This is a genomic window from Pseudomonas sp. LABIM340, assembly GCF_040017195.2.
Taxonomy (GTDB): domain Bacteria; phylum Pseudomonadota; class Gammaproteobacteria; order Pseudomonadales; family Pseudomonadaceae; genus Pseudomonas.
On sequence record NZ_CM200227.1, the window covers coordinates 3890676 to 4119020 of the forward strand.

The 228345-nt window shown below is 66.8% G+C and carries 193 protein-coding genes and 1 pseudogene (2 of these 194 running past the window's edge); 93 read left to right on the forward strand and 101 right to left on the reverse strand.

The features are described from left to right. The 6 genes from ABKS89_RS17755 to ABKS89_RS17780 form a co-directional block, all read left to right on the forward strand. Positions 1–687 carry the 3' portion of an alpha/beta fold hydrolase gene (locus ABKS89_RS17755; protein WP_348586353.1) on the forward strand. The gene continues 222 nt to the left of window position 1, outside the view, so only the last 687 of its 909 coding nucleotides appear in the window; the start codon falls outside the window, past its left edge; its stop codon occupies positions 685–687. A gap of 214 nt (positions 688–901) precedes the next feature. Then, positions 902–1489 carry a hypothetical protein gene (locus ABKS89_RS17760; RefSeq protein WP_138214431.1) on the forward strand — a complete coding sequence of 196 codons (588 nt, stop codon included), beginning with the start codon at positions 902–904 and terminating at the stop codon, positions 1487–1489. Further along, positions 1486–1881: a hypothetical protein gene (locus ABKS89_RS17765; protein ID WP_138214432.1), complete on the forward strand. Its 396-nt coding sequence runs from the start codon at positions 1486–1488 to the stop codon at positions 1879–1881. Before ABKS89_RS17760 ends, ABKS89_RS17765 begins: the two co-directional genes overlap by 4 nt. Before the next feature lie 31 nt (positions 1882–1912). Further along, positions 1913–2233 carry a hypothetical protein gene (locus tag ABKS89_RS17770; protein ID WP_348586355.1) on the forward strand — a complete coding sequence of 107 codons (321 nt, stop codon included), beginning with the start codon at positions 1913–1915 and terminating at the stop codon, positions 2231–2233. A 68-nt stretch (positions 2234–2301) separates the two neighbouring features. After that, positions 2302–2820: a hypothetical protein gene (locus tag ABKS89_RS17775; RefSeq protein WP_138214434.1), complete on the forward strand. Its 519-nt coding sequence runs from the start codon at positions 2302–2304 to the stop codon at positions 2818–2820. Between the two features lie 111 nt (positions 2821–2931). Next, positions 2932–3408 carry a hypothetical protein gene (locus ABKS89_RS17780; RefSeq protein WP_138214435.1) on the forward strand — a complete coding sequence of 159 codons (477 nt, stop codon included), beginning with the start codon at positions 2932–2934 and terminating at the stop codon, positions 3406–3408. Positions 3409–3469: 61 nt separating this feature from the next. On the opposite strand, the gene ABKS89_RS17785 is transcribed toward ABKS89_RS17780, so the two are convergent. After that, positions 3470–4369, reverse strand: a complete 900-nt coding sequence (locus ABKS89_RS17785; RefSeq protein WP_138214436.1) for a LysR family transcriptional regulator — start codon at positions 4367–4369, stop codon at positions 3470–3472. 105 nt (positions 4370–4474) lie between these two features. Here ABKS89_RS17785 and ABKS89_RS17790 point away from each other — a divergent pair, with 105 nt between their 5' ends. After that, the gene (locus tag ABKS89_RS17790) at positions 4475–5446 is read left to right on the forward strand and encodes a DMT family transporter (protein WP_348586356.1); all 972 of its coding nucleotides are present in this window, start codon (positions 4475–4477) and stop codon (positions 5444–5446) included. 90 nt (positions 5447–5536) lie between these two features. Here the strand turns inward: ABKS89_RS17790 and ABKS89_RS17795 are convergent, their stop codons facing one another. Beyond that, positions 5537–7024 carry a TolC family protein gene (locus ABKS89_RS17795; protein WP_138214438.1) on the reverse strand — a complete coding sequence of 496 codons (1488 nt, stop codon included), beginning with the start codon at positions 7022–7024 and terminating at the stop codon, positions 5537–5539. Between the two features lie 62 nt (positions 7025–7086). After that, positions 7087–14193: a DUF4347 domain-containing protein gene (locus tag ABKS89_RS17800; RefSeq protein WP_518300948.1), complete on the reverse strand. Its 7107-nt coding sequence runs from the start codon at positions 14191–14193 to the stop codon at positions 7087–7089. A 334-nt stretch (positions 14194–14527) separates the two neighbouring features. Here ABKS89_RS17800 and ABKS89_RS17805 point away from each other — a divergent pair, with 334 nt between their 5' ends. Continuing rightward, entirely contained in the window at positions 14528–15115 is a 588-nt protein-coding gene (locus tag ABKS89_RS17805; RefSeq protein ID WP_138214440.1) for a phage tail protein, read from the forward strand. An 18-nt stretch (positions 15116–15133) separates the two neighbouring features. Continuing rightward, on the forward strand, positions 15134–15706 hold the full coding sequence (locus ABKS89_RS17810; protein WP_348586359.1) for a phage tail protein: 573 nt from the start codon (positions 15134–15136) through the stop codon (positions 15704–15706). A gap of 23 nt (positions 15707–15729) precedes the next feature. Here the strand turns inward: ABKS89_RS17810 and ABKS89_RS17815 are convergent, their stop codons facing one another. Then, complete coding sequence (locus tag ABKS89_RS17815; protein ID WP_138214442.1) at positions 15730–16032, reverse strand: DUF6916 family protein; 303 nt, start codon at positions 16030–16032, stop codon at positions 15730–15732. Between the two features lie 123 nt (positions 16033–16155). Here ABKS89_RS17815 and ABKS89_RS17820 point away from each other — a divergent pair, with 123 nt between their 5' ends. Next, positions 16156–16647, forward strand: a complete 492-nt coding sequence (locus ABKS89_RS17820; RefSeq protein WP_348586360.1) for a GNAT family N-acetyltransferase — start codon at positions 16156–16158, stop codon at positions 16645–16647. Here the strand turns inward: ABKS89_RS17820 and ABKS89_RS17825 are convergent. The 5 genes from ABKS89_RS17825 to ABKS89_RS17845 are packed head-to-tail and all read right to left on the reverse strand — an operon-like array spanning position 16635 to position 22625. Continuing rightward, positions 16635–17615 carry a sulfotransferase family protein gene (locus ABKS89_RS17825; RefSeq protein ID WP_348586362.1) on the reverse strand — a complete coding sequence of 327 codons (981 nt, stop codon included), beginning with the start codon at positions 17613–17615 and terminating at the stop codon, positions 16635–16637. The two genes, ABKS89_RS17820 and ABKS89_RS17825, sit on opposite strands and share 13 nt — an antisense overlap. Further along, positions 17603–18403 (reverse strand): aspartyl/asparaginyl beta-hydroxylase domain-containing protein, encoded by an 801-nt coding sequence (locus ABKS89_RS17830; protein WP_348586363.1) that lies wholly within the window; start codon positions 18401–18403, stop codon positions 17603–17605. Before ABKS89_RS17830 ends, ABKS89_RS17825 begins: the two co-directional genes overlap by 13 nt. Before the next feature lie 33 nt (positions 18404–18436). Beyond that, complete coding sequence (locus tag ABKS89_RS17835) at positions 18437–20533, reverse strand: site-2 protease family protein (protein ID WP_348586365.1); 2097 nt, start codon at positions 20531–20533, stop codon at positions 18437–18439. Next, complete coding sequence (locus tag ABKS89_RS17840; protein WP_348586366.1) at positions 20530–21849, reverse strand: efflux RND transporter periplasmic adaptor subunit; 1320 nt, start codon at positions 21847–21849, stop codon at positions 20530–20532. The genes ABKS89_RS17835 and ABKS89_RS17840 overlap by 4 nt, the downstream gene beginning before the upstream one ends. Continuing rightward, positions 21846–22625: an efflux RND transporter periplasmic adaptor subunit gene (locus ABKS89_RS17845; RefSeq protein ID WP_348586368.1), complete on the reverse strand. Its 780-nt coding sequence runs from the start codon at positions 22623–22625 to the stop codon at positions 21846–21848. The genes ABKS89_RS17840 and ABKS89_RS17845 overlap by 4 nt, the downstream gene beginning before the upstream one ends. Before the next feature lie 175 nt (positions 22626–22800). Between ABKS89_RS17845 and ABKS89_RS17850 the strand changes: the two genes are divergently transcribed. Continuing rightward, entirely contained in the window at positions 22801–23481 is a 681-nt protein-coding gene (locus tag ABKS89_RS17850) for a phytanoyl-CoA dioxygenase family protein (protein WP_348586370.1), read from the forward strand. 12 nt (positions 23482–23493) lie between these two features. Here ABKS89_RS17850 and ABKS89_RS17855 read toward each other — a convergent pair whose 3' ends face one another. The 4 genes from ABKS89_RS17855 to ABKS89_RS17870 form a co-directional block, all read right to left on the reverse strand. Continuing rightward, positions 23494–23922: a thioesterase family protein gene (locus ABKS89_RS17855; protein WP_348586372.1), complete on the reverse strand. Its 429-nt coding sequence runs from the start codon at positions 23920–23922 to the stop codon at positions 23494–23496. Beyond that, positions 23919–24677 (reverse strand): class I SAM-dependent methyltransferase, encoded by a 759-nt coding sequence (locus tag ABKS89_RS17860; RefSeq protein ID WP_348586373.1) that lies wholly within the window; start codon positions 24675–24677, stop codon positions 23919–23921. Before ABKS89_RS17860 ends, ABKS89_RS17855 begins: the two co-directional genes overlap by 4 nt. Further along, a complete protein-coding gene (locus tag ABKS89_RS17865) occupies positions 24670–25161 on the reverse strand; it encodes a MarR family winged helix-turn-helix transcriptional regulator (RefSeq protein WP_348586375.1) in 492 nt (163 codons plus the stop codon). The genes ABKS89_RS17860 and ABKS89_RS17865 overlap by 8 nt, the downstream gene beginning before the upstream one ends. A gap of 120 nt (positions 25162–25281) precedes the next feature. After that, positions 25282–26031, reverse strand: a complete 750-nt coding sequence (locus ABKS89_RS17870; protein WP_138214453.1) for an SDR family NAD(P)-dependent oxidoreductase — start codon at positions 26029–26031, stop codon at positions 25282–25284. A 174-nt stretch (positions 26032–26205) separates the two neighbouring features. Here ABKS89_RS17870 and ABKS89_RS17875 point away from each other — a divergent pair, with 174 nt between their 5' ends. Continuing rightward, positions 26206–27111, forward strand: a complete 906-nt coding sequence (locus ABKS89_RS17875) for a LysR family transcriptional regulator (protein WP_138214454.1) — start codon at positions 26206–26208, stop codon at positions 27109–27111. Between the two features lie 4 nt (positions 27112–27115). Here the strand turns inward: ABKS89_RS17875 and ABKS89_RS17880 are convergent, their stop codons facing one another. From ABKS89_RS17880 to ABKS89_RS17910, 7 genes are all read right to left on the reverse strand, one after another. Continuing rightward, positions 27116–28060 (reverse strand): Dyp-type peroxidase, encoded by a 945-nt coding sequence (locus tag ABKS89_RS17880; protein ID WP_348586377.1) that lies wholly within the window; start codon positions 28058–28060, stop codon positions 27116–27118. 141 nt (positions 28061–28201) lie between these two features. Next, a complete protein-coding gene (locus ABKS89_RS17885; RefSeq protein ID WP_348586379.1) occupies positions 28202–28819 on the reverse strand; it encodes a LysE family transporter in 618 nt (205 codons plus the stop codon). 131 nt (positions 28820–28950) lie between these two features. Then, a complete protein-coding gene (locus ABKS89_RS17890) occupies positions 28951–29724 on the reverse strand; it encodes an alpha/beta fold hydrolase (RefSeq protein WP_138214458.1) in 774 nt (257 codons plus the stop codon). 82 nt (positions 29725–29806) lie between these two features. Beyond that, entirely contained in the window at positions 29807–30643 is an 837-nt protein-coding gene (locus ABKS89_RS17895; RefSeq protein ID WP_348586381.1) for an oxidoreductase, read from the reverse strand. 46 nt (positions 30644–30689) lie between these two features. Continuing rightward, positions 30690–31190: a cytochrome P460 family protein gene (locus tag ABKS89_RS17900; RefSeq protein WP_138214460.1), complete on the reverse strand. Its 501-nt coding sequence runs from the start codon at positions 31188–31190 to the stop codon at positions 30690–30692. Between the two features lie 14 nt (positions 31191–31204). Continuing rightward, complete coding sequence (locus ABKS89_RS17905; RefSeq protein ID WP_348586382.1) at positions 31205–32212, reverse strand: alpha/beta fold hydrolase; 1008 nt, start codon at positions 32210–32212, stop codon at positions 31205–31207. Between the two features lie 58 nt (positions 32213–32270). Beyond that, positions 32271–33626: an epoxide hydrolase family protein gene (locus ABKS89_RS17910; RefSeq protein WP_171039410.1), complete on the reverse strand. Its 1356-nt coding sequence runs from the start codon at positions 33624–33626 to the stop codon at positions 32271–32273. 221 nt (positions 33627–33847) lie between these two features. Here ABKS89_RS17910 and ABKS89_RS17915 point away from each other — a divergent pair, with 221 nt between their 5' ends. The 3 genes from ABKS89_RS17915 to ABKS89_RS17925 all read left to right on the forward strand — a co-directional run bounded on the left by ABKS89_RS17915 (position 33848) and on the right by ABKS89_RS17925 (position 37748). After that, positions 33848–36658 carry a PAS domain-containing protein gene (locus ABKS89_RS17915; RefSeq protein ID WP_348586383.1) on the forward strand — a complete coding sequence of 937 codons (2811 nt, stop codon included), beginning with the start codon at positions 33848–33850 and terminating at the stop codon, positions 36656–36658. Further along, positions 36658–37029, forward strand: coding sequence for a response regulator transcription factor (locus ABKS89_RS17920; protein ID WP_138214463.1), 372 nt, complete (start codon positions 36658–36660; stop codon positions 37027–37029). Before ABKS89_RS17915 ends, ABKS89_RS17920 begins: the two co-directional genes overlap by 1 nt. A gap of 89 nt (positions 37030–37118) precedes the next feature. Then, a complete protein-coding gene (locus ABKS89_RS17925) occupies positions 37119–37748 on the forward strand; it encodes a response regulator transcription factor (protein ID WP_348586384.1) in 630 nt (209 codons plus the stop codon). A gap of 63 nt (positions 37749–37811) precedes the next feature. Here ABKS89_RS17925 and ABKS89_RS17930 read toward each other — a convergent pair whose 3' ends face one another. From ABKS89_RS17930 to ABKS89_RS17950, 5 genes are all read right to left on the reverse strand, one after another. After that, positions 37812–40691, reverse strand: coding sequence for an ATP-binding protein (locus ABKS89_RS17930; protein ID WP_348586385.1), 2880 nt, complete (start codon positions 40689–40691; stop codon positions 37812–37814). Between the two features lie 141 nt (positions 40692–40832). Further along, entirely contained in the window at positions 40833–41249 is a 417-nt protein-coding gene (locus ABKS89_RS17935) for an organic hydroperoxide resistance protein (RefSeq protein ID WP_348586387.1), read from the reverse strand. A 23-nt stretch (positions 41250–41272) separates the two neighbouring features. After that, complete coding sequence (locus ABKS89_RS17940; RefSeq protein ID WP_138214467.1) at positions 41273–41662, reverse strand: hypothetical protein; 390 nt, start codon at positions 41660–41662, stop codon at positions 41273–41275. A 173-nt stretch (positions 41663–41835) separates the two neighbouring features. Beyond that, a complete protein-coding gene (locus ABKS89_RS17945; protein ID WP_138214468.1) occupies positions 41836–42585 on the reverse strand; it encodes a creatininase family protein in 750 nt (249 codons plus the stop codon). 401 nt (positions 42586–42986) lie between these two features. Beyond that, a complete protein-coding gene (locus ABKS89_RS17950) occupies positions 42987–43871 on the reverse strand; it encodes a DMT family transporter (protein WP_348586388.1) in 885 nt (294 codons plus the stop codon). Between the two features lie 191 nt (positions 43872–44062). On the opposite strand from ABKS89_RS17950, the gene ABKS89_RS17955 reads away from it, so the two are divergent. The 5 genes from ABKS89_RS17955 (at position 44063) to ABKS89_RS17975 (ending at position 49130) form a co-directional block, all read left to right on the forward strand. Next, positions 44063–44974, forward strand: coding sequence for a LysR family transcriptional regulator (locus ABKS89_RS17955; RefSeq protein ID WP_348586390.1), 912 nt, complete (start codon positions 44063–44065; stop codon positions 44972–44974). Beyond that, positions 44971–45873, forward strand: a complete 903-nt coding sequence (locus ABKS89_RS17960) for a LysR family transcriptional regulator (protein WP_348586392.1) — start codon at positions 44971–44973, stop codon at positions 45871–45873. The genes ABKS89_RS17955 and ABKS89_RS17960 overlap by 4 nt, the downstream gene beginning before the upstream one ends. A gap of 310 nt (positions 45874–46183) precedes the next feature. Next, positions 46184–46807 (forward strand): glutathione S-transferase family protein, encoded by a 624-nt coding sequence (locus ABKS89_RS17965; protein WP_138214471.1) that lies wholly within the window; start codon positions 46184–46186, stop codon positions 46805–46807. Between the two features lie 55 nt (positions 46808–46862). Further along, positions 46863–48899, forward strand: coding sequence for a pyridoxamine 5'-phosphate oxidase family protein (locus ABKS89_RS17970; RefSeq protein ID WP_348586394.1), 2037 nt, complete (start codon positions 46863–46865; stop codon positions 48897–48899). Between the two features lie 15 nt (positions 48900–48914). Beyond that, positions 48915–49130 carry a hypothetical protein gene (locus tag ABKS89_RS17975; protein ID WP_138214473.1) on the forward strand — a complete coding sequence of 72 codons (216 nt, stop codon included), beginning with the start codon at positions 48915–48917 and terminating at the stop codon, positions 49128–49130. A gap of 340 nt (positions 49131–49470) precedes the next feature. On the opposite strand, the gene ABKS89_RS17980 is transcribed toward ABKS89_RS17975, so the two are convergent. Further along, complete coding sequence (locus ABKS89_RS17980) at positions 49471–51054, reverse strand: zinc-binding metallopeptidase family protein (protein ID WP_348586396.1); 1584 nt, start codon at positions 51052–51054, stop codon at positions 49471–49473. Positions 51055–51184: 130 nt separating this feature from the next. Between ABKS89_RS17980 and ABKS89_RS17985 the strand changes: the two genes are divergently transcribed. Continuing rightward, positions 51185–52132 (forward strand): LysR substrate-binding domain-containing protein, encoded by a 948-nt coding sequence (locus tag ABKS89_RS17985; protein ID WP_348586398.1) that lies wholly within the window; start codon positions 51185–51187, stop codon positions 52130–52132. Positions 52133–52135: 3 nt separating this feature from the next. Here ABKS89_RS17985 and ocd read toward each other — a convergent pair whose 3' ends face one another. The 7 genes from ocd to ABKS89_RS18020 all read right to left on the reverse strand — a co-directional run bounded on the left by ocd (position 52136) and on the right by ABKS89_RS18020 (position 59145). After that, positions 52136–53197 (reverse strand): ornithine cyclodeaminase, encoded by a 1062-nt coding sequence (gene ocd / locus ABKS89_RS17990; protein ID WP_348586400.1) that lies wholly within the window; start codon positions 53195–53197, stop codon positions 52136–52138. Positions 53198–53494: 297 nt separating this feature from the next. Continuing rightward, positions 53495–53983, reverse strand: coding sequence for an Lrp/AsnC family transcriptional regulator (locus ABKS89_RS17995; RefSeq protein WP_192435778.1), 489 nt, complete (start codon positions 53981–53983; stop codon positions 53495–53497). A gap of 119 nt (positions 53984–54102) precedes the next feature. After that, positions 54103–55446 (reverse strand): APC family permease, encoded by a 1344-nt coding sequence (locus ABKS89_RS18000; protein WP_348586402.1) that lies wholly within the window; start codon positions 55444–55446, stop codon positions 54103–54105. 114 nt (positions 55447–55560) lie between these two features. Next, positions 55561–56304, reverse strand: a complete 744-nt coding sequence (locus ABKS89_RS18005; protein ID WP_348586403.1) for an N-formylglutamate amidohydrolase — start codon at positions 56302–56304, stop codon at positions 55561–55563. Next, positions 56288–57628 (reverse strand): glutamine synthetase family protein, encoded by a 1341-nt coding sequence (locus tag ABKS89_RS18010; RefSeq protein ID WP_348586405.1) that lies wholly within the window; start codon positions 57626–57628, stop codon positions 56288–56290. Before ABKS89_RS18010 ends, ABKS89_RS18005 begins: the two co-directional genes overlap by 17 nt. Positions 57629–57643: 15 nt before the next feature. Next, positions 57644–58285: a cysteine hydrolase family protein gene (locus ABKS89_RS18015; protein WP_138214481.1), complete on the reverse strand. Its 642-nt coding sequence runs from the start codon at positions 58283–58285 to the stop codon at positions 57644–57646. Positions 58286–58287: 2 nt separating this feature from the next. Then, positions 58288–59145 (reverse strand): MurR/RpiR family transcriptional regulator, encoded by an 858-nt coding sequence (locus ABKS89_RS18020; RefSeq protein ID WP_348586407.1) that lies wholly within the window; start codon positions 59143–59145, stop codon positions 58288–58290. 199 nt (positions 59146–59344) lie between these two features. Here ABKS89_RS18020 and ABKS89_RS18025 point away from each other — a divergent pair, with 199 nt between their 5' ends. Beyond that, on the forward strand, positions 59345–59926 hold the full coding sequence (locus tag ABKS89_RS18025; RefSeq protein WP_348586408.1) for a sugar O-acetyltransferase: 582 nt from the start codon (positions 59345–59347) through the stop codon (positions 59924–59926). 18 nt (positions 59927–59944) lie between these two features. Here ABKS89_RS18025 and ABKS89_RS18030 read toward each other — a convergent pair whose 3' ends face one another. Together ABKS89_RS18030 and ABKS89_RS18035 are read right to left on the reverse strand one after the other, a co-directional pair. After that, a complete protein-coding gene (locus ABKS89_RS18030; protein ID WP_192210771.1) occupies positions 59945–60196 on the reverse strand; it encodes a hypothetical protein in 252 nt (83 codons plus the stop codon). A gap of 143 nt (positions 60197–60339) precedes the next feature. Continuing rightward, positions 60340–61887, reverse strand: coding sequence for an MFS transporter (locus ABKS89_RS18035; protein WP_348586409.1), 1548 nt, complete (start codon positions 61885–61887; stop codon positions 60340–60342). 141 nt (positions 61888–62028) lie between these two features. On the opposite strand from ABKS89_RS18035, the pseudogene ABKS89_RS18040 reads away from it, so the two are divergent. Further along, positions 62029–62919, forward strand: a pseudogene (locus ABKS89_RS18040) (LysR family transcriptional regulator). On the opposite strand, the gene ABKS89_RS18045 reads toward ABKS89_RS18040, so the two are convergent. Continuing rightward, on the reverse strand, positions 62889–63242 hold the full coding sequence (locus ABKS89_RS18045; protein WP_348586411.1) for a VOC family protein: 354 nt from the start codon (positions 63240–63242) through the stop codon (positions 62889–62891). The pseudogene ABKS89_RS18040 and the gene ABKS89_RS18045 sit on opposite strands and share 31 nt — an antisense overlap. Before the next feature lie 143 nt (positions 63243–63385). On the opposite strand from ABKS89_RS18045, the gene ABKS89_RS18050 reads away from it, so the two are divergent. From ABKS89_RS18050 to ABKS89_RS18060, 3 genes are all read left to right on the forward strand, one after another. Beyond that, complete coding sequence (locus tag ABKS89_RS18050) at positions 63386–64174, forward strand: AraC family transcriptional regulator (protein WP_348586413.1); 789 nt, start codon at positions 63386–63388, stop codon at positions 64172–64174. A 94-nt stretch (positions 64175–64268) separates the two neighbouring features. Beyond that, on the forward strand, positions 64269–64868 hold the full coding sequence (locus ABKS89_RS18055; protein ID WP_348586415.1) for an NAD(P)H-binding protein: 600 nt from the start codon (positions 64269–64271) through the stop codon (positions 64866–64868). A 5-nt stretch (positions 64869–64873) separates the two neighbouring features. After that, complete coding sequence (locus tag ABKS89_RS18060; protein WP_348586417.1) at positions 64874–65194, forward strand: hypothetical protein; 321 nt, start codon at positions 64874–64876, stop codon at positions 65192–65194. A gap of 60 nt (positions 65195–65254) precedes the next feature. On the opposite strand, the gene ABKS89_RS18065 is transcribed toward ABKS89_RS18060, so the two are convergent. Next, positions 65255–65803 carry a hypothetical protein gene (locus tag ABKS89_RS18065; protein ID WP_348586418.1) on the reverse strand — a complete coding sequence of 183 codons (549 nt, stop codon included), beginning with the start codon at positions 65801–65803 and terminating at the stop codon, positions 65255–65257. A 139-nt stretch (positions 65804–65942) separates the two neighbouring features. Next, the gene (gene ptrR / locus ABKS89_RS18070; RefSeq protein ID WP_348586420.1) at positions 65943–66827 is read right to left on the reverse strand and encodes a putrescine utilization regulator PtrR; all 885 of its coding nucleotides are present in this window, start codon (positions 66825–66827) and stop codon (positions 65943–65945) included. A gap of 109 nt (positions 66828–66936) precedes the next feature. Between ptrR and ABKS89_RS18075 the strand changes: the two genes are divergently transcribed. Continuing rightward, on the forward strand, positions 66937–68325 hold the full coding sequence (locus tag ABKS89_RS18075) for an aldehyde dehydrogenase family protein (RefSeq protein WP_348586422.1): 1389 nt from the start codon (positions 66937–66939) through the stop codon (positions 68323–68325). Positions 68326–68397: 72 nt separating this feature from the next. On the opposite strand, the gene ABKS89_RS18080 is transcribed toward ABKS89_RS18075, so the two are convergent. Further along, entirely contained in the window at positions 68398–70674 is a 2277-nt protein-coding gene (locus ABKS89_RS18080; RefSeq protein WP_348586424.1) for a nitric-oxide reductase large subunit, read from the reverse strand. 192 nt (positions 70675–70866) lie between these two features. Between ABKS89_RS18080 and norR the strand changes: the two genes are divergently transcribed. Continuing rightward, the gene (norR, locus tag ABKS89_RS18085; RefSeq protein ID WP_138214494.1) at positions 70867–72435 is read left to right on the forward strand and encodes a nitric oxide reductase transcriptional regulator NorR; all 1569 of its coding nucleotides are present in this window, start codon (positions 70867–70869) and stop codon (positions 72433–72435) included. A 54-nt stretch (positions 72436–72489) separates the two neighbouring features. On the opposite strand, the gene hemN is transcribed toward norR, so the two are convergent. Beyond that, complete coding sequence (hemN, locus tag ABKS89_RS18090) at positions 72490–73887, reverse strand: oxygen-independent coproporphyrinogen III oxidase (RefSeq protein WP_348586426.1); 1398 nt, start codon at positions 73885–73887, stop codon at positions 72490–72492. 456 nt (positions 73888–74343) lie between these two features. Here hemN and ABKS89_RS18095 point away from each other — a divergent pair, with 456 nt between their 5' ends. The 8 genes from ABKS89_RS18095 (at position 74344) to ABKS89_RS18130 (ending at position 86089) form a co-directional block, all read left to right on the forward strand. After that, the gene (locus tag ABKS89_RS18095; protein ID WP_138214496.1) at positions 74344–76992 is read left to right on the forward strand and encodes a nitrate/nitrite transporter; all 2649 of its coding nucleotides are present in this window, start codon (positions 74344–74346) and stop codon (positions 76990–76992) included. 27 nt (positions 76993–77019) lie between these two features. After that, entirely contained in the window at positions 77020–80784 is a 3765-nt protein-coding gene (locus ABKS89_RS18100; RefSeq protein ID WP_138214497.1) for a nitrate reductase subunit alpha, read from the forward strand. After that, positions 80781–82340, forward strand: a complete 1560-nt coding sequence (gene narH, locus ABKS89_RS18105) for a nitrate reductase subunit beta (protein WP_138214498.1) — start codon at positions 80781–80783, stop codon at positions 82338–82340. The genes ABKS89_RS18100 and narH overlap by 4 nt, the downstream gene beginning before the upstream one ends. Further along, a complete protein-coding gene (gene narJ, locus ABKS89_RS18110; RefSeq protein ID WP_151187459.1) occupies positions 82333–83103 on the forward strand; it encodes a nitrate reductase molybdenum cofactor assembly chaperone in 771 nt (256 codons plus the stop codon). Before narH ends, narJ begins: the two co-directional genes overlap by 8 nt. 29 nt (positions 83104–83132) lie before the next feature. After that, positions 83133–83816 carry a respiratory nitrate reductase subunit gamma gene (narI, locus tag ABKS89_RS18115; RefSeq protein ID WP_081518326.1) on the forward strand — a complete coding sequence of 228 codons (684 nt, stop codon included), beginning with the start codon at positions 83133–83135 and terminating at the stop codon, positions 83814–83816. 12 nt (positions 83817–83828) lie between these two features. Then, entirely contained in the window at positions 83829–84656 is an 828-nt protein-coding gene (locus tag ABKS89_RS18120) for a peptidylprolyl isomerase (RefSeq protein ID WP_348586428.1), read from the forward strand. 145 nt (positions 84657–84801) lie between these two features. Further along, on the forward strand, positions 84802–85467 hold the full coding sequence (locus tag ABKS89_RS18125) for a hypothetical protein (protein WP_518300949.1): 666 nt from the start codon (positions 84802–84804) through the stop codon (positions 85465–85467). A gap of 4 nt (positions 85468–85471) precedes the next feature. Further along, on the forward strand, positions 85472–86089 hold the full coding sequence (locus ABKS89_RS18130) for a helix-turn-helix transcriptional regulator (protein ID WP_348586429.1): 618 nt from the start codon (positions 85472–85474) through the stop codon (positions 86087–86089). 2 nt (positions 86090–86091) lie between these two features. Here the strand turns inward: ABKS89_RS18130 and ABKS89_RS18135 are convergent, their stop codons facing one another. Beyond that, on the reverse strand, positions 86092–86355 hold the full coding sequence (locus tag ABKS89_RS18135) for a hypothetical protein (RefSeq protein WP_348586431.1): 264 nt from the start codon (positions 86353–86355) through the stop codon (positions 86092–86094). Between the two features lie 217 nt (positions 86356–86572). Between ABKS89_RS18135 and ABKS89_RS18140 the strand changes: the two genes are divergently transcribed. Then, complete coding sequence (locus tag ABKS89_RS18140; RefSeq protein WP_348586433.1) at positions 86573–87754, forward strand: GGDEF domain-containing protein; 1182 nt, start codon at positions 86573–86575, stop codon at positions 87752–87754. A 52-nt stretch (positions 87755–87806) separates the two neighbouring features. Here ABKS89_RS18140 and aguA read toward each other — a convergent pair whose 3' ends face one another. Continuing rightward, the gene (gene aguA / locus ABKS89_RS18145) at positions 87807–88922 is read right to left on the reverse strand and encodes an agmatine deiminase (RefSeq protein ID WP_348586435.1); all 1116 of its coding nucleotides are present in this window, start codon (positions 88920–88922) and stop codon (positions 87807–87809) included. Positions 88923–89142: 220 nt separating this feature from the next. Continuing rightward, entirely contained in the window at positions 89143–90030 is an 888-nt protein-coding gene (locus ABKS89_RS18150; protein WP_348586437.1) for a LysR substrate-binding domain-containing protein, read from the reverse strand. 409 nt (positions 90031–90439) lie between these two features. Here ABKS89_RS18150 and ABKS89_RS18155 point away from each other — a divergent pair, with 409 nt between their 5' ends. The 8 genes from ABKS89_RS18155 (at position 90440) to ABKS89_RS18190 (ending at position 102153) form a co-directional block, all read left to right on the forward strand. After that, positions 90440–91741 carry an OmpP1/FadL family transporter gene (locus tag ABKS89_RS18155; protein WP_348586438.1) on the forward strand — a complete coding sequence of 434 codons (1302 nt, stop codon included), beginning with the start codon at positions 90440–90442 and terminating at the stop codon, positions 91739–91741. A gap of 81 nt (positions 91742–91822) precedes the next feature. Further along, a complete protein-coding gene (locus ABKS89_RS18160) occupies positions 91823–92494 on the forward strand; it encodes a DUF3313 domain-containing protein (RefSeq protein WP_138214507.1) in 672 nt (223 codons plus the stop codon). Positions 92495–92632: 138 nt separating this feature from the next. After that, positions 92633–94654, forward strand: a complete 2022-nt coding sequence (locus ABKS89_RS18165) for an alkyl/aryl-sulfatase (protein ID WP_348586440.1) — start codon at positions 92633–92635, stop codon at positions 94652–94654. Between the two features lie 76 nt (positions 94655–94730). Then, positions 94731–95726, forward strand: a complete 996-nt coding sequence (locus ABKS89_RS18170; RefSeq protein ID WP_348586442.1) for an AraC family transcriptional regulator — start codon at positions 94731–94733, stop codon at positions 95724–95726. A gap of 435 nt (positions 95727–96161) precedes the next feature. Beyond that, positions 96162–96695 (forward strand): sigma-70 family RNA polymerase sigma factor, encoded by a 534-nt coding sequence (locus ABKS89_RS18175; protein ID WP_081518335.1) that lies wholly within the window; start codon positions 96162–96164, stop codon positions 96693–96695. Further along, positions 96692–97666: a FecR domain-containing protein gene (locus ABKS89_RS18180; RefSeq protein ID WP_348586444.1), complete on the forward strand. Its 975-nt coding sequence runs from the start codon at positions 96692–96694 to the stop codon at positions 97664–97666. The genes ABKS89_RS18175 and ABKS89_RS18180 overlap by 4 nt, the downstream gene beginning before the upstream one ends. Before the next feature lie 228 nt (positions 97667–97894). Beyond that, entirely contained in the window at positions 97895–100420 is a 2526-nt protein-coding gene (locus ABKS89_RS18185) for a TonB-dependent siderophore receptor (RefSeq protein WP_348586446.1), read from the forward strand. 263 nt (positions 100421–100683) lie between these two features. Further along, positions 100684–102153 carry a sensor domain-containing diguanylate cyclase gene (locus ABKS89_RS18190; RefSeq protein ID WP_171039411.1) on the forward strand — a complete coding sequence of 490 codons (1470 nt, stop codon included), beginning with the start codon at positions 100684–100686 and terminating at the stop codon, positions 102151–102153. Here the strand turns inward: ABKS89_RS18190 and ABKS89_RS18195 are convergent. Genes ABKS89_RS18195 through ABKS89_RS18225 form a run of 7 tightly spaced genes read right to left on the reverse strand, consistent with a single transcriptional unit; the run spans position 102150 to position 109780 of the window. Beyond that, the gene (locus ABKS89_RS18195; RefSeq protein WP_138214514.1) at positions 102150–102767 is read right to left on the reverse strand and encodes a methylthioribulose 1-phosphate dehydratase; all 618 of its coding nucleotides are present in this window, start codon (positions 102765–102767) and stop codon (positions 102150–102152) included. The genes ABKS89_RS18190 and ABKS89_RS18195 overlap by 4 nt on opposite strands. Positions 102768–102784: 17 nt before the next feature. After that, positions 102785–103633, reverse strand: coding sequence for an alpha/beta fold hydrolase (locus ABKS89_RS18200; protein ID WP_348586448.1), 849 nt, complete (start codon positions 103631–103633; stop codon positions 102785–102787). Then, positions 103626–104834, reverse strand: coding sequence for an LLM class flavin-dependent oxidoreductase (locus ABKS89_RS18205; RefSeq protein ID WP_199287129.1), 1209 nt, complete (start codon positions 104832–104834; stop codon positions 103626–103628). The genes ABKS89_RS18200 and ABKS89_RS18205 overlap by 8 nt, the downstream gene beginning before the upstream one ends. Then, positions 104831–106441 (reverse strand): ABC transporter ATP-binding protein, encoded by a 1611-nt coding sequence (locus tag ABKS89_RS18210; RefSeq protein ID WP_348586450.1) that lies wholly within the window; start codon positions 106439–106441, stop codon positions 104831–104833. The genes ABKS89_RS18205 and ABKS89_RS18210 overlap by 4 nt, the downstream gene beginning before the upstream one ends. Further along, positions 106438–107274 carry an ABC transporter permease gene (locus ABKS89_RS18215; protein WP_348586451.1) on the reverse strand — a complete coding sequence of 279 codons (837 nt, stop codon included), beginning with the start codon at positions 107272–107274 and terminating at the stop codon, positions 106438–106440. Before ABKS89_RS18215 ends, ABKS89_RS18210 begins: the two co-directional genes overlap by 4 nt. Then, entirely contained in the window at positions 107271–108263 is a 993-nt protein-coding gene (locus ABKS89_RS18220) for an ABC transporter permease (RefSeq protein WP_138214518.1), read from the reverse strand. Before ABKS89_RS18220 ends, ABKS89_RS18215 begins: the two co-directional genes overlap by 4 nt. Continuing rightward, entirely contained in the window at positions 108260–109780 is a 1521-nt protein-coding gene (locus ABKS89_RS18225) for an ABC transporter substrate-binding protein (RefSeq protein WP_348587597.1), read from the reverse strand. The genes ABKS89_RS18220 and ABKS89_RS18225 overlap by 4 nt, the downstream gene beginning before the upstream one ends. Positions 109781–110121: 341 nt before the next feature. On the opposite strand from ABKS89_RS18225, the gene ABKS89_RS18230 reads away from it, so the two are divergent. Next, positions 110122–111507: a tetratricopeptide repeat protein gene (locus ABKS89_RS18230; protein WP_348586452.1), complete on the forward strand. Its 1386-nt coding sequence runs from the start codon at positions 110122–110124 to the stop codon at positions 111505–111507. Between the two features lie 35 nt (positions 111508–111542). Here ABKS89_RS18230 and ABKS89_RS18235 read toward each other — a convergent pair whose 3' ends face one another. After that, a complete protein-coding gene (locus ABKS89_RS18235; protein ID WP_348586454.1) occupies positions 111543–112538 on the reverse strand; it encodes a P1 family peptidase in 996 nt (331 codons plus the stop codon). A gap of 413 nt (positions 112539–112951) precedes the next feature. Between ABKS89_RS18235 and ABKS89_RS18240 the strand changes: the two genes are divergently transcribed. Genes ABKS89_RS18240 through ABKS89_RS18270 form a run of 7 tightly spaced genes read left to right on the forward strand, consistent with a single transcriptional unit; the run spans position 112952 to position 121943 of the window. After that, positions 112952–115399 (forward strand): TonB-dependent receptor plug domain-containing protein, encoded by a 2448-nt coding sequence (locus ABKS89_RS18240; RefSeq protein WP_348586455.1) that lies wholly within the window; start codon positions 112952–112954, stop codon positions 115397–115399. A 55-nt stretch (positions 115400–115454) separates the two neighbouring features. Next, a complete protein-coding gene (locus ABKS89_RS18245; protein WP_348586457.1) occupies positions 115455–116789 on the forward strand; it encodes an LLM class flavin-dependent oxidoreductase in 1335 nt (444 codons plus the stop codon). Next, positions 116786–117724: a 5'/3'-nucleotidase SurE gene (locus tag ABKS89_RS18250; RefSeq protein WP_348586459.1), complete on the forward strand. Its 939-nt coding sequence runs from the start codon at positions 116786–116788 to the stop codon at positions 117722–117724. Before ABKS89_RS18245 ends, ABKS89_RS18250 begins: the two co-directional genes overlap by 4 nt. Next, on the forward strand, positions 117721–118752 hold the full coding sequence (locus ABKS89_RS18255; RefSeq protein ID WP_348586460.1) for an LLM class flavin-dependent oxidoreductase: 1032 nt from the start codon (positions 117721–117723) through the stop codon (positions 118750–118752). Before ABKS89_RS18250 ends, ABKS89_RS18255 begins: the two co-directional genes overlap by 4 nt. After that, entirely contained in the window at positions 118749–119777 is a 1029-nt protein-coding gene (locus tag ABKS89_RS18260) for an LLM class flavin-dependent oxidoreductase (RefSeq protein ID WP_348586462.1), read from the forward strand. Before ABKS89_RS18255 ends, ABKS89_RS18260 begins: the two co-directional genes overlap by 4 nt. After that, complete coding sequence (locus tag ABKS89_RS18265; RefSeq protein ID WP_138214527.1) at positions 119774–120814, forward strand: LLM class flavin-dependent oxidoreductase; 1041 nt, start codon at positions 119774–119776, stop codon at positions 120812–120814. The genes ABKS89_RS18260 and ABKS89_RS18265 overlap by 4 nt, the downstream gene beginning before the upstream one ends. Then, positions 120804–121943: an LLM class flavin-dependent oxidoreductase gene (locus ABKS89_RS18270; protein ID WP_348586463.1), complete on the forward strand. Its 1140-nt coding sequence runs from the start codon at positions 120804–120806 to the stop codon at positions 121941–121943. Before ABKS89_RS18265 ends, ABKS89_RS18270 begins: the two co-directional genes overlap by 11 nt. Here the strand turns inward: ABKS89_RS18270 and ABKS89_RS18275 are convergent, their stop codons facing one another. Then, positions 121944–123020, reverse strand: a complete 1077-nt coding sequence (locus ABKS89_RS18275; RefSeq protein WP_192295936.1) for a sigma-54 interaction domain-containing protein — start codon at positions 123018–123020, stop codon at positions 121944–121946. A 291-nt stretch (positions 123021–123311) separates the two neighbouring features. Here ABKS89_RS18275 and ABKS89_RS18280 point away from each other — a divergent pair, with 291 nt between their 5' ends. The 8 genes from ABKS89_RS18280 to ABKS89_RS18315 all read left to right on the forward strand — a co-directional run bounded on the left by ABKS89_RS18280 (position 123312) and on the right by ABKS89_RS18315 (position 130806). After that, positions 123312–124232 (forward strand): ABC transporter substrate-binding protein, encoded by a 921-nt coding sequence (locus ABKS89_RS18280; RefSeq protein ID WP_138214530.1) that lies wholly within the window; start codon positions 123312–123314, stop codon positions 124230–124232. After that, positions 124229–125374, forward strand: coding sequence for a phosphotransferase enzyme family protein (locus tag ABKS89_RS18285; protein WP_348586465.1), 1146 nt, complete (start codon positions 124229–124231; stop codon positions 125372–125374). Before ABKS89_RS18280 ends, ABKS89_RS18285 begins: the two co-directional genes overlap by 4 nt. 1 nt (position 125375) lies before the next feature. Continuing rightward, positions 125376–126251 (forward strand): sulfurtransferase, encoded by an 876-nt coding sequence (locus tag ABKS89_RS18290; protein ID WP_348586467.1) that lies wholly within the window; start codon positions 125376–125378, stop codon positions 126249–126251. Positions 126252–126363: 112 nt separating this feature from the next. Further along, complete coding sequence (locus ABKS89_RS18295) at positions 126364–128535, forward strand: TonB-dependent siderophore receptor (protein WP_138214533.1); 2172 nt, start codon at positions 126364–126366, stop codon at positions 128533–128535. Between the two features lie 11 nt (positions 128536–128546). Beyond that, complete coding sequence (gene pnuC / locus ABKS89_RS18300) at positions 128547–129143, forward strand: nicotinamide riboside transporter PnuC (protein WP_348586468.1); 597 nt, start codon at positions 128547–128549, stop codon at positions 129141–129143. A gap of 8 nt (positions 129144–129151) precedes the next feature. Then, positions 129152–129889 carry a UTRA domain-containing protein gene (locus ABKS89_RS18305; RefSeq protein WP_348586470.1) on the forward strand — a complete coding sequence of 246 codons (738 nt, stop codon included), beginning with the start codon at positions 129152–129154 and terminating at the stop codon, positions 129887–129889. 113 nt (positions 129890–130002) lie between these two features. Continuing rightward, the gene (locus tag ABKS89_RS18310; RefSeq protein WP_017519129.1) at positions 130003–130164 is read left to right on the forward strand and encodes a hypothetical protein; all 162 of its coding nucleotides are present in this window, start codon (positions 130003–130005) and stop codon (positions 130162–130164) included. A 3-nt stretch (positions 130165–130167) separates the two neighbouring features. Next, on the forward strand, positions 130168–130806 hold the full coding sequence (locus ABKS89_RS18315; protein WP_348586472.1) for a helix-turn-helix domain-containing protein: 639 nt from the start codon (positions 130168–130170) through the stop codon (positions 130804–130806). Between the two features lie 82 nt (positions 130807–130888). Here the strand turns inward: ABKS89_RS18315 and ABKS89_RS18320 are convergent, their stop codons facing one another. Beyond that, positions 130889–131395, reverse strand: coding sequence for a hypothetical protein (locus tag ABKS89_RS18320; protein ID WP_138214537.1), 507 nt, complete (start codon positions 131393–131395; stop codon positions 130889–130891). A 436-nt stretch (positions 131396–131831) separates the two neighbouring features. Between ABKS89_RS18320 and ABKS89_RS18325 the strand changes: the two genes are divergently transcribed. Both ABKS89_RS18325 and speE read left to right on the forward strand, forming a co-directional pair. After that, positions 131832–132290, forward strand: coding sequence for a DUF3574 domain-containing protein (locus ABKS89_RS18325; protein WP_138214538.1), 459 nt, complete (start codon positions 131832–131834; stop codon positions 132288–132290). Next, entirely contained in the window at positions 132290–133156 is an 867-nt protein-coding gene (gene speE / locus ABKS89_RS18330; protein ID WP_348586474.1) for a polyamine aminopropyltransferase, read from the forward strand. The genes ABKS89_RS18325 and speE overlap by 1 nt, the downstream gene beginning before the upstream one ends. Here the strand turns inward: speE and ABKS89_RS18335 are convergent. From ABKS89_RS18335 to ABKS89_RS18365, 7 genes are all read right to left on the reverse strand, one after another. Then, positions 133141–133596 carry a DUF3574 domain-containing protein gene (locus tag ABKS89_RS18335; RefSeq protein WP_138214540.1) on the reverse strand — a complete coding sequence of 152 codons (456 nt, stop codon included), beginning with the start codon at positions 133594–133596 and terminating at the stop codon, positions 133141–133143. The genes speE and ABKS89_RS18335 overlap by 16 nt on opposite strands. Further along, positions 133593–134969: an APC family permease gene (locus tag ABKS89_RS18340; RefSeq protein WP_348586476.1), complete on the reverse strand. Its 1377-nt coding sequence runs from the start codon at positions 134967–134969 to the stop codon at positions 133593–133595. Before ABKS89_RS18340 ends, ABKS89_RS18335 begins: the two co-directional genes overlap by 4 nt. Before the next feature lie 72 nt (positions 134970–135041). Further along, positions 135042–137423, reverse strand: a complete 2382-nt coding sequence (locus ABKS89_RS18345; RefSeq protein ID WP_348586477.1) for a TonB-dependent receptor plug domain-containing protein — start codon at positions 137421–137423, stop codon at positions 135042–135044. Between the two features lie 371 nt (positions 137424–137794). Next, positions 137795–138466: a molybdopterin-dependent oxidoreductase gene (locus ABKS89_RS18350; RefSeq protein WP_518300950.1), complete on the reverse strand. Its 672-nt coding sequence runs from the start codon at positions 138464–138466 to the stop codon at positions 137795–137797. Positions 138467–138469: 3 nt separating this feature from the next. Then, complete coding sequence (locus tag ABKS89_RS18355) at positions 138470–139525, reverse strand: substrate-binding domain-containing protein (RefSeq protein WP_348586479.1); 1056 nt, start codon at positions 139523–139525, stop codon at positions 138470–138472. A 25-nt stretch (positions 139526–139550) separates the two neighbouring features. Then, the gene (locus ABKS89_RS18360; RefSeq protein WP_348586481.1) at positions 139551–140573 is read right to left on the reverse strand and encodes an ABC transporter permease; all 1023 of its coding nucleotides are present in this window, start codon (positions 140571–140573) and stop codon (positions 139551–139553) included. Between the two features lie 13 nt (positions 140574–140586). Continuing rightward, complete coding sequence (locus tag ABKS89_RS18365; protein WP_348586482.1) at positions 140587–142119, reverse strand: sugar ABC transporter ATP-binding protein; 1533 nt, start codon at positions 142117–142119, stop codon at positions 140587–140589. Between the two features lie 253 nt (positions 142120–142372). Between ABKS89_RS18365 and yghU the strand changes: the two genes are divergently transcribed. Continuing rightward, the gene (gene yghU, locus ABKS89_RS18370; protein WP_348586484.1) at positions 142373–143209 is read left to right on the forward strand and encodes a glutathione-dependent disulfide-bond oxidoreductase; all 837 of its coding nucleotides are present in this window, start codon (positions 142373–142375) and stop codon (positions 143207–143209) included. Between the two features lie 174 nt (positions 143210–143383). Here yghU and ABKS89_RS18375 read toward each other — a convergent pair whose 3' ends face one another. The 3 genes from ABKS89_RS18375 to ABKS89_RS18385 form a co-directional block, all read right to left on the reverse strand. Then, positions 143384–143680, reverse strand: a complete 297-nt coding sequence (locus tag ABKS89_RS18375; RefSeq protein ID WP_518300951.1) for a hypothetical protein — start codon at positions 143678–143680, stop codon at positions 143384–143386. Positions 143681–143767: 87 nt separating this feature from the next. Continuing rightward, positions 143768–144397 carry an isochorismate family cysteine hydrolase YcaC gene (ycaC, locus tag ABKS89_RS18380; protein WP_192319086.1) on the reverse strand — a complete coding sequence of 210 codons (630 nt, stop codon included), beginning with the start codon at positions 144395–144397 and terminating at the stop codon, positions 143768–143770. A 186-nt stretch (positions 144398–144583) separates the two neighbouring features. Beyond that, positions 144584–144994 (reverse strand): helix-turn-helix domain-containing protein, encoded by a 411-nt coding sequence (locus tag ABKS89_RS18385; protein ID WP_348586485.1) that lies wholly within the window; start codon positions 144992–144994, stop codon positions 144584–144586. Between the two features lie 473 nt (positions 144995–145467). Here ABKS89_RS18385 and ABKS89_RS18390 point away from each other — a divergent pair, with 473 nt between their 5' ends. Further along, positions 145468–148263 (forward strand): ATP-binding protein, encoded by a 2796-nt coding sequence (locus tag ABKS89_RS18390; RefSeq protein WP_348586487.1) that lies wholly within the window; start codon positions 145468–145470, stop codon positions 148261–148263. Positions 148264–148275: 12 nt separating this feature from the next. On the opposite strand, the gene tssA is transcribed toward ABKS89_RS18390, so the two are convergent. From tssA to ABKS89_RS18415, 5 genes are read right to left on the reverse strand one after another with little or no spacing between them, the layout of a single operon-like run. Next, positions 148276–149334 (reverse strand): type VI secretion system protein TssA, encoded by a 1059-nt coding sequence (gene tssA / locus ABKS89_RS18395; RefSeq protein ID WP_348586488.1) that lies wholly within the window; start codon positions 149332–149334, stop codon positions 148276–148278. Next, positions 149331–153155 (reverse strand): type VI secretion protein IcmF/TssM N-terminal domain-containing protein, encoded by a 3825-nt coding sequence (locus tag ABKS89_RS18400; protein ID WP_348586489.1) that lies wholly within the window; start codon positions 153153–153155, stop codon positions 149331–149333. The genes tssA and ABKS89_RS18400 overlap by 4 nt, the downstream gene beginning before the upstream one ends. Further along, complete coding sequence (locus ABKS89_RS18405; protein ID WP_348586490.1) at positions 153152–153922, reverse strand: DotU family type IV/VI secretion system protein; 771 nt, start codon at positions 153920–153922, stop codon at positions 153152–153154. The genes ABKS89_RS18400 and ABKS89_RS18405 overlap by 4 nt, the downstream gene beginning before the upstream one ends. Positions 153923–153937: 15 nt before the next feature. Further along, positions 153938–155272 carry a type VI secretion system baseplate subunit TssK gene (gene tssK / locus ABKS89_RS18410; protein ID WP_348586491.1) on the reverse strand — a complete coding sequence of 445 codons (1335 nt, stop codon included), beginning with the start codon at positions 155270–155272 and terminating at the stop codon, positions 153938–153940. Between the two features lie 56 nt (positions 155273–155328). Then, on the reverse strand, positions 155329–155784 hold the full coding sequence (locus ABKS89_RS18415; RefSeq protein ID WP_138214554.1) for a type VI secretion protein: 456 nt from the start codon (positions 155782–155784) through the stop codon (positions 155329–155331). A gap of 226 nt (positions 155785–156010) precedes the next feature. On the opposite strand from ABKS89_RS18415, the gene tssB reads away from it, so the two are divergent. The 10 genes from tssB (at position 156011) to ABKS89_RS18465 (ending at position 168047) form a co-directional block, all read left to right on the forward strand. Continuing rightward, the gene (tssB, locus tag ABKS89_RS18420) at positions 156011–156583 is read left to right on the forward strand and encodes a type VI secretion system contractile sheath small subunit (RefSeq protein WP_026079019.1); all 573 of its coding nucleotides are present in this window, start codon (positions 156011–156013) and stop codon (positions 156581–156583) included. A 25-nt stretch (positions 156584–156608) separates the two neighbouring features. Continuing rightward, positions 156609–158096: a type VI secretion system contractile sheath large subunit gene (tssC, locus tag ABKS89_RS18425; protein ID WP_138214555.1), complete on the forward strand. Its 1488-nt coding sequence runs from the start codon at positions 156609–156611 to the stop codon at positions 158094–158096. A 71-nt stretch (positions 158097–158167) separates the two neighbouring features. Beyond that, positions 158168–158665 carry an Hcp family type VI secretion system effector gene (locus ABKS89_RS18430; RefSeq protein ID WP_045209415.1) on the forward strand — a complete coding sequence of 166 codons (498 nt, stop codon included), beginning with the start codon at positions 158168–158170 and terminating at the stop codon, positions 158663–158665. A gap of 12 nt (positions 158666–158677) precedes the next feature. After that, positions 158678–159106: a type VI secretion system baseplate subunit TssE gene (tssE, locus tag ABKS89_RS18435; protein ID WP_348586492.1), complete on the forward strand. Its 429-nt coding sequence runs from the start codon at positions 158678–158680 to the stop codon at positions 159104–159106. Next, the gene (gene tssF / locus ABKS89_RS18440) at positions 159090–160916 is read left to right on the forward strand and encodes a type VI secretion system baseplate subunit TssF (RefSeq protein ID WP_348586493.1); all 1827 of its coding nucleotides are present in this window, start codon (positions 159090–159092) and stop codon (positions 160914–160916) included. The genes tssE and tssF overlap by 17 nt, the downstream gene beginning before the upstream one ends. Beyond that, positions 160880–161893 carry a type VI secretion system baseplate subunit TssG gene (gene tssG / locus ABKS89_RS18445; protein WP_348586495.1) on the forward strand — a complete coding sequence of 338 codons (1014 nt, stop codon included), beginning with the start codon at positions 160880–160882 and terminating at the stop codon, positions 161891–161893. The genes tssF and tssG overlap by 37 nt, the downstream gene beginning before the upstream one ends. Further along, positions 161893–164442, forward strand: a complete 2550-nt coding sequence (gene tssH, locus ABKS89_RS18450) for a type VI secretion system ATPase TssH (RefSeq protein ID WP_348586497.1) — start codon at positions 161893–161895, stop codon at positions 164440–164442. The genes tssG and tssH overlap by 1 nt, the downstream gene beginning before the upstream one ends. A gap of 500 nt (positions 164443–164942) precedes the next feature. Then, positions 164943–165452: a hypothetical protein gene (locus tag ABKS89_RS18455; protein ID WP_192296362.1), complete on the forward strand. Its 510-nt coding sequence runs from the start codon at positions 164943–164945 to the stop codon at positions 165450–165452. A gap of 38 nt (positions 165453–165490) precedes the next feature. Next, positions 165491–167491 (forward strand): type VI secretion system Vgr family protein, encoded by a 2001-nt coding sequence (locus ABKS89_RS18460; protein WP_348586498.1) that lies wholly within the window; start codon positions 165491–165493, stop codon positions 167489–167491. Positions 167492–167501: 10 nt separating this feature from the next. Continuing rightward, positions 167502–168047 (forward strand): toxin-antitoxin system YwqK family antitoxin, encoded by a 546-nt coding sequence (locus ABKS89_RS18465; protein ID WP_348586499.1) that lies wholly within the window; start codon positions 167502–167504, stop codon positions 168045–168047. Between the two features lie 6 nt (positions 168048–168053). On the opposite strand, the gene ABKS89_RS18470 is transcribed toward ABKS89_RS18465, so the two are convergent. Next, positions 168054–168449, reverse strand: a complete 396-nt coding sequence (locus tag ABKS89_RS18470; protein WP_138214563.1) for a DUF4280 domain-containing protein — start codon at positions 168447–168449, stop codon at positions 168054–168056. A 203-nt stretch (positions 168450–168652) separates the two neighbouring features. Between ABKS89_RS18470 and ABKS89_RS18475 the strand changes: the two genes are divergently transcribed. Beyond that, positions 168653–169552: an acetoacetate decarboxylase gene (locus ABKS89_RS18475; protein WP_348586500.1), complete on the forward strand. Its 900-nt coding sequence runs from the start codon at positions 168653–168655 to the stop codon at positions 169550–169552. A gap of 18 nt (positions 169553–169570) precedes the next feature. Here ABKS89_RS18475 and ABKS89_RS18480 read toward each other — a convergent pair whose 3' ends face one another. The 11 genes from ABKS89_RS18480 to ABKS89_RS18530 all read right to left on the reverse strand — a co-directional run bounded on the left by ABKS89_RS18480 (position 169571) and on the right by ABKS89_RS18530 (position 182886). Beyond that, the gene (locus tag ABKS89_RS18480) at positions 169571–170173 is read right to left on the reverse strand and encodes a hypothetical protein (protein WP_348586502.1); all 603 of its coding nucleotides are present in this window, start codon (positions 170171–170173) and stop codon (positions 169571–169573) included. 148 nt (positions 170174–170321) lie between these two features. Continuing rightward, positions 170322–170573, reverse strand: coding sequence for a hypothetical protein (locus tag ABKS89_RS18485; protein WP_518300952.1), 252 nt, complete (start codon positions 170571–170573; stop codon positions 170322–170324). A gap of 159 nt (positions 170574–170732) precedes the next feature. Then, on the reverse strand, positions 170733–171185 hold the full coding sequence (locus ABKS89_RS18490; RefSeq protein ID WP_138214567.1) for a universal stress protein: 453 nt from the start codon (positions 171183–171185) through the stop codon (positions 170733–170735). A 91-nt stretch (positions 171186–171276) separates the two neighbouring features. Further along, positions 171277–172317, reverse strand: a complete 1041-nt coding sequence (locus tag ABKS89_RS18495) for an AraC family transcriptional regulator ligand-binding domain-containing protein (protein ID WP_348586503.1) — start codon at positions 172315–172317, stop codon at positions 171277–171279. 253 nt (positions 172318–172570) lie between these two features. Beyond that, positions 172571–173752: an SEL1-like repeat protein gene (locus tag ABKS89_RS18500; protein ID WP_348586505.1), complete on the reverse strand. Its 1182-nt coding sequence runs from the start codon at positions 173750–173752 to the stop codon at positions 172571–172573. Beyond that, on the reverse strand, positions 173736–174977 hold the full coding sequence (locus ABKS89_RS18505) for a DUF6396 domain-containing protein (protein WP_518300953.1): 1242 nt from the start codon (positions 174975–174977) through the stop codon (positions 173736–173738). The genes ABKS89_RS18500 and ABKS89_RS18505 overlap by 17 nt, the downstream gene beginning before the upstream one ends. Continuing rightward, positions 174977–176899, reverse strand: coding sequence for a phospholipase (locus ABKS89_RS18510; protein ID WP_348586508.1), 1923 nt, complete (start codon positions 176897–176899; stop codon positions 174977–174979). The genes ABKS89_RS18505 and ABKS89_RS18510 overlap by 1 nt, the downstream gene beginning before the upstream one ends. Further along, positions 176899–179604, reverse strand: coding sequence for a type VI secretion system Vgr family protein (locus tag ABKS89_RS18515; RefSeq protein ID WP_348586509.1), 2706 nt, complete (start codon positions 179602–179604; stop codon positions 176899–176901). Before ABKS89_RS18515 ends, ABKS89_RS18510 begins: the two co-directional genes overlap by 1 nt. A gap of 209 nt (positions 179605–179813) precedes the next feature. Continuing rightward, positions 179814–181022 carry an alanine racemase gene (locus ABKS89_RS18520; protein ID WP_518301053.1) on the reverse strand — a complete coding sequence of 403 codons (1209 nt, stop codon included), beginning with the start codon at positions 181020–181022 and terminating at the stop codon, positions 179814–179816. 84 nt (positions 181023–181106) lie between these two features. Further along, on the reverse strand, positions 181107–182501 hold the full coding sequence (locus ABKS89_RS18525; protein ID WP_138214572.1) for an FAD-linked oxidoreductase, L-gulonolactone oxidase family: 1395 nt from the start codon (positions 182499–182501) through the stop codon (positions 181107–181109). 16 nt (positions 182502–182517) lie between these two features. Beyond that, positions 182518–182886: a c-type cytochrome gene (locus ABKS89_RS18530; protein ID WP_348586513.1), complete on the reverse strand. Its 369-nt coding sequence runs from the start codon at positions 182884–182886 to the stop codon at positions 182518–182520. 384 nt (positions 182887–183270) lie between these two features. Here ABKS89_RS18530 and ABKS89_RS18535 point away from each other — a divergent pair, with 384 nt between their 5' ends. From ABKS89_RS18535 to ABKS89_RS18550, 4 genes are read left to right on the forward strand one after another with little or no spacing between them, the layout of a single operon-like run. Beyond that, positions 183271–183753, forward strand: coding sequence for a formate dehydrogenase subunit gamma (locus ABKS89_RS18535; protein ID WP_348586514.1), 483 nt, complete (start codon positions 183271–183273; stop codon positions 183751–183753). Then, positions 183747–185306 carry a formate dehydrogenase beta subunit gene (locus ABKS89_RS18540; protein ID WP_348586516.1) on the forward strand — a complete coding sequence of 520 codons (1560 nt, stop codon included), beginning with the start codon at positions 183747–183749 and terminating at the stop codon, positions 185304–185306. Before ABKS89_RS18535 ends, ABKS89_RS18540 begins: the two co-directional genes overlap by 7 nt. Next, positions 185303–188203 carry a formate dehydrogenase subunit alpha gene (fdhF, locus tag ABKS89_RS18545; RefSeq protein WP_348586518.1) on the forward strand — a complete coding sequence of 967 codons (2901 nt, stop codon included), beginning with the start codon at positions 185303–185305 and terminating at the stop codon, positions 188201–188203. The genes ABKS89_RS18540 and fdhF overlap by 4 nt, the downstream gene beginning before the upstream one ends. After that, positions 188200–188418 carry a formate dehydrogenase subunit delta gene (locus ABKS89_RS18550; RefSeq protein WP_081518389.1) on the forward strand — a complete coding sequence of 73 codons (219 nt, stop codon included), beginning with the start codon at positions 188200–188202 and terminating at the stop codon, positions 188416–188418. The genes fdhF and ABKS89_RS18550 overlap by 4 nt, the downstream gene beginning before the upstream one ends. Positions 188419–188466: 48 nt before the next feature. Here the strand turns inward: ABKS89_RS18550 and mrdA are convergent, their stop codons facing one another. The 6 genes from mrdA to ABKS89_RS18580 all read right to left on the reverse strand — a co-directional run bounded on the left by mrdA (position 188467) and on the right by ABKS89_RS18580 (position 196230). Beyond that, positions 188467–190359, reverse strand: a complete 1893-nt coding sequence (gene mrdA, locus ABKS89_RS18555; protein ID WP_138214577.1) for a penicillin-binding protein 2 — start codon at positions 190357–190359, stop codon at positions 188467–188469. A 716-nt stretch (positions 190360–191075) separates the two neighbouring features. Continuing rightward, positions 191076–191474, reverse strand: coding sequence for a heme-binding protein (locus ABKS89_RS18560; RefSeq protein ID WP_138214578.1), 399 nt, complete (start codon positions 191472–191474; stop codon positions 191076–191078). A gap of 51 nt (positions 191475–191525) precedes the next feature. Then, on the reverse strand, positions 191526–192425 hold the full coding sequence (locus tag ABKS89_RS18565) for a DMT family transporter (RefSeq protein WP_348586519.1): 900 nt from the start codon (positions 192423–192425) through the stop codon (positions 191526–191528). Between the two features lie 51 nt (positions 192426–192476). Beyond that, entirely contained in the window at positions 192477–193745 is a 1269-nt protein-coding gene (locus ABKS89_RS18570) for an NAD(P)/FAD-dependent oxidoreductase (protein ID WP_348586520.1), read from the reverse strand. Further along, the gene (locus ABKS89_RS18575; RefSeq protein ID WP_348586521.1) at positions 193742–194848 is read right to left on the reverse strand and encodes a polyamine ABC transporter substrate-binding protein; all 1107 of its coding nucleotides are present in this window, start codon (positions 194846–194848) and stop codon (positions 193742–193744) included. Before ABKS89_RS18575 ends, ABKS89_RS18570 begins: the two co-directional genes overlap by 4 nt. Before the next feature lie 83 nt (positions 194849–194931). Next, positions 194932–196230 (reverse strand): NAD(P)/FAD-dependent oxidoreductase, encoded by a 1299-nt coding sequence (locus ABKS89_RS18580; RefSeq protein WP_348586523.1) that lies wholly within the window; start codon positions 196228–196230, stop codon positions 194932–194934. 158 nt (positions 196231–196388) lie between these two features. Here ABKS89_RS18580 and ABKS89_RS18585 point away from each other — a divergent pair, with 158 nt between their 5' ends. Beyond that, on the forward strand, positions 196389–197297 hold the full coding sequence (locus tag ABKS89_RS18585) for a LysR substrate-binding domain-containing protein (RefSeq protein ID WP_348586524.1): 909 nt from the start codon (positions 196389–196391) through the stop codon (positions 197295–197297). A 92-nt stretch (positions 197298–197389) separates the two neighbouring features. Here the strand turns inward: ABKS89_RS18585 and ABKS89_RS18590 are convergent, their stop codons facing one another. The 4 genes from ABKS89_RS18590 to ABKS89_RS18605 all read right to left on the reverse strand — a co-directional run bounded on the left by ABKS89_RS18590 (position 197390) and on the right by ABKS89_RS18605 (position 200362). Then, positions 197390–197821, reverse strand: a complete 432-nt coding sequence (locus ABKS89_RS18590) for a hypothetical protein (protein ID WP_348586526.1) — start codon at positions 197819–197821, stop codon at positions 197390–197392. Positions 197822–197855: 34 nt separating this feature from the next. Continuing rightward, the gene (locus ABKS89_RS18595; RefSeq protein ID WP_348586527.1) at positions 197856–198590 is read right to left on the reverse strand and encodes a nitroreductase family protein; all 735 of its coding nucleotides are present in this window, start codon (positions 198588–198590) and stop codon (positions 197856–197858) included. Further along, positions 198587–199501 (reverse strand): alpha/beta hydrolase family protein, encoded by a 915-nt coding sequence (locus ABKS89_RS18600; RefSeq protein WP_348586529.1) that lies wholly within the window; start codon positions 199499–199501, stop codon positions 198587–198589. The genes ABKS89_RS18595 and ABKS89_RS18600 overlap by 4 nt, the downstream gene beginning before the upstream one ends. A 63-nt stretch (positions 199502–199564) precedes the next feature. Then, complete coding sequence (locus ABKS89_RS18605) at positions 199565–200362, reverse strand: crotonase/enoyl-CoA hydratase family protein (RefSeq protein WP_348586531.1); 798 nt, start codon at positions 200360–200362, stop codon at positions 199565–199567. 164 nt (positions 200363–200526) lie between these two features. On the opposite strand from ABKS89_RS18605, the gene ABKS89_RS18610 reads away from it, so the two are divergent. Then, positions 200527–201093, forward strand: coding sequence for a TetR/AcrR family transcriptional regulator (locus tag ABKS89_RS18610; RefSeq protein WP_348586533.1), 567 nt, complete (start codon positions 200527–200529; stop codon positions 201091–201093). 64 nt (positions 201094–201157) lie between these two features. On the opposite strand, the gene ABKS89_RS18615 is transcribed toward ABKS89_RS18610, so the two are convergent. Further along, on the reverse strand, positions 201158–202330 hold the full coding sequence (locus ABKS89_RS18615) for a PDDEXK-like family protein (RefSeq protein WP_348586534.1): 1173 nt from the start codon (positions 202328–202330) through the stop codon (positions 201158–201160). A 49-nt stretch (positions 202331–202379) separates the two neighbouring features. Here ABKS89_RS18615 and ABKS89_RS18620 point away from each other — a divergent pair, with 49 nt between their 5' ends. The 4 genes from ABKS89_RS18620 (at position 202380) to ABKS89_RS18635 (ending at position 206867) form a co-directional block, all read left to right on the forward strand. Next, positions 202380–202703: a DUF3237 family protein gene (locus ABKS89_RS18620; RefSeq protein WP_348586536.1), complete on the forward strand. Its 324-nt coding sequence runs from the start codon at positions 202380–202382 to the stop codon at positions 202701–202703. A 271-nt stretch (positions 202704–202974) separates the two neighbouring features. After that, positions 202975–203487, forward strand: coding sequence for an RNA polymerase sigma factor (locus ABKS89_RS18625; RefSeq protein ID WP_348586538.1), 513 nt, complete (start codon positions 202975–202977; stop codon positions 203485–203487). Next, a complete protein-coding gene (locus ABKS89_RS18630; protein WP_348586540.1) occupies positions 203484–204398 on the forward strand; it encodes a FecR family protein in 915 nt (304 codons plus the stop codon). The genes ABKS89_RS18625 and ABKS89_RS18630 overlap by 4 nt, the downstream gene beginning before the upstream one ends. A gap of 75 nt (positions 204399–204473) precedes the next feature. After that, positions 204474–206867 (forward strand): TonB-dependent siderophore receptor, encoded by a 2394-nt coding sequence (locus ABKS89_RS18635; RefSeq protein ID WP_348586541.1) that lies wholly within the window; start codon positions 204474–204476, stop codon positions 206865–206867. Here the strand turns inward: ABKS89_RS18635 and ABKS89_RS18640 are convergent. From ABKS89_RS18640 to ABKS89_RS18650, 3 genes are all read right to left on the reverse strand, one after another. Next, positions 206861–207994: a M14 family metallopeptidase gene (locus ABKS89_RS18640; RefSeq protein WP_348586543.1), complete on the reverse strand. Its 1134-nt coding sequence runs from the start codon at positions 207992–207994 to the stop codon at positions 206861–206863. The genes ABKS89_RS18635 and ABKS89_RS18640 overlap by 7 nt on opposite strands. A gap of 98 nt (positions 207995–208092) precedes the next feature. Further along, positions 208093–208986, reverse strand: coding sequence for a LysR family transcriptional regulator (locus tag ABKS89_RS18645; RefSeq protein ID WP_138214599.1), 894 nt, complete (start codon positions 208984–208986; stop codon positions 208093–208095). Positions 208987–209085: 99 nt separating this feature from the next. Continuing rightward, positions 209086–210465 carry an APC family permease gene (locus ABKS89_RS18650; protein WP_348586545.1) on the reverse strand — a complete coding sequence of 460 codons (1380 nt, stop codon included), beginning with the start codon at positions 210463–210465 and terminating at the stop codon, positions 209086–209088. A gap of 720 nt (positions 210466–211185) precedes the next feature. Between ABKS89_RS18650 and ABKS89_RS18655 the strand changes: the two genes are divergently transcribed. Next, on the forward strand, positions 211186–212163 hold the full coding sequence (locus ABKS89_RS18655) for an alpha/beta fold hydrolase (RefSeq protein ID WP_348586547.1): 978 nt from the start codon (positions 211186–211188) through the stop codon (positions 212161–212163). Positions 212164–212214: 51 nt separating this feature from the next. Here the strand turns inward: ABKS89_RS18655 and ABKS89_RS18660 are convergent, their stop codons facing one another. The 4 genes from ABKS89_RS18660 to ABKS89_RS18675 all read right to left on the reverse strand — a co-directional run bounded on the left by ABKS89_RS18660 (position 212215) and on the right by ABKS89_RS18675 (position 219684). Beyond that, positions 212215–212964, reverse strand: coding sequence for an SDR family NAD(P)-dependent oxidoreductase (locus ABKS89_RS18660; RefSeq protein WP_138214602.1), 750 nt, complete (start codon positions 212962–212964; stop codon positions 212215–212217). After that, on the reverse strand, positions 212964–213386 hold the full coding sequence (locus tag ABKS89_RS18665; RefSeq protein WP_348586549.1) for a MerR family transcriptional regulator: 423 nt from the start codon (positions 213384–213386) through the stop codon (positions 212964–212966). The genes ABKS89_RS18660 and ABKS89_RS18665 overlap by 1 nt, the downstream gene beginning before the upstream one ends. A gap of 70 nt (positions 213387–213456) precedes the next feature. Further along, positions 213457–218952, reverse strand: a complete 5496-nt coding sequence (locus tag ABKS89_RS18670) for a trifunctional serine/threonine-protein kinase/ATP-binding protein/sensor histidine kinase (protein WP_348586551.1) — start codon at positions 218950–218952, stop codon at positions 213457–213459. Between the two features lie 69 nt (positions 218953–219021). Then, the gene (locus ABKS89_RS18675; protein ID WP_138214605.1) at positions 219022–219684 is read right to left on the reverse strand and encodes a response regulator transcription factor; all 663 of its coding nucleotides are present in this window, start codon (positions 219682–219684) and stop codon (positions 219022–219024) included. A gap of 275 nt (positions 219685–219959) precedes the next feature. Between ABKS89_RS18675 and ABKS89_RS18680 the strand changes: the two genes are divergently transcribed. Continuing rightward, the gene (locus ABKS89_RS18680) at positions 219960–220973 is read left to right on the forward strand and encodes a GlxA family transcriptional regulator (RefSeq protein WP_348586553.1); all 1014 of its coding nucleotides are present in this window, start codon (positions 219960–219962) and stop codon (positions 220971–220973) included. A gap of 11 nt (positions 220974–220984) precedes the next feature. On the opposite strand, the gene ABKS89_RS18685 is transcribed toward ABKS89_RS18680, so the two are convergent. Next, positions 220985–221920 (reverse strand): LysR family transcriptional regulator, encoded by a 936-nt coding sequence (locus tag ABKS89_RS18685; protein ID WP_192295301.1) that lies wholly within the window; start codon positions 221918–221920, stop codon positions 220985–220987. Positions 221921–222247: 327 nt separating this feature from the next. On the opposite strand from ABKS89_RS18685, the gene ABKS89_RS18690 reads away from it, so the two are divergent. The 3 genes from ABKS89_RS18690 to ABKS89_RS18700 all read left to right on the forward strand — a co-directional run bounded on the left by ABKS89_RS18690 (position 222248) and on the right by ABKS89_RS18700 (position 225181). Beyond that, positions 222248–222637 carry a response regulator transcription factor gene (locus ABKS89_RS18690; protein ID WP_348586554.1) on the forward strand — a complete coding sequence of 130 codons (390 nt, stop codon included), beginning with the start codon at positions 222248–222250 and terminating at the stop codon, positions 222635–222637. Between the two features lie 309 nt (positions 222638–222946). Beyond that, the gene (locus tag ABKS89_RS18695) at positions 222947–224149 is read left to right on the forward strand and encodes an NAD(P)/FAD-dependent oxidoreductase (RefSeq protein ID WP_348586556.1); all 1203 of its coding nucleotides are present in this window, start codon (positions 222947–222949) and stop codon (positions 224147–224149) included. A 108-nt stretch (positions 224150–224257) separates the two neighbouring features. Continuing rightward, a complete protein-coding gene (locus ABKS89_RS18700) occupies positions 224258–225181 on the forward strand; it encodes an MBL fold metallo-hydrolase (protein WP_081518426.1) in 924 nt (307 codons plus the stop codon). Positions 225182–225246: 65 nt separating this feature from the next. On the opposite strand, the gene ABKS89_RS18705 is transcribed toward ABKS89_RS18700, so the two are convergent. Beyond that, positions 225247–226275: an SDR family oxidoreductase gene (locus ABKS89_RS18705; protein WP_348586558.1), complete on the reverse strand. Its 1029-nt coding sequence runs from the start codon at positions 226273–226275 to the stop codon at positions 225247–225249. Positions 226276–226467: 192 nt separating this feature from the next. Between ABKS89_RS18705 and ABKS89_RS18710 the strand changes: the two genes are divergently transcribed. Continuing rightward, positions 226468–227415: an AraC family transcriptional regulator gene (locus ABKS89_RS18710; RefSeq protein ID WP_138214609.1), complete on the forward strand. Its 948-nt coding sequence runs from the start codon at positions 226468–226470 to the stop codon at positions 227413–227415. A gap of 96 nt (positions 227416–227511) precedes the next feature. After that, complete coding sequence (locus ABKS89_RS18715) at positions 227512–228255, forward strand: class I SAM-dependent DNA methyltransferase (RefSeq protein WP_138214610.1); 744 nt, start codon at positions 227512–227514, stop codon at positions 228253–228255. A gap of 30 nt (positions 228256–228285) precedes the next feature. Here ABKS89_RS18715 and ABKS89_RS18720 read toward each other — a convergent pair whose 3' ends face one another. Next, a protein-coding gene (locus tag ABKS89_RS18720) for a T6SS phospholipase effector Tle1-like catalytic domain-containing protein (RefSeq protein WP_138214611.1) crosses the window boundary here: on the reverse strand, positions 228286–228345 show its end. It continues 993 nt past the right edge of the window; 60 of the gene's 1053 nt are visible here — the last part of the coding sequence; the start codon falls outside the window, past its right edge; its stop codon occupies positions 228286–228288.

A 228345-nucleotide genomic window follows, 5' to 3' on the forward strand; every position in this document is an offset into this window, starting at 1 on the left:
GACCACACCGTCGTGGTGCCGGATCTGCGCGGCATGGGCCTGTCGTCGATCCCTGCCGGCGGCTACGACAAGAAGACCCAGGCCGGCGACGTTCGCGCGGTGCTGGCGTCGCTGGGCATCGAACATTCGGTGGTGGTCGGCCATGACATCGGCACCATGGTCGCCTACGCCTATGCGGCGCGTTACCCGCAGCAGACCGAGCGCCTGGTAGTGATGGACGCTCCCGTGCCCGGTATCCCCCCGTGGAATGACATCGTCCGCTCGCCGATGCTCTGGCACTTCGACTTCGGCGGCGCCGACATGGAACGCCTGGTAGCCGGGCGCGAGCGCATCTACCTGGACCGCTTCTGGAACGAGTTCGCCGGCGACCCGCACAAGGTCGACGAAGCCACCCGGCAGCACTACGCCAAGCTCTATGCCCGCCCCGGTGCGATGCATGCGGCCTTCTCCCAGTTCCGCAGCATTCGCCAGGATGCCGTGGACAACGAGGCGTCGAGCAAGACCAAGCTGACGATGCCGGTGCTGGCCGTCGGCGGTGAGAAATCCTTCGGCGCCAATGAAGCCATCGTCATGCGCAATGCCGCCGACAACGTCACCGAAGTGGTAGTGCCGGGTGCGGGTCACTGGCTGATGGAAGAGGCGCCGACCCAGACGATCCAGGCGATTCGCCAGTTCATCTCACCCTGACGGGCAGGCCTCCCCTGCAGGAGCGGGCCATGCCCGCGAAGAGCGCCAACAGGCGCTCTTCCGTTCCCTCCTCGCCGCAAAAAACTTCACTGCCGTCTGTCACAAAAATCCTACAAGCAGGTTGACCATCAATACCTGCGCCTCTAGTTTCCTACCCTTCTTTCGCCGGGGTGCGCTGCGCTCAGGCGATCACAACGGCAAAGGAATGTCCGTCATGCTCAAGCCCCTCAGGCCCTGGCTGCCTGCCCTGCTGCTTTGCAGCCCGCTCGCCGCGCAAGCGGAAGGCCCTTCTGGCGATTTCTGGCTGATTCACCAGCAGGGCAGCCTCTACAAGAACGAAATCTTCGTCATCGATGGCGACCCCGCCAACATCTACGACCGCAAGAACGGCGTGCGCTCGCTGGGTGTCTACGAGTTCTACGAGGAAGGCGCCAAGCCGACCTTTACCGCCTATGACGTCGAGGTCGACTGCGCGAAGAACCGCGTGCGCCTCAATGGCGCGCAGAACTACGACAAGTTCTACAACGACATCCGTCCGAAGAAGGTCTCCAAGGAATGGCAGAAGAAGCCCGAGGCGTGGATCGCCCAGAGCCGTGACTTCCTCTGCAAGCCGGACGCCCACGTGGAACAGAAGATGTACCCGCTGGGCAAGATGCCGATGCTGCAACTGGTCTCCGCCGCTCCAGGCCTGTTCCAGCTGCGCAACCGCGAGCACGCCAAGAACCTGATCCTGGAAATGGTGGACAAGGGCTTCGAGCAGATGCCCGTGAAGAACGCACCGGCCAAGGAGGGCGTGCAATGAAAAGACTACTCGCACTGGGGATGATCGCCATCCTGCTCGGCGGCTGCTCCGCCATTCCCACCCTGCCCGAAGCGCAGGCCCGCAGCTACTGGAAGGGCCGCCCGGCCGGCGACGCCATCGACCACTTCGGCGCGCCCAGCGATATCGGCCTGGCGCCGGAGAACGACTGGGTCGTGCTGATCTACCGCCGCGACACCTCCTACGTCTCTCGTGAAGCGCTCGGCACCTACACCGGTCCGCAGAACGGCCAACTGGTGCACACGGAGTACTGGGGCGATGTGGTCCATTCGGCCAGCTGCGAAATCCGCGTCGCCATCAACCGCGCCCGGCAGGTGGACTACCTGCTGACCCGCGGCAATTGCGGCGGCATCGCACTGAAGCCGGAAGCCTGAGCCCAGGCCCCCTCAAGGACGAGACAAAACCATGGCTAACCTGAACTATCTGGCGAAAGCCGTCTTTGCGCTGCTCGGCCTCCTGGCCATCGGCTCACAGGCGTCTGCCGAAGAGGTCAGGGTGACAGAACTGCTGCGCAGCGGCTACGAAGTGAAGGCCGCCTACGTGGCGCCGGGCCGCGTCACCCAGATCCATTTCCTGATCCTGCAGAAGGGCACGTCGGTCTACCAGTGCGGCACCTACGAGGCCAGCTCCCTTGCCCAGCAGTTCTACGACTACTCCAACACCTACTCCTGCTCGGCGGTGGGTGACTGGGTAGCGAAGAACGCTATTCCCGGCCTCAAGCAGTAATCCCGCGAAGGTCAGCATCCACGATGCTGACCGGACCGCGCCCACCCCAGTCAAGGATGACCTTCTCCGTGAAACTGCACCTGCTGCCCGCCAGCCTGCTGCTTGCCTGTACCCTCGCCCACGCCGCCGATCAGCCGCCGGTGCCCAAACCCCTGGAAGAACAGGTCAGCCGCCTGGTGGAGCTGTACAAGGACAGCTTCGCCACCGGCTACCCCGAAGCCACCCATGTGCAGACCTTGAAGACCGGCCAGGACACCGAGATCACCCTGGCGGTATTCACCATCGAAGGCTTCGACATGGGCAACAACTACAGCCAGTACCTCGCCGTCTTTTCCTCCACGCCCAATGAAGAAGGCCAGGAGCATTACAGCCTGCTGGATGCGATGCAGATCGGCGGCGGTGGCTGGCGTTCGGTCGAGAAGCTGGACGCCCGGCTGATCGCTGACCCGGCGGGCAAGCGCACCCTGATCGACGTCCCGGTGATGGAAAACACCGATGACGACTCGCCCAACTTCCCCAGCCGCGCCGGCGTGATTCACCTGGCCCTGGAGGGCTCGCAGGCGCCCCGGCTGGTGGAGCAGAACTGAGGCGGCGCGCCCGAAGTACCAGGCCCGATACCAAGTCGATAACAAACCGATCTAAATTTCTCTCCCTGGCGGCCGCCATTGCGGATAACCATCCTCAGCGGGAGCCCGTCCATGACTACCATCAGCGCCGTCAGCGCCACCAACGTTCGCTACTCCACCGCCTCGACTGCGGCCGCCTCGACCTCTGCCGCGAGCAGCGAGGACAGCGCCACCAGCGATGCCACCAGCACTTCCCAGACCACGGCCAGCTCTTCCACTCAGGCTGCTGGCGGAGCGGCCGGCGGCGCTGCCGGCGGAGCGAGCGGCAGCTCCGACAGCAGTTCCGACACCACCCTGGAGAAACTCAAGCAGGCCATGGAGCAGGCGCAGAAGGAACTGGAAGAGGCCGAGCAGGAACTGGCCAAGGCCAGCCAGGGCGGTGGCCAGACCGAGGAAGAGAAGCAGGCCCAGCAGATCGCCGCGCAGGCCGCTCAGGCCCGCGTTTCGTCCGCCTCGGCGGCGGTAGCGGCGGCCACCGCGGCCTACTCCGAAGCCCTGACCGACTCGGGCAGCAGCACCAGCGGCACTTCGGTGAACACCACCGCATGAAGCCGTGCGGCCAGATATCAGCACTGCCCAGACTGGCCGCTCCGCACTCCCCTGCCACCTTTCAGCGAGCGGCGGCGCCCTCGTTCATCAGGTAAGTCACCAGCTGCCGCGCGTGGGACGACAGCGCATCCCAGTCGGCGACGCAGATGCGCAGTTCGCGGGTGGCCCAGGCGTCGGCGAGAGGCACCACCACCGCCGGCAGCTCCTGAGCCATGCGTGTAGCAGCCGCCTCCGGGAGCATGGCCACGCCCACACGCTGGGCGACCAGTTGGGCAATGGCATCGAAACTCGGCGCGCGCACCCGCACCTTGAGCGGCATGGCGTTGCGCACCGCCATCGCCTCGACGAAACGCTGCATGGCGCGCTCGGCCGGCAAGCAGACGAAGGGGTAGCTCAGCGCATCGCGCAGGCTCGGCAGCTGCTGGCTGGCCAGCGGATGATCCTGCGGCACCAGCAGTACCAGCTTGTCGTTGCGGAACGGCAGCGACAGCAGGCCGGCGGTGGGCAGGTTGCCGTCGTAGACGCCGATGTCGATCTGCCCTTCCTGCACGGAGCGCAGCACATCCTTGCTGTTCTGCTCAGTCAGTTGCAGGTCCACTTCCGGGTAATCCGCCAGGAACGGACCGAGCGCGGTAGGCAGGAACGTGCTGTTGGCCACCGTGGAAGCCGCCAGGCGCAGGGTGATGCGCCGCTCTCCGCTCAGCTCCTGCAGGGTGTCCCTGAGCTGTCGGGCCTCCTTCAGTACGCGCTGGCTGGCCTCCAGCACCAAGCGGCCGGTTGGCGTGAGGGTCATGCCGTCGCTGTGCCGGGCGAACAGGGAGAGCCCGCAGCGTTCCTCGAACAGGCGCAGGCGGTTGCTCGCCGCCGAGACCGCCACCGGTACCGACGCCGCCGCCTTGCTCAGGCTGCCGGTGCTGGCGATGGCCGCGATCAGGCGCAGATCGGCAAGGTCGAAATGCATGAAGCGTTCTCCAAATTCGAAAGCCACGTTCGCCAAGTTGCGATTCTAGTGGAATTGCCTTCTCTCTAGAATAAAGCCTTTCTTCTGCCTAGCACCCGTGCCGCCATGAATAGTCTGACCTCCCTCTACCAGCGCAGCCTGCGCAACGGCGTGTTCTTCGCCGTGCTGTCCGCCACCGGCTTCAGCCTCAAGGCGGTCTTCGTGAAACTCTCCTACGCTGCCGCGCCGGTGGATGCGGTGACGGTGCTGGCCATCCGCATGGGCCTCGCGCTGCCACTGTTCCTCTGGCTGATCTGGCTGAGCCGTAGCCCGGAACAGGCTCGCCTGACGCTGACCGATGGCGTGCGCACCCTGCTGCTCGGGCTGTTCGGCTACTACCTGTCCAGCCTGTTCGACTTCTACGGCCTGCAGTACATCAGCGCCGGGCTGGAACGGCTGATCCTGTTCACTTACCCGACCCTGGTGCTGCTCCTGCAGATGGCCGTGAACCGCGAGCGCCCCGACTCCCGCACCCTGGTGGCCATGGGCTTGTGCTACCTGGGCCTGGGCATCGCGCTGGTGCATGACATTCGCGTGGAAGGCGGCGACGGACAGATCCTGCTGGGCGCCCTCTGGGTATTCGCCAGCGCCGTGACCTATGCCCTCTACTACATGGGCACAGCCGCCGTGGTGCGGCGCGTGGGCTCGATGCGACTGGCCGGGCTGGCCGGCGGCGCTTCATCGGTGATGGTGCTGATCCACTACGCGGTGAGCGGCGACGTGCAGCAACTGGCGGTACTGCCCGGCGCGGTGTGGGTCCACGGTTCCCTGATGGCGCTGATTTCCACCGTGCTGCCGATCTACTGGATGGCGCTGGCGATCCAGCGCATGGGCGCCACCCATGCTGCCGCGTTCGGCAACCTCGGCCCGGTGCTGACCGTGTTCGCATCCTGGGCACTGCTGGGCGAGGCGATCACGGTCTACCAGATTGCCGGACTGGCGCTGGTGCTTTTCGGGGTTTCGCGGTTGTCCGGGGCCAGGGCGGCTCCCCAGCCTGCGCCAAAGCGTCAGGCCGAGGATTGCAAGGCAGCGGGTTGAGCGCGTCCGCAGGGATGGCCGGCAAGCTCGCAACGGGAGTAAAGCCCTCGGCGTGCCAGTAACCCTCCGGCACTGGCACGCCGAAGGCGATTACTGCACGTCGCCGCTGTCGAGCTGGCGCTCTTTCTCGGCAAGGCCATTGGCCAGGGTGGTCAGCTTGGTATCGGGGGCGTTGCTGGGCAGCGGATCGACGCCGGCCGAAGCGAACACCTGGCCATAGCTGTTGCGCAGTTCGGCGTAGGCCAGGTCGCGGCGCAGGTCAGCCTGCAGGGCATTGAGCTCGCCCTGGATCAGGTCCAGCTCACCGATGCCCTGCGCCTGGTGGCGGTTGCGCAGCTGGCCGACGATCTGGGTATCCAGACTGGCCAGCTCCTGGGTGGTGACGAACTGGCGGCGCGCCTCGTTGTAGTTGGCGTTAGCCACGTAGAGCTGCGCCAGGACGGCCATCGACATGGCCTGCCGGCGCGCCACGTTGACGTCCTCGCCCGCCTTCGCAACGTCAATGGCCGCCGGGGCGGACAGGACGTTGAACAGGTTCCAGGTGACTTTCACGCCATAGTCGGCCCAGCGGTTGTTGACCAGGAAGCTGTTGGAGTCGTAATGCCCGCCAGCGGAGAATTCCAGGCCCGGCAGCAGACGCAGCATGGCCTTGCGGGTTTCCGCAGCGCTGATCCGTGCCTGGTAGTCCTGCTCGCGCAGTTCCGGGCGGCTGGCCAGGGCCTGCTGCTCCAGTTGCTCGAGGCCAACCTTCAGCTCCGGCACGTCGTAGCCTTCCGGCGCGGCGAGGGTCAGCTCGGTGCCCAGCGGCAGGTTGATCAGGGTGGCGAGTTCGGTCTTGGCCAGCGACAGCGCGCGGCGCTGTTCTTCCAGCTGGCGGCTGGCCTCGATCAGGGCGCGCTGGTAGCCCAGCGCCTGGACCGGGTCGCCGATGCGCTGCTGGCTCATCTGCTGACTGTCCTTGCGCGCGCCGTCAACCCGCGCCATCAGCGCGTCGATGCGATCGAGAAGACGTTGCGCGGCGACCGCGCGCCAGTAAGCCGAGCGCACGTCCTGGATGATGGTCTGCACCACCTTGCGCCGACGTTCCTGGACGATCAGGCGCTGGTCGGCCTGCTGCTTGGCGCTGACATAGCTGACGCCGAAGTCCAGCACGTTCCACACCATGGTCAGGTCGGCGACGTCACGGTCGCGGTCCTGCGAGGTGGAAGGTTCCAGCGACTGGGTGTTGGTGAGCACGCTCTGGCTGCTGGAAGCGCTCTGGTTGTTGCGCCCGGCGTAACCCGCCTCGAGCGCCATGCGCGGCAGCATGTCGAAGGTGGCGAGGTCGAGCTGCCGCCGCGACAGAGCCTCCTCCATCACCTTCAGGCGCGACTCGAGGTTGTACTTGACCGCGCGGGCCATGGCCTCGTGCAGGGTCAGCGGACCGCTGAGCGGTTCCTGATCCTTGAACATCGCCTGCAGGTCGTCGCGAGCGCGTTGCTCGCTGACGCTGCGGTCGATGGGTTGCGTGGTGACAGCGCAGCCGGACACGGCAAGCGCCAACAAGCTGATCCCTAGCAAAGTCGTGTGTTTTTTCATCCCTGGCCGTCCCCCTCGTTACGGCTTCGTTCTTGTGTTTCTTCTACTTGGCGATGTGGTGATCAGGATGCGTCGCGGTCCTGGGCTACTTGCCCCAGCGCCCAGGCCAGCTCACGCAATGGTTGTTGTTCGGACTCCTGGATCTGCTGCAGTTGCTGCGCCAGGCTCGGCGCACCGAAGATGCCGCGGATACCCTGGTCGATGTCGCCGCTGCGACGATCGAAAGCCTTCAGCGGCGAGTTGTCGTCGCTACCGGCGCTATCGAAAATGCCGGCCAGCGTGCTGCTGCCGAATACCCCAGCGTCGCCGCCGCCGAAACCGAGGAAGCCCTTGCCGCTGCCGTCGCCGAACGACGAACTGCCAAAGGCCTGGGCAATGAAGCTCTGCGACGGCGCGCCGTTGTGCACGAAGATATTGCCCAGCGGCGGCAGTCCACCCGCCCCCTCGCTCGGGAACAGCGACGGCGGCAGCACCGGCGAGGTGCCCTGCGGCGTGACGACCACCGGCACGTTGGGTTGCAATGGCGTGATCGATGGCAGCGGCGGCGTACCCGGCGTGGTGATCCGGAACTCCGGATCGCCATCGGACAGCGAGCCGATCACATAGCTGTCACCGCGCAGGGAATTGGCCAGCGCGTTGCCGGCCGCGTCGCTGATGCCGCCGGCGTTGACCGACAGGCCCAGGCTGCCCTGCCCGCTCACGCTGCCGACGGTCACGCGGTAGATGCGAGCATCCAGTTGCACGACGGAGAGAATGCTGCCGCTGGCGGAGTTGCTGGTCACCAGGGAGAAGTCGCCGGCATCGACGCCGCTGACGTCCTCGTCGAAGGTCACCAGGAAGTTCACCGTGCTTGCGCCGGTGGGCGACGGGTCCAGCCGCACCACCCCGGTGGCGGTGGGCGCACGGGTATCGACCAGCACGCCATGACTGTCACCGATGCCGTTCAGCGAAGGATTCAGCGCGTTGCCGGTGGCGTCGCGCAGGGAGCCGCCGTTGGCGGAAAGCCCACTGACCTGGATGCCGTCGGCGTCGTTGTCGCCAGCTTGAACGGTGTAGCGGAACACCAGGCTGTTGCTGCCCGAACCGCTGACGTAATCGGCGTAGACGGTGCGCCCGCCCATGTCGATGGCCAGCTTCGGCGAGCCGTCGACCACCACGGCTTCGCTGGTCTGAACCACGAAGTCGAGGATATCGCCCGCATTGTTGAGACTCCCCGCAGGCACGCTGACCGCAGTAACGGTCGGGGCATCGCGGTCGACACTGTACACCGCGCCGGTCAGCCCTCCGCTGAGCGGGTTGCCTGCCGCGTCGAGGATGCCGGTGCCGCTGCCGTTGAGGTTCAGGCCCAGGGTGCCGGTACCGGAAACGCCGCTGACAGTGATCTGGTAGGTGCGCGCGTCGATCTGCTGCAGGCCGCTCAGGCTGCCCGCGGCGGTGCCAGTGCCGACCAGCGCGAAGTCACTCAGGTCGACGCCACTGACGCCTTCGCTGAAGGTCACGGTGTAGCGCACGCTGCCGGCATTGGTCGGCGACGGGTCGAGGGTGACGATGGCGCTGGGTGTCGGTGCCACGGTGTCGACGATCACGCCGGAGGTGGCACCCACATTATTGAGCGTCAGGTTCATGTTGTTGCCGACGGCATCGCGCAGGGTGGCGCCGTTGGCGGAGAGACCATTCACGCTGATACCGTCGGCGTCGTTGTCACCGGCCTGGACGGTGTACTGGAACACCAGGGTCGAGGTGCCGGAACCGGCGACCAGGTCGGCGAATACCGTGCTGCCGCCGATGTCCAGGGCCAACCGCGGGCTGCCGTTGACCAGCACGGCTTCGCTGGTGTTGACCACGAAGGTCAGGGTGTCGCCGGCATTGTAGGCAGCGCCGGCCAGCACGCTGACACTGCTGACCGTGGGCACTACGGCATCGACCAGCACACCGGTGGTGCTCGCCACGCTGTTCAGGCCTGTGTTGATGTCGTTGCCGGCGCTGTCACGCAGGGTGGCGCCGCCGGTCTGGATGGACGAGCCAAGGCTGATGCCGTTGCTGTCGAACTGACCGCTGGATACCACCAGGCGGAACAGCAGGGCCGTGCCGCCGCTGCCACTGACGTATTGGGCCAGGACAGTGCCGCCACCATCCAGGGTCACGGCGATGCTCGGCGTGCCACCACTGGTGTCGACGATCACGTTCTCGCTGAAGTTGACGACGAAATCGAGATTCTGCCCCGCCACGTAGGTGCCGTTGGCCGGCACCGTGACACTGTTGACGACAGGCGCCACGCCGTCGATCACCAGGTTGGCGCGACTGGCCAGGCTGTCGATGCTGGCCGGGTCCGGCAGGTCGCTGAAGGCATCGTCCAGGCGCGCGTTGAAGATCCTCGCGCCGTTGAGCGACAGCGCGCCGGCGCCGGCAATGTTGAGGTCCGCACTCTGATCGCCGGCCTGCACGGTATAGAGGAACGACAGGATGTTGCTGCCGCCGCCGCTCAGGTACTGGGCGGTGCGGTCGATGGTGCCGGTTTCCAGCAGCAGGCTCGGCCTGCCGGAGGTGGTGTCGACGCTGACGCTCTGGTCGAACTCGACGAGGACCAGAATCTGATCACCGACCTTGTAGGTGCCATCCGGGGTGCCGGCACTGACGCCGACGATACGCGGGTTGGGCTGCTCGACGTTGATCGAGATGATATCGGTATCGGTCTGCTGGCCACCGGAGCCGGACTGCCCCTGGTCATTGGTGATGATCTGCAGCGAAGCCGCACCGTGGTAGCCGGCCATTGGGGTGAAGCTCAGCCCTGCCAGCGCATTGTTGATGTCGGCGAGGGAGCCATCGAAAGTCATGATGGCATCGACTGTGCCATCACCGGCCAGGAACGACAGGCCCGAGATGCTGCCCAGGGTGATCAGCCCGTTGATGCCGACGAGCGTCACGCGCAGGTTCCCACCCGCGACATCCACGTCCGAGATGGAGATCGCGTTGCCATTGCCGGCGCTGAAGACCAGCGTTTCGTTCGAGAGCACCGTCTGGGCACCCGGCACGCTGTTCACCGGAGCGTCGTTCACCGGGCTGATGTCCAGGTTGAAGGTGGCCGATGAAACCTTGGCGCCGCCCGTGCCGGTATTGCCGCGGTCATCGAGGCTGACCGTCACGATGACGATGCCCGAAGCGTTGGCCGCCGACAGGTAGCTCACCTGGCTGCCGGCGATGAAGGCGTTGATATCGCTGAGGCTGCCGCTGAGCACCAGCCGGTTGGTGCCCGAGCCTGTCAGCGTTACGCCGGCGCCCGCCAGGGCACTGAAGGTGCCGCTGCCCGGGGCGACACTGAAGGTCGCCTGGACCACACCCGATCCGGCATCGATGTCACTGAAGCTGATGCCATTCAGCACCAGGGGAACGTCCTCGCTGCCGCTCACCGGCAACAACGGCACCACGGGGGTGTTCGGCGCATCGTTCACCGCGTCGACCTGCAGGGTCAGGCTGCCGCTGTCGGTCTTCGCCGGGCCACCGCTGTTGCCCAGGTCAGTGATACTGACACCGAGGGTGACGTTGCCGTTGAAGTTCGCGTTCGGCGAGTAGAAGAGGTTCATCCCGGCGATGTAGGCGTTGATGTCCGCGACCTTGCCGGTGAGGGAGATGGTGTTGAGCCCCGTGTCAACCGCGATGTTTCCGCTGACGGTCGCGAACAGGATGCCGCTGTTGGCCGGCAGCGTGAAGGTGACCTGAACGTTGCCGGTACCCGCGTCGACGTCGGAGACAACGATGCCGGTAATGGTCCCGGTAGCGTCTTCGCTGAGACTGATCACGCCGGGCAGGCTGAGCTGAGGGGAATCGTTGGCGGCCGTCACGGTCACGTTGCGGGTGGCGTCGACGCTCTCGAGCTGGCCGTCGCTCACTCTGAAGCTGACACTCCGCGTGGTGGTGTCCGGGTTGTCCGAGCTGTTGCTGTAGGTCACCGAGCGCAGCGCTGCCTGCCACTGGGCGGCGCTGGCGCCACTGGCGGAAGTGAGGGTCAGTGTGCCAGTGCCGGCGTTGTAGCTGCCGCTGATGTCGCCCATGGTGGCAGGATCGTTGGTGAAACCGAGCACATCTTCGGAGGGCCGCAGATTGCCAGTGATCTTCACCGAGGCGCTGTAGAGCAGCGGCGAATCGTTGTCCGACACGGTGAGGCCACTGTCGACCACCACCGGCGTGGAGGCCACGTCTGCCCCTTCGACGAAAGCCGCGCTGCCGCCACTGCCGGCGACCACCGGAGCGTCGTTGATCGCGATGACGGTGACGCTGGCGGTATCGCTGGCAGTGGAGAACGGCGTGGTGCCGCCGCTGCTGGAAGCATCGAGCTTGAACCCCTGCTGGCCGGTGGTGATGCCGCTCTGGTCCCAGGCCTTGAAGGTGAAGCTGGCAGTGGTGCCATTGACGCCGTCGGGCACGAAGCGCACCCGGTCACTGCTGCGCAGCAGCAGCGCCGAAGCCGTGGAAACCGTACCGACGTCCTGCCAGCTGGCGCCGCTGTCCAGGCTGAACTGCCAGGTGCCACCGACGCCGGAGTTCAGGCCGGTGATGGCAATGCCCTGCACCGCGCCCGTGTCCACGTCGCTGACCTGACCGGTGATGAGGCTGGAAACCGCCTGTCCGACGTTGTTCACGTCACCGTCGGTCAGCCCGTTGAGCACCGGGCTGGAGGGGCTCAACACGGGCGCATCGTTGACGCTGCTGACGCTGATCGTTGCCTGCGCGATGCCCGTCGAGAACGCCGTGCTGCCGCCGTTGGAGCTGGTATCGGAGGTGGAGCGAATGCCGTTGAGGGAGGCGATGCCGAAGGACTGGTCCCAGGCGCGGAAAGTCAGTGTGGCCGTCCCACCGTTTTTGCCATCGGGCACATAGCGAAGCAGGGTACTGCCCGACAGCAGCAGCGCGCTGCCATTGGACACCGCGCCGACATCGGTCCAGGTCACGCCATCGGTGGAGTACTGCCAGACGCTGCTGCCGGTGCTGGCCGTCAGGGCGATTCCGCCGGCGGGGCCATCGACGTCGGCGTAGGTAACGCCGCCCAGCAGGCTGCTGACCGTGACGGCCTGGGAGCTGGTGTCTTCGTTGGTACCCACCCAGGTGTAAGGGCCGCCGGACAGGGTCGGCGCGTCGTTGACGGCGGTGATCGCCACCTGGACGACGGCGCTGTTGGAGTCGGCGCCAGCGCTGTCGGTGACCACGAAATTGATCTGCCGGGTGGTATCGGAACCCCCGAAGGTCGGGTCATCCGAGCTGGAGGAGAAACTCACCGAGCGCAGGACGGCCTGCAACGCGGCGGCATTGCCGCCCCCGGTGATGGTAAGGACGCCGGTGGAGCTGTTGTAGCTGGTGGCGAAAGCGCCCGGGCTGCCGACGCTGAGGGAATCGCCGATGCGCAGATCGCTGATGGTGACCGTGGCCTTCTGGAAGCTGCTGCCGTCGTCCACCAGGGTCAGCGTGGGGCTCAGCGCCACTGCGGCTGCGTTCTCGGTATAGCCGATGACGTTGTTGGCCGGCGCGAGCATCGGGGCGTCGTTGGTGGCGATCACACTGAGGGTGACGTTCGATGCTGCACTGGTGCCGCCATCGCCATCGGAGACAGTCACGCTGATGGTGCGCGTTGCGGTGTTGGGGTCGAGCCCGTTGCTGTTCACGTAGGTCAGGTTACGCACCAGCGCCTGGGCTGCCGCCGCGGTGGCAGCGGAGTTGAAGGTCACCACCAGGTTGCTGCCGCCGATGCCCCCCGTGTAAGTACCGATGAGCACTCCGCCGTAGGAGATGTTGGCGCCGGAGACGCCGATCTGGCCGGCAGCGGTCCCCTGATTGCGGATGCCCAGGACGTCCTCCAGCGATTGCTGGCCGGAGGTGATCGCCACGCGCAACTGACCGCCATCGAAGTTCGCCGAGTCGCTGTCGCTCACCGTGGCCAGGCCCGCCGCATCGATCAGCGTCGGCCCGCTGTCCTCGGTGAAGCTCGCGGTCTTGCCATTGAGCCCGCCGAGCACAGGGTCGGCGTTGGGTCCCTTCAGATCGGTGAGCAGGACCTGCTGCAGGTCCATGTTGCCAACCGATTTAGAGCCGTTGAGCTGGGTGACACGCAGAGTAAAACCGCTGATGTCGTTGAACAGTGAACTGTCGATGTTGACGGTCAGCGGCCCCTGTGCACCCGAGAAGGTGAACGACTGGGTAACCGTCGCGCCCCCGGAAATCGCGCTGACGTCCAGCCGGTAGTTGCCGCCGAAGGACTGGATCACCAGGCCGTCCAGGTCGAACTTGCCAAGATCGACGTTATCCGCGGTCCAGGTCAGCTGGTAGTAGTAGTTGCTGTCCCCGTCAGCCACGGAGCTCGTGCTGAAATAGATCGAGTCCGGCGAGCTCTCCCGCACCGCCCCCGTGGATTCACTGAGGGTGAAGCCATCCACCGTGTTGCCGCCGGTGTTGTTGGTCCAGTAGGTGTCGCCCAGGGACTGGTTTGCCGAGGGTAGCGCCAGCAGGTCGGCATAATCGGGGCCGCTGTCGGAAGCCCAGGGGCGCTGCGTCTCGATGCTGCCGGTGTGGGCTTCCAGCGTCCAGTTGCCGCCCAGGGCCGCGGCGCCGGTGCGATCGGTGGAGGCAGCCACGTCGGCGCGGGTGAGCGCCGATAGCTGCTGAAGCAGCACTTCGCCGGAGCCCTTGGCCACGTCGCAGCCGTATAGAAGGATGTCGCCGTCGGCATCCAGGCTGTCGCCGATGGCGGACAGTTGCGAGGCCTTGCTGGCCAGGTTGTCGGCGCTGAGCACGGTGTTGCCCAGATGCACCTCACCCTCTTCGCCGTGGCTGAGGATATGGATGGCGTCGATGCCGGTGCGGCCGTTGAGGTACTGGGCGATCTGCTGCAGGCCGTCCTTGTTGCCGTCGAGCACCACCACTTCGGTGCCCGGCTTCAGGCTGGCGACCAGCTGCTGGTAGTTGGCGACCTTGCTGTCGACGAACACCACTTCATGGCGCTGGTCGGAGGAAGCAGTGGGGGCTGCAGCGAGGGTGTCGTGGGCGGACGAGTCGGTGGGTGTCTTGTCCTGGGCGGCGGGATGATCGGCGCTCTGGCTGGCGGCGGTATCCGCGACGGTGGCGGCGACCGCGCCGTCGAACATCATCCTGGCCTCGAGGCTCAGGGCCAGTGGGGAGCGCATGGCGCCGGACTGATGCTTGCGAACGACCGACGACGCGAACCAATGCCTGAACATATGGCCTCCTCCCTGAGAGCACACACGCAAAGCCGCACCGGCTCCGGTACGACGACTGCAAGCTGGCAAATTGTTATTGGATTGATCTCACCATAATGCCTGATGGAAAGCTGACGTCAATGGCCCGATAGACGGCATTTGCCGGCAATTCGATCAATAACCGCGAGCCCGACGCTCTCATGGATATCGTCTATGTTTCCTCTCGGCCCGATCGCCAGCGGAATGGTCGGCGGGCCAGTCCCGTGATGAAGCGATAACAACTCAAAGTAGGGAAATGATCATGAGTGAACAGTCCTATCTCGGCTCGATCAGCGGCTGGGCCCCGAACTTCGCACCGCGCGGCTGGATGTTCTGCGCCGGGCAGATCCTCGCCGTCCAGCAGAACACCGCCCTGTTCTCGCTGCTGGGCACCAACTTCGGCGGCAACGGCCAGACCACCTTCGGCCTGCCCAACCTGCAGGGCCGCGTCCCCGTCGGCGTGGGCCAGTCGCCGGGTACATCCATGTACGCGCTCGGCCAGGTCGGTGGCACGGAAAGCACCACCCTGACCACCGCGCAGATGCCGATGCACACCCACGCCGCCGTCAGCACCCTCAGCGCCTCGTTGCCGACCAGCACGGCAGCCGCTACTTCGGCCACGCCCAGCGCTACCTCGGTGCTGGCAGCCGCCAATGGCGCCTACGGCCGCGACGCCGTCGACGTGAAGATCTACGCGCCAGCACCGGGCTCGGTGAACCTGCCGCTGTCCAGTTCGGCGACGGTCAACGTCCAGCCGGCCGGTGGCTCCCAGCCGATCTCCATCGTGCAGCCGTTCCAGGCCATCAACTACATCATCTGCGTTTCCGGGCTGTATCCCTCGCGCAACTGACGACTCAAGGAGCACCACATGGATGTCGAAAGCTATATCGGCGTCGTCGCACCCTTTGCCGGCAGCTTCGCGCCGAGAAACTGGATGACCTGCAATGGCCAGCAGATAGGCATTGCGCAGAACCAGACGCTCTACGCGCTGCTGGGCACCACCTACGGTGGCGACGGTGTCAACACCTTCTGCCTGCCCAATCTTGGCGGACGCGCAGGTCTCGGGCAGAACGCCAGCTACCCGCTGGGTGCCGTGACCGGTACGGAACAGACCACCCTGCTCACCAGCAATCTGCCGAGCCATACCCATGGCGCCACTGCGGAGGCCACCGTGCTGCTGCAGCAGTCCAGCAGCGCAGCCAGCGCCAGCCAGGCGACGACCAGCGATACGCTGGCGCAGTCGGTGGGTGCCGCCGGGCGTGACGCCGTCACGGTGCAGATCTACGGCCCCGCGCCGGGCTCGGTACAACTGCCGGCACAGGGGCAACTGAACGTGACACTGGCGACGGCCGGCGGCAACCTGCCCGTATCCATCCTGCAGCCCTATCTGGCGCTGACCCAGTGCATCTGTGCCCTCGGGGTCTTCCCCAGCCGCAACTGATCGACCCGGACCGCTGCCAGGCCCTAGCTGAACAGGGCCTGGTAGTGGCGCTGGTCGCCGACCGTCGCCGCCAACGGTGCCAGGTAAAGTTCGTAATCGCGTCCGCTAGGACTGCTCAGGCGATACTGGGCCTCAAGCAGCAGTACATTCATCGGCGTGGTGAAGATCAGCGCGAAAGGCGTGCGGAAACCACCGCTGACCTCGCGTCCTTCGATCACGTTGTGCAAGGTCAGCTGGACCGGGTCGGGAACGGTGTGCGCGGTGAACACCTGGCCGAGTTCAGAGCTGAATGCCTGGGCCGTCAGGCCCTGGAGGTCGATGAGCATGAGGTCACTCCCTGATCGTTGAATGGCAGGCTCCGCCTTCGCGAAACCTGGAAAACCTGAGCCTGAAACCCTGATCCTGAATGCCTGATCACGAAATCCAAGCCTGGAAAACTACAACAGCCCATGAGCGAGATAAAGACCCGCCCCACCCTGCTTCGCCGCCCCGCCGACAGCGCCGACGAGCCCTGGCTGAAGCGCCTGTTCGCGCAACTGCGCGGCCTGGACGCGGCGCTGATCGCAGCCTGCCCCGCCCTGCTGGACCTGCAGTGGCAACTGCAGCAGCGCATCTTCGCCAGTGACTATCCAGACGCCCTTACCGAACTGATCCTGCTCGACGGCGAACCAATCGGCGTGCTGACCCTGGACGACCGCCCGGACAGCCTGCGCATCCTCGAAATCGGTCTCGAACTGCATCAGCGCGGACGCGGTTTGGGTGAGCAGCTGCTGCGCGAGGTCGTCGCCCACGCCGACCATCAGGGCAAGGCGCTTGAGCTCGCGGTGATGCGCCACAATCCTGCGGTGCGCCTGTACCAGCGCCTGGGCTTCGAGAGCCTGGGAGGAGCGCCGGACGAAGCGCAATGGCAGATGCGCCGCGAGCCTGTTCAACCCGCCTGATCCCTGCGCAACGCTTCCAGCTCCCGGTAAGGCGCATCAGCCCAACGAGCCACACTGTCACGCAGTAGCGCAGAAGCGGAGTTGCGCTTGTCGCGGGAGTCCGCCACGAAAGCCTCGCCCGGACGCTTGGCATTCTGCCGGCTCACCGCCATGGCCTGCTCGACCTGCCCAGACGTCAGCCGCAGGCGCTCGCGCAGGCGTCCGCCCAATACCTGCGGCAACTCCTCGTAAGCCACTGCCAGGCCGCCCTGTCCGCGGCACGCTTCCACCGCCAGCGCCAGCAACCGCCCCAGGCGACGAGCGATGTATTCCTCGCGGGGTGCCACCGGCTCATCGACCAGATTCAACGGCGACGGACTCAGTTGGCCGGGGATCATCTGCATGCCCGGCATCTTCAGGTGTGATGCAGCGATCTCCAGCGGGTCGCGGTAGAGGAAGATCCACGGCGTTTCGGGGAAGCAACGGCGAATCAGCGGCAACTCGAACAGATTCCACGCATCGAGCTTCACCACCAGATGCTGCGCCGGCGGCCCCGCGTTCTGCGCCAGCGCGGACAGCATCGCGATGACGGCCAGCTCCTGCCGGCCCGTCTCCCACTCGTGGAGGTAGTGACTGCGCAACAGGCTATCCAGCGGACCGGGCTCGGACAGCACCAAGTGACTGTCGAGCCCGGCGAGCATCTGCGCCAACAGCGTCGAGCCGCAGCGCGAGGCGTGGAAGACCAGCAGGCTCGGCGCCAAGCCGGGGCTCGCGCGCTGCCAATCGAGCAGCTCCGTCAGGCCGGTCTCGCGACGGAACGCCAGGTTGAAAGGCAGGCGCAGGGCCTGCTCCACGTCGTCATGGAAGAATGGTCGGGTCAGGCGCTGCTCGCCGAACCAGCACCAGTCCAGGCGCCAGTCCCGTGCGTCACACCAGGCACGAATGGGCCGCCAGCCACTGAGGTCCAGCACGGGGCTCAGGCTCTCCATTGGTCACTCCAGGCTCTGCGGGCCAGGCGCATCGTGGCGCGAACTTCAGCGGCGGAAAAGTGCAGGTCGCGGGCGCCCCCCAGAGCGACCACCCGCGCAACGAAGTCTGCGCTGTCGGTCATCGAGCGCAGCGCCTGGGCGAGCTCAGGCTCCTGCGCGACCTGCACGCGGAACTGCTCGAATGCCAGGGCCGCCCGACCAGGACGCAGGCTCGGCGTATCCGCCAGCCCCTGCTCGATCAACGCCAGCAGCCAGTCGTTGCGCTGGCAGTCGAGGACCAGATGGATGCGCTCCCCGGGCCCCGGATTGTCGACCCGGTGCGGGCGGGCGAGGTCGATGAACCAGCACTCGCCCGGACGCATCGGCACCTGCAGCCCGTCCACCAGGAACTCGACGCCCTCAGGGCTCAGTAACGGCAGATGCAGCCGCAGGTCACTGTCGGGCAGCCCCAGATCAGGATCGCAGTGCTCGTGAATCCGCGAGCCGCAGCCCAGGCGCAGCAGGCGCGCGCTACGGATAGTCGTGCGGAAGGCGCCCAGTGCGGCCTGCCAGACCGCGCTGCGCCGCAACAGGTCGCTGGCCAGCGGTGCGCCCTGCCCCGGCGCCAGCGGCATCAGGGCGTCGTCGGGGGTGATCAGCGCAACGCCGCTCCAGTCCCCTTCGTAGAAGCCACTGTTGAAATGCCCTTGCCAAGCCGCCTGGTCCACGGCAGCCAATGCGTCGAGCAACGGCTGCAACGGGATGTCCAGCGCGAGCCGGGCGCAGCGGGGTAACGATGTCGCGCTCATGGAACTCTCCCTGCTCCGAGAAAAGCCGCCGCCTCAGAATCCGCTTTCCCTCACACCCAACGCCGCCAGCCGCCGCCAGGCGAGCCCCAGGATCGACTGCCCACTGCCGTCCAGTACGACCATGCCGCGCTGCGGCTGCGCCAGGGCCCACGGGGCATCGCGCAGACTAAGGCGCACACCGTACTGCGCCTGGACCGGCTCGGCGCGCTGCTGGGCATCGCGGCGCACGGCAATCGGGCCATGATGATCGGAGCTCAGCGCCTCCAGTTCGACGAAGACCGCGCCGTTGGCGTCCACTTCATCGAGCTGCACCGGCACGGCCGGGCGGGCCGGGTCGTCGGCGATGAAACGCCCCTGCGCACCGCTCTGCACACGCCACAGGTCGGCCTCCGCCAGATAACCGCGCAGGCGCAGGCCTGGCTCCACCACACGCACCAGCACATCGGCAGGCATCAACCATCGGCCAGGGCTCAGGTCGGGCAGCAGGTCGCGGATGACCCCGGCCTGCGGCGCGCGCAGTTGCAGGCGCTCGCGTTGGGCAGCGAGGCCCCGGTACTGGGCCACCGACTCCGCCAGCCGTTGTTCGAGAATGCCGACATCGGCAGCCGTCTCGCTACGGCCCGCCTGACGGCGCAACTGCAACTGCAGCAGATCGATCTCGCGGCGCACGATGAGCTGTCTGGCATCGAGGTCCGGTGAAGTCAGTTCCAGCAGCAACTCGCCCTGCTCCACCGTCTGGCCATCGCGCACCAGCAGTCGCCCGACCCGGGCAGCCGCCGGTGCATGCAGCGCCACGGCACGCGTCGCCTCCAGCTGCGCCGGCACTTCCACGGCACTGCGCCAGGGCACGACCAGCAGCGCCAGCAGAGCCAGCAGCGCCAGGCCAAGCCCGATGACCTTGTGCGGTGCAGCCTGCTCGCGGCGCTGCCACCATTCATGCAGCTCCCGCCAGATCGGCAGACCGATGAACCAGACCAGCTCCACCAGCATCAGGAAGATGCCCAGCAGCTTGAAGAACAGGTGGTAGACCGCCAGGGCGATACCGAAGAACAGCACCGCGCGCCAGATCCACGAGCCATACCCCCAGATCAGCAGACGCCGGCGCAACGGTAAGGGCCAGGGTTCAGGCATGGGTTCGCCGTAGCCGAACAGCGCCTCGCGCAGCCGCCAGCGACACAGCGCGAAAGCCCGCGCCTGGAGGTTCTCCACGCCGAGCAGATCGGTGAGCAGGAAGTAGCCGTCAAAACGCATGAAAGGATTGAGGTTCACCAGCACCGTGGTGATCCAGGTGGCGCTGGCGAGCATGAAGGCCGAGGTGCGCAGCGGCCCGTCCGGCAGCAGCGACCAGGCCAGCAGCGCGAGCACCGCCAGCACCAGTTCGGCCAGCACTCCGCCGGCGCCGATCAGCAGCCGCGAGCGTCGGTCGCTGACGCGCCAGGCATCGCTGACGTCGGTATAGAACATCGGCAGCATCACCATGAACGCCACACCCATGCTCTGCACCCGGCAACCGGCGCGCTTGGCCATGAAGGCATGGCCGAACTCGTGGCAGAGCTTGGCGAAGGTCAGCGAAACACCGAAGGCCAGCGCCCCGCCCAGGCTGAACAGATGCGGGAAGGTCGCCAGGAAGCGCTGCCAGTCCCGCGCCACCAGGAACAGCCCGAGGGCGAACACCAGCGGCAAGCCCCAGCGCAGTATCCACCCGCCGTTGCGCTGCAGGACCGGCCAGGCGCGATTGAGAAAGGCATCCGGGCGCCACAGCGGAATCCGGAAGAACAGGTACTGGTGCAGCACCTTCTGCCACAGGCTGCGCTTTTGCAGCTGCGCCTTCTGCCCATAGCTGGCGCGCTGTTCGGCATCCACGGCGGCGATCAGGTCATGCCCGCGCAGGAAGCGCAGGAACTCTTCCAGCTCCTGCGCCCCCAGGGACTCGCCGGTTTCTGCGTTGGCCGCCCCCAGCACCCGCTGCGGGTCGCCCAGCGCCCAGTGGCGCAACAGCCGCACCGCAGCGCCACCGAGTTTGAAGTAGCGCCCGCGCAACGGGTCGGCCAGCGTCCATTGCGGCGCCCCGTCCAGCGCGGGTGCGGCCGGCGACAGCTGCAGGTCCGGTCGCAGCGCCGGCAGCATCACAGCCCCAGGCTCTGACGCGCAGCCGCCAGCGGCCGGCGCAACAGGTAATAAGCCAGCGGGGCGCGATCGCCATACAGCTTGGCGGTGCCGCGCAGGCCGATGCGCGGGGGCGCCTCGTCGAACGCCGCGTCCAGCCGATACGCCAGTTGCCCGGCGGCAGTGGTCTGAGCCTCGTACGCCGCGCGCTGCAGACGAGCGTCATGGCGGCGCAGCGGATCGCTATCGAGCAGCAGCACGACCTCCGAGCCCGGCTCAAGGACGATGGCATCACCCACTGCCAGGTCGATGCGCAGCTCCGCCTGGTGCGGGTCCGCCAGCTCCATCAGGCGCTCGCCGGTCTGCACCGGCTTGCCGGTCCAGCGTTCAGCGTCGGCAAACACCGCAATGCCGTCACGCGGCGCCCGCACTTCGGCACGGGCCAACAGGTCGCGGGCATAGTCACGTTCGGCACGCTTCTGCTCCACCCGTGCCGCCAGCAGATCAACCTTCGCGCCGGACTCGGCATCGGAGAATGCGCGTTGTGAATTGGCCTTCAGCTCCGCTTCGGCCACGCCAAGGGAGCGTTCGGCGACATCGGCCTGGGCTTGCAACGTGGTGGCGTCGAAGCGCACCAGCAGCTCGCCGGACTTCACCGCCTGGTTGGGCTTGACCAGCACCTGCTGGATCACGCCATCCAGCGGCGCAGCTATCACCTGGCCGTCCAGCGGCACCACTTCGGCCGGCGCCAGCACTGACTGGCGCACGGGCGCAAGCAGCAGCAGGCAGAGCACTGCGGCAATCGCCAGCAGCTTCTTCTTCGGCCAGCGCAGCCGCCAGGGCTTGCGCGGCTGAAGGGCCGTCCAGGCATGCGCATAGGCATCGCCCAGTTGCACCAGCAACGCCTGCTCTGCCTCGCTCCACGACTGCTCCCGGGCCAGCCAGAGGCCACCGAAGACTGCGCCCTGACGATCAGCCAGCGGCAACCAGAAGACCTCGCCGGCGGAGAGCTCCTGCCAATCGATCTGCTGTTGTGCGCCCAGCTGCTGGAAGTCCACACGCTGCGCCGTGCCCAGCGCATCGTGCTGGTGCAACTGGCCGCAAGCCTGCTCGACGAAAGCCACGAAGGGAGCGTTGGGCTCCACCACGCTGATGCCGGTGAGCGCCCTGACCTTGCCGGCGATCAGCAGCGCCGCATGGCGGTAACCGAAGAGTGCCTGGGCATCGTTGACCATGTGATACGCCAGCTGCTCCACCGTCGAGCAAGCCCGCGCCTGCCGCTCCAGAGCGAGAAACTGCGCGAAGACCCGCTCGGCCAGACCGACCTGCGGGGCGTTCATGGCGTCTCCGCGAAGCGCGCGGTGCCACTCATGCCAGCCAGCAGGCCCTTGGCGTCCCCAGGCAGCGAAGCGATCAGCGGCAGCATCTGGCTGCCCTCGTCGATCCGCGCGCCCAGGCGTTTGACTTCCACCTGCAGCGGCTGGCCGGTCTCATCGGGCACGAAAGTGAAGGACTGCCCCACCTTCAGCCGCGACACCCAGCGCGAGGGCACCAGCAGGCGGATTTCCAGGCTGCGGTTGTCGACGATTTCCAGCAACGGCGCGCCGCCGGAGACGCTCTCGAACGGCTGCGCCTTGCGTTGCACCACCTGACCATCGAAGGGCGCGACCACCGCGCAGCGGCCGACCTGGACCTTGTAGACCTGTGCCTGCGCCTGGGCTTCGGAGAGCTTGGCCTCGGCCAGTGCGACCTCGAAGCGCCCCACCGAGTTGAGCGCCGCCAGCTGGCGGTTGTGCCCCAACTGCTCGTTGGCCGCCTTGGCGCCGGCCTGGGCAGCATTGAGCTGGGCCTGATAGGCCGAGCAGTCGAAGCGCACCAGCACATCGCCCTTGCGGAAGGACTGCCCATCGGCGAACGGCATTTCCAGGATGCGCCCGGCAAGCTCGCTCGACAGCATCGCCTGGTCCCGCGCCCGCAGGATGCCGCGGACATCGCCGGAACCAGCGGAGGAAGGCGGGCTCGACAGCAAGGGGTCGTCCTGAGCGGGGTCCGCAGCATAGGCCGCTCCCGCCAAGCACAGCGACACCCCAAAACCCAGCCAGATCCCTTTATGCATTGTCAGCTCTCCCTGCAGATCGGCGGAGTCTACGGTACTCCGCAAGCGGCGGATATTGGCCGCAGCAGAATTCCTCCGTAGGCTGGGCTGCCGGTCAGCGCCGGCGAAAACCCGGCTCAACGCGGTAACCGCTCTAGGCCGGGCCCATCGGACAGATCTCAAGGACCGCAGGCAAATGGACGCAGCCACGATCGACTACCAGCGACTTCACGCCGAAGGTTACGCCCTGCTGCGCCAGGCGATCCCGCTCGCCCTGCTGGAGGAGCTGCGCGCGGCTTTCGATGCCAACGTCCTGCCGTCGGATCGCTGGCCCGTTCCCCGTGGCGTGGACTGGCGCCACGCTCAGATCGACCTGGAGCCATGCGCCCAAGCGGCTTGTCGACTGCCGCCGCTGCTGGCAACAGTCGGTGCGTTGATCGGCGAGCGATTCTTCCTCGCCCAGGCCGAGGGGCGCGAACCCCTGCCCGGAGGCGGTCATCAGCAACTGCACCGCGATCTGTCCGCCCTGCGTCCGGGGGACATGGTCAGCGCCCTCGCCTTCCTCGATGACTTCTCGCCAGAAAACGGAGCCACCCGCCTCGCCCCCGGCAGCCACCGGCCCGCCCCTGGCCAGCCACCTTTCGACTTCCTCGACGAATCCCGCTCCCTGCAGCTGAGCGGCCGGGCCGGCGACATCCTGGTGTTCGACGTCGACCTCGTGCACGCCGGCAGCCTGAACATCGGCGGCGCGCGGCGCCGCACGATCCTGATCAGCTACCGGGCTGAGCCTCTCTATGCAGCGCACCTGGAGACTGTGGGCCTGCGCAATGTGCGAATGGACACCGCCGAGCGTTTCGATCCGCCGCAGTCGTGCTGAGCGGTACGCCGACTAGCCGGCGGCCGCAGCGGACTTCTCCCCCAGCCGCTGGACGAACCGCTGCAGATCGATGATCGCGCGACGATGGGTGCCGGCGCCTATGACGCCCGCCTCGTCGCGGCACTCGACCCGGAACACCAGCGACTTACCATCGATAGCAATGAGCTCCACCAACGCCGTCACCTTCATCCCCACCGGCGTGGCGGCGATGTGGCTGACATCCACCTGGATACCCACAGTGCGCTGTTCAGGTGTTAGGAAGGGCCGCAGTCCTTCGATGCAGGTCTGCTCGATGAAGCCGATCATCATGGCGGTGGCGAACACCGGGGGCATGTCGGCAAAGCCAGGCCAGTCGGGCGCCACCAGGGGCACCGTGTGCCGCTGCGCCACGATCAGGGTTTCATTGTGGGTCAGCCCGACGGCAAGCACTTGCGGGTTCATACGCGCCCGATCCTCATGTTGATGGGCCAGCTGACCCGGTGCCGCACAGTGGGGTCGCCCCAGCGCCCGGCCATGTCGGCGGCAAAGTCATGCAGCAGGTCCTCGCGCCCGGCCTCGCGGGCGCTGCGCACCGCCGACCAGGTGGAGACGTAGCCGAGGAATTCATCGAGGTTCCACTCCAGACGAATGGCGATATCCGGGCCGGGAAATTCGCCGAAGGGGAAGTCGAGAGTGGCGTAGCCGCTGTCCACCAGCTTGCGCTCGGAAGGCCAGTAGGGGCCGATCTCCTTCCAGTAGAACTGCTCGAAACGCTCGCCCAGCGCACCCTCCAGCCGCAGCACACCATAGCTGATCAGCGCCAGGATCGCGTTGGGCTCGGCGACCCGCCGAACCTCGGCGTAGAACCTCGGCAGGTCGAACCAGTGCGCGGCCTGCGCTGCGGTGATCAGGCTGGCACTGCGGCTGAGCAGCGGGAGGTCTTCGGCCGGGGCGCAGGCATAGTTGACGTTCTCCTGCGGCGCGGTGTGGGCGATCTGGTCGGCACTGGGATCGAAGCCGACCACTGTATTGAAGTGCTCGGCCAGTTGCCGGGTCAGCTGGCCACTGCCGCAACCGACATCGACCGCGAGCACCTGATCGGGCGCCATCGAAGCCAGGTAGGCGGCCAGCTCCGCCGGGTACTCGGGACGGAAGCGCGCGTAGGCCTGCCCGCCCTGGTCGAACCAGTTGCGAAGGTCGGTGGGCGAGTTACTCATGGCTGGCGGCTCCTGTCTTGAGGGCGTGCTTGGCGTGGCTCAGACGCTCGGAGAAGCCCTGTGCTTCCAGCGCGCGGGCGGCGTCTTCCAGCACGCGGCGCAGCGGATGGCCGATCTCGGTTTCCAGCTGCTCGATGGCTTCGAAGGTCGCCGCCCAGTGGGTGTTGAGCTTGCTCACCAGTTTCTTCCCTACCGGCGTCAGTTGCAGCACGCTCTTGCGGCCATCTTCGGCGCGCTGGCGGGTGATCACCCCGTCCGCCTGCATCTGGCCGACGGTCTGGCTGATGGCGCCCTGGGTCAGGTGGGTGCGCGCGGTGATCTCGGTAACCGTCTGTGCCCCGGAACGGATGGCTCGCAGCACCGGCGTGTAGCGGGCCCGGTAGTTCATGCCCATCTGCTGGTAATGCTCCTCGGCGCCCAGCTCTACCAGTTCCGAGACGTAGCGCAGCAGTTCACCCAGGCCGGGTTCGTTCTTTCTGTTCATCGCAGCCCTCTCCATCGAGGGCTTCAAACTACATTAGCACTAATGTAATTGGCAAGCCGGTACGCCGGTGAAAGCGGCAGGGCCGGGCAGAGCTTGCGCCCTGCCCGGCCCGTTGCACGGTCAGACCTGTGCCATGCCGCCGTCGACGAACAGCTCGATGCCGTTGATGAAGCTGGCGGACTCCGAAGCCAGGAACGCCACCGCCTTGCCGATCTCCCGCGGCTCGCCCAGGCGGCCCAGCGGTACCTGGCTGGCCAGCGCGTCGAACAGACCCTGGCGGGCTTCTTCGGGCACCAGGTCACCCAGGCCGGGAGTGCGCACCGGGCCGGGGCTGACGACGTTGACGCGGATGCCACGGTCCTTGAGGTCCAGCGCCCAGGAGCGGGCGAAGTTGCGCACGGCGGCCTTGCTGGCGCTATAGACGCTGAAGTTGGCGGTGCCCTGGATCGAGGTGGTGGACGAGGTGAGGATCACCGACGCGCCGTCGGTCAGCAACGGCAGCGCCTTCTGCACAGTGAACAGCACGCCGCGCACGTTGGTGCCGAAGATGCGGTCGAAGTGCTCCTCGGTAATCGCGCCAAGCGGCAGCATGTCGCCGCCGCCGGCGTTGGCGAAGAGGATGTCCAGGCGGCCGGCAGTCTTCGCGATCTGCGCATACACCGCATCGAGGTCGGCGAGCACCGAGGCGTCGGCGCGGATGGCCGTGGCGGCCGGGCCGATGACTTCCACGGCGGCGTCCAGTTCGGCCTGGCGGCGGCCGGTGATGAACACGCGGGCGCCTTGAGCGGCAAGTTCCTGTGCGGCGCCGAGGCCGATGCCAGTGCTGCCGCCAGTGACCAGTGCAACTTTACCAGTGAGGGACTTGTTCATGATGAGCTCCTGAGATTCGCGGTTGAGGGTTCTGCCTCGCAGCCTGCGTCTGTCGCGGCTTTGCGGTGAGGCATGGCGCTACTCTAGGGCCCGTCTATTGATAGAAAAAGCGCATACAATGAAATGACTATCCATAGCCATGGATAATAAGACGATCCCCACCGAGGAATTTCCATGGATCAGCTCCAGGCCATCCGCGCCTTCGCCCGCGTCGTGGAGGCCGGCAACTTCACCCGCGCCGCCGACTCGCTGGACATGCCCAACGCCACCCTGAGCAAGCTGGTGCAGGAGCTGGAAGCGCACCTGGGCGTGCGCCTGCTGCAGCGAACCACGCGGCGCGTCACGGTGACGCCGGAAGGCCAGGACTATTACGCCAAGGCCACCCGCGTGCTGCGCGACCTGGAAGACATCGACTCGACGTTCAACATCGCCCGCAGCAAGCCACGCGGCCACCTGCGCATCGACGTCGGCGGCTCCACCGCGCGTGACGTGCTGGTACCACTGCTGCCGGACTTTCTCGCGCGCTATCCGGACATCCGCATCGACCTGGGCGTGTCCGACCGCTCGGTGGACCTGATCGGCGACAACGTCGATTGCGTGATCCGCGGCGGCGCGCTGGACGCCTCGTCACTGGTGGCGCGTGGTATCGGCCAGGCAACCATGGTCACCTGCGCCTCACCCGAATACCTGCGCCACAACGGCATCCCCGCCTACCCGGAGGAACTGCGCAACGGCCATCGGCTGGTCAGCTACCTGTCGCCGCAGAACGGCCGGGCGGTGCCCTTCCGCTTCGAGCGCGACGGCGAACGCAGCGAGCTGAAGCTCGAACACCGCATCGGCGTCAACGAAAGCAACGCACACCTGGCAGCCTGTGTGGCCGGTCTGGGCATCGTCCAGACCTTCTCCTACGCCGCCGGCGCCGCCTTGCGCGACGGATCGCTGGTGGAGATTCTTGCGGACTGGCGTCCGGCTCCCTACCCCTTCCACGTCGTTTACCCGCACAACCGCTACGTCACGCACCGTCTGCGGGTGTTCATCGACTGGCTGGTCGGGTGCTTCCCGGCGAAGGTCGCCGGCTGAGCACTCAGGGCTGCTTGTCAGCCAACGACTCGAGCAGTTCGGCCGAAGGCACGAAGAACAGGCTGCCGGTCACCGCCTTGCTGTAGTCCAGCAGGCGGTCGTAGTTGCCGGCCGGGCGGCCGACGAACATGTTCTCCAGCATCTCCTCCACCGGCGCCGGCGAGCGCGCGTAACCGATGAAGTAGGTGCCGAACTCCCCCGCGCCGGGCCGGCCGAAAGGCATGTTGTCGCGCAGGATCTTCACCTCCTGGCCGTCCTTTTCCAGGGTGGTCAGCGAACTGTGCGAGCAGCTCGGTTTCACATCGTCACCCAGTTCGATATCGGCAAGCTTGGTGCGGCCGATGATGCGTTCCTGGGCTTCGGTGGAGAGCTGGTTCCAGCCGGCCATGTCATGCAGGTACTTCTGCACCAGCACATAACTGCCGCCGGCGAAGTCCGCGTCCTCGTCGCCGATCAGGGTGAAGTGCGGGACCTCGCGGCCTTCCGGGTTCTCGGTGCCGTCGACGAAGCCGATGATGCTGCGCATGTCGAAGTAGCGGAAACCCTGCACCTCGTCGACCACCGTGACCGCATCGCCCAGGCGCGCCACGAGTTGCGCGGCGAGCTCGAAGCACAGGTCCATCTGCTCGGCGCGGATGTGCAGCAACAGGTCGCCCGGCGTGGAAACCGCAACCCGCTCACCGCTGCCGAACTCGCGGAAGGCATGCAGGGAGGCCGGGCGCGGAGCGCCGAACAGCGTATCCCAGGCCGCCGAACCGAAGCCCACCACGCAGGACAGGTTACCCGTGGGAACGCGCTTGCCGACCGAGCGCACCAGCGCGGCGACGTCTTCGCAGAGCGCGCGCACCGGGCTCCAGTCCTTGCCCGGCGTCAGGGTGGCAACGAGGAAGATCGCGCTGCGGGTGATCGGGCTGTCGACGGATTGAGGTTCGGGGGATTCGTTGAGCATGGTTTCCATTCGCCGCCATTGGAATCAGGGGGGATGAGATTATCAAAGCAGCCCGCTCGCAGCGTTGACAATGCGGGTTGCAAAAAACAAAGGGCCGGTCTTTCGAGCCGGCCCTGGAACAAGCGATTGCCGCGTCGTGCCCTAGCGCATCGCCGCCAGCTTGATGCCGAAACCGAGCAGGCAGGCACCGGCCAGACGCTCCAGCAGATTGGCCACGCGCGGGTTGGCGCGCATGCGCTCGGCCAGCTTGTGGGTCAGCAGCACGGCCACCAGCCCATAGAGGAAGGTCACCACCGCCACGGTGGCTGCCATGAAGGCGAAGGTCACCAGCCCCTGGTGCTTCACCGGGTCGACGAACAGCGGCAGGAAGGCCATGTAGAACACGATGGCCTTGGGGTTGAGCAAGGTGATCAGCATCGTCTGGCGCAGGTAGTGGCCATTGTCCATGCGACTCTGCCGCGGCGCCCCGCCGGGCTTGCTCATCAGCATGCGCAGGCCCAGCCAGGCAAGATACCCCGCACCCAGCCACTGCACCGCGTGGAAGGCCGCCGGGTAAGTGGCGAGCAGCGTCGCCACGCCCGCCACCGCCATCCACAGCAACACCTGGTCACCGAGGATCACCCCGCAGGTCGCCGCGAGGCCAGCCTTCACACCGCCCTTGCCGGTCGCGGTGATCAACGCGAAATTGCCCGGACCGGGGATCGCCAGGAGCACCACGAAGGCAATCAGGAAGGCGCCGTAATCGGTCACTCCGAACATGGTGAAGGCTCCTGGGCTGGACGAGGCAGACTGAAGAAAGCAAGTCTACCACCGCCCTCCGCCAGCGCCGCTCGTCGCCATCGTTGCGGCCCCATCAGGCCCGGCGCTTTCTTCCGACCCGAACCACCCTGTCAGTAGCCGACAGCGGCCTTCTCGATGGAGCGCGCCACCGCCTCGGGGTGCGAGACCATGACCACATGGGAAGCCCCGCTGACCACCTCGACGTCCTTCGCCTGGGCGCGCTGGGCCATGAAGGCCAGCGCCTGCGGCGGGATGTTACGGTCCGCATCGCCATAGACGAACCAAGACGGAATAGCCGTCCAGGCGGCCGCGCCGGCCTTCTCGTTCAACGCCGCCTCGGTGACCGGCCGCTGCGCCGCCGCCATCAGCGCGGCTTCGCCGGCGGGAACATCGGCGGCGAATTGGTCGTGGAACTTGTCCTGCTGGATGTACAGGTCCTTGCCGCCATCGGCCAAAGCGACCGGCGTGGCCAGGGTCGGGCCGAGGGTGCTGCCGGGGAACTTGCCGGCCAGTTCGGCGGCGCTCTCGCCCTTCTGCGGCGCGAACGCAGCGACGTAGACCAGCGCCTTGACGTTGGCCCGGTCACTAGCTGCCGCGCTGATCACGTTGCCGCCGTAGGAATGACCCACCAGCACCACCGGCCCCTTGACGCTGCCGACGATGTTGCCGATATAGGCGCCATCACTGGCCACGCCGCGCAACGGGTTGGCGGCAGCGATCACGCTGTAGCCGTCCTTTTCCAGGATGCGGGTCACGCCGTTCCAGCTGGAAGCATCGGCGAAGGCGCCATGCACCAGCACCACCGTCGGTTTCACCGGAGCCGCGAAAGCGCTGCCGGCCAGCAGGCCGCTGGCGAGCGCCAGGGCGGTGAGGGTCGTCTTCATGGTGGATCTCCTTGCTGAGGATGTGAGGAATAAAAAGCCCCGCACGGCGGCTCGGGGGAATCTCGGACCGTGCGGGGAACGCTCATGCCGAGCGGGGAAAATCGCTGGACTGGCTCAGCTCGCGCCACAGGCGCAGCTCAGCCAGGCGTGCCTTGTCGGCGTTCTCGATGGCCTGCAGCGCATCGCTGCCCAGGGCCAGGCGCAATGGCGGACGATCCATCCAGGCCACCGCGAGAATTGCCTGCGCGGCGCGCTGCGGATCGCCCGGCTGGTTGCCGTCGTAAGCGCGTTGCCGGCGCGCCACTGCACCGACCACGGCGTCGTACTCGAAGCGCCCCTCCGAGAGCGTCGTCGAAGCACCGGCAAAGTCGGTGCGCAGGCCGCCGGGCTCGATGATCGTCACCCGCACGCCGACCAGCGCCATCTCGCGCGCCAGCACTTCGGAGAAGCCTTCCACGCCCCACTTCGCCGCCGAATAGGGCGCGCGCCCTGGCGCGCCGATGCGCCCGCCCACCGACGACAGCTGGATGATGTGGCCGCTGCGCTGCCGGCGCAGAAGCGGGATCGCCGCCTTGGTGACGATGATGGTGCCGAACAGGTTGGTCTCGATCTCCCGGCGGAATGCTTCCAGCGAAGTGTCTTCCACCGAGTTGACGTTGCCGAAGCCGGCGTTGTTGACCAGCACGTCGAGCCCGCCGAACTCCTCGACCATCTGCGCCACGGCGTCCTGGGCGGCGGCCGGGTCGGTGACGTCCAGCGGCGCCAGGCGCAGCGTCTGCGGGTAGAGCCGGGCGAGATCGGCCAGGGCATCCGGATCGCGGGCGGTGGCCAGCAGGCGGTGCCCGGCCTGCAGCACGGCCTCGGCCAGCGCGCGGCCCAGCCCGCGGGAGCAGCCGGTGATCAGCCATCGTTGGTTCATGGGGGACCTCCACCTCTCTCAAAGTGCAGTGCTCAAGGAGCAGCTATCAGGGTGCGTAGCGGGTGAAGACCAGATCGTGATCCTTCACCCGCGCCTGGTGACAGGCCAGGCAGGTCTGGTGCTGCGCCTCGTCGGCGGGCTTGCCGTCGATGAAGCGGGCGAACCCCCAGCCGCCGGTGGCCGCGTACTTCTTCGAGTCCTTGACCATGAACTGCACGGTGGTCGCAGCGCCGGGGATCGACGCCGGCTCGAACTCCGGCGACTGCACGTGCTTCCAGGCGAGCTTGGCCAGCACGCTGCCATCGGGGAACGGCAAGGTGCCGGCGCGATAGGCCTTCATGGCGATGTCGTTGCCCAGTACGGCGCGCAACTCGTTCAGCGGCGCCGCCTCCTGGGCGGGCGCCACCAGCTGCCAGTGGCGGTAGCCCTCGGGCATGCGCACGCCGTAGATCGGCGAGGCGTCGCCGTCGGCCCTGGCGCCTGTCGCCACCAGCAGGGCGAAGCCGGCCAGGGCGATACGGCGCAACATGGTTCCCGTGATGTTCATGGCGGCTCTCCGGCTCACAGATGATCGGCGTCGACCACCGCCTTGACGAAGGCGTCCGGCGCCTCCTGCGGCAGGTTGTGGCCAATGCCGCCGGTGATCAGGCGGTACTCGTACTTGCCACTGAAGCGCTTGGCGTAGGCCTCGGCGGGCGGGTGCGGGGCGCCGTTGGCGTCGCCTTCGAGGGTGATGGTCGGCACCTTGATGGTCGGGAAGGCCGCGAGTTTCTTCTCCAGCTCCGCATAGCGCGGCTCGCCTTCGGCAAGGTTCAGGCGCCAGCGATAGTTGTGAATGGAGATCGCGCCGTGGTCGGGGTTGTCCAGGGCCTGGGCGCTGCGCTCGAAGGTGGCGTCGTCGAACTTCCACTGCGGCGAAGCCAGTTGCCAGATCAGCCTGGCGAACTCGTGGCGGTACTTGTCGTAGCCGGCCTTACCGCGCTCGGTGGAGAAGTAGAACTGGTACCACCACTGCAGCTCGGCGGCCGGCGGCAGCGGCGCCTTGCCCGCTTCCTGGCTGCCGATCAGGTAACCGCTGACCGACACCAGCGCCTTCACCCGCTCCGGCCAGAGTGCCGCGACAATGTCCGCCGAGCGCGCCCCCCAATCGTAGCCAGCGAGCACGGCGCTCTTGATCTTCAGCGCATCCATGAAGTCGATGACGTCCACTGCCAACGCGGCCGGCTCGCCGTTACGCCGGGTCGAGGCGGAGAGGAAGCGCGTTTCGCCGTAGCCGCGGGCATAGGGAATCAGCACGTGATAGCCCTTGGCGGCCAGTTGCGGCGCTACCTCGGTGTAGCTGTGGATGTCGTACGGCCAGCCATGCAAAAGGATCACCACCGGGCCGTCGGCCGGGCCGGCTTCGGCGTAGGCGACATTGAGCAAGCCGGCATTGATGTGCTTGAGCGTGCCGAACGCCGAATCGGTCGACGGCGCGGTAGCTGCCTGCGCCACCGAGCAGGAGGTGAATTGCGCGAGGGCGATGGCCAGCGCCGAGGCGCCGAGGAGCGGATTCTTGTACAGGGTCATCAGGAGTCTCCAGGACAGGCGTGCGGCCTGCACGGTGGTCGCCGGCATTCGGCGGGATTCAGTGGCTGCTGAGGCTGGCTCGCAGCGGGCGGAACGCCTCGCGCAGTTCCTCGCTGAACAGCTGCGGCTGTTCCCAGGCGGCGAAGTGGCCGCCCTTGTCCACCGCGTGGAAGTACGCCAGCGAGGGATAGGCGCGCTGCGCCCAGCTTTTCGGCGCGCGGTAGATCTCGCCGGGGAACACGGTAATCGCCACCGGCACCTTGATCTGCGCGGTCTTCTGCGCGGTGGCGCTGAAGTTGTTGTTGTTGTTTTCCCAGTAGAAGCGCGAGGAGGAAGCGCCCGTGTTGGTCAGCCAGTAGAGCGAGATGTCATCGAGCATCTCGTCGCGGCTCAGCACGCGCTCGGGCTCGCCGCCGCTGTCGGTCCAGGCGGCGAACTTCTCGTACATCCACGCGGCCATGCCGGCGGGCGAGTCGGCCAGGGAGTAACCGATGGTCTGCGGGCGGGTCACCATCATCGCGCCGTAGGCGGCATTGCGGCCGAAGAAGGTACTCAGCGCGTCGAAGGCACGGCGCTCGTCAGCGCCCAGCCCGGCGGGTGCCGGCGCGCCGCTGTTGATCGGCCCGACCAGTTCCGGCGGCACCGTCGCCGGCATGTTCAGGTGGATGCCCAGCAGGCCGGGCGGGGCCAGGCGGCCGAGGGCATCGGAGATCACCGAGCCATGGTCGCCGCCCTGGGACACATAGTGGCTGTAGCCCAGGCGCTTCATCAGCACGTCCCAGGCGCGGGCCACCCGGTCCGGGCCCCAGCCGGTGGCGGTCGGCTTGCCGGAAAAGCCGTGGCCGGGAATCGCCGGGATCACCACGTCGAAGGCGTCTTCCGCGCGCCCGCCATAGGCCACCGGGTCGGTCAGCGGGCCGATGGTCTTGAGGAACTCCAGCGGCGAACCGGGCCAGCCGTGGGTAAGGATCAGCGGCATGGCGTGCGGTTCTTTCGAGCGCACGTGGATGAACTGGATGTCCACGCCGTCAATGCGGGTGATGAACTGCGGCAGCGCGTTGAGCCTGGCCTCGGCGCGGCGCCAATCGTAGTCCTTGCCCCAGTAGTCCACCAGCGCGCGGACTTTTTCCAGCTGGATGCCCTGCGAGGCATCGTTGACCGTCTCGCGGTCCGGCCAGCGCGTCTCGGCGATGCGCCGGCGCAGGTCGTCCAGTTGTTCCTGGGGCACCTGGACGCGGAACGGCCGCACGCTGTCATCGGCGCTCGAGGCGCTGCTGGCAATGGCGGTTGCGGCAAAGGTCTGTTGCAGCAGGTGATGCTGGCCGTCGCCGAGCAGGAACAGGCCCACGGCGGAGGCCATGAGCGTACGGCTGAAGCGGCGACGAAACTCTTGCGATAACGCGACGGCTGGCATGGTCGATCTCCCTGAGTCACTGGCCGACGGATCGGCGACCTGCAGCGATCTCAACAAAGCCCGGCGGGTGCCGCGATTGCACCATGGTGTCGGTCGATACCTTGGTATCGGGCCCGGCGCGTGACGCACTTGCGGTGCCGCGGCCGACACCTAGGTATCATTGGCAGCCCCGCCAGCAAGGCGCATGCTCGCCCCACGGCTAGCGCCGGGAGAGGACCGGTATGCACAACGAAGTCGTCGACAAGCTGCCCGACATGGCGTGGACCGCCAGCGTCGAAGGCCGCCTGGAATGCGTCAACCAGGCCTGGCGCCTCTATGCCGGGCGCGCCCCCGACACCCTCGGCGAGCATGCCTGGCAGGCGCTGGTGCACCCCGACGACCTGCCGGCGCTGCAGCACGGCTGGAGCGTTATCCGCCAGACCGGGGTTGCCCATGACCTTCAGGCCCGCCTGCGTCGGCACGACGACGTGTACCGCCGCTTCCTGCTGCGCGCCCGCCCGCTCACCAATGACCTCGGCGAGCCCGCCGGCTGGTGCGGCCAGAACATTGACATCGAGGACCTGCTGCCCGCGCCGCCCTTGACCGTGACGCGCGAGACCCAGGACCTGATCGACAGCATCCCCGCGCTGATCTCACTGATGACGCCCGCCGGCGAGCTGGAGTGCGTCAACCGGCACAACCGCGAATACCTCGGCGCCACCTTCGACGAGCTGCGGCGCTGGACCAGCTCCGACACCATCCACCCCGACGACCTGCCCTCCGCGCTGGCTGCCTGGAAGCACTCGGTGGCCAGCGGCGATCCGTACAACTTCCAGCAGCGCGTGCGCGGCGCGGACGGCATCTACCGCTGGTTCCACGTGCGCGCCCTGCCCCATCGCGACAGCGCGGGGCGCATCCAGCGCTGGTTCGTGCTGAAGGTGGACATCGACGAGCAGCGGCGCGACCAGGCCCTGATCGCCCAGGCGCAGAAGTCGCTGGCCAGTGCGCTGGAAGAGGTCAGCGTCTCCGAAGACCGCCTGCGCACCCTGATCGACGCCGTGCCGGGCTTCGTCTGGCGCACCGATCCGGGCGGCAGCGTGGAATTCCTCAACCAGCGCTGGTTCGACTACACCGGCATGACGCCCGAGAGCGCCGCCGGCGTCGGCTGGATGACTGCGCTGCACCCCGAAGATGCGCCAGCGCTGGGCATCTACTGGCAGGGCCTGCTGGAAGCGGGCAGCGCCGGCGAATTCGAAGCGCGCCTGCGGCGCTTCGACGGCAGCTACCGCTGGTTCCTCATCCGCGCAGTACCCCAGCTGGACGCGGCTGGCCGCGTGCTGAAGTGGTACGGCGGCAACACCGACATCCATGTGCGCAAGCGCGCCGAGCTGCTGCTGGCCGGCGAGAAACGCCTGCTCGGCCTGATGGCCGGCGGCTGCGCCCTGCCGCAAGTGCTGGAAACCCTTTGCGAACTGGTGGAGGCCAATCTCGAGGGCAGCCGCTGCGCCATCACCCTGGTTGCGCCACGCCACGGCCGGTTGCCGGAAGCGACGCTGCGCCTGCAGGCCGGCGCCGCCCCCCACCTGCCGGTTGCAATGTACGGCGGCGCAGACGGCCAGCCGGTGAGCCCGCAAAGCAGCCCGCAGGCACTGGCCGTGCTGCTGGGCGCCACGGTGAAGATCGACGACCTGCAGCGAGAAGCCCGCTGGCCGGTCTGGCAGCAACAGGCGCAGGCGAGCGGCCTGCGCGCACTGGCGGCCATGCCGGTGGTGGCCAACCACGGCGAGGTGAGTGGCATCCTCTCGGTTTATTTCGGCCAGGCCCAGACGTTGGACGAAAACCAGTGCGCGCTGATCGGCCAGTTCACCCACCTCGCCAGCATCGCCATCGACCGCGCCCGCAGCGAAGCCGCCCTGCGCCAGAGCGAAGCCTTCCTCGCCAAGGCCCAGCGCATCAGCCTCACCGGCACCTTCTCCTGGCGCGTGGACAACGACGAAATCGCCTGGTCGGAGGAAATCTACCGGCTCCTCGATCTGCAGCCGGGCCTGACGCCGGGCTTCGATCTGATCTTCTCGCGCATCCACCCGGACGACCGCGCCACCGTGGAAGAAATGCTCAGGCGCCAGCGCCGCGACGGCTGCGACTTCGAGCACGAGCACCGGCTGCTGCTCCCCAGCGGCGCCGTACGCCACGTCCACCTGGTCGCCCAGGCCACCCGCGAAGCCGACGGCGCGCTGCTGTACATCGCCACGGCGCAGGACGTCACCCAGCGCCGTCTCGCCGAGGAAACCCTGCACCGGACCCGCGCCGAACTGGCCCATGTCGCCCGCGTCGCCAGCCTGGGCGCGCTGACCGCATCCATCGCCCACGAGGTCAACCAGCCGCTGTCGGGCATCATCACCAATGCCAGCACCTGCCTGCGCATGCTGGGCGCGGAAACCCCCAACCTGGAAGGCGCTCGGGAAACCGCGCGGCGCACCATCCGTGACGGCAACCGCGCGGCGGATGTGATCAAGCGCCTGCGTGCACTGTTCGCTCGCCATGAAGCGGTCAGCGAGCAGGTGGACCTGAACGAGGCCACGCGGGAAGTCATCGCCATGCTGCACAACGAACTGCAGCGCCACGGCGTGACGGTACTGCCCACACTGCAGGAGGAATTGCCCGCCGTGAGCGGCGACCGCGTGCAGCTGCAGCAGGTGATCCTCAACCTCATCCTCAACGCCATCGATGCGCTGGACGAAGTGCATGACCGCCCCCGGCAGCTGCGCATCAGCACCGGCCACGACCTGGACGCGAGCATCTTCCTGGCAGTGCGCGACAATGGCGCAGGCTTCGCGCCGGAGGACGCCGGCCGGCTCTTTGATGCCTTCTTCAGCACCAAGCAGTCGGGCATGGGTATCGGCCTGTGGGTCAGCCGCTCGATCATCGAGCACCACGCTGGCCGGGTCTGGGCCACCACCCACGACGGGCCGGGCTCCACCTTCATCTTCGCGCTGCCGCAGGCGCTGTCGCCGGCACTGCCCACCCACGACCAACCGACGGAGATCTGCTGATGGCCACGCCCCTGCTCGTGTCGGTGGTCGATGACGACGAATCGGTGCGCGAATCCCTGCCGGACCTGCTGCGCGAGTTCGGCTTCGAAGTGAACGCATTCTCCTGCGCGGAGGACTTCCTCGCCTCGGACGCCCTGCAGCGCACCCGCTGCCTGATCCTCGACGTGTCGATGCCGGGCATGAGCGGGCCGCAGTTGCAGAAGGAGCTGGCCGTGCGCGCGATCCCCGTGCCGATCATCTTCATCACCGCCTACAGCGACGCGACCACCTGCCCGCGCCTGATCGCCCTGGGAGCGGTGGCCTGTCTGCTCAAGCCGTTCAGCGAAGCGGAACTGCTCAAGGCGCTCAGCGCCGCCCTGCCGGTCGGCTGACAGCCCGGTCGACGCCACTCGGAGGACATGGCATGTTGCACCCTTCTTCACCTCACCCAGGCTCATCCCTGCGAACGGAAAACCGGCCCATGTCAGAGGCGACACCCATCGTCTACGTGGTCGACGACGACATCTCGGTGCGCGAGTCACTGGAACTGCTGATTCGCTCGGCCGGCTGGCAGCCTGTGCTGTTCGACGCCGCCAGCGCCTTCCTCGACCAGCCGCCGAGCCTCGCGCCCTGTTGCCTGGTGCTGGACGTCAACCTGCCGGACCTCAACGGGCTCGACCTGCAGCGCAGCGTGGCCGGCGAGCGCCCGGCGATGCCGATCATCTTCATCACCGGTTATGGCGACGTACCGCTCACCGTGCGCGCGATGAAAGCCGGCGCGGTGGAGTTCCTGACCAAGCCGTTCGACAGCGACACGCTGCTGCAGGCCATCACCGACGCCCTGGAACACAGCCGCGCCGCACTCGGCCAGCAGTCCCGTCTCGATGCCCTGCGCCAGGCCTACGCGCTGCTCACCAGCCGCGAGCGGGAAGTACTGGAGATGGTGGTGGCCGGCCGCCTGAACAAACAGGTTGCCGCCGACCTGGGCATCAGCGAGATCACCGTGAAGGCCCACCGTGGCCGGGTCATGCGCAAGATGCAGGCGCGCACGCTGCCGGACCTGGTGAACATGGCGGCCCTGCTCGCCATCACGCCGTCCCAGTCACGCTAAGCAGCCACGTTGAGCAGCCACGTTGAGTGAGCAGGCACCTTGAGGTAGCCCGCTGAGCCCAGCTCAGGCGCTCTCGCCCAACGTCCGCCGCAGCGCTTCCAGCTGGCGAACGTCCAGCGTGTCGGGGCCCTCTTCGGGTTGGCAGGCGTCCAGCAGCTCCAAGGCCCCGGCCCGGTTACCCTGTCCGGCCCGCAGCCGCGCCAGGTCCAGGCTCGACCGCAACACCCAGGCACGCGCAGCCTGTTCGCGGGCCATCGCCAGCGATTCCTGGAGAACGCGCTCCACCGCCTGATCCCCCTCCTCGCCCAGCGCAGCGATGACCTGCGCCTCGATACGCATCAGCTCCGGCAAGGCATAGGCATCGCCGCTACTGCGGCAGTGCGCGATGCAACGCCGCGCCACTCCCAGCGCGCGGCGGTGTTCGCCGGCGAGGATCAGGCCTTCAGCCAGGGCGATCTCGAAGGAGGTGGTCAGCAACTCGTAGCGCATGCCGTGCAGGCGCGTGAGGCTTTCTTCCAGTTGGCGCACCGCGTCACCGGGTTGTTCGCGGCGAATGGCGATGGCCGCGCGCAGCCCTGGCGTCGCGGCCTGATAGGGGGCGAAGGCGTTGGCCTCGGCGATCCGGCTGAAGGTCGCCAGGCTGCGTTCGGCCTTGTCCAGCTCGCCGGTCCAGAGATGGATGCACAGCGTCCACACCAGGGCGATGCAATGGGTGGCCGGGTGATTGAGTTCCGCCGCCTCGGCTTCCACCTGATCCGCCCAGCGCCGCGACTGGTCGGCGCAACCGAGCAGCCAGAGCGTGCGCGCCAGGGCGAGGCCCGTGCGGTTGTGGTGGTCGAAGCCATAGTGCAGCGTACGGCTGCGCTCCGAGGGCAGGCTGTTGCGCAGGGACTTTTCCAGCTCCTCCCGCGCCCGTTCCTGGTCGCCCAGCAGGTGATGGGAGATGCCGGCGAGCGAGGCAGCCACCGCCACCGCTTCCGGTTCGCCCAGGATATCGCCGACCAGCACCGCGCGCTCCGCCCAGGCCAGTGACGAGGCGAAGTCTCCGATGCGTTCGTAGAAGATCTGCAGGCGCCCCAGCACCCGCAGTTCGGCCCAGTGGTCGCCCAGCGCCTCGGCGATTTCCAGCGCGCGAAGCAGGGCCTTGCCGGCGGCCTCGCTGTTGCCGCGGGTGAACATCAGCACCAGCCCGAGGGCCGCCTGCAGTTCCATTTCAGTGGGCGTGCCGAAGTAGCCCAGCTCCAGCAACTCGGTGGCGCGAGCGCACCAGGTACGGCACTCCACCTGCAGTGAATAGTGCAGGAACAGCGGCGCACTGGCCGCCGCCAACGGCAGTGCCAGACCAGGGTCACCCTGCGGACCGAAGCTCCACTCCAGCGCGCTGCGCACATTGCCCAGCTGGCTGGCCAGGCGCGCGCAGCCCTCGTAGATCACCTCAGGCACGCTACCCAGTTGCCCCAGCAACCACAGGTAATAGGCGGCGTGACGGAAAGCCAGGGCGTGCGCCTCGTCGTGGCCATGGGAAGCAGCCTTTTCGCGGGCGAAGGCGCGGGTCATCTCCAGCAGGCGATAGGCCGTGGCAGCCTCGCTGCGGTCCACCGCCACGAGTCCCTTGGCGGTCAGCTCATCGAGGATGGCAGCCGCTTCCAGCGCGTCGATCTGCGCGTCGGCGACGACCTGCGCGGCGGCCTCCTGGGAGAAGGGCCCGACGAAGACCGAAAGGCGGTCGAACACCCGCTTCTCGCTCGCGGACAACAGGCCGTAGCTCCAGTCCAGCATGGCGCGCAGCGTCTGGTGGCGCGGCTGCGCGGTGCGCCGGCCGGACCAGCCCAGGGAGAAGCGCTCGCCCAGCAGCGAATGGGTGGCCTTCACTCCATGGATGGCCACCCGTACCGCCGCCAGTTCGATGGGTAAGGCCATGCCACCCAGGCGCCGGCACATGTCGGCAATCAGGCCGGCGTCGCCATCCTGCAATTGCAGCGAGGCGTTGGCGGCCTCGGCGCGTTCGACGAACAGCCGCACGGCGGGGAACGCCAGCAAAGCTTCTGGCGGCAAGCCTTGCGGGTCTTCGGGGAAATCCAGCGGGCCCAGCCAGTGCGCCTCTTCGTCCCGCGCGCGCAGCGGCTCGCGGCTGGTGGCCAGCAAGCCGACGCCGGGAGCCGCATCACGAATACGCTCGGCCAGCGCGGACACCACGTCCACCACGTGTTCGCAGTTGTCGACGATCAGCAGCAGGTCCTGGCCGCGGAGGTGCGCCAGCAGCACTGCCAGCGGGTCCTCGGCCTGCACCGGCACGCCCACGGAGGCAGCCAGCGCCGAGGCCACCAGGTGTTCATCCTCGACTTGCGCCAGGTCGATGAAGCGCACGGCCTGCCGGCGTTCGGCGGCCAGTCGGTGGCCCACTTCGTTGGCCAGGCTGGTCTTGCCGACTCCGCCGGTGCCAACGATAGTGAACAGGCGGGGCTCGCGCAGGCGCTGCAGGATCATCTGCACATCGGCCTCGCGGCCGATCAGCTTCACCCGCGGCGGCAGGCTGCCAACGCCTTCGCCCATGCTAACCACGGGCAGCGGCAGCACTGCCGGCGCGGCTTCGCTGCCAAGGTTCACCGGTGCGACGAAGGCATAGCCAACACCCACCTGGGTGGCGATGTAGCGCGCGCCGTCCTCGCCGTCGCCCAAGGCGCGGCGCAGGCCGGTCATGTGGAAGCGCAGGCTGCCCTCTTCCACCACCATGTCTGGCCACACGCGCTTGAGCAGCTCGCGCTTGGAAAGCACACGGCCGGGCTTTTCCAGCAGGGCGAGAAGCAGGTCGAAGGCGCGCCCGCCGATGTCCATCGGCTGCGCATCACGGGTGAGCAGGCGCTTGCCGGGCACGACCCGGAACGGGCCGAATTCGACCGGCGCTTTCAGTGAGGAGGACGGATCGTCCGCTGCGGACTCCACGGGGTGTCTCTTCCGACAAAGGGAGTGGGCGCGAGACTGGCCCGCAAGTCCTAGCAGGATAGGAGTTTCGAGCAAGCGATCAAGCCTTTGCATGACCTTTTATGCGGGCTGTCACGCCCAATGGCCGGTGGCGATGCCCCATCAGCACAAGCTCAGGGTGACGACGACATTGCCCCGCAGCGCTTTCGAGTAGGGGCAGCTCTGCTGCGCGGCATCCAGCAGCCGCTGCGCCAGTTCGGGGTCCAGGCCCGGCAGGTGGACCGCCAGGTGCGCCCGCAGGAAGAAGCCCTGTTCGCCGTGCATCAGCTCCACCTCGGCATCCACCGCCGTGTCCGCCGGGAACTCCTGCTTGCGCGCATTGGCGGCATGGCGCAGCGCACCGATGAAACAGGCCGACCAGCCGGCGGCGAACAACTGCTCGGGGTTGCTGCCCTCGCCCGGCGCACCCGGTGGTGTCAGCCGAACCTGCAAACGACCATCATCACTGCGTGCTTCACCATCACGGCCGCCGCGGGTATGCACACGGGCGGTGTAGAGAACCTTCTCGATTGACTGCATCGGGTCTTCCTGAAAACCTGGACTCAATGGGCGGCGGCGGTACGCCTGCGCCGCGCCGGTTTCTGCGCTTCACACACAACGGGTACTTCGGCCGGAGCCGCACGGCGGTATGCGCTCAGCTCATGCCGGGCCAGCTCGAGCAACCAGGCTCGAAAGGGCACGGCCGGGTCGTAGCTGACGCGCTGTCGGTCCACCTGCCGCAGGGTGGCGCGCAGCAGGTCGCCCATGTCCTGCTGGCCGATGCGGCCTGCCTGCGCCTGGCCCTCGAAGAAGGCGATGAGCAGCGGCAACACGGCCATGTACAGCTGGCGCGATGCCGCCTCGTCGGGCTCGCCGGAGCCGAGGATCAACGCGCCGAACTCGGCATTGCTGCGCCGCCCCGCCAGATTCATGCAGCCATCATGCTGGGTCATGGAGGCCTCCCTGGTTAGCCAATGACACCCGGTTGCCAGAGTGGCAAGGCCGGCGCAATCGGGCGAGTTATCTGCTGTTAGCTCTTGTTAGCTGGCAGGCCTTGCGCGCCGTAGAAAGCAGAAACCCGAGCAAGGCTCGGGTTTCCGTGGGGCAACGCGGCGGCGGATGGCACTCAGAACGGTGACTCTTCCCCGCTGAAGGCCTCGACCGCCTGCACCAGCCCCTGGGCAGCCAGCATCACCAGCTCGCGGCCCTTCTCCGGCGTGGCAAGGCCTGGATCAGAGCCCATGCGGCCGTCCGGATGGCGAGCGCGGAAGTCCGCCGCTTCGCGGATCGGGCCCCAGTTGGCGATCGGCGGCGAGTACTCAGCCTGCTTGATGTGCTGCGGATAGGCCCACTGGGTCACGGCGATCTCCGAAGGCGTGGCGTGGATGCCATGGCCCTTGGGGAACTGCCGGTTGGCCAGCTCGCCGACGCCTTCCAGGTCCCACCAGTTGCACAGTTTCAAGGCGAAGCCGGCTGGGCGGCGGGCGAAGCTGGCCTGGGCATAGAGCTCGGAAAAGGCGGCTTCGATGGAGGCGACGTTGCCGCCGTGGCCATTGAGGAAGAGGATTTTCTCGAAGCCGTGGGCGGCCAGGGAATTCACCCAGTCGCAGATGGCGGCGATGAAGGTCGAGGGGCGCAGCGTGATGGTGCCGGGGAAGCCCAGGTGATGCTGCGCCATGCCGATGTTGAAGGTCGGCGCAATGAGGATGTCCGCCGACTTCTGCGCTTCGTGGGCAATGATTTCCGGGCACATCCAGTCGGTCCCCAGCAGGCCGATGGGGCCGTGCTGCTCGTTGGAGCCGATGGGGATGACGATGGTCCGGCTGCGGCCAAGGAACTGCTCGATTTCGGACCAGGTGCAAAGGGGTAGGAGCATGGAGACCTCGCGATTCGACGGGTTAGCCTGGGTGGGATGAGCGTGCGGCGCACGTTCAGGCTGTGGGGCTCCCGGAACGCTGGCCGGACTGCCCTTGTCGGGAATGACACCATGCCCGCTGGGAGGCGGACATTGCACCATGGTGTCTATCGGGAGTTCAGCGTGCTCGGCAAGGGCGGACTTTGTCCGCCTGTCGCGGGCATGGCCCGCTCCTACAAGGGAACTCGGCGCGCGGGGCTGGTGTAGGAGCTGGCCACGCCTGCGACCGCCCGAGTACTGGAACATCGCGGACCTTGTCCTCCCATCGCGGGCATGGCCCGCTCCTACAGAGGGATTCGGTGCGAGGGGCAGGTGTAGGAGCTGGCCATGCCTGCGACCGCCCGGCGCAGAGGATTCAGGGATTAACCCTTCGGCCGGATCGAATACAACCCCGCCAGCAGGACCAGCAGCGCGCCGGTGATGGTCCAGAGGGTCGGCGTCTCGCCGAAGACGATGACACCGATCAGCGTGGCGAACGCCAGCAGCGAATAGTTGAACGGCTGCAGTGTCGAGGCCTGGGCGTATTTCAGCGCCTGGATCAGCAGCAACTGGGCGATCACCCCGGAGACGGCGACGATCGACATCAACATCGCCTCGTGGGGCGTCGGCGTGACCCACGCGGGAAGCCCGGCGGAGGTGGCCGCCACGGCGCCGACCACGGCCATGTACAGCGTGGTGGTGGCAAACGAATCGGTCTGGCTGATACGCCGCGAGAGGATGTTGAAGAAGGCGAAGGTCAGCGCCGCCGCCAGCGGGATCAGCGCCGCGGGCTCGAACACGCCCATGCCGGGGCGCAGGATCAACAGCGTGCCGCCGAAGCCCACCGCCGCCGCCAGCCATTGCCGGCCGACCATCCGCTCGCCGAGGAACAGCCGCGCCAGGCCCAGCGTCATCAGCGGGAAGACCGCGTAGAGCGCGTGGGTCTCGGCCAGCCCGAGGTAGCGCAGGGCCAGGCCGAAGATGGCGATCTCGCCTACGCCGAGCAGCGCACGCAGCACCTGTTGCCAGGGGCTGGCACTGCGGCTGGCCGCGCGCACCCCGCCCTGGGCGCGGCAGACGATCAGGGCGAACAGCACGAAGACCCAATAGCGCACCATCACCAGTTCGGCCACCGGCAGGTGGCGGACCAGCACCTTGGTGATGCCGTCCTGGCAGGCGAAGATGAGCATCGACAGCAGGCACAGGGCGATGCCCAGGCGTGGGTTGTTGGCAGCGGCCAGCGTGGTGGCCGTAGTCTTGCTGGTCATGGGGGAAGGCTCGTCAGCGGTGGCGGCCTCGCGGCGGGCGCCTCCAGCGCTTGTGCCGGAGTGGCCGGGGCGCGGTCAAGCCACAGGGCGCTGGCAAGCACGCCGATGTCGCCCGCAAGCCGCCGGCACTTCAATCCGGCGCGGCTTCGCTCTACAGTCTGGCGACCCGCTCAAGGCGACAACGGTGATCCATGGACAGGTTTCAGGAAATGACAGTGCTGCTGGCCGTGGCCGAAGCTGGCAGCTTTGCCGCCGGGGCGAAGCAGCTGGGCCTGTCGCCCCCCAGCGTGACCCGTGCCATCGCCGCGCTGGAGCAGCGCCTGGGCACCCTGCTGCTGGCCCGCAGCACCCGCAGCGTGCGCCTGACCGAAGCCGGCCAGCGCTACGTCGAGGACTGCCGACGCATCCTGCAGGAACTGGAAGAAGCCGAGGAACTGGCCTCCGGCAGCGCCCTGCGGCCGCGCGGCAACCTGACGGTGACCGCCCCGGTGCTGTTCGGCGAGCTGTACCTGATCCCGCTGATCGCCAGCTACCTGGACGCCCAGACCGAGGTGACGGTCAACGCGCTGCTGGTGGACCGCGTGGTGAACATGCTCGACGAGGGCATCGACGTCGCCGTGCGCATCGGCCAACTGCCCGAGGGCAACCTGACCGCGCTGAAGGTCGGCGAAATCCGCCCGGTGGTCTGCGCCTCCCCTGCCTTCCTCGACCGCCAAGGCCGCCCGTTGCACCCCAACGATCTGCTCGATGCACCGGTGGTGATGGCCGCCACCAGCGTGCTGCTCACCGACTGGCAGTTCGTCACCGCGGACGGCCCGCTGACCCTGCGCCCGCCGTCGCGCTTCGTGGTCAGCTCGAACAACGCGGCGATCCACGCGGCTCGGCTCGGCTGGGGTTATACCCGCGTGCTGTCGTACCAGGCTGCCGAGGCCGTGGCGCGTGGCGAGCTGGAGATCGTCCTCGACGAATTCGCCACCGCGCCATTGCCGATCCACCTGCTTTACCAGGACAGCACACGGCTGCCGGCGAAGGTGCGCAGCTTCGTCACCCATTGCGCGGAACGCCTGCGCGCCGACCCGGCCCTGCAAGCCACGCAGCCGTGAGCCGCTACCGGGAAATGCAGGCGTTCGACGCCGTGGCGCGCTCCGGCAGCCTCGCCGCGGGCGCGCGACGGCTGGAGCTGTCCACCGCGACGGTGATGCGCCTGGTGGCCTCTCTGGAGTCCCGCCTGCATTGCGAGCTCCTGCTGCGCGGGCCGCGCGGGGTCGAACTGAGCGCCAGCGGCGAGGCGTTTGCCGCCAGTTGCCGACAGATTCTCCAGGGTATCGACGAAGCCGAAGGCTCGCTCGACGGCTTGCAGGTGCATCCGGCCGGGCAGCTGAACCTGACGCTGCCGCTACTGATGGCAGACCGCCTCTTCGCGCCCATCGCGCTGGATTACCTGGCGGCCTTCCCCGACGTGCGCCTGGTCAGCCGCCACCGGGAGGACCTGCCGCGTCTGCTGGAAGAAGGCATCGATGTGGCGCTGGTGATAGGCAACCTGCCCGACTCTTCCGGCTTCGCCCTGCCGGTGGGCACGGTGCGGCCGGTGATCTGCGCATCGCCCGACTACCTCGCGCGCCACGGCGTGCCGCAGGCGCCGGAGGACCTCAAGGCACACAGCATCATCGTCTCCGGGAGCCAGGGAGCCGTCAGCGAATGGCGCTTCCGTCATCTGGACGCGCCGCGCTCGGTGCGCCTCTCTCCGAGACTGGCGTGCAGCACCACCCATGCGGCCATCCGCGCTGCCGGCCTGGGGCTCGGGCTGACCCGCTGCATGAGCCACGAGGCCCATGCCGAGCTGAGCAGCGGGGGCCTGCAAGCTGTGTTGCAGGACTATGCGGCGCCGGGGCTGCCGGTGCAGTTGATCTACCGCGAAGGCCGCCGCGCGGCGGCGCGGGTGCGTACCTTCCTCGATTTCGTGGTGCCGCGCCTGCGCGCGCATCCCGCATTGCGCGGGTAAGCTCTCCAGCAACTGAACCCCGCCGCTCGGGCTGTCGCAGGCATGGCCAGCTCCTACACGCCAAGCCCCCGTCCCCCTGTAGGAGCGGGCCATGCCCGCGATCCGTCGGCAGGGCCGACGCCCTCCCTGCTCGCAAACGCCACCGGCATTCATCTGCCCCTCCGATTCTTCCGCATTCTGAAACGCTGGATTGCCCGCCCTGGTGATTCTGCGCGCCGGCCATCGGGCGCAGCATTCACCCATCAGCTCGAGCAACCCACCCCGGACCGACTCGCGCTGCTCACCCACTCAAGCCAACGGAGTCACCGTCATGTCCCACACCATCAAACTCTTCCGCCACCCGCTGTCCGGCCACGCCCACCGTGTCGAGCTGATGCTCTCGCTGCTGCAACTTCCTACCGAACTGATCTCCGTGGACCTCGCCAAGGGCGCCCACAAACACCCGGACTTCCTCGCCCTGAACCCTTTCGGCCAGGTGCCGGTGATCGATGACGACGGCGTCATCGTCTCTGACTCCAACGCCATCCTGGTGTACCTGGCGAAAAAATACGGCAACGGCCGCTGGCTGCCGGAAGACCCGCTGGGCGCCGCGCGCGTGCAGCGCTGGCTGTCGGTCGCCGCCGGGCAGGTTGCCTACGGTCCGGCCGCCGCGCGGCTGATCACCGTATTCGGCGCCGCCTTCAACCCCGAGGAAGTCGCCACCCGCGCCCACACCCTGTTCCAGGTGATGGAACGCGAACTGGCCAAGTCGCCCTTCCTGGCCGGCAGCGAGGCGACCATCGCCGACGTGTCCAACTACTCCTACATTTCCCATGCGCCGGAGGGCAACGTGTCCCTGCAGGACTACCCCAACCTGCGCGCCTGGCTGGCCCGCGTGGAGGCCCTGCCGCACTTCGTGCCGATGCAGCGCACCGCCATCGGCCTGCAAGCCTGATGCAACCCTCGCTGCCGGGGTGACCCGGCAGCCCTTTCGTCGCGAGGTGCCCGTCATGTTCCAGTTGCCCAAACACCGTACCTCCCCCTGGCACGCCGGCGAGAAGGCGATCCAGGAGCGCGTCGGCGTCGCCGAGCGCATGGAAGTCCACGGCCAGAAAGTCATCCGCGACTACATGCCCGACCAGCACCGCGAGTTCTACCACCAGTTGCCCTTCATCATCGCCGGCGCCGTGGACGACCAGGGCAGGCCCTGGGCAACCCTGCTCGAAGGTGCGGAAGGCTTCGTCACTTCACCCGACCCGAAAAGCCTGCTGCTCGACAGCGTGCCCGACAGCCAGGACCCGGCGGCCAGCGGTCTGCGAGCCGGCCACGCCATCGGTCTGCTGGGCATCGAGTTGCATACCCGCCGGCGTAACCGCATGAACGGTGTCCTCCGCGAAGTGGACGGCGGCCTGCTGACGGTGGCTGTCGAGCATTCCTTCGGCAACTGCCCGCAGTACATCCAGAAGCGCGAGTGGAGCCGCGACGAGCAGCATTACAGCCAGCGCGCCCCGCGCGAGGACTTCGGCGCGCTGAACGATGAACTGGCGACGATCATCCGCAACGCCGACACCTTCTTCGTCGCCAGCTACGTGCAGCACGAGGACGGCGACCGCTCGGTGGACGTCTCCCATCGCGGCGGTCGGCCCGGATTCGTCCGGGTCACCGGCAACCGCCTGACCATCCCCGATTACGCCGGCAACCTGCACTTCAACACCCTCGGCAACCTGCAGGCCAACCCGCAGGCGGGGCTGCTGTTCGTCGACTTCACCAGCGGTGATGTGCTGCAGGTACATGGCCGCACCGAAATCCTCTTCGACAGCCCGCTGCTGGCGGCCTTCGAAGGCGCCGAGCGCCTGTGGACCCTGGACGTGCAGCACGTGGTACTGCGCCGCAACGCCCTGGCGCTGCGCTGGAACTTCCGCGAGTTCTCGCCCACCAGCCTGATGACCGGCACCTGGGCCGAGGCCGACGCCAAGCTGCAGGAGCGCGAGCAGCGCCAGCAGTGGCAGGACTGGCAGGTACTGCGCGTGGAGCCGGAAAGCGAGGACATCCGCTCGTTCTACCTGCAACCGCCAGCCGGCACCGCCGTGAGCTTCGCTCCGGGCCAGCACCTGCCGGTGCGCCTGGCGGTCGGCGAGCCAGCGCTGATCCGTACCTACAGCCTTTCCAGCGCGCCGTCGGATGGCGAGCTACGCATCAGCGTAAAGGCACAGGGTCCAGCGTCGCGCCATCTGCATGAACAGATTGGTGCCGGTGACCAGCTTCAGGTTCGTGCACCCATGGGCAGCTTCACCCTGAAGAGCGACAGCACGCGGCCAGTGGTATTGATCGGCGCAGGCGTGGGCATCACCCCGCTGCTGTCGATGCTGCGCGAGTTGGTAGCCGGACCGGCGCGACGCGTTCACCTGTTCCAGTCCGCGCGGACGCTGGGCCAGTTGCCGTTCCAGCGCGAGATCGCCGAGCTGCGCCAGCGCGCGCCGCAACTGCAGATTCACCGTGCTCTCAGCCGCCCGGAACCGGATGCGCTGCCCGGCCGCGACTTCGAACAGATCGGGCGTCTGGATATCGAGGCGATCAAGGCACGGTTGCCGCTGGACGATTACGACTTCTACGTCTGCGGCCCCGGCGAATTCACCCAGGCGATTTACGACGGCCTGCGCGGGTTGAACATCGTCGACGCGCGTATCCACGCCGAGACCTTCGGCCCCTCGACGCTCAAGCGCCGGGGTGACGGCCAGGAACCGACGCTGATACAGCCGCCCGCCGCCACCGAACCGGTGCCGGTGTACTTCGCCGGCTCGGCCAAGGAAGCCCGCTGGAAGCCCGAGAGCGGCAGCCTGCTGGAACTGGCCGAAGCCCGAGGTCTTGCGCCCGACTTCAGTTGCCGCGGCGGCTCCTGCGGCACCTGCAGGACGAAGATTGTCAGCGGCCAGGTGCATTACCCCAATCCGCCGGCAGAACTGCCCGAAGCCGGTAGCGTACTGATCTGCTGCGCCATCCCGGCGCAGGACGACGGCGGCGTGCAACCGCTGGTGCTGGACCTCTAGGGAGGCGAATCGATCATGAACGCACTGACTGCATTCGAGAGCGGGAGCGAGCGCTTCCCGCGTTGGGACGAGGAAGTCGTCGAAGCGGCCGCACCGGGTCTCTGCGGGCCGAACGAAGCGGAAGTGGGCTTCCTGCTGCCGCAGCTGCTCTCGACGCCGGGCTGCCCGTCGCGCTCGCGCACCATGGAGCTTGGTGCGGCGCTGATCCGCTGGTTCAAGCGCGCCCGATAGGCGCTAATCGCGCCAATGTACAACCGCGTAGGGCGCATAACCCGGAACGGGTTATCCGCCGATGCCATGACGGCGGATAACGCTGGCGCGTTATGCGCCCTACGGAACTGTGGGTGCGATTCGCAGGCACGGCCGCTACTGCGACGACCCTCTCCCCCTGCCCTGGCTACGCGCCCCGCTCCGAAGGGAGAGGGAGCCATTCAGCGCTCTCGGATAGAACAGTGCATGCCGGCGAGCACGGGGTTATTCGTGCGCGCCGGACAGTCCCCTCTCCCTTCAGGGAGACGGTTAGGGAGAGGGCAAGCCCACGCGCGGGATTTCATGCAGGAGCGGGCTCGCCTTACTCGTCTTCCCGCGCCGGAATCCACCACTCCTCGCCGCGCACCGTGCGGATGTACTCCGGCCAGCGGAAGCGGTGCGGGACCTTGAAGTCCTTCGGCAGCAGCGGCGCCTGCCACTGTTCGCCGCCGATGCCGCCGCCGGTGCGCTCATTGAACTCGCGGGTCGCCTCGGCCAGCAGGCCGGCATCGGTGAACAGCTCGATCAGCGTGCTGCCGATGGTCTTGGAGGCCACGTCGATCATCGGGTCGATGGTTTCGCGGATGCCGCCCAGGGCGTTGGACACCCAGTCCGGATAGGTGAAGCCGGCGGGCGCGCTGAGCATCGGCCGGGCCACGTAGAGGCGCACGGTCGGGCAGTGCCAGGTGTATTCGGGGTAGTCGTCGGAGGTCAGGTACTTCTGCCACGCCGGCATCTGCAGACGCATCTGCCGCTCGCATTCCTGCGGCTCGATCAATGCCTGAGTGGCCGGCAGGAAGGGTTCGTCCATGGGCTCGAGCCCGAGGTTCACCTGGATTTCCCGCGCCACCGCGATGGCCTGCTCTCCCCAGCTCGGCGCGCCGATGGCGGCGAGGTTGTCGTAGCAGGCCTGGGCCAGCGCGTGGTTGGCCAGCCCGCCACGGGATTTGCAGACCCAGGTCTTCTTCCACTGGCAGCCGGTGGCCATGGCCGCGGCGGCGGCGTTGTTGTCCATCACCGTGGAGATGGTCTCGGCCTGTTCGATGGAGTCGCAGCGCAGCAGGTACTGGATCTGCGAGATGTGCGGCGGCAGGTTGTCGGCAGTGGCCTGCCCGGCAGTGAGGATGGCTTCGTTGAAACTCCAAAGCCCGGTGAACGGTAGCGTCGAGCGGCGCAGGCTCTCGCTCAGCGTGTAGAAGTGCACCAGCGCATCATTGGCGCCAGGGGCGCGGGCAGCCAGGTGGTTCTGCGGGATCGGGCTGTAGCGGTCGGCGGCGATCCAGTTCTGCGGGTCCTCGCAGGTGAAGGTGTAGATGTACGAGTAGGCGATGCCGCAGTGAGTGTCCCAGGTGGTGGTGTTGTTCAGCGGCAGCATGTAGGTGGGATGGAAGCTGACGGCGGCGTCGAGGTCGTCGTAGTAGCCCTTGGCGGCATGCACGGGCTTGGACGCGCGCAGTTTTTCCGCCGGTTCGCCGAAGAATTTGATGGTGCCGGCGATGCCAAATTCCAGCATCGCCGCCTTGGCCGCCAGCACGCCGCCCAGGGCGCTGATACCCAGCGCGGAGTGCGGGTCGGTGTGGCCCGGCGCGTACTTCGACAGGCCTTCGCGTGGCATCGGCCTGGTCGCCGCCGCCTGGCAGTTTCCGGGCACGGCGTCGTATTCGGCATAGGTGGCGAGGATCGGTCCGTCACCCTGGCTGAAAGTGGCGACGAAGGCCGTCGGCATGCCACCGCTGCCCTCTTCCACCGTGAAGCCTTCCTTGCGCAGCAACTCCACGTACCAGGCGCAGGACTTGTATTCGCGGAACGCCGGCTCGGCAAAATGCCAGATCACCTGGTGCCAGTCGGACAGTTGCTGGCGGTGTTCGTCGATCCACTGCTGGACGTAGGCCTTGAATTTCGACATGGCGGCTTCCTCATCGTTGCCTGTTGTTGTTGTCGTGTGGCCTAGTATTGGTGAAGCGGAATTCGCAACAAGCGCAGTATTTCGCCATCCCATGTCCAGTTAGTTTCACCAATGGAGCAATGAGCGCCCCATGCACTTTCCCTCGATGACCGCCCTGCGGGCGCTGGATGCCGTGGCCCGGCTGGGCAGCGTGTCCGCCGCTGCAACGGAGCTGAACCTTACCCGCAGCGCGGTCAGCCACCGCATCGCCACGCTGGAGGAACGCCTGGGCTTCGCCCTGACCGAGCGCACCGGGCGCGGCATTCGCCTGACCTATCGGGGGGAAAGGTATGCCCGCGACGTGCGGCGCATTCTCGCGGAGGTACAACTGGCCGGCAGCAGCTTCGACGAGCAGCAGGTCAGCGGCCCGTTGTGCGTGAGCTGCAACCCCGGCTTCGCCACCTACTGGCTGTGCCAGCACCTGGGCGACTTCCTCGCGCAGTACCCGCAGGTGCAACTGCACGTAGTGACGCCGCGCGTGCCGCAGGACACCAGCGCCAGCGACGCCGACCTGTTCATCGCCTACGGCAGCGGCGACTGGCCGAACCAGACGGTGGAGCAACTGGTGGCCCTGCACTTCTTCCCGGTCTGCAGCCCACGCCTGATCCACTCGCGCGGCGGCCTGCAGCAGCCGGCGGACCTGGCCCACTACACGCTGCTGCACATGAATGATTTTGCCGACTGGCGCCTGTGGCTCGGCGCGGTGGGCGCGAGCGCCATCGATCACCGCTCCGGCGTGCTGTTCGCCGATGCGCCCTGCACCATCGCCGCGTGCATCGCTGCCCAGGGCGTGGCCATCGGCGACAACCTGCTCAGCGGCGATGCCCTCGCCCGTGGCCTGCTGGTGCGCCCGTTCGACATCACCATCCAGTCCAGCCGTGGCTACTTCCTGGTGACCGACCCGGTGAAGGCCGAACGCGCGGTGGTGAAGGCCTTCAGCCAATGGCTGAAGGCCCGCGTCGCCGCCACCACGCAGAGCGCCAGCGACCTCAGCCGGCCGCCCCTGGAGATTTCCCACGAGGCGGAACGGGAGAGCTGAGCGTCAGGCGATGCGACGCAGCCCTTTGCGCGCCTTGGCGGAGCGGGTGTAGCGGAACAGGTCCTTGGGGTCGTTGTCCTCTTCCTCGCTCCAGGGCACCAGGTCGATGCGCTCGCCGAGGCCCAGGTGGCTGGCCTGCTCGTTCACGTAGCGCAGCACGGAATAGTCCTCGAGGGCGAAGCCGACCGAATCGAAGATGGTCACCTGCTCGGCACTGTCGCGCCCGGTGAGCTGGCCGGTAAGCACGCGCCACAGGTCGTTCACCGGGAAGTCCGCCGGCATCTGCTGGATCTCGCCCTCGACGCGCGATTGCGGCTCGTACTCGACGAACACCTTGCCGGCGCGCAGGACGTCGGCGTGCAGTTCGGTCTTGCCCGGGCAGTCGCCACCCACGCCGTTGATGTGCATGCCCGGCTCGATCATCTCCGGGGTGAGGATGGTCGCGTAGGCCTTGTCGGCGGTCACCGTGGTGACGATGTCGGCGCCGCGCACCGCTTCGGCGGTGGAGCCGGCGCGGATGATCTTCAGGTTGGGGACGTCCGAGAGATTGCGGATCAGCTTCTCGGTGGCCTGCGGATCGATGTCGTAGACGGCGATTTCCTCGATGCCCAGGTGATGATGGAAGGCCAGCGCCTGGAATTCGCTCTGCGCGCCATTGCCGATCAGCGCCATGCGTCGCGAATGCGGGCGGGCCAGCGCGCGGGCAGCCATCAGCGAAGTGGCGCAGGTGCGCAGCGCGGTGGCCACGGTCAGTTCGGAGAGCAGCACCGGATAGCCCGTCTCGACATCCGCCAGCACACCGAAGGCCATGACAGTGAACAGCCCGCGCTGGGTGTTCTGCGGGTGGCCGTTGACGTACTTGAAGGCATAGCGGGCGGTGTCGGACACCGGCATCAGCTCGATGACGCCGATCTCGGAGTGGTTGGCGACGCGGGCGGATTTGTCGAAGGATTCCCAGCGCATGAAGTCCTGCGCGATGGTGTCGGCGAGTTCGCCGATGAAGCGGGCGACACCGATCTGCTGGACCAGTTGGGACATCATGGGGACGTCGACGAAGCGAGTCATGGTGGGACCTCCGATTGTTGTGATTGGACTTTTCTGTCGGTGTTCTCGAACGGTACCGCCCCGCTCCAGCATGCCTCGAACAGCGGGCACAACAACGTCGCAGAGGCCCTGGATCAGGTCTGCACTTCAGGAGAGGGGCCACACGATTCTCCCACCGGCCAGGCGGAAATCCCGGCTGTAATGGCGATGCGCGCCGGCCGATACGGCTGTATTGCGGCGTGCTGACAGCCGATTCGGCTGTGTGTCACGCAGCCGTCTACGTGGCGATATGGCGGGAGAAAAACAGAGGAAACAGCGCTAGCTGAGCGACTCCTTGATGGTCGTCAGCTCGGGGTGGGCAACCAGCTTGTCGATGTGCAGGCTCTCATCGTTCAGCCAGGTTTCGGTGAGCGCGCGGTAGTGCTCCATGTCGCGGCAGCGCATGCGCACGCTGTAGTCGAAGGTGCCGCTGATCAGCTGGCAGTGCAGCACTTCCGGGCAGGCAACCACCCGCGCCTCGAAGGCCTTCTGCGCGGTGCGGCCACTCTGGTTGGACAGCGCGACCAGTACCAGCAGCGACAGGCCCGAGGCGATCTTCTGTTCGTCGATGACGGCGCCGTAGCCGCGGATGATGCCGTGCCGCTCCAGCTTGCGGACGCGCTCCTGGCAGGGGCGCGGGGTGAGGTGGACCAGCGCGGACAGTTTGCCGTAGGTGATGCGGCCCTGGTGACGGAGGATGCGGATGATCTCCTCGTCGATGCGGTCCAGGGTGAAGGGCGTGGTGCTGTCCTGATCTTTCCTGCTCATGCTGTTTCGCGCTGGCTCATCGGTGTTGGCGGCGTCCCTGCACCGCCCGATCTTTATGGGGCACGCCCCGCCGTCTGTCAAAGCGCGCCGTGCCGTCTGCGACAGCACGGCGCACCCGGTCAGATTTCCCGCGCCAGCTCGCTGCCATTGCCGCGGCGGCTGAGCACCGCGAGGTACACCAGGCCGATGGCGATCCAGCCTGCACCCAGCTCCTGCGCCTCACGGCTCATGCTGAACAGCACGTAGGCGATGATCACCAGACCCACCAGCGGGAACACCAGATGGCGCAGCACCTGGCCGCTCTTCTGGCGGATGAAGTAATGATTGATCACCGCCAGGTGCAGCAGACAGAAGCCGGTCAGCGCGCCGAAGTTGACCAGCGAGGTGAGCACGTCCGGCGAGTCGAGGAAGTAGATGCCGATGCCCAGCGACAGCACGCCCACCAGGTACAGGCTGATGTGCGGGGTCTGGTATTTCGGGTGCACCTTGGCCAGCACACGCGGCAGCTTGCCGTCACGGGCCATGGAGTACAGCAGGCGCGACACGGCGGCCTGCGAGGTGATCGACACGGTCACGCCCCAGGCCAGCGCGGTGGACACCGCCGTCAGCGTGGACAGCCAGCTGCCGCCGGCCGCTTCGGCGATCTCGTAGAAGGCGGTGTCCGCCGACTTGAAGGTCATGCCCGCAGCCAGATCGGTGGCCAGCCACGTCTGCACGATGAAGATGGCGCCCATGACGAACAGCGCGATCAGCGAGGCGCGGCCGATCTGCTTGGCTGGGTCGCCCTTGACCTCTTCAGCGAGGGTGGAGATCGCATCGAAGCCGAGGAACGACAGCACCGCGATGGACACCGCCTTCATCACCAGGCCGAGGTTGAAATGCTCCGGCTGCAGCAGCGGTTCCAGGGTCAGCCGGCCATTGCCCAGGCCGCCTTCCAGCGCGTGGTAACCCACCGCCAGGAATATCGCCAGCACCACCAGTTCGGCGATCAGGAACAGCAGGTTGAAGCGCGCCGCCAGGGTGATGCCGCGCAGGTTGATGAGCGTGGCGGACACCAGGAAGATCAGCATGAAGACCAGCTTGGGGATCGCCGGGAACAGGTGGTTCAGCGCCAGCGCGCTGAACACGTAGAGCAGCGGCGGGATCAGCAGGTAGTCCAGCAGCAGGACCCAGCCGGCAATGAAGCCGACGTTGGGGTGGATACCGCGCTGGGCGTAGGAGTACACCGAGCCGGCGATGGGAAACGCGCGGGACATCGCGCCATAGCTGAGCGCGGTGAAGAGCATCGCCACCATGCCCACCAGGTAGGCCATCGGCACCATGCCGTGGGCGTCGGCATGCACCCAGCCGTACACGCCGAAGGGGGCAATCGGGATCATGAAGATCATCCCGTAGATCACCAGGTCGCCGAGCGTCAGGCTGCGGCGGAGTTGTTGCTTGTATCCGAACTGTTCGATAGCCACGGGGCACTTCCTCTGGGAACGGCAGCATTCAGGGTTCGGCGCTCATGCGCTGAATTGTTGTTGTTTTCAGAACCCGCCCGCCCCGGCCGAACGCACCGGGACTGGCTTGGGTCCTCAGAGCCAGGGAGCCAGGCGAGTCGCCCAGGCTTCCACCCCTTGCGGGGTCCGCAGTCCGTCATTGCGGATTTCGATCAGCACGGCGTCCACGCCGCGCTCGTCGCCATGCACCGGGACAGTCATGTCCTCCAGCGGGTCGATCACGTAGGGCTGGTTGGCGCCGATTTCGTCCCCGCTCTCCCTGAGGCCCGCCACCATGCGCTGGGCATAGGCTTCGGCCTTCGCGAAGAGCACCCCGGCCACCCACGGGCGCGGCTCGCCGCGATAGCTCGGGGTGAAGCTGTGCACGCCGACCAGCCGGGTTGGCCGGGCGGCAGCAAGGCGCTCGTCGAGCAGCGCGGTCAGTTGCCGGTGGAAAGGCTCGAACAGGCTCGCCACCCTCTCCTGCCGGGCCGCCGCGCTCAGGTTGCGGTTGCCGGGAATCGGGTAGATCTCGCTGTGCTCGGGGATCGCATCCGGAGCCGACAGTGGGCGGTTGAGGTCGATCAGCAGGCGCGAGTAGTTCGCCACCAGCAACGTGGCGTCCAGGCGCGCCGACAGCTCGCGGGCCAGGTCCAGCGCGCCGATGTCCCAGGCGATGTGCTCGGCGGCAGCCGCATCGTCCAGGCCCAGCTGCGCCAGCTCCTCGGGGATGTAGCGGCTGGCGTGCTCGCAGACCAGCAGCACCGGGCTCCTGCCCTGCGGGTTGACGATCTCGAACGGCGGACGCCGGTAGAGGCCGGATTCAGTAGAACTTTGCATAGGATTCACAGAGTTGTTCTTCGCTGAGTTCACGGGTCAGGGCCTGCTCCTGGCGCTTCATGGAAACGTAGGTCTGCAGCAGCGCCGGCGGCAGCTGGGCGCACAGTTCGGTATCGGCGAGCAGCAGGCGCTGGGCCTCCTCCAGCGAACCCGGCAGCGATTTGATCCCCAGCTCCTCGCGCTGGGCGTCGCTGAGGCTGTGCGGATCGACGTCGGTGACCGCCGACAGCGGCAGCTCCTGTTGCATGCCCAGGCGCCCGGCGATCAGCACGGCGGCCATGGCCAGGTGCGGGCTGGCGGTGGCGTCCATGGGGCGGAATTCCAGGTTGAACTGGCGCGCCTTGGGCTTGCCGCCGATCTCCACCACCGGGCAGATGCGCAGAGCGGCTTCGCGGTTGCGCAGGCCCAGGCAGGCGTAGGCGGCGCTCCAGTGGTGCGGCTTCAGCCGCAGGTAGGACACCGCCGTCGGCGCGGTGAGCGCGCACAGCGCCGGCAGGTGGCGCAGCACGCCAGCGGCCCAGTGCTCGGCGAGCTTCGACAGGTTGCTCGGCGCGGCCTCGTCGTAGAACACCGGGGTGCCGTCCAGGCGCTGCAGGCTCAGGTGCAGGTGCACGCCGTTGGTCACGGTGCCGGGCGCCAGCAGCGGTGTGAAGGTGCTGCGCCAGCCGAACTGGCGGGCGATCTCGCGGGTGACTTCGCGGACGTTCACCGCGCGGTCGGCGGCGGCAACGCCCTGGGTCGGCCGGCAGGTGACTTCGTACTGGTTGCGGCCGTACTCGGGCAGGAACATTTCCGGCTCGGCGCCGATCTGCTCCAGCGCGCTCATCAGCCAGCCGCCGAAGTTGCCGGTCTGCCGCTGGGCCTGCAGGGAGAAAGCGGCGGCGTGCTCGTCCGCAAGACCCAGCAGGTTGAATTCGTGTTCGAAGGCGGCGGTGACTTGCAGATCAAGCTCCCGGTAGCGGGCGACTTCTTCGCGCAGCAGCGTGCGCGGGCACACCGGCCAGGGCGCGCCGGTGGTGGTCACCAGGTCGCCGTGCAGGTAATCCAGCGGCGCGGCCTGGGCGTCCGGGCCGTTTTCAAGACGCACCCGGCTGCTCGGGTCGGGCAGCAGGCGCAGGTCGCCGTGGCTGCCCCAGGGATTGTCGTCGGCGATGATGTCCTGCGGCGTCAGCGCGCTGTTGGCGGGCACCCAGCCACAGCCGGTGGCCAGTTGCTCGGCGACTTCGGATTCGGGGAGCGAGCGGCCGCGAGTGATGCCGCAGAGGTCGGTGGTGACGAAGCTGGTCAGGCGCATCGGAGCGGGATTGTTATTGTTCTGACTCATGGCGTTCTCCCGGCCTCAGGCCAGCGCGGCGATACGGGCCAGCACGCTGTCGGTGTCGGCGATCCAGCAGTAACCCTTGATCGCTTCCAGGCAGGCCTGGTGGCGTTCGGCGGTGTGGGTGGCGCAGGCGTCCTCGACCAGGGTGACGAGGTAGCCACGGTCGGCTGCGTCGCGCACGGCCATGTCCACACACTGATCGGTGACCACGCCGCAGATGATCAGATGGCGGGTATTCAGGTTGCGCAGCACGTAGTCGATGGCGGTGGAGTTGAAGACCCCCGAGGAGGTCTTCGGCAGCACGATCTCGTTCTCCCGCGGCGCCAGGGCGTCGATCACCTGGGCGTCCGGGCAGCCCTTGGGCAGGTGCATGTCGGAGAGCTTGTGGTCCAGCGAACGGTCACGACCATCGGCGGTGAGGCTCTCGATGATGGTGTGCAGCACCTCCCCGCCTACCTCGCGCATCGCCGCCAGCAGGCGCTGCTGGTTGGGGATCACGCTCGCCTCGACACGGTCGTAGAAGTAGCGGTGCGTCGCTGGATCGACATGAGCATCGCGGCCGGGGATGACCCAGGCGTTCTGCATGTCGACGAACAGGATGGCGGTCTGGCCGCGGGTGAACGGAAGGTCACGGGGCGATTGGTGGGGCAAGCTGAACACGGTCATTCCTCGAGGATGTGGCTGCCGAAGGCAGCTCTCAGGTGGTCGATGCCTTCCAGGCGTTCGTCGAGCTGGCCGTCCATGCGCGCTACCAGGCTGGCGATCAGCGCCTCCACCTGGGCCATGGTCGGCACCAGGGTGTCGAAGGGCGATGGGGATTCCACCGGGGCACTGATGATCAGGTCGGCGAACTCCCGCAGTGGCGAGTCATAGATATCGGTGAACAGCACCACGCGAGCGCCACGGGCCTTGGCCGCGCGGGTCACGCCCAGCGCCTGGGCCTGGTAGCGGCGGTAGTCGAACACCACCACCAGGGTCTGGCGGTCGATGTCGCCCAGCTGGTCGGGCAGCGCGGCGCCATCGTCCAGCAACAGGCAACCGCTGCGCAGCATGCGCAGATGCGCCACCAGGTAACCGGCGAGGAAGCGGCTGAAGCGACCGCCGTGGCAGAGCACGCGCAGCTTGGGCTCGAGCAGCCAGTCGCCGAGCAGGCGCACGTCGTCGGCCTGGGTCAGCGCCAGGGTGCGCTGGATGCCTTCGCTGGCGTCGCTCAGGTAGTTGGACCAGACATCGTCGCGGCTCATGCCTTCGCGGCGCCCGGCGAGCAGGGTGCGCGGCGAGCGCAGGCGGTCGTCCACCTCGGCCATCAGCGCGTTCTGGAAGTCGCTGTAGCCGCTGAAGCCAAGCTTCTTCACCAGACGCAGGATGCTGGGATCACTGACCCCGGCCTGGCGCGCGAGGCGCGACATCGGCCCGAGGCCGGCGCGCGGGTAGTCGTCGAGCAAGGCGCGCAGGACCTTGCGTTCGGCCTTGGTGAGCTCGACTTCCGGGGTGTTCAGGCGATCTTTGAGTGTGAGCATGGGGGCGCCTCTTGTTATGGCGCCATTTGTATAATGCGCTTCAGAAACTTTCAATACGTATTTTTTGTAGTATTCACTACAGATTACCGGCGCACTCTTCCGCTCCGCGACGCAGAGCCCTGGAGGCTGTTGCCCAGGAAGGGAACCGGCTCGCCCTGTGCGCGTCGAACACCTCTCAACGCAACAAGGACCCGCCTCGATGAACGAACTGGAAAAAGCTGCTGCCGGGCTGCTCTACGACGCCAACCACGACCCGCAGGTACTGCGCCAGCGCGCCGAGGCCAAGGCGAAGCTCTTCGAGTTCAACCACAGCCACCCGGATGACCGCGAGCGCCGCGAGGCAATTCTCCGGGGGCTGTTCGCGCGCATCGGCGAAGGCTTCGTGATCGAAGGCCCGCTGCATTGCGACTACGGCTTCAACATCGAGATCGGCGAGCGCTTCTACGCCAACGTCAACCTGGTGATGCTCGACGGCGCCAGGGTCACTATCGGCAATGACGTGTTCATCGCACCGAACGTCGGCATCTACACGGCGGGACACCCGCTGGACGCCGAGCGGCGCAACCAGGGATTGGAGTACGCGCACCCGGTGAGCATCGGCGACAACGTATGGATCGGCGCCGGGGTGAACATCCTTCCCGGCGTGAGCATCGGCGCGAACAGCGTGATCGGCGCCGGCGCCGTGGTGGTGCGTGACATCCCCGAAGGCGTGCTGGCGGCAGGGAACCCGGCGCGAGTCATCCGACCGATCAGCGAGGCGGACCGCCAGCGCTACCGCTGACGGCTACGCCACGTTGACTCAGGCGTCGTCGAGGCGCTCGACCCAGCGCTCGGCCGCGTCATGGGACGCCTGGAAGGCTTCCTCGTGGGACTCCCACGGGCCGACCACCACGTCCAGCGGCGACACGCCGGCCGGCATCTTCGCCAGCGACAGCAGCACTTCGCCCACCTTGCCCGGGGCGATGTATCGCGGCGACATCAACACGGCGACACCCGTGGACGTCAGGTACTCACTGGGTGCCATGAACTCCGGCTCGACTGACTGCTGCATGTGTTTCTCCCCCTGGCCCGTTCTGCTCTGGATGGCGGCGACGAGGCGCACAACGCGCACTCTTCCTGATTCCTGACCCAGCCGGACGAACCCCAGTTCCGCTAGCCACCGCCGTCCCGCCGGCTAGCGGACAAACGGCCGTTTCAGGCCGGCACCGGCTCATGCGCCGGCATCGGCCGCTTGAGCAGCGTGCCCACCAGCACCGCGAACACCAGCGCCGCGACGCCCGCCGCCAGCAATACACCCTCGAAACCGCCGATGAAGGCCTGGCGCACACCGGGCGCCAGCGCATCGCGCAGTGTCGGATCGACCAGCGACAGCGCCGCCGTGAAGTCCCCCGCCGCCGCGCGGGTCGCCATCTCGGCAGCCTTGTCCAGTTGCGCAGGAGCAAGTTTTGCCAGCTCGTTACGCAGCAACTGGGCGCTGCGTGCGGCCAGGACGCCGCCGAGAATACCGATGGCCAGCACGATGGCGGCGAAGCGCGTGGTGGTGCTCAACCCCGAGGCCATGCCGGTGCGCTCGCGGGGCACGCAGGCCATGATGTTCTTCTGCGTGTCGCCGTTGAGCAGCCCGGCGCCGGCACCCAGCACCAGGCTGGCGAGGGCGAAGGCCAGGTAACCGCCCTGCCCGGTCGCCAGCGCGCAAAGCAGGTTGCCCGCACCGACCAGCACCAGGCCGAAGGCAAAAATCTGCGCCGGGCTGAAGCGCCCACTCAGGCGCATGCCCACCCGTGGCGCCAGCAGCATCGCCAGGGCGAACGGCAGCATCCCCGCGCCCGCCGCCACCGCCGACAGCCGCAGGCCGTTCTGCAGGTACAGCGGCAGCAGGGTCATCATCACCTGGGCACAGGCGGCGTAGGCGAACATGCCGAGCAAGGCGCCGATGAAGCGGCCGCTGCGCATCAGCCGCAGGTCGATCATCGGCCGCGCCTGGCTGCGCTCCACCAGCACGAACAGCCCCAACAGGCCAGCGCTGACCAGCAGCCGTGCGAGGGTCGGCGGGCTGTCCCAGCCGACGCGATTGCCATCGATCAGCGCCCAGATCAGGTAGCCCAGGCCGCCGGCGAAGGTCAGGCTGCCCAGCGGGTCGAGGCGCGCGGCAGCGCTGTCGCGGGACTCCTCGATGCTGCGCAACGCCATCGCCCCCAGCAGCACTACCAGCGGCAGGTTGAGGTAGAAGATCCAACGCCAGCCCAGGGTGGCGGAAATCACCCCGCCCAACAGCGGCGCGAAAGTGATGGTGGCGCCCATGCACGCGCCCCAGAAGGCCCAGGCGCGCAGGCGCTCCTCGGGTTCGTGGAAGCGATGGCCGATGGCGGCCAGCGCCGAGGTCAACAACAGCGCGGCGCCGACTCCCTTGGCGGCGCGGGCGATATCCAGGAACAGCAGGCTCGGCGCAGCGCCACAGGCCAGCGAGGCTGCGCCGAACAGCACCAGCCCGAGCAGCAGCATGCGCCGCCGGCCGAAACGGTCGGCCAGGCTGCCGGCGGGCAGCAGGCAGGCGGCGAAGGCCAGCAGGTAGGCGCTGACCACCCACTCGATATCGGCGAAGGAGCCGGACAGGTCGCGGGCGATGCTCGGCAGCGAAACGGCGACGATGTTGGTGTCGAGGATGATCAGCGCGCACACCGCCGAGGCGGTCAGCAGGGTGAAACGGGCGGAGGGTCGTGGGCGAATCACAGGGTCGGACATGGCAAGGCTTCCCGCGTTGGCCGGCGCACCGGGTTTTGCCCTCGCCGCGTCAGCCTTGTAGTGTTGCCTCAACGGTAACGCCCGCGTGCGCCGGGCTTGTTAGCCACGGCGGCCTTCGTCATTAGCCTGCGACTAACGAACATGGAAATCCGTCATTTCCGCTACTTCCTCAGCGTCGCCCACCACGGCCACTTCACCCGCGCGGCCGAGCAACTGGGCATCGCCCCGCCGACCCTGAGCCGGCAGATCCAGGACATGGAAAAGGAACTGGGCGTGCTGCTGTTCCAGCGCAGCCAGCGCGAGGTGCGCCTGACCGCCGCCGGCGAAGCCCTGCTGGCGGAAGCCGGACTCGCGGTACGCCAGTTCGACGCCGCGCAACTGGGCGCGCAGCGCGCCGGCCGGGGCGAAACCGGGCATCTGCGGCTGGGTTACGTGGCCTCGGCGGCCTACTCCGGCGTGCTGCAGCAGCATGTCGAGCAGTTCACCCGCGCGCTGCCGGCGGTGAACCTGGACATCAGCGAAGCGCCCATGGCGCAACTGCCGGCGCAGGTGCGCGACGGTACGCTCGACCTCGCCTACGTACGCTCGCCGATGAGCCTACCGGAGGAGCTTGAAGCCATCGCCCTGCAGGAGGAAGGCTTCGTTCTCGCCCTGCCTGCTTCCTCGCGCCTCAACGAGTTGCCGGAGATTCGCGCCGCGCGCTTGAGTGGTGAAACCTTCATCCTCCCGGAGCAGATCTCCGGCACGCTGGAAGTGGCCAGCGCCGGCGGCTTTGCCCCGCGCCTGGGCCAGCAGCCGGGCAGCCTGGTCGCGGTGATAGCGCTGGTGTCCCTCGGCCGCGGCGTCGCCATCGTCCCCGAGTCCGTGGTGCGCCGGGTGCAGTTGCCGTAGGTGAACTACCGCCCGCTCGCTGACTGCGCGCCGCGCTCGTGGCTGTCACTGCTGCACCGGCGCTTCGAGAAATCACCGCTGGTGCGGCGCTATATCGAACAGGTCCGGGCTCAGTCCGCCGACCACACCGCCAGCTCGTAGCCGTCCGGGTCGATGAAATGGAAACGCCGGCCGCCGGGGAAGGCAAAGGTCGCGCGGCTGATGGTGGCGCCGGCGGCTTCGAGGCGCGACTGGGTCTGCGCCAGGTCGTCGGCGTAGAGGATCACCAGCGGGCCGCAGGGGCGTACCGGCTCACCGCTGGTGAAACCGCCGGTCAGGCGGCCGTCGCTGAACTCGGTGTAGGTCGGGCCGTAGTCGGTGAAGCTCCAGCCGAAGACGCTGCCGTAGAAGGCCTTGCTGCGCGCGATGTCGCTGACGTTGAACTCGATGTTGTCGATCTGACGGTCGTTTCCGCGGATACCCATAGTCGCCTCCTGGCAAGTCATGTCGGCCTGATCCTACGGCAAATCCCCGCGAGCAAAGCGCACCGCGCCGGTCGGCCGCAGGCTGATTGGCCATTTTGCGCCGATTGGCGAATAATCATCGCGACTCAGCCAGATTCGCCGCCATGCTCAACATCCCCCTCGCCAGTGTCGACGACGTCGACCGCGCTGTGCTCGCCATCGGCACCGACTACCCGCTCGGCACGCTGCTCAAGCCCCACGCCCACCGCCGCGCGCAGTTCCTCTACGGCATGAGCGGGCTGATGGAGGTCGAGACCGAGGACGGCGCCTGGGTGATCCCGCCCTACAGCGGCGTGTGGATTCCCGCCGGCAAGCAGCATCGGGTGCTGATGCGCGGTGTCAGCACCCGCAGCCTGTACATCGCCCCGCAGGTGCCGGTGCGCGACACCCTGCTGTGCCAGGCGCTGACCGTCTCGCCGCTGCTGCATCACCTGCTGCTGGCCAGCGTCGAGGTGCCGGCGCTGCACGACGAGAGCGGCCGCGACGGCGACCTGATCCGCCTGCTGCTCCATGAGCTGCGCCAGGCCCCGAGCCTGCCGCTGTTCGCCCCGCTGCCGGCGCACCCACGCCTGCTGGAGCTGTGCCGGGACTTCCTGCGCGCGCCAGCCATTGATGTCACGGCAGACCTCTGGGCCAGCGAGCTGCATTGCAGCTCGCGCACCTTCAGCCGGCTGTTCCGCCAGCAGACCGGCCTCTCCTTCGGCGCCTGGCGCCAGCAGGCCTGCCTGCTCGCCGCCGTCACCCGGCTCGCGGCGGGCAACCCGGTCACCCGCGTGGCGCTGGAGCTGGGCTACGACAGCCCGAGCGCCTTCTCCAGCATGTTCCGCCGCAGCCTGGGCGTGGCGCCCAGCAGCTACCAGGCCTCGGCGGACGGTGCTGCGGCAACCGCCTAGCACCGCTGGCGCAATCGGACTGAACCCTCGCCGGCCCTCTCCTTCGATATGCACATGTCGCATCCGTCGGACCACTGCTGTCGAAGGAGCCTTCATGCACAACCTGGAAACCCCGACCCTCAAGCTGGGACTGTTCAAACCCTCGGGCAGCTTCGGCCAGGCGCTGATCGCCGGCGCCCTGCAACGCCAGCACGAAGTGACCGTGCTGCTCGACGACCTCAACCGCCTGCGCGCCCGCCCCGGCCTGCGCTGCAAGCTGGGCAGCCTGGACTCGTCGATCGTGGTCAGCCAGGCCGTTTCGGGGTTGGACGTGGTGTTCGCCTTCCTCGCCGATCAGCCGGAGGAAGAGCTGCCGCCGCAGTGCAGCGCCCTGGTCGATGGCGCGTTGCGTGCGGAAGTGTCGCGCCTGCTGCTGGTGGGCCACTGGGGCTGGCTGGTGGAGCCTGCCGATACCGAGCAGGAACAGCTCGGCGCCGGCCTTGCCCGCAGTCTGAAGGCAAGCGGCCTGGACTGGACGCTGGTGGAAGCACCGCCGATGCCCGAAGGCCTGCGCATCGACGACTTCAGCCGCGCCGGTAGTGCCTCCGCCGAAGACTCTGCCCTGGCGTTCTCCTACGCCGAGGCACTGCTGGACGAGATGCAACTGGGCCTGCACACCGGCCAGTGCCTGCGTCTGCGCAGCGGCGAGGAGTAGCCGCCATGTCCGGTCCCGATTCACTCAGCCAGTTTCTCGGCACCCTGCTCCTGGCACTGGCCTTCAGCGCCTTCATTCTCTTCGTGCGCGGCTACCGTCCCCGAGGCGTGGATGGGCTCTGGTATGACCTGGCACTGGTGTTCATCGGACTCTGGCTGGCGTTGTGGCCGGAGCTTGGCAACTACCTGCGGAGCATGAGCATCGACAGCGCCATCGGCCTGCTGGCGGAGCTGCTTGCCACGCTGCTGGGCGGAGTGCTGGGGGCGGGAGTGGCGTTTGGGTTGCGCCGGGTCATGCGCGAAAGCCGAATGGGCAGGAGGCCGTAGAAGCCCTGAGCCTGACGCGCTCGTCAGGCGGGCAACGGCGGACAACCCTGGTCCTGGGAGTCAGAACAAGGCGTAGCTGAATGGAGTTCCGGAAATCCTTCCAGTTCTGGTGCGCGACTCATAATAGGCAAGACCACCGGCCTCCAGCTTCTCCTCGATCAGTTCGTTCATGCACTGATCGGCGTCGGTGGGGAATACCCCGAGCGCCCAGAAGGAGCGCACATCCAGCTCCGACTTGCGGATTTTCGCCACCTTGGCCAAGTCGGAAATCATGTTCGAGATGCAGTTACCTGGCTGCTGATGCTGCTTGATCTCCAGCGCGACAAAGCGCTCAAGCGCCCAGTGCTTCTTGCGGATGGTGAAATCGGGGCGGAAGAACTGCCGGGACTTCTCCCTCCGGTAGTCGTACTCCAATGCCCATTCACGCCCCCACTCCGGCTCTGACTCATGCTCTGCCAGAAACCGCGCGAACTCCACCTGGAACCAGATTTCCCAGCCGGAGATCTCATAATCCGAGATGACTTTGAACGCCGATTTGAGAGTGCGTCGCGCGAAAAACTCTTCGAGCAGCTCGCTGATGTAATCAAAGTCGGCCTGCGGCTTTTTCATCCGGTTCTACATCCTTTTAGGGTGAATGATTTGATATTGCCATCATCCATCCGAGCGCAACAAGAGTGGCGGAGCGCTCGGTCAATGCATGCTTTCCTTCAGTCGAGCAATGTTCCTCTCAACGGCCAGACGTGAAGTGCTAGGCACCCGCCATATCCAGCGCCGCCGCCTGCTCGTCCACCAGCTGGCGGAACAGCTCCAGTGAGCGCGAGCGTGAATCGCTGCGCCAGATCAGCCAGGTGTTCAGCCGGGCGAAGTCGCCGCTCATGGGCCAGGCGCTGACCGAGGCGCTGCCGGGCATGTTGCTCAGCATGCTGCGCGGCATCACCGCCAGGCCGCCGCCGGCGCTCACGCAGGCGAGCATGCTGTGGTAGGACTCCAGCTCGCGGATGGCGCCGGGGGCCGCGCCGTCGGCGGCGAACCAGCGCTCGAAGTGGTGGCGATAGGAGCAGTTGTCGCGGAACACGTAGATCATCTCGCCGTCGGCATCGCGGCCACGGTGAATAGCTGCGTGGTGCGACGGCGCGACCACCAGCATGTCCTCGTCGAACACCGGCACGCCCTCCAGCGCCGGGTGCTTGATCGGCCCATCGACGAAGGCGGCGATCAGCTCGCCGGCGATCACGCCGTCGATCATGGCGCCCGACGGGCCGGTGGACAGGTCCAGCTCCACCTTCGGGTACTGCTGGTGGTAGCGCGCCAGCAGGCGCGGGATACGCACCGCCGCCGTGCTCTCCAGCGAGCCGATGGGGAAGCGCCCGGTGGGCTCCTTGCCCGACACCACCACCCGCGCCTCTTCCACCAGGCCGAGGATGCGCGTGGCGTAGACGAGAAAGTCGTGCCCGGCGAGGGACAGGCGCAGGCGGTTGTTCTCGCGGATGAACAGGTCGGCGCCCAGGTCCGCTTCCAGCTGCTTGATCCGCGTGGTCAGGTTGGACGGCACGCGGTGCATGGCCTGGGCGGCGGCGGCGATACTCTTGTGGGCGGCCACGGCGCAGAAGATTTCCAGCTGGACGAGGTCCATTTCATTCTCCAAACGAGAGCGTAATCGTCATTATTATTCAGTTTTCATAAGCATGATTCAACGCGACACTGGCTCCACTTCCTGCAACCCACCCTCACAGGAGCGAGCCATGAGCATTTCCCCACAGACCCACGCGATCTCCCGCAACCCTGCCACCGGCGAGGTGATCGATAGCTACGCCTTCGAGTCCGCCGAGGCGCTGGAGCAGTCCCTGGCCCGCGCAGCCCAGGGCTACGCAACCTGGAAGCGCACCCCGCTGGAGCAGCGCGCCGCCGCCCTGGTGCGTCTCGGCCAGGCCCTGCGCGCCAACGCCGATGCCCTGGCCGCCACCATCACCGCCGAGATGGGCAAGCCCATCACCCAGGCCCGTGGCGAAGTGGAAAAGTGCGCCGGCCTGTGCGACTGGTACGCCGCCAACGGCCCGCAGATGCTCGCCCCGGAGCCGACCAGCGTGGAGCACGAGCGCGCCTGGATCGAGTACCGCCCGCTGGGCCCGATCCTCGCGGTGATGCCGTGGAACTTCCCGATCTGGCAGGTGCTGCGCGGCGCGGTGCCGGCGCTGCTGGCGGGCAACACCTATGTGCTCAAGCACGCGCCGAACGTCATGGGCAGCGCCTACGGAATGCTGCAGGCGTTCCAGCAGGCGGACTTCCCGGCAGGCGTGTTCGAAGTCATCAACGTCGGTAACGACCTGGTGTCCCAGGCCATCCGCGATGACCGCATCGCCGCCGTCACCGTGACCGGCAGCGTGCGCGCCGGCTCCGCCATCGGCTCCCAGGCCGGCGCCGCGCTGAAGAAGTGCGTGCTGGAACTGGGCGGCTCGGACGCCTTCATCGTGCTCGCCGACGCCGATCTCGACGTGGCCGTGAAGGCCGCCGTCGCCGGGCGCTTCCAGAACTCCGGGCAGGTCTGCGCCGCGGCCAAGCGCTTCATCATCGAGGACAGCATCGCCGACACCTTCACCGAGCGCTTCGTCGCCGCCACCCGCGAACTGGCGATGGGCGACCCAGCCCAGGCGCAGACCTACGTCGGCCCCATGGCCCGCTATGACCTGCGCGACGAGCTGGATGACCAGGTGCAACGCACCCTGGCCGAAGGCGCCACACTGCTGCTGGGCGGCGGCAAGGCCGAAGGCGCGGGCAACTTCTACCAGCCCACCGTGCTGGCGGATGTGACGCCGGAAATGACCTCGTTCCGCGAGGAGCTGTTCGGCCCGGTGGCCTCGATCATCCGCGCCAGGGACGCCCGCCACGCGCTGGAGCTGGCCAACGACAGCGACTTCGGCCTGACCGCCACGGTGTTCACCGCCGACCTCGCCCGCGCCCGGCAGATGAGCGCCGAGCTGGACGTCGGTGGCGTGTTCATCAACGGCTACAGCGCCAGCGATGCCCGCGTCGGTTTCGGCGGCGTGAAGAAGAGCGGCTTCGGTCGCGAGCTGTCGCACTTCGGCGTGCGCGAGTTCTGCAACGCGCAGACCGTCTGGGTCGACCGCCGCTAAAACGTACCGGCGTAAAAAAGGCGGCCCACCTGAAGAGGTGGGCCGCCTACCAACACAGCACACTATGAGTCGTCAGTCCTGTTGTGCGACACCTCCCTGCACCGATTCGGTTGCGCTTGAGGAAACGGGCGAGAGGACGCCGGAAATCACCTGCCAGGCCATCGACAGTGCGCCGATGATGAACACCACGTCACCGAAGGTGCGCACCCAGCGCAGGGTCTGCAGCAGCGGCTGCTGCATGAAGGCTTCGCTGCGGGCGTACCAGAGGCCGACGTCGACACTGGCGTGGAACTGGATGATGCCAATCGGCAGCAGGCTGGTGGAAAGCATCAACACCAGGCCGCCGTTGAGGCACCAGAAGGCCGTCTTCATCAGCCGCTCGTTGAACTGCAGGTCCGGGCGGATGTAGCGCAGCACCAGCAGCGTGAAGCCCAGGGCGAGGAAGCCGTACACCCCGAACAGCGCGGCGTGGGCGTGGGTCGGCGTGGTGTTGAGGCCCTGGATGTAATACAGCGAGATGGGCGGGTTGATCATGAAGCCGAAGACCCCGGCGCCAAGCATGTTCCAGAAGGCCACGGCGACGAAGCAGGCCAGCGGCCATTTCACCCGCTGCATCCAGGCGGCGCGGTTCTTCAGCCGCCAGTTCTCCCAGGCCTCGTAGCCCAGCACTACCAGCGGCACCACTTCCAGGGCGCTGAAGGTGGCGCCGACCGCCATCACCGGCGTGGTGGTGCCGGAGAAGTACAGGTGGTGGAAGGTACCCGGCACCCCGCCGAGCATGAACAGCGAGGCCGAGGCCAGGCTGGCGGTGGTCGCGGCGCGCACGCTCACCAGGCCCATGCTGGAGAAGATGAAGGCCAGCGCGGTAGTGGCGAAGACCTCGAAGAAGCCCTCCACCCACAGGTGCACCACCCACCAGCGCCAGTACTCCATCACCGACAGGTTGGTGCGCTCGCCATAGGACAGGCCGGCACCGTAGAACAGACCGATGGCGATCACCGAAGCGGACAGCAGCGCCAGCAGGTTCTTGTCGCCCGGCTTGCGGAACGCCGGGAGGATGCCGCGCAGCATCAGCGCAAGCCAGAAGGCGATGCCGAGGAACTTGCCGATCTGCCACAGGCGGCCGAGGTCGACGTATTCATAGCCCTGGTGGCCCAGCCAGAAGTTCCACTGCGGCGGCAGGATCTGCGCGATGGCCAGGAAGTTGCCGACGAAGGAGCCCAGCACTACCACGACCAGCGCCCAGAACAGGATGTCGACGCCCAGCTTCTGGTATTTCGGGTCCTTGCCGCCGTTGATGATCGGCGCGAGGAACAGCCCGGCGGCGAGGAAGCCGGTGGCGATCCAGAACAGCGCGCTCTGGATGTGCCAGGTGCGCAGCAGCGAATAGGGGAACCACTGCGACAGCGGTATGCCGTAGAAGTCCTGGCCTTCCACCGTGTAGTGAGCAGTCCCGCCGCCCAGCATCACCTGGAAGGTGAACAGCCCCACCACCAGCAGCAGGTACTTGCCCAGGGCCTTCTGCGAAGGCGTCAGGCCGACCAGGCTGATCGGGTCGTGCAGCGGCGGGTGCGGCTCTTCCTCCTCCTTGCGCAGGAAGGCCCAGGCCCAGACCAGGAAGCCGACGCCAGCGATCAGCAGCACCACGCTGACGATGGACCACATGACGTTCTCAGCGGTCGGCTGGTTGCCGATCAGCGGCTCATGGGGCCAGTTGTTGGTGTAGGTGGCGACGGAGTTCGGGCGCTCGGTGGCAGCGGCCCAGGCGGTCCAGAAGAAGAAGTGGGTCATCTCTTCACGCCGCTCCAGGCTCGGCAGCGTGTTCTCCTTCATGGCGAAGCTCTTCCGACTGGGTTGCAGCGCCGGGTCGTCACCGAACAGCGCGACGTAATAGGCGGCGGTCTGGCGGATCGCTTCGACACGGCGCTCGCTCAGGGTCAGCACGCCGTTGTCGGTGCGGTTCTGCCGGTATTCACGTTGCAGGCGATTGCGCAGGACGGCCTGCTGGTCGCTGTCGAGTTCGCCGAAAGCCTTGCCGTACAGCTCGTGGGCGCCGATGTCGAGCCAGGCGGTCAGCTCGCGGTGCAGCCAGTCGGCGGTCCAGTCCGGCGCCTGGTAGGCGCCGTGGCCCCAGATGGAGCCGAGCTGCATGCCGCCGACGCTCTGCCAGGCGGTCTGACCGTCGAGGATGTCGGTGCCGGTGAACAGCTGCTCGCCGGAGACGCTGCGCACCTCATCGGGGATCGGCGGCGCCTGGCGGTAAACCTCGCGGCCGAAGTAGCCGAGGATGCCGAAGGTCACCGCCAGCACGGCCAGCAATGTCCACCAGAGTTTGCGGTATTCACCCATGGCACACCTCCGGGGAGGCGGCCACGGCCGCGAAAGCGGCGGTGTCTTCGCAGGCTGAATGTCCTAAAGTGCTTTCGGGCGAATCGTCGTACATGATGCGACTCCTGTGTCAGGCTTATCCTTCAGATGGCAAGCCGCGTGCCACTCGATAACACCTTTGGAATCAAGCACCTGGGAAGCTGAAGAGTCGAAATGACCGCTCACACAAAGGGTTCAAAAGACCTCATCAAGGTAAAAAGTACCTCCTTCCTCAACCGGCTCCTGGCGGACCTGCCCAGCGACCTGCCGGCCGCCGTGCGCCTGCAACGACTGGTCGCCGCCCTGCGCGACGAATTCAGCTGCAGCGCGGTAGTGCTACTGCGCCTGGATGGCGAGCGGTTGCAGACCCAGGCAGCCGTCGGGCTGGACCTGGAAGTGCTCGGGCGCAGCTTCCAGGTCGAGCGCCACCCGCGCCTGGCGCGCATTCTCGAAGAGCGCGAGCCGGTGCAGTTCGCCGCCGACAGCGAACTGCCCGACCCTTATGACGGCCTGCTGCAGGACAGCCCCGACAAGCCCCTGCCCGTGCATGACTGCATGGGCATGAGCCTGCGCGTGCAGGACCGCCTGTGGGGAGCGGTGACCCTCGACGCGCTGCGCCCTGGCAGCTTCGATGCCTCCGTGGCGCGGCGCCTGCAGGAGTGCGCGCCGCTGATCGAGACGGCGCTGCGCATCGGCCAGCTGGAAAACGAAGTGCGCGGCCTGCGCCTGGCGCGCAGCGGCCTGGTGGAGCCGGCGGTGGAATCGCAGAGCAGCATCCTTGGCGACAGCCCGGTGCTGCGCGGCTTGCTCAACGAACTGAAGATCGTCGCCGACGCCGAACTGCCCGTGTTGCTGCAAGGCGAGACTGGCGTCGGCAAGGAGCTGTTCGCCCACTGGCTGCACGCCAATTCGCCGCGGGCGCGCAAGCCGATGGTCCACATCAACTGCGCCGCGCTGCCGGAAACCCTGGCCGAGAGCGAGCTGTTCGGCCACGTGCGCGGGGCGTTCTCCGGCGCCACCCAGGACCGCCAGGGCCGCTTCGAGACGGCCAGCGGCGGCACCCTGTTCCTCGACGAGATCGGCGAGCTGCCGCTGGCGATCCAGGCCAAGCTGCTGCGCGCCCTGCAGAGCGGCGAAATCCAGCGCCTGGGGGCGGACCGGCCGAAGCACGTGGATGTGCGGATCATCGCGGCGACCAACCGCAACCTCATCGAGGAGGTGCGCGAGGGACGTTTCCGCGCCGACCTCTATCACCGCCTCTCGGTCTACCCGGTGCACATCCCGCCGCTGCGCGAGCGCGGCCACGACGTGCTGATGCTCGCCGGGCACTTCCTCGAACTGAACCGCGCGCGCCTGGGGCTGCGCTGCCTGCGCCTGAGCGCGGACGCGGAGCGCACGGTGCTGGCCTACGCCTGGCCGGGCAACGTGCGCGAGCTGGAGCATGTGATCAGCCGGGCGGCGTTGAAAGTTCTCAGCCAGGCGGACTCACGCCATGCGCTGCTGAGCATCGAAGCGGCCGGTCTGGGCCTGGAGGTGACGACCCATCCGGCACCGGCGAAGGTCTCGACGCTGGCAGCCGGCGAGACGCCCTACTCCCTGCAGGCCGCAGTGGACGGCTACCAGCGGCAGTTGCTGCAGGACGCACTGCTACGCCACAACGGCAAGTGGGCCAGCGCCGCCCGCGCGCTGGAGATGGACCCCAGCAACCTGCGCAAGCTGGCGCGGCGGCTGAACCTGCTGTGATTCAAACACAACGGCCCGCCAGGAAAGCGGGCCGTTCTGCATCGGGCAGCAGCGTCAGATGGTGCGCGAGAAGCGCTCCTGCTGCTCGCCACCGAGGTAGGCGTCGAAGGCCATGGCCACGCTGCGCATCATCAGCTGGCCCTGGGGCAGCAGTACCAGCGCGTCGTCGTGCAACTCGATCAGGCCGTCGCCGACCTGCTCGCGCAACTGCCGCAGCGAGCTCTCGAAGTACTCGCCGAAACGAATGCCGTGACGCTCCTCCAGCGGGGCGTAGTCCACGCGGCCATGGCACATCAGCGCGCTGATCACTTCACGGCGCAGGCAGTCGTCGTCGGTCAGGCGATAGCCCTTGTGCACCGGCAGCAGGCCCTCATTGATCCGCGCGTAGTACTGCGACAGCTCCTTCACGTTCTGCCCGTAGGTGTCGCCGACCTTGCTGATGGACGACACGCCCAGGGCGATCAGGTCGCAGTCGGCGTGGGTCGAGTAGCCCTGGAAGTTGCGCTGCAGGGTGCCGTTGCTGCGGGCCACGGTGAGTTCGTCGTCGGGCAGGGAAAAGTGGTCCATGCCGATGTAGACGTAGCCCGCTTCGGTCAGCCGCTGGATGGTCAGTTCCAGCAGTTCCAGCTTGCGCTCCGGCGGCGGCATGTCCTCGCGGCGGATCAGCCGCTGCGCGCGCACCCGCTCGGGCAGGTGCGCGTAGCTGTAGGCGGCGATGCGGTCGGGGCGCAGGGCGATGATCTTGCTGAGGGTGGTGTCGAAGCTCGCCACGGTCTGCAGCGGCAGGCCATAGATCAGGTCCACGGAGACCGACTTGAACTTCGCCTCGCGCGCCGCCGCGACCAGGTCGAAGACCTGCTGCTCGCTCTGCACGCGGTTGACCGCTTCCTGCACCTTCTCGTCGAAATCCTGCACGCCGAAGCTCAGGCGGTTGAAGCCCTGGGCGCGCAGCTCGGCGATGCGCTCGCGGCTGATGGTGCGCGGGTCGACTTCGATGGAGAACTCGTGGGCGTCACTTTCGTCGAGGTTGAAATGCTCGCGCAGGCTGTCCATCACTTCGCTTAGCTGCTCGCTGGTCAGGTAGGTCGGCGTGCCGCCGCCCAGGTGCAGCTGGGTGAGCTTGCGGGTGCCGTCGAACAGCTCGGCCTGCATGGCGATCTCGCGCTTGAGGTAGTCCAGGTATTCCACGGCGCGGTGGGTCTTCTGGGTGATGATCTTGTTGCAGGCGCAGTAGTAGCAGAGGCTCTTGCAGAACGGGATATGGATGTACACCGAGAGCGGCTTGGCCGCGCTCCCGTCGCCGGGATGGTTGCTGCGCCGGGCGGCCGCGCGGTAGTCGTCGGCGGCGAACGCGCCATGGAACTGCGGCGCGGTGGGATAGGAGGTGTAGCGCGGGCCGGGACGGTCGTACTTCTCCACCAGCGCGCGGTTGAAACTCATCGATTCGGGCATGACACGGGCTCCTGAGGCGCTGGCAGTCTGTCGCTGCGAGTCGCCGCCGCACGATACTCCGCTCAAGCTACGCGCCTCCTGCGCAGGATCAAGAAGTTCTGTCGTGCAGGACGAATCTCCATGTTCCTACAGTAGTCGCTGATCAATGGCAGCACGCCTGTTCATGCAGTGGCAATCCAGTGGCCATCGCTATTTATATTTCTATATAGCGAAACACCAAGTTGCGCACGTTCGCAGCAATATCCCGCCTCGTTTTGGAATTCCCCTTGATCTGCGTCTAGGCTGGACCTCTGCAGCACCCGAGCGGTGCCAAGATAACCAGAGATTCCACAAGACACCGTGATTCGGCTAATGGCAATGCCCGCGAGCGCAGGTACCCACTGACCTGCCCCGGCATCGTTACGGCTGGATGGAACGAACCGTTGCTGACGGTACCTTCAAGGGACTGCGTGCAGAATGGCTACTTCAATTCCAGCTGGCGACCGCTATCGCGCTCTCGGCTTGTCGACCCTGGCCTTTACCCTGTGCTTCGCCGTATGGACGCTGTTCTCCATCCTCGGCCTGCAGATCAAGAACGAGTTCGGCCTCAGCGATACCCAGCTCGGCCTGCTGATGGCGACGCCGGTGCTGACCGGCTCGATCTCGCGCATCTTCCTCGGCCTGTGGACCGACCGCTACGGCGGCCGCTGGGTGTTCGGCCTGTTGATGCTGGTGTCGGCCGTCTGCGTCTACCTGCTGACCTTCGCCAACAGTTTCCCGATGTTGCTGGTGGCCGCGCTGGGCGTCGGCCTGGCCGGCGGCGGCTTCATCGTCGGCACAGCCTACACCGCCACCTGGTTCGAAGCCGGGCAACAGGGCACCGCGCTGGGCATCTTCGGTGCCGGTAACGTCGGCGCCGGCCTGACCAACCTCGCCGCTCCGCTGCTGATGCTCGCCCTCGGCTGGCGCGGCGCCGCGCTGGTCTACGCAATCGTGCTGGGCGTCATGGGCATCCTGTTCATCCTGCTGGCCAAGACCGACCCGCAGGCCGCCACCCGCCAGGCCAAGGCCGTCCCGCTGGCCGAGCAACTGGCGCCGCTGGCCGAGCTGCGCGTGTGGCGCTTCTCGCTGTACTACTTCTTCGTCTTCGGCGCCTTCGTGGCGCTGGCCCTGTGGCTGCCGCACTACCTGATGGAGGTGTACGGCCTGGGCCTGGCCGCCGCCGGTTTCGTCGCCGCGCTGTACACCGTGCCGGCCTCGCTGTTCCGCATCCTCGGCGGCTGGCTGTCGGACCGCTACGGCGCGCGCCGGGTGATGTACTGGACCCTGAGCCTGTCGGTGATCTGCACCTTCCTGCTCAGCTACCCACCCACCCGCTACGTCGTCACCGGCGTGCGCGGCGAGGTGGAGTTCGCCATGCACCTGGGGCTGATCGGCTTCGCCGCGATCATCATCGTGCTGGGCTTCTTCATGTCCCTGGGCAAGGCGGCGGTGTTCAAGCACATCCCCACCTACTACCCACAGCACGTCGGCGTGGTCGGCGGTCTGGTGGGCATGATGGGCGGCCTGGGCGGCTTCCTGCTGCCGCTGACCTTCGGCATGCTCAACGACGTGGTCGGCATCTGGCAGAGCTGCTTCATGCTGCTGTTCCTGATCGCCGCCGGCGCCCTGGCCTGGATGCACTACGCGATCCGCATGGCCGAGCGCGTGGAATGGGCCGAGCGCAGTTCCTCCCGCGACCTGCCGGAGCTCTCCACCCCCAGCAGCTTCGTCCTGCGCGAATGGCACCCCGAGGACCCGGCGTTCTGGGAGCAGACCGGCAAGCGCATCGCCACGCGCAACCTGTGGATCTCCATCCCCAACCTGCTGCTGGCCTTCGCCATCTGGATGGTCTGGTCGGTGGTGGTGGCCAAGCTGCCGCTGGCGGGCTTCGAGTACAGCGCCAACCAGCTGTTCTGGCTGGCCGCCCTGCCCGGCCTGTCCGGCGCCACCCTGCGCATTTTCTACAGCTTCATGGTGCCGATCTTCGGCGGCCGGCGCTGGACGGCGCTGTCCACTGCATCGCTGTTGCTGCCGGCGCTGTGGATCGGCTTCGCCGTGCAGAACCCGAACACGCCGTACCTGGTGATGCTGATCCTCGCCCTGCTCTGCGGCCTGGGCGGCGGCAACTTCTCCTCGAGCATGGCGAACATCTCGTTCTTCTTCCCCAAACAGGCCAAGGGCGCGGCCATGGGCCTGAACGCCGGGCTGGGCAACCTGGGCGTCAGCGTCATGCAGTTCGCCGTGCCGCTGTGCATCACCATGACGGTGTTCGGCGGCCTGGGCGGCGAGCCGCAGATGACCGCCGCCGGCACGCCGCTGTGGCTGCAGAACGCCGGCTTCATCTGGGTGCCCTTCATCATCATTGCGACCATCGCCGCCTGGTTCGGCATGAACGACATCGCCAGCGCCAAGTCGTCCTTCGCCGACCAGATGGCGATCTTCAAGCGCAAGCACACCTGGCTGATGAGCGTGCTCTACACCGGTACCTTCGGCAGCTTCATCGGCTTCTCCGCCGGCTTCCCGCTGCTGGCCGGGCACCTGTTCCCCGGCGTCGACGTGCTCAAGTTCGCCTTCCTCGGGCCGCTGATCGGGGCGCTGGCCCGCGCCTTCACCGGCGGCCTGGCGGACCGCTTCGGCGGCGGACGGATCAGCCTCTGGGTGTTCGTCGCCATGGCCGTGTGCGTCGGGGGCGTGCTGTTCTTCATCGAAGGCAAGGACCAGCCGGGCGCCTTCTGGGGCTTCCTGGCGATGTTCCTGCTGCTGTTCTTCTTCTCCGGGGTGGGCAATGCCAGCACAACGCAGATGATCCCGGCGATCTTCCGGATCATGACGCCGCGCCTGTTCCCCAGCCTGCCCGCCGAGCAGCAGGGCCTGCAGAGCGAGAAGGAGTCCGCCGCCGCGGTGGGCTTCATCTCCGCGGTGGCGGCCTACGGTGGCTTCTTCATCCCGAAATCGTTCGGCAGTTCGTTCGACCTCACCGGAGGCCCGGAATGGGCGCTCTACGGGTTCATCGTGTTCTACGTGCTGTGTATCGCGCTGACCTGGTTCTACTACACCCGTGGTAATGCCGAGGTGCGTTGCTAAGCGCGCACCCAGCCAAGGAGGACAAACATGAGCTTCTTCATCGACCGCCTGCGCTACCTGGTCAAGCGTCCCCCGGAGTTCGCCGGTGGCCACGGCGAAACCCGCGATGAGAGCCGCGACTGGGAAGACGGCTATCGCCAGCGCTGGCAGTTCGACAAGATCGCCCGCTCGACCCACGGGGTGAACTGCACCGGCTCCTGCAGCTGGAAGATCTACGTGAAGAACGGCCTGGTCACCTGGGAAACCCAGCAGACCGACTACCCGCGCACCCGCCCCGACCTGCCCAACCACGAGCCCCGTGGCTGCCCGCGCGGCGCCAGCTACTCCTGGTACCTGTACAGCGCCAACCGGCTGAAATACCCCATGGTGCGCAAGGCGCTGGTGCAACTCTGGCGCGAGGCGCTGGCGGCCCACAAGGACCCGGTGCTGGCCTGGGCGAGCATCGTCGAGGACCCGCAGAAGTCCAAACAGTACAAGTCCATCCGCGGCCGTGGCGGCTTCGTCCGCGCCGACTGGGACGAGATGCAGACCCTGGTCGCCGCCGCCAACGTCTACACCGTGAAGACCTACGGCCCGGACCGCGTCGCCGGCTTCTCGCCGATCCCGGCGATGTCGATGGTCTCCTACGCCTCGGGCACCCGTTACCTGTCGCTGATCGGCGGCGTATGCCTGTCCTTCTATGACTGGTACTGCGACCTGCCGCCCGCCTCGCCACAGGTGTGGGGCGAGCAGACCGACGTGCCCGAGTCCGCCGACTGGTACAACTCCGGCTACATCATCGCCTGGGGTTCCAACGTCCCGCAGACCCGTACGCCCGACGCGCATTTCTTCACCGAGGTCCGCTACAAGGGCACCAAGACCATCGCCATCACCCCGGACTACGCGGAAATCTCCAAGCTCTGCGACGAGTGGATGAGCGCCAAGCAGGGCACCGACTCCGCGCTGGCCATCGCCATGGGCCATGTGATCTTCAAGGAATTCCACCTGGAGAAACCCAGCGCCTACTTCACCGACTACATCCGCCGCTACACCGACATGCCGATCCTGGTCGAGCTGGAGCAGCGCGACGACGGCAGCCTGGTGCCGGGCAAGCAACTGCGCGCCAGCGACTTCGACGGCAACCTGGAGCAGGCCAACAACCCCGAATGGAAGACCGTGGCCTGGGACGAGAGCGGCGACCGCCTGGTGGTACCGCGCGGCGCCATCGGCTTCCGCTGGGGTGAGAGCGGCCACTGGAACCTGGAGCAGGTCGACGCCGACGGCAAGGAGATCAGCCTGCGCCTGTCGCAACTCGGCCAGCATGACGAAGTGGCGCGGGTGGCCTTCCCCTACTTCGGCGGCATCGAGCGCCAGCACTTCCCCAACGTGAAGGTGCGCGACGTCATCTACCACCACGTGCCGGCCAAGCGCCTGAAACTGGCCGATGGCCGCGAGGTGCTGGCGGTCACCGTGTTCGACCTGACCGCCGCCAACTACGGCATCGACCGTGGCCTGCAAGCCACCGTCGGCGGTGCGGGCGAGGACGACGGCGCCAGCGATTACGGGCAGATGAAGCCCTACACCCCGGCCTGGCAGGAGGCGATCACCGGGGTGCCGGCGGCGCAGATGATCCGCATCGCCCGCGAGTTCGCCCTCAACGCCGACAAGACCCATGGCCGTTCCATGATCATCGTCGGTGCCGGGATGAACCACTGGTACCACATGGACATGAACTACCGCGGGCTGATCAACATGCTCATCCTCTGCGGTTGCATCGGCAAAAGCGGTGGCGGCTGGTCGCACTACGTCGGCCAGGAAAAGCTGCGCCCGCAGACCGGCTGGACGCCGCTGGCCTTCGCCCTCGACTGGCACCGTCCGCCGCGCCACATGAACGGCACCTCGTTCTTCTACAACCATTCCAGCCAGTGGCGCTACGAGAAGCTGGAAGTGAAGGAGCTGCTCTCCCCGCTGGCCCGCCCGCAGGACTTCAGCGGCAGCCTGGTGGACTTCAACGTGCGCGCCGAACGCATGGGCTGGTTGCCTTCCGCGCCGCAACTGGGGATCAACCCGCTGCGCCTGGCCGCCGCCGCCCAGGCCGCCGGCAAGAGCACGGTGGACTACACCGTCGAGCAACTGAAAAGCGGCCAGCTGCGCTTCGCCAGCGAAGACCCGGACAACCCGCAGAACCACCCGCGCAACCTGTTCGTCTGGCGCTCCAACCTGCTCGGCTCCTCCGGCAAGGGCCACGAGTACATGCTCAAGTACCTGCTGGGCACCAAGCACGGCGTGCTCGGCAAGGACCTGGGCGAAGCCGGCAAGCAGCGCTCCGAGGAAGTGGTGTGGAAGGACGAGCCCATCGAAGGCAAGCTCGACCTGCTGACCACCCTGGACTTCCGCATGTCCACCACCTGCCTCTACTCCGATGTGGTGCTGCCCACCGCCACCTGGTACGAGAAGGACGACCTCAACACCTCGGACATGCACCCCTTCATCCACCCGCTCACCGCCGCCACCGACCCGGCCTGGGAAGCGCGCAGCGACTGGCAGATCTACGACGGCATCGCCCAGGCCTTCTCGCGCCTGTGCGTCGGCCACCTGGGCGAGGAAACCGACCTGGTGACCTTGCCGCTGCAGCACGACAGCCCCGGCGAACTGGCCCAGCCCGAAGTGCTCGACTGGAAGAAAGGCGAGTGCGAGGCGATCCCCGGCAAGACCATGCCGTCGCTCATCGAGGTCAAGCGCAACTACCCGGAAACCTACGAGCGCTTCAGCTCCGTCGGCCCGCTGCTGGACACCATCGGCAACGGCGGCAAGGGCATCGCCTGGAACACCGAGACCGAGGTCGACCTGCTCGGCAAGCTCAACTACCGCAAGCTCGAAGGCTCCGCCGCCGGCCGGCCGAAGATCGCCTCGGCCATCGACGCCGCCGAAATGATCCTCGCCCTGGCGCCGGAGACCAACGGCCAGGTGGCGGTGAAGGCCTGGGCGGCGCTGTCGAAGATCACCGGGCGCGACCACACGCACCTGGCCAAGCCCAAGGAAGAAGAGAAAATCCGCTTCCGCGACCTCGTCGCGCAGCCGCGCAAGATCATCTCCAGCCCCACCTGGTCGGGCCTGGAAGACGAGCACGTGAGCTACAACGCCTGCTACACCAACGTGCATGAACTGATCCCCTGGCGCACCGTCACCGGCCGCCAGCAGTTCTACCAGGACCACCCGTGGATGCGCGCCTTCGGCGAAAGCCTGATGGTCTATCGCCCGCCCATCGACACCAAGGCCGCCGCCAGCGTTGCCGCGCCGAAAAGCAACGGCAACCCGGAAATCGCCCTGAACTGGCTGACCCCGCACCAGAAGTGGGGCATCCACTCCACCTACAGCGACAACCTGCTGATGCAGACCCTGTCGCGCGGCGGGCCGATCGTCTGGATGTCCGAGGACGATGCGCGTTCCATCGGCGTCTCCGACAACGACTGGATCGAGCTGTACAACGCCAACGGCGCCATCGCCGCCCGCGCGGTGGTGAGCCAGCGGGTGCGCCCGGGCATGGCGATGATGTACCACGCCCAGGAACGCATCCTGAACATCCCCGGCTCCGAGATGACCGGCACGCGCGGCGGCATCCACAACTCGGTCACGCGGGTCTGCCCCAAGCCGACCCACATGATCGGCGGCTACGCGCAGCTCTCCTACGGCTTCAACTACTACGGCACCGTGGGTTCCAACCGCGACGAGTTCGTCATCGTGCGCAAGATGCGCCGCATCGACTGGCTCGACGGCGAAGGCAACGACTATCAGCAGGAGGCCGTCAAATGAAGATTCGTTCCCAGGTCGGGATGGTCCTGAACCTCGACAAGTGCATCGGCTGCCACACCTGCTCGGTCACCTGCAAGAACGTCTGGACCAGCCGCGAAGGCATCGAATACGCCTGGTACAACAACGTCGAGACCAAGCCCGGCATCGGCTACCCCAAGGAGTGGGAGAACCAGAAGAAATGGAACGGCGGCTGGGTGCGCAACGCCGACGGCTCCATCAACCCGCGCATCGGCGGCAAGTGGCGGGTGCTGGCGAACATCTTCGCCAACCCGGACCTGCCGGAGATCGACGACTACTACGAACCCTTCACCTTCGACTACCAGCACCTGCACAGCGCCAAGCAGGGCGACCACCAGCCGGTGGCGCGGCCGCGCTCGCTGATCTCCGGGCAGCGCATGGACAAGGTGGAATGGGGCCCGAACTGGGAAGAACTGCTGGGCACCGAGTTCGCCAAGCGCCGCAAGGACATCAACTTCGACCAGGTCCAGGCGGATATCTACGGGCAGTTCGAAAACACCTTCATGATGTACCTGCCGCGCCTGTGCGAGCACTGCCTGAACCCGGCGTGCGTGGCCTCCTGCCCCAGCGGCGCGATCTACAAGCGCGAGGAGGACGGCATCGTCCTCATCGACCAGGACAAGTGCCGCGGCTGGCGCATGTGCATCAGTGGCTGCCCGTACAAGAAGATCTACTACAACTGGAAAAGCGGTAAGTCGGAGAAGTGCATCTTCTGCTACCCGCGCATCGAGACCGGCCAGCCCACGGTGTGCTCGGAAACCTGCGTGGGACGCATCCGCTACCTCGGCGTGCTGCTCTACGACGCCGACCGCATCGAGGAAGTGGCCGCATCCAAGGACGACCGTGACCTCTACCACCGCCAGTGCGAAATCTTCCTCGACCCGCACGACCCGGAAGTCATCGCCCAGGCGCGCAAGGACGGCATCCCCGACAACGTGATCGCCGCAGCGCAAGCCTCACCCGTCTACAAGCTGGCCATCGACTGGCAGCTGGCCCTGCCGCTGCACCCGGAATACCGCACCCTGCCGATGGTCTGGTACGTGCCGCCGCTCTCCCCCATCCAGTCCGCCGCCGAGGCCGGGCACGTGGAGTTCGACGGCGTGCTGCCCAAGGTCGAGTCGCTGCGCATCCCCGTGCGCTACCTGGCCAACATGCTCACCGCCGGCGAGGAAGCACCGGTGGTGCTGGCCCTCAAGCGGCTGATGGCGATGCGCGTGTACATGCGCGCCAAGCACGTCGACAAGGAGCTGAACACCGAGGTGCTGCAACAGGTCGGCCTGACCCAGAACCAGGTCGAGGAGATGTACCGCTACCTGGCCATCGCCAACTACGAGGACCGTTTCGTCATCCCCACCGGGCACCGCGAGCACATCCCCGAGGCCTATGCCGAACGCAGCGGCTGCGGCTTCACCTTCGGCGACGGCTGCAACGGCGGCGGCAACAACCAGGTCAGCCTGTTCGGCGGACGCAAGAACACCACCACGCTGGTCAAGCCGGTGCAGACCTTCGACCCGGTGGAGGACAGCCGCCATGGGTAACTACGAAGCCATCCCCAAACCTCACGACGGCCCCATCGTTGGCCTGCTCAGCCTGCGCGTGCTGGCGCGCCTGCTCGACTACCCCACCGCCGAGCTGCAGGCGGCCTGCGCCGAAGCCGTGGAGATTCTCGACGGCGAAGACCGCCTGCCACTGAAGCTGCGCGCGGAACTGGCGCAGTGGTGCGCTGAACTGGCCGCCGGCGACCTGCTCGACCTCGAGGAAGCCTATGTCGAGCTGTTCGACCGCGGCCGCGCTACCTCGCTGCTGCTGTTCGAGCACGTGCACGGCGAATCCCGCGACCGCGGCCAGGCCATGGTCAACCTGCTGGCCGAGTACGAAGCCGCCGGCTTCCAGCTCGACGCCCGCGAGTTGCCGGACTACCTGCCGCTGTTCCTGGAGTACCTGTCGACCCGCAGCCATGAGGAAATCGGCCAGTGGCTGGGTGACATCCAGCACATCCTCGCCCTGCTCACCGCGCGTCTTGAGGAGCGCGACACCCGCTACGCACTGGTGCCGCGCGCCCTGCTCGCGCTGATCGGCGCCACCGAGGCCATCGACGAGCAGCGCCCGGTGGCCGCCGGCGAAGCACCGGACAACACGCCCCAGGCGCTGGACGCGGTGTGGGAGGAAGAAGCCGTGCGCTTCCACGCCGAAACCGACAAGGACTGCAGCCTGCAGTCAGCCGAAGGACGACGCCTGGCCGAGCGCAAGTACGAAGCGCTGCCCCAGGTCGTGCAGATCATGCCGTCAGAGCGCCCCTGAACCCGGCAAAGAATGAACGGAGGCCCATCATGTTCGAGCAATACCTGCTCCAATTCATCTACGGCATCTACCCCTACCTCGCCGGCACCGTGTTCCTGATCGGCAGCCTGATGCGCTACGACTACGGCCAGTACACCTGGAAGACCGGCTCCAGCCAGATGCTCTCGTCGAAGCACATGCGCCTGGCGAGCAACCTCTTCCACATCGGCATCCTGGCGATCTTCGGCGGCCACCTGGTCGGCCTGCTGACGCCGCACTGGGTCTACGCGCCGTTCCTCTCGGCCGGGCACAAGCAGCTGATGGCGATCATCTTCGGCGGCATCGCCGGGGTGCTCTGCGTGATCGGCGGCGCCATGCTGCTCTGGCGGCGGCTGACCAACCCGCGCGTGCGCGCCTCCTCCAGCGTGATGGACAACCTGATCATCGCCCTGCTCCTGCTGCAGGCCTGCCTGGGCCTGACCACCATCTTCGAATCCATGGACCACCTGGACGGCGGCATGATGCTGGCGCTGGCCAACTGGGCGCAGGCCATCGTGTTCTTCCGCGGCGGCGCCGCCGACTTCGTGATGGAAGCGCCGCTGATCTTCAAGCTGCACATCTTCATCGGCCTGACCATCATCCTGCTGTTCCCCTTCACCCGCCTGGTGCACGTGTGGAGCATTCCGCTGGGCTACTTCGGCCGTAACTACCAGATCGTCCGCCGTCGCGGCTAAGGAACAAAGCCAATGGACATGATTGCCGTCGAGAACCTCCCCGATGCACCGATCCCGGTGATCCGCGTCGGCGACACCGAGCTCACCGAGGCCGACATCGCCAAGGAGACGCCTTTCCACCCGGGCTCCTCGCTGGCCGATGCGCAGCTCCGCGCCGTGCGCGCTCTGGTCGTGCGTGAGCTGCTGTCGCAGCGCGCCGCCATGCTCGGCCTGACGGCGAGCATCGCCGATGATGACCAGGCTGTAGCGACCCTGCTGGAGCGCGAATTGAACGTCCCGGAGCCGGACGAAACCAGCTGCCGCCGCTACTTCGACACCCACCGCGAGCGCTTCTCCGAGCCAACCCGCCTGCGCGTGCGGCACATCCTGCTGCCCGCCGCACCGGAAGACGCCAAGGCCCGCGACGCGCACTACCGGCTGGGGGAGAAGCTGCTGAAGGAACTGGGCACGCACCCGGAGCGCTTCACCGACCTGGCCCAGCGGCATTCCGCCTGCCCGTCGAAGGACGAAGGCGGCGAGCTGGGCTGGCTGACCTCCGGGCAGACCGTCGCCGAACTGGACCAGGCCATCCAGCGCCTGCCGGTGGGCCTGCACGACCGGCCGCTGGCGTCGCGCTACGGCTGGCACCTGGTGAGCATCGACGAGCGCCAGGAGCGCAAGCCGCTGCCTTACGCCCAGGTCGCCAACCACGTGCACCACAGCCTGCGCGAGGAATCCACCCGCCACGCCCTGCGCCAGTACCTGCTGGCGCTGGAGAAGGAGATCGGTGTCCGCGGCTTCAGCCTGGACGAAGACCCCATCGAAGGCTCCAGCAACCGGCGCAGCGATATCGGGCTCTGAAGGGACAATCTAGATACACGGAACCCGCTGGAAGCTCGGGTGGCCCGCCGACAGCACCAGCTTCCAACGCCTCCGGTCGGATAAATCAATTAAGGCATCTTTATATGTCTTAATTGATTTTGAAGTCCCTACCGAGGCTATCGCCATGAAAACCGTCTCATCGCTTTTCGTTGTGTTCGCCACGCTCTGCACGCTTGCCACGGGTATCAGCGCCGCCAGCTACTCGACCCCGATGTCCCACGAAAGCAGTGCCGCCTCGTCCCCGGCGGCACTGAACAACCGTCTTGCCCTGCGCGACCTGTGGCAGGAGCACATCTTCTGGATTCGCGATTACGTGCAGGCCAACCAGGCCGGCGACAAGGCCCAGGCCAAGGTCGCCGCCGACCAGGTAGTGGCCAACGCCACCAACATCGCCAACGCCATCGCTCCGCTCTACGGCCAGCCGGCCGCCGACCAGTTGCTCAAGCTGCTGGCCGGGCACTGGGGCGCGGTGAAACACTACAGCGACGCCACCGTCGCCAAGGACGATGGCGGGCGCAAGGCCGCCGTCAGCGAGCTGACCAGCAATGCCGGCGCCATCGCCAGATTCCTCGCCTCGGCCAACCCGAACCTGCCGGAGAAAGACCTGGTCGCCATGCTCAGCACCCACGGCGCCCAGCACATCGCGCAGATCGACCAGTTGGCCGCGCACGACTACGTCGGCGAAGCGAAGACCTGGCAGGGCATGCGCCAGCACATCCAGATGCTCGCCGACGCGCTGAGCGCCGCACTGGTCAAGCAGTTCCCGGACAAATTCCACGCCGCGGGGTAATTGCATGCTTCAGGGAATGGGCCGTACCCAGCAGGACCTGCTCGCCGCCCTGCTCTACCAGGCGGGCGGCATGAGCATCGACGAACTGGCCGAACAACTGGCGGTGACGCGCACCGCCGTGCGCCAGCACCTGGCCGCGCTGGAACGCGACGCGCTGGTCCTGCGCGGCCCCACCCGACCCACCGGGCGCCGCCCCGAGCAGCTGTACCTGCTGAGCCCGCGCGGGCGGGAACTCTTCCCCCGGCACTACCAGTTGCTCGGCGACCTGCTGATTGGTGAGATTGCCCAGCTGATCGGCGCGCAGGCGCTACAGGACATGATGCGCAAACTCGGCGCGCGCCTGGCCGAGGAGCTGGAAGCCGAGCCAGTGAACGAGGAGCGCATCGCCGAGCACCTGAGCGACAACGGCTACGAGGCGCAGGTGTTCTTCCGCAGCTCCGGCGAGGCCGAGATCGTCGCGCACAATTGCGTGTTTCATCACCTGGCCGAGCAGCATCCGGAAGTCTGCGAACTGGACCTGGCGCTGATCGGTACCCTCGGCGGGCATCCGGTCGAGCACCTGGAGTGCATGCACCGGGGCGGCGAGACCTGCCGCTTTCACCTGCGCCGCGAGGCTGACTGAGGTCAGGAGCGGTCGCGGCGCACCGTCGAGATGAAGCTGGTCGGGATCGACATCAGCAGGATATAGGCCGACACCGCCAGCATCAGGCCGCCGCTGCCCAGCAGCAGGTAGCGGCGCTCCTTCACCACGGTCACGTCGAGACCACCGGAAAACAGAATCCAGCCCAGCCCTGCCAGGGCAACGGTGAACAGGATGGCAATCAGGTAGCTGGCGGCGACGATCAGCATCCAGAACGGACTCCAGCGCCGGCGCGGTGGCTTTTCCATGGCTTCGGGCCTCCCAGCCCCACAGCGAACACTCACGAACCCGAACAGTCTGATGGCCACTGGCCGCTTCCGCAATGCGACGAAAGCGGAAGAAGGGCTTCCCAGACGTGACAGGAGCGGTGCAAACCCGACCGGAAGCGCCCGCTTGGCATACCGAAAAACCGCCAAGGGCGCTTACAATCACGGTTTTTGCCGACAGTGCAGTACGGTTTCGAAAATGGCGCTCGATCCACCCACCATGTTGACTATCTCGGTCGCCCTCGCGGCGGCCGCAGCGCTGTATCTGGCCATCGAATGGCGCAGCGTGCGCGAACGCTCGCTGCTCTACTGGAGCGCTGGCTTCGCCACCATCACCATCGGCTCCACCCTCGCCCTGCTGCGTATGAGCGGCTACCTGCTGGTGGGCATCTGGTTCGCCAATGGCCTGCTGGTGCTGGCGCACTGGTTCTTTCTCAGCGGAGTGGCGAAGTTCACCGAGGCGCGCTTGTCGCGGGGCTGGCTGCTCGTCCCGCTCACCTGGATAGCACTGCTGGCGCTGCCCGACGGCGGCCCGCTATGGTCCAAGCTCATGCTGCTGGCCAATTCCTGGCTGGTCGCCCTGCTCTCCCTGCGCGCCAGCTACCTGCTGCGGCCCCACGGCAAGTCCCTGAGCGTGGGCGCGGTGCAGCTGCGCTACGTGATGCTGGTACATGGCGCCTTCTACCTGGCCAAGGGTGCGACGGTGATCATCCCCGGCACGCTGATCGACCTGGCCGCCTTCCGCGGCGAAATCATCCAGATTTCCCTGGTCGAAGGTGCGATGGCGATCATGCTGATCGCCCTGTCGATGACCGGCACCGAGCGCTATCGCCGCGAGAAACGCATCGCCCGGCTTGCCGCGCGGGACCCGCTGACTGCGCTGTACAACCGCCGAGCCCTGGAGGTCCGAGCGCCCCGCGTGTTCGAGGACATCTCCCCGGAGCGCCCCGGCGCGCTGCTGCTGATCGACATCGACAACTTCAAGCAGGTCAATGACCTGCACGGGCACACCGCCGGCGACCGCCTGCTGGTGGCGCTCAGCGAGATGATCCGCGCCGCACTGCCTGAGCGTGCAGTGGCGGCGCGCCTGGGCGGTGACGAGTTCGTCATCCTGCTGAGCAATGTCAGCGGCGAACAGGTGATGGAGCTGGCCGGCAAGCTGCGCGAGCAGTTCCAGACCACCGCCACGCAGAACTTCGCCACGCCCCAGGCCGTGACCCTGAGCATTGGCGCCAACCTGTTCGACCAACCACCGGCCAGCCTCGCCGCGCTGATCGAGCAAGGCGACGCTGCGCTCTACGAATCCAAGCGCGGCGGCCGCGACAGCATCCGCCTGATGGACCGCACGGTGGCCGGGGGCGATCCGTTGCGCTTGGGCTGATTCGAGCTGACAGGAGCAACGCGGCCCGCGCAAGGCGGGCCGTGTGGGGACCTCAGGTGTGGCGCGCGGGCGCCGCGTACTGAGGCATGGTGATGCAGCCGATGTTGCCGCCGCCCAGGAGGATTTCCCGCGAGTTGTCGATGCCGATCACGCGCTTGTCCGGGAACAGCTCGGCCAGCACGCCCTGGGCGATGCGGTCGTTGGGGTCGTTGAAGAACGGCATCACGATGGCCGAGTTGCCAGTGTAGAAGTTGATGTAGGAGGCGCAGATCTTCGTGCCCTCCTGGCGGTCGAAGCTGCCGTCGACCTGGTCCAGGCCCTCGGCTTCTGCGGCGGTCCACTCCAGCACCTGAGGCTGCGGCAGCTTATGCACCTCCAGCGCATTGCCACGGGCGTCGCGGGCGCTGCGCAGCACGTCGTAGGCCTCCTGGTAGATTTCCCACTGCGGGTCGCTGCGGTCGTCCGTCCACTGCATCACCACCACGCCAGGCCGCACGAAGCAGGCCAGATCGTCGACGTGACCGTCGGTTTCGTCGAACTTGCAGCCGCGCGGCAGCCAGATCACGTGTTCGGCACCCAGGTAGTCGCAGAGCCGGCGGGTGACCTCTTCCTTGCCCAGGTGGGCATTGCGGTTGCGGTTGAGCAGGCATTGTTCGGTGGTCAGCAGGGTGCCCTGACCGTCACTGCGGATACTGCCCATCTCGGCGATGATCGACGCGCGATAGCGGTCGAAGCCTTCGATCTCGAGGATTTTCTGCGCGATCTGGTCGTCCTTGTCCCAGGGGTAATAAAGGCCGCCGTCGAGGCCGCCGTAGGCGTTGAACTGGAAGTCCACACCGCGCATCTCGCCGGTAGCGTCATTGACCAGGAAGGCCGGGCCGCTGTCGCGGAACCAGGTGTCGTTGCAAGTCATCTCCACCACGCGCACGTTCTCGGGGAGCATGCGCCGGGCGTTGGCGTACTGCGCGGCAGAGGCGCAGACGGTCACCGGCTCGCTGCTGGCGATGGCGCTGACCACCTCGACCCAGATCTTCTGCGCCGGCTTGCCGCCGTTGCGCCATACGTCCGTGCGCTCGGGCCAGCCGAGCCAGCAGCGGGCCTTGGGTTCGAATTCGCCGGGCAGGCGGAAGCCGTCGGCCCTGGGCATTGTCGAGTGGGTGCGGGACATCGGTGGTTCTCCGGAATCAGGGGCTGGGATGCCTCAAGGTTGCCGGCTCGCCGCGGAGAGAACCATTGATGAATTTCGCGGAATAGCTGAATTGGATTCATCATTTCGGCAGCTGAATGATGAGCACCCTGTAGGAGCGGGCCATGCCCGCGATCGCGCCCATGGGGCGCTCCTACAGGGGAACTCCGGGTTTACCTGCCCCGCAGGAGTTAGCCCGACATCACATGTCATTGAGCTGGTCGGTCATCCATTCGATGAAATCCGCTACCGCCGGCTTCTCCAGGCGCAGGCGTTCGCAGACCAGCGCGTACTGCCCCAGGGAAGTGATCTGAGCAGCGAACGGGCGCACCAGCCGGCCGCTGGCCAGGTCCTCGGCGCTGGTGAGGTTGTCGCCGATGGCCACGCCCTGCCCGCGCACCGCCGCTTCCATGGTCAGCCCGGCGTGGCCGAGGTAGACGTGGCGGCTCGGGCGGATGTCGCTGGCGTGGGTGATCAGCCAGGCGGTCCAGGACTTGCCGTCCTGGTCGTCGTGCAGCAGGCAGTGGCGCGCCAGGTCACGCGGGTGCTTGATCGGCGACTGGTTGAACAGGCCAGGGCTGCACACCGGGAAGAACTGCAGGGTCGGCAACGGCCGCACGAAGTAGGTGCTGGCGTCCGCCGGGCCGGTGCCGTAGGTGATCGCCAGGTCGATCTCGGCGGCCGGCCCCGGCGCCTCCAGCGGCTGCTCATGCAGGTGAAGGACGATCTCCGGATAGCGCTCGGCAAAATCCGCCAGCCGACCCACCAGCCACTTCTGCGCCAGCTCCACCGTCACGGCGATATGCAGCTGTGCCTGGGAGCCCGGATCGCGCAATTCATCGCACGCCGTACCGATCAGCTCGAAGGCCTGCTGCAGGCTGCGCAGCAGGCGCCGCGCCTGGGGAGTGGGCTGCACCTGGCGGCCCTGGCGCTCGAACAGCGTCGCCCCCAGCTGTTCTTCGAGCTGGCGAATCTGGTGGCTGACTGCGCTGTCGGTGACGCACAGCTCGGCAGCGGCGCGGCCAAAGTGCGCGTGACGGGCGGCGGATTCGAAGGTGCGCAGGGCGGTGAGCGAAGGCAGGCGGCGCATGGGCGACAGGTCTTTTCGAAGAATGGCGGCCGGCATGCTGACCGAGGCGCCACGCCCAGCGCAAGCCAGCGCCTCGCTGCGGGGCATCACTCATTTCGCGACAGCCGCCACCCGCCCGGGCCGACGCCACTTTGCGGGGGCGCAATCGTCAGGCGACGGCAAGTCGGCAGGTCAGACGGATTGGATACTCTTCAGGCCGCTGTTTGTGTCGCCTCCTGCACATCTATCGCGTCTTGAAGCAAAACCCGAGTTGCATATCCCGTATCGCTATCTAGGCTCTTTCACACAACCGGCTTCCCTATGTCCTATGGGTAGCAGGCTGAACGTCTCCAGAGCGCATTCGGAGCGAATGCCTTTCACGTCGCCAGCGCGACGCGAAAGCCAGTCAGGGAACAGCAGGGGATGCTCGATGACCAGAGACAGCACAGGCGCCGCAAAGGCCATCAGCGCCAGCATTGCCACATCGCTTTGTATCCTGTTCTCCGGCCCCGCCTCCGCCGGCGGCATCATGATCTACGAAGCCGGGCAGGAAGGCATGGGCCTGGCCAACGCCGGTTCCGCCGCCCTGGCCAGCGACCCCAGCGTGCTGATGAGCAACCCCGCGGGTATCGCAAAGCTCAAGGGCACGCAGATCAGCGCCAACGCCCAGGTCATCCTCGGCGACCTGCGTTTCTCCCGTGACGACAACAACCAGTTCGATGGCAACGAAGGCGGCAACGCGCTGGAATGGCTGCCCGGCGCGAGCTTCTTCGTCAGCCAGCAGATCGACGAGCGCTCGGCCATCGGCTTCGGCATGTACGGCAACTTCGGCCTGGCGCTGAACTACGACGACGACTGGGCCGGCCGCTACTTCAGCCAGGAAACGGCGATCATCGGCGTGTCCTTCCAGCCGACCATCGCGCACAAGTTCACCGACGACCTCACCGTCGGCATCGGTCCGCGCATCGTCTACGGCTACTACCGCACCGAGATGGCCATCAACAACAACCTGCTGGGCCTGCGCGACAACCCCGACGGCCAGCTGGAATACAAGGACACCGACGTCGGCGTCGGGGTCAACCTGGGCCTGCTCTATGACCTGAGCGAGCGCACGCAGATCGGCTTCGCCTACACCAGCAAAGTGAAGCTGGAGTTCGAAGACAGCCCCGACGTGAGCAAGATCAGCAACCCGATCATCAACGCCGCGCTCAACCGCCTGGACGTCAGTTCACTGGAGCTGGACGTGAACATCCCGCAGACGGCGACCCTGAGCATCGCCCACCAGCTGGACCCGCAGTGGAAGCTACTGGGCAGCCTGGGCTGGCAGGACTGGAGCGAGTTCGGCGAGATCGGCGTGGACGTCGACGCCAATGCCGGCGGCGTCGATCGCACCGTCGACCGCCAGTACAAGGACACCTGGCACGCCTCCATCGGCACCCAGTACCAGGCCACCCCGCAATGGCGCTGGAGCCTCGGCCTGGGCTACGACAGCTCGGCGGTGGACGACAAGGACCGCACCGTGGACAACCCCATGGCCGAGACCTGGCGCCTGGCGACCGGGATCAACTACCAGGTCGAGGAAGGCCTCGACCTGCACCTGGCCTACACCCTCGTCTGGCTCGGCGACATGGACGTCGAGCAGACCAAGTCACGCTCCGGCGAGACCCTTTCCGGCACTTACAACAACGCCGCCCTGCACATCATCGGCGGCGGTGCGACCTGGCGATTCTGACGGCCTACGCGACGACAAGAGCGCGGCCCTGACACTGCGATACGACACCTTCCACAAGAAACATCCCTAAGGAGCACTGCAATGAACCTGAAATTCCTGGCCCTGCCGCTGTGCGTGGCCACCCTTACCCTCTCCGGCTGCGCCAGCAAGTACGTGGAGCCGGAGAACTACTCAGGCTTCCTCAAGGACTACAGCGTCCTCAAGGAAGAGAAATCGCCCTCCGGCGCACCGGTGATGCGCTGGATCAAACCCGGCATCGACGTCAGCCAGTTCACCAGCGTCTACGTCGAGCCGAGCCAGCTCTACCCGAAACCGCAGCCCAGCGAGAAGATCCCGCAGAGCACCCTGGACGGCATCACCAAGTACTACGACCAGGCGCTGCAGACGCAATTCTCCAAGGCCCTGCCGCTGGCCACCGGCCCCGGCCCGGGCGTGCTGATCGTGCGCCCCGCGATCACCGCCGTCAGCGCCGAGACCAAGGGCCTGCAACCCTACGAGGTGATCCCGATCGCCCTGATCGCCGCCGGCGTCAGCACCGCCACCGGCATCCGCGACCAGGACACCAGCATCGCCACCGAAGCGGCCTTCCTCGACGGCAGCGACGGCAAGGTGGTCGCCCAGGTCGTCCGCAAGGGCGCCGGCACCGAGCTGGAGAACTCCTCCCAGGTCATGAGCGCCAACGACGCCAAGGCCGTGCTCGATGGCTGGGCGCGGGACATGCTCAAGTCCTATGAGCAGCTGAAACACAAGTAACCCCCTGCATGGCCCGCCAACCGGCGGGCCATGCCCACAAGGCCCCGACGCACCACCCGATGCAGTGAGGAAGTCACCGAAATTCAACGCTGGCAGTTGCCCCGCAGGTACAGCGCATTCCGCAAGAAGGAGCTTGAAATGAAAGCGATTGCCCGATCCCCGAAGCCGTTTGGCCAACTGCCAGGCCACGGTCTCTGGAAATTCAGTGCCTCGTTCGCCCTGGCCGCCGCCATCTCCATGACCACCCAGGCCTGGGCCGCCGAAGCGCCCAAGCCCGCCTCCGAGGCGACCAAAACCGCCAACGACGCCCTGCTCAAGGAGCTACCGTTCGACGACAAGACCTCGTTCGAGCTGGCGCACAAGGGCTTCATCGCGCCGCTGCCGTCCGAGCCGATCAAGGGCGAGAAAGGCAACCTGATCTGGGACCCGGCCAAGTACAACTTCATCAAGGAAGGCCAGGCCGCGCCGGCCTCGACCAACCCGAGCCTGTGGCGGCAATCGCAGCTGATCAACATCTCCGGTCTGTTCGAGGTCACCAAGGGCCTCTACCAGGTGCGCAACTACGACCTGTCGAACATGACCATCGTCGAGGGCAAGACCGGCATCACCATCTTCGACCCGCTGATCTCCGAGGAAACCGCCCGCGCGGCGCTGGAGCTGTACTACCAGCACCGGCCGAAGAAACCGGTGGTGGCGGTGATCTACACCCACAGCCACGTCGACCACTACGGCGGCGTGAAGGGCGTGGTGAAAGAGGAAGACGTCAAGGCCGGCAAGGTGAAGATCTACGCACCCAAGGGCTTCCTCGAACACGCCGTGGCCGAGAACGTGATGGCCGGCACCGCCATGAGCCGTCGCGCCAGCTACATGTATGGCAACCTGCTGCCGCCGACTGACACCGGCCAGCTCGGCGCGGGCCTGGGCACCACCACCTCCGCCGGCACCGTGACGCTGATCCCGCCGACCGACATCATCTCGCAAACCGGCGAGAAGCACGTCATCGACGGCCTGCACTACGAGTTCCTCTACGCGCCGGGCAGCGAGGCCCCGGCCGAGATGATGTACTACATCAAGGAAATGAAGGCGCTGAACACCGCCGAAGACTCCACCCACACCCTGCACAACACCTACTCGCTGCGCGGCGCGAAGATCCGCGAGCCGCTGCCCTGGTCGAAGTACCTCAACCAGGCGCTGAAGATGTGGGGCGACGACGTCCAGGTGATGTACGCCATGCACCACTGGCCGGTCTGGGGCAACAAGGAAGTCAACGAGCACATCGGCCTGCAGCGCGACATGTACCGCTACATCAACGACGAAACCCTGCGTCTGGCGAACAAGGGCCTGACCATGACCGAGATCGCCGAGCAGGTGAAACTGCCCAAGGCGATCGCCACCAAGTTCTCCAACCGTGGCTACTACGGCTCGCTGAACCACAACGTGAAAGCGACCTACGTGCTCTACCTGGGCTGGTTCAACGGCAACCCGGCGACCCTGCACGAGCTGCCGCCGGATGAAGAAGGCAAGCGCTACGTCGACATGATGGGCGGCGCCGACGCGGTGCTGAAGAAGGCCAAGGAGTACTACGACAAGGGCGACTACCGCTGGGTAGCCGAGGTGGTCAACCACGTGGTCTTCGCCGACCCGAACAACCAGGCGGCGAAGAACCTGCAGGCCGATGCCCTCGAGCAGATGGGCTACCAGGCCGAGAGCGGCCCGTGGCGCAACTTCTACCTGACCGGTGCGCAGGAGCTGCGCAACGGCGTGCAGAAGCTGCCGACGCCGGACACCGCCAGCCCCGACACCGTCAAGGCGATGGACCTCGACCTGTTCTTCGACTACCTGGCCATGCGCCTGAAGGGCCCGGAAGTCGAGGACAAGAAGATCACCCTGAACTTCGACTTCACCGACCTCAAGCAGAAGTACCTGCTGCAGATGGAAAACGGCGTGCTCAACCACACCGAAGGTCTGCAGGCCAAGGATGCCGACGCCACCATCACCCTGACCCGCGACACTCTCAACAAACTGATGCTCAAGCAGGCGACGCTGAAGGATGCCGAGGCCTCGGGCGACATCAAGGTCAACGGCGACCAGGCCAAGCTCGAAGAGCTCATGAGCTACATGGACAACTTCGACTTCTGGTTCAACATCGTCACGCCCTGACCGGGCCGCAACAGCCAGGACGGCGGCTCGCGCCGCCGGCCCGGCGCTTTCCTCGCAGTCCTGGAAGCCCCCTCACATGGATACCGTTCGCGGCACCGCTTTCCTCCAGTTCGGCGAACTGCTCGCCGAGCGCGGCGCCTCGCTGCGCGCTCACCTCGCGCCGCATCGCATCGACCTGAACGTCGTCGGCGACTACGAGAAGAAGTTCTCCTACCGCAGCCTGGTGCAGATCTTCGAAGGCAGCGCCCGTTCACTGGCCATGCCGGAATTCGGCCTGGAACTGGCGAGCCGGCAGAAATCCACCCTGCTCGGCCCCCTGCAACACCTGGCGCAGACCGCGCCCACTGCCGGCGAAGGGCTGGCTGCGGTGGTGCGCTACATGCGCCTCTACAGCCCCTCGATCCTCTTCCACCTCGAGCGCCGCAACGACTGCACCCTGCTCTGCTTCGACAACGCCCTGCCGTGCATCGAAGAGATTCCGCAGATCGTCGAGAAGTCCCTGCTGCACGGCCAGCTGATGATGACCGAACTACTCGGCACGCCCTTCCAGCCCACCACCGTGCTGCTGCGCCACCAGCCGCAAGCCGAGCTGGCGGTGTACCGGCGCTACTTCGGTTGCCCGGTGCTGTTCGGCCAGGAGTACAACGCCCTGGCGATCTCCCAGCGCGACCTGCAACGCCCCTGCGTACGCCACGACGCCACGCTGCACTCCATCGTGAAGTTCTACCTGGAAGCGCATTCGGGCGCGGACGAGAAACTCGGCTTCGAGGTCGAGCGCCACATCCACGCCCTGCTGCCCCGGCAGCGCTGCAACCTGGAACAGGTGGCACAACTGCTCGACCTGCACCCGCGAACCCTGCAGCGTCGACTGGCCAACGACGGTATCGACTTCGAAGAGCACGTCGACCAGATCCGCCGCCGCCGCGCCGAACAGCTGCTCGGCCAGTCCGACCTGCCCATCGCGCGGATCGCTCAGGAGCTGGGCTACCGCCGTACCACCTCATTCTGCCGCGCGCACCACCGCTGGTTCGGCATGGCGCCCATCGAGCATCGGCGGGCGCTGAAGGGCTGATCACCCAGCCTGTACCTATAGATGGACTTGGCCTGTCGGCATTTGTCGGTGGCATTGGATTCCGCCGCTCTGGATTTCGTGGGCAAGGTCCGCTCCTACATAGCCAGAAACGCCGCAGCCAACCTGTAGGAGCGGGCCATGCCCGCGATCGCGCGCATGGCACGCTCCTACAGATGGGCGCTACCTGTCAGCGCTTGCCGGTGGGATCGGATTCCGCCGCTCTGGATTTCGGGGACAAGGTCCGCTCCTACATAGCCAGAAACGCCGCAGCCAACCTGTAAGAGCGGACCATGCCCCCGATCGCGCGCTTACAACGGCGCGGCGATGCAGGAGATCACTGGAACACTCCCTGCAAAGCGTTATTGCCCTGAGGCCGGGCATTCGGTTATTTTGATAATAATTCGCATTTGCACAACACCAATCGTCCGGCCTCCCATGACACGACCCATCGCCTGCGCCCATCGAGCCCAAGTGGCCAGCCTCTACCGCGAGAACCATGGCTGGATCCAGCAGTGGATCAATCGACGCCTGGGCAACGCCAGCGACGCCGCCGAGCTGGCCCAGGACGTCTTCGTGCGCCTGCTGGCGCAGCCACGGGAGTTCGAGAGCGACGTGCACGCCCGCGCCTATCTGAGCCGCATCTCGCTGCACCTGTGCGTCGACTTCTGGCGCCGCAAGCAGCTGGAGAAGGCCTGGCTCGAAGCCCTGGCGCTGGTGCCGGAAAGCCATTGGCCGTCGCAGGAGCATCAGGCGATCATCCTGGAAACCCTCGGCCAGCTGCAGGACCTGCTGGAGCGCCTGCCGCCCAAGGTGGCCGCCGCCTTCAGCCTGTCGCAGCTGCACGGCATGGGCTACCGGGAGATCGCCGAGGAGCTCGGCGTCTCGGTGCGCACGGTGACCAAGTACATCGCCCAGGCCATGTTCCAGTGCGCCCTGCTCGAGGCGGAGCTGGACGGAGTGCTGCAATGAGCGCGCGCCCCGGCCTCGACCACGCCACGCTGGAAAGCGCCGCCGACTGGTTCGCCCGCCTGCAGGAAGCCCCCAACGACGCCGAACTGCGCGCGCAATGGCGACACTGGCTGGACCAGGGCGAATCGCAGCGCCTGGCCTGGAGCTACATCGAACGCATCGGCCAGCGCTTCGCCGGCCTGCAGGAGCAGGGTCCCGCCGCGCACCGGACGCTGGCCACCCTGCGCACCGGCAAGCAGACGCGCCGCCGCCTGCTCAGCCAGTTCAGCGTGCTGGCCGGCGCCGGCCTGTTCGGCTGGCTCGGTTGGCGAGCAAATCCCATCGACAGCCTGCACGCCTGGCGCGCCCAGTACCGCACGGCGGTGGGCGAGCGCCGCAGCGAGCGGCTGAGCGACGGCACGCAGGTCTGGCTCAATAGCGACAGCGCGCTGGACATCCACTTCGACGACAGCCGCCGCGAGCTGGTGCTGTACGCCGGTGAAGTGCTGATCGAGACCGGCCTCGGCGACAACCGCCCCTTCCAGGTACGCACCCGTGCCGGCCTGCTGCAGCCGCTGGGCACCCGCTTCAGCGTGCGCGAAATCGGCCCGCGCACGCAGCTCAATGTTTACCAGGGCGCGGTCCGCACCACGCTGCAGGACAGCGGAGCCAGCCTCACCCTGCAGGCGGGCCAGGGCGTCGTCTTCGATGCCCGCGAGGCCGGTGCCGTAACACGCGCCGAAGCCCGTCGCGAAGCCTGGAGCCGCGGCCTGCTGCTCGCCGAGGACATGCCGCTGGAAGAATTCATCGCAGAACTCGGCGGCTACCGGAGCGGCCACCTGGGCGTCGACCCCGCCGTGGCACGGCTGCGCGTCATGGGCAGCTTCCCGCTGGCGGACACCGACCAGGCCCTGGCGCAGCTGGAAGAGGTGCTGCCGGTGCGCGTGCAGCGGCGTTTCGACTGGTGGGTGACGGTGGTTCCGCGGAGCTAACGAGGCGCTGAACGCATTCGTAGGGCGCATAACCCGGAACGGGTTATCCGCCGTCAAGCTCGCGGCGGATAACGCTGACGCGTTATCCGCCCTGCGTGTGTTCACGAGCAACAGCCTTCCCGCTCAGGTGGCACTCGGCAAAAAAAGTTTTCGAGAATGGTTCCGATTTTCCGTTCTGCTTCGGATTACTAGGAAACACTCCTAATAACCGGACGCCAAGGAACCGGAATGTCACGCCAAGACCAGCACTTCCCAAGCAAAAAACATCCCCTGTTTCTCGCCATCGCCCTGAGCCTGGCCACCGTCTCCCCGCTCACGGCGACCTCGACGGCGATGGCTGAGCAAGCTCAGCGCCAGAGCTTCGACATTCCCGCCGGCCCCCTCGCCCGCCAGCTCAATGAGCTGGCCGCGCAGACCGGCCTGCTGCTGGCCGCCGATGCCGAGCTGACCCGCGACCGCCAGAGCCAGGCCGTGCGCGGCAACTATAGCGCCGAGGAAGCGCTGGACGTGATGCTGATGGGCAGCGGCATCGCAGCCCAGCGCAATGGCAACCGCTACCAGCTGGTGCCGATCCCGCAGGACGACACCGCGCTGGAGATGACTGACACCACCATCATGGGCCAGGGCATGGGCCAGGCCACCGAGAACAGCGGCAGCTACACGCCCGGCCTGACCAGCGTCGGCTCGAAGACACCGACCTCGCTGAAGGAAACTCCGCAGTCGGTCTCGGTGATCACTCGCCAGTTGATGGACGACCGCCAGATCACCGACATCAACGAGGCCATGAAGGCGGTGCCGGGGATCACCGTGCAGAGCGGCACCTTCCGCCTGCAGGACTACTACTCGCGCGGCTTCGCCATCCAGAACATCCAGCTCGACGGCGCCGCGCCCATGGCACTGGGCACCACCGCCGGCTCCTTCTACTCCTCCAACGTCTACGACATGGCCGAGTTCGACCACGTCGAAGTGCTGCGCGGCAGCTCGGCGCTGTTCGGCGGCACCGGCGACCCCGGCGGCATCATCAACCTGGTGCGCAAACGGCCGCTGGATACCTACCAGCTGAAGTTCAGCGCCTCCGCCGGCACCTGGGACAACTACCGCTCCGAACTCGACGTGACCGGGCCGCTGGGCTTCGATGGCAAGCTGCGCGGGCGCGCGGTGATGGCCTACCAGGACCGCCAGTACTTCACCGACAACCGCGCCACCGACAAGCCGATCTTCTATGGCGTGATGGAAGCAGATGTCACCGACGACACCATGCTCACCGGCGGGATGCGCTTCAACCAGGTCCACGAAACCGGCACCGCCAACGCCGTGCCGCGCTACAGCAATGGCGTCGATCTCGGCCTGCCGCGGCATACCGGGCTGTCCACCACCTGGGCCTATGCCGATGGTTTCTCCCGCGAGTACTTCGCCAAGCTCGACCACCGCCTGAACGACGATTGGAAGCTCAACCTCAGCTACACCAACATCTACGACACCATCGAAACCAACAACGCCACCACCCTGGGTTCGGTGAACCCGGTGACCGGCACGGGCGTCACCCGCTACGGCACCTGGATCACCCAGTGGAGCGAGCAGGACCTCTGGGACGCCAACGTCTCGGGCAACTTCAGCCTGTTCGGCCTGAATCACCAGCTCACCGTCGGCGGCGACTACCAGGACATCGACAGCCGCTGGCAGGGCACCCCGCGCTTCGCCACGGCCGGTGGCGCGGTGGACGTGTTCGACCCGAACTCCACGCCCTGGAACGACCCCGGTACCCGCCCGGACGTCACCCGCAACTACAGCCCCAACAGCCAGACCCAGTACGGCCTCTACTCCAGCCTGCGGCTGCAATTGGCCGAGCCGTTGCACCTGATCCTCGGTGCGCGGGTGCAGCGCTACAAGTTCGACCAGACCTACCAGACCCTGGCCAATGGCACCTGGAACACGCAGTCGCGCGTCGACATGCGCGAGCCGACCAGGACCACGCCTTTCGGCGGCATCGTCTACGAGCTCACCGACGAGTGGGCCGCCTACGCCAGCTACGCGGAAATCTTCAAGCCGCAACAGAACTACATGGCCGGCCCGCTGGGCAGCGGCAGCACCCTCGACCCCATGACCGGCAAGACCTACGAGACGGGCCTGAAGGGCGAGCTGTTCGACGGCAAGGTGAACACCAGCGTGGCGCTCTACTACACCAAGCGCGAAGACCAAGCCGTGCTCGACCCGCAGTACGACGCCACCTCGGTGCTGTTCGGCGGCAACTGCTGCTACGTCAACGGCGGCGAAGTCGTCAGCAAGGGCGTGGACATGGAAATCTCCGGCGAGGTGCTGCCGGACTGGATGGTCATGGCCAGCTACACCTTGAACCTCAACAAGAACCGCACCGTCGGCGGCGAGCTGAGCACCATCACGCCCAAGCACATGGCCAAGCTGTTCAGCACCTACCGCCTGCCGGGCGACTGGTCGAAGTTCCGCGTTGGCGGCGGTGTCGATATCCAGAGCGCGACCAAGGTCAGTGGTACCGCCTCCTACTACGACAGCAACGGCAACGTGACCCAGGCCGACGTGCCGTTCGATTACCAGCAAAGCGGCTACGCAGTGTGGAACGCCCTGGTCGACTACCAGCTGGACGAGCACTGGAACGTTGCGCTCAACGGCAACAACCTGTTCGACAAGAAGTACTACCAGACGGTCGGCACCTCGACCTATGGCAACGTCTATGGCGACCCGCGCAACTTCATGCTGACCGTGCGTGCGACGTACTGAGGATCGAGCCTTCATCAAAGCTTAATCTTGCGCCGGCAGACTGAATCCAGTCACCAATGGTGCGTGACCCATGAATGCTGCCTGTTCCAGGCAGCATTTTTTTTGCCCGCCAGTCGGGGAATCCCTGCAGGAGCGGGCCATGCCCGCGATCGCACGCAGGGCGCGCTGCCACCGTGGAATACCGGACAACCCGGCCGATTGCTGCTATATGCCTTGAGGCACGCACTGATGTGCAGCCGCTCCCCCCCTGTATGGATACCGGCATGCCGATCCGCCGTTCGAGCACCGTCCTTCTCGCCAGCCTGGGCCTGACCGGCGCCATCGCTGCCCTGTCGGCCTGGGCGATCCTGGAGATGCGCCACGACGCCCTGGAAGTCGCCAGTGCCAACGGCCACAACATCGCCCTGCTGGTGCAGCGCGACATCCAGCGCAACCTCGACCTCTACGACATGACCCTGCAAGCCGTGGTGCGCGCCCACGCCCAGCCGGAGATACGCGGGCTGTCCATGGACACGCGCAACCTGCTGCTCAAGGCGTACACCGCGCCCACCCGAGGCATGGGCTCGGTGTTCCTGACCAACGCCGACGGCATCGCCACCTACAGCTTCGGCAAGGAAGTCCCCGCACGCATCGACCTCTCCGGTCGCGAGTACTTCCAGGCGCTGCGCGTATCGCAGGGCGACGCGCCCTACCTCAGCCACCCGTACATCCCCTACTCCAGCGACGCCCGCAACAGCGTTGCGCTGAGCCGTCGCCTGGAACGCGAGGACGGCAGCTTCGCCGGGGTGGTCGGCGCCAACCTGGAACTGGCCTACTTCAGCGAACTGTTCAGCGACCTCAACCTCGGCGATGGCGGCACGGTGAGCCTGCACATGCGCGACGGCACGCTGCTCGCGCACTGGCCGGACACGGAGCCCGCCGCGACGCTGAGCGAATCCTTCGAGCGCTATCGCAGCAACGGCGAGGAAAACTTCTTCGACACCAACAGCGACGGGCAGGAACGCTGGCACGACTTCCGCCCGGTGGACGGCTACCCGCTGGTATTCAGCGTCGCCCTGCCCTCCCGCGAGATCTACGAGGACTGGTACTGGCGCGCCGGCCTGATCGGTCTGCTGGGCATTTCCCTGATCGGCGCGGTCATCGGCCTCGCGCTGCTCGCCCTGCGCCAGATGCGCGAACGCGACCGCCAGGAAGCCGAACTGCGGCAAGCCGCCAGCACCGACCCGCTGACTGGCCTGAACAACCGCCGCGCCTTCGACCTGCGCGCCAGCCACGAGTGGTCGCGCTACCAGCGCAGCGGCGCCGCGCTGTCAGTGATGCTGATGGATATCGACAAGTTCAAGGCCTACAACGACCACTATGGCCACCCCGCCGGCGACGCCGCACTGAAGACCGTGGCACGGGTGATTGCCGAGTGGACACGGCGCCCGGCCGATTGCGCAGCGCGGTTCGGCGGCGAGGAATTCGTCGTACTGCTGGGCGACAGCGGGGAAGCCGACGCCCTGGAGCTGGCCGAGCACATCCGCGCCAACCTGCAGGCCCTCGCCGTGCCGCACGAGCATGGCCCGCTGGGCGTACTCACCCTGAGCATCGGCGTGGCCAGCACCTCGCAGTTCAGCCCGGTTGACTGGGCCGAGCTGCTGCAATCCGCCGACAGCGCGCTGTACCGGGCGAAGGATGGCGGACGCAACCGGGTGGTCGGCTTCCGCTCCGTCGCAGTCGAAGCCTCCTAGCCGCGCAGACTCAGCACCTTCAGCTCGCACTCGAAGAGAAACTCGAACGCCTCCACCTGGCGCAGCGCGTCGCTCATGCGCGCGCCCCAGGTGTACAGGCCGTGGCCGCGAATCAGATAGCCGGGGCAATCCGGGTGGGCGTCGAGCCACGGCTGCACCCGAGTGGCCAGGCGGGCGATGTCCTGGTCGTTGTCGAAGATCGGCACGCTGACGCGGCCTTCATGGCTGGTGACGCCGGCAAAGGCCTTCTGCAGCTCGTAGTCCTCCAGCTCCATACGGTCACCGACGGTCAGGCGCGACAGCACCGTGGCGTTCACCGAGTGGGTGTGCAGCACCGCGCCGACCTCCGGGCGCCACGCATAGAGCTGGGTATGCAGCAGGGTTTCCGCCGAAGGCTTCTTGCCCGGCTCCAGGCTGTTGCCGGCCAGATCGGTTTCCAGCACATCGTCCTCACCCAACTGGCCCTTGTGCTTGCCGGAAACAGTGAGCAGAACGCGATCCGCCGTCAGGCGCGTCGAATAGTTGCTGCTGGTGGCCGGCGACCAGCCACGGCCGTAGAGGAAGCGGCCGGCGTCGATGATCTGCCGGGTGAGTTGCTGGCGGGTATCGGTCATTTCAATAAAGATCCGGATCAGGTTGTGGCGAGCAGTTCGCGCAGGTGGCGATTGACGGTCTGTGGCTTCTCCAGCATCAACTGATGACCACAGTTCTCCAGCACCTCAAACTGCGAATTGGGTAGCCGCTGGTGCAAGGCCCGCGCGCGCTCGGCGGGCGTCAGGCCGTCGCTGTCGCCGGAGACGATTCGCACCGGCAGCAGCAGGCGATCCAGCTCCGGCTCCGGCAACCAGTTCGCCTGACTCACCAGCGCCTTGAACACATCGAGTCGGTTGCTGCGGGTCAACTGCTCTTCGTAATCGATCAACTCCGGATCGGCATCGGCGTGCCAGGCACGCTCACGAAAACCTTTCGACAGGACAGGCCGGAACCACTCCAGCAGCCACGCCGGCAGCGACAGCAGCCCGCCGCGCCCCAGCGGGCGGTTGAGCTGGGTGCCCAGCAACAAAGCCGAATCGATCAGTGCGCCCTGCCCTTCGGCCTGCAACGCCAGCAGACTGCTGACGCTCAGGCCGGTGCCAAAGGAGTGCGCGGCGAGGATGTTGCGCTCGCCGGCATAGCGCCGCAGCACCGCCACCTGGTCAGCGACCAGTTCGTCCCAGGCGTAGTCCGTTGCGCGCCGGGGCTTGTCGCTGGCTCCGTGGCCCAACAGGTCCCAGGCCACCAGGCTGTAGCCCTCGGAGGCCAGCTCGCGCCACTGTTCGCGCCATTGATCCTTGTTGCCGCCGCCTCCGTGAGCGAAGAACACCACGGTCTGCGGGTAGCGATGCCCCTTGCTGTGGGCCAGGCTGATGTGCCGGCCGGGGCGGATTTCCACACGCTCGCCGCGAACCAGTGGCAGTGCTTGCGTCCAGTGTTCAGGCATGTTCGCCAGTCTCCTTGCTGTGGGTCAGGCCCAGATGGTCGCGCAGGGTCCTGCCACTGTAGCGCCGGCGGAACAGGCCGCGATGCTGCAGTTGAGGCACCACCTGCGCGACGAAGTCGTCGAGGCCGCCGGGAAGGTACGGCGGCATGATGTTGAAACCGTCCGCCGCGCCGGATTCGAACCACTCCTGCAGTTGGTCGGCGATATCCACGGCGGTGCCGGCGATCACGCGATGGCCACGGGCATCGGCAATACGCTGGTAGAGCTGGCGGATACTCAGCCCCTCGCGCCGTGCCAGTTCCAGCAGCAGGTGCTGGCGGCTGACGCCGGATTCGGTGGTCGGCAGCTCCGGCAATGGGCCATCCAGCGGCAGTTGCGACAGGTCGAAGCCACCGGCCACGTCCGACAACAGCGACAACCCCACCACCGGCTGCACCAGTTCCTGCAACTGCGCACGGCGCTCGTCGGCCTCCGCACGGCTCGCGCCGAGGATCGGCAGCACCCCGGGCATCACCTTCAGCGCCCCCGGGGCGCGACCATGGTGAGCCATACGCTGTTTGATATCGCGGTAGAAAGCCTGCGCACCGGTCAATTCCGGCTGCGCCGTGAACAGCACTTCCGCATGCTGCGCCGCCAGCTCCTTGCCAGCTTCCGACGCGCCCGCCAGCACCTGTACCGGCGCCACGCCACGGGCGGTCCAGCGCTCACGCACACGCCGGAGGAAGTCCTCCGCCATGCGGTAGCGGCAGGCGTGCTCGAAGTGCCGGTCGCGACCGAAGTTGCCGGCCTCCTCGGCATTGCTCGAGGTCACCAGGTTCCAGCCACTGCGGCCACCACTGAGGGATTCGAGGGTGGCGAAGGTGTCCGCCACGTTCGCCGCATCGTTGTAGGACGACGTGACGGTGGCCACCAGCCCGATGTGGCGGGTGCTGACGGCCAGATGCGCCAGCAGCGTCAGCGGTTCGAAGTGCTCGGTGCGCGCCATGCGGCTCAGTGCATCCAGCCGGCCGGGCAGCATGGCGAGGGTGTCGGAGAGGAAGATCGCATCGAAGCAGCCACGCTCGGCGGTGCGCGCCAACGCCTGGTAGTGCGCCACATCCAGCCCGCCAGCAGCGTGCGCACGGGGATGCCGCCAGCCGGCCAGGTGATGCCCGGTGGCCATGAGGAAAGCGCCTAGCGCCATCTGTCGCGGTGCCGTCATGCGGGCTCCTCCACTTCGCGCAGCGGATGCGCGGCGAGCAACCTGCGCGTGTAGTCATGTTGCGGTGTGTACAGCACCTGCTGCGCCTCGCCCAGTTCGACAATACGACCGCCCTGCATGACCGCGATGCGATCGCACAGGCGCGCCGCTACCTGCAGGTCATGGGTGATGAAGACCAGGCTCAGGCCCAGTTCGCGCTGGAGTCTTTCCAGCAGCTCCAGCACCTGCTGCTGCACCAGTGCATCCAGCGCCGACACGCATTCGTCGGCCACCAGTACCTTGGGCTGCAGGGCCAGCGCACGGGCAATGCCGATACGCTGGCGCTGGCCGCCAGAGAAGTCCCGTGGGTAGCGCTCGAAGGCGGTTTCCGGCAGACCGACCTGCGCCAGCAGTTCCCGCGCGCGGCGTTCCGCCTCGGCGGCGGAAACACCGTGGGCCAGCGGTCCGGCCATGATCTGCCGACCGACACGCTGGCGCGGATTGAGCGAGGCGAACGGGTCCTGGAAGACCATCTGGACCTGCTGGCGTAACGGACGCAGGCGGCGCTGGGACAACGACGCCAGGTCCTGCCCCCGCAGCAGGATCTGCCCGCCGTCCGGGCGCAACAGGCGCACCAGCGCGCGGCCCAGGGTGGTTTTGCCCGAGCCGGACTCACCGACGATGCCCAGGCACTCGCCCGGACGCAGGCTGAACGAGGCGTCGGCCAAGGCGGTAACGCGGCGTCGGCGCCAGAGACCCTGGCGGCTGTCGTAGTGCTTGTGCAGGCTGGCCACTTCCAGCAGCGGCGCAGCGTCCCCATCAAAACGACGCGGCCCCCGCTCGCCAGGATTCAGCGCCGCCAGCAACTGGCGCGTGTAGGGGTGCTGCGGCGCATCCAGCACCTGGCGCAGCGCGCCCTGTTCCACCACGCGGCCCTTTTCCATCACCAGCACGCGGTCGGCGATGGCCTCCACCACAGCGAAGTCGTGGGTGATCAGCAAAACCGCCATGCCTTTCTCGCGACGGATGCGCCGCAGCAATTCGAGTACCTGCGCCTGGGTGCTGACGTCCAGCGCCGAGGTCGGCTCGTCGCCGATCAGCAGCGCCGGCTCCAGCGCCAGGGCGATGGCGATCACCACCCGCTGACGCTGGCCGCCGGAGAGCTGGAAGGGATAGGCGTGATAAAGATTTTCCGGTTCGGGCAGGCCGACGTAGCCGAGCAGGTCGAGCACCCGCTCGCGCCGTTTCGCGGCCTGCGCAACGCCATGGGCACGCAGGCTTTCGTCGATCTGCCGGCCGATGCTCATCAGCGGGTTGAGCGCGCTCATGGGCTCCTGGAAGACCATGGCGATGTCCTTGCCGCGCAGCTCGCGCATGCCCTCTTCACTGCGTCCGGCGAGGTCCTCGCCGCGAAAACGGATGCTGCCCTGAACCGGCTCCAGGTGGGCCGGCAGCAAGCGCAGGATGGCGTTGGCGAGCATCGACTTGCCCGAGCCAGACTCACCGACTACGCAAAGCACTTCACCGGCCGCCAGGTCGACGGACAGGTCGCTGACCGCACTGGCACGGTCGCCGCCCGCCGGCAGGTCGATGCGCAGGTCGCGCACCTCCAGCAGTTTCTCGCTCATGGGCGTCCTCCCTGGTTTCCAGGCGCCTGCACGGCTTCGCGCAGCGCCTCGCCGACACGCTGCACGGACAGCACCGTGAGCAGGATCGCCACGCCCGGCAGCAGGCTCATCGAAGGTGCATCGCGCAGCAGATTGCGTGAGGCGTTGATCATGTAGCCCCAGCTCATCGCCTCCGGATCGCCCAGACCGAGGAAGGCCAGCGCGGCTTCGGTAAGGATGGCGGCGGCGAGGATGAAGGTCAGGCTCACCAGCAGCGGCGACAGCGCGTTGGGCAGTATCTGCACGAAGACGATGCGCGCCGGCCGCTGGCCAAGCACCAGCGCCGCCTGGACGAATTCGCGCTGACGCAGGCTCATGAATTCGCTGCGCACCAGCCGCGCCACTGGTGGCCAGGCCACCAGCGCCAGAGCCAGCACCACCGAGCCCACGGAGGGCTCCATCAGCGCCACCAGCACCACCGCCAGTACCAGCTGCGGGATGATCTGGAAGCACTCGGCAATGCGCATCAGCAACTCGTCGATCCAGCCGCCGAAGTAGCCGGCCGTGGCGCCGACCAGCAGGGCCGGCAACAGGGTCGCCAGCGTCGCCAGCAGCCCGACGGTCAGCGAGGTGCGCGCGCCGTAGAGCATTCCGGTGGCGATGTCGCGGCCGAGCATGTCGGTGCCCAGCCAATGGCTGGCGTCATGCAATGGCGGCATCAGCGGCCGCGCCAGCATCTCCCAGGGCGAGGCCGAGCACAGCCACGGCGCGAAGATGGCCGCCGCTGCCAGCAGGATCAGGTAACCGGCAGCGAGCAACGCACCGGGGCGGTAAAACGCACGGCGCAGGCTCATCGCACCTCCCCCGCCGCGCCGATGCGCGGGTCCAGCAGGCGGCAGAGCAGATCGGTGAGGAAGTTGAACGCCACCACCAGGCAGGAGATCACCAGGAACACCCCCAGCAGCAATGCATAGTCGCGCTGGCTGAGCGCGTCATAGAGCAGCCGGCCGATGCCCGGCCAGGCGTAGACCACTTCGATCAGCAGTGCGCCGCTGGCGAGTTGGCCGAGCTGCAGGCCAGCGAAGGTCACCACCGGCACCAGTGCATTTCTCAACACATGGGCGAGCAGGATGCGCCCTTCGCCCAGCCCCTTGGCGCGGGCCAGGCGCACGTGCTCCTGGGGCAGGATGTCGAGCATGGCGCTGCGGGTCAGGTGGACGTACATCGCCAGCGACAGGAAGCTCAGCGACAGGCACGGCAGCAGCAGGTGGCCGAGGCGATCCGCCCACCAGTCCCAGCCGCTCAGGTCCGCGCCAACGCTCTGCATGCCGAAGGCCGGCAGCCAACCCAGCTGCACGGAGAACAGCAGCACCAGCAGCAGCGCCAGCCAGAACGGCGGCGTGGCGAACAGCACCCAGACGGCACGGCCAATGAAGCGGTCGAGCCGGCCACTGCCCTGCTGGCTGCGTGCAGCCAGCACACCAAGAGCGACGCCCAAAGTCAGTGACACGACGAAGGCCGAACCCATCAGCAACAACGTCGCCGGCAGGCGCTCGGCGATCAGTTGCCAGACGCTTTCCTGGTTGCGGTAGGAGTACCCCAGGTCCAGATGGGCGATCTGCGCAAGGTAGCGCCACAGTTGCACGGGCAGTGGCAAGTCCAGGCCCATCTCGCCGCGCAGCCGAGCGATGTAGTCGGCGTCATCGCTGCCCGCCTCGCCGGCCATCAACAGTGCAGGGTCGCCCGGCGCGAGGCGCAGCAGCAGGAAGGCACCGACCAGTACCGCGACTATCAGGGCCAGCGCACGCCCCAGGCGCGCGCCGGCGTACAGCAACACATTCATTGCTTGGCGGGCTCCAGGTAGACCTCGGCGTAGCTGTCGTTGAGGCTGGTGGCACTGCGGATCAGGTTGTGCACGCGCTGCTGGTAGAGCGTGGGGAAGCGCATCTCGAAGATCGGCGCGATCGGCAGGTCATCATTGAGCTTGCGCTCCAGCTCGCCGTATACAGCCTGGCGCTCGGGGCCCTCGGGCGTATTGGCGACGCGCTGCCAGAGCGCGTCCGCGGCGGCATCGCTGTAGCCGGTGATGTTGGCGAAGGGCGAGGTCTTGAGGATGTAGTCGGTGCGGTACAGGTAAGCGGTGGTCAGGTAGGGATCGCCGATCTGGAAGATGAAGTTGTAGGTCAGGTCGAAGTCCCAGTCGCTGGCGCGCTGGTACCAGGTGGCGGCGTCGGAGGTCGCTACCTGCACCTTGATGCCCAGCGGCTGCAACGCCTGCTTGGTGTACTCGGCCAGGCGCTCCCAGGCGCCGCCCTTCTCGCCGTTGAGCAGGCGCACGCGCAGCTTGCTGACGTCCACGCCGGACTCGGCGATCAGTGTCTTGGCCCTGGCCGGGTCATAGCCGTACTGCGGCAGTTTCGGGTCGTGGAAGGCGCCAAGGAACGGCCCGGCGGCGACTCGGCCGGTGCCGAAGAAGATGTTGTCGACGATGAACTGGCGGTTCAGCGAATAGAGGATCGCCTGGCGCACCTTGGGATTGTCCAGGCCCGGCTTGCGGGTGTTGATCTGCAGGAAGGCCAGCCCCGGATACAGCTCGTAGCCCTTCTCCGACGCCTCGACGCCCGGCAACTGAGACAGGCGCTTGAGGTCGGCGTAATCGGCATCGCCGCTGCGCAGCACCTGCACCTCGCCGCGCTCGAATGCCGCCGCGCGGGCAGCGGCATCGGGGATAACGTGATAGACGATGCCGTCGAGGTACGGCAGGCCCTTGTGCCAGTAATCCGGATTGCGCGCCAGGCGGATATACGCGCCGCGCTTCCACTCCTGGAACACGAACGGCCCCGTGCCGACAGGCTTGAGGTTGTACGGGTTGCTGCGGAAGTCGGTGCCGGCGTACAGGTGTTTGGGCACGATGGGCCGCAGGCCGCTGCCCAGCGCCGACAGCAGTGGCGAGAAGGGTTTCTTCAGCTGGAACACCACCTGATCGGCGCCTTTGGCCTGCACGCCTTGGACGTACTCGCCGAAGATGCTCGCCATGCGCTTGTCCACCTCCGGATAGAAGTCCTGGAAGCTGAACACCACGTCGTCGGCACTGAAGGGTTGACCGTCATGCCATTTCACGCCGGGCTGCAGGTTGAAGGTGTAGGTCAGGCCGTCTGGCGACACCGTCCAGCTGCGGGCCAGCACCGGCTGCGGCTTGAGGTCGGTGTCGAAGGTGATCAGCCCTTCGAGGATCTTGCCGCCGACGTACTGGGTCGCGACGTGGCTGACCACCGCGTGGGACAGCGACGGCGGCTCGGGCTGCGCCACCAGGTCGAGCTGGCCGCCGCGGGTCGGCTCCGCCACGGCGGCGCCCGCCATGGCCAGGCCGGCCGCCAGCAGGCCGGCAAGCAGCCGGGCGTGACGTGGGCGCCGTGGCGCGAGTCGGAAAGTGGGACTGGGCATGGAAGCTCCTGCAGGATCAGCGCCGCAAATCGGCTTTACCAGGGGCTTGAGCAAGCGCTGTGCCATGGCCCTGCAGGCCCGGCGCTGCGGGGTTTGCGGCGCCTGGGCGCGAGGCCGCTGGTGCAAATCACACAGTGCCGCCGGCGCATTGCCTGAAAAGCAGCAGCCGCTGTCGCGCAGCCTCACGCACGGCGCGGCCTGCGCGACTGGCACAGGCTTTGCGACTAGCCTGCATCTTCTATTTGGAGCAGCAGCGCATGACCCAGGACTATCTTGGCAACCCCATCGACAGCGAGCGCGCGGACACCCGCCAGGCCATCGATGACTTCACCGGCGGTGTGCTCGCCTACCAGACCCGCGCGGAAAACATCCTCGCCGGCGCTGACGCAGACCCGGCCTCGGTGCTGGCCAACGCCTTCGCCGGCCTGCTGATGATGTTCGCCGAATCGCCACAGGCGCCCAGCCTCGCCGCGCGCTACCTGCAACGGGCCTGGGCGGCTGGCCCTGGCATTCCCCGCGCAGAACGCTACACCGCGCTGCTCGCCGCCTGGAGCGCTGACGACCTGCCCGAGGCGCTGCGTCTGAGCGAGCTGCTGCTCGATGAGCACCCACGCGACCTGCTGGCCGCCAAGCTCAACCAGTACTTCGAGTTCAACCGCGGCAACTCGCCGGCCATGCTGCGCATCGCCCTGAAAGCCGTGAAAGGCGCCGAGGATGTACCCCAGGCCTACGGCATGCTGGCCTTCGCCTACGAGCAGTGTCACCTGCTGGAAGAAGCCGAAGCGGCGGCGCGCTATGCGCTGCAGTTGCTGCCCGGCGAGCCCTGGGCGCAACACGCCCTCGCCCACGTGCTGCTGACCCGAGGGCGCATCGAGGAAGGCACGCAGTTCCTCGAGGAAGCCAGCGCCGGCTGGCAGGGACTCAACTCCTTCATGTACACCCACAACTGGTGGCACCTGGCGCTGTTCTACCTGGCGCGGGGCAACCAGCAGCGCGTGCTGGAAATCTACGACCGGCACGTCTGGGGCATCTTCCCCGGGTACTCCCAGGACCAGATCGGCGCGGTCTCGCTGCTGGCCCGCCTGGAGTTCGCCGGTATCGACGTCGGGCCGCGCTGGGAAGCGCTGTTGCCGTACCTGCGCGAACGCCGGGCGGATGTTGTGCAGCCGTTTCTCAGCCTGCAATACCTCTACGGCCTGGCCCGCGCCGGGCAGGAAGAAGCCGGTGAATTGCTCGAGGCGCTACGCCAACAGGCACGCCAGGCACCGGACTTCAGCCGCGCGGTGTGGGCCGACGTGACACTGCCCGCCGCGGAAGGCCTGTACGCCCATGCCCGTGGCGAGTACGCACTGGCGGCGCGACGACTGGGCCAGGCGTTGCCGCGCCTTGGCGAAATCGGTGGCAGCCATGCCCAGCGCGACCTGTTCGCACTGATCGAACTGGATGCGCAATTGCGCGCCGGGGACTGGCTGGCCGCGCAGCAGGCATTGGAGCTGCGGCGCCGCTACGACGCCCTGGACGTGCCCGGCAACCGCCATCTCGAGCGGGTCTATAGCGCCCTCGGCCTCCCCCAGGAAGCCGCTCGCGCGGCCCGCCGGGTAGCACGAGCACTGGGCGAGAATCCGCACTTGCCCGGCCACTGAGCGCCCGTGGGCGCGATCGCGGGCATGGCCCACTCCTACAGGGAGCGGGCCAGGTACACGCCACGGGCAATGGCCCGCGCCACGCAGTCGGCAGCCGCCGAGCCGATGCGCGACAGCTCCACCTGACGGCGCTGGCCATCCACCAGCTCGACATCGCCGGACGCCATGGCGAACAGGCTGTCGCCATCGAACGGCAGGTGCGCCGGTCGCACCGCGCGGGCGATGCCGTCCTGAGCCATGATCGCCAGGCGCTTGCACTCAGCGGTGGTCAACCGCGCATTGCACGCCACCACCGCCAGCGTGGTGTTGGCGCCGGCCTGCAGGCGGCCCATGGAATCGAGCCGTGAGAGCTCCGGCATCGGCTCGCTGCAGTCCATCCTCTGTGCCGGCACGCGCCCACCGAATTCGCTGCCCTGCTCCCAGGGCCAGGCCCAGAACGTCTCACCGTCGGGCATGTAGACGCTGCCGATGGGATTGACCACCACCAGCGCACCCACCACCAGGCCATCGCCCAGGTCCAGCGAAGCCGAACCCAGGCCGCCAGGCAGCACGCCGGCCATGGCACCGCGCCCGGCACCGACCGCGCCCAGGGCGAACTCCACATCCAGGTTGGCCAGCGCCTCGCGGCCCAGTTCGCGGTACGGCGGGTCGATACCCCAGCCCTTGTCGCCGCCATTGGCGAGGTCATGCAGCACAGCCGCCGGCACGATGGGAATGGCCGGCGCACCGGCCTTCAGGTGCAGGCCGATATCCCGCGCAGACAGCTCCGCGCTCACGCCATCCGCCGCGCCCAAACCGAACACCGAGCCGCCGGAAAACACCAGCGCATGCAGCTGCCCCACCATATTCTCCGGCTCCAGCGCAGCGGACTCGCGCCCGCCGGGGCCGCCGCCGCGAATATCGACGCTGGCAGTCCACACGCCGCTCGGGCGCAGCACGGTGACGCCGGTGCGCACACGTTCATCGGTGGCATGGCCGACCAGCAGGCCGGGGATATCGGTGATCAGGTTTCGCGGGCCGGGTCTGGGCATGCGTCTCTCCAGGCAGATAAGTGAAAACAGCGCCGGAGCAAGGCCTGTGCCAGCACCCCGGCGAAGGCTCGAACCTGCCTGCGTGCCCCTTGCTGCAAATGCAGCATCGCGCCACCCGGGACCTGCGCCTCGCCGGCGGCTGGATGAAAAGCAACAGCCTGGGTCGGCACTGCTGCAAACCCAGCAGGGAATTTCCAGCGCCACCGGCAAGCCACTGAAAGACAAGGCCTTTCCAGACTGGCACAGCGCTTGCCTAGTCACCGCCATGAGCTTGAGCCTGCCTTCCGACTGAACGCGACCAGTCCCTCCCAGCAACAAGCCGTTCGCCAACGCGGCCCCGATGCCGTCGACACGATAACCCGCAGCGGCCACCCAGACGGGCGCCAGCCGGGAGCAAACCTTGGAGCGTAACCATGACCACAGTCACCCGTGCCCGGAGCGCATCGACCGCCCGCACGCTGTTCACCCATAGCCTTCTGTTCCTCGCCGTTACCCAGGCATTGCCGGCACTCGCCGCCGATGCCGATGCCAGCGCCAACGGCAGCACCACCGACAACCGCCTGAGCACCGTGGTGGTAGTCGGCAACCGTGGCCAGGCGCGCACCCTGGCCGACAGCCCGGCACCGGTGGACGTCATCTCCAGCAAGCAGCTGGAAGCCACCGGCCAGGGCGACCTGACCCGCGCCCTGAGTCGCGTGCTGCCCTCGCTGAACCTGCCCGCCTCGTCCGGTTTCGGCTCTACCTCCGTGGTCCGCCCGATCAGCCTGCGCGGCCTCAACGGCGACCAGGTGCTGGTGCTGGTCAACGGCAAGCGCCGGCACAACAGCGCCCTGCTCAACAACGGCACCTACCTGAACTCCGGCTCGCAGCCGGTGGACCTGGACATGATCCCCACTGCCCTGGTGGACCACGTCGAAGTCCTGCGTGACGGCGCCTCCGCGCAGTACGGCTCCGACGCCATCGGCGGGGTGATCAACGTGGTGCTCAAGCAGACCGACCACGGCGGCCGTCTGGCCAGCACCTACGGCCAGAACTACGAGAACGGCGACGGCGAGACCGCCCGCCAGAGCGGCAACATCGGCTTCGAGCTGGGCAACGAGGGCTTCGTCAACTTCGCCCTGGACTACAAGCACCAGAACGTCTCCGACCGCTCCGACAACGCGCCCTATACCGACTCCGCCGGCAACACCAGCCTGCAGCACACCTACTACGGCACCGGCCTGCCCAAGGTGGAGAACTTCAGCCTGGGCTACAACGCCGAGCTGCCGGTGAACGACGCGCTGACCCTGTATTCCTTCTCCACCTATACCAACCGCGAGTCGTCCAAGCCGCTGGCGTTCCACCAGCCGGCGAGCTTCAACGGCATCCCGACGCCCTACCCCGAGGGCATCGAGGACAACCTGCGGTTCATCGAGAACGACTTCCAGTTCGCCTTCGGCGGCAAGGGCGAAGCGGGCGGCTGGGACTACGACCTGTCCACCACCTATGGCCAGGACCACGCCCGCGCCACGCTGACCGATACCTACAACCTCAGCTACGGCGCGGACTCGCCGACCAACGTCGACACCGGCGTGAAGACCTTCAGCCAGTGGACCAGCAACCTCGACCTGACCCGCGCCTTTGACCTCGGCCTGGCCAAGCCCACGCAGATTTCCTGGGGCCTGGAGCACCGCTACGAGAACTACAAGATCGGCAAGGGCGAGTACGCCTCCTACGGCTACGGCGACTACCAATACGGCGCCAACGGCGCGCTGATCGCCCCCGGCACCATCTCCGGCGCCGGCACCACCCCGGCTGACGCCGCCTCCAAGGGCCGCACCAGCTACGCCGGCTACGGCGAGATCGGCCAGGACTTCACCGACAAGTGGCACGTCGACCTCGCCGGGCGCTACGAGCACTACAACGACGGCTCGGGCGTGACCACCAACGGCAAGCTCTCCACCCGCTACCAGCTGACCCCGATCCTGGCGCTGCGCGGCACCGCCAGCACCGGCTTCCGCGCGCCCTCGCTGGCCCAGCAGATCTACAGCTCGACCTCGCAGAGCAGCGTCAACGGCAACCTGATCGACTACCGCAACGTCGCGGTGAGTTCGGATGTGGCCCAGGCTCTCGGCGCGTCCACCCTAAGCCCGGAGAAGTCCACCAACTACAGCGTCGGCCTGACCCTGCAGCCCACCCCGGCCAGCAGCCTGACCATCGACGCGTACCAGATCAAGATCCGCGACCGCATCGCCCAGACCGGCTACCTGGGCGGCACCCAGGCGATCCAGGACATCCTCGCCGGCGCCGGCCTCAACCCCAACCAGTACGTCACCTACTTCACCAACGCACTGGACACCACCACCCGCGGCGTCGACATCGTCGGCGACTACCGCCAGGAGCTGGGCGCCTACGGCAGCATCCGCTACAACGCCGGCTTCAACTGGAACACCACCGAGATCGACAAGATCCACGCCTCCTCCGTGGCCCAGTCCGCCCTCGGTCCGGACGGCGGCTACGATCGCCAGCGCCAGGGCAACCTCAAGCACGGCCAGCCCGAATCGCGCCTGCTGCTGGGCGCCGACTGGAGCATCGGCCAGTTCGACGTGAGCCTGAACCTGACCCGCTACGGCGAGTACACCCAGTACGGCACCGCCGAGGTCTACGACCGCACCTTCGACCCGCAGTGGATCACCGACCTCAACGTCGACTACCACCTGACCCGCAACCTGACCCTCACCGCCGGGGCGAACAACCTGTTCAACGTCTACCCCGATCGCACCAACCTGCCCAGCACCTCCGGCGCCTTCCCGTACGGCAACTTCTCGCCCTACGGCACCACCGGCGGCTACTGGTACACGGGCCTGGCCTACAACTTCTGACCTGGCACAAGCCGGCGGGCGCCCAGACAGCGCCCGCCCGAACGGGAGACAAGACATGACCCGCCGCACCGACCAGCTCAAGCTCGGCGCCTTCCTCGCCAACAGCGGCCACCACGTCGCCGCCTGGCGCCACCCCAAGGCCCAGGCCGACGCCAGCCTGGATTTCGACTATTTCAAGCAGGTTGCGCAGACCGCCGAGCGCGGCCGTTTCGACGCGCTGTTCGTCGCCGACGTGGTCGCCCTCTGGGGCCATCACCTCGACGCCCTGAGCCGCACCGCACGCGGCGAGCACTTCGAGCCGCTGACCCTGATGGCCGCGTTGGCCGCCGTCACCAGCCGCATCGGCCTGATCGCCACCGCCACCACCAGCTACAACGAGCCGTACCACATCGCCCGCAAGTTCGCCTCGCTCGACTATCTGTCCAAGGGGCGCGCCGCCTGGAACCTGGTGACCTCCGTGGTCTCGGACGAGGCCTGGAATTTCGGCCGCGAGGCGCACATCGACCACGGCGAACGCTACCGCCGCGCCGAAGAGTTCCACGACGTGGTGAAGGGCCTGTGGGACAGCTGGGAGGACGACGCCTTCCTGCGCGACAAGGCCAGTGGGCAGTACTTCGACCCGGCCAAGCTGCACGTGCTCGACCACAAGGGCGAGTACTTCTCGGTGCGCGGCCCGCTCAACGTGGCCCGCCCGCCGCAGGGCCACCCGGTGCTGGTGCAGGCCGGTGCCTCGGACGCCGGCAAGGCGCTGGCCGCCCGCGTGGCGGAAGTCATCTTCGCCATGGCCGAAACCATTCCCGCCGCCCAGGCCTTCTACACCGACGTGAAGCAACGCGCCGCTGCGCTGGGCCGCGACCCGGATGGCATCAAGATCCTTCCCGGTATCACCCCCTTCATCGGGCGTACCCGTGAAGAGGCCCGCGAGCTGTTCGAGGAATTCCAGAGTCTGGTGGACCCGGTGCTCGGCCTGCGCCTGCTGGCCGACACCCTCGGCGAGGACATCGACCTCTCCACCCACGACCTCGACGGCCCGCTGCCGGAAACCCCGGTTGGCCAGCGCGGCAGCCGCCGCGACAAGGTGCTGGAACTGGCGCGCAACGAAGGCCTGACGATCCGTCAGCTGTACCTGCGCCTGGCCGGCGGCAACCCGGTGATCGGCACCGCCGAAGACATCGCCGACACCTTCGATGCCTGGTTCCAGGCCCGCGCCTGCGATGGCTTCAACGTGTTCTTCCCGTACCTGCCAGGCGGCATCGAAGTGTTCGTCGACGAAGTGGTGCCGCTGCTGCAGGAGCGCGGCCTGTTGCGCCGCGAATACGAAGGCGCAACCCTGCGCGAGAACCTCGGCCTGGTGCGCCCGGCCAACCGTTTCGCCGGGAGTGCGGCATGAGGTTCGCGCCCCTGCTGGCCGCCGGCTGCGCCCTCGCGCAGCCGGCGTTCGCGCTGAACATCCTGCTCAGCAACGACGACGGCTACCGCCATCCGAACATCCGCGCGCTGTACACCGCGCTGAAGGCCGACGGGCACAGCGTGCGCATCGCCGCGCCCTACAGCGACCAGAGCGCCCGTGGCGGTGCCTTCTTCTTCGGGCGCGAGACACAGGTCGGCCGTGATGACGATCCGGCCTATCCCGACAGTTACTACCTCACCACCACCGAAAAGGGCCTCTGCGAAACCGCCAGCTGCGCCGGCCAGCAGGTGGACATCCGCATCAGCGGCACGCCAGTCATGGCCGTGCTGCTGGGGCTGGAGAAGGTCCTGCCGCACCCGGACCTGGTCATAGTCGGGCCGAACCCCGGCAATAACCTCGGCGCCCTCAATAGCGCCTCGGGCACCTTCAACGCCGCCAGCGTAGCGGTGCTCTCCGGCGTGCCCGCCCTGGCCGTCAGCGCCGACCTGAAGGAGCAGGACAGCCCGCGCATCGCCGCCATCGTCACCCGCCTGGTGGACGCGCTGGACAAGCACCGACAAGCCGACGGCGCTCTGCTGCCCAAAGGCGTAGGTCTGAACCTCAACCTGCCGCCGCTGGAAAAACTCCAGGGCGCGCGGCTGACCCACATCGGCAGCTACGTGCCCTTCCACGCCCTCTACACCGACGACCTTGGAAAACTCGACGCAAAGCTGGCGGGCAAACCGGGCATCGGTTTCGCCTGGTCGCCACCGCCGGACGCCAGCAACTCCGAGGATGAAGCGGTGTGGGTCGCCAAGGGCTACCTCACTCTCAGTCCGTTCAACGCCCTGCCCGGTGCACCGTCTGCCAGCGAGAGCCTCGGTGCCACGCTGACACCGCTGCTTGGGCAGATCGACCAGGAGCACCAACCATGAGCCGTCGCACTCTCCCCGGCAGCTTTCGCCTGGGCTTCCTCAATCGCGTGTACGCACCGCAGTTCGAGCCGCGCCTCTACCAGCAGACCCTGGAGCTGTTCGAGGCCGCCGAGGAGCTGGGCTTCGACAGCGGCTGGCTGGCCCAGCACCACTTCGCCAGCGAGAACGGCCGCCTGCCCTCCCCGCTGGTGCTGCTCAGCGCGGCGGCCGGGCGAACCCGGCACATCCAGTTGGGCACCGGCATCGTCGTACTCAACCAGGAGAACGCCCTGCGCCTGGCCGAGGACGCCTCGGTGCTCGACCTGATCAGCCAGGGCCGGCTGCAACTGGGTCTGGGCGCAGGCTTCGACCCGGACAGCTTCGCCGCCTTCGGCCAGAGCCTGGAAGGCCGCCACGCGCAGTACGACCAGCGTCTGGAGCGTCTGCGCCAGGCCCTGGCCGGCGAGCCGCTGAATGCTGAGGGCCGCGTGTTGCGTCCGGCCGCCAATGGCCTGGAACATCGCTTGTGGGAGGCGACGTCCCGCGTCGAACAGGTCGCCACGCGCGGCAACGGGCTGATCCTCGCGCCCAACCCTAATGCCGGTGCAGAGCCGCGCGCGCAGGTGATCGAGCGCTACCGCCAGGCGTGGCATCCTACCCACGCCGGAACGCCCCGCGTTGCCCTGGTACGCGCAGTCTTCCCCGGTGCCGACGCTGCCGCAGCCGGCTCGACCCTGTGCCAGGACATCCTCACCTACGTCGAGCGCCAGCGCCGCATCGGCATTGGCCACGCCGACCCGGCACAGGGCTTCGAAGCGGTGCTCGACGCCCTCGGCGTGCTGCACGGCGACCCGGCGAAGATCGCCGAGCAGCTGCGTGCGGATGCACCGCTGGGTGCCGATGACCAGTTGATCGTCCAGGTGCAGACCACCTCGACCGGCTTCGCCGAAGCCCTGCGGCACCTGGAAACCGTCGCCCGCGACATCGCCCCCGCGCTGGGCTGGCAACCGCGCCGGCAGCGCGCACTCGCACAGGAGATACCGGCATGAGCGCACTGCAAACCCGGAAGCCGTTCAAGCTCGGCTTCCTCACCCATGCCTTCGGCAGCGATCCGCGCCAGGTCTACCGCGACCTGCAGGAGCAGTTCGAGTTCGCCGAGGCGCTGGGCTTCGACGGCGGCTGGATCGCCCAGCACCACCTGAGCGGCGGCTTCGGCCAGCTGCCTTCACCACTGCTGCTGTTCGCCAACATTGCCGCACGCACCCGGCGCATCGAGCTGGGCACGGCGGTGGTCACCCTGCCGCTGGAAGACGCCCTGCGCCTGGCCGAAGACGCCGCCGTGCTCGACGCACTGTCCGCCGGCCGCCTGCAACTGGGCCTGGGCAGCGGCGGCGCCAATCTGGACATGTTCAACGCCTTCGGCCGCGACGCCCAGCGCCGCCAGGAGGATTTCCAGCAGGCCCAACGAGCACTGCAGGCCGCCCTGCTAGGCGCGCCGCTGCCCGGTGAAGCGCAGTTGCGCCTGCATCCGCCGGCGGCCGGGCTGCGGGAGCGGCTCTGGCATTCCCACGGCAGCGAAGCCGGCGCGGTGTATGCCGCCGAGCAAGGCAACGGCCTTCTGCTGGGCACCGCCACCCACGATCCGCTGACGGTGCAGAAGCCGCTGGCCGACGCCTATCTCGGCGCCTGGCAGGACGAAACGCGACGGCCGCGTATCGGCGTAGTCCGCGCGGTGTTTCCCGCTGAAGACAAGACCCAGTCCCGCGCGGAACTCGCACCGGACATCGAGCTGCACGTGCCCCGCCTCATCCGTGAGGGACTGATCGACGAAGCCGCCGACCTGGAAAGCCACCTGCGCCTGCTCAACGTCCACCATGGTCATCCCGAGGACGTGATTGCCAGCGTGCGCAACGACCCCTCGCTGTTGCCCTACGCGGACTACTTCATCGCCGTGGTGCAGTCGGAGAGTTCCACCCAGGCCCAGGTGTTGCGGCGCCTGGAGCAACTGGCGCGTGACATCGCCCCGGCACTGGGCTGGACGAGCGCCGGCGAGCGACTGGCGGTCGCCGGATGAGCCTGCGCTTCGCCTGGAAGCTCTGCGCCAGCGGCACCCGGCGCGGACTGGACTGGCAGGCGCAGCCATCGGAATGGGTGCAGCTGGCCCAGGCTGCGGAATACGCGGGCTTCGACGACCTCTACCTTCCCGGTGGCCCCAGCCAGCCGGACAGCCTGATGGTCGCCGCTGCCTTGTGCGCGCATACCCGGCGGCTCGGGTTGACCCTGAGCCTGCCGGCGGAAGCCATGCTCCCGGCCGCGCTGGCGGCCACCCTGCAAAGCCTTCAATCGCTGTCCGCCGGGCGGGTGCGCCTGCACCTGCCCGACAGCGATCGCGGCAGCCTGCGCCGGGCCTTCGGCGAGGTGCTCAACCGCGACCAGCGCCACGAACGCATCGACGAGTTCCTCGACATCCTGCAACGCCTGCTGCACGCCCCCGCCACACCGCTGGACCACAACGGTCGCTACTTCCACCTGGAGAACGCCGGACTCGGCCTGCGCGACCTGCCGCCCACGCCATTGCTGCTGGACGAAAGCCTGGGGGCCGAACGCATCGCCAGCCGCGCGGACCTCTGTTTCGTCCCAGGCGACAGCATTGCGCAGCTGGGCGAAACCATCGCCCGCCTGAACCGCGCGGCCCGGGTTGCTGGTCGCACGCTGGGCCACATCGCCAGCTTCGGGATCATCGCCCGCGACAGCGAGGAGCAGGCCTGGGACGAGGCTGCCCGGCAGGCGCAGGCCTTCGCCGCACCGGCCAGGGGCAAGCGCCGCCGCGCCGAGGCCAGCGTGGTCGAATTGCTCGCCGAGCGCGCCGAGCACCCCGCCCGACGCAGCGAAATCCACCCGAACCTGTGGCTGCCCGCCCCCGGCGAATCTCCGGTGCTGGTGGGCAGCTACAACCAGATCGCCAGCCGCCTTCGCGAACTGCACGGCGCCGGCCTCGACCAGATCATCCTGCAGGCACCCAATGCGGTGCGCGAGGTCCTGCGCTTCGGCGAACGGGTCCTGCCGCTGCTGCGCAACGAAGCTGAAAAGGACACCCGGATTGGCCGCTGAACCCAAACGCCAACGTATCGAGATCGACTGGTTCCTGCCTACCAACGGCGACGGCCACCACCTCACCAGCAGCGGCCTGCCCAGGGTCGGGCTGTTCCAGCAGGGTGAGCGCGCACCGACTCTCGACTACCTGCGACAGGTGGTGCGCGCCGCCGAGCAGGCGGCCTTCGACGGCATCATGGTGCCGACCGCCAGCGGCTTCGAAGACCCCTGGCTGATCGTCGCGCTGATGGTCCAGGAAGTACGCCGGTTGAAGTTCGTGCTGACCCTGCGCCCCGGCGTCGAGCTGCCCGCCTACACTGCGCACAAGGCCGCCACCCTCCAGCAGCTCAGCGACAACCGCCTGCTGCTGCACCTGGTCAGCGGCTCCAGCCGCTTCGAGCAGCGCGCCCTCGGCGACTTTCTCGAACACGACGAGCGCTATGCCCGCAGCGCCGAATTCCTCGACGTGTTCCGCGCTACCTGGGCCGGACGCGAGCACCACGGCCGGCACTACCGCACCGGCAGCCCGGTGCCGATCGCCCGTGAAGCCGAGCTGCCACCCATCTGTTTCGGCGGCGCCTCGGACGTGGCCGAGCGTATCGCTGCCAGCCATGCGCAGAGCTACCTGATGTGGGGCGAGCCACCGGCGATGATCCGCGAGCGCATCCTGCGTGTGCGCGAGCTGGCCGCCAAGCAAGGCCGGGAGCTGCGCTTCGGCCTGCGCCTGCACGTGTTCGCCGCCGCGGATTCGCGCCGGGCCTGGGCCCATGTCGGACGCCTGCTGGAAGAGATTCCCCGCGATGCTATCGAGCGTGCCCAGCAACAGCTGGCGGCCTACGAGTCGGTGGGGCAATCACGGCAGATCAGCCTGACCCAGGGCCGCGCGCACAGCGTGCGCGACCTGGAGGTCTCACCGAATCTCTGGGCGGGTGTCGGCCTGGTGCGCGGTGGAGCGGGTACGGCGCTGGTGGGGAGTTATGCGGAGGTTGCCGAGCGCATCGAGGAGTACCACCAGCTGGGCGTGGACACCTTCATCCTCTCCGGCTACCCGCACCTGGAAGAAGCGATCCACCTCGGCGAAGAGCTGCTACCCCTGCTGCGCCGCGATGCCGCTGCGGCCACTGCCCGACAGCGCCGTCGCGATTGATCAGGCCTTGGCGCGGCCCTTGAGCAGGCCGTGGTTGACCAGTAGCGTGCGCATGGCGTTGCGGCTGATGCCCAGCAGCGCCGCGGTGCGCAGTTGGTTGAAACCACAGTGGGCGAAGGACTCGCGGACGATCAGGTCCTCAAGGTCGTGCAGCAGGGTTTCCCCCGGCACTTCGAACAGCCGCTGCAACTGGTCGCGGATGATCTCCTGCGGTAATCCGGTCGGCGCTCCCGCGCCCATGCGCTGGCCGGACAGCGCGGCGGAGAACTTCAGGTGCTCGGGTCGCACCGCCTTCTCCCCTGCCACCAGCAGCGCCAGATGCACGACGTTCTCCAGTTCGCGGATGTTGCCCGGCCAGGCGTAGTCCAGCAGCGCGCTGACGGCGGCCTCGGAGAACATCGGCTCGGCGATCTTCAGGCGCTGGGCGTAGAGCCGGCGGAAGTGCTCCACCAGCGGCATGATGTCCAGCGGGCGCTCGCGCAGCGGCAACACGCGGGCCTGGGCGACATTGATCCGATAGAACAGGTCGAGACGGAAATTGCCGGCATCCACCGCCTGCTCGAGGTCGACGTTGGTGGCGGTGACCAGGCGGATGTCCACCTTGATCGGCTTGCGCGAGCCGACGCGGACGATCTCCTGCTCCTGCAAGGCGCGTAGCAGCTTCACCTGCAGCGGCATCGGCAGGTCGCCGATCTCGTCGAGGAACAGGGTGCCCCCGTCGGCCTCCTCGAACCAGCCGGCGCGGCGCCCGGTGGCTCCGGAGAAGGCTCCGGCCTCATGGCCGAACAGCTCGCTCTCGGCGAGGTTCTCGTTGATCGCGCCGCAGTTCACTGCGACGAAGGCGCCCTTTCTTCCACTGGCGCTATGGATATATCGCGCCACCAATTCTTTGCCGGTGCCGGTCTCGCCGTTGATCAGCACCGGCACCTCGCTGGGGCCGACACGGTCGAGAAACTCCAGCAACTGGCGCGAGCGCGGATCGGCGAACACCAGCGCCTTGGCACGAATGGACAGCGGCTGCTTCTCGCCCTGCGGCAAGGTCAGCACGGGCGTCGCGCCCCAGGGTGATTGGCTCATGGGTCCTGCTTGCAGCCTGCCTTAGATGAAGTCGTTACTTTATCCCTGACTTCTTATAACCATAAATATCTAAATCGCATGAGGTCATAACCCACAACGCCCGCGCCAGAGCGATTCGCGTGAATCTTGTGATTTCCATGTCCTGCAGGTCCTGCTCAGCCCGCCGGCAGTCTTTTTATTCCATTTGATTATAAAAACCAGTTAAATTCATATTGGTATATACCAAACGCCCTCCTCTTCAATACGCTCCATCGCAGTCGCCGGCCGTTGGCCGTATCGGAGATAGGTTCCATGTTTGCCTTGCGGGTCATGCTCGAATACTTCCACCCCTGGCCCAATTCGGCCGGTTTCTACCTCGCCCGTGAACGCGGCTGGTACCGCGACGCGGGGCTGGACGTGGAACTGGTGGTGCACGACCCCTACCACGGCGACACCCTGGACCACCTGGCGCGCGGCGCCGCTGCTTTCGGCGTGTTCCCCAGCAATCGCCTGCTGGTGCGTCGCGAACTGGGCCAGCCACTGATCGGCGTGGCAGCGATCAACCATCGCGCACTGGAGTCGATCCAGACCCTCACCGACAGCGGCATCCGCCGCCCCCGAGACCTTCAGGGCAAACGCCTGGCGCTCAACCCGACGCCGCGCGGCGTGGCCATGGTGCGCCACCTGGTAACCCGCGATGGCGGCGACCCGGATGCGGTGCAACTGGTCGATGCCGGCTTCCGCGAGCTGCGCCCGGAAGACCTGGCCGCCGGCCACGCCGATGCCAGCTTCGGCGGCTACTGGGCCTGGGAGGCACTGCTGCCGAGCTCCATCGCCGACGAACGCCGCGTCGTCCTGCCGGTGGACGAGATCGGCGCGCCGCCCTACCACAGCTATCTGCTGGGTGCCCGCGAGGACTGGCTGGATGCAAACGCTGACGTCGCCCGGCGCTTTATCGCCGTCACCGCACGGGGATTCCTCGCCGCGGCGGCCGAGCCGGACGCCGCATTGCCGGTCTACGAACGCACCATTCCCTACTTTCCCCGCGAGATGCTGGCAGAATCCCTGCGGCGCATCGCGCCCAGCTGGCTGCATCAGGGCCGCTGGGGCGAGCAGCGCGAAGAACTGCTGCAGCCCTACGCCCAGTGGCTGCATGACCATGGTGTGCTGCGCGACCCGGAAATATGGCGCGGCGCCACCAGCAATGCCTGGCAAGTGGAGAGCCCAGCATGACGAAACGCCTGAGCCACGGCATGGGCCTGGAGCCAGTGGAGGCCGACTGGCCGGCGCTGACCGAAGCGGAAGTCGCCGCCGTGCTGGCGGACTTCCCCCAGACGGGCGACGACGCTCGCGTGATCTGGCACAGCCCCCGCCCCTTCTCCGCTGCTGCACTGGTTGAGAGCGCCAGCGGTACGGTGTTCGTCAAACGCCACCACCCCAGCGTGCGCAGCGCTGACTGGCTGGCGGAAGAGCACGCCTTCCTCGATCACCTGACCCGCCGTGGCGCACCGGTCGCCCGGGTACTGCGCGACGGCCACGGCCGCAGCGCCATCGAACGGGGCGGCTGGACCTATGAAGTCCACGAGAAGGCCGAAGGCCTGGACCTGTACCGGGACGCGCTGTCCTGGACACCCTTCCAGCACAACACCCATGCCTTCGCCGCCGGCGCCGCGCTGGCGCAACTGCACCGCGCCGCCGAAGGCTTTGACGCGCCCTCGCGAGATGCCGGCGTGCTGCTCAGCAACCTGAACCTGTTCGGCGCGACGGACCCGCTCGCCGCCATCGAGGCGACCTTCCCCCTGGCGCCGGCTCTCGCCGACTACCTGAAGGCGCGCCCGTGGAAGGAAACCCTGAGCGAGCTGCACCTGCCGCTGCAGCGCACGCTGTTGCCCTACCTTCAGCGCCAGCCCGCACTGTGGACCCACAACGACTGGCACGCCTCGAACCTGCTGTGGAGCGAGAGCGGCCCGCAGGCGCAGGTGGTCTCGGTGCTGGACTTCGGCCTGAGCGACCGCAGCTTTGCGCTGTTCGACTTCGCCACCGCCATCGAACGCAACCTGGTGCCCTGGCTGGAGCTGGACCAGGGCCGCCCCGCCGAGGCCAACCTCGACGCCCTCGACGCGTTACTCAACGGCTACGCCAGCGTTCGCCCGCTGAGTCGCGACGACCTGCTCGCGCTGGCTGCGCTGCTGCCGCTGGTGCACGCGGACTTCGCGCTATCGGAGGTCATCTACTTCCACGGCATCCTCGGCTCGGCCGAGAGCGCTTCGCTGGCCTACGACAATTACCTGATCGGCCACACCCGCTGGTTCCTCGGCAGGGAAGGCCAGCGCCTGCTGGACCATATCCGCCAACTGGCCGCGAAGGTGGATTGAGATGAGCGCCCCCCTGATCAACGCCAACGGGCTCGCCGTCGTGCTGGATGACCCACGCCTGTGCCTGCTGGACGCCAGCGTCGAACTCGCCGCCCCGCAGTTCGACGGCGACTACCGCGCACAGAGCGGCTATGCCGGTTGGCTCGCCGGGCACATTCGCGGCGCGCGGCATGCCGACCTGCTGGACGATCTGGCGGATGCCGATGCGCCCTTCAGCTTCGCCCTGCCGGAAGCTCGGGCGGCGCTGGACGCGTTGCAGAAGCTGGGCATCCACGACGATTCGCTGATCGTGATCTACGACCGCAACGACGGTTTCTGGGCCGCACGCCTGTGGTGGATGCTGCGCAGCCTGGGCATCGACGCGGCCGTGCTGGATGGCGGGCTGCGCGCGTGGATCGCTGGCGGCTTTCCTCTGGAAGCAGGTGAGGCGGTCGTTGCCCGACGCGGGAAGCTTTCGGCCCCGGCGAAGTACCAAAGCGGCTTCTGGATCGATCGTCACGACGTCGAGAAGGTGGTGGCCGGCAATGCTCACGGCACGCTGGTCTGCGCCCTGTCCGCCGCCCTGTTCGACGGCAGCGCCGTTACCCGTTACGCCCGTCGCGGGCACATCCCCGGCAGTAGCAACCTGCCGGCGCGCAACCTGTTCGACGAAGACGGATGCTACCGGCGTGGTGCAGCCCTGAGCGAGGCCCTCGCCGGGCTGCGTCAGGCTGAACCACCCTTGCTGCTGTACTGCGGCGGCGGCATCTCCGCCGCCGCCCTCGCTCTGGCGCTGACACTGGCCGGGGAAACGCGGGTCGCGATCTACGACGGCTCGCTGCAGGAGTGGGCCGCAGAGCCCTCCCTGCCATTGACCACCGGAGCAGCTCCGGTCTGACAGCCCGCCCGCGGGCAATCACGTCTCACATCCAAGGCCATCCGTTTCGCGCGGGAGGGGTTCTGCCCCGCACATTCCCGGCGCACGCCCCGGCAATATTCAGGAGCGTTCCATGCAGTACCTGCCGCGCCCTGCGCGCACGCGATTTCCCCTCAGCCTGCTGGCCCTGGCCGTGCTGCTGGCCAGCGGCACCGGCCAGGCAGAGGAAGCCACCACCCTGGATACCGTCACGGTAATCGGTCAGGACACCGGGAGCTACGCCAGCGACCGCGCCTCGGTCGGCGGCTTCGGCGAGGCGCCGCTGCTGGATACGCCCGCTTCCATCTCGGTGTTCAACCAGGCGCTGCTCAAGGACCAGCAGGCGCGCCTGCTCAGCGACGTGTTGAAGAACGACGCCTCCACCGGCGAGGCCTACGCGCCGGTGGGCTACTACGAGAACTTCGAGATCCGCGGCTACTCGCTCAATGCCGCGAGCAGCTACAAGATCAACGGCCGTACCATCACCGGCGAGCAGAACGTGGCGCTGGAGAACAAGGAACAGGTCGAGGTGCTCAAGGGGCTGTCCGGCCTGCAGAGCGGCGTGTCCGAACCCGGCGGGGTAATCAACTACGTCACCAAGCGGCCACAGGACGTGCGCTCGGTAACCCTCGGCACCGACGCCGAAGGCGGCCGCTACCTGGCCACTGACGTCGGCGCCTGGCTGGACGCCGAGCAGACCGTCGGCGTGCGGGTGAACCTGGCCCACGAGGACCTGCGTTCCTACATCGACCACACCGACGGCAACCGTGACTTCGCCTCCCTGGCGCTGGACTGGAACCTCTCGCCCAACGCCCTCTGGCAGTTCGACGCCGAATACCAGAACCGCCGCCAGCCCTCGGCGCCGGGCTACCAGCTGCTTGGCGGCAGCGAACTGCCCCACGGCATCGACCCGCACGACCGCATTGGCTACCAGAGCTGGGCCGACCCGGTACGCATCGAATCGCTCAACCTCAACACGCGCTTCGAGTACCGCTTCGACGACGCCTGGACCGGCACCCTCAGCGCCTCGCGCAGCAAGGTGGTGATCGACGACTACAGCGCCTTCCCCTGGGGCTGCTACGGCGCCGCCAGCTGCGCCGACTCGGCCGTACCGAACTACTTCAGCCCCGAAGGCGACTACGACCTCTACGACTTCCGCAGCCCGGACGACACCCGTCGCAACGACGAACTGGAAGCCGCGCTGCACGGCCAGTTCGCCACCGGCTGGCTGCGCCATGAGCTGACTGTCGGCACCTCGGCCTTCCGCCGTGTACTGGACAGCCGCCCCGAACTCAACGAATGGGTCGGCACCGGCAATATCTACACCGGCATCGGCGCCGTGGAGCCCTTCGATGGCGAACCCGGCCACAGCTACCGTCACCTCGACAGCCGCCAGTACGGCCTGTTCGCCAGCGACCGCATCTCGCTGAATGACCAATGGCAGGTCGTGCTGGGCGGCCGCCAGGTGCGCCTGGACGAACGCACCTTCGACAGCGACGGCGACACCACCCGCCACACTCGCCGCTCGGAGTTCCTGCCCAATGGCGCGCTGATCTTCAAGCCGCGCGAGGACATCTCGATCTACGGCAGCTACAGCAAGGGGCTGTCGCTGGGGGGCGAGGCACCCTGGTTCGCCAGCAACGCCGGCGATACCCTGGCGCCCACCTCCTCACGCCAGGTCGAGTTCGGCATCAAGCAGGAGCTGCCCGGCTTCGACTGGAGCGCCGCACTGTTCCAGATCCACCAGGCCTACCAGTTCGCCCGACCTAACGGCGACGGCACCTTCACCTATGTGCAGCAGGGCCAGCAGAAGAACAGCGGGCTGGAGTTGTCCGCCAGTGGCCGGGTAACCTCCGCGCTGCAATTGAGCGGCAGCGTCGCGGCGATCCGCTCGCGGGTGGTGGGCAGCGGCACGGATGACTACGAGGGCCACCAGGCAATCAACGTCCCGCGCCTGCGCGCCAGCCTGCAGGCCGACTACGCGCTGGCCGAAGTGCCGGGGCTCTCGCTGCTGGGCACGGCGCGCTACAGCGGCGCCAAGTACGCCGACCGTGACGGCGCGGTGGAGGTCGGCGGCTACACCGTCTATGACGCCGGCGCGCGCTTCAGCACACGGATCGGCGACTACCCGACCACGCTGCGGTTGAGCGTCGACAACCTGTTCGACAAGCGCTACTGGCGCGATGTCGGTGAATATTTCGGCGACGGCTACCTGTTCCAGGGTGCGCCGCGCACGGCTCGCCTGACGGCGAGCGTCAACTTCTGAGGAAAGCGGCAATGTCTGCTCTGGAAATCATCGCGGTGATTGTCAACGTGCTCGGCGTCTGGCTCACCGCCCGGCGCATCCGCTGGTGCTGGCCGGTGAACGTGGTGGCGGTGCTGCTCTACGCGTGGATCTTCTTCAGCGTGAAGCTCTACTCCGACATGCTCCTGCAACTGGTCTTCGTGGTGCTGCAGTTCTACGGCTGGTGGCAATGGAGCCAGGGCGGCAGCGACCACGGCAAGGTTCGCGTGGAACGCCTGCCACTGGCGACCGCCCTCTCCAGCTGCCTGGCCGGTGCCGTTGGCGCCCTGGCCCTGGGCTGGACCATGCACACCCACACCGATGCCGCCCTGCCCTGGCTGGACGCGGCGCTCACCGCCTTCAGCCTGGTGGCGAGCTTCTGGGCCGCGCGCAAGTACGTCGCCAGCTGGTGGCTGTGGATCATCCTCGATGTGCTCTACACCGGGGTGTTCCTCTACAAGGCGCTGTACCTCACCGCCGGGCTGTATGCCGGTTTCGTCGGCCTAGCGTTCTACGGCCTGCTGGCCTGGCGGCGCGAACTGCACGACGAGCCACCCAGCACTCCGGCGCTGGCCAGCGGCAATTCCTGAGGACCGTCATGCTCTACCAGGCCATCCCGCCGCACTACGCGCGCATCCGCGACCAGCTGGCCGCGGACATCGCCCAGAAGCGCTTTCTCGCCGGACAGAAACTGCCTCCCGAGCGCGACCTCGCCGAGCGCTTCGAGTGCACCCGCGTGACCTTGCGCCAGGCGCTGCAGCAACTGGAAACCGAGGGGCTGATCTATCGCGAGAACCGCCGTGGCTGGTACCTCAGCCCGCCGCGCATCGACTACGACCCGACGCGGCTGGTCAGCTTCATGGACTACGTGCGTCTTCAGGGCCGCGAGCCACTCACCGAATGCCTGAGCGCCGAACGCCGCCGTGCCGGGGCCTGGCTTGCCGCACGGATGAACCTGCCATCGCCGGACGAACCGGTGTTCCGCCTGCACCGCCGCCGGCTGATCGATGGCCGCCCGGTGCTGGTAGAAATCAACACCCTGCTCGCCAGCTGGTGCCCGGACCTGCTCGACGCACGGCTGGATCGCTCGCTGACCACCGTGCTGCGTGAACGCTTCGGCAAGGTCCAGACGCGCTGCACGCTCAACCTGCGGCTGGGCACGGTCAACGACGACCACGCCGAGCTGCTGCAACTGGCCTCCGGTGCCAGCAACCTGGTGCTGGAGCGGCTGAACTACGCCGAGGACGGCTTGCTGGTGGAATTTGACCAGGAATTCTGGCGGCCGGACGCGGTGTCCGTGGCAGTTCAGGCGGATTTTCCTTCACGCCCGATATAGCAGAATAAGTAATTACCAAATACTAATTCAGTATTTCTGGTTCTAACAGGATCACGGCTAAGGTAGCTCCAACTCACCGCAACCGGCTTGTCTGCAAGCCTTCTGGAGCCGCCATGGACCGCACCGACAACATCATCGACCTCGCCCGCCACCGCACGCGCCGTCAGGCCCGCCGCCAGGCCGAGCTGATGTGGATGCTGTATGCCCAGCGCGCCGGCTACGACGCCTTCCAGATCGTCCAGCAGAGCCGCGACAGCGGCCGCCGCGAGGCTTGATCCATGGGCCTGCCGCTCGCCACGGACCTGCCCGCCGTGGCGTTCGACGCTGAGCAAACCACACCCGGCGCGCCGGACGACCCCATCGGCGAGCGCGTCGCCAGCAACCTGCTGCGCCTGCGCGCCAAGCGCAACCTCTCTCTCGACGGCCTCGCCCGCCTGTGTGGCGTGAGCCGGACCATGCTTGCGCAGATCGAATCCGGCCGTAGCGTGCCGTCGATCAAGGTACTGAGCAAGATCGCCCAGGGCCTCAAGGTCTCGGTCGCCGCCTTCCTCGACGACCGCGCCTTCGACGGCGTGGCGATGCTGCCGGCGCGCGACAGCAAACGCCTGGTCAGCGGCGACGGCGCCTTCGTCAGCCGCGCGCTGTTCCCCTTCGACGTCTCGCGCCAGGTGGAATTCTACGAACTGCGCCTGAAGGGCCTGGCCACCGAACACTCCACCGGCCACGCGCCCGGCACCCAGGAAAACCTGGTAGTCGCCCAGGGCGTACTGGAAATCAGCGTGAACGAAGAACGCTTTCTCCTCGGCACTGGTGACTCCATCCTGTTCTACGCCGACCAACCGCACAGCTACCGCAACCCGGCGGACAGCGAGGCAGTGGCGTACCTGGTGACGACCTATGCGGAGCGGTTGGACTGAAGTGATCCGGCAAGGTATCTACGCAATGAGAAAGGCCCGGCAGGTTCCCCCGCCGGGCCTTTTTCGTTTCAGCGCCCTGCGATCAGCAGGTGCAGCACATCATCGGCATGCCGTTGCAGCTCATCATCATCGGCATGCCGCATTCCATCATCTTGTTCATCAGCAGGCAGCAGTTCTTGAGCATCTCCATGCTCATGCCCTGCATCGGCATCATCTTGCACATCATCATGTCGCCCTGCATGGAGCATTCCATCATGCACTTCATGCCGGGCATGCCCATGTTCATGCCCATCATCGGCATCTGCATCATCGGGTTCATCATCGGCATCATGGCCATGGCGGACTGGGACATGCCCATCATCATCAGGTTGCCGCAGTGCATCATCATCGGCATGCCGCAGTTCATCATCATCGCCATCATCTCGGCGCTGTTGCGGAACATGGCCATTTCCATGCCCATGGCCGGCTTCATTCTGCACATCATGCCGTCGTCGAGCATCTCGCATTCCATGGTCGCCATCATCATGGGCATGCCCATCATCGGCATCATGGCGTTGGTGTTCATCGGCATCTGCATGGCGTTCATCATGGTGGGGCTCCCTGAATCGATTGGAATGAAGTGCTGCGAATGGGGCCGATTCTAGGTAGGTGCGACGGCGCAACAAGATGGCGGGGGAACGGCGGGATTCACAGTGTCGACCCGCGATACGGATTCGATACCGCCGACATTGTTCGCAATGCTTTCAAAAATGGCGCTATAGCGAACACGCTCGAACTAAAAACCGCTATTTCAGCAACATGGATATCTCATCCAGTGCTGAGCAAAGAACCGTAGTGAATATTGAATCTAACCAGCCAGGAAAATATCCAGCTTCGGCGCAGATGCTCGACCTAGAGCGCTCGCGACCCACTCGACGAAGCTCTCAAACGGGCATATGAGAATGCGTTTTTAATATTTAAAGAAATAACCAGCGGAGACCTATAGTTGCGGTTTGGCTCAACTCTCATCACCGCAAGGAAGTCCCATGCTCCGCCATCTGCTCGCCGCCAGCCTCGCCCTGGCGCTGTTCGGCTGCGCCACCCCGCCCGCTCCTTCCGTCCATACCACCGACCCCGCGACCTCGACCCTGCAGGGCGACCCGACCCGGCCGGCGCAGGCGCAGTGGCTGCGCACCGAGTTGTACTTCGCGCTGGGCCAGGAGAGCGGCAAGGAGAAGATCAGCGAGCAGCGCTGGCGGCAGTTCCTCGATCAGGAGGTGACGCCGCGCTTCCCGGATGGCTTCACCGCCTACGATGCCTACGGCCAGTGGCGCGACCACGGCGCGCCGGAACCGGAGCGGCTGAGCACCAAGGTGATCGTGATCCTGCATGAAGACACTGCCGCGCGCGGCAAGGACATCGAGGCGATCCGCCTGGCGTGGAAGCGCATCACCGGGGACCTCTCCGTGCTGCGTCTGTCGCAACCGGCGCAGGTTTCCTTCTGATGGGCGAATTCCGCGAGTCGCTGCATGACGGTTACGCGCAGGCGCTGAGCGTCGACGAGCCGATCTACCAGGGCAACACCGGCCAGCAGGAGGTGCAGGTGTTCCGCAACCGCCGATTCGGCCGCGTGCTGACGCTGGACGGCGTGGTGCAGACCACCGAGGCGGACGAGTTCGTCTACCACGAGATGCTCGCCCATGTGCCGATCCTCGCCCATGGCGCGGTGCGCCGCGTGCTGGTGATTGGCGTGGGCGACGGCGGCATCCTGCGGGAGATCGTCCGTCACGCAGGCATCGAGGAAATAGTCGCCGTGGAGATCGATCCGCAGGTGGTCGAACTGTGCCGCGAGCTGCTGCCGCTGCATTCCGCTGGCGCGCTGGACGATCCGCGCCTGCAGCTGATCTACGCCGATGGCCTGGAGCACCTCGCACAGAGCCGCGAGACCTTCGACCTGATCCTCTGCGATTCCACCGATCCGGGCGGCCCGGCGGCGAGCCTGTTCACCGACGCCTTCTACCGCAACTGCCAGCAGCGCCTGGGCAGCGGCGGTATCCTCGCCACGCAGAACGGCGTGCCCTTCCTCCAGCCGGAGGAGCTGGGCGGTACGGCGCGGCGGCTGGCGGACAACTTCGCCGACTGGGGCTTCTTCCACGCGGCGGTGCCGACCTACATCGGCGGCAGCATGGCCTTCGGCTGGGCGTCCAACAGCGAGAAGGTGCGCCGCACCGAGCTGGAAACCCTGCGCCAGCGCTTCGCGAAAAGCGGCCTAGTGACCCGTTACTACACTCCCGAGGTGCACCAGGCGGCATTCGCCCTGCCGCGCTACATGCTCGACCTGATCGAGGCCGGGCTTCAGCGCGACAGCTGAGGGTTGTCCAGGCGCTGCGGCGTCCAGTCCGGGTCGCGGGCGCGAACCGGGCTGCTGACCTGCAGCACCGCCGTGCCGAAGCGCTGCTTGAAGTGCGCGCCGATCTCCGTGAGTGCCTGGCGCGTGTAGGGGTTGTCGGCGTGGATGAGGATCAGCATCCGCGACGGCAACTTCTCCGGCCCGCCGCTGGGGCCGCGCCACTGGCCGTGCAGGTCGAGCCAGCTCAGGCCATCGGGGAAGCGCGGCGTCACCTCGCGGGTGAGGAAGTCTTCCCACTGCGCCAGCTCCACTGCCTCCAGGTACAGCTCGGTGCGCAGCATGCGCCGGCCGCTGGCTTCACCACTGGCGCTGGCTGACGGCTCGTTGAGCCATAGCCCGACCAGAGCCGCCAGCAACACAGCTACGGCACCATTGCGCCACAGTGCTTTTGCACGCTTCATGCGCCTTCCTCCGGCCAGCCTTCCGCCTGCGCCGCTCGTGGGCGCAGGAGCAGTTGCAGCACCGCCCCCAGCGCCAGCACGGCCACGCCGAGCAACGCGCCCCAGCCGACATAGGCGACGCTGGAATACAGCATGTACAGGCACACCGCGAGGAAGCCCAGCGGCAGCCACGGGTACAACGGCACGCAGATCGGCCGGGGCACTTCCGGGTGGCGGCGGCGCAGGACGATCAACGCCACGCTGCTCAGGCTGAGGAACAGCCAGTACACCGGGGTCATGTACTCGACCATGGTGTTGAAGCCGTGGCCGCTCCAGCCGCCGACCGCGATCAGCAGCAGTGCTACCACGCCCTCGGCCAGCAGCGCGGCGCGTGGCACACCGTGGCGCACGTCCCAGCGGCCGAGCACGGCCAGTGCCGGTACATCCCGCGCGGCGGCGTAGGTCGTGCGGCTACCGACGATCAGCGTGGAGTTGATGCTGGCGACGGCGGACACCACCACCACCGCCATGATCAGGCCGATGCCCGGCGCACCGAAGGCCAACCCGAGCAGTTCCAGCGCCGGCGCGCCGCTGGCGGCCAGGCCGTCGAAACCCAGTCCGCGAATGAACGCCCAGTTCAGCGCCAGGTAGATCAGCAGCAAGGCAGCAAGCGCGCCGAGCATGGCGGTGAAGATGCCCCGCCGGTTATCGCGCAGCTCCGCTGACAGCGTGGCCGCATCGCTCCAGCCACCGAAGGCGAGGAAGACGTAGATCAGCGCGGCGGAGAAACCAGCAACGCCGACCTGCTCCGGCTGCACCGGCACTACTGCGGGCGGCACGAAGCCGCGCCACTCCAGCCACAGGCCGGCGCCGAAGATGCCGAGGAAGCCCGCCGCCACCAGCGCCACCAACCCGGCCTGGGTGCCGAGGCTGACCCGCCAGCCGATCAGGTTGAGCGCCACCAGCGCGCTGACCAGCCCGCCCGCCAGCAGCACGTTGCCCAGCCGGCCGAGGCCGAGCAAGGCGCTGAAGTGGTCGGCAAAGAGGAAGGCCATCAGCGCGATCCAGCCGGTGTGCAGGATGGCGAAGCGCGACCAGGCGAACAGGAATCCCACCCGCTGGCCGTAGGCGCGTTCGAGGAAGTGGTAGTCGCCGCCGGGATGGGCGAAGGCCGAGGCCATCTCCACGTAACACAGCGCACCGACCATCGACAGCACGCCACCGAGAATCCACACCAGGTAGAAATGTTCCTGGCCGACGTTGAGCGCCACGGTGGGCGCGGTTTTCAGGATGTCGCTGGTGATCACCATGCCCAGCGTCAGCAGCAGCGCATGGACGGCGCCCAGCTGCCGGCGCGGGCCGGCCGGTTTGTCAGCGGCGAAGTTGTCAGCCATGAGTCGGCTCCGCAAAAGTAACCGGGCCGCAAGGCGGCCCGGTCAGAACGCCAGCAATCAGAACGACTGCCTCTAGAACGAATAGCTCGCGCGGGCGTAGTAGTACGCGCCGTTGGAGCCGATCGGCGAGAGCACGTCGTACGGCAGGTTGCCGCCGTAGTTGATCTCCGAGCTGGAACGTTCCGGGTAGTTGTCGGTGAGGTTGTTACCGCCCACCGCCAGGCTGAACTGCGGGGTGAACTTGTAGGCCACCTCGGCATCCAGTTGCCAAACCGCGCCGTAGGTCTGCTCCGGGTGGTAGCCGTCGCCGAAGTCGAACACGCGGGTGGTCTCGCCCTGGCGGGTCAGGCGGCCGAGCAGGTTCCACTGCGCATCGCTCCAGGTGGTGGTAAGGATGAAGCGGTCCCTGGGCGCAGCATCGGTGAGCGTGTTGCGCTCCTCCACGCCCACCAGTGCGTCCTCGCCGATGCCGAGGTTGGAGAGCTGCTGCGGCGTGCCCTTGGTGCTGCGTACCTTGGTGTGGTTGTAGGTGTACGCAGTGGTCACGCCCAGTTGCCCGCCGACGAAGGGCTGGTGGTAGTTGAGCACCAGCTCGGCGCCATCGGTGCGGGTGTCGGCGGCGTTGGTGAAGAAGTTCACGTCATGCACGCCGGCCACGCCGAAGTTGTCCTGGATGAACTGCTCCATGGCGTCGCTGCCGATGCGCTGGGACAGGGTGATGCGGTCATCGACGTCGATGCGGAACACGTCGAAGGACAGGTCGAAGCGCTCGTTCAGCTGCGCGGTCAGGCCCAGGCTGAAGTTCTTCGAGGTCTCCGGGTCGAGCTTCTCGGCGCCCAGCGCGCGGGCTATGGGGTCGTTCACCGAGAGCACGCGGATGTCGGTGAGCGTGCCGCCGTCGCCGAAGTTGCTGGTGGTGTTCTGGAAGCCCACCTGGGCCAGCGACGGCGCACGGAAGTTGGTGGACGCCGCGCCGCGCAGGGCCAGCACCGGGGTCAGCTGGTAGCGTCCGCTGAGCTTGCCGGTGAGCTTGCTGCCGGCATCGTCGTAGCGCTCCCAGCGCGCGGCGGCATCGACGAAGAACTTGTCGGTGAGGTCGCCCGAGAGGTCCACGTAGGTGCCGAAGACGTTGCGGTCGATGTCCACCTCTTCGCTCGGCCGCAGGCCGTTGGCGCCATCGGCACCGACGCCGTAGTAGGAGGCTTCGTCGCCGGCGGTGGTGATGTAGTTTTCGTAGCGGTACTCGCCACCGACCGCGAGCACGAAGGGCCGCCCGGCGAGGCTCAGCTCGCGGCTGAGATCGAGGTTGGCGACGCTCTGGCGCAGTTCGTAGTCGCCGGTGTCGAAGCGCGTCGGCGTGTCTTCGCCGAGCGATGCGTTGAGGGTTCGCCGGGTCGAGGATTCGAAGCGATTGCGGCCGTGGGTGACGCTCGCGTCGTAATCCCAGGTGTCGGCGATCAGGCCCTTGTAGCCAAGGGTGCCGGAAAGGTCGGTGTTGTCGCCCAGGGACTGCGGCAGGTAGCCGTTGGGATAGATCTCCGGGTGCTCGTCCGGGTAGCGGTAGAACTCCGCGCCGGTGGTGTGGCGCTCGTTGTACAGCCCAAAGGAGTACAGCTTGCCACCGCCCAGCGCGAGGTCGCCGTTGAACCAGGCGTTGACGTCGCGCGCCAGGCCATCGCCCATCACGTAGTTGCGCTGCCCGGGGGTATCGGCGAAGCCGTCGTAGCCGGCGCGGTTGGTGGGCTCGCGGTTGATGAACTCGGCGCCGCCACGGACGAAGCCGTCTTCGCCCAGGCGGGTGCCGGCCTTGGCGGCGGTGTAGGAGTTCTGCCCGTCGGTGGTGGTCTTGCCGATGGCGTCCTGGTGGGTGTGGTAGGCACCGTAGCTGGTGGTCACCTCGCCGCCTTCGGGGGCGTCGTCGAGGATGATGTTGATCACCCCGGCGATGGCGTCGGAGCCGTACTGCGCACCGGCGCCGTCACGCAGCACTTCGATGCGCTTGATGGCGCTGATGGGGATCGAGTTGAAGTCCACTGGCGCGGTACCACGGCCGATCTTCGAAGAGTCGTTGACCAGCGCCGAGGTGTGCTGGCGCTTGCCATTGATCAACACCAGCACCTGGTCCGGGCTCATGCCGCGCAGCTGGGCGGCGCGCACGTGGTCGGCGCCGCCGGAGTTGGACTGGCGCGGGAAGTTGAAGGACGGCAGCAGCGTCGCCAGGGCCTGGCCCAGCTCGCCGCCGACGGCGCCGGTGGATTTGAGGTCCTGCGCGGTGAGCACGTCCACCGGCACGGGGGAATCCAGCAGGGTGCGGTTGTTGCCGCGGGTGCCGGTGACCAGCACGGTTTCGAGTTTGGTGGTGGCCTCGGAAGTCGACGGGGTTTCGTCGGCATGCGCGGCAGACTGGGCGATGACCGAGGCCACCGCAACGGCAATGAGGGAACGGGATAACACGCGAAGTACTCCTGTCTCGCTTAAAGAGCGCCACTCGCCGTTGGCGGCGAGTCCGGAACTCCGCTGATGTGTTTTCGGATTGGCTCGAGCGGTTGGTGTCGGAAGTCCGGAAACCGCGAGCGACTGTTCCCCTCAGGGTGGAGAAGACAGTGCTCGGGAAAGCGCTCCAGGTGTCACGGCCGGTCTCTCTTCGTGATGAGCGAAAAGGCGCGGCTCTCGGTATCGCCGGTCATCCCTGACCAGATGGGGAAGGCGTCATCCTAGCTAGTGGCAGAATGCTTTCAAACGAATAAAAAATGCTTTGTTTATAACCGCTTGCACTGTTCGCCGAGCAACAGCTTCAGGTGTCTTTCCAGCAACAGCTGTTCCCTTCAGTCGAAGGCCTTGCGCTCCCATTCGTCCTCGGGAATATCCAGCGCCTCGCCGGAAAAACGCTCCTCGCGGAACGGGTCGGCCTCGTTGTGGAAGCCGTTGCGCTCCCAGAATCCGAGGCGGTCGCTGTCGCTGAACTCCAGCTCGCGCAGCCACTTCGCGCTCTTCCAGAAATAGCGCCCGGCGATCACCAGCCGCAGCGGCCAGCCATGCACAGGGCTCAGCGGCTCGCCGGCGTAGTGCGTGGCAAGCAGACTGTCCGGACGCAACAGGTCCTCCAGCGGCAGGTTGGTCTCGTAGTCGTGATCGGCGTAGGCCATGACGAACTGCCCGGCTGGCTCCACGCCGTACTTCGCAAGTAGGTCGGACAGGTGCACGCCGCGCCACGCGGTGTCGAACTTCGACCAGCGCGTGACGCAATGGATATCGCAGACCAGCTCGCGCTGCGGCAGCGCCAGCAGGTCGTCCAGGCTCAGTTCCAGCGTTCTGGACAGTGCCCCGGTCAGGCGCAGGCGCCAGCTCTCCCGGTCGTACTGCGGCACCTCACCCTCATGGAGGATCGGGAAGCGCTCGGTCAGCACCTGCCCCGGCGGCAGGCGCTGGCCGTAGCGCGGGTCGCCAGCCGGCGAACGGGCCTTCTTCAGGCGCCGGGCTTTGTCATGCAGGCTCATGCGTCAGTTCGCCAGCGGAATCCACGGCGCCTGCGCCACCTTCTGCGCTTCGCCGAAGGCCGGCACCTTGCGCGCCAGGTCGCGGACGTTCTTCACGTCGAGATCAAGCAGTTGCTGGCGGGTGATCAGGGTCGGCGGCACCAGCACCTGCTCGCCCGGATTCTCCCCGGCGATGCGCAGCGCCAGGCTGCGCACGCTGATGGCACCGGCCACTTCCGGGTTGACCGCGGCGGTGGCGCTCCAGGCACTGCCCTGCTCCTTCATGATCTGGATGTCGGCGGTGGAAATGTCGGCGCTGTAGATCTTCACCTTTTTGCCCAGCCCGGCTTCGTCCACGGCGATCTTCACGCCCTTGGCGAACTCGTCGAAGGGCGCGAAGAACACCGTGATGTCCGGGTTCGCGCGCAGCACCGCGCTGGCCTGGTCGGCGACCGAGTTGGCGATCGGCGCGTTGAGCGTGCCGAAGCGCGCCTTCTCGACGATACCGGGATTCTCGGCCTTCACCTGGCGCCAGATTTCGTCGCGGCGCTCCATGGGAGTGAAGCCGTCGATGTACACGTAGCCGGCGTCGAACTGGTTGCCGTTGTCCTGCAGCACCTGCTTGAGCGCCAGGCGCGCCAGCTCGCGGTGGTCCTGCTCTACACGGGTGATGCGCGGGTCGTTCACGTCGACGTCGAAGGTCACCACCTTGATGCCCTTGGCCAGCGCCTTGTCGATGGAATCCTTGAGCGTCTCGGCGAGGCCGAGCTGGACGATGATGCCGTCCACGCCCAGGTCGATGGCCTGCTCCAGCATCTCGCGCTGGGTAGCCGCCTGCTGGCGGGCATCGAACACGCGCAGCTTCACGTCCAGCGCGTCGGCCTGCTTCTCCACGCCACGCAGGTAGGCCTCGGGGAAGTCGCCGGAGAACAGGTAGCCGACCAGGGCGATCTGCACGCCGCCCTTGTCGAAGGGTGCGGGCGCACCGGGCAGCCCGGCGGCGACGGCGCTGGCTGCGCAAGACAACAACAACCCGGCGGCGAACAGCGCGCGCAGGGATTTGGCGGGGGTGAATTTCATCCGTTGAATCTCCGAGAAAATGCGATCAGCGCCCGCGCCGGGCCAGACCGAAAGTGAACATCAGGGCCGAGACCAGCACGGCGCCCTTGACGAAATCCTGTGCGTAGTAAGGCGCGTTGAGCATGGTCAGGCCGTTCAGCAGGGTCGCTACCAGCACCGCGCCGACCAGGGTTCCGAAGGCGTTGGGTTTCTGCGCGCCGAGCACGGCAAAACCGATCAGCGCGGCACCGAGAGCATCGAGCACCAGCCCGTTGCCGGAGCTGACGTCGCCACGCCCGAGGCGTGCCGCCAGCAGCAATCCCCCCAGCGAAGCGAGCAGCGCCGAGAGCACGTAGGCGAGCAGCTTGTAGCGCTCCACCGGCGCACCGGCGAGGCGTGCGGCCTGCTCGTTGCCGCCGATGGCGTAGAACAGCCGGCCCGGCCGTGTGCGTTCGAGGAACAGCCAGACCAGCAGTGCGCAGCCGAGCATCACCACCACGGGCACAGGCACGCGGTCCCACAGTTGCGCGCGGCCGAGGGCGAGGAACCAGCCGGCGAAGGCGCCGGGTGCTTCATCGCCGTTGGGCAGGGTCATGCCGACCGCAATGGAGCGGCCGCCGGTGGGGATCAGTTGCACGCCGACTACCAGGAACATGCTGCCGAGGGTGGCGAGGATGTCCGGCACGCGCATGCGCACGATCAGCCAGCCGTTAAGCAGCCCGACCAGGGTGCCGAGGCCGAGACTGATGAGGATCGCCGCGAGCGGCCCCCAGTCCAGCACCACCATCACGTAGCTGGCGGTCATCAGGCTCAGTGCGGCGACCGCGCCGATGGACAGGTCCAGCCCGCCGACGGCCATGCTCAGGGTCACGCCCAGGGCGAGCAGCGCGACGATGGACACCGACTGCAGCACCAGGAACAGGTTGCCGACCCGCAGGAAGGCCGGCTCCAGCAGCGCGAACACCAGCACCAGCAAGGCCAGCAGCAGGAGCAGGGCGTAGTGGATGAGGAAGTCGAGCAAACCTGCGACGGGTGACGTCGCCGGGCTGCCCACGGCAGTTCTGGACACGCATGGCTCCTTTCTAGATACGCGCAGTTTCCTGGCGTGAAGGGTTGGATGGGGTGAGATGGGCGACGATCTCGCTGCGTTGTAGGTCGTGCCGGGGCAGCTCGGCGACCACCGCGCCGTCGCGCACAACGAGGATGCGGTCAGCGATCTCCAGGGCTTCGTCCGGGTCGCTGCAGATCACCAGCGTGGCGCGGCCGGAGGCGCTCGCACGGATGCGCTGGCCGATGTCGCGGCGGGCGCGCACGTCGACGCCCTGGAAGGGCTCGTCGAGAATCAGCAAGCGGCCCTGCCCCAGCAGCCAGCGGGCGAGGATGACCTTCTGCTGGTTGCCGCCGGAGAGCAGTTCCAGCGCAGACTCAATGCCGGGCCCTTTGATGCCGAGCGCTTCGATCTGCTCGGCGACTCTGGCGCGCTCGGCGTTGCGGTCGATGAAGCCGAAACGGGTGAAGCGGCGCAGGAACGGCAAGGTCATGCTGGCGCGCACTGAGAATCCCGGCACCCGCGAGTTGCGCGCGCGGTCCTCGGCGGCGAAGAACACGCCGGCGGAAATCGCTTCGCGCGGCGTGCGCGGTAGCCAGTCGCGACCATCGAGGCGAATCGACCCAGCGTGGTGACGGCGCAGGCCGAACAGCACTTCGGCGATCTCGCTCTTGCCGGCGCCGAGCAGGCCGGTCAGGGCGACCACTTCGCCTTCGTGCAGATCCAGGTCGAAGGCCGCGCTGTGGGCGTCAAGCTGCCAGTCGCGCAGGGCCAGCACCGTCTCGCCGCGCTCCAGTGGCTGCAACTGCACATCGCCCAACGCGGCGCCGAGCATGGATTCCACGGCGGCGCCGAGATCCAGCGGCGCCGTGAACTCGCCGACCAGACGGCCATCACGCAGCACCAGCGCGCGATCCGCCACACGTTGCAGATCAGACAACCGATGGGAGATGTAAAGGATCGCCACGCCGCGTTCGCGCAGGTGGTCGATCAGTTGGAACAGGCGCCCGGCTTCGACGGTCGACAGCGATGCAGTGGGCTCGTCGAGGATCAGCAGGCGCGGTTTCAACGCCAGCGCGCGGGACAGGATCACCAGTTGCCGCTCGGCAGTGCCGAGGGTTTCGATGGGTGCTTGCAGTGGCAGATGCAGCTCCAGGCCGGCGGCGATTTCAGCCGCGCGCCTGAGCGCCTCGCGCGGTCGGAAGAACAGGGAGCCGGAGGCGCCGCAGAGTTCGTCCAGCAGGAGGTTTTCCGCGACGCTCAGGCCGGGCACCACGCCCTGCTCCACCTGCTGATGCACCGCGACTATGCCGTGGTGCCGGGCGTCGTGGGGTGAGGCGAAACGCACCTCCTGACCATCGATCAGTAACTGCCCGGCATCGTGGCCGTGGGAGCCGGCGATGATTTTCACCAGCGTCGACTTGCCCGCACCGTTGGCACCGAGCAGGGCGAGGACCTCGCTGGGGCGAATTTCCAGGTCCAGATCGACCAGCACGCGGTTTTCGGCAAAGGATTTGCCGACACCTTCGAGGCGGAGGAACGGGACGGAAGCAGGTTGGACGGACATGGGGCTCTCGATACTACGCGGCAGAGCGAAAGCGCCGTTTCAGAGCTTCGCCGTTGGACTGAGCGGCGATTCTTTTATAATCTCAAACCATGCATCAACTAATTTTTAATATCGTTTATGCATATGCTAACAACCGGCTGCGCATGCACAGGCGTACTGTTCGCCCAGCAACAGCCGCCCGGAAAACGGCTGACGCAACGCAGACCCGGCGGTTAGCATCCATGGCATTCAACCCACAAGGTGAGAACTCACGATGGCGAACGATACCTACACTCCACCCCGCGTCTGGACCTGGGACAAGGGCAACGGCGGCGCCTTCGCCAGTATCAACCGGCCCATCGCCGGCCCGACCCACGACAAGGAACTGCCGCGCGGCAAGCACCCGCTGCAGCTGTATTCGCTGGCTACGCCCAATGGCGTGAAAGTCACCATCCTCCTGGAGGAACTGCTGGAGCTGGGCGTGAGCGCCGCCGAGTACGACGCCTGGCTGATCAAAATCGGCGACGGCGACCAGTTCGGCAGCGGCTTCGTCGAGATCAACCCGAACTCGAAGATCCCCGCCCTGCTGGACACCAGCGTCGAACCGGCGCTGCGCATCTTCGAATCCGGCTCGATCCTGGTGTACCTCGCGGAGAAGTTCGGCCACTTCCTGCCCAGGGACCTGGCCAAGCGCACCGAGACGCTGAACTGGCTGTTCTGGCAGATGGGCAGCGCGCCCTTCCTCGGCGGCGGCTTCGGCCACTTCTACGCCTACGCGCCGGAGAAGTACGAGTACCCGATCAACCGCTACGCCATGGAGGTCAAGCGCCAGCTCGACGTGCTCGACCGCCAGCTGGCCGCGAACCGCTACATCGCCGGTGACGAGTACAGCATCGCCGACATGGCGATCTGGCCCTGGTACGGCGCGCTGCTGAACAACCAGGTGTACGAGGCAGCCGAGTTCCTCGACGTCGAGAGCTACACCCATGTGCGCCGCTGGACCGACGAAATCGCCGCTCGCCCGGCGGTGCAACGTGGCCGCCGGGTCAACCGCACCTGGGGCGAGGACGCCCTGCCGGAGCGGCACAGCGCGGAGGATTTCACGCGCTGAGTTTCCCTGCGTGGCGTCGGCCTTGCCGACGGTTCCCGGGCGTGGCCCGCTCCTACAAGGGAGCACCGAGCAGGAGCGGCGCCGATGCTTTGCTTTCTGCTCTCAAAGGACCTCTAGAGGAATATCCGCGCACTCCGAACGGCCCCGTTCAGGAGGCGTCGTTGAATTGGAGTTTCAGGGGTTGAGCGACATGGATGTCGCGAGAGCGGCGATGGGCCAGGGATGGCCCTTCGACGCGTGCCCCTGAAACTTCGATTCAACGAGGGAATTTTTCGCCGAAGCGAAAAACCGGATGTCCGGGGCAAGACCTTTGGTTACTTTGGGGCGTTTGCCAAAGTAACTCGCCCGAGGGGGCGAAACACGAAGCCCGAATGCACACCGAAGTGGCGCGGAAATACCCAGTCCGAAGCAACAAACCTGCAATACCGGAGCAAAATACAAACGCCGGCCCTGCCGGCGGATCGCGGGCATGGCCCGCTCCTACAGGGAGCTCCCTGCATCGCGCAATAAAAAACCGGAGCCTCGCGGGAGGCTCCGGTTTTTCATTTCAGCAGTCTGTTACTTGCCAGCAGTCAGGGTGCTGTAGGCAGTGATCAGGTTGCGGTAATCCGGAATGTGGTTCGAGCACAGGGCAGCCAGGCCTTCGATGTCGTTGCGCCAGTCGCGGTGCAGCTCACAGGCCACACCGAACCAGGTCATCAGCTGCGCACCGGCCGCTTCCATCCGACGCCAGGCGGCGTCGCGGGTCATCTCGTTGAAGGTGCCGGACGCATCCGCCACCACGAAGACGTCAAAGCCTTCCGCCAGGGCCGACAGCGCCGGGAACGCCACGCAGACCTCGGTCACCACGCCAGCGATGATCAGCTGCTTCTTGCCGGTGGCCTTCACTGCTTTCACGAAATCCTCGTTGTCCCAGGCGTTGATCTGGCCGGGACGGGCGATGTACGGCGCGTCCGGGAACTGCGCTTTCAGCTCGGGAACCAGCGGGCCGTTGGGGCCGGTTTCGAAGCTGGTGGTGAGGATGGTCGGCAGGTTGAAGAACTTCGCCAGGTCACCCAGCGCCAGCACGTTGTTCTTGAACTTGTCCGGATCGATGTCACGGACCAGCGAGAGCAGACCAGCCTGGTGGTCGACCAGTAGTACGGCGGCGTTGTCTTTGTCCAGGCGGTTGTAGGTGGGGTTGGCCATGGTGAAATCCTCGATTTGCTTTCAGTGGGTACCGGCTGGGCCGGAAGGTTTGGACTCGTCTTGCAGTGCGTCACTGCATGGAACAAAGATTAAATTCGACACCCTTGGCGCACCAGACGGCAAAAATTGCTTATAGCGTTCCATTTACAGAACGATAAGCCACAAAGGTGCTGTCGGGTGATCGGGCTAACCCGCGTGCCGCCAGGTGGACTCACGCTGCACATCGAAGAAGCGCCGCTGCCAGCTCAGCGGCGTGACGCCTTCGATGCGGAAGAAGATCCGGCAGAAATGCGCCTGGTCGCAGAAGCCGCATTGCAAGCCGATCTCCGCCAGCGCGAAGGTCGATTCACGCATCAGTTGCTTGGCCTTCTCCACCCGCTGGATTCGCATCCAGGCCTGGGGCGAATGCCCGGTGGTGACCTTGAACTTGCGGGTGAAATCGCTGCGTGACAGTGCGCAGGCCGCGGCCAGGTCGCTGACCGTGATGCCGCTGTCCAGATGCTTGAGCAGCAGCGCCTGGGCGCGCTCCTTCTGCCAGGGGGCCAGGTCGCGCTTGGGGGCGTCCACTGGGATCTGGCTGATGAGTCTCTGAAGCATGCTGGTCCCTCCCCTGCGATCTGCGGACCATTCTTTGTGGGTGCAGGGGTACCGGCGAGTTAAAGCTGGTTAAACCGCATTAACCCGCAGCAGATGAAAAGTCGCGAATCGACGGCCGCGAGCGAAGATATCCAAGGCGCGTACGGCCGCTCGCCAACACGGCGAACACGCCGGATATCAGCCGTCAGCCCTTGCACGACGGGGCTTGCAGCACAAAGGCCTGGGGCAGCGTGCACCCCGGCGCGGTATCGCTGGCCAGCACCGTAGCGAGCCCGGCGTTAATCGTTATTAAGCCCGGCGGAAAAACGCCACGCCCGGCGCAGGATGGCTCAACGCTGAGCCGTCGTTTACCCTGACTACCGTTCACAGAAGAATGGCCAATCGACCGGAGAGTCGATGGACCTGTGCCACCGGGGCTGATGCCAGGACCGGCGCGCAATCTGCCCCCAGCGTGCGAAAGCGACTACCAGACGATGACTCCCGAGCCCGTGGCCACGGTCGAAACCGTGCTTCATTTCGGCCCCTACCAGATCTACCCCGCATCCCGCGTGATCCTCGAGGCCGGCCGCCCGCTGCGCCTGGGACAACGCGCGCTGGACATCCTGCTGGCGCTGCTGGAGCAAGCCGGGCAGGTGGTCAGCAAGCGCGAACTGCTGGCCCGCGCCTGGCCCGGTCAGGACATCGATGAAGGCAACCTGCGGGTCCACATGACCGCCCTGCGCAAGGCGCTGGGCGACGGCCAGAACGGTCGGCGCTTCATTGTCACCATCGCGTTGCGCGGCTACAGCTTCGTCGAGCCACTGACGACTTCGGCGCAGACGACGCCCGCCCCCGATGACGGCCAGTCGGCGGACCACAACCTGCCGCCCCGGCGCAACCGCCTGCTGGGCCGCGAGGCCGAGCTGGAGCGCCTGGTCACCGAACTGCCGCGACGTCGCTGCGTCAACCTGGTGGGCTGTGGCGGCATCGGCAAGACCAGCCTCGCCCTGCAGGCCGCGGAACGTTTCATCGGCCAGTATCCCCACGGCATCCGCATGCTCGACCTCACCCCGTTGCAGGACGCGCGACCGCTGAACAGCACGCTTGCGTACGCGCTAGGCATTCCCGGGCTGGCCGGCGAATCACTGGAACATCTCTGCCGCCAGGTCGCCGACCGGCAGATGCTGCTGCTCATCGACAACTGCGAGCACCTGATCGAAGCCGCCGCGCACCTGGTCGAATGCCTGCTGCGCCACGCGCCGCAGATTCACATCCTCGCCACCAGCCGCGAAAGCCTGCGCGCCACCGGCGAATACATCCTGCCGCTACGGCCGCTCGGATGCCCGCCGGCGCAGGTCGGCAGCGTCGAGGACGCCCTCGCCTACCCCGCCGTCGCGCTGCTCATCGAGCGGACCAAGGAGACTCACGAAGACTTCGAACTGCGTCCCGAAGACCTCCCCCGCGTCGGCGAAATCTGCCGACGCCTGGAGGGCATTCCGCTGGCGCTGGAACTGGCTGCCGGCCATCTGGGTCAGGCCGACGGCAGCATCGACGCACTGTTGCAGGACGGCTACCTGGACCTGCCGCTGCAGTCCGAGGAATCGCCCAACCGCCACCAACACCTGCGCGCGATGCTCGACTGGAGCTACACGCTGCTTCGCCCCGCAGAGCAATCCTGCCTGCGTCGCCTGAGCGTGTTCCGCGGCAGCTTCACCCTGGACTCCATCGCCGCCGTCCTCGACCAGCCGGCGGACCTGGGCACGGCCTTCGTGCTGGTGAACCAGCTGACCGCCAAGTCGCTGCTGACCACCGAGATTTGCCGCGACGAGGTCACCTACCGGCTGCTCGAACCGACCCGCCTGCATGCGCTGGAGAAACTCCAGACCGCCGGCGAACTGCACGAGGCCCGCGAACGCCATCTGCAGCTCTGCCAGAGCGCGATGCAAGCTGCGCAGGACGAATGGGAAAGGTCTGCCTCGCTGGGCTGGCTCCAGCGGCATTCGCCGTGGCTCGCGGAGGTCCGCGCGGCCCTCGACTGGGGGCTGCACGCGGACGTCCGGCACACCCAGGCGATCCATCTGGCGGCCTGCTCGGCGCCGCTGTGGCAGGAACTGTCGCTGCTGCACGAATACGGTCCCTACGTGAGCGCGGCACTCGGCCTGCTCAGCGCCGAATCCGCTTCGTCGCTGCCACTGGCCATGCGCCTGGAGCTGGCGCTGGGCAACACGACCTACCACGACGTGCGCAACAGCCAGGCGGACGAGGCCTTCCAGAACGCCCGCTACCTCGCCCAGCAGCTCGGCGACCTCAACGGCGAACTCACCGCGCTGTCCGGCGGCCTGGCCGTGCTGCTGTGGGCCGGCCAGTACCAGCAGGCGGCCGAGCAGAGCCGGCACTTCGACCGGCTGAGCGACGGCCAGGGCGAAATGCTCGCCACCAGCGCCCTGCGCCTGAAGGTGCTGGCGCTGCATTATTCGGGCGATCAGGTACACGCCCAGGCCGTCGGCGATGAAGTGCTGCAGCGGCTGGAACAACAGCGCCGGGCCAACCGCTTCGCCCCTTGCCTGGGCGTGCAGTACGACCAACAGGTTGCCTCCCTTGCCACCCAGGCACGCACGCTCTGGTTACGTGGCTTGCCCGAGCAGGCGGAGCGCATGGCGACACAGGCCATCGAACTGGCCTGCGAGATCGACCACAGCGCCTCCATCGCCTACAGCCTGGCGGTAGCCGGCTGCGTCATCGCCTTCTACAACGGCGAGTTCGACAAGGCCCGCAGCCGTGTGCGGCAGATGATCGAGGTTGCCGAGCGGCACCGCGTGCCGTTGTTCACCGACTGGGCGCGGCACTATGCGTGGGCCATGCAGCTCGATGAAACGACCAGCGCCACGGCTCCCGCCGTCGGCCTGGTGCGCGACATCGTACAGACCCTCGGCGGCCGCCCCCTGCCCGCCGATCAGGCCCAACTGATGCGCGCACGAACCGGCGCGGCAGGCTGGTGCGCACCGGAAATCCTGCGCAACGAGGCAGTCGCCCTGCTGGCGCGCGGCGACCGCGAATCCCTGCTCGGCGGCGAAACCCTGCTGACCCGCGCCATGACACTGGCACAGGAGCAAGGCGCACTGGCCTGGGAACTGCGATCGGCCACCGGCCTGGCGCAGCTGTGGAACGCGCAGGGCAAACAGCAGGCCGCGCGACAACTGCTGGAGCCGGTCTACCAGCGCTTTACCGAAGGCTTGGACTCACCGGACCAGCGCCATGCGCGGCAATGCCTCGAGGCCTGTGGTCACTGACGATGGCACCGCTCAGCGCAATACGCCGAGCATCACCCAGACGCGACGGGCCTCGGGGTCGGCATGGACCAGCTCGTCCATCAGCGCACTCAGCGGCATGCCGCCCCACTCCACCGCCCGGCGAATGATGTAGGGCACCGGGCTGTGCGGTTCGGTGCGCGCCAGGTACTCGGCGATTGCGGTGAGCTGCCGGTAGGCCTCTTCGCGGCTCTGCGGAGCACCGCTGGCGGGAAGCGATCCGGAAGTAGCCACAGGAGCCGGCTCCGGCTCGGAAGGCGCTTCCGGTGTGGCGCTGGATATGAACTCTTGCGGGGCCATGGCCTTGCATCCCTGGATGACGTTGCTGAAAGCGTCGATGGACGCGGCGAGTTGGTGCAGGCTCGGTGCGGCATCGCCGAGCTGGCGGTCACACCAGGCATCCAGGCGCCGCAGGTGGCCGGCAGCCCTCTCCAGCTGGGTCAGCGTCGCCCCCCAGCCATTCACCGCACCGCTGCGGATCGATTCGTTCAGCCGCTTCTGCTCCTGTCGCGCGTTCTCTGCCGCCACCTTGTCGACCTTGTTGTCGCTGGCCTGCACCTGCCGTCGCTGCAGCTCCTGCCAGCCATGCAGAGTGGTCTGCGGCCAGTCGCTGCACAGCGGCACGCGAGTGTGCAGAAGTTCGCTGTAGCGCCGCGCCAACCAGGCAAGCGGCGCCGCGCGCCATTCCTGGTCACCGTCGGTGGCCTGCGGGTGCAGTTGCTCAGGGAACGCGTCGCAGAGATCGGCCAGCAGGCCCAGTGCGGCGGCGAGGCCCGCAGGCCCCTGGGTAACGATCCAGGCCTCGCCCAGAAAACCGGCGATGGTCAGGTCCTTACTGCGTCGCGCCAGCAGTTCCTCGGCAAGCACCGCCAGCGCCAACCAGTCCGCGCGCTTGGGCTCAGCCTGCCAGACGCCCGCCGGCAGCTCGGTATCCTCCTCGCGGCGCAGCTCGCGCAGGCGATCCATCAGCGGGTCGTGGCGCAGCGACTCTCCGCACGGCGACTCGCCCGGCAGAGGTTGCAGGAGCGCTTGCAGCGCCTCGTCTGAAATCATGGCAACTCCTGGGCGCCGGCAAAGGACGCCACGCCTACACCGCTGAAGGGCGTGCGCGGCGCGCGTACGGGCAAGGGCTGGACGGACAGCGGCTGCTTGGCGTCCTGGGTCATCAAGGAGACCCGCAGGAACATCCGCGCCTCGGGCTCGCGGCTGTTCGGCGCGCGGACCGGCACCTGCAGCGCGAGCGGGAAGTCGGTGTAGTCGGCGCTGGGCTGGCGCTGCAGGATCAGGTGCGAACGCAGCAGGCGCATCAGCGCCCACGGGCCGCCGTATTCCCAGCCCACTTCCAGGTCCGCCACGGCCATGCTCGCCTGCTGCGGGTCGATGTCCGGCCGTTGTGGGCTGTCCTTGGCCCAGCGCAGCATCAGCTTCATCGGCTCGCCGACATTCCAGTGCAGGCGCTGGCTGTCGCTGCCAGGGAAGCTCAGCGGGCGGTCCGCCGCGTAGAGCGTCCAGGCGATCACCTGGTCGGCGCCACGCTCGGCCTCGCGGTCGGTGCGCCAGCGCACATCGAGGTCGACACCCTGCGCTCCGCCCTTGTCGCGCTGGAACAGGGGACCCATCCAGGCCCTGGCCAATTGCAGGCGCTGGAGGAAATCCGCCGCCGCCACGCGGTCGACCGACTGGCTGAGCTGGAGGCCTGCCTGGGCTCGCTCCAGGTTCTGGTCGAGCAGCTCGACCAGGTGCTGTACCCGTGCCGGATCGGCGTCCTCGGCCTGCAGGCTGTAGGCGAAGGGGAAGCGATTGGCCAGGTACTGGTTGAAGTAGTCGGCGATGGCGGACCAGGCCTGGGCGGCGTCCTTCTGCTGCAGCTCCAGGCAGCGCTGCTGCGCCTGGCCGTGCAGGCCACGGGTGAAGCGCGCCACGTCGCCCTGCCCGGCCGCCAGGGCAGAGGTACGCAGGATATTGCCGCAGCTGGCGGCGTCCATTTCCACGAAGTCGCGGGTCACCAGCTGGTCGAGCAGCATCGGCGAGCTGGTTGGGTTCTGCGCCTTGTACTTGACCAGTTCATCGCTGAGGTCGGTGAAGCGCCGCACCTTGTCCTGGTCGGAGAAGCCGAGATTGCCCCGATCACGCAGCCAGGTCAGTGCCGGAGCGTGCTCCTCGCTCAGGGCCAGCATGGTCTCGAACTGCTGGGCAAGGTTGCGCTTGAGGTCCTGGGTGTCGGTGGAGCGGTACAGCTGCAGGCCGAAGTTGCGTGTGCCATCCCAACCGGAAGGTTCCGAGCGCACGCGGAACAGTGGCAACGCATCGACCGACTTCAACACGCCGTCAACGTCGGCCAGCGCACCACGGGTCAGGTGAATGTCCAGTGCGTTCGCCAGGTCGCTGCGCTGCACGGATTCCAGCGCCGAACGGACCTGCTCGGCTTGCTCCAGCGGAACGTCGAAGGTGTTCTTCGCCGGCGCGCCGGCGGCCGAAACCGATTGCGTCAGGCTGCTCCACATCGCGCTGGCAGCAGCGGCGGCGGCACTTTCGGCGAGTGCATCGCGGTACTCGGCCGGAATCCGCGCCTGCTCCTGCTCGCTGTACTTGCGGTAGCTGGCGTAGTACGCCAGGGCGGCATTCAGCGAATGGGCATCGAGATTGCCCAGGCCGCGCGGATCGATGTCCTGCGCTCCCTTGCTCAGGGCGGTGCCGGCGAAGTCCTGGCGCAACAGCGAATCGATGGTGCTGCCCAGCGCCACCACATGCTCCTGCAGCGCCAGCGTGCCACCGGGCTGCAGTTGCAGCAGGTTGTCACGGGAACCGGCGGCGGAGATCCACTGGTCGTGGAAGGCGCGCTGCAGCTTGCTGGCCTGGCTGGTTACCCGGGCCTCCGCCGAGGGGCCGAGCAGGTAGGACTGGCGTACGTCGTCGAGCATCGCACGAAAGCCCGGCACGATTTCCTGGGCATTGCCGTGGCTCCAGGCGGCGTTGGTCAGGGCCACCATATTGCGCAGCGCGTCGATCTGCGCAGCGGTCTCTTCCAGCTCCTCGAGGCTGTTGCCCTGCCGCGCCTTGAGTTCGTTCAGGTGCAGACGCAGGAAGCCGGCCGGGCGCACGAAGTTGTCGGCGAGGAAGAACTGGTCGAGCCAGAGACTCATCAGGTCGTCGTAGTTGCGCGCCAACTGGCCCTCGCGCGGACCGGGATCGACCGGTGCCGGAGCGTCGGGAATGCCCTGGCCGAGCACTGACTGCAGATAGCCGGCATTGCGCAGGGAGCCCGGTTCCAGGGTCAGGCCGTATGCCTGCTCGCCCAGTTTGCCGAGGCTTTCCAGAGCGTTCTTCGAAGTGCCGGCGCGCAACTCGGTGTACCAGCGGTTGCGCTGCTCGAAGGCCAGTACGCCGTGCGCCAGGTCGCGAGCGGCGACGAAGTTCGGCCACTGCTCCGGGCTGTCGCTCTGCACGTTGGCCCGGCGTTCGCTGCTGCGGATGGCGCGCAGCCGGACCAGTTCAGCGGCCTGCGCCTGCTGCAGGGGCACCAGCACTTCGCGGCGGGCCAGGTCGCGCAGCAGTTCATCCATGTGCCCGTCGAAACCGGAGAACCAGGAACTCGGATACACCAGTGAGCTGAAGTGCCAGCGCGGCGCAGCCTGCAACAGCGTCCAGTAGGCCTGCAGGCGTTGGCGGGCGGCTTCCTCCGGTGATGCGCCGGCCGCATCGCCTTCGCCCTGCCCACGCTGCATGGCCAGGATGCGCTGCCCCAGCGCCTGCGCCTCGCGGGAATCCACGTGCCAGACCCAGAGCATCCCCAATAGCCAGCAGACGCCGACCACGCCAGCCACCGCCCCCAGCACACGCTGCGAGCGCTGGCGCAGACGCAGGACTCGCGGCACGGCCTGGGCCAGCCCGCGCTCGGCGAGCAGGCGTGATTGCCAGAGATGCTGGGTGAACAGCAACTGCGCGGGTGCCTCCTCCCGCGCCGAGAGCGCCCAGTCGTCACCACTGGGAGCCATGCGGTACGCGCCGCTGAAGTACAGGCCGCGCAAACGCGGCGCCTCGCCCAGCGCGTTGCCCTGAAAGACCGGCTCCAACCGTTGGCGCAGGCCTTCGCGCAGACTCTCCAGCGCCTGTGGGAAGCGATACAGTTCCTCGCTCAATTGCCCCTTGAGCACGCCCGCTTCGAGGATTGCCGCCTGCAGTGCCTGCAATACCTGATCGAAGCCACGCTCGAGGTGCTCGCCCTGCCAGGCCGCATCCGCCTGCAAGGGCGAGGCCCAGCCCAGCGGTCGCTCGCGTACCTCGGCAGGCAGCGCCGCGCGCAGTTCGGCGAATCCGTCGAGCTCTTCCAGCCCGGTCACCACCACGTAGACCGGCAGGCTCAGCCCCAGCCGTTGCAACAGGTCGTTGAAGCGCCGACGCAACTGGATGCTTTCCTGGGCAAGGCTGGCCGGGTCCAGCAGGCGCTCCGCCGGCACCGCCCAGATCACGCCGTCCAGCGGACGACGCGGGCGCATCCGCAGCAGCAGGCCGAGCAGGCGCCGCCAGGGCTGCAGTGACGACGGCACACCCTCTTCCGGCATGAACAGGGTCTGCGGTACTGCCAGCACGGCGCCGTCCTGATCGGCCCACCAGCGGCCGAACCAGGCCGGGCGGTTCACCGGAGCCAGGCTCCAGTCAGCGGCCAGGCGCTCACCCAGCAGCGGGTCGCCCAACAGGAGATACCAGGGCACGTCGTAGCGATCGGCGACATCGTGGTCCTGCTCCATCTGCCGCACGGTCAGGTAGAAGGCGCGTACCGCTTCGCCGCCCTTGCTGCGCAGCCAGAGGAATCCCGCTACCGCCAGCGCCAACACCAGCAGCAACAGCAGGGCCAGCACCAGCCAGCCGCTCAAGCCGCCAGCTCCGGGAAGGCAGCCGCCCAGGCCAGGTCGAGCAGGGGCGCCAGTTCACCGCGCACATCGCTCCACAGCCAATGACCGAGGACGATGAGCAACAGGACGCCGGCGCCCACCATCAGCGTCAGACGCAGGCCGTCGGGCAAGGCGCGCCGCAGTGGCAGTCGCAGCGGCGCTGCAGCGGCCGGGCGCGCCAGGGTCTCCAGCAGCGCTGGCACCTCGGCGTCACGCTGCCAGGCATGGGCGAACAGCGCGTGCCGCCACTTCTCATGGAGCGCTTCGCCCTTGGGGCCGCGCAGCTTGCCATGGAAACCCAACAGCAGGCACTGCAGGTAGACGTTAGCCAGATCTCGGGTGCCCGGAGCACGGGTATCCAGCAGGCGATGAATGGCCTGGGGCACGCGCTCCCCGGCATTGCGCGTGCCGTACAGACGGGATTCCAGTGGCCGTTCCTGCCACGCGGACTGGCCATTCCAGGGGTCGAACAGCAGGCTTTCGTCGAGCAGTGCGACGAAGGCGTAGACCATGCCTTTCACCTGCTCGCCGGCGGCATCGCCGACGCTGGCATTGGCGCTGCGCCACAGGCGACGCACCACCGCCTGGGCTTCGTCGGCGACCCGTTCGAGGGTCGCGCTGTCCTCGCCGGTGGATTCGCGCAGGTCTTCCCAGCGCCTGCGCCACTCCAGCCAGGCGGCCTGGAAAGCGCCACTCAAGGGTGCCTCGCCGAACGACGGCGGATAGATCGCCTGATTCCCTTCAAGCATCTTCGCTTCCCTGCCTCAGGCGCCGCTGGCGCCGTCCACGATGAACAGCACGACCTGCCAGGGGCTGCCGCCACTACCGTTGCCCGCTGCGGCGGCCCGCAGGCACAGGCGCTGGGCGGGATCGAACCAGTCGCCCTCGGCCTGCACGACGAACAGGTGGGTGTCCTCCCCAACGCTGTAGGCGATCTGTTCGGCGCGACTCATCGGCAGATGTTCCAGGCCCGACATGCGCTGCCGGCCCAGGATCGCCAGGCTCGCCTCGGAAGCGACGATGCAGCGTGACAGCCACTCGTGGGCCTGCTCCTCGCCGCAACCCGGCGGCATGCGCAGGCCGATGACCAGGCGCTGAACTGCCGAACGCAGGTCCGGCAGGGCCAGCGCGAAGTCGTTGCCCAAGCGTTCGAAAGCCAGGCTGCGGTAGCCGGCGCGCACGCGCCCGAGGGTGACTTCCAGCCACTCGATCACCGGGTTGAAGGTCCGCAGCAGTTCGTTGAAATCGAAGGTCGGGAAGGCCGGGACGCCCCCCAGCGGATCCAGCACGCTCCAGCTGCCGGCCATGCCGCACAGCAGGCCATGCAGCTGTGCCGGGCTCGCCGTGCCGCTGTAGAGCGCAGCCTCCAGTTCCGGCAGGCGTGCCCACAGCGCCGCCAGCTGGCGACGGATTTCCTGGCTGTCCTCGGTGTTCTCCGCCTGCTGCGCCTGGCGCAAGCGGCCGGCGAGAAACACACATTTCTCCCGCGCATGGGCACACAGCGCCACCAGCGCCTGCCCCAGCATCGACGCCGGTGCGATTCGCGGAGTGGGCGCCACGTAAGGCAGGCCGACGAAGCCACCGGCGTCCTTGCCCACGCGCAGCAGCGGCAGGCACACCGAGTCGGCGCGCTGGGCTTCGGTCACCAGGCGCAGGGCCGGGCGCCAGACGACAACGGGTTCGGGATTCTCGCCACTGGCCAGGTCCGGCACCGCCGGCCCGCTCAAGGATTGCAGGCGACCCTTGAGCGGCAGCACCTGGCCGCCACGGGCGAGCGGGCTGAGTGCGAGGTAGAGGGTGATGCTGGCATCGGGGGAGGCGGCGATGGCCGCCGTGGCGTCGAACACCAGCGTACCGCCCTGGCCCAGGCTGACCGGCAGGCCATCGGGCAGGATGGCCTCCAGCGCGAGGATACGCACCACGCCGGTGCTCAGCGCGGAAGGGTCCAGCTCCAGGAGTTCGAGGCCCCAGAACCAGGGGTTGGCCGCATGGGCCAGGCGCGCAGACAGAACTTCGGCGCGCAGTCCCTGGAGCTGGAAGTGCTGGGGAAGCAGTTGCATCCCTTCGTGCCAACAAACTGCGTCAGGCAGAACTCTCACACCACTCCCCCTTCGACGTCCTGGATTGTCATGGGCCCGCCTGGAATGGCGGTGGTTCAGTGCTCCTCGGCACTCAGCAGGCGCATCTCCCTGCTGTCGAAACGCAGCCATACGTTGGGCTGCTGATCCAGGCGCATGCGATGGGCGCCGGGAGTGTTATAGCCGGCAAAGACCAAAAGTCCAGAAGCCGGCTTGCCAGCCAGGGGGAAGTCCCTGGCCTCCATGAACTGCCCGGGCACCAGCTCGAGGCTCCACACCGAGAGCTGCTTCTGGTAGTCGCGGCGGTACTGTTCGCGGTCGCTGAACCACTGTTTGGCGCTCATCGCCGAGAGCAGCTTGAGCAGGTCCGCATCCTGCACCGCGACGAAGTCCACGGCGATGGGCGAATCGCCATTGGCCTTGCTCGCGACGTCGAGGGTCAGACGGTCGACATCGACCTTCGGACCGAACCAGGAACAGCCTCCGAGAACTGCCAGGAGCACAGCACAGAGGCAGGCTTTCGTCGACTTCATGAAACGTCCTTGTGAAATGTCTGTCAGAGATTATTTTCGGATTTGCGTTTTTAGCAACCTGATCTAGCTTGCTTGGTTAGCTCGTGGACAACGAGCCCAGATGGGATCGCCAAGGACAGGCCTGTATCGCATTTCCCCTTTCCTGTCGTGTGGTCCAGCCAAGGAGCGCGACGACAGCGAGCACCGCTGCGGCGTGCCCGTCTCCTACGCAGTGGAGTTCGCCAGCATGGCAGAAAGCACGCAGCACAAACTGGACCGGGTGCGTCCTCCCCGGGTCCAGATCACCTACGACGTGGAAATCGGCAACGCCATCGAGAAGAAGGAGCTGCCGCTGGTCGTGGGCATTCTCGCCGACCTCTCCGGCAAGCCGGTCACTCCCCTGCCCAAGCTCGGCGAGCGCCGCTTCACCGAGATCGACCGTGACAACTTCAACGCCGTGCTCTCGTCCATCGGACCGCGCGTGGCGCTGCAGGTCGACAACACCCTGAGCAACGACGGCAGCCGGCTCAACGTCGAGCTGAACTTCAAGCACATCGACGACTTCGACCCGGTGAGCATCGTCAACCAGGTCGTGCCGCTGCGCCGCCTGTTCGAAGCCCGCCAGCGCCTGCGCGACCTGCTCACCAAGCTCGACGGCAACGACGAGCTGGACCAGCTGCTGCAGGACGTGGTGAGCAACACCGAGGGGCTGCAGGAAATCCGCGCGACCCACCCGGTGACCGCCGATGCGGGCGCCGCCAACGACACCGCCCAGGCCGCCGCCGACGAAGGCGAAGCACCTGCCGAACCGCAAGCCTGATCCCGCCCGCAAGGAGAGCACAGCAATGGCCAAACCCAGCTCCGCCGCGGCGCAAGGCGCCGAAGGCAGCACCCAGACACTCGACCTGCTGGACCGCATCATCGCCGACGGCCGCATGGCCCACGATGACAGCCAGCAGGAATACGCCCGCGACATGCTCGCGGAGTTCGCCACCCAGGTCCTCGACGAAGGCATGGCCGTCAGCAAGGACACCGTGGCCATGATCAACGAGCGCATCGGTCGTATCGACGAACTGATCAGCGCCCAGCTCAACCAGATCCTCCACCATCCAGAGCTGCAGCAACTCGAATCCTCCTGGCGCGGTATGCACCAGCTGGTGCAGAACAGCGAGACCGGCACGCGCCTCAAGCTGCGCCTGCTCAACGTCAGCCAGCAGGACCTGCAGAACGATCTGGAGAAAGCCGTCGAGTTCGACCAGAGCGCGCTGTTCAAGAAGATCTACGAAGAGGAATACGGCACCTTCGGCGGGCACCCCTTCAGCCTGCTGGTGGGCGACTACTCCTTCGGCCGCCACCCGCAGGACATCGCCCTGCTGGAAAAACTCTCCAACGTCGCCGCCGCGGCCCACGCGCCCTTCATCGCTGCGGCCAGCCCGCGCCTGTTCGACATGGGCAGCTTCACCGAGCTGGCGGTGCCGCGTGACCTGAGCAAGGTCTTCGAGAGCCTGGAGCTGATCAAGTGGCGCTCGTTCCGCGAGAGCGAGGATTCGCGCTACGTCTCCCTGGCGCTGCCGCGTTTCCTGGTGCGTCTGCCCTACGGTCCGGAAACCCTGCCGGTGGAAGGCATGAACTTCATCGAGGATGTGGACGGCACCGACCACGCCAAGTACCTCTGGGGCAACGCCGCGTGGGTCATGGCCCAGCGCATCACCGAAGCCTTCAGCAAGTACGGCTGGTGCGCGGCAATCCGCGGCAGCGAAGGCGGTGGCGCCGTCGAAGGCCTGCCGGCGCATACCTTCCGCACCCAGGCGGGCGACCTGTCGCTCAAGTGCCCGACCGAGGTGGCGATCACCGACCGCCGCGAGAAGGAACTCAACGACCTAGGCTTCATCGCCCTGTGCCACAAGAAGAACACCGACCTCGCCGTGTTCTTCGGCGGCCAGTCCACCAACAAGCCGCGCCAGTACAACACCAACGAGGCCAACGCCAACGCGCGCCTCTCGGCGATGCTGCCGTACGTGCTGGCAGCCTCGCGCTTCGCCCACTACCTGAAGGTGATCATGCGCGACAAGGTGGGCAGCTTCATGACCCGCGACAACGTGCAGACCTACCTCAACAACTGGATCGCCGACTACGTGCTGATCAACGACAACGCCCCGCAGGAGATCAAGGCCCAGTACCCCCTGCGCGAAGCCCGCGTGGATGTCAGCGAAGTCGCCGGCAAGCCCGGGGTCTACCGCGCGACGGTGTTCCTGCGCCCGCACTTCCAGCTCGAGGAGCTGACCGCCTCGATCCGCCTGGTCGCCAGCCTGCCGCCGCCGGTCGCCGCCTGAGCCAGGGGGCCGCCCGTGCGGGCGGCCCCTTCACCTGATCCCACCTCTTTCATGCAGCGGAGTTTTCCAACATGGATGCGATACTTCTCGACCTGGGCGACGACATCAAGGGCGACAGCCTGCTGGCCGGCTTCGAAAACAAGATCGAAATCATGTCGTACAGCCACAACGTCGCCATGCAGGTGACCAACGATGTCAGCAACTCGGAGCGCACCTCCGGCAAGCCGCACATCGGCGAGTTCACCCTGACCAAGTTCGTCGACACCTCGACCCCGACGCTCAACGAATACTGCTGTTCCGGCAAGGCTATCCCCACCGCCACCCTGACCATCGGCCGCAACGCCGCCGAAGGCGACGGCAAGATCATGCCGTTCATCACCTACACGCTGAACAACGTGGTGCTGTCCAACGTCAGCGTCAGCGGCGGTGCCGGTGGCAAACCGGTGGAAACGATGTCGCTGAACTTCACCAAGATCAAATGGGAGCTCACCGCGCAGAAGGACGACGGCAGCAAGGAAGGCACCGCCGCCTCGACCTGGGACATGGCCGCCAACAAGCTGGCCAGCTAAGGACGCGTGGCCTTGCACGGCATCGCCCGGCCACCGTTGCTGGACCGCCTCTCCGAAGCTGGAGAGGCGGAACCGGCCTTCGACCAGCGCGCCCTGGCGGCCTCGGTCGCGCAGGAACTGTCGCGCCTGCTCAACAGCCGTAGCCCGGCTGGTAATGGCGTCGGCATCCTGGCCTATGGCATCGCCGACTGGACCGCCCTGCAGGCCCGCCGCGAGGCCGACCGCCTGCACCTGGCCCGGGAAATCCGCCGCGCGGTGACCCGTTTCGAGCCACGCCTGGGGCTGAGCGAAGTAGTGGTCGACGCCGATCCGCAGCACCCGCAGCGCCTGCGCGTGCGCCTGCTGGGCAACCTGCGCCAGGACACTGGCCGAGCGCCCCTCCTGTTCGAACTCATCCCCGTTGGAGGAACACTGGAAGTACGCCATGAGCGACTCGATTGATGCCGAACTGCTGGATTACTACCAGCGCGAACTGACCTGGCTGCGCCACGCCGGCGCCGGTTTCGCCGCGCGCTATCCCAAGGTGGCGCGGCGGTTGGAGCTGGGCCCCGGTGAGTGCGGCGACCCCCACGTCGAGCGCCTGCTGGAAGGCTTCGCACTGCTCGCCGCGCGCCTGCAGCGACGCCTGGACGACGACTACGCGCAGTTCAGCGATGCACTGCTCGAACAACTCTATCCCCTCGCCCTGCGGCCCCTGCCTTCCTGCGCCGTGGTGCGCTTCGAGCCGGACCCGGCCAAGGGCAAGCTGAGTGCCGGCTTCCACCTGCCGCGCGGCACCCCGTTGTTCGTCAGCGTGCCGGGCCAGGAGCGGATCGAACTGCCCGAAGAGCTGCGCGGCCAGACCCTGCACTGGCGCACCACCGACGAAGTCACCCTGTGGCCGCTGCGCATCGAGGAAGTCGTGCTGCTCGGCGCCGAGGAAGCCCAGGCCGCCACCGGCAGCGCCGGCGTGCGCGGGGCCCTGCGACTGGACCTGCGCTGCCTCGACAAGGACGGCTGGGCCGCCCTGGACATCGATAGCCTGCGTATCCACCTGACCGCCAACGCCGTCGCCAAGGCAGCCCTTTACGACCTGCTCGGCGCCCATGCCTGCGGCCTCATCGCCGAGGCCGAGGGCGCCGCACCGCAACGTCTCGCCGGCCTGCCGCAATGGGTCGGCTTCGCTGCCGAACAGGCCTTGTTGCCGGAGGATGAGCGCGTGCATCCCGGCTTGCGCCTGCTCGCCGAGTACTTCGCCTTCCCCGACAAGTTCGCCTTCTTCGATCTGCCGCTCCAGGGCCTGCGGGCCAGCGGCGAGCAGCTCTACCTCTACATCCTCTTCGACCGCCCCGCGCCCGCCCGCCTGACCTTGCAAGCCAGCGACCTGGCGTTGGGCTGCGTACCGGCGATCAACCTGTTCCCGCGCACCTCCGAGCCGCTGCGGCCGGACGGCACGCGCAGCGAGTACCGCCTGATCGCTGACGCCCACCGCGAAAACTCGGTGGAGATCCACAGCATCCGCTCCCTGCGCGCCAGCACCCCGCTGGGAGTGGTCGAGGTCGCGCCCTACCACGGCACCCAGCACCGCCCCGGCGCATTCGGCCTCTACTGGCACGCACGGCGGGTCGAGGGCATGACGCCCAACCGGCGCGGCAGCGACCTGTTGCTGACCCTGGTGGACGCCGGCCTGCAACCCCTGGAAGAAACGCCCCAGTACAGCCTCAGCGCGGAGCTGCTTTGCACTAACCGCAGCCTGGCCGAGTACCTGCCGGCCTGCACCGAGCTGGCCTTCGAGCGCCCCGGCCCGGTGGCCCGCGCCAGCCTGCTGCGCGCACCGAGCCGGCAATGCCAACCAGGGCTGGATGGTCCTTCACGCTGGCAACTGGTCTCGCAGCTCACGCTCAATCACCTGTCGCTGGTCGAAGGCCCGCAGGCCCTCGATGCCCTGCGGGAAATCCTCGCGCTGCACGACTTCAGCGAAGACAAGCTGGCTGCCCGGCAGATCGAGGGGCTGGTCCGGCTGGACTGCGCGCGCGTGGTCGACCACGTCGGCAGCGATGCCTGGCGTGGTTGGCGCAACGGTCTGGAAGTTCGCGTGCACCTGGAACGCCAGGCCTTCGTCGGCGCCAGTGCGGTGCTGTTCGGCGCCGTGCTCGCGCAGTTCTTTTCGCTCTACGCCAATGCCAACCGCTTCGTGCGTACGGTGCTGGTGCAATCGGACCAGGAGATTTGCCGATGGCAACCCCAGGCCGGCCAGCCCATCACTCTCTGAGCCAGCGCCTGCGCGCCGAGCCGCACCGCTTCGAGTGGCTGCAGGCCCTGCTGCTGCTTGAGCACGAGCGGCCCCAGGCCACACCGTTGGGCCATGGCAGCCGCCCGGACGCCGAAGCGCTGCGCCTGCGCGGCCCACTGACGCCGGTGTTCGCCCCCAGCCAGATCGACGCCCTGGAAGACGAGGACGGACGGCCGCTGCTGAGCACCTCCATCTTCGGCCTCGGCGGTGCCGACGGCGCCCTGCCCTACGCCTACCAGGAATGGCTGCAACAACGCGCACGGCAAAAGGACCACGCGCCCGCCGAATTCCTCGACCTGTTCCAGCACCGCCTGCTCAGCTTGCTCTACCGGGTATTGCGCAAACACCGACTTGCCGTAGGTTTCCAGACTCCTGCTGCCGCGCCCCTGCGCCGCCCGTTGCGGGCCCTGGTGGGGCTGCTGCCGGAGGGCCTGCATGAGCGCGGCGCGCTGCCCGACGCCAGCGTGCTCGCCCGCAGTGCGCACTTCTCGGGCAATCGCCGTTCTCTGGTCGGCTTCGCCGCCATGCTCCGCGAACAGTTCGGCATCCCCGCCGAGTGCGAAGCCTATGCCGGCGCCTGGCGCGAGATACCACCGGCCCGCCGCAGCGTGCTGCAACGCGGCGGCGCCAACCTCGGCCTTGGCCGTGATGCCATCGCCGGCACCCGTGTATGGGACGAACACGCCGGTTTCCACCTGCGCCTCGGCCCGCTGGACGAAGCCACGGCTCGGCACTTCTTCCCGGACGGCGTCGCCTATCCGCTGCTGGCCCACGTCTGCGCGTTGTACTTCGGCCCCGACCTGGACTGCCGGCTACGTCTGCTGGTGCGCGCCAGCGGGCCGCTGGCCCTGGGGCGTGGCAATGGCCCGAGACTGAACTGGAACACCGGCCTGCGCCGCAGCGGTGGCGCCGTACAACCCATCGATTTGACCCTGCGCCACGCGGAGATGCCCTGATGGACCTCGCCAGCCTCATCGGCCGCCTCAACCCCGAATCCCGCCGCGCGCTGGAGCGCGCCGCACAGCGCTGCCTGCAACGCACCCACCACTACGTCGAGATCGAACACCTGCTGCTGGAACTGCTGGACATCGACGGCGGCGACCTCGCCCGTCTGCTACCGCGCTTCGGCCTTGAGCGCGACCAGTTGGTGGGCGAGATCAACACCGCGCTGGAGTTGTTCCGCATCGGCAGCACGCGCACCCCGGCGCTCTCGCCACAGACCATCGGCCTGCTGGAGGATGCGGTGGTGCAGGCCAGCGTGCTCGGCCAGCCGGCGATCCGCTCCGGACTGCTGCTGCTCGCCCTGCTCGACCGCGAGGAGCGCCGCGCCCTGCTACTCAACAGCGCCTCGTCGCTGCTGCGCATTCCCCACGAGACGCTGCGCGAGAAACTCCTGGAGTGGACCGAAGGCTCTCGCGAGCAGCCCGCCGGTGCCCGCGCCCCGGACATGGCAAAACCCGCCAGCGCAGCGGCCCAGGACAGCGTACTTGACCAGTACACCCAGGACCTCACCGCCGACGCCCATGCCGGGCGCATCGACCCCATCGTCGGGCGCGACGGCGAGATCCGCCAATGCGTGGACATCCTCCTGCGCCGCCGGCAGAACAACCCGATCCTGGTCGGCGCCCCCGGCGTCGGCAAGACCGCCGTGGTGGAAGGCCTGGCCCTGCGCATCGCCGCCGGCGAGGTGCCGCCTCCGCTGCAAGGCGTGGTCTTGCGCGTGCTTGATCTGGGCTTGCTGCAGGCCGGCGCCGGGGTCAAGGGCGAATTCGAACAGCGCCTGAAAGGTGTGATCGACGCGGTGCGCAGCAGCGAGCAGCCGATCATCCTGTTCATCGACGAGGCCCACACCCTGATCGGTGCCGGCGGCGCGGAAGGCGGCAGCGACGCCGCCAACCTGCTCAAGCCGGCGCTGGCCCGTGGCGAGCTGCGCACCCTGGCCGCCACCACCTGGCTGGAATACAAGAAGTACTTCGAGAAGGACCCGGCGCTGGCCCGGCGCTTCCAGCTGGTGCAGGTCGAGGAGCCCGACGAGGCTACCGCCGTCGACATGTTGCGCGGCGTCGCCGCCAAGCTCGAACAGCACCATGGCGTGCAGGTGCTGGACGTGGCGATCCAGGACGCGGTGAAGCTCTCGCACCGCTACATCTCCGGCCGCCAGTTGCCGGACAAAGCCATCAGCGTGCTGGACACCGCCTGCGCCCGCGTCGCCCTGGCCCAGCACGACGTGCCACCGGCTCTTGAGAACCTGCGCCACCGCGAACTGGCGGTGGAGGAAGAGCTGCAACGCCTGCGCCGCGAACAGGCCACCGGCCTGGACCACAGCGCACGCATCACCGGCCTGGAGCAGGAGTCGGTGGGCAACCTGTCGGCCATCCGCGCCCTGGAAAAACGCTGGGGCGAAGAGCGCGAGGCGGTGCGCGAACTGCTGCGCTCACGCCATGAACTGCTGACCCTGAGCGAGAGCGCCGACGCCGCCAAGCCCGACGAAGAACTCGACGGCCGCATCGATCACCTGGCCGCCGAACTCGCACGCCTGGAAGCCGGCCTCGACGCCATCCGCGAGGACGACCCGCTAGTGCCCGAACAGGTCGACTCGAAGACCGTCGCCGCGGTAATCGCCGGCTGGACCGGCATCCCGGTGGGCAAGATGCTCGCCGACGAGGCCCACGCCATCCGTACCCTGGCGCAGCGCATGGGCCAGCGGGTGATGGGCCAGGAAGCGGCGCTGGGCACCATCGCCCAGCGCATCCAGGCCTACCGCGCCGGGCTCACCGACCCGGCCAAGCCGGTCGGCGTGTTCCTCCTGCTCGGACCCACCGGCGTGGGCAAGACAGAGACCGCCTACGCCCTGGCCGACGCCCTCTACGGCGGCGAGCGCAACCTCATCAGCATCAACCTCTCCGAGTACCAGGAAGCCCACACCGTCAGCCAGCTCAAGGGCGCTCCTCCCGGCTACGTCGGCTACGGCACAGGCGGCGTGCTCACCGAAGCCGTGCGTCGCCGCCCCTACTCGGTGGTACTGCTGGACGAAATCGAAAAGGCCCACCCGGACGTGCTGGAAGCCTTCTACAACGTCTTCGACAAGGGCGTGATGGAGGACGGCACCGGTCTGGTGGTGGACTTCAAGAACACCGTGATCCTCGCCACCAGCAACGTCGGCGCCGAACTGCTGCTGGATACCCCACCCGAACAGATCGCCACGCCCGCCTTCGACGAACGTCTGCGCAAGGTGCTGCTGCAAGCCTTCCGCGCCGCCTTCCTCGCGCGCATGACGGTGGTGCCCTACCGACCGCTGGAGGAAGCGACGCTGGAAGGTATCGTGGTCGCCAAGCTGGAAAAACTGCGGGAACGCTACAAGGCGGCGACCGGCAAGCAGTTCGATTTCGACCAGGCGATCGTCAAGGCAGTGCTCGCCAAGTGCAGTTCGGCGGGGGCGCGGGATATCGAGAATGTGTTGATGGCGGAAGTGACGGGGAAGTTGGCGGAGTGGGTGCTGGAGTGACAGTTAATGCACTTATGCAACTGCGGAAAACAATGAACCGCATCAGGCTGGCACACAGGATGAAAAATGATCAGGAGAGAGCATGCCCACTTATAAATACCAGTGCCTAGGATGCTTCAAGACCTATATAGGACCGGAACTGCTACGTCCCATCATGTGCAACTGCACCCCTCCAAAAAAAATGCATGGCGTTCGACAGCAGTCCCCGCTTTCCGCAGAGCTTATAAAAATAATCAATATCAGTGACGCGAGAAAAATGCGAGTCGACTTCTGCTCAAGATGGAACATAACCAATAAGTCCCATGCAACCCATGGCTCTAATTTTTCTGGAAACCAGAAAGTCGTCGATCTGATTAACGACATCGTATCAACCGTTCAGGGTGGGCTTCGAATCAGTGTCCGTCAACTTATAATTTCGGAATTCAGTTACGACATCGACACTTGCGAAATGATCAACTGACCCAGACACAACCTTGATAACAGCATATCTGGAGTAAAGCATGCCTAGCAACGAAGCCATAACCTTTTGCGGGGAACTCATGAACTGGGCTGCCTCAAGTACCATTTCTGAGCGTATCAAGAGCGCCATGGACACAAATGCCCAATGGGAGATATGGCTACAGGTTGAACTGGCGATCTATTTGAAATCGAAGTCCGGCCTTGTCGTCCGAGAACAGAATTATGATGCCAGCCGTAAATCGCTCGATATATTATGCAAGCTGAATACGAGAGGCTACGCCATCGAATTGAAAGCCGAGTCTCTGAAAACCGGCCTCACTTCAGGGATGACCATGGTCCAGGCTCTACTCTCAGACAAGTCGAAGCTCGAGGAAAATCCTCTGGTCAAAACCCTGATAAGTTTCGGGTGCAATAGTCTCACATCCCTCGTCATAGGTATTGGTAGCATTTCCAATCATCGACAGACAGCCTTGGAAATCCTAAGCGAAACACAAGCGTTCATTTTAAGCTTCAAAGATGACTTCGGTCTTTACATACTCATTATGGAATAGATTTCAAGCCCAATAGGTTGAAGAGAGACACATGAATCATGCCTTCAGACGCCAAAGCCAGCTTTGCGCTTATCACAGCGTTCTCCGGCGTCCTATACCCTCAATATTTGGCTGGTGAGGAGAGCCTGAATCAGCTTCATCAGCTTGCCGTCCATGGGTACGCTTTTACAAGTCTGATCCCAAACAACTTCATTGGCTCACGGGCAACTCTCGTCATTCACAACGACACTCAGCAACGCCCCCTCGATGCCTTGGTCGCCGAACTCCACCAACTCCCCGCCGACGCCACCGCCGACCGCTATCAACTCGTCCTCCGCCCCTGGCTCTGGTGGCTGACCCTGGCCAGCAACAACCGCGTGTTCCAGAACCTCGCCACCAGCGACATCGTCACCACGATCTTCAAGGCCCATGGCTTCACCGACTTCAAGCTGTCGCTAAGCGGCAGCTACGAGCCACGCGAGTACTGCGTGCAGTACGGCGAAAGCGATTTCGCCTTCGTCTCGCGGCTGCTGGAGGAGGAAGGCATCTTCTGGTTCTTCATTCACGAAGAGGGCAAGCACACGCTGGTGCTGGCGGACAGCAACGACGCCTTCCCGCCGATCCCCAACGGGCCCAAGGTGCCGTACCTGGGCCAGGAAATCGGCGTGCGCGAATTGCACGGCATCCGTTCGGCGCAGTACTGCCTGCAGGCGGTGGCCGGAACCTACAGCGCCACTGACTACGAGTTCACCACGCCCACCACTTCGCTCTATTCCCAGGCTCAGGCGGAGGCCGGGCCGCGCGCGCAGTACGAGCATCCCGGCGGCTACACCGCCAAGGCCCGTGGCGATGCGCTGACCAAGCAGCGGGTGGACGGCCTGCGCAGCCAGGAAAAGCGCCTGATCGGCGAGAGCGATTGCCGCTGGCTGGTGCCGGGACACTGGTTCACCCTCACCGGTCATGATGACGCCAGCCTGAACATCGACTGGGTGCTGACCTCGGTGACCCACGAGGCCGACCACGAGCATTACCGCAATCGCTTCGAGGCCATCCCCAAGGCCACCGCCTACCGCCCTCCCCGCACCACGCCCAAGCCGCGCATGCACACCCAGACCGCCAAGGTGGTGGGCAAGGCCGGCGAGGAAATCTGGACCGACCAGTACGGCCGCATCAAGATCCAGTTCCCCTGGGACCTCGAGGGCAAGAACGACGAGGCGTCCTCCTGCTGGGTGCGCGTGGTGCTGCCCTGGAGCGGAAAGGGCTTTGGCATGCAGTTCATCCCGCGCATCGGCCAGGAGGTAATCGTCACCTTCATCGACGGCGATCCGGGCCGTCCGCTTGTTACCGGGTGCGTCTACAACGGCGACAACGCCCTGCCCTATGCCCTGCCGGACAACCAGACGCAATCCGGCATCAAGACCAATTCGTCCAAGGGTGGCGGCGGTTTCAACGAGCTGCGCTTCGAGGACAAGAAGGATGCCGAGGAAGTCTTCCTGCAGGCGCAGAAGGACATGAAGGTGAACGTGCTCAACGACAGCACCGCCACCATCGGCCACGACGAAACGCTCACGGTGCAGAACGCCCGCACCCGCACGGTGAAGGAAGGCAACGAGACCATCACCCTCGAAAAGGGCAAGCGCAGCGTGACCATCCAGACCGGCAGCGACACGCTGGACGTGAAGGACACGCGCACGGTGAAGGTCGGCGCCGACCAGACCCACAGCACCGGCGGCAACTACAGCCACCAGGTCAGCGGCAACTTCGAGCTGACGGTGGACGGCAACCTGACCATCAAGGTCAGCGGCACCCTCACCCTGCAGAGCGGTGGCAGCCTGACGCTGAATACCGACGCCGATCTCGCCACCCAGGCCGGCACTTCGGTGACCAGTAAGGCCGGCACGACCCTGACCAACCAGGCGGGCACCTCGCTCACCAACAAGGCCGGCACCACACTGACCAACGACGCCGGCGTCAGCCTCACCAGCAAGGCCGGCGCCGAGCAGACGGTCGACGGCGGCGGCATGCTGACCCTCAAGGGCGGCCTGGTGAAGGTCAACTGAGGACAACGACATGGCCAACAGCGGAACCCTCGACCTCAAGCGCGGTGACAGCACCCTGCAGGGCCGCCTGCAGGACGGCGCACTGGAAGGCCCGCTGCGCATCAGCGAGCGCGGCCGCCCGCAGGCCAGCCTGGACTACCGCGACGGCGAACTGCACGGCACCAGCACGCTCTATCACCCCAACGGCCAAGTCAGTGCGCAGTTGCCCTACGTACGCGGGCGCCTGCAGGGCGAGGCGCGCTTTTTTGCGGCCGAAGGCTGGCTGCAGCGCAAGATCAGCTACCGCGACGGACTGATGCATGGCGAGGCCTGCAGCTATCTCGCCGATGGCACGCTTGCCGAGCAGGCCTTCTACCGCGAAGGTGTTCAGGAAGGGCCGTTCCGCCGCTTTCACGGTAACGGCCAACTGGCACAGGAAGCCCGCTATGCGAAAGGTGCGCCGCTGGATCAACCGCGCGCCTATGCCGAGGATGGTCGCCCGCTGGATCACAACGGTAAGCCGATCTCGCGGCTGCGCTGGTGGCTGGGCAGCCGTGGCGAGGCCAGCGAGGCCTGAGCGGACTCAGGGAATCAGCATCTGCACCTGGCCGGGAAACACCACCTTGATCGCCCCGCCCCAGGTGCACATCAGCGTGCCGTTGGCGTCGAGCGCCGGCATGCCTCCCAGTAGCACCGTGGGCGCGCCGCCGGGGATCCACGGCGCGGCTGTAGCAGGGATGCAAGGCATCGGCGTCAGCACGCCGAGGGCAGCTGCGGTAGCGGCGGCGACGGTCGGATTCGCCGGGCTGGAGCACAGGCCAAAGGGCAGGATGTTCAACAGCGGGATGTGATCCTGCAGGTTGGCCGCCGGCATGCCGCCGGTGAGGGTGCGATTGACCGGCAGCACATTGAGCACCGACGGTGCGACACCGAAACTGCATTGCAGCGTCGCGCCGCTGCAAACCTGGGGACAGCCCATGGAATCACCTCGCCTGATGCCTGCCTTGGCCAAACCTGCTCAAGCGTAGCCAGCTTCGCGCCACTGCGCCCACTGTTAAGCCCTCCGCCGACCGGCAGAATCCCGCTTGACATTAAAGTTAACTTTAAACTTAGGGTAAGCCCATCCGCCGCCCGGCTCGTAACATTCGGCGGCTCCCACCAGGGTCAAGCAGAGGTCAGCAGATGAAGGCGCGATTCAAGGCAGTCGAGTTCGGCACCCAGAGCGTTGAAGTGATCGAGGGCGGCTATTACGACCGCTACCGGATGAACCCGGACCTGAACGAGGTGGCGAAGGATCCCGCCGCCGGCAACATCGACTACTTCCGGCGCATTCCCAAGCAGATGGTCGCCTCGCGCGTCGGGCCGACCTGGGCGCCGAATTTCTACTACCGCACCAGCAGCATCCAGCTGCTGTTCCTGGCGCCCATCGACCGCCTGCGTGCCACGCTGCCGGTGCCGCTGGAACCGCTGCGCGCCCTGCCCGGCCAGGGGCTGGTGGCGCTGACCTTCTTCTCCTACTCGGTGTGCGACAACGACCCGTACGATGAAGTCTCGGTCGCCATTGTCATCCGCCGGCCGGGCGCCAGGGGCAGCCATGCCCTGGAGCTGTTCGACGCCGTGCGCCGCCGCAGCTTCGTCGCCCATGTGCTGGCCCTGCCGGTTTCCACCGAGATTGCGCGGGTGCGCGGCGTGCATGGCTACCAGTTGCCGAAATGGCGCACCGGTATCGAGGTGAAGATCGGCAACGAGGTATCGGCCAGCATCCAGGGGCCCGACGGCAAAGCCGACCTCGTCCTGCAGGCGCCGCTGCCGGCTCTGGAGATCGCCACCCCGCAATCTCGCCTGGGCACTGCCACCATGGTCCATCAGGTCGATGGCCGCTGGCACCAGACGCGGGTGCAGAGCAACACCCTGGCTTATGCGCAGAAGCTGCTGCCCGGCAACGTCAGTCTCACCCGCAACGGCGGGCCGCTGAGCCAGTTGCTGGATGGCCTGGGCGCGTCGCGCATCCTGCGCCTGGATGTGGTCAAGGATGCGCAGATCGTGCTGCACCTGCCGGCACTGCTGGAGAGCCAGTCCTGACAGGCGCAGGCGGTCGTATTACTGCGGCTGGACGCTGACGGCGACGGCGGAGGTCACCCGCATCACCAGCTGGCGGCCGAGGTACTCGGGCTTCATCACCACGTCGGGGCGGACCTTGACCGTGTGCTGGCTGCCGTCGGCGAACTGCAGGGTGGCGGTGCGCTTGGCGGTGTCCATGGATTTGACGGTGGCGGTGATCTCCACCGTGTCGGCCGCGAGCATGCCCGGCTTGTTGCCCGGCTGCGCGGTCGCCAGCAGCCCGGCGCCGCCGCTGCCGGTTTCCTGGCCCGGCTCGCGCAGGAAGACCAGGCGCTCCAGCGCAACGATGGCGCGGACCTTGTCACCCACCTTGAGCTGGTCGAAGTTGCGCATCTCCGCCGGCGCCTGGAGGGTGCGGCTGTTGCCGTGATCGTCCTTGAGGGTGAAGGTCCGCTTGCTGCGGTCGATGGCAGTGACGCTGGCCTGCATCTCCTCCGTCTCGGTCATGGCTCCGCCCGGCACGCCCTTGGCGACCGACTCGGTGCTGTCGTACTGGTAACTCAGTTCATCGTTCTTCTGGCTCTGGCAGCCGACCAGCACGCCGGCGGCGAGGGACAGGCAGATCCAACGGGACACACTCATCAGGCGACTCCTTGCATCAGGGTGTTTGCGTTCGGGGTTTGCGGACAAGTACCGGGGCACGCATGCCGCACCTTCATGGCGGCGTGATTACAGCGAGCGTAGCAGCCGCCCGGCCATCCACCGTGCGGCACGTCGCGCTCTGGCGCTTTCAGTATTTGATGTCCCGCGCGGTCTCGCGTCCCTGCTGCTTGGTCTGGCGTTTGTCCTGTCGGCACTGGGCGTTGTACTGCTGGTCAGCGGCGCGGCAATTCTGTTTGGTCTGGCGTGCGTCCTGGCGGGTTTCCTGGCGCACATCCCGCGCCTGGCGGCGCTGGTTGCCCTGCTCGGTGGCCCAGGCGGTCCCGGCCGAGGCGAAGAGGAAGATCGCCGCGAGCATCGCGGTGAACAGGGAACGGGGCATGGCGTCACCTCCTGCAGCACAGGGATAGAGACTCTCCAGTACAGCCGATTTCCCGCGGGCTTGCCGATGGCGGCGTGGGGTTCGCCGCACTCTTCGACGAAAGGCAGCCCAGGCCGCGAAGACGGGTGCATGCAGCGCCCCGCAGCCGGCTGCGCAACCTCAGTGATCGCGTACCAGCAGCACCGGACGCTTGCTCGACTGCAGCACGCCTTCGGCCACGCTGCCGAGCATCAGGCGATGTACGCCACGGCGGCTGTGGGTGCCCATGACGATGGCGTCGGCCTTGACGGCATCGGCCTCGGCTTCGATGCGGTCGGCGACTTCCTCACCGGTGGTTTCCATCGTGACGCGCTGGTAACTGGCGGCCACGGCGTACTCCTCGACCACCTCCCGCGCCTTGCTCAGGATGTCGTCGGCGGCCTTGAGCGCGGCGGCGTGCAGCGCCTCGGCGTCATAGTACTTGGCGTAATAAGGCAGGTGCCCCAGCGGGCGGTCGACGATGGTGATGACGTGCAGTTCACCGCCACTCATGCGGACCAGCCGTGCGCCTTCGGCCAGGGCTCGGAACGAAACGGGGCTGCCATCGACGGCGGCCAGTACGTGCTCGTACATGCTGTGCTCCTCGTTGTTTGGGCCGTTCGACCTTAACTGCCCGGGCCAGGAACGCCCTTGTGCCGTGTCAATGTAATCGCCCCATGGCGCATCAGTGCACCGGAGCGACCTCCTCACGGCAGGCGGACGGGCTCAGCCCGGTCCAGCGTTTGAAGGCGCGGCGGAAGCCGCGTACGTCACTGTAGCCAAGCGCCTCGGCAATGCGCTCGATGGGCATCTCCGGGTTGTTCAGCAGGCTCATGGCGCGGGCGTGGCGCACCTGGTCCTGCAACGCATCGAAGGTGATGCCGTGCTCGCTCAGGCGACGGCGCAGGGTCCGGCTGCTCATGTTCAGCTCGCCGGCAACCTTGTCGATCGGGCTGCCGTGGGCCAGGTCGCGGGCGATGGCGCGTTCCACCGTTTCCAGCAGGCCGGTCTTCTGCTGCACCGGAGCGGACTCCGCCTCCAGCAGGCTGAGCGCCTGGCGCAGGGCGACAGGATGGTGGCTGGGCAGCGGCATATCCAGCCAGTGGCTGGCGATGGCCACGCGGTTGTGCAGGCAGCCGAACTGCAGGTTCGGCCCGAGCAGGCGGCGGTACTCGGCTTCATAGGCCGGCGCGGCGTGGGTGAACTCGAAGCGCAGGGGCTGGAACTGGGGGCCGATCAGGGTGCGGTTGTAGACCAGCAGGCTGGCGAAGAACTCTTCCACGGCGAATACCTGGATGTCGGCGAAGGGCAGCCGGCATTCCACTTCGATAAAGCTCTCTTGCGGCCCCTCGATCAGGTTGCAGACCGCGATGCCGCCGGTGGTGTGCTGGAAGCGGCGGCCCAGCTCGAAGGCATCGCGCAGGTTCTTGCACAGGGACAGCACATGGCCCAGCAAACCGAGGGTACCCAGCACGTTGCGATGGCCGACCCAGAGCCCCAGGCCGCGCTCGGGCAGTGCCGCGAGCGCGCGCTGGATCATCGCCACCGTCTGCCGGTAGGTGACGCGTTGGTCCGGGTCCTGCAGCTCCTCGGCGGTGAAACCGAGCCCGCGGCACAGACGCTCGCCGCTGACGCCTTCGTCGCCGGCTACTTCGGCCAGGGTCTGCAGCAGGAAGGGCGAAACCAGGGCCAGGTCGTATTGCGCATCGATGCTTGTACTGGGCATGCAGGCTGCTCTCGATCGGGGGCGCCGGCGATTCTTGTTATGTGGCTGGCGCACGATGGCCGCATCATAACGCGTTCGCAGGCCCGCCAAGAGCGGGCGTAACAGAATATTACAGAGCCTCAGAAGACTGCCGAAGCCAGGCATCACCGAGCAGTATCCATCTGACGTATTCGGGGCCGGCGGTGACCTTTTTCCGCAGAGACCAAAGCCGAGTTTCACGACGTTCCAGCAACAGCGTCGGCAAGGTGTCGTCTTACTGGAAGCGGCGCAGGGTCTTGCCTTCAACGGTTATCCAGGAGAAGGACACGTCCATGGCCTGCCAGTAGCCGCTGCGTGGGTAGGCTTCGCCGCTGACGCAGTTGGGCGGGACAGGGAATGACAGAAGGCGGACGAAGTTGGGCGACTCGGGTGTTGGCCGGCCGGTGGCGGGATCGAGGTGTTTGGCCTTGGCCAGCTTTTCGATCAGCGCTTCGCTGGGTTTGGGCGGTGGGATATTGGCCTTGCGCTCCTCCACCCATTGCAGCTTGCCGTCCCACGGCGGCAGCTTGGCTGGAGGCAACGGGACGATCTCGTTGATTTCGGGGACTTTGGGGGAGGCATAGGAGTAATCGGCCAGGATGCTCCAGATTTTTTCGTAGCGGTCGGCGCGTTCGAGGTCCTTTTGCTGATCGAGGAAATAGAATTCGTTTGTAGGACGGGGCCCCTTAAAGCCGCTACTCAAGAACGAAGCAGAAACCTCATTCCCGGCGGCCACTCCCAGCTGGAATGCCTCAAGCGCTTCGTGATAACGCCGACTTTCTTGCAAATCGACAGCAAGATCGGAAGCGGCTTCCCCTTGCCCCTGCTTGGCGGCGCAACGGCGCATTTGGCGAGCAATATCCGGGGCCCTATCGCTCGGTGCTAACTTCTCGGCTACATAGGCCTGGGCATTGGCGCTGCCTTCGTCGGCGGCCTTGCGGTAGTAACGCAGGGCCATTTCCTGGTCCTCCCTCAGGCCGGCAGCTCCCTTGCTCAAAAAGATGGCGACGTAGTAGTAACCGCTGGCCACGCCGGCCTTTATCAATTGCTGGCTGAAGCGCAGCCGCTCCTCGCCGATGAGGTGGTAATCGCCATACAGACCGCCGTTCTGCAGGTTGATCGTCGCCTTGGCGTGACCGTTTTCGGCGGCGACGCGGTACAGCCGTTCGATCTCGGCATACACGGCAGGGTCCTGTTTGAGCAGGTTGTTCTTTTCCAGCCAACGGGCGTAGTGGAACAGGGTGTCGGTGTCCACCGTGGGTTCGGGGATTCGTTCATGGCGGCAGGTGAAGGCCAGGTCGGCCCTGATCTGGGAGAGTCGGTCCAGCGAGGGTTTTACCGAATGCCCCGCCTGTGCGCAGCCCAGCAACAGCGCGCAGGACAATGCGACGAAGCCGAGCTTACGCCTCACCGACATGGGCCCATTTGATAATCCACTCCCGGTCCACCATTTTGTCCGGCAGCGGCCAGATGCGCGGTTCGAAGTCCTTGCCCCAGCAGCGGGGCAGGATGTCGCCCTTCTTGAAGTAGCGGACTTCCTGGCTCCAGTAACTCTGCGCGGCCCAGTAGCCCGCTTGCGGGCAGGGTTGGTCGCTTTCGCAGAAGAGGCTGGCTTCCTGCCGCACGAAGTTGGGTGACTGGGGCGTGGGGCGGCCGGTGGCGGGGTTGAGTTGTTTGGCCTTGGCCAGTTGCTCGATCAGCGCTTCGCTGGGCTTGGGCGGCGGGATATTGGCCTTGCGCTCCTCCACCCATTGCAGCTTGCCGTCCCACGGCGGTAGCTTGGCCGGGGGCAGCGGGAGGATGTCGTTGATTTCGGGGACTTTGGGGGAGGCGTAGGAGTAGTCCGCCAGGATGTTCCAGATTTTTTCGTACCGTCCGGCGCGTTCGAGGTCTTTTTGCTGACCTAGCGATGTGTTTGAGCTTCGGAAGTGCAGTTCCAATGCATACGCTGAACCTTCATCACCGGCTGCAACGCCAAGCTGGAATGCTTCACGTGCTTCCTGATATTGCTGGCTTTCTTGCAAATCGAAGCCAAGATCGGAAGCGGCATCCCCTTGCCCCTGCTCGGCGGCGCAACGACGCATCTGGCGGGCAATATCTGGCGCTCTATCACTCGGTGCCAACTTGTCGGCCACATGGGCCTGGGCGTTGGCGCTGCCTTCATCGGCGGCCTTGCGGTAGTAACGCAGGGCCATTTCCTTATCTTCCCGCAAGCCGGCGGAGCCTTGGTCCAGGAAAATGCCCACGAAGTAATAACCGGTGGCTACACCGATATCGATCAGTTGCTGGCTGAGCCGCAGGTTCTCCTCTCCAGTCAGTTGATACTTGCGCCCGCGCATACTGCCGTTCTGCAAGTTGATATTGGCCTTGGCATGACCATTTTCGGCGGCTATGCGGTACAGCCGCTCGATCTCGGCATATACCGCAGGGTCCCGCTTGAGCTGGTTGTTCTTTTCCAGCCAGCGGGCGTACTTGAACAGCATGTCGGTGTCCGCCGTGGGTTCGGGGATTCGTTCATGGCGGCAGGTGAAGGCCAGATTGGCCTTGATCTGGTTGAGTCGGTCCATGGGAGCATCCTTGTTCGCGTGCGGGCCACTACAGGCGGCCAGCAGCAGGCAGGTCAGTAAAAGTAGTGGGCGCATCAGTCGAGGTTGCTCAGGGTAGCTTTGTCGTAGTAGAGGCCCACGAGCGAGGCATAAGGCCCCAGCGTGGAGTTCTTGCTGTTTTGGCGAGCCTTGTTTTTATTGATGATGAAATCCCAAGCTTCAAAGGCCTGCTTCGGATTATCCGCTGCCCCATTCAGCACAGGCTCCGTATTCCCCGGCTCCACCTTGCAACGGGTATGCAGCCCCCACAGTTCCTGCCGCATGGCTTTGGTCACGTCGTGCCACTCGTGGGCGATATTCAGCTCGCTGTCCACCATCATGCTGCGGGTGTTGATGTTGGCCGAGCCGTGGGTGGTGAAGACGTCGTTGACGATCATCAGCTTGGAGTGGATGTACACCGGCACCCACGGCTTGCCCGGCGGGGAGTCGGGGGCTACCAGGGAGCAGACGTGCACCTTCAGGCCGTCAATCTCTTCGAACACCACGGTTTCAGCCATAATGGCCTTGGTCTTGCGCTCCCGCTCACGCAGCCACTCGGTCAGATCGCGTTGGCCCTTCCAGTCCTGCGGGCCATCGGGGCGGGGTTGGGGCGGCAGGTCCTGCTTCATCTTTTCGATGCGCAGCAACTTGGTGACCTCGGGGATGGTGTCGGCGCGGCCCAGGCTTTCCAGCATGCGCTGGGTGTTGACGGTGCCCTTGCCTATGCCTTCGTCGGTGACGTTGGTGACCACGAACAGGTGCAAGGCGCCGTGCTCTTCGGGCTTGCGCCCTTCCCCGGTCTGGCAGGTGATGGTGTGCTTGATGGCGTCGGCCAGGGCCGGCCAGCGGAAGTACTGGTTTTCGATGTAGATGAACTGGGTGGCGTTGTTCACCGCTTGCAGGTAGAGCGTCTGGATGTCGTGGTGGCCGCTCTGCGCCTGGGTCCGCAGCAGTTGGGCGAGCAGTTGCGTGTCTTTCGCTTCGTCGCCCGGCCCGGCGCTCGGCGATGGCGGATAGGGCACGCGCAGGGTGACGTTGCCGACGGTCACCGGCATGCCCTGGATGAATGCCGCACGCGCGGCGATGAGATCTTCGCCGGTTTCCTTCTGCCAGGCTTCGGCGAAGTTGCGGTGCAGACTATCCAGTATCGGCCCGCTGACCCGGCAGGAAATGTCCTGGCGCGGGGTGAAGCCGCGCGGGCCACGGTCAGGGGCGTATTGCGGGGCATTGGGCTGCTTCGGATCGGGACGACTAAGTGCGCTGTGCTCGTCGGTATCCCAGTATTCGTCGAGCATGTTGTGGCCCATGACGAAGCCGACGGCCTTTTCCGGTAGTTCGTAATCCACCAGCACGCTTTTCTGGTGGTGGGTCACCGCTCCGGCCAGTGCGAGATCGGTGCCGCGACTCAGGTCCTGATCCAGCGCATGCTGATTGACGTCGTCGTAGATGCGTTTGCGCTCGCTGAGGCTGAAGCCCCGGCTGACGAAGACCGGAGCATTCCTCAGCACGTGCTCGGCGGCTTTGCCATCGGCTGCCGAATAGGCCTTGAACCATGCCTGGTCTTCGGCATGCTGCTGATCCGTCGCGCTTTGCCCCGCGCGATCCTTGGGGCCACCTTTGCCCGGCAGGTTGGCCTCGCCCGCGACACCGGCGGCGTTGAAGGGCATTTCCCAGCCCAGCACCCGCACCCGTACGCCCTGCCTGGCCTTGAGCCTGAGCAGTTCGCCGATCGCAGGGTGAGCGCCATCACGGATGAAGTACATGGACGGCTGGAAGCCCCAGCAGATGATGTCGACGGACTTCTCGGCGGCGGCAATGGCCTGGTGTACTGCCGTGAAGGCGGTTTCGCCGTTGATGAGGTAGCGGTAACGGGTGGCCATGGGAGCGTATTCGGTATCCTGGACAAACCAGGGCGAGGTGGCGGTGGCCGTCCGGGTATGTTGCAGGGCCATGGGCACGGTGATTTTGCAGGTGAACATCAACGGTCTCCTTTCAGCGCATCGGGGCCTTCAAGCAAGTAGGCGTACAGCAGGCGCAGGTCGGTATGCGCCGCGCCCGGTTGCGCCTGTGCACCCGCGCGAGACTTGTGATGGTTGAAGCCACGGTTGGCCAGGCGACCCTGTTCGGGGTTGCGGTAGTCGCCCGGAATCGGCATCTCGATATCGACGCCATTGGCCATCTGCAGGCGGTATTGACGGGTGATGACCTGATGGTCGAAGGCGACCTGGCCGGTCGCGTCGAGCACTCCCTGCTGGAGTAGCGAACCATCGGCATAGAGGCTGTAGGGCATCCCGGCCCAGGCTGCGCTCGGCGCGTTGGGGGCCTGGGGAATGCTGATGCGTAGCCTCTCTGCGGACTGGAGCTTCGGGTACTCCGGATGGGTTGCCGGCATGCTGGCGGGCCCGCGCAGGGAGAAGTGCGCGGCCTTGATGTTGAAGTCCCCCTTGGTGCCCAGCTCGATGCGGTACGGGTCGAGAGTGATGTAGCTGCCGCCTGCGTTGAGGGTGATTTTCTTCTTCGCGACGATGTGCACCTCGTCCTCGGTGCTGGTGATATCCAGCCCATGGCGGGCGAGCAGTTCCAGGTTGTCGTTCTGCGCCTGGATCGTGACGGGGCCCTGGTTGGCGAAGAGCTTCATGCCAAGCTTCCTGGCGAACAGGCCGATGCTTTCGCCGACTGCTGCGGTGAAACGCTTGGCGACGCTGATATCCATGTTGGCGCCGGCGGTGGCGATCAGGTTTTTTCCGGCAGCCAGTTGCAGGTGTCCGCCACTGGTGGCAGCGATACCGTCAGGCGCCGAGGCGAGGATGCCGGGTTCGCGGAGCAGTTCCAGAGCGGCCTTGAGTTGTTCGGGGGCGTACTGGTCTGGCTCCATCGCCACAGCGTGGGCGGCGTCGCGGGCCATGGCGCGGACCTGCTCCAGGGCTTGTTCCAACTCACGAACGGCGGCCTGCATATCCAGCGTTTGACCCTGTGCGCCGGGCTGCGCGTCCGCGCTGATAAACAAACCCTTGCCAGCCCGCAACGAGCCCCAGCCATCGGTGCGCAGTTCGAAACCTTCGCCGCGTTGCTGCCGTTGCGCATCCACCAGATGCCCCAGGTTGAGCTGGCTCTTGCCGCTGTATTCGGTGGACAGCTTGATGTGCTCTTTGCCGCGCGAGTCGTCCAGGCGCAGCTTGTTGTTGGCCGGCGTGCGCAGGACGTTGCGCTTGTAGTTCTGCAGGGTGACGTGGTCGGGATGCCGCGAGTCGTGGATGGCATGGGCGATATACGGGCGGTCGGGGTCCCCGTTGCCGGCAAATGCAACGCGCACCTCTGTGCCCTGGATCAGTGGCAGGTGCAGGCCATAGGTGTCGCCCGAATAGGGGCGTGCCAGGCGCAACCACATTGACTCCCGGCCTGCCGGCCAGGTATCGCGATCGAACAAGAAGTGGACCTTGTAGCGGCCTTCCATGTCGATGTGGGCATAGAGGTCATTCGGCTCGGGGCTGGTAATGCGGGCCGGTATGGTGCCAGCGATCACCGGCTTGGCCGGTACTTCCGGGCGGAAGCAGACCTGTTCGTCGTAGGGGATGGCTTCGAATTGCACTTCGAAGCTGCGGTCGCGAGCAGCGCGGCACTGCAGGTCGACAATCACCGCGCCCGCCGCGAAGCGCTTATCCGCGCCGTCGAGCTTCACTATCTGGCCGGGAAGGAGCGCGGGGCTGCTGGTGAAACCGGTCAGGCGCGTGCGCGCGTTGAGGTAGCGTTCATGGGCGAGGCGCGCGTAGAAGTAGCCGCTTTCGCTTTCCAGGTCTTCGTCCTGGGCGTAGGCGTCGCCGAGTTTCTGGTGCGGTTCGCCGTAGTGGTAAGCCTCGCCGTAGGTGGTTTTCGGCGATTTGAGCAGGTCGACATTGGCGTCCAACTCAGCACCGGCGTCGCGGTAGTAGTAGGCGCGGTTGCTGACGCTCTGCACGACCCCTTCATGGTTGTCCTGCAGGTTCCAGACGGCATCCTGTCCGCTGGACTCCAGTGACGACAGCGGGCGAAGCGGTAAGGGTGGCGCGGGCAGGTAGTGACGCTGGTCGTCGTGGAATTCCAGTACCTCGATGCGCAGGCGCTCATCCATGCTGAAGCGGTACCAGATGCCCACCTCGGCCGTGAGGCGCTGGATGAACGCCAGATCATCCTCGCCGTACTGCATCACCTGTTCGCGCTGCGGATATTCACGGGTCAGTTCGAAGAGGAAATCCTGTCCTTCGAAGTCATTGCGCCGCAGTACCTGCTCGACGATCTGCGGCACGCTCTGGTTCTGGTAAATGCGGTACTGGCGGGCGAGGCCCAGCAGCTTCAGACGGGGGACGAAAGTCACCTCGTAGCGGGATTCGTCCCGTGACATGGCCAGCAGGGAAAAACGGCTGATCGTGCCGTACAGGGTGCGCAGGGGTGGAGCGATTGGCGGCGTGTAGCCGGGAATGCCCAATTGCTCGGGAGGCGCGCGCAGGCTGAAGCTGGCGTCCTTGCAGAGGAACGAGTCGGCGGGGAGGTCGAGATCGGTGCTGGTGAATTCGATGCGGTAGGCGAAGGGCTGGCTGAGCGCTTCGTCTCCCGTGAAGGCCAGGACATCGAGCGGCGCGTCAACGTCCCTGATACTAAGCGTATGACGACTGTGATCGAAGAAGCGGTGAGCGGCATCGATGAGCATGGCGGGCGTCCGTTCCGGGGAAGAACGTCGATCCCACCAGTTAGGCTAAGGCCTTGTCAGTCAGCCCGGTCCGTAAAGGGCGTCTGATCATTCGTCAACCCAAAGTACAGGCATCGGTGCGGTCGCACGAAACCGAATTAGTGAGTCGGCTGCAGACAGAAAAAGCCTCAGGCCGATGACCTGAGGCTTTTAGGAGCGCGCTCAGAGACTCAGCTATAGACCGGCCACTGCTCGACGATGCGCCCTCCCCGTACCGCCAGCAGATCGCCGAACTGCAGGAGGATCGACTCGGACTGGGTCGGGCGCAGGAACACCTGGTCGTCCACCTTCAGGCCAACGGCGCTGGAGCCGTTGACCATCTCCTGGTTCGAGCTGCGTCCGTACAGGCCGTTGAACTGCAGGCCCCTGGGCGATTCGGGCTCGGCCAGCCAGTTGCCGCCGTAGACGAAGAAGGTCTCGCGCAGGTTCGGGTCCCACCAGGAGAACAGCTTCGACTTGTCGTCCAGCGCCGGAATCCGCACCGGGCCGGTGCTCTTGATCACCGGCGTGGCGATGAAGGCGGCGGGCTGGTGCTCCACCAGCGACGGCAGGTCGTAGTGGGTCGGCTTGACCAGCGCCGAACCCACCGACACCTCGGTGCTGGTGCGTTCGTTCTCGTGCATCCTGTAGCTCGGGCTACCGGCGGTATTGAGCGTCAGGCCTGGCTTCCATAGCGTCGGGTGCTGGGTGCGAGCGTAGTCGACGAAGCCGTCGTAGAGCGTCATCACCTTGGCGAAGAGTTCTTCCGAGGAGCCGAGGACCTCGGGCACGCCCATGCCGACGAAGGGGTCGTAGCCCATGAAGCCGGCGAACTCCAGGTGCTGCGGGTTGGCGCCGATGATCCTGAGCATCCGGCCCAGGATTTCGTGATCGGCCACGCCGCCGCGGTGCAGGCCGACGTCCAGTTCGATGTTGACCCGCAGCCGGGTGTTGCGCCCCTGTGCCAGCGCCAGGTACTGCTGCAGGCGCTCGGGAGTATCGAGCAGCCATTGCAGTTGGGTGGTCGGGTCGAAGGGACCGCGCAGGTTCTCGTAGAACTGCTGCGCCGAGCCCACCGGCAGCGGCTTGCCCAGCAGCAGGTCGGAGTCGGGGAAGCGCTCGGCGTCGTGGTTGAGGAAGGGCTGGTGGAACGACATCATCCGCCGGGTGCCAGCGCGCCTGGCGATGTAGTCGAGCAGATGCGGCGACGGCAGGGACTTCTCCACCACACGCAGGTGCTTGCCGGTGCGGGCCACCGACTGCATCACCACGTCGACGTTGTGATCCAGCCGGTCGAGGTCGATCATCATCACCGGGCGCATCGGCCCGTGCTCGCGCAGCTCGCGGTTGAGCCGGGCGAAGTAGTCGTCATAGGGCGCGCCGTGGTCGCTCGGTCGCAGCCAGGCGCCGGCACCGGCGAGCAACACGCCCGCCCCCGCCGCGCCGACGATGAAGTTGCGTCGTTTCATGGTGATTCTTCCTTGTCAGGCCACGCCCAGGATCGATGACAGGTGGGCATTGAGGAACTTGCCCTGCGGGTCCAGCTCGCGGCGCACCTCGGTGAATTCCTTCCAGCGCGGATACAGCGGTTGCAGCGTGCGCGCGTTCAGCGTGTGCAGCTTGCCCCAGTGCGGCCGGCCGGCGTACTTCCAGAAGATCGGCTCGACGGCGGCGAAGAAATTGTGGTGGTCCATGCTGTAGTGCTGGTGCACGGAGATCGAGCAGCTGTCGCGCCCCTCGAACATGCTCAGCGGGATGTCGTCGGCCTTCACGTAGCGGTACTCGATGGGGAACCAGGTGCGCAGGTCCTTGTCGTTGATCAGCTTGAGGATCTCGCGCAGGCAGGCCGGGCCATGTTCGGCCGGGACCGAATACTCCATCTCGTTGAAGCGCACGTTGCGCACGTTGGCAAAGACGTCGTAGGAGTCGCCGATGCGGTCGTCGAAGCTGGCGACGTGGCGCAGGCTGTTGAGCAGGAAGCGCCGCGCGGCGGGGAAATCGCTGCCGTACTTGTCGAGGCCCTCGATGATGCTCACGTACTCGTTGCCGCCCTCCTTGGCCGGGTCCAGCGGCGGCGTGGCCGGGTCGGTGGTTTCGTTCAGGGCGATGGACAGCGCGTAGTCGGAATGGGTCAGCACCTGCATTTCCCAGTGCTGGTTTTCGCGGGTGTTCTTTTCCACGTCCTCCAGCAGTTCTTCGGTGCTGGCGATCCACTGCCGTTCATGCAGGCGGAAGGCCGCGCGATTCTGCAGACGCACGCGGGTGGCGATGCCGAATGCGCCGAGGGACACCCGTGCGGCGTTGAACACCTCGGGATGGCGCTGGGCGTCGCAGTCCAGCACCTCGCCGCTGGCGGTCACCAGTTGCAGGCCGGCGACGTGGGAGGAATAGGAACCGAAGCCAACGCCGGTGCCGTGGGTCGAGGTGGAGATCGCCCCGGCCAGGGTCTGGTAGTCGATGTCCGACATGTTCGGCAGCGCCTGGCCGATCTCCTTCAGCGCCGGCCCCATGAGCGACATCGGCGTGCCGGCGGCGAACTCTGCCTGCAACGTGTCGGCGTCGTGGCCGAGCAGGCCATTGAAATAGGCCAGCGAGACCAGCGTGCCGTCGGTGGGCACCAGGGCGCTGAAGGAATGCGCCGAGCCCACCGGGCGGACCTTGCCCTGGGCCTGGCGGATGACCTGGACCAGTTCGTCCAGGCTCTGTGGCGCCAGGCGAGCCGCCGGCAGGCAGCTCTGCCCGCCGGACCAGTTGCGCCAGGGAATCAGCCGTGGCGCACGGGCCAGCTCGGCTGCCAGCGGGCTGCTCGACAGCGCCGCGAATGCGCCGGCAATTCCCGCGTTCTGCAGCAGTTGACGGCGGGTGAGATGAATTGGCATCGAAGGAACCCCGCGCTTATTGGACCGACTGGCCGGACATGAAGGAAATCAGCGCGAGGAATTCATCCTCGGAGCACTGCATGCACATGCCCATCGGCGGCATGCCCTTGAAGCCATTGATGCTGTGGTCCAGCAAGCTGTCGACGCCCTGGGCGACGCGCGGTTGCCAAGCCTTCGCGTCACCGGTCTGTGGCGCTCCGGAGGCCGGGTTGGCGTGGCAGAGCTTGCAGCTGCTGTCATAGATCTTCGCCAGCGCGGGATCAGCGGGCGACAGGACGGCAGCGTTGCGGGCCGCTGGCGGCGCGGCATCGTCGCCACAGCCGCCGAGCAGGCCGCTCAGGGCCAGCAAGGCAAACGCGAGCCAGGGTGTTGCGGGTTTGTGCATGGTGCTCCCCTTTTCTTCCCGCGCGCGGCGACGGCGCGGATTCTTGTTGTCATGGGTAGCCAGCAGGTTAAGTCGGGCGCCAGTCGTGCCCGAGGGCATTACCGGCCAACAAGGGGGCTCTGAGCGGACAAGGTCACAGTTCCGGTCCCCTGTCGGTTTCAGGATGCGCAGGGTCGTTCGAGTGCTATCCCTAATCCAGAGGGATGGCAATCTTTCCTACTGTCGAGGATCAGGCACGCGCAGATGCCTGGCCAGACGGCAACACCCCATAAGAACGATGGCGCCCCGCAGAGCCACGCAAGCCGTGACGTGGCCGGTACGCCGCAGCCGAAGGATTCCGGGCCGCCGCCCATGGCAGGCGCCCGCGATGTCGAGGTGCGCTGTATGCCTGATGATTCGCTTCACCTGCCCCTGATCCACGATGTGCTGGAACGTCTCAAGGCCACGCCCGGCGCCCTGCTGCCGGTGCTGCACGCCATCCAGGACTGCGTCGGTTATATCCCCGACGATGCCCTCCCGGAAATTGCCCACGCCCTGAACCTCAGCGTCGCCGAGGTGCGCGGGGTGATCAGCTTCTACCACGACTTCCGCACCGCGCCACCGGCCCGCCATACGCTGCGCCTGTGCCGCGCCGAGTCGTGCCAGAGCCGGGGCGCCGAAGCCCTGGCGGCACAGCTGCGCGAGCAACTCGCACTGGACGACCACGGCACCAGCGCCGACGGCCGCGTCGCCCTGCGCCCGGTCTACTGCCTGGGCGCCTGCGCCTGCTCGCCGGCACTGGAGCTGGACGGCCGGGTGCACGCCCGCCTCACCGCCGAACGCCTGCGCGAGCTGGTGAACGGTTGCCGGGAGGACGCCGCATGCTGAAGCTGTTCGTTTCCTGCGATTCGGTGGCCTGCGCGGTGGGCGCCGACGAGGTGACCGACGCCCTGGTCGCCGAGGCCGAGCGCCGCCAGCTGCCACTGGACATCCAGCGCACCAGCTCCCGTGGCCTCTACTGGCTGGAGCCGCTGCTGGAGCTGGAGAGCGACGCCGGCCGGCTGGGCTTCGGCCCGCTCACGGTCGACGACGTGCCAGCCCTGCTCGATGCGCTTTCCGGCGACCCGGCCAGCCATCCGCTGGCTCTCGGGTTGGTGGAAGAAATGCCCTACCTGAAGAGCCAGCAGCGCCTGCTCTTCGCCCGCGCCGGCATCACCCGGCCGCTGTCGCTGGACGACTACCGCGCCCACGGCGGCTTCGCAGGCCTGGCCCGCGCCATCGGCATGGACGGCGCCGACGTCGTCGCCGCGGTGCTCGATTCCGGCCTGCGCGGCCGTGGCGGCGCGGCCTTCCCCGCCGGCATCAAGTGGCGCACGGTGCGCGATGCCGCCGGCAGCCAGAAGTACGTGGTGTGCAACGCCGACGAAGGCGATTCCGGTACCTTCGCCGACCGCATGCTGATGGAGGGCGATCCCTTCCTGCTGATCGAGGGCATGGCCATCGCCGGCCTCGCTGTCGGCGCAAGCATGGGCTACCTCTACGTGCGTTCGGAATACCCGGACTCCATCGCCACCCTGAACCAGGCACTGAAGCTCGCCCGCGACGCCGGCTACCTCGGTGAACACGTCTGTGGCAGCGGCCGCGCCTTCGAGCTGGAAGTGCGCGTCGGCGCCGGCGCCTATATCTGCGGCGAGGAAACCGCCCTGCTGGACTCGCTGGAAGGCAAGCGCGGCGTGGTTCGAGCCAAGCCGCCGCTGCCCGCGCTGCAGGGCCTGTTCGGCCTGCCGACGCTGGTACACAACGTGCTCACCCTGGCCTCGGTGCCAATCATTCTGGCGAAGGGCGCAGCGTTCTACCGCGACTTCGGCATGGGCCGCTCGCTGGGCACCATGCCCTTCCAGCTGGCCGGCAACGTCCGTCACGGCGGGCTGGTGGAACGCGCCTTCGGCCTGACCCTGCGCGAACTGGTGGAAGGCTACGGCGGCGGCACTGCCAGCGGCCGCCCGCTGAAGGCCGCGCAGGTCGGCGGCCCGCTGGGCGCCTGGGTGCCACCCGCGCAATTCGACACTCCGCTGGATTACGAAGCCTTCGCCGCCGTCGGCGCCATGCTCGGCCACGGTGGCGTGGTGGTCGCCGATGACAGCCTGGACATGGCGCGCATGGCACGCTTCGCCCTGCAGTTCTGCGCCGAGGAATCCTGCGGCAAGTGCACGCCCTGCCGCATCGGCTCGACCCGTGGCGTGGAGGTGGTGGACCGCCTGATCGCCGCCACCGACATCAGCGCGCGCGAAGAACAGGCGCAGTTGCTCAGCGACCTCTGCGACACCCTGCAATACGGCTCGCTCTGCGCCCTCGGCGGAATGACCGCCTTCCCCGTGGCCAGCGCCCTCAAGCACTTCCCCGCCGACTTCGGTCTGGCGACTTCGGAGGCCGACCAGTGATCAACTACTTCGATCCCTCCTCGTCTGCTGGTAGCAGCAGCGACATCGACTTCGGCACACCGGCCCGCGACAGCGACCTGCAGGTCAGCCTGAGCATCGACGGCCGCGAGATCAGCGTTCCCGCCGGCACCTCGGTGATGCGCGCCGCCGCCCTGCTCGGCACGACCATCCCGAAACTCTGCGCCACCGACAGCCTGGAGGCCTTCGGCTCATGCCGCATGTGCCTGGTGGAAATCGACGGCATGCGCGGCTACCCGGCCTCCTGCACCACGCCGGTGAGCGAAGGCATGGTGGTGCGCACGCAGACGTCGAAGCTGGCGGACCTGCGGCGCAACGTGATGGAGCTGTACATCTCCGACCACCCGCTGGACTGCCTGACCTGCTCGGCCAACGGCAACTGCGAGCTGCAGACCGTCGCCGGCCAGGTCGGCCTGCGCGAGGTGCGCTACGGCTACGACGGCGCCAACCACCTGAAGGACCAGAAAGACGTCTCCAACCCCTACTTCGACTACGACCCGAGCAAGTGCATCGTCTGCAACCGCTGCGTGCGCGCCTGCGAGGAAACCCAGGGCACCTTCGCCCTGACCATCGAGGGGCGCGGCTTCGAGTCCCGCGTGGCGGCGGCCGGTGGCGAGAACTTCCTCGATTCCGAATGCGTCTCCTGCGGCGCCTGCGTGCAGGCCTGCCCCACCGCCACGCTGATGGAAAAGAGTGTGGTCGAGATCGGTCAGCCGGAACGCGCCGTCATCACCACCTGTGCCTACTGCGGCGTGGGCTGCTCCTTCCGCGCGGAGATGAAGGGCAACCAGCTGGTGCGCATGGTCCCGGACAAGAATGGCCAGGCCAACCACGGCCACTCCTGCGTCAAGGGCCGCTTCGCCTGGGGCTACGCCACGCACCCGGATCGCATCACCAGGCCGATGATCCGCCAGCACATCAGCGACCCCTGGCAGGAAGTCAGCTGGGACGAAGCGGTCACCTACGCCGCCAGCGAGTTCCGGCGCATCCAGACGAAGTACGGGCGCGACTCCATCGGCGGCATCACTTCCAGCCGCTGCACCAACGAAGAAACTTACCTGGTGCAAAAGCTCGTGCGTGCTGCGTTCGGCAACAACAACGTCGATACTTGTGCGCGGGTCTGCCACTCGCCCACTGGCTACGGCCTGAAGCAGACCCTGGGCGAATCCGCCGGCACCCAGAGTTTCGACTCGGTGATGCAGTCCGACGTGGTGCTGGTGATGGGCGCCAACCCCACCGACGCGCACCCGGTATTCGGCTCGCAGCTCAAGCGCCGCCTGCGCCAGGGCGCGCAGCTGATCGTCATCGACCCGCGGCGCATCGACCTGGTCGACTCGCCCCACGCCCGCGCCGAGCTGCACCTGCAACTGCGCCCCGGCACCAACGTCGCCATGCTCAACGCGCTGGCCCACGTGATTGTTACCGAGGGTCTGGTCAAGCAGGACTTCGTCGATGCGCGCTGCGAGACCAGCGACTTCATCCGCTGGCGCGATTTCGTCAGCCTGCCGGAGAACGCCCCGGAAGTGCTCGGCCCGGTGTGCAGCGTGCCTGCCGAAGAGATCCGCGCCGCCGCGCGCCTCTACGCCACCGGCGGCAACGCCGCGATCTACTACGGCCTGGGCGTCACCGAGCACAGCCAGGGCAGCACCGCGGTGATGGGCATCGCCAACCTCGCCATGGCCACCGGCAACGTCGGCCGCGAGGGCGTCGGGGTGAACCCGCTGCGCGGCCAGAACAACGTGCAGGGCTCGTGCGACATGGGCTCATTCCCCCATGAGCTGCCCGGCTACCGGCACATTTCCAACGAGACCGTGCGCAGCCAGTTCGAGCAGGCCTGGGGCGTGACCCTGCAGCCCGATCCCGGCCTGCGCATCCCCAACATGTTCGAAGCGGCGCTGGGCGGCACCTTCAAGGCGCTGTACTGCCAGGGCGAGGACATCGCCCAGAGCGACCCCAACACCCAGCACGTCACCGCCGCCCTCTCCGCCATGGAGTGTGTGGTGGTGCAGGACATCTTCCTCAACGAAACCGCCAAGTTCGCCCATGTGTTCCTGCCGGGCAGCTCCTTCCTCGAGAAGGACGGCACCTTCACCAACGCCGAGCGGCGCATCTCCCGCGTGCGCAAGGTGATGGAGCCGCTGGGCGGCAAGGCCGACTGGGAAGCCACCGTGGCCCTGGCCAACGCCCTGGGCTACCCGATGGACTACCAGCATCCTTCGCAGATCATGGACGAGATCGCCCGCCTGACGCCGACCTTCACCCGCGTCAGCTACGCCGAGCTGGACCGCCACGGCAGCCTGCAATGGCCCTGCAACGACGCCGCGCCGGACGGTACCCCGACCATGCACATCGAGCAGTTCGTGCGCGGCAAGGGGCGCTTCATGCTCACCGGCTACGTGCCCACCGAGGAGAAGGTCAACGCCCGCTACCCACTGCTGCTCACCACCGGGCGCATCCTCAGCCAGTACAACGTCGGCGCTCAGACGCGGCGTACCGACAACGTCGCCTGGCACGAGGAAGACCGCCTGGAAATCCACGCCAGCGACGCCGAGAGCCGTGGCATCAGCGACGGCGACTGGGTCGGCGTGGGCAGCCGCGCCGGGCAGACGGTGCTGCGCGCCAGGGTCAGCGAGCGGGTGGCGCCGGGGGTGGTCTACACGACCTTCCACTTCCCCGAATCGGGCGCCAACGTGATCACCACCGACAACTCCGACTGGGCCACCAACTGCCCGGAATACAAAGTCACGGCGGTGGAGGTGGTGCGCGTGTTCCAGCCTTCGGAATGGCAGAAGCGCTACCAGGCGTTCAGTGACGAACAGCGGCGCCTGCTCAAGGAGCGACGCCACGCCCATGGCGAGAAAGCCGAGGTCCGTCGATGAGCGTCGAGAACCTGATCAAGATGGCCAACCAGATCGGCCAGTACTTCTCCACCGAATCGGACCATGCCCTGGCGGTCCACGGCGTGCAGCAGCACCTGCAGAACTTCTGGACGCCGGCCATGCGCCGCGAGCTGAAGGACTGGCACGCCGATCATCCGGGCACCGAGTTGCATGCCCTAGTGCAGGCGGCGCTGACGGAAACGGCGCAGGCCTGACCGACCACACCGCACCCAGCCCATGCGCCGGGCCGGGTGCGGCGGACCTCAGGCGTGCTTGCCCGAAGCCGTCTCGGCCGGCACGGCGTACTGCGGCTTGAGCTTGCCGTCCGCATCGAGCAGCCAGGCATCCATGATCTCGCGCACCACAGGACCTGCCACGCGGCCGCCGGCCTCGCCGTTCTCGATGGTCACCGAGACCACGATGGAAGGCTCGGCCGCCGGGGCGAAGCCGACGAACAGCGCGTTGTCGCGGTGGCGCTCCTTGGTCTTCAGGCGGTTGTAGCGCTCGCCCTGGCGGATCGCGACGATCTGCGCGGTGCCACTCTTGCCAGCAATGCGGTACTGCGCACCCTGCCCCGCGGCCCGCGCGCCGCCGCCCGGGTCGTGCATCACCAGCTGCATGCCGTAGTTCACCGCCTCCCAGTCGTGGGGATTGCTCAGGTGGATGTCGGGCATGGGGTTGGCATCGACGACGTCTTCGCCGCCCACCGATTCGGCCAGCCGCGGCCGGTGCCAGGCGCCCTTGCTGGCGATCAGCGAGGTCGCTTCGGCAAGCTGCAGCGGCGTCACCTGCATGTAGCCCTGGCCGATGCCGAGGATTACTGTCTCGCCGGGGAACCAGGCCTGGCGTCGGGTTGCGCGTTTCCATTCACGGGACGGCATCAGGCCTGGAGACTCCTCGGCCATGTCGATGGACACCTTACTACCCAGCCCGAAGCGCGTCAGGTAATCGTGCATGCGATCGATGCCGAGCTTGTGCGCGACGTCGTAGAAGTAGGTGTCGTTGGAGCGTTTGATGGCCGTGCTCAGGTCCACCCAGCCGTCGCCGCTGTGGTTCCAGTTGCGGTACTTGTGGTCGTAGTTGGGCAGCTGGAAGTAGCCCGGATCGAACACCCGCGTGGCCGGTGTGATGGTGCCGGTATCCAGCCCGGCGATGGCCACCACCGGCTTGATGGTCGAGCCCGGCGAATACAGCCCGCGCAGCGCCCGGTTGAACAGCGGCCGGTCGATGGAGTCGCGCAGCTGCGCGTACTGCGCCGAGCTGATGCCGTTGACGAACAGGTTCGGGTCGAAGCTCGGGTTGCTGACCATCGCCAGCACCTGGCCGGTGTTCGGGTCCAGCGCCACCACCGAGCCGCGGCGATCGCCCAGGGCCTTTTCGGCGGCCACCTGCAGGTCCACGTCCAGGCCCAGCACGATGTTCTCGCCGGCTACCGGCGGCACCTTCTTCAGCACGCGCATGACGCGGCCCTGGGCATTGGTCTCGACTTCCTCGTAGCCGACGTGGCCGTGCAGCTGCGGCTCGTAGAAGTGCTCGATGCCGGTCTTGCCGACGTACTCGGTGCCGCGGTACTCGGTGCTGTCGAGCCGCGCCGCCTCGCGCTCGTTGATGCGCCCAACGAAGCCGACCGAATGGGCGAAGTGCTCGCCGTAGGGATAGTGGCGAACGAACTCGGCATCCACGTCGATGCCCGGCAGCTTGTAGCGATTGACCTCGATGAGGGCGATCTGCTCCTCGCTCAGGTCATGCAGGATGGCGACCGGTTCGAAGGGATGGCGGCTCTTCTTCAGCGCCTTGTCGCACTGCAGGCGCTGCTCGGGGCTCAGGTGGAGGATATCGGTCACCTGGTCCAGCACCGCCTGGGAATTGCCGGCGCGCTCGCGGGTCAGGGTGAGGTTGAAGCTGGGCAGGTTCTCGGCGAGTACCTTGCCGTTGCGGTCGAAGATCAGCCCACGCTCCGGGGGAATCGGCAGGACGTGGATGCGGTTGTTCTCGGAGACGGTGGCGTTGGTCGCGTAGTCGGTGACCTGGAGGAAGTACAGCCTCGCCACCAGGGTCACGCTCATCAGCGCCACGAGCGCGCCGCAAGCGATCAGGCGGCGGTTGACCAGCGTCGCCTCCTGCTGGTGGTCCTTGAGTTTGATCGGATCGTGCATCGGGATTCCAGAAGGTCCCCATCGACCTGGCGGAAAGCGTTTCGCCCCTGCCGTGCAGGGGGGCTTTCCGATCGATGCGGCCTGTTTGCAGCAGAGTGGGAACGAAAGGAAGCGGGCATCGCCAGACGCGGGGTCATCACGCGTCAGCTGGCATACCGGCGCGGCATGTTACCAGACTGGCAGGCCGGATTCTGACCGGTAGTCGAAGCGTTGCCCCCTAGCTTTGCATCGCCCTGGACACCATCGCGAATGAAGTCCGCTCCTACGAAAAGCCCATATCTCTGGCTTTGACCTTTTAGAAGGCTTCCAGCGAAATATCCGCACACGCCGAACGCCCCGTTCAGGAGGCCTCGTTGAAGCGGAGTTTCAGGGGTTGAGCGACATGGATGTCGCGAGAGCGGCGATGGGCCAGGGATGGCCCTTCGACGCGTGCCCCTGAAACTTCGCTTCAACGAGGGTATTTTTCGCCTAAGCGAAAAACCGGATGTCCGGGGCAAGACTTTTTGGTTCCTTTTGGGAGGGCGGCTATCCGACGCTTGCCAAAAGGGACTCGCCCGAGGGGGCGAAACACGAAGTCCGCGCGCACGCCGAAGCGACGCAGATATACCCAAGCTAACGCAGCAATACAGGACCAACATCGGGGCGGAGGGAGGCGCCGGCCCTGCCGGCGGTTCGCGGGCATGGCCCGCTCCTACAGGGGAAATCCAGGGTGTACCTCAGAGCCCGGCGATCCCCGCCCTGGCAACCTGCGCGTCCTGTTCCGCGCGGACGCCGGAAACACCGACCGCGCCCACCACCTGCCCGCCCACCAGGATCGGCACGCCACCTTCGAGGGAAGTCAGCAGCGGCGCGCTGAGGAAGGCCGTGCGGCCGCCGTTGACCATGTTCTCGTACTCGCGGGTTTCGCGTCGGCCAATGGCCGCGCTACGCGCCTTCTCGGTGGCGATGTAGGCACTGGCCTGGGCGCAGCCGTCCAGGCGCACCAGCGCCAGCGGGTGGCCGCCGTCGTCGGCCACGGCGATGCACACCGCCCAGCCCTGGCGCCGGGCTTCGTCAGTGGCGGCGGCGACGATGCGGGTGACGTCGGTCTGCTCGAGTACGGCTTTGTGTTGCATGCAATCTCTCTCGTGAAACGGCGCTTAGCACCGGGTGGGAAGCGGGGAAAGTCAGACCACCGAGCCTTCCGGCGGCTGCTCCAGCACGGCCACGACCACGGCGCTGCCGACGATCAGCACGATGCCGACCAGCGACAGCAGGCTGAGCACCTCGCCCCAGATCACGTAGCCGAACAGGCTCGCCCAGATGATGCTGGTGTAGGTATACGGCGCCAGCGTGGCGGCATGGGCGCGGCGCACGGCGATGGTGAACAGCAGCTGGCCGAGGGTCGCGAGCAGGCCGAGGGCGAGCATGAAGCCCAGGTCCGGCAGGCTCGGCGTGCTCCAGGAAAACGGCAGCGTGGCGCCGGTGACCAGGGTGCCGACCACGGTGAAATACAGCACCGTGGTGGTGGAATCGTCGGTCTCGCGGATGCGGCGGATCTGGATCATCGACAGCGCGCCGAAGAAGGCGCTGGCCACCAGCAGGCCCGGCCCCACCAGGCTGGCTTCGGCGTTGTCCGGCTTGACCACCATCAGCACGCCGATGAAACCCAGCACCGCCGCCAGGGCATTGCGCGGCAGCAGGCGTTCGCCCAGCAGCAGCGGCGCCAGCACGATCACCAGCAGCGCCTCGGAATAGGCGATGGAAATGGCCTCGCTCAGCGCCACGTAGGGCAGCCCGGCGAAGAACAGCGCCGAAGAACCCAGTAACGTCACCGCACGGATGCTCTGCCCGCGCACGTCCAGTTGCCGCCAGCGCTCCGCCAGCGGCCGGCCGCGCAGACAGAGGAGAAACGCCGGCAGCACACCGAAGACCATACGGAAGAAGGTCACCTCGTTGGCCGGGTACTTCAGCGCCACCACCTTGGCCAGCGCATCGACCACGGCGAAACAGAACATCGACAACAGCATCAGACCCACGCTGCGCATGGCATGGCTGCGGGGGGCGACGAGGGTCAGCTGGGGCATGTCGTGATCTCCTGTTGTTCGAGGTGAATGTCCGCGGTGAATGCCAGTGCTTCAGCGAGAGCCGAAGCGGCTGGCGAGGAAGGGCGTCACCGGTACGCTGGTGACGACATCGCTGGCCTGCTCGGCGAGCAAGTGGCCAGTGATCGCGCCGAGGGTCAGGCCGATGTGGCCGTGGCCGAAGTTGTAGAAGACCTGCGGCAGCCGCCGGGACGGGCCGAGCACCGGCATGCTGTCCGGCACCGAGGAACGGAAGCCCATCCACTGCGACACCGGCTCGTGCTGCAGGCGCAGGAAGCGCCGCGCGCCACGGGTCAGGTAGCGGTAGCGCGCCAGGCTCGGCAGCGCCTCCAGCCCGGCGAATTCCACCGTGCCGGCCACGCGCAGGCCCTGCGCCATGGGCGTCATGTAGAAGCCGCCGGCGCCCCAGCACACGGGGCGGTTGAGCACCTGCCCGGCGTGACCGAAGAGCACGTGGTAACCACGCTCGGTATCCTGCGGCACGGCATCGCCCAACTGGTCGACCAGCGTGCGCGACCAGGCCCCGGTGCACAGCGCCACGCGGTCGGCCGCCAGCCGCTCGCCGCTCGTCAGTTGCGCCTGCACCGCGTCCCTGCCCTGCCCGGCCGGTTCCAGGCCCAGCAGCTCGCCACGGCGGAACTCGCCGCCCATGGCAAGGAAGCGCTCGAACAGACGCAGGCTCAGCGCATACGGATCGAGCGTGCGGCTCACGCCGGGCAGCTCAACCGCGCAACTTGCACGGGCGTTGAGCGCCGGCTCCAGCTCGCGCAACTCGGGTCCCTCGACCAGGCGGATCGGCACCTCGAAGCGCCGGTGGTAATCCACCATGGCCTGCGCATCGCCGCGCTCGTGGGCTTCGAAGATGTACAGCGAGCCGTCGTGGCGGATCAGGTCGTTGGCGCCGGCTTCGTCGAACAGCCCCTGCCACGCGCCCATGCAGGGGCGCAGCAGGGTGTTGAGGTCATGGCCGATGGCTTCCACCCGATCACGCCGCGAGGCCGCCAGGAACTGCAGCAGCCAGGGCGCGATGCGCGGCAGGTAGGCCGGGCGGATCGCCAGCGGGCTGTCCGGACGCAGCAGCATGCCCGGCGCCTTGCGCCAGATGCCGGGCGTGGCCACCGGCTCCACCGAATAGGTGGCGAAGGTGCAGGCATTGCCGAACGAGGTGGCCAGGCCCGGCGGATTGCGGTCCAGCAGGGTCACGCGCCAATCGCGGCGTTGCAGTTGCAGCGCGGTGGCCAGGCCGACCACGCCGGCGCCGACCACCAGGGCGTGGCGGCGCAGGTCGTTGGGCTGGGTCATTTGCCGCTCATCACGCGGGTCCACAGGCGGGTGCTCATGCGCATGCCGGAGGGCGACAGGGTCTTGATCGGGAACAGGGTGTTGAGCACTTCCTGCGGCGGGTAGACGGCCGGGTTGCTGCGCAGCTCCGCGTCGACGTACTGGGTCGCGGCGGCGTTGCCGTTGGGGTACTGCACGGCATTACTGATGTTGGCGATCACTTCCGGCTGCAGCAGGTAGTTCATGTAGGCGTAGGCGTTGTCCAGGTGCGGCGCGCCCTTGGGAATGGTCACGGTGTCCACGGCGATGGTGCTGCCTTCACGCGGCAGGCTGTAGCCGATCTTCACGTTGTTGCCGGCCTGCTTGGCGGTGGTCATGGCCTGCAGCACGTCGCCGCTGAAGCCGATGGCGACGCAGATGTTGCCATTGGCCAGGTCGCTGACGTACTTGGACTGGTGGAAATAGCGGATCGACGGGCGCACCGCTTGCAGTGCGGCTTCGGCCGCCTTGAAGTCGTCCGGGTTCTGGCTCGCCGGGTCGCGGCCGAGCACCTTGAGGGTGATGGGCACCATCTGGGTGGCGTTGTCGATCACCGCGATGCCGCACTGGGCGAGCTTCTCGGCATTCTTCGGATCGAACAGCAGCTGCCAGCTGTGGGTGACGTCGGTGTTGCCGAAGATGGCCTTGATCTTGTCCTCGTTGTAGCCGATGCCGACGGTCACCCAGAGGTAGGGAATGGCATAGCGGTTACCCGGATCGTTGGCCTCGAGGATCTTCATCAGCTTGGGATCGAGGTTCTTCCAGTTGGGCAGCTTGCTCTTGTCCAGTTCCTGAATGGCGCCGGCCTTGATCAGGCGCGGCAGGAAGTGGTTGGACGGGCTGGCCAGGTCGTAGCCGCTGGCTCCCGTCATCAGCTTGGCTTCGGTGGTCTCGTTGCTGTCGACGAGGTCGTAGGTGGTCTGGATACCGGTCTGTTTGGTGAAGTTCGCCAGGGTGTCTTCGGCGATGTAGCCGCTCCAGTTGGCGATGGTGACGGTCTGCGCCGCCTGGGTGGTGCCGGCCGCTGCTGCGAGTGCGAGGCCTGCCAGGGTGAAGCTGGCCAGAGTCTTGGAACGATTGATCATGCTGCCCTCGGATTTTTTGTTCTTGGAGATGTTTTTCTTGGCGGATTGTCGTGATGGATCGTTTTGCTTGGGTAAACGGTTTGTCAGGCCTCGGCGCGTGCGCGGCGCACTTCCCAGGCCATGCGCAACGAGGCGCCGATATCGAAGAACGGGCTGGGCGGCAGGTAGCCGGGGCTGGCCTGCGCCAGCACGTCGGCCAGCACGGGGGAGCTGTCGCCCGCGGCCATCTCCACCAGCAGGCGGCCCCACAGGGTGCCGCGCGCCACGCCCGAGCCGTTGCAGCCGGCCACCGCGTGCAGGCCCTGGTCGACGCGGGCGAAGTACGGCTCGCCGGAGCGGGTGCCGCTGAGGTGGCCGGTCCAGGTGTAGGCAATGTCGGCTTCGACGATGCCAGGGAAACGCTTCTGCAAACCGCTCAGATGACGGCGACGGCGCTCGGCCAGCGCGTTGTTGTCGAGGTCGCGATGGCGGTATTCGACGGTGTTGCGGATCAGCAGGCGGCGCCCCGGCAGCAGGCGCACGGTGCCGCCGCCGGGTAATGGCGCAAGCACGCCCCATTGGTTTTTGCCGAACAGCGACTGCCAGCGCGGCTCGTCCAGCGGGCGGGTGATACTGGCGCTCAGCTCCAGCGGGAAGGCGCCGCTGTCGTGCAGACCGGCGCGGGCAATGAAGGCGCCGAGGCAGACCAGCACCTGCGGCGCCTGGACTTCGCCCTGCTCGGTACGCGCCACCCAGCCCTGGCCACTGCGGCGCAGGTCGGTCACGTCGCTCTGCTCGAAGACTTCCACCGAAGCCGGCAGGTTCTCCGCCAGGCCCTTCACATAGCGCCCCGGTTGCAGCAGCGCGTTACCACCGGAGCAATGAATGGCCCGCGCGTAGAAGCCACTGCCGAGCCGCTGCTCCAGCGCCGCGCCTTCGTAGTAGCGAGCGTTGGCACCGACCGAGGCCAGCGTGGCGAGGATGCCGTCGACATCGCCCAGGTGCTCGGGCCGGTGCGCGGCGAAGTGATAGCCGTCTTCGAAAAGCTCACAGTCGATGCCCAGCCCGGCGATGCGCTGGCGGACTTCCTGCGCCGCTGCGATGCCAATACGCGAGGCGACCTGGTACGCGGCGTGGCCGGGTTGCCCCAGGCGTTCGCTGGCCGCGGGCAGTTCATGGGCCACGACGAACCCGGAATTGCGCGCCGAGGCGCCCTGGGCGATGCGCTGGCGCTCCAGCAACACCACGCGCTGCTGCGGGAACCGCGCCGCCAGTGCATGGGCAGCGGACAACCCGGTGATGCCGCCACCGATGATCAGCCAGTCCGCCCGCTGGGTGCCGCTGAGCGTCGGCCGCGCGGGCAACTCGCCCGCCAGGGCGATCCAGCCACAGTGATTGTTCATTGCCCGGCACTCCTTCACAATCCATGCGCCGGGCGTATCCAAGCGATTTCCCCGATGGCGCGTCATGCCCAGAATCTACGGGCAGTTGCGCTGAGCGTACCAACGCTCATTTTTCATCCTGGTATTCCCATCTCGCATAGATCGCGCACGGAAGGGTCATGGACAAACTGCTTCGCGTTCCCTCCCTGCAGGCACTGCAGGCCCTGGTGCAGGTCGCCGACTCCGGCAGCTTCACGGCCGCCGCGAAACAGCTGCACCTGACCCAGAGCGCCATCAGCCGGCAGGTGCAACAGCTGGAGGATTACTACCGCGTGCCGCTGTTCGATCGCACCAGCCGCAAGGTGGCGCTGACCGACGCCGGTCGCGAAGTTCACGCAGTGGCCGAAGGCATGCTCCAGCAACTGCTGCGCCTGGAGGAGCGCCTCGCCCCGGCCTCGTCGGAGCGGCCCTTCCGCATCCGCATCTTCGTTTCGCTGGCGGTGCGCTGGCTGCTGCCGCGCCTGAGCTCCTTCTACTCGCGGCATCCGGAGCTGTGCCTGTCCATCGAGACGGTGGGCGGCGAAGTGGTGGATGACGGCGGCGACTGCGACGCCTACGTGCTCTACCTGCCCAGCGGCAGCGACCCGCAGGGCCGCACGCTGATGCCGCTGTACGACGAATACCTGATCCCGGTCTGCGCCCCGCGCCTGGACGACGGCCAGGAGCCGCCGCGCTCGCTGGAGGAATTGGCGCGCCACCCGCTGATCCACGCCTCCAGCGGCGGCCTGGAATGGCCGCAGTGGCTGCGCGCCCAGGCCGCGCCGCCGCCGACGCCGTTCAAACACATGCTGTTCAACCTCGACGACCTCGCGCTGGACGCTGCCACCCGCGGACTGGGCGTGGCCATGACCGACCGCCTGCTGGCCCACGACGCCCTGCAGCGCGGCGACCTCATCGTGCCCTTTGGCGAAGCCCTGAGAACCGGCGGCCGCTATGCCCTCTGGCTGCGCGACAGCGGCGCCGCGCACCCGGCTTGCCAGCCGGTGCTCGACTGGTTCGAGGAGCAGCGCAGTCAACTGGAAGATTGATGCACCCTCGGCGTGTGCGGGTGCAAAAAAAGGCCGCCCGAAGGCGGCCCAAAAGCGCTGTCGAACCCAGCGCGGAACAGGCAGCACTCCCGTCAGCGAGTGACCACCAGGTAGGTGCCGAGCAATAACGCGAGCAGGCCGGCGGGAATCGCCAGCAGGGAAATGACATCGATCTGCCGGGAGAACCGGATTACCGCCGGCAGGTCCCCCGCCCCAGCGGCCGTGCGCCGCAGCAGCACCGGGATGACGCAGAGCACATTGCCAAGCACAGCAACCATCCCCGCCACGACCTTGACCGCGTACACCCCGGAGAAGCGCTCAGCGTCCAGCAACAGCAACCCACTGAGCAATACGGTCACGAAGGCCGGCGTCTCGAACAGCAGATCGATCCGCCCGTGCAGATTCGCCACTGCAAAGCCCTGTCCGCGACTCTGGCTGCGGCTGCGTTCCAGCAGAAACTCCACGACCACCACGCCCAACCAGAAGGCCACGGCAAACAGGTGAAGCTGCAGGAGCAAGGTCATGATCCCAACCACGCCGATAAAAATCCGCTCCGATTCAGTGCCACGTGACGTGCCCCTCCAGTGGAAAGCGCAACCTCGGGTTGTAGACGGCGTGCTCCCCTTTCTTGCCAACCGCCAGCAGCAGAATGGGAATCGCGTGCGGGGGAATCGGCAGGACCTCGCGCAGACGCATGTCGTCGAAACCCTCCATGGGACAGGTCGAATAGCCATGGCTCTGGAAAGCCAGCATCAGGTTCTGCGCCGCCAGCGCGGTGGACTTGACGGCCCACAAGCGCATCTCCTCATGGCTGTTCGGGGAGCGCATCACCGGGTGCTTCAGGCCGGTCATGCGCAGCAACAGACGTTTGAAAAATCCCCGCAGACCAAAAGCCCCCTGGTTGTACTGGAACGGCGCGATGGTCTCGTAGAAGTGGCGGATGCGTTCCGGGACCAATGGCTCGGGCCAGTGCTCGATCACATCGGCACAGGCCTGTCTCCAGGTATCGGGGCGCGCCAGGACGGCAATCAGCAGAGGCGCCTTCGCCGCCCCCTGGCGCAGGCAGACCGGATGCAACTCCTGTAGCAGCGCAGGATCGCGCACCACCTGGAACGACCAGGGCTGGAGATTGCACGAACTGGGCGCAAGCATCGCCGTCTGCAGGCAATCGAGGATCACCCCGTCAGGCACGAGCTCGGCAGTGAAACGTCGGATCGCCCGACGGCTTTCCACCAGAGCCCGGAACTCCGCCGCGCAGGACATGGGGAGCACCGGTACCGGCCGGGAACTCATGGCAACGCTCCGCATCGGGCCTGTGCCACTGCGGGCTGGGCGGCCAGCCAATGCAGCACTTCGCCCCACAGCGATTGCGCCCCCGCGCGGAAGTACCCCATGTGCCCGATCACCGGAAGTTCGGCCGTGGGCGCGATGTCACGCCGCAGGATCGGCGCATTGCGGTAGGCCTTCACGAAGGCGTTGCGCGAGAGCGGTGGCGCCCAGGGATCGTCGACCGCCGTGGCGAAAACACAGGGCGTGCGGACCTGCGCGTACTGCTCGGCCAGGTGCTGCATGTCCGGTGCGTCGAAGTAGTAGTGTGGGTAGGCGCACCAGCGCTTCCAGTCCTGGTACACGCCCAGGGGCAGATCGTCGCCCATGCCAAGCACGCTCCAGGCCATGTAGCCCTTCCAGCGGACGATGGCGGGCAGCACGAAGCGCCACAGCAGCCGCACCTTCAGCGCCTCTGTCCGGCTCATCCAGCCGGCCCAGCCGGCGCCGCTGCCGAATGTGTAGGCCGCCACCAGCTTCCGGTGATTGGGCAGCAAGCCGATGGCGTGCCCGCCAAAGGAATGCCCGACCCAGTAGATCGGCAGGCCATCCTCGTCCAGCAGATCGACCGCCGCTGCCAGATCGAGGTAGGCCCAGTCGAGATAGGACATGTCAAAACCCTTGAGCGACCCCGGCTTCGACTCCCCGATACCACGATAATCCAGCGTCAGGACGTTGAAGCCCTGACCGGCGGCGAATTCGGCGAAGCGACGGTAGAAGCGTTGCGACACCCCCGTCGCGCCGGCTACGAGCAGGCTGCCCCTGGCCTGGCCCGCGGCCTTGTATCGATACGCCGCGAGCCTGAAGCCATCCCTCGCCAGCAGGCTGGCCGGGGACACTTCGATGGCGCACTCCGAGTGTTCCATTACTGCATTCATGCCAAGCAATCCAAAGGTGATCAGGGGCACCCCGAAAAGCGGAAGGCCCCCTGCGGGTGAAGCTCAGCGTCCCTGGAACTGCGGCTCGCGCTTCTGCATCATGGCCATCACACCCTCGCGAACGTCATCCGTGCGGATGAGGGTGAACAGCAGTTCGTTGAGCTGGGAGAGCGCGGCATCATCACCTTCGTCACGGGCCTGGAATGCCGAGCGCAAGGTGGCCTTGATCGCCAGCGGCGCCGCCTTGGCGATGCGCTCCGCATACTCCAGGGCCCGCGGCAGCTCCTGGCCTGGCTCCACAACTTCGTTCACCAGGCGCATGCGCAGCGCATCCTCGGCAGAGAACTCTTCACCGGTCAGCATGTAGCGCATGGCATCCGCCCACCCGGCTGCCTGGGTGAAGCGCACGGTGGAACCGCCGGACGGCGGAATACCGCGCAATACTTCCAGATGAGCAAAGCGCGCATTGCTGGCGATCACCGCGATGTCGGCGTTGAGGATCAGCTCGATGCCGGCGGTCCAGCAGGTGCCCTGCACCGCCAGCACCATCGGCTTGGTGCGACGCGGCCGGGAAACGCCCCAGGGATCGATACCTGGATCGGAATACTTGAAACCGCCGGAGACCAGTTTCGGGGTGAGTTCCAGGAGATCGAGCCCGGCGGTGAAATTCTCGCCGTGGGCAAAGATCACAGCGCAGCGCAGCTCGTCGTTGCGTTCGTACTCGCCGATAGCCAGTGCAAGGTCCTCCAGCATCGCGCTGTCGAAGGCATTGCGCTTGCCTGCCCGGTCCAGGCCGATGAGAAAGATCGCCCCTCTCTGCTCGCGGGTTACGCGCCCCGCCCCACTGTTCGCTTCGCTCATTTACTGACCTTTCGGTGATGAATGGAATGGGTCTCCGTCGGCCGACAATTACTTACCAACCGTTCGGTAAGCTCAAACTAAACAAACATTCGGTAACCGTCAAATTGAGACGCTATCGCTTATGCCATACAATCAGCACACCGAATCATGAGCAGGAAAGACCCGTGCGCCCGCCGAAGATCAGTCGAGATGAGCTGCTGCAACGATGCGCCAGTACCTTCAAGCGCTACGGCTACAACGGGACGACCATGGACATGCTGTCCAGTGCCTGCGGGCTGACCAAGGCCTCGTTCTACCACCACTACCCGAACAAGGAATCGCTGTTGCGGGATGTGCTTGAGACCACCCATGAGAAGCTCAAGGAATCCCTGTTCGCCGTCGCCTACGACGACAGCAAGGCCCCCGCCGAGCGACTGTCGACGCTGGGGCGCAAGGCGCAGAAACTGTTCCAGGATGACACTATCGGCTGCCTGATGGGCGTGGTCGCGGTCGACGCCAGCTACAGCAACGCCGACCTCATGCAGCCGATCCGCGCCTTCATGGATGACTGGGCGCTCGCCTTCACCCACATATTCAGCCCCGCCTATGGCAGGGAGGCTGCCCGTACCCTGGGCAGACAGCTGGTGGCCGACTACGAAGGCGCCATCCTGCTGGCGCGGATCTACCAGGATCCAGGGATGATCGAGGCCGTTACTGCGCGAACGCTTGAGGCGCTCGAAGCCAGGGGCTGATGCGGCGCAATCCTGGAGGCCCCAGTGCCACCTTGCGCAAGGCTCGCTCCGGAACCCTGAATGCTCAGTGCGTCGTAGTCTTCAGGGCCGCATTGATTTCGTCGATGCAGTCTCGAACCATGGTCAGTGCCATGTTGATGTCGGTTTCATCGAGTTCATTGCCCTTGGGCCGCACGCACCGCTGCTCGCGGCCGACGAAGCCCGCGGAAGCGAAGTAGTGGTCGTCCCAGTCCGGTACGGGCCGGGGAGACTCGAAGTACCCGGGCATGACTGCCCGCAGGCGCACGGTGTCCGCCCCGCGCACATAGGGAAACACGGCGAACCAGGTGTGCTTGTAGACCTTGACCCGGAGCCCTTCCGGCCAGTGGACCAGGCGAACATCGAGGTCGAAATTCAGCAGGTTCTTCCTATCGGGCAGCGAGCTGGCGCTCATCTCGACCAACCCAACCCAGGCGGAAAACATACCGTCGTCCCTGATCCTCGACTGGATTGTCTCGAAGGCCTGTTCGACCTTTAGCCGGATGCAGTATTCGTAGGATTCGACGAGGTGCCTGTAAGCCTCCTCGTGCTGTTTGAACAAAGCCCAGCAGAGGTCATCGAGCTCGCGGTTGCCTGACATGTATTTCTCCACATGAGCGATGAACTGTTCGATGAACTGGGCGGCCTGCACGGTCGCCGAAGACTTACTCTGTCTCAGCTGTCGGGCAACACAGCCGTAGGGCATGCAGTAAACCGGAACACTGGAGCTCGGATCGGCGGTATCTGGCTGTTTGCCCAAGGGCGTCAGGTAGACCAGCGCCCGCTCATAGCCCGGATAGCGATCGCAAAGCGTCCGCTGGTAACGCTTGATCTGCTCCGGCTGCTCTGCCGCCCAGATCTTGTTCTCGACGGCGATGACCAGCTTGCGAAGAGGGAACTCGATGAGCAGATCGATATGTTCCAGCTCGCGGGAAATCTTCGCCTTGGCACCGGCGGCCGAGTCAAGAACGTCACGGGCCAAGGGTGTGCCCATACAGCGCAGTTCACCCAGCGAACTGACAAAGGCATCGAGAAATACACTGCCCAGGCCATGAGGCTCGCCCTCGCTCATCAAGGCAGCGAGGATGTTCGAATGGATCAGTTCCTTGCTCCGTACATCCATGACCTTGAACAGGTCGAATGCGTTGGAGTAGGCATCGAGAGCGGCAAATGCGGAGGAATGCCTGAGGTCGTCGAGAAGTGCCGAGAGGGTGGTCAAGATAGACTTCCTTGTTTCGAGTCCTTGAGATCGTGCCATTGCGTCCTGCGTGGGCTCAGCGCATTCGAGAACGAGCAGGCAGGCTGCCGATTTATACCGGAAAGCCGTACTTTGCGGTACGCGCCCAAGCAAGGCCGGCATCATCGACAGCGGCGGCATCTGGCGCCTCAACGAATCGGGGCTGGCGAAGAAGGCCAAGGGCCTGGAGTTGCGCGACATGAAGGAAAGCGACTTCTACTGCCGCACCTCGCCCAGGTTCAGGACCCAGCCCGGCGCCCACGCCTGGCTCAACGACTACGTGTTCGTCGGCACCATCGACGGCGTCAGCGAACATGAAGTGCTGATCAGCGTTTACAAGGTCGGCGGCGCCTGATGCCGCCTGGGCGCAGGCGTTCCCCAGCTCCTTTGGCTTGCGCCCGTTTTCCATCAGGAAGTGCGGCTGGCGATCGTCCAGCCAGCGACGATGACGTCGCTACGCCGAGTCCTGCGCAAACAGGAGGAACGCTATAGCTCGCCCGGAAAGCCATCCAGCGGACGTTCGGCGCGCAACCATCAAATGCTAATCAGTTGCATTTACACAGCAGGAACGAATCAGTAGACTCGCCGCCTGACACTGGAAGCGACGGTTCGCGAAGGCCTGCAGCATGGAATGGAACGGAATCAATCTGCGCTGGGCCTATACCGACCTCCTGCTGGGCCTGAGCCGCAAGACCCAATGCATGCAGCTCGCCTATGACGTGCTGCACGACGCCTTCATCCGTTTCGTCCTTGCCAGCCAACGCACCGCCATCGACCAGCCCAATGCCTATCTGCGGCGAGTCGCACATTCCGTCCTGATCGATCACTACCGTGACGCCTCACGCTTCTACCCCCTGCCGGAAGGGGACCTCGAGCCCTGGATGGATACCCGTGAGGATGCCGAGTTCGCGCCTTCCGCCGAACACCTGGCCGATCTGCAACAGCGTCTGGTAGCCATCCAGCGCATTCTCGAGTGCCTGCCGGCGCGCTGCCGGGAAGTCTTCTGGCTGGTGCGGATCGAAGGTCACCGCCAGGTGGAAGTCGCCCGCATGCTGGGCATCAATATTTCCATGGTGGAGCGCCACCTCGTTCGTGCCTTGCTGAATCTGCGCGATGCCCGCGAGCAACTGGCGTCATGAACAGCAGCCGACACCAGGCTGCGCGCTGGTTCACCCGCCTGCTGGACCTGCCCGGCGATCATCCCGAGCGCCAGGCCTTCGCCCGCTGGCTTGCCGCCGACCCGCAGAACGCCCGTGAGTACCAGGCCTTCAGCGAGCTCTGGGGCAACTTCTCGAGCACCCCGCAAACCCAGGCGCTGGCCGGCGCCATGGAGAACCTGAGCCGCCGGCGCTTCGTGCGCAACGGTGCAATGGGCGGCTTGCTGCTGGCCGTCGCCGCCGGTTGGCTGGTGTCGATGCGCAGCCGCCAGGGCGAACAGATGCTGATGACCTCCATCGGCGAGCGACGCCACATCACGCTGGAGGATGGCAGCGACGTCTTCCTCGACGCCGACACCCGGCTACATGTCCTGTTCAGCGAATCGACCCGCCAGGTTTTCCTGCTGCGAGGCCGCGCGATATTCAGCGTGCAGCACGCCCCCTCGCGCCCCTTCGTGGTCGATGCCGGCGCCGCCCAGGTACGCGTACTCGGCACGCGATTCGTCGTCGAGCGGCTGGAGCCGCAGGTGCGTGTCAGCGTCGCCGAGGGACGGGTCGAGTTCTCCAGTGCCGGCCAGCGCATGGTGCTCGAGCGTGACCAGGTGGGTGAGCTCGATGCCGGGGGAAAACTGCATCCCCTGCAGCGTTCGGCCATCAGTGCCTTCAGCTTCGCCAAAGGCAATCTGCAGTTCGAGCGGGCCAACCTGGGCGAGATCGCCACCACTCTGTCGCGCTACCGGGAAACGCCGGTGAAGGCATTGCAGCCGGCCACGCAATCGATCACCGCGGTGGTCCAGTTGGCTGATGTGGAGAGCTTCCTCGCCTTGCTGCCCGAGCTGGCCGATGTCCGCATCGAGCAGAGTGGCGGCGCCACGCTGCTGCTGCCTCGCTGATTTTCATTCAGACCAGGTGGGGGTTTCTTCGCGCAGCTCCGTCATTGGTTATCCCAGTCCCTGACGAGCTTTTCCATGAAGCCCATTTCCCTCAAGTCCCTGGCGGTCTCCAGCGCCCTGGCAATCTCCCTCAATGCGTTCGCCGCGCCAGTGGCGCTGGACCTCCCCCGGCAACCCCTGGCGGCGTCGCTCAAGCAACTGGCGAACCTCGCCGGCGTGACCCTGGCGATGGATGACCAGTTGGTGGCGGAGCGCACCGCCCCCGCCCTGAAGGGCAACTACGAATTCAGCAGCGCGCTGGACGAGCTGCTCGCCGGCTCGGGCCTGGGCATCCGTCAGCAGGGCGGCGCATGGCTGATCGTCCGCCGCGGTTCCTCCGACGTACTGGACCTCTCCTCCACCACCGTCAGCGGTCGCGGTCTGGGCTCAACCACCGAAGGCACGCACTCCTACGCCACCCGCGCCATCACCATCGGCAAGGGCGAGCAGTCGCTGCTGGAAACCCCGCAGTCGGTCACCGTCATCACGCGCCAGCGCATGGATGACCAGAACATGAACAACCTGCAGGACGCGATGCGCCAGGTCACCGGCGCCACGGTGAAGACCTACAACACCGGCTCCAGCCTCAACGACGTGTACATGCGCGGCTTCCTGGTCGATCAGGTGCAGGTCGACGGGGTGTCGCAGATCACCGGCCAGGGCGACATGGCGACCAGCTTCGACCTGGCCATGTACGACCGCGTCGAAGTGCTGCGTGGTCCGGGTGGCCTGTACGCCGGGTCCGGCGAGCCGGCCGGCACCATCAACCTGGTGCGCAAGCGCGCGCTGGGAACGTTCGGCCTGAGCGGGGAAATGGCCGCCGGCTCCTGGGACCGCTACCGCAGCATGGTCGACGTCACCGGTCCTCTGAACGACGAAGGCACGATCCGAGGTCGCTCGGTCATGGCCTATGAGCGCAACAAATCCTTCGTCGACTACGTGCAGAACGAACGCCCGATGTTCTACGGGCGCCTGGAAATGGACCTGGACCCAAGCACGACCCTGTCGCTGGGCGGTGCCTACCAGAAGAACAATTCCACTCCGGCCTTCGGCTTGCCTGCCTATGCCGACGGCACCCTGCTCGACGTGCCGCGCTCCACCTACGTCGATGCGAAGTGGAACCGCATGAAGGAAGAGACCTGGGAGGCCTTCTCCGAGCTCGACCACACCCTCGACAACGGTGGCCAGTGGAAGACCTCACTGACCTATCGCGACGCACGCCTGCCCCAGCGCGAATTCAGCTGGACCACCTGGGTGGTCAATCCCGATACCCAGACCGCCGACGCGGCACGTTATTCGTACTACGAGCGGATCAAGACGCTGGGCCTGGACAGCTTCGTCACCACGCCCTTCAGCCTGGCCGGCCGCACCCACGAACTCACCCTCGGCGGCGAGTACCAGCACCTGGACAAGGCCTTCACCTATGGCTCGGTGGACCTGGACAACGATGGCTATGCCGACGAGGTACCGATCGGCATCGACGGCGCCAACGACCTGCCGCGCCTGGACATGCCGCACACCAACTTCAACTACACCAAGAGCCGCCAATACGGCCTCTACGGCCGCACCAAGCTCAGCGTGACCGACGAGCTGGACGTGATCCTCGGCTCCCGCGTGACCTGGTACGATGCCGATGCGAAGAACGCCAACACCTTCTTCAACAACTTCGGTTCGCCCTCGACCCAGACCAACGCCAAGGTCATTCCCTACGGCGCGCTGATCTACAAGCTCACCCCGAGCCTGGCCGCCTACGCCAGCTACACCAGCGTGTTCAAGCCGCAGAGCGAGACGGACGCCAGCGGCGAGAAGATGATCGCGCCACACAAGGGCAAGCAGTACGAAGTCGGCCTGAAACAGGCGCTGATGGACGGCCGCCTGAATGCCTCGGTCGCCCTGTTCCGCATCTACGACGAGAACCGCGCCCAGTGGTCCGGCAGCCCGGTGAACGCCTACGAGGCGCAGGGCAAGGTGCGCAGCCAGGGCTGGGAAGCCGAGCTGACCGGCAACCTGACCGACAACTGGAGCATCGTCACCGGCTATGCCTTCACCATGACCCGCCTGCTGGACGACGATCCGAACAACGGCCTGAGCTCCGGCGACACCTTCAGCACCATCACGCCGAAGCACAACTTCAACCTGTGGTCGAAGTACGAATTCCTCGACGGCACGCTGAAGGGCTTCCATGTGGCCGGCGGCACCCGCGTGGTCAGCGAGACGCTCTACACCCGCAACAACACCGACTTCGTGCAGCCCGGCTATGCGGTCTCCACCGCCCAGCTCGGTTACCGTTTCAACGAACACCTGAGCTCGACGCTCACCGCCAACAACCTCTTCGACCGCAAGTATTACGAGCGCGTCGACAGTGCCTGGGGTTCGAACTTCTACGGCGAGCCGCGCAACCTGATGCTGACCCTGCGCGGCACCTATTGAGCGCGGGCGTTCCCACCTCCGGGGTGGGAACGCAACGCCGCCGGAATTTCACTGCACAACCCTTCCACCGCGCGCCAGGCCGTGTCCCGCGCGCGCGTCAGCACCGCGCTCTTCCATTCGTCCGTGTCGATATAGAAAGCATCGCGCAGCTGCTGCTTGATCCGCCGCACCTTGGCCGCCGGCGCATCGGGCGTGCGGTGCAGCCACTGGTCCGCACGCAGCGCTTCGAGGACCTGCTGGCCGGGCACGGTGCCGAACTCCAGGCTCATGGAGACCAGCAGCGCCTGCGGGCATTCCTCGAACGCCGCATGCACCAGCTTGCCGCTGAGCTTCACCGAGACGCTGTTGCCCTCCTCCGTCGAGCGCACCTCGTCGCCCCACCAGGCGCGGGCGCGGGTCAGCGCTTCGTGGCGCGGATCCCCCGAGTAGATGTACTCGCCGTAGCCGCTCGGGCCGAGCCCGGTGTGCACGTCGATCCAGGCCATCTCGCGGCATTGCCGGCCATGCTGGCGCAGCACTTCGCGCACGGTGCGATTGCTCCACGTCGGCTGCGAGCCGGAGAAGAACAGCCCATCGGGATGGCTGGCCTGGCCGGAGGAGATGGCCTTCTGCAATTCCCAGCGGCCATGGCGCAACGCATAGCCGAGCAGACGCAGGCGCCCCAGCGGGCTGGGCCAGCGACGCGGCGCGAGGATCGGGTCCAGCTGCGCGTAGCCCGGGTTCTGCGGCGCGGCCTGGGTGAAGTCGCGGAAGTTGCGATTGAGGTCGACGTTCTCCTGGGTCCAGCGGCGCCACCAGGAGAAGCCATAGGGGTTGGCGGCATGCAGGTAGAGCACCGCGCAGTCATTGCGGCGCGCGTGCTCGCGCCAGGCCGTGTCCGCTAGCAGCGCACTCTGCACGCCCGAGCCGCAGAAGCCTTCGACGCCGTGGCAACCGCTGCTGATGATCAGCAGGCGCTTGGCATCCAGCGGTCCTTCACGGGCGACATCCACCGCCAGCGTCTCGCCGTCGCGCCCGATGAGCGGGTGGACGTGGGACTCCACCAGCAGGCCGGCGGCCGCGCAGGCGTCGAGGAACTTGCTGCGCGCCTGGGCGTAGCTCTGGGAGAAATACGACGATGCATTCATGGGAACTCCGGCCGTTTCCTGGGGCAGATGGCGGCCGGCAGGATGCATCAGCGCGAAAGCGCGGAGTAATGATCTCTACACATGAGCATTGAGGCTGGTTATGCCTGCTCCGCGCGGAAAGCGGCGAGCATTTCCTCGGCCAGCAACTGGGCTTCGCGGGTCATCAGCTCCTGCGGCCGGGTGACCAACGAGATGCTCGCTACCGGCGTAGCCTCGGCGATCTGCAAGGGCTCCAGCACCTGGGACACCATCGGCAGGCCGAGCATGCGCTGCGACCAGAAACTCACCGCATCGGTGTTGGCCGCCAGCTCCAGGTAGAGCAGCGACGAGGAACATTCGGTGATGCGCTTGGGTGGCGCCACCTGGCGTTCACGGAAGAACTGCCCGGCCAGGGCCACTTCCAGCGGGTCGGAGAGCAGCCATTCGAGGTCCAGCAGCTCGTGCAGCGATTGCGCCCCCGCCAGCGGATGGCCCTTGCGCACCGCCAGCGCCGAGGGTTGCGGCGCCAGCTCGCACCAGACCTGTCCGTCGGACTGGTCCGCCACCGGCTGGGTGGTCAGCACCAGGTCCAGCCGGCCCTCCTTCAGACCTTCGAACAACTGCAGCGAACGCAGCTCGAAGATCTGCAGCTGCACGTTGGGGTACAGCTCGCGGTAGCGCCGGAAGCAGTTGGCGAAGGCGCGATTGGGCGTCACCGGCGACACGCCGATGGCCACGCGGCCGGCCATCTCGCCCTTCAGGGTATCGATCTCGTCGCGCGCGCGGCGCACTTCCTCGGTGACCAGCCGGGCCATGCTCACCAGCCGCTCGCCATAGGGCGTGACCGTCACCCCACGATTGGAGCGCACCAGCAGCGGCACGCCCAGTTCGCCTTCCAGCTCCTTCACCGCCTTGGACAGCGACGGCTGGGTCACCTCGAGCAGCCGCGAGGCTTCCTGGATGCTGCCGCTCTCGGCGATGGTGCGCAGGGCGCGCAATTGATGCAGTTTCATGGCGAGATCCGGCCAGTTCCTCGAAGTCGCGCCACCTTAACCAGTATCGGGCCCGCATGAAAGAAGCCGGGCGATGCCCGGCTCCCCGAAGGCTGACGATCACTCCGCCATGTTCAGGTCCGGCAGCGGCTGCTGGAACATCCGCGTGGCGCTGGCGAGGCAGATGAAGCCCAGGCCCATCCAGGCGAAACCGATCATGAAGGACATCCCCGACAGGCTCGACCAGAGCCAGATGGTGCTGAGGAAGCCCACCGCCGGCAGCGCGCCGTAGCGCAGGTAGTTGCCCTTTCCGGTGAGGCGCTGGTCGACCAGGTAGTGCTTGATCACGGCCAGGTTCACCGCGGAGAAGGCGAACAGCGCGCCGAAGCTGATCATGTTGGCGACCGTATCCAGGGTGACGAACAGGGCGATCAGCGACAGCAGGCTGATCAGCATGATCGCGGTGGCCGGCACGCGCTTCTTCGTCACCAGCTTGCCGAACACTCGGGGCAGCGCACCGTCCCGGCCCATGGCGAACAGCACGCGGGAAACGCTGGCCTGGGACACCATTGCCGAGGCGAAGCAGCCGGCCACATAGGTAGCGGTGAAGAAGGTCACCAGCCATTCGCCGCCTATGCGGCGCAGCACGTCCAGCGACGCGGAGTCGGCATCGGTGAGCGCCTGCCACTCGGGGAACACCAGCTGGCCGAAGTAGGCCATGACGATGAACAGCACGCCGCCGATCAGGGTCACCAGCATGATCGCCGCCGGAATCTGCCGGCGCGGTTCGGGGGTCTCCTCGGCCATGGTCGACACGGCGTCGAAGCCGAGGAACGACAGGCACAGCACCGCCGCGCCGGACATCACCAGCGGCAGGCTGAAGTGCTCGTCATAGAAGGGTTGGACCAGCGCCACCGGCTGCGCCTGGGCGCCGAGGTGGCTCAGCGACAGCGCGATGAACACCACCACGAAGACCATCTGCGCGACGATCAGCACCCAGTTGACGCGGGTGATGGATTCGATGCCGACGAGGTTGAGCAGGGTCACCAGCACGATGGAGCCGAGGATCCACACCGACAGCGGTACCGAAGGGAAGTAGTCGACCATGTAGATGCCGATCAGCAGGTAGCTCAGCAGCGGCAGGAAGATGTAGTCCAGCAGCAGCGTCCAGCCCGCCAGGAAGCCGAATGCCGCGCCGAAGGTCTTGCGCGTGTAGCTGTACACCGAGCCGGAATACGGGTGCGCCTGCACCATGCGCCCGTAGCTGTAGGCGGTCAGCAGCATGGCCGCCAGGGTGAAGAGGTAGGCTGCCGGCAAATGGCCCTTGCTCATGCGGGTGACCAGGCCGTAGGTGGTGAACACCGCCAGCGGCACCATGTAGGCCAGGCCGAAGAGCACCAGCGCCGGGATGCCCAGCGATTTGCGGAAAGACCGTGCAGACGGTTCGTGGGGTTGATGGGCAGGCAAGGAAGTAGCGGACGTGCTTGTTGTTTTTTTCATGGCTGACTCATGGACTGCGAGCGACGGGCGCTCGTTGGACTGGAACGGCGTGATGCCGGTCGAGGCTTCCTGGGCAGCGGTCGGGCGCCCGGCGATTCAGCCGGAGCGAAGCTTCGGGCAGCCGCTGCGGGAGGAATTCAGCGGAGGTCGTTCGGGGCGGCCTGGCAGGTTTGCGGGGCCGGGCAAACCGGAAGGCGTTGTGCCGAACGCACGCCCTCCCGCGCGGCAGAACCGGAGTCGCCGTTCACTGCGTCGTCGATGAAAGTCTGCGCTGCAAAACACTGCCGCCACTCGTTGAACGCTTGCACCTGGGCACTCCTGCTGGCCGCCTCGAAGGACGTTGTTGTTGGAATGGGGCCGCATGGTGCTTCAGCTGGTCGCCGAGGAAAATTAGTAAAAATATCTTCGAGCCCAATGAAAAAAATGGCCGTGCTGAACGCACCCGACGACCCGGTCAGCTGTCGCGCGAGGTTGCCTCAACCCCTATCGCCACCTCTCGAAACAGCCGCTCGGATCGGCTCCGACACACTCCGGTGCAGTCCCGCGAAACCTAAGTATGCTGGTGCGATACCCATGGACGATGGTGAGCATCCCCGGCCAGCGAATAGGGTTTGTCTACCGGCAATCCGGCTTTCCTGACGACCGCAAAGTCGCTGCGAGCCCGGATCGGACCGGCCCCCCATTCGCCGCGCGAGCGGCACGCTGACGAGAGCTTTCACCATGACCGACGAGACCCAAGGAACCACCCGCCGCGCCCTGATGAGCGCCGGTGTAGCCGCTGCCACCCTGGCAGTGGCCGTCCCCCTGCTGGCGGGCCAGGCGAGCGCTGCCCAGGCCCCGGCCGCAACGGGTGCGCGCCGCAAGGAGCAAGGGTCGGGCTATCTCACCCTGCGCGACGGCACCGAGCTGTTCTACAAGGACTGGGGCAGCGGGCAGCCCATCGTATTCCACCACGGCTGGCCGCTCTCGGGGGATGACTGGGACAACCAGATGCTGTTCTTCCTCGCCAGGGGCTATCGCGTGATTGCCCATGACCGCCGTGGCCACGGTCGCTCCACGCAGACCGACAAAGGCAACGACATGGACACCTACGCCGCCGACCTTGCGGAACTGGCGGCGCACCTGGACCTGAAGAACGCCGTGCACATCGGCCACTCCACCGGCGGTGGCGAGGTCGCCCGCTACGTCGCGCGCCATGGTGCCGGCCGCGTTGCCAAGGCGGTGCTGATCGGCGCGGTGCCGCCAATCATGCTGCAAACCGAGAAGAACCCCGGCGGCCTGCCGCTGAAGGTGTTCGATGGCTTCCGCGAGGCGCTCGCCGCCAGCCGCTCGAACTTCTACCGCGACGTCGCGGCGGGCCCCTTCTACGGCTTCAACCGGTCGGGCGCCAAGGTCTCCGAAGCGGTGATCGACAACTGGTGGCGCCAGGGCATGAACGGCGGCGCCAAGGCCCATTACGACTGTATTGCGGCCTTCTCGGAAACCGACTTCACCGACGACCTGAAGCAGATCGCCGTGCCGACCCTGGTGCTACACGGTGAAGACGACCAGATCGTCCCCATCGACGACTCCGCGCGCCTCTCGATCAAGCTGCTGCGCCACGGCACGTTGAAGACCTATCCCGGCCTGCCCCATGGCATGTGCACGACCCACGCCGAGACCATCAACGCGGACCTGCTGGCCTTCATCAAGGGCTGAAACCGCTGGAAGACAAAGGCCCGGCGCATGACGCGCCGGGCCTTTTTCCGTTCAGAGCTGTGACAGCCCGCCATCGACACACAGGTCAACGCCGGTGATGAAGCTGCTGTCGTCCGAAGCGAGGAACAGCGCAGCGTTCGCCAGCTCTTCCGGGCGACCGATCCGCCCCAGCGGAATCAGCCCCGCCAGTTGCTTTTCGAACGCGCCGAACTGCGCCTCGCCGATGCCCATCTTGCCAATGATCGGGGTCAGCACCGGGCCGGGGCTCAGGCAGTTGACGCGAATGTTGCGGCCCTTGAGTTCCGCCGCCCAGCTGCGGGCGAAGGAACGCACCGCCGCCTTGGTCGCCGCGTAGACCACATGAGCCTCCAGCGCCTTCAGGTGGGCGATGGACGACACCAGCACGATGGCGCCGCCGTCACGCAGCAGCGGCAGCGCTTTCTGGATGGTGTAGAAGACGCCCTTGACGTTGATATCGAACTGTTCATCGAACTGCTGTTCATCGACCTGATCGCCCGCAGCCGGGCGGATGACGCCGGCATTGGCGACCAGCACGTCCAGACGGCCGAAGCGTTCGCCGATCTGCCGGTACATCGCGTCCAGGTCCTCCAGCCGGCTGGCGTCGGCGCAGATGCCCACGGCGTTTTCACCGATGAGCCCGGCCGCCTCCTCCACCACTTGCCGACGGCGTCCGGTGATGACCACCTCGGCACCTTCCAGGGCGAATCGTTGCGCGGTGGCCAGGCCGATACCGCTGTTGCCGCCCGTGACCAGGGCGACCTTGTTGCTTAGCTTTCCCATCATCTCTCCAACGTGGCTGGTGAATCGGCTCGTTCGGGAGGTCGCAAATCGGGAGCGCGCAGCAGACCCTCATGCAGGGGCAGGTAGCGTTCGATCTTTTCCGCCAGGCGTTCGCGGCGCTCGGCCAGCTGGGCCTGGAGTGCATCCAGGGCGATCAGCTTTTCCAGGTGCTGCTGCAGGCAGGCGAGGAAGCCTTCGCTGTCCTCTTCCTCTTCCAGGTACTGCAGCAGGCCGTGGATCTGCCGGGTGCTGAAGCCGCACTCGAGCAGCTCGCGAACCCAGAGCACGCGCTGCACCATGGACGCGGCGTAGTCGCGATAGCCATTGTCCAGCCGCGCCGACTCGATCAGCTGCTTCGACTCGTAATGGCGAAGCGCACGTGTACTGACGCCGGCGCGCAAGGCCAGCTCTCCGATTTGCATGTTGACCTCCGATGGGGAGCACTCTGGGGGCTTGACGCTAGTGTCAAGGTCAAGCCCCCCTTTGACTTTTTCAGGCGTCCGTTGCGGGATGCGCCGGCAGGGTGAACTGCACCACCGCGCCACGGGGCTGGTTGGCGCTGGCCCAGAGACGGCCGCCATGGCTGTCGATGATCGAGCGGCAGATCGACAGGCCCATGCCCATGCCGGTGGCCTTGGTGGTGTAGAACGGCGCGAAGAGCAGGTCGGCATTGCCCTCGGCGAACCCCGGTCCGTTGTCGCACACCCTCACCCGTACGCCACCCTCGGCGTACTCGGAGCTGACCAGCAGGTGGCGCTCACCGACAGGCACAGCGCCCATGGCTTCCAGGGCATTGACGATCAGGTTGAGCATCACCTGCTGCAACTCGACCCGGTCGCCCTCCACTTCCGGCAGACCATCGGCGAGTTCGACGCGCACCACCGCGCCGGATTTCGCCGCCTCGCCACGGGTGAACTCGACCATCTCGCGCAGCGCCGCGCTGACGTCCACGGGCTGCTTCTGCGGCGGCGTCTTGCGGATCAGCTGGCGGATACGCCCGAGCACCTCGGCGGCACGGTTGGCGTCCTTGATGATGCGTCCCAGCACCTGGTTTACCTCACCCAATTCCGGCGGCTGCGCACCCAGCCAGCGCAGCGCGGCATTGGCATTGGTCACGGTGGCGGCAATCGGCTGGTTCACCTCGTGGGCGATGGACGCCGCCAACTGCCCCATGGTCGCCACGCGGTTGGCGTGGGCCAGTTCCGTCTGCACCTCGCGATAGCGCCGTTCGCCCTCGCGCACCCGCTCCTCGGCCTGCTTGCGCTCGGTGAGGTCGAGCACGAAGGCCACGCCCTCCTGCAGGCTGGCCTCGAAGGCGGCCAGGCCGACGATCACCGGCACGCGGCTGCCGTCCTTGCGGATGTATTCCTTCTCGAAAGGCTGCGCATGCCCGGTCCGAATGGCCGTGGCGAGATGCGCCTGACTCAGCGCCAGAGATTCCGGCGGCGTCATGTCGTGCCAGCGCACGCGGCCGGACAGCAGGTCGTCGCGCTCGTAGCCGACCATCCGCAGGAAGGCGTCGTTGGCTTCGGCTATCTCGCCGCCCGCACTCCAGACGATGATGCCGATGATGTTGGCGTCCACCAGCCGGCGAATCTTTGCCTCGCGCTCAGCGGCATCGCGGTACAGGCGCGCGTTCTCCAGCGAGATCGCTGCCTGTGAGGCCAACAGCCGCAGCACGGCGATCCGCGCCGGGCTGAACACGCCGGCCGAGAGGTTGTTCTCCAGGTACAGCGCGCCGGTGAGCTTGGCCTGATTCATCAGCGGCATGCAGAGGATCGAACGCGCGCCGTGCTGGCGGACATAGGGATCGGTGGTGAATCCCGGATCGACCGTGGCGTCTTCCAGGCACAGGCTCTCGCCGGTGCGCAGCACCTGGTAGAGCACGGTCTCGGCCAGCGCCGCGGCGCTGATCGGTTCGTTGCACAACAGCATCGCGCCGTCGCCGACGGTCGCCAGCGCCGCGATGCGCGGCTCGCCCGCTTCGGCGAGGACCAGCACGCCGCGCTCGGCACCAGCCTGCTCGATGGCGGTGCGCATCACCATGTCGATCAGCTTCTCCAGGACGATCTCCCCCGAGGCGGCCTGGGACACCTTGAGCACCGTGGCCAGGTCCAGGTGCTCCACCGGGGTGGCGATGGTCGCGGTCGGGCCGGGCGCAGGCTCCTCGTTGCGCAGGTAGCGATGGCGCCCCTCCAGTTGCCGCACCTTGCCGTCGGCGCCCCAGCGCAGGTAGCCATAACGCGCATCCTGCAGGTAGACGCGGGCGATCTTGGCGAGGCCGCGCGCGCCGTAGAAGCGCCCCGCCAGCTCGTTGGCCAGCGCCTCGATCTGCACGAAACCGTTATCCTGCGCCTGGCGGATGGCCTCTTCGTAAAGCAGCTCGGCGTCGACCAGCCGCCCTTCGACCCGTGCGATTTCCGCTCCCACCAGCGCCACCCGACAGTCGAAGGATTCGGCACACTGCCGGGCCCACTCCTGCAACTGCGCGTGATGAACGGCCAGTTCTCGCAGCTGCTGAGGTTGCTCATCGACAGCCAGGGAATCGAAAGTGGCGGCCAGGGTCAGCGCCGCGTGGAAGTGGTACTCGGACTCCTCGGTAAAGGTCTCCACCACCCACAGCAGCGCCTTCGCCCGCGCCACACAGTGCATGGCCGCGGCGTGATCGCCCGCCATGCAGCGCGCCTGCAGCTTGCGTATCCAGTACTTGGCCGCCGCCAGCGCCAGGCCCGGCGTGCTGTCCAGGTGCGCTTCGAAGTGCGCTTCGTCGAACAGCTCATCGTCGAAACTGCCGAAGGTCGGGGTCTGCCCGCGCAGTGTGCGGATCAGCGCCAGCTGCGTGCTGATGAAATCCACCACCAGGCCGAAGCGCACCTTCTGCGCATAGGCCAGGCCCTGCCCGGCCTCCTCATGCACCTGCGCCAGCGGCTCGCCGAGGAACAGCACATCGGAGATGTGGCCGTTGCCGGCATAGGCGGCGTAGGCCAGGTCGCCGACGCGGTTGGCCGCGACGAACGCCCGGCGCAGCAGTTCCCGGCACTCGCGCACCGGGCGCATCCAGCGCGCCACGAACATCGAGAAGCACAGGTAGGTCCGCGCTTCGCGGCGGTTCAGCCCACGCCGGTCGACCAGGTCGCAACCCAGGCGACCGAAGCGGTAGCCTGCTTCATAGTCGCCGAAGCGGCGGCCGGCGACGCGCCCGACATTTGCATAGAGCATGCAGGAGGCGTCGCAATTGCCCCGCTCCAGGCTCAGGCTGACAGCCTTGCAGATGGTCAGGCTGGCCAGGTTGGCGTCGCTCTGCAGCGCCGGGGCGAATAGCTTGCCGAGGGCATCGAGGGTCGCCAGGGAGGCGGCGTCCTCCATCAGCGGCAGGTCGATCAACTGCTCGATGCTGCGCTCGCCCAGCTGCGTCCAGATCTGCTGGTACTCCTCGCGCACCTGGTCATCTCCGGGGTGCGCCGACCAGCGGATGCCGACCGCCTCCAGGTAGGCCAGGCACACGGCGACGGCCCGGTCGCTGCGGTCCTGCAGCAGGCACACGTCCATCTGCAGGCAGGCCACCGCCGCCTGCTCTACCGTGGTAGCTGCGCGCGGCGTCAGCGCGGTCAGGCGCTCGTCAGCCTGCGCCAGCTGGCCCGTGAGGAACTCGCACTCGGCGCGGTTGAGTTCGAGGGCGAAGCACAGGTCGTGGCGGCGTTGCCAGCAATCGCCGTCGAGCAGCTCCATGCCGGCGCGCAGGTAGGCCAGCGCCGAGCTGTAGGCGCTGGAGGCCTTGGCGCGTTGCCCTGCCAGCAGGTTGTACTCGGCCAGTTGTTCGCGTTCGGCGCGGGCCTCGATCAGCCGGGCGCCGCGGTTGAGCTGGCCGACGATCTCGAAGATCGCCTCCTCGCGCCGCTCCGCCGGTGTCTGCTCGGCCAGCAAGCGACCGATGCGCAGGTGCGCTTCGGCACGGGCCGTTTCGGCGATCAGCGAATAGGCTGCCTCGTGGATGCGGTCGTGGGCGAACGCACAGGCGCCTTCCAGGCGCTCCACCAGTTCCTGGCGCACCGCCGACCAGAGTATCGAATTGACCTTCGCCGGCGGCAGGTCGAGGACGGTCGCCAGGGTATCGATCTGCGCCATGTTGCCCAGGCAGGCCAGCTGCTGCAGGGCCTGGCGGGTTTCCAGCGGCAGGCGCGCGAGCTTGCCGACCATCAGGTCGACGACGTTGTCGGTAAAGCCCTTGGCGTGGATGCGCTCCGGATCCCAGCGCCAGCGCCGGGCCTCGTGGTCGTAGGTCAGCAGCTCCTCCTCGGCCAGCGCCTGGAGGAACTGGATGACGAAGAACGGGTTGCCGGCGGTCTTGTCCTGCACCAGCCGGGCCAGCGCCACGATGCTCGGCGGCGGGCAGCGCAAGGCCTCGGCGATCAGTTGCTCGATATGCGCGCGAGCCAGCGGCGCCAGGCGTATCTCGTCGATGCGCACGCCGGCCTGGCGGATGGCCTGCAGCTTGCGAGTCAGCGGATGGCTGGCGTCCACCTCGTTGTCGCGGTAGGCGCCCACCAGCATCAGGTGGCGCAGCTCCGAATGGGTGAGCAGGTCTTCCAGCAGGTCGAGGGTCGCTGCATCCAGCCATTGCAGGTCGTCGAGGAACAGCGCCAGCGGGTGGTCAGCGCGGGCGAACACGCCGATGAAGCGGCGGAACACCAGCAGGAAGCGGCGCTGCGCCTGTTGCGGCTCCAGCTCGGGCACCGGCGGCTGGTCGCCGATGATCAGCCGCAACTCGGGAATCAGGTCGGTGATCAGCCGGGCATTGGGCTCCAGGGCTTCCAGCAGTGCGCTGCGCCAGCCCTCCAGCACGTCGCCGCTCTTGCCCAGCAGCGTGCGCACCAGCCCCTGGAAGGCCTGCACCAGCGTCGAGTAGGGAATATCGCGCTTGTACTGGTCGAACTTGCCGGAAGCGAACAACCCGCGCGGCGGCACCAGCACCTTGTGCAGCTCGTTGACCACCGAGGACTTGCCGATCCCGGAATAGCCCGACACCAGCACCAGCTCCGGCGTGCTGCTGGCGACGATGCGCGAGAAGGCCTCGACCAGCACCTCCACCTCGCGCTCGCGACCGTAGAGCTTCTCGGGGACCAGCAGGCGGTCGGGCGTGCCCTGCTCGTCCAGGCTGAAGGATTCGATGCGCCCGCTCCGTTGCCAGTCTTCCAGGCAGCGGCGCAGGTCATGCTCGACGCCGGCGGCGCTCTGGTAGCGTTCCTCGGCGGTCTTGGCCAGCAACTTGAGAACGATCTGCGAGAGCATCGGCGGCACGCCGGCGACCCGTTCGCCGGGCGACAGCGGCTTGCGCGCGATGTGACAGTGCACCCATTCCATCGGGTCGCTGGCGGTGAACGGCAGCGTGCCGGTGAGCATCTGGTAGAGCACCACGCCAAAGGCATAGAGGTCGCTGCGCGAGTCGATGGAGCGGTTCATCCGTCCGGTCTGTTCCGGCGCCATATAGGCCAGGGTGCCGGCGATGGTCTCCGGCGGTTCGGGCGCCTGGCGCTCGCGCGGCAACCGCGAGGCCAGGCCGAAGCCGGTCAGGCGTGCCTGGCCATCGGTGCAGTTGACCTGGATGTGGTTGGGCTTGAGGTCCTTGTGCACCAGGCCGCGCTGGTGCAGGTGGCGCAGCGCCACGGCGATGTCCACGCCCAGGCGCAGGCAGGTTGCGATATCCAGCGGCTGGCGCAGCAGGCGGGACAACGGCTCGCCGCCGGGGTCATCGAGCAGCAGGCGGGTCTTGCCGCCTTCGCGGTGCAGCGCCTGTGGGCGCAGTGCCCAGGCGCTGTGCAGTTCATCGCGCAGGCTGTACTCGTGGGCCAGCCGTTCCAGCGTGGCGGGCAACGGATGTTCGGCGGCCGGCCGCACCAGCAGCACGCTGGCGCCGTCGTCACCGGATGGGCGCGCGCGGCAGAACACCCGCTCGCCATCGTCCCACAGGATCTTCTGTTTGCTGGCCATCGGCTCGGCAACCTCTCAGGGATTCTGCTGCCCCCGAGTGGCGGTCAGCGACTGTATTGCAAACGACGCTCAGGTGGTCCGTTGCAACGGCTCGACGCCCAGCGCCTCGGCCATGCGCACCAGATCGGCGACCGAGCGCGCGGCCAGCTTCTTCATCACCTGGCCGCGGTGCACCTTCACGGTCACTTCGCTGAGGTTGAGTTCGGCGGCGATCTGTTTGTTCATCAACCCCGCAACGACGAAGCGCAGCACTTCGCGCTCACGTGCGGTCAGCGCCTCGAAGGCCTGGCGCAGGGCCGCGCCGGAATGCTCGGCCTGCAACCGCTCGCCATCGCGGGCCAGGGCACTGGCCACCGCGTCGAGCATGTCCTGGTCGCGGAAGGGCTTGGCGAGGAAGTCCACGGCGCCGGCCTTCATGGCCTTGACCGTCATGGCGATATCGCCGTGGCCAGTCATGAACACGATGGGCATGCGCACCCCGCTCTTCTCCATCTGCTCCTGGAATGCCAGGCCACTTTCGCCGCGCAAGCGCACGTCGAGAACCAGGCAGCTGGGAACGTCACGCCGGACAAAGGACAGGAAAGCCTGGGTGGAATCGAAGGTCTGCACCTGCAGGCCGATGGAGCGCAACAGGCCATCAAGGGCGAGGCGCATGGACTCGTCGTCATCGACCACATAGACCACCGGCTCCTTCGGGCCTTGCGGCGGATTGGAATGCGTCGACGAGCTCATCTTGCCTCCTTGGGGGACCGCGACACTCGCGGTGTGCAGGTCAAAAAATCTAGTCCATGATGGGGCCCGCGGCAAAGTGCCAGCCCAGTGATCATGGGGCCGGGGTCATGGGGGCCGGAGCGATACCTTCGGGACTTTGGCCATAACGCGCATCAGGGCGATGCTGCGAGCAAGGCTAGCCTGGCGAAGCGAAGCGCCGCCAGGCCAGAAACCCCTGAATATCGGCCACACCTGCGCGCCCCTTCAACCCGGCCACCCGAACAGGCAGAACCCCGATGGCAAGTGCCTCCACTCCCCCTTACCCACTCCCCGCGACGACGCCGATCACCGTCGTCTTCGTCGCCTACCCGCAGATGGGCCTGCTCGACCTGAGCGGTGCCCAGACCGTGTTCTGGGCCGCCAGCAAGGCCCTGGCCCAGCGCGGCCTGCCCGGCTACCGACTGCTGACCGCAAGCCTGTGCGGCGGGCTGGTGAGCACCGTCGAGGGGCTGTCGGTGGACACCAGCGCGCTGGGTGAACTCGACCTCGCCGAGGTCGACACCCTGGTCGTCCCCGGCGCCCCGGACATCGGCGAAACCCTCGACAGCCACGGCGAGCTGGCGGCCTGGCTGAACCACGCAGCGCCCAAGGTGCGCCGGGTCGCCTCCGTGTGCAGCGGCGCCTTCCTGCTGGCCAAGGCCGGGCTGCTCGACGGCTGCCGCGCCGCGACCCACTGGGCCCTGTGCGACACCCTGCAACAGCGCTTTCCGACCCTGGAAGTGGACGCCGACGCGATCTTCATCCAGCAGGGTGCGGTGTGGACTTCGGCGGGGGTCACCGCCGGCATCGATCTGGCACTGGCGCTGGTGGAAGCCGACTGCGGCCGCGAGGTCAGCATGCAGGCGGCGCGCGAGCTGGTGGTCTACCTCAAGCGCCCCGGCGGGCAGGCGCAGTACAGCACCCTGCTGCAATTGCAGACCCAGGACAGCCCGGCCTTCGACGAGCTGCACCTGTGGCTGGCAGAGAATCTGGGGGATCCGGAACTGACCGTGGAACGCCTGGCTGAACAGGCGAAGATGAGCCTGCGCAACTTCTCCCGCGTGTACAAGGAACGCACCGGGCGCACGCCGGCCAAGGCCATCGAACTGTTCCGCCTGGAAGCAGCGAAACGCCTGCTGGAGAACTCTTCGCGCAACATCGAGCAGATCGCCCGCGCCTGCGGCTTCGCCGACGAGGAACGGCTCCGCAGCACCTTCCAGCGCCACCTGTCGATCTCCCCGCGCGACTACCGCAGCCGCTTCAGCCGCTGAGTCTGATTCGCTCAGGCTACGGCCAGCGCCAGCGCACGCTCCGGCTGCTGTTCCAGGTGGCGGGCGAAGAACGTCCGCAGCCAGCGCTCGCGCGGGTCGGCATGGCTGGTGCCGCGCCAGGCCATGGCCAGGTCCGGGCTCGACAGCGGCAGCGGTGCGTATTCGGCACGCAGGCCATCCACCCGAGCCATCGCCTGGGCCACGTAGTCGGGCACGATGGCGAGCATGTCGCTGCCGGCCAGCAGCGCCGGCAAGGCGCTGAACTGCGGCACCGCGAGCACCACCCGGCGCTGCCGGTCATGGCGCGCCAGGGCGCGGTCGACGTCGTCGGTCACCTTGCCCAGCGCGGACACCGCCACATGGGGCCGCCGGCAGAATTCGTCGAGGCTCACCGGCGCCGCCGCCGAATCGGCGCGCAGCAGCATCGGCTGCACCGGGCGCAGGCTGCGGCAGTGGGCGCTGGCCGGCAGCTCCTGCGCGTGACCGATGCCCAGGGAGATGTCCCCGGCGACCAGCAGCTGCGGCAGTTGCAGCGCATCGACCCGCCGTACGACGAGCGTGATGTTCGGCGCCTCGGCGCGCAGCTGCTGCATCAGCCGCGGCAGCAGCGCGTACTCGACTTCGTCGCACAGCCCGACGTGGAAGGTCTCCTCGCTGGTGCGCGGGTCGAACTCCCTTGCGCAGCTCAGGGCCAGGGCGATGCCTTCCAGGGCAGGGCCCAGGCGCACGTGGATTTCCTCGGCCCGCGCGGTGGGTTCCATCGCCCGCCCACTACGGATGAACAGCGGGTCGTCGAACATCGTCCGCAAGCGGTTCAGCGCGCTGCTGACGGTGGTCTGGCAGAGGAACAGGCGTTCGCCCGCCCGGGTCACGTTGCGCTCGCGCATCATGGTTTCGAAGACAACCAGCAAGTTGATGTCGGCATGTCGCAGGTCATTTCTGTTCATGGTTTCGCCCGCCTGGTGAAAGTTGCATCCGAACTGCCTTTCGCTGGGCCCGTTCACTTCTCCAGGCTTGCGATGTGCTTGCAGATTATTCAGGCGTAACCGCTGAGTCAGTTGTACATGGGTGCAATATCGCCACCCGTTGGTTATCCGAACTAATACCTGGGTATTGTTCCGCTCAACTTCCTGCCGCGAATATCACTCACATCAGACTACCAGCCGGAATATCCATACCCAGGTGTTGCCCGACTATACCTAGGTATACTTCTCCGCCTTGTCCGAGGGCGTATCTTGCAAGTACGCCAGGCGCCGCCACGAGCGCCCCAGAGGATGCAAAAGACGCAAATGCGCAACAAGGCAGTCATTGCAGTAGTCGACGACGATGAATCCCTTCGCACCGCGCTGGAAGGCCTGCTGCGCGCCACCGGCTACCTGGCGCGCACCTACGGCGGGGCCCGCGAGTTCCTCGGCTCCGACGGCCCGGAACTGGCCAGCTGCCTGATTTCCGATATCCAGATGCCGGGCATGTGCGGCGTGGAACTCTATGAAGCGCTGCGCAGCCGCGGCCTGGACCTTCCGGTGATCTTCATGACCGCCTACCCCGGAGAAAAGCCGCGCATCAACACCGCGATGCCCGGCGTCATCGCCTGTCTGCCCAAGCCGTTCGAAGCGGAACAATTGCTGGACTGCATCGAGACTGCCCTGCTGCTGAAATCCTGAACGCGCATTTTCCCCGCAAGTTATTCCCGCCCCTGATCACCGCACCGCACTGCACTGCACTGCACTGCACTGAAAAGTACTTCGCACGGTTCCCCGTCGATACCTTCGTATAGTTCTCTTCAACACATGCGTAATTCCCGCACACCGATGTAGAAGTGCGCCCGGAAGTTCTCCTCCCTAGCATGGATTCACAGCGGACGACTGCAGACAGAACAACGCGAACCGCGGTTTGCAACTACCCGTCAGCGTCACGCCGAACTTGAAGCAGTGACTTCAAGACAATTCATCCATTCGAGTCAGGAGCACATGATGAAACAGCAACTTCTGGTTATTGGCGCGGGCTTCGGTGGACTGTGGAGCGCACTGAGCGCCGCCCGCCTGCTGGACATGCACGGCAACAACAATGTGGAGATCACCCTGCTGGCGCCGCAGGCCGAACTGCGCATCCGCCCGCGCTTCTATGAACCCGACGTGCACAGCATGTTCGCTCCGCTGACCGAGCTGTTCGAGGCCGTGGGCGTGCGCTTCGTCAAGGGCACCGCCGAGAGCATCGACGAGCAGGCCCGCAAGGTCGGCTACCGCGACGAAACCGGCCGCACTGGCGAGCTGAGCTACGATCGCCTGGTCCTGGCCAGCGGCAGCCAGCTGTCCCGCCCGCCCGTTCCGGGCCTGAAGGAACATGCCTTCGATGTCGACCAGATCGAATCGGCGGCGCATCTGGAAAGCCACCTGATGTCGCTGCGCAACCAGCCGGCCAGCCGCGCACGCAACACCGTGGTGATCGCCGGCGGCGGCTTCACCGGCATCGAGACCGGCACGGAAATGCCAGCCCGCCTGCGTGCGGTACTGGGTGAGGACCAGGACGTCCGCGTGGTCATCGTCGACCGTGGCGAGCGCATCGGCGCGGTGATGGGCGACGGCATCCGCCCGTCGATCATCGAGGCCTCCGACAGCCTGGGCATCGAATGGATCACCGGCGCCACGGTAGCCTCCGTGGACGCCAACGGCGTGACCCTCGCCGACGGCCGCCACATCGAGAGCCACACGGTGATCTGGACCGTGGGTTTCCGCGCCAGCCCGCTGACCGAACAGCTGACTGCCCAACGTGATGGCCAGGGCCGCCTGCACGTCGACGGCAACCTCAAGGTGCGCGGCCTGCAGAATGTCTTCGCCGCTGGCGACGTGGCCTACGCCGCCACCGACGACATCGGCAATTTCGCGGTGATGTCCTGCCAGCACGCCATCAGCCTCGGTCGCCACGCCGGCAACAACGCCGCCGCCGACCTGCTGGGCGTCGCCCCGACCCAGTACCGCCAGCCCAAGTACGTCACCTGTCTCGACCTGGGCGCCTGGGGCGCCGTGTACACCGAAGGCTGGGACCGCCAGCTGAAGCTGGTGAAGGCCGAGGCCAAGGAGCTCAAGACGCAGATCAACACCGTGTGGATCTACCCGCCGGCCGCCGACCGCCGCGCCGCCCTGGCCGCCGCCGACCCGCTGATCCCGGTGGCCTGACCGCTCTATCCGCTCTATCCACTTTGTTCGCTCCGCCCGCACTCCCTCGCCCAGAGGGAGTGCCACCCGCCTGATGGACTCGACCTAACAAGCAACAGGAGAACCGCCATGACCATGCACCTGAATACCTTCGCCCAGCCCGATGCCACCACCCCGGCTCAGGAACTGGTGCCTTCGCGTTACGCCCTGCGCGTGGGCGAGATCGACGTGCTGGTGGTCAGCGACGGCGTGCTGCCGCTGCCGACCGAAACCATGTCGACCAACGCCACCCCGGAAGAGCGCGCCGCGTGGTTCAAGGAAATGTACCTGGGCCCGGACATGTTCGACTGGGCACTGAACGTGCTGGTGGTGCGCAGCGGCGAGCAGACCATCCTGGTCGACGCCGGCCTGGGCAACCAGTTCCCCGGTTTCCCCCGCGCCGGGCAGTTCCCCAAGCGCCTGAAGGATGCCGGCATCGAGCTGTCGTCGATCACCGATATCGTGATCACCCACATGCACATGGACCACATCGGCGGGCTGCTCACCGACACCGTGAAGAACGGCCTGAGCCCCGAGGTGCGTATCCACGTCACGGCCACCGAAGTCGATTTCTGGAAGATCCCCGACTTCAGCCTGACCGAGATGCCGCAGCCGGTGCCAGACGTCCTGCGGCGCACCGCCAATGAGTTCATGGCCCACTATGAGAGCCGCCTGCACATCTTCGAGGACGAGCTCCAGGTAGCGCCGGGCGTGGTGGCGAAACTCACCGGTGGCCACACTCCCGGCCACTGCATCGTCTACGTCGACTCCGCCGGCGAGCGCCTGACCTTTGCCGGAGACGCGCTGTTCCCGGTGGCCTTCGACCATCCGGAATGGCACAACGGCTTCGAGCACGACCCGGAAGAGTCGGTCCATGTGCGGGTGCGTCTGCTGCGGGAGGCGGCGGCCAGCGGCGAACTGTTCGTCGCCACCCACCTGCCCTTCCCCTCGGTGGGTCGCGTGGCCATCGACGGCGATGCCTTCCGCTGGATCGCCGGCTTCTGGGATTACTGACAGCCTGCGCCAGAAAGCCCCGCCCCGCTCATGCGGGACGGGGCTTTTGCGTTATCCGGGCCTGTTCAATCGAGCAGACCGAGCTTGTCCAGGCTGCGCGCGGTCGCCACGATGGCCTCCTCGGCCGGGCGCGGCGACCAGCCCAGGAGCTTGCGCGCCTTGGCGTTGCTGGAGTTCATCCGCAGCCCGAGAAGCGGCACGGAGCCCTTGAGCGCAGGGTCCTTGAGCGCGCCCAGACGCACCACCCAGTTGGGCAGCACACGCGTCGAGACCTTCGCCGCCACGGCGCCCATACGCTCCTTGAGAACCCGCGCGACATCGCCCAGCCCCAGGCTGTCACCGGCGGTGGCGATGAAGCGCTCGCCGCGAGCGGCATCGTGAGTCATGGCCAGCACGTGCAGGTCAGCCACGTCGCGTACATCGACGAATCCGCAGTTGATCTTCGGGCTGCCCGGCTGGCCGGCGAGCAGGCTTTTCACCAGGCGGATGGAGTGCGAGTAGTCGGCGCCGAGCACCGGGCCGAGCACGGCCACCGGGTTGACTGCCGACAGTTCCAGACCCTGCCCTTCGCGGGCGATGAAGTCCCAGGCGGCGCGCTCGGAGAGAGTCTTGGATTTCTGGTAGAGCCAGACGTTGTGGCTGCTCAGGTCGCTCCAGTCGGTCTCGTCGAAGGGCCGCGTCATCTGCCCGTGTCCGGCGCAGATGGCACCGAAGGCCGAGGTCAGCACCACCCGCTTCACCCCGGCATCGCGTGCGGCGCGCAGCACCCGCAGGTTGCCGTCGACCGCCGGGCGCACCCATTCCTCCTCGCTGGTCTGCGCACCCGTGGGCGTCGGCGAGGCCCCGTGGATCACGTAGCGGCAGCCGGCGACGGCTTCCGCCCAGCCGCGATCCTGGCTCAGGTCGGCGACCACGAAGCTCAGGCGTTCTCCTGCGTCGGTGCCACCTTCGCGCAGTTGCTCGCGCACTTCGGCTTCCCGCGCCAGCGAACGCACCGTGGTACGCACCTGATAGCCGTCGCGCAGCAGGGCGAGGATGCAATGCTGGGCAATGAAACCGGTCCCGCCGGTCACCAACACCAATTCGTCTTTCATGGACTCTCTCGGGCAAGGCTGTAGTCGGATGCGGGAAAAATTACGCCCGCGCCGTCGAACCGTGAATGCGCTGGAGTGCGCTTTACTTGCGCGAGAGTTCGAATCTGCCGGTAGCGCGGTTGGCCGTTGCCCCGGCGAGAGCCCGGTGCGATTCTGGGCCGCATCCGCTTCGGCACCCCAGGGCCCCTCGTCATGACCCAGTACCCGGCTACCCGCTCCGACCCGCTGTCCGACTTCCTGCGCGTGGCCGATGCGCAACTGACGGTGGCCGGCGGCTTCAGCGCCGGTGGCGCCTGGAGCCTGCGCTTCCCGCCGCCGCAGCACCTGAAGTTCTTCGCGCTGATCAAGGGCAGTTGCTGGCTGCAGATCGAAGGTGACGAGGAACCGGTGTGGATCAAGGAGGGCGACGTGTTCATCCTCTGCTCGCGCCGCGCCTTCGTCCTGGCCAGCGACCTGGCGCTGAAACCGCTGGAGGCCATGGACGTGTTCAGCGGCGGTGAGAACGAACGCACCGCCATCCTGGGCAGTGGCGAGGACTGCATCCAGCTCGGTGGACACGTGCGCCTGGACCCGACCAGCGAGGAACTGGCGTTTCGCCTGATGCCGGCGGTGATGCAGGTACATTCCGGCACGCAGCAGGCCGAGCGGCTGAAATGGCTGCTCGACCAGATCGTCGAGGAGCGCAACCAGTGGCGACCGGGGGTCAGCGCGGTATCCGCGCAGCTCACGCAATTGCTGTTCGTGCAGACGGTGCGCGCCTACCTGGAATCCTCCGACTCAGTCTCCTGCGGCTGGCTCCGCGCAGCCGGCGACAAGCGCCTGGCCCCGGTGCTGGGCCTGATGCACGGTGAGCCCGGCCGCGCCTGGCAGCTGGGCGAACTGGCCAGGGCGGCGGGCATGTCGCGCACCAGCTTCGCCGTGCACTTCAAGAGCATCACCGGCATCCCGGCGCTGACCTACCTGAGCGAGTGGCGCATGCTACTGGCCCAGCAGGCGCTGCGCGGCAGCGACGTGACTATGGCGGAGCTGGCCAGCGAGCTGGGCTACAGCTCCGAAAGCGCCTTCAGCAATGCCTTCAAGCGCATCACCGGCACGGCGCCACGGCATTACCGCAACCAGTGGCGCCAGACCGGGGAATGAGCAGGCCTGCGGGACGTCCGATTTCAGCGGAGAAGACCCACGGCTGATGTACCATGCCGCGCCGAAACCTCCGGCGAACTCTCTGTCTGGCTGCCTATGTCCTCCAATGCGCTGTACACCGACCTGTCCTCCTACTACGACCTGATGTGCGCCGACATCGACTATCAGGCGCAGAGCCACTGCGTGCGCCGCCTGCACCAGTTGTTCGGCAACCAGGGGCGCCGGCACCTGGACCTCGCCTGCGGGACCGGTCCCCACGTACGCCACTTCCTCGACTTCGGCTACGCCAGCGCCGGCCTGGACATCAACCAGCCGATGCTGGACATCGCCCAGCAGCGCTGCCCCGAGGCAAGCTTCAGCTGCCACGACATGGCGAGTTTCCGCGTCGACGAGCCGCAGGATCTGATCACCTGCTTCCTCTACTCGATCCACTACAACCCCGGCGTGGTACAGCTGCAGGCGTGCCTGGCGAGCGTGCACCAGGCACTGGCGGACGGCGGCGTGTTCTGCTTCAACAGCGTGGACAAGGCGCTGATCGACAACAGCTCCTTCGTGCGCCACTCGGTCGAACACGAAGGCAGCCAATTCACCTTCGGCTCGGGCTGGTACTACAGCGGCGCGGGCGAGCGCCAGGCGCTGCGCCTGAGCATCGAGAAGGCCAGCGCCGGCGAGACCCAGGCCTGGCAGGACGAGCACGCCATGGTCGCCCTGACCTTCGCCGAGCTGCAGCGCCTGCTGGAGCCGCTCTTCGAGGTGCAGGTCTTCGAGCACGATTACGAGCGAATCACCCCCTGGGCAGGCAGCTCGGGCAACGCATTGTTCGTCTGCGTGAAGCGCTGAAGCGCCCGCCCCGCTGGGCCGCCCTTCCCTTCAGCGAATCTTGCCCACCGGCGTGAAATTGCCGGTGAGATGGCCACCCACGGTGTTCTT

Bases quoted from the DNA above. Each gene is read 5' to 3' on its own strand.
- ABKS89_RS18235 (WP_348586454.1), bottom strand. From the start codon at position 112,538: ATGCCCAGACCCGGCCCGCGAAACCTGATCACCGATATCCCCGGCCTG.
- ABKS89_RS17850 (WP_348586370.1), top strand. From the start codon at position 22,801: ATGGACGCAGCCACGATCGACTACCAGCGACTTCACGCCGAAGGTTAC.
- ABKS89_RS18560 (WP_138214578.1), bottom strand. From the start codon at position 191,474: ATGCAACACAAAGCCGTACTCGAGCAGACCGACGTCACCCGCATCGTC.
- ABKS89_RS17975 (WP_138214473.1), top strand. From the start codon at position 48,915: ATGAACGCACTGACTGCATTCGAGAGCGGGAGCGAGCGCTTCCCGCGT.
- ABKS89_RS17910 (WP_171039410.1), bottom strand. From the start codon at position 33,626: ATGCCAGCCGTCGCGTTATCGCAAGAGTTTCGTCGCCGCTTCAGCCGT.
- ABKS89_RS18705 (WP_348586558.1), bottom strand. From the start codon at position 226,275: ATGAAAGACGAATTGGTGTTGGTGACCGGCGGGACCGGTTTCATTGCC.
- mrdA (WP_138214577.1), bottom strand. From the start codon at position 190,359: ATGCACGATCCGATCAAACTCAAGGACCACCAGCAGGAGGCGACGCTG.
- ABKS89_RS17790 (WP_348586356.1), top strand. From the start codon at position 4,475: ATGAATAGTCTGACCTCCCTCTACCAGCGCAGCCTGCGCAACGGCGTG.
- ABKS89_RS18240 (WP_348586455.1), top strand. From the start codon at position 112,952: ATGACCACAGTCACCCGTGCCCGGAGCGCATCGACCGCCCGCACGCTG.
- ABKS89_RS17840 (WP_348586366.1), bottom strand. From the start codon at position 21,849: ATGAACGCCCCGCAGGTCGGTCTGGCCGAGCGGGTCTTCGCGCAGTTT.
- ABKS89_RS18180 (WP_348586444.1), top strand. From the start codon at position 96,692: ATGAGCGCGCGCCCCGGCCTCGACCACGCCACGCTGGAAAGCGCCGCC.
- ABKS89_RS18365 (WP_348586482.1), bottom strand. From the start codon at position 142,119: ATGTCCGTCCAACCTGCTTCCGTCCCGTTCCTCCGCCTCGAAGGTGTC.
- ABKS89_RS18275 (WP_192295936.1), bottom strand. From the start codon at position 123,020: ATGAGCCAATCACCCTGGGGCGCGACGCCCGTGCTGACCTTGCCGCAG.
- ABKS89_RS18255 (WP_348586460.1), top strand. From the start codon at position 117,721: ATGAGCCGTCGCACTCTCCCCGGCAGCTTTCGCCTGGGCTTCCTCAAT.
- ABKS89_RS17890 (WP_138214458.1), bottom strand. From the start codon at position 29,724: ATGAAGACGACCCTCACCGCCCTGGCGCTCGCCAGCGGCCTGCTGGCC.
- ABKS89_RS18430 (WP_045209415.1), top strand. From the start codon at position 158,168: ATGGATGCGATACTTCTCGACCTGGGCGACGACATCAAGGGCGACAGC.
- ABKS89_RS18080 (WP_348586424.1), bottom strand. From the start codon at position 70,674: ATGGGTGAATACCGCAAACTCTGGTGGACATTGCTGGCCGTGCTGGCG.
- ABKS89_RS17950 (WP_348586388.1), bottom strand. From the start codon at position 43,871: ATGACCAGCAAGACTACGGCCACCACGCTGGCCGCTGCCAACAACCCA.
- ABKS89_RS17915 (WP_348586383.1), top strand. From the start codon at position 33,848: ATGCACAACGAAGTCGTCGACAAGCTGCCCGACATGGCGTGGACCGCC.
- ABKS89_RS18340 (WP_348586476.1), bottom strand. From the start codon at position 134,969: ATGGCTGACAACTTCGCCGCTGACAAACCGGCCGGCCCGCGCCGGCAG.
- ABKS89_RS18490 (WP_138214567.1), bottom strand. From the start codon at position 171,185: ATGTACGAGCACGTACTGGCCGCCGTCGATGGCAGCCCCGTTTCGTTC.
- ABKS89_RS17805 (WP_138214440.1), top strand. From the start codon at position 14,528: ATGAGTGAACAGTCCTATCTCGGCTCGATCAGCGGCTGGGCCCCGAAC.
- ABKS89_RS17865 (WP_348586375.1), bottom strand. From the start codon at position 25,161: ATGAACAGAAAGAACGAACCCGGCCTGGGTGAACTGCTGCGCTACGTC.
- ABKS89_RS18135 (WP_348586431.1), bottom strand. From the start codon at position 86,355: ATGGAAAAGCCACCGCGCCGGCGCTGGAGTCCGTTCTGGATGCTGATC.
- ABKS89_RS18250 (WP_348586459.1), top strand. From the start codon at position 116,786: ATGAGGTTCGCGCCCCTGCTGGCCGCCGGCTGCGCCCTCGCGCAGCCG.
- yghU (WP_348586484.1), top strand. From the start codon at position 142,373: ATGGCGAACGATACCTACACTCCACCCCGCGTCTGGACCTGGGACAAG.
- ABKS89_RS18215 (WP_348586451.1), bottom strand. From the start codon at position 107,274: ATGAGCCTGCGCCGTGCGTTTTACCGCCCCGGTGCGTTGCTCGCTGCC.
- narJ (WP_151187459.1), top strand. From the start codon at position 82,333: ATGGGTAACTACGAAGCCATCCCCAAACCTCACGACGGCCCCATCGTT.
- ABKS89_RS18665 (WP_348586549.1), bottom strand. From the start codon at position 213,386: ATGCAAATCGGAGAGCTGGCCTTGCGCGCCGGCGTCAGTACACGTGCG.
- narH (WP_138214498.1), top strand. From the start codon at position 80,781: ATGAAGATTCGTTCCCAGGTCGGGATGGTCCTGAACCTCGACAAGTGC.
- ABKS89_RS18025 (WP_348586408.1), top strand. From the start codon at position 59,345: ATGAACGAACTGGAAAAAGCTGCTGCCGGGCTGCTCTACGACGCCAAC.
- ABKS89_RS18130 (WP_348586429.1), top strand. From the start codon at position 85,472: ATGCTTCAGGGAATGGGCCGTACCCAGCAGGACCTGCTCGCCGCCCTG.
- ABKS89_RS18540 (WP_348586516.1), top strand. From the start codon at position 183,747: ATGCTGAAGCTGTTCGTTTCCTGCGATTCGGTGGCCTGCGCGGTGGGC.
- tssC (WP_138214555.1), top strand. From the start codon at position 156,609: ATGGCCAAACCCAGCTCCGCCGCGGCGCAAGGCGCCGAAGGCAGCACC.
- ABKS89_RS18140 (WP_348586433.1), top strand. From the start codon at position 86,573: ATGGCGCTCGATCCACCCACCATGTTGACTATCTCGGTCGCCCTCGCG.
- ABKS89_RS18050 (WP_348586413.1), top strand. From the start codon at position 63,386: ATGCTCAACATCCCCCTCGCCAGTGTCGACGACGTCGACCGCGCTGTG.
- ABKS89_RS18515 (WP_348586509.1), bottom strand. From the start codon at position 179,604: ATGCTCATCGATGCCGCTCACCGCTTCTTCGATCACAGTCGTCATACG.
- ABKS89_RS18700 (WP_081518426.1), top strand. From the start codon at position 224,258: ATGACCATGCACCTGAATACCTTCGCCCAGCCCGATGCCACCACCCCG.
- ABKS89_RS18590 (WP_348586526.1), bottom strand. From the start codon at position 197,821: ATGACCTTGCTCCTGCAGCTTCACCTGTTTGCCGTGGCCTTCTGGTTG.
- ABKS89_RS18585 (WP_348586524.1), top strand. From the start codon at position 196,389: ATGGACAAACTGCTTCGCGTTCCCTCCCTGCAGGCACTGCAGGCCCTG.
- ABKS89_RS18325 (WP_138214538.1), top strand. From the start codon at position 131,832: ATGCTCCGCCATCTGCTCGCCGCCAGCCTCGCCCTGGCGCTGTTCGGC.
- ABKS89_RS18685 (WP_192295301.1), bottom strand. From the start codon at position 221,920: ATGAACAGAAATGACCTGCGACATGCCGACATCAACTTGCTGGTTGTC.
- ABKS89_RS18280 (WP_138214530.1), top strand. From the start codon at position 123,312: ATGTTTGCCTTGCGGGTCATGCTCGAATACTTCCACCCCTGGCCCAAT.
- ABKS89_RS17880 (WP_348586377.1), bottom strand. From the start codon at position 28,060: ATGCTCAACGAATCCCCCGAACCTCAATCCGTCGACAGCCCGATCACC.
- ABKS89_RS18035 (WP_348586409.1), bottom strand. From the start codon at position 61,887: ATGTCCGACCCTGTGATTCGCCCACGACCCTCCGCCCGTTTCACCCTG.
- ABKS89_RS18535 (WP_348586514.1), top strand. From the start codon at position 183,271: ATGCCTGATGATTCGCTTCACCTGCCCCTGATCCACGATGTGCTGGAA.
- ABKS89_RS18065 (WP_348586418.1), bottom strand. From the start codon at position 65,803: ATGAAAAAGCCGCAGGCCGACTTTGATTACATCAGCGAGCTGCTCGAA.
- ABKS89_RS17875 (WP_138214454.1), top strand. From the start codon at position 26,206: ATGGATCAGCTCCAGGCCATCCGCGCCTTCGCCCGCGTCGTGGAGGCC.
- ABKS89_RS18565 (WP_348586519.1), bottom strand. From the start codon at position 192,425: ATGCCCCAGCTGACCCTCGTCGCCCCCCGCAGCCATGCCATGCGCAGC.
- ABKS89_RS17920 (WP_138214463.1), top strand. From the start codon at position 36,658: ATGGCCACGCCCCTGCTCGTGTCGGTGGTCGATGACGACGAATCGGTG.
- ABKS89_RS17940 (WP_138214467.1), bottom strand. From the start codon at position 41,662: ATGACCCAGCATGATGGCTGCATGAATCTGGCGGGGCGGCGCAGCAAT.
- hemN (WP_348586426.1), bottom strand. From the start codon at position 73,887: ATGCCCGAATCGATGAGTTTCAACCGCGCGCTGGTGGAGAAGTACGAC.
- ABKS89_RS18245 (WP_348586457.1), top strand. From the start codon at position 115,455: ATGACCCGCCGCACCGACCAGCTCAAGCTCGGCGCCTTCCTCGCCAAC.
- ABKS89_RS18460 (WP_348586498.1), top strand. From the start codon at position 165,491: ATGCCTTCAGACGCCAAAGCCAGCTTTGCGCTTATCACAGCGTTCTCC.
- ABKS89_RS17820 (WP_348586360.1), top strand. From the start codon at position 16,156: ATGAGCGAGATAAAGACCCGCCCCACCCTGCTTCGCCGCCCCGCCGAC.
- ABKS89_RS18315 (WP_348586472.1), top strand. From the start codon at position 130,168: ATGGGCCTGCCGCTCGCCACGGACCTGCCCGCCGTGGCGTTCGACGCT.
- ABKS89_RS17760 (WP_138214431.1), top strand. From the start codon at position 902: ATGCTCAAGCCCCTCAGGCCCTGGCTGCCTGCCCTGCTGCTTTGCAGC.
- ABKS89_RS18335 (WP_138214540.1), bottom strand. From the start codon at position 133,596: ATGAAGCGTGCAAAAGCACTGTGGCGCAATGGTGCCGTAGCTGTGTTG.
- ABKS89_RS17935 (WP_348586387.1), bottom strand. From the start codon at position 41,249: ATGCAGTCAATCGAGAAGGTTCTCTACACCGCCCGTGTGCATACCCGC.
- ABKS89_RS18155 (WP_348586438.1), top strand. From the start codon at position 90,440: ATGACCAGAGACAGCACAGGCGCCGCAAAGGCCATCAGCGCCAGCATT.
- ABKS89_RS18660 (WP_138214602.1), bottom strand. From the start codon at position 212,964: ATGGGAAAGCTAAGCAACAAGGTCGCCCTGGTCACGGGCGGCAACAGC.
- ABKS89_RS18485 (WP_518300952.1), bottom strand. From the start codon at position 170,573: ATGCCCCGTTCCCTGTTCACCGCGATGCTCGCGGCGATCTTCCTCTTC.
- ABKS89_RS18625 (WP_348586538.1), top strand. From the start codon at position 202,975: ATGGAATGGAACGGAATCAATCTGCGCTGGGCCTATACCGACCTCCTG.
- ABKS89_RS18390 (WP_348586487.1), top strand. From the start codon at position 145,468: ATGACTCCCGAGCCCGTGGCCACGGTCGAAACCGTGCTTCATTTCGGC.
- ABKS89_RS18570 (WP_348586520.1), bottom strand. From the start codon at position 193,745: ATGACCCAGCCCAACGACCTGCGCCGCCACGCCCTGGTGGTCGGCGCC.
- ABKS89_RS18675 (WP_138214605.1), bottom strand. From the start codon at position 219,684: ATGAGCTCGTCGACGCATTCCAATCCGCCGCAAGGCCCGAAGGAGCCG.
- ABKS89_RS18020 (WP_348586407.1), bottom strand. From the start codon at position 59,145: ATGCTCACACTCAAAGATCGCCTGAACACCCCGGAAGTCGAGCTCACC.
- ABKS89_RS18655 (WP_348586547.1), top strand. From the start codon at position 211,186: ATGACCGACGAGACCCAAGGAACCACCCGCCGCGCCCTGATGAGCGCC.
- ABKS89_RS18695 (WP_348586556.1), top strand. From the start codon at position 222,947: ATGAAACAGCAACTTCTGGTTATTGGCGCGGGCTTCGGTGGACTGTGG.
- ABKS89_RS18260 (WP_348586462.1), top strand. From the start codon at position 118,749: ATGAGCGCACTGCAAACCCGGAAGCCGTTCAAGCTCGGCTTCCTCACC.
- ABKS89_RS17765 (WP_138214432.1), top strand. From the start codon at position 1,486: ATGAAAAGACTACTCGCACTGGGGATGATCGCCATCCTGCTCGGCGGC.
- ABKS89_RS18405 (WP_348586490.1), bottom strand. From the start codon at position 153,922: ATGCTTGAAGGGAATCAGGCGATCTATCCGCCGTCGTTCGGCGAGGCA.
- ABKS89_RS18005 (WP_348586403.1), bottom strand. From the start codon at position 56,304: ATGCAAAGTTCTACTGAATCCGGCCTCTACCGGCGTCCGCCGTTCGAG.
- ABKS89_RS18320 (WP_138214537.1), bottom strand. From the start codon at position 131,395: ATGATGAACGCCATGCAGATGCCGATGAACACCAACGCCATGATGCCG.
- tssH (WP_348586497.1), top strand. From the start codon at position 161,893: ATGGACCTCGCCAGCCTCATCGGCCGCCTCAACCCCGAATCCCGCCGC.
- ABKS89_RS17810 (WP_348586359.1), top strand. From the start codon at position 15,134: ATGGATGTCGAAAGCTATATCGGCGTCGTCGCACCCTTTGCCGGCAGC.
- ABKS89_RS18295 (WP_138214533.1), top strand. From the start codon at position 126,364: ATGCAGTACCTGCCGCGCCCTGCGCGCACGCGATTTCCCCTCAGCCTG.
- ABKS89_RS18500 (WP_348586505.1), bottom strand. From the start codon at position 173,752: ATGTCGGTGAGGCGTAAGCTCGGCTTCGTCGCATTGTCCTGCGCGCTG.
- ABKS89_RS18715 (WP_138214610.1), top strand. From the start codon at position 227,512: ATGTCCTCCAATGCGCTGTACACCGACCTGTCCTCCTACTACGACCTG.
- ABKS89_RS18095 (WP_138214496.1), top strand. From the start codon at position 74,344: ATGGCTACTTCAATTCCAGCTGGCGACCGCTATCGCGCTCTCGGCTTG.
- ABKS89_RS18200 (WP_348586448.1), bottom strand. From the start codon at position 103,633: ATGCCTGAACACTGGACGCAAGCACTGCCACTGGTTCGCGGCGAGCGT.
- ABKS89_RS17945 (WP_138214468.1), bottom strand. From the start codon at position 42,585: ATGCTCCTACCCCTTTGCACCTGGTCCGAAATCGAGCAGTTCCTTGGC.
- ABKS89_RS18195 (WP_138214514.1), bottom strand. From the start codon at position 102,767: ATGACCGATACCCGCCAGCAACTCACCCGGCAGATCATCGACGCCGGC.
- ABKS89_RS17870 (WP_138214453.1), bottom strand. From the start codon at position 26,031: ATGAACAAGTCCCTCACTGGTAAAGTTGCACTGGTCACTGGCGGCAGC.
- ABKS89_RS18150 (WP_348586437.1), bottom strand. From the start codon at position 90,030: ATGCGCCGCCTGCCTTCGCTCACCGCCCTGCGCACCTTCGAATCCGCC.
- aguA (WP_348586435.1), bottom strand. From the start codon at position 88,922: ATGTCCCGCACCCACTCGACAATGCCCAGGGCCGACGGCTTCCGCCTG.
- narI (WP_081518326.1), top strand. From the start codon at position 83,133: ATGTTCGAGCAATACCTGCTCCAATTCATCTACGGCATCTACCCCTAC.
- ABKS89_RS18455 (WP_192296362.1), top strand. From the start codon at position 164,943: ATGCCTAGCAACGAAGCCATAACCTTTTGCGGGGAACTCATGAACTGG.
- ABKS89_RS18125 (WP_518300949.1), top strand. From the start codon at position 84,802: ATGAAAACCGTCTCATCGCTTTTCGTTGTGTTCGCCACGCTCTGCACG.
- ABKS89_RS18220 (WP_138214518.1), bottom strand. From the start codon at position 108,263: ATGAATGTGTTGCTGTACGCCGGCGCGCGCCTGGGGCGTGCGCTGGCC.
- ABKS89_RS18495 (WP_348586503.1), bottom strand. From the start codon at position 172,317: ATGCCCAGTACAAGCATCGATGCGCAATACGACCTGGCCCTGGTTTCG.
- ABKS89_RS18265 (WP_138214527.1), top strand. From the start codon at position 119,774: ATGAGCCTGCGCTTCGCCTGGAAGCTCTGCGCCAGCGGCACCCGGCGC.
- ABKS89_RS18100 (WP_138214497.1), top strand. From the start codon at position 77,020: ATGAGCTTCTTCATCGACCGCCTGCGCTACCTGGTCAAGCGTCCCCCG.
- ABKS89_RS18630 (WP_348586540.1), top strand. From the start codon at position 203,484: ATGAACAGCAGCCGACACCAGGCTGCGCGCTGGTTCACCCGCCTGCTG.
- ABKS89_RS17800 (WP_518300948.1), bottom strand. From the start codon at position 14,193: ATGCGCTCCCCACTGGCCCTGAGCCTCGAGGCCAGGATGATGTTCGAC.
- ABKS89_RS17905 (WP_348586382.1), bottom strand. From the start codon at position 32,212: ATGACCCTGTACAAGAATCCGCTCCTCGGCGCCTCGGCGCTGGCCATC.
- ABKS89_RS17955 (WP_348586390.1), top strand. From the start codon at position 44,063: ATGGACAGGTTTCAGGAAATGACAGTGCTGCTGGCCGTGGCCGAAGCT.
- ABKS89_RS18290 (WP_348586467.1), top strand. From the start codon at position 125,376: ATGAGCGCCCCCCTGATCAACGCCAACGGGCTCGCCGTCGTGCTGGAT.
- ABKS89_RS17970 (WP_348586394.1), top strand. From the start codon at position 46,863: ATGTTCCAGTTGCCCAAACACCGTACCTCCCCCTGGCACGCCGGCGAG.
- ABKS89_RS18225 (WP_348587597.1), bottom strand. From the start codon at position 109,780: ATGGCGGGCGCCGCCGTGGCGGAGCCGACCCGCGGCGGCCAGCTCGAC.
- ABKS89_RS17900 (WP_138214460.1), bottom strand. From the start codon at position 31,190: ATGAACATCACGGGAACCATGTTGCGCCGTATCGCCCTGGCCGGCTTC.
- ABKS89_RS18375 (WP_518300951.1), bottom strand. From the start codon at position 143,680: ATGCCCGCGATCCGCCGGCAGGGCCGGCGTTTGTATTTTGCTCCGGTA.
- ABKS89_RS18230 (WP_348586452.1), top strand. From the start codon at position 110,122: ATGACCCAGGACTATCTTGGCAACCCCATCGACAGCGAGCGCGCGGAC.
- ABKS89_RS17985 (WP_348586398.1), top strand. From the start codon at position 51,185: ATGCACTTTCCCTCGATGACCGCCCTGCGGGCGCTGGATGCCGTGGCC.
- ABKS89_RS17785 (WP_138214436.1), bottom strand. From the start codon at position 4,369: ATGCATTTCGACCTTGCCGATCTGCGCCTGATCGCGGCCATCGCCAGC.
- ABKS89_RS18465 (WP_348586499.1), top strand. From the start codon at position 167,502: ATGGCCAACAGCGGAACCCTCGACCTCAAGCGCGGTGACAGCACCCTG.
- ABKS89_RS18310 (WP_017519129.1), top strand. From the start codon at position 130,003: ATGGACCGCACCGACAACATCATCGACCTCGCCCGCCACCGCACGCGC.
- ABKS89_RS17845 (WP_348586368.1), bottom strand. From the start codon at position 22,625: ATGCATAAAGGGATCTGGCTGGGTTTTGGGGTGTCGCTGTGCTTGGCG.
- ptrR (WP_348586420.1), bottom strand. From the start codon at position 66,827: ATGGACCTCGTCCAGCTGGAAATCTTCTGCGCCGTGGCCGCCCACAAG.
- ABKS89_RS18575 (WP_348586521.1), bottom strand. From the start codon at position 194,848: ATGATCAATCGTTCCAAGACTCTGGCCAGCTTCACCCTGGCAGGCCTC.
- ABKS89_RS18595 (WP_348586527.1), bottom strand. From the start codon at position 198,590: ATGAGTTCCCGGCCGGTACCGGTGCTCCCCATGTCCTGCGCGGCGGAG.
- ABKS89_RS18205 (WP_199287129.1), bottom strand. From the start codon at position 104,834: ATGACGGCACCGCGACAGATGGCGCTAGGCGCTTTCCTCATGGCCACC.
- ABKS89_RS18165 (WP_348586440.1), top strand. From the start codon at position 92,633: ATGAAAGCGATTGCCCGATCCCCGAAGCCGTTTGGCCAACTGCCAGGC.
- ABKS89_RS17815 (WP_138214442.1), bottom strand. From the start codon at position 16,032: ATGCTCATCGACCTCCAGGGCCTGACGGCCCAGGCATTCAGCTCTGAA.
- norR (WP_138214494.1), top strand. From the start codon at position 70,867: ATGACCGCTCACACAAAGGGTTCAAAAGACCTCATCAAGGTAAAAAGT.
- tssF (WP_348586493.1), top strand. From the start codon at position 159,090: ATGAGCGACTCGATTGATGCCGAACTGCTGGATTACTACCAGCGCGAA.
- ABKS89_RS18170 (WP_348586442.1), top strand. From the start codon at position 94,731: ATGGATACCGTTCGCGGCACCGCTTTCCTCCAGTTCGGCGAACTGCTC.
- ABKS89_RS18550 (WP_081518389.1), top strand. From the start codon at position 188,200: ATGAGCGTCGAGAACCTGATCAAGATGGCCAACCAGATCGGCCAGTAC.
- ABKS89_RS18510 (WP_348586508.1), bottom strand. From the start codon at position 176,899: ATGTTCACCTGCAAAATCACCGTGCCCATGGCCCTGCAACATACCCGG.
- ABKS89_RS18185 (WP_348586446.1), top strand. From the start codon at position 97,895: ATGTCACGCCAAGACCAGCACTTCCCAAGCAAAAAACATCCCCTGTTT.
- ABKS89_RS17780 (WP_138214435.1), top strand. From the start codon at position 2,932: ATGACTACCATCAGCGCCGTCAGCGCCACCAACGTTCGCTACTCCACC.
- ABKS89_RS17995 (WP_192435778.1), bottom strand. From the start codon at position 53,983: ATGAGCAGGAAAGATCAGGACAGCACCACGCCCTTCACCCTGGACCGC.
- ABKS89_RS18075 (WP_348586422.1), top strand. From the start codon at position 66,937: ATGAGCATTTCCCCACAGACCCACGCGATCTCCCGCAACCCTGCCACC.
- ABKS89_RS17980 (WP_348586396.1), bottom strand. From the start codon at position 51,054: ATGTCGAAATTCAAGGCCTACGTCCAGCAGTGGATCGACGAACACCGC.
- ABKS89_RS18710 (WP_138214609.1), top strand. From the start codon at position 226,468: ATGACCCAGTACCCGGCTACCCGCTCCGACCCGCTGTCCGACTTCCTG.
- ABKS89_RS18045 (WP_348586411.1), bottom strand. From the start codon at position 63,242: ATGGGTATCCGCGGAAACGACCGTCAGATCGACAACATCGAGTTCAAC.
- ABKS89_RS18160 (WP_138214507.1), top strand. From the start codon at position 91,823: ATGAACCTGAAATTCCTGGCCCTGCCGCTGTGCGTGGCCACCCTTACC.
- tssG (WP_348586495.1), top strand. From the start codon at position 160,880: ATGGCAACCCCAGGCCGGCCAGCCCATCACTCTCTGAGCCAGCGCCTG.
- ABKS89_RS18415 (WP_138214554.1), bottom strand. From the start codon at position 155,784: ATGAAGTCGACGAAAGCCTGCCTCTGTGCTGTGCTCCTGGCAGTTCTC.
- ABKS89_RS18190 (WP_171039411.1), top strand. From the start codon at position 100,684: ATGCCGATCCGCCGTTCGAGCACCGTCCTTCTCGCCAGCCTGGGCCTG.
- ABKS89_RS18640 (WP_348586543.1), bottom strand. From the start codon at position 207,994: ATGAATGCATCGTCGTATTTCTCCCAGAGCTACGCCCAGGCGCGCAGC.
- ABKS89_RS18350 (WP_518300950.1), bottom strand. From the start codon at position 138,466: ATGAGCCTGCATGACAAAGCCCGGCGCCTGAAGAAGGCCCGTTCGCCG.
- ABKS89_RS18060 (WP_348586417.1), top strand. From the start codon at position 64,874: ATGTCCGGTCCCGATTCACTCAGCCAGTTTCTCGGCACCCTGCTCCTG.
- ABKS89_RS18680 (WP_348586553.1), top strand. From the start codon at position 219,960: ATGGCAAGTGCCTCCACTCCCCCTTACCCACTCCCCGCGACGACGCCG.
- ABKS89_RS17855 (WP_348586372.1), bottom strand. From the start codon at position 23,922: ATGAACCCGCAAGTGCTTGCCGTCGGGCTGACCCACAATGAAACCCTG.
- ABKS89_RS17925 (WP_348586384.1), top strand. From the start codon at position 37,119: ATGTCAGAGGCGACACCCATCGTCTACGTGGTCGACGACGACATCTCG.
- ABKS89_RS18530 (WP_348586513.1), bottom strand. From the start codon at position 182,886: ATGCACAAACCCGCAACACCCTGGCTCGCGTTTGCCTTGCTGGCCCTG.
- ABKS89_RS18355 (WP_348586479.1), bottom strand. From the start codon at position 139,525: ATGAAATTCACCCCCGCCAAATCCCTGCGCGCGCTGTTCGCCGCCGGG.
- ABKS89_RS18055 (WP_348586415.1), top strand. From the start codon at position 64,269: ATGCACAACCTGGAAACCCCGACCCTCAAGCTGGGACTGTTCAAACCC.
- ABKS89_RS18635 (WP_348586541.1), top strand. From the start codon at position 204,474: ATGAAGCCCATTTCCCTCAAGTCCCTGGCGGTCTCCAGCGCCCTGGCA.
- ABKS89_RS18305 (WP_348586470.1), top strand. From the start codon at position 129,152: ATGCTCTACCAGGCCATCCCGCCGCACTACGCGCGCATCCGCGACCAG.
- ABKS89_RS17795 (WP_138214438.1), bottom strand. From the start codon at position 7,024: ATGAAAAAACACACGACTTTGCTAGGGATCAGCTTGTTGGCGCTTGCC.
- ABKS89_RS17965 (WP_138214471.1), top strand. From the start codon at position 46,184: ATGTCCCACACCATCAAACTCTTCCGCCACCCGCTGTCCGGCCACGCC.
- ABKS89_RS18525 (WP_138214572.1), bottom strand. From the start codon at position 182,501: ATGCCAATTCATCTCACCCGCCGTCAACTGCTGCAGAACGCGGGAATT.
- ABKS89_RS18605 (WP_348586531.1), bottom strand. From the start codon at position 200,362: ATGAGCGAAGCGAACAGTGGGGCGGGGCGCGTAACCCGCGAGCAGAGA.
- ABKS89_RS17825 (WP_348586362.1), bottom strand. From the start codon at position 17,615: ATGGAGAGCCTGAGCCCCGTGCTGGACCTCAGTGGCTGGCGGCCCATT.
- ABKS89_RS18385 (WP_348586485.1), bottom strand. From the start codon at position 144,994: ATGCTTCAGAGACTCATCAGCCAGATCCCAGTGGACGCCCCCAAGCGC.
- ABKS89_RS18175 (WP_081518335.1), top strand. From the start codon at position 96,162: ATGACACGACCCATCGCCTGCGCCCATCGAGCCCAAGTGGCCAGCCTC.
- ABKS89_RS18670 (WP_348586551.1), bottom strand. From the start codon at position 218,952: ATGGCCAGCAAACAGAAGATCCTGTGGGACGATGGCGAGCGGGTGTTC.
- ABKS89_RS18470 (WP_138214563.1), bottom strand. From the start codon at position 168,449: ATGGGCTGTCCCCAGGTTTGCAGCGGCGCGACGCTGCAATGCAGTTTC.
- ABKS89_RS18480 (WP_348586502.1), bottom strand. From the start codon at position 170,173: ATGAGTGTGTCCCGTTGGATCTGCCTGTCCCTCGCCGCCGGCGTGCTG.
- ABKS89_RS18475 (WP_348586500.1), top strand. From the start codon at position 168,653: ATGAAGGCGCGATTCAAGGCAGTCGAGTTCGGCACCCAGAGCGTTGAA.
- ABKS89_RS17885 (WP_348586379.1), bottom strand. From the start codon at position 28,819: ATGTTCGGAGTGACCGATTACGGCGCCTTCCTGATTGCCTTCGTGGTG.
- ABKS89_RS18580 (WP_348586523.1), bottom strand. From the start codon at position 196,230: ATGAACAATCACTGTGGCTGGATCGCCCTGGCGGGCGAGTTGCCCGCG.
- ABKS89_RS18010 (WP_348586405.1), bottom strand. From the start codon at position 57,628: ATGAGTCAGAACAATAACAATCCCGCTCCGATGCGCCTGACCAGCTTC.
- speE (WP_348586474.1), top strand. From the start codon at position 132,290: ATGGGCGAATTCCGCGAGTCGCTGCATGACGGTTACGCGCAGGCGCTG.
- ABKS89_RS18650 (WP_348586545.1), bottom strand. From the start codon at position 210,465: ATGAAAAAAACAACAAGCACGTCCGCTACTTCCTTGCCTGCCCATCAA.
- tssA (WP_348586488.1), bottom strand. From the start codon at position 149,334: ATGATTTCAGACGAGGCGCTGCAAGCGCTCCTGCAACCTCTGCCGGGC.
- ocd (WP_348586400.1), bottom strand. From the start codon at position 53,197: ATGACTCGCTTCGTCGACGTCCCCATGATGTCCCAACTGGTCCAGCAG.
- ycaC (WP_192319086.1), bottom strand. From the start codon at position 144,397: ATGGCCAACCCCACCTACAACCGCCTGGACAAAGACAACGCCGCCGTA.
- ABKS89_RS18120 (WP_348586428.1), top strand. From the start codon at position 83,829: ATGGACATGATTGCCGTCGAGAACCTCCCCGATGCACCGATCCCGGTG.
- ABKS89_RS18030 (WP_192210771.1), bottom strand. From the start codon at position 60,196: ATGCAGCAGTCAGTCGAGCCGGAGTTCATGGCACCCAGTGAGTACCTG.
- ABKS89_RS17860 (WP_348586373.1), bottom strand. From the start codon at position 24,677: ATGAGTAACTCGCCCACCGACCTTCGCAACTGGTTCGACCAGGGCGGG.
- ABKS89_RS18505 (WP_518300953.1), bottom strand. From the start codon at position 174,977: ATGCGCCCACTACTTTTACTGACCTGCCTGCTGCTGGCCGCCTGTAGT.
- ABKS89_RS18645 (WP_138214599.1), bottom strand. From the start codon at position 208,986: ATGAAACTGCATCAATTGCGCGCCCTGCGCACCATCGCCGAGAGCGGC.
- ABKS89_RS17770 (WP_348586355.1), top strand. From the start codon at position 1,913: ATGGCTAACCTGAACTATCTGGCGAAAGCCGTCTTTGCGCTGCTCGGC.
- ABKS89_RS18690 (WP_348586554.1), top strand. From the start codon at position 222,248: ATGCAAAAGACGCAAATGCGCAACAAGGCAGTCATTGCAGTAGTCGAC.
- ABKS89_RS18285 (WP_348586465.1), top strand. From the start codon at position 124,229: ATGACGAAACGCCTGAGCCACGGCATGGGCCTGGAGCCAGTGGAGGCC.
- ABKS89_RS17830 (WP_348586363.1), bottom strand. From the start codon at position 18,403: ATGAGCGCGACATCGTTACCCCGCTGCGCCCGGCTCGCGCTGGACATC.
- ABKS89_RS17895 (WP_348586381.1), bottom strand. From the start codon at position 30,643: ATGAACCAACGATGGCTGATCACCGGCTGCTCCCGCGGGCTGGGCCGC.
- tssB (WP_026079019.1), top strand. From the start codon at position 156,011: ATGGCAGAAAGCACGCAGCACAAACTGGACCGGGTGCGTCCTCCCCGG.
- pnuC (WP_348586468.1), top strand. From the start codon at position 128,547: ATGTCTGCTCTGGAAATCATCGCGGTGATTGTCAACGTGCTCGGCGTC.
- ABKS89_RS18210 (WP_348586450.1), bottom strand. From the start codon at position 106,441: ATGAGCGAGAAACTGCTGGAGGTGCGCGACCTGCGCATCGACCTGCCG.
- ABKS89_RS18600 (WP_348586529.1), bottom strand. From the start codon at position 199,501: ATGAATGCAGTAATGGAACACTCGGAGTGCGCCATCGAAGTGTCCCCG.